The sequence below is a fragment of the Streptomyces vietnamensis genome (genome assembly GCF_000830005.1).
GTDB classification, from domain to species: domain Bacteria; phylum Actinomycetota; class Actinomycetes; order Streptomycetales; family Streptomycetaceae; genus Streptomyces; species Streptomyces vietnamensis.
This window is the reverse complement of sequence record NZ_CP010407.1, coordinates 2,076,564-2,306,304: the sequence shown is the minus strand read 5'-3', so window position 1 is coordinate 2,306,304 and position 229,741 is coordinate 2,076,564. Positions and strand designations below refer to the sequence as shown.

The 229,741-nt window shown below is 72.4% G+C and carries 199 protein-coding genes, 1 tRNA gene and 3 pseudogenes (2 of these 203 only partly in view); 133 read left to right on the top strand and 70 right to left on the bottom strand.

Going from position 1 to position 229,741, the window contains the following annotated elements; all coding sequences use genetic code 11:
• From SVTN_RS10145 to SVTN_RS10080, 14 genes are all read left to right on the top strand, one after another.
• Window positions 1-1,603, top strand: partial view of a peptidoglycan D,D-transpeptidase FtsI family protein gene (locus SVTN_RS10145; protein ID WP_041128785.1) — the 3' portion only. It extends 380 nt beyond the left edge of the window; the window shows 1,603 of its 1,983 coding nt (coding positions 381-1,983); the start codon falls outside the window, past its left edge; the stop codon is at window positions 1,601-1,603.
• A 16-nt stretch (window positions 1,604-1,619) separates the two neighbouring features.
• Complete coding sequence (locus SVTN_RS10140; protein ID WP_078908275.1) at window positions 1,620-3,341, top strand: UDP-N-acetylmuramoyl-L-alanyl-D-glutamate--2,6-diaminopimelate ligase; 1,722 nt, start codon at window positions 1,620-1,622, stop codon at window positions 3,339-3,341.
• A gap of 4 nt (window positions 3,342-3,345) precedes the next feature.
• The gene (locus tag SVTN_RS10135) at window positions 3,346-4,770 is read left to right on the top strand and encodes a UDP-N-acetylmuramoyl-tripeptide--D-alanyl-D-alanine ligase (protein ID WP_041128784.1); all 1,425 of its coding nucleotides are present in this window, start codon (window positions 3,346-3,348) and stop codon (window positions 4,768-4,770) included.
• Complete coding sequence (mraY, locus tag SVTN_RS10130) at window positions 4,767-5,837, top strand: phospho-N-acetylmuramoyl-pentapeptide-transferase (protein WP_041128783.1); 1,071 nt, start codon at window positions 4,767-4,769, stop codon at window positions 5,835-5,837. The genes SVTN_RS10135 and mraY overlap by 4 nt, the downstream gene beginning before the upstream one ends.
• Window positions 5,819-7,258: a UDP-N-acetylmuramoyl-L-alanine--D-glutamate ligase gene (murD, locus tag SVTN_RS10125; protein ID WP_041128782.1), complete on the top strand. Its 1,440-nt coding sequence runs from the start codon at window positions 5,819-5,821 to the stop codon at window positions 7,256-7,258. The genes mraY and murD overlap by 19 nt, the downstream gene beginning before the upstream one ends.
• A 55-nt stretch (window positions 7,259-7,313) precedes the next feature.
• Window positions 7,314-8,654 (top strand): putative lipid II flippase FtsW, encoded by a 1,341-nt coding sequence (gene ftsW, locus SVTN_RS10120; RefSeq protein ID WP_041128781.1) that lies wholly within the window; start codon window positions 7,314-7,316, stop codon window positions 8,652-8,654.
• Between the two features lie 6 nt (window positions 8,655-8,660).
• The gene (gene murG, locus SVTN_RS10115) at window positions 8,661-9,746 is read left to right on the top strand and encodes an undecaprenyldiphospho-muramoylpentapeptide beta-N-acetylglucosaminyltransferase (RefSeq protein WP_041128780.1); all 1,086 of its coding nucleotides are present in this window, start codon (window positions 8,661-8,663) and stop codon (window positions 9,744-9,746) included.
• A gap of 28 nt (window positions 9,747-9,774) precedes the next feature.
• A complete protein-coding gene (locus SVTN_RS10110) occupies window positions 9,775-10,578 on the top strand; it encodes a cell division protein FtsQ/DivIB (protein ID WP_041128779.1) in 804 nt (267 codons plus the stop codon).
• Between the two features lie 279 nt (window positions 10,579-10,857).
• Complete coding sequence (gene ftsZ, locus SVTN_RS10105; protein WP_041128778.1) at window positions 10,858-12,072, top strand: cell division protein FtsZ; 1,215 nt, start codon at window positions 10,858-10,860, stop codon at window positions 12,070-12,072.
• Window positions 12,069-12,809, top strand: a complete 741-nt coding sequence (pgeF, locus tag SVTN_RS10100; protein WP_041128777.1) for a peptidoglycan editing factor PgeF — start codon at window positions 12,069-12,071, stop codon at window positions 12,807-12,809. The genes ftsZ and pgeF overlap by 4 nt, the downstream gene beginning before the upstream one ends.
• On the top strand, window positions 12,806-13,525 hold the full coding sequence (locus SVTN_RS10095) for a YggS family pyridoxal phosphate-dependent enzyme (RefSeq protein ID WP_041128776.1): 720 nt from the start codon (window positions 12,806-12,808) through the stop codon (window positions 13,523-13,525). The genes pgeF and SVTN_RS10095 overlap by 4 nt, the downstream gene beginning before the upstream one ends.
• A 122-nt stretch (window positions 13,526-13,647) precedes the next feature.
• Window positions 13,648-14,268 carry a cell division protein SepF gene (locus SVTN_RS10090; protein WP_030693462.1) on the top strand — a complete coding sequence of 207 codons (621 nt, stop codon included), beginning with the start codon at window positions 13,648-13,650 and terminating at the stop codon, window positions 14,266-14,268.
• A gap of 80 nt (window positions 14,269-14,348) precedes the next feature.
• The gene (locus tag SVTN_RS10085) at window positions 14,349-14,639 is read left to right on the top strand and encodes a YggT family protein (RefSeq protein ID WP_017238790.1); all 291 of its coding nucleotides are present in this window, start codon (window positions 14,349-14,351) and stop codon (window positions 14,637-14,639) included.
• Between the two features lie 67 nt (window positions 14,640-14,706).
• Window positions 14,707-15,822: a DivIVA domain-containing protein gene (locus tag SVTN_RS10080; RefSeq protein ID WP_041128775.1), complete on the top strand. Its 1,116-nt coding sequence runs from the start codon at window positions 14,707-14,709 to the stop codon at window positions 15,820-15,822.
• Between the two features lie 483 nt (window positions 15,823-16,305).
• Here SVTN_RS10080 and ileS read toward each other — a convergent pair whose 3' ends face one another.
• On the bottom strand, window positions 16,306-19,443 hold the full coding sequence (gene ileS, locus SVTN_RS10075; RefSeq protein ID WP_041128774.1) for an isoleucine--tRNA ligase: 3,138 nt from the start codon (window positions 19,441-19,443) through the stop codon (window positions 16,306-16,308).
• 582 nt (window positions 19,444-20,025) lie between these two features.
• Between ileS and SVTN_RS10070 the strand changes: the two genes are divergently transcribed.
• From SVTN_RS10070 to SVTN_RS10045, 6 genes are all read left to right on the top strand, one after another.
• Window positions 20,026-20,916 (top strand): TraR/DksA family transcriptional regulator, encoded by an 891-nt coding sequence (locus SVTN_RS10070; protein ID WP_041128773.1) that lies wholly within the window; start codon window positions 20,026-20,028, stop codon window positions 20,914-20,916.
• A gap of 80 nt (window positions 20,917-20,996) precedes the next feature.
• The gene (gene lspA / locus SVTN_RS10065) at window positions 20,997-21,581 is read left to right on the top strand and encodes a signal peptidase II (protein ID WP_041128772.1); all 585 of its coding nucleotides are present in this window, start codon (window positions 20,997-20,999) and stop codon (window positions 21,579-21,581) included.
• Between the two features lie 52 nt (window positions 21,582-21,633).
• Window positions 21,634-22,575, top strand: a complete 942-nt coding sequence (locus SVTN_RS10060) for an RluA family pseudouridine synthase (RefSeq protein ID WP_041128771.1) — start codon at window positions 21,634-21,636, stop codon at window positions 22,573-22,575.
• Window positions 22,572-23,039: a GNAT family N-acetyltransferase gene (locus SVTN_RS10055; RefSeq protein WP_041128770.1), complete on the top strand. Its 468-nt coding sequence runs from the start codon at window positions 22,572-22,574 to the stop codon at window positions 23,037-23,039. The genes SVTN_RS10060 and SVTN_RS10055 overlap by 4 nt, the downstream gene beginning before the upstream one ends.
• 94 nt (window positions 23,040-23,133) lie before the next feature.
• A complete protein-coding gene (locus SVTN_RS10050; protein WP_041128769.1) occupies window positions 23,134-24,720 on the top strand; it encodes a Na+/H+ antiporter in 1,587 nt (528 codons plus the stop codon).
• A gap of 52 nt (window positions 24,721-24,772) precedes the next feature.
• Entirely contained in the window at window positions 24,773-25,342 is a 570-nt protein-coding gene (locus SVTN_RS10045) for a dienelactone hydrolase family protein (protein ID WP_041128768.1), read from the top strand.
• Window positions 25,343-25,428: 86 nt separating this feature from the next.
• On the opposite strand, the gene SVTN_RS10040 is transcribed toward SVTN_RS10045, so the two are convergent.
• The 5 genes from SVTN_RS10040 to SVTN_RS10020 all read right to left on the bottom strand — a co-directional run bounded on the left by SVTN_RS10040 (window position 25,429) and on the right by SVTN_RS10020 (window position 31,452).
• Window positions 25,429-26,388 carry a zinc metalloprotease gene (locus SVTN_RS10040; protein ID WP_041128767.1) on the bottom strand — a complete coding sequence of 320 codons (960 nt, stop codon included), beginning with the start codon at window positions 26,386-26,388 and terminating at the stop codon, window positions 25,429-25,431.
• Between the two features lie 328 nt (window positions 26,389-26,716).
• Window positions 26,717-28,366: an alkaline phosphatase D family protein gene (locus SVTN_RS10035; RefSeq protein WP_041128766.1), complete on the bottom strand. Its 1,650-nt coding sequence runs from the start codon at window positions 28,364-28,366 to the stop codon at window positions 26,717-26,719.
• A gap of 143 nt (window positions 28,367-28,509) precedes the next feature.
• Window positions 28,510-29,325: a DsbA family protein gene (locus tag SVTN_RS10030; RefSeq protein WP_041128765.1), complete on the bottom strand. Its 816-nt coding sequence runs from the start codon at window positions 29,323-29,325 to the stop codon at window positions 28,510-28,512.
• 54 nt (window positions 29,326-29,379) lie between these two features.
• Window positions 29,380-30,066: a hypothetical protein gene (locus SVTN_RS10025; protein ID WP_041133749.1), complete on the bottom strand. Its 687-nt coding sequence runs from the start codon at window positions 30,064-30,066 to the stop codon at window positions 29,380-29,382.
• A gap of 60 nt (window positions 30,067-30,126) precedes the next feature.
• Complete coding sequence (locus SVTN_RS10020; RefSeq protein ID WP_041128764.1) at window positions 30,127-31,452, bottom strand: DUF2252 domain-containing protein; 1,326 nt, start codon at window positions 31,450-31,452, stop codon at window positions 30,127-30,129.
• 199 nt (window positions 31,453-31,651) lie between these two features.
• Here SVTN_RS10020 and dnaE point away from each other — a divergent pair, with 199 nt between their 5' ends.
• Window positions 31,652-35,191, top strand: a complete 3,540-nt coding sequence (dnaE, locus tag SVTN_RS10015) for a DNA polymerase III subunit alpha (protein WP_041128763.1) — start codon at window positions 31,652-31,654, stop codon at window positions 35,189-35,191.
• Window positions 35,192-35,318: 127 nt separating this feature from the next.
• Here dnaE and SVTN_RS44770 read toward each other — a convergent pair whose 3' ends face one another.
• Window positions 35,319-35,492, bottom strand: a complete 174-nt coding sequence (locus SVTN_RS44770) for a hypothetical protein (protein WP_167352201.1) — start codon at window positions 35,490-35,492, stop codon at window positions 35,319-35,321.
• Between the two features lie 215 nt (window positions 35,493-35,707).
• On the opposite strand from SVTN_RS44770, the gene SVTN_RS10010 reads away from it, so the two are divergent.
• The 4 genes from SVTN_RS10010 to SVTN_RS09995 are packed head-to-tail and all read left to right on the top strand — an operon-like array spanning window position 35,708 to window position 39,572.
• Window positions 35,708-37,039 (top strand): NYN domain-containing protein, encoded by a 1,332-nt coding sequence (locus SVTN_RS10010; protein WP_041128762.1) that lies wholly within the window; start codon window positions 35,708-35,710, stop codon window positions 37,037-37,039.
• Between the two features lie 20 nt (window positions 37,040-37,059).
• Window positions 37,060-38,031, top strand: coding sequence for an ABC transporter ATP-binding protein (locus SVTN_RS10005; protein ID WP_174518324.1), 972 nt, complete (start codon window positions 37,060-37,062; stop codon window positions 38,029-38,031).
• Between the two features lie 40 nt (window positions 38,032-38,071).
• On the top strand, window positions 38,072-38,899 hold the full coding sequence (locus tag SVTN_RS10000) for an ABC transporter permease (protein WP_041128760.1): 828 nt from the start codon (window positions 38,072-38,074) through the stop codon (window positions 38,897-38,899).
• Between the two features lie 34 nt (window positions 38,900-38,933).
• On the top strand, window positions 38,934-39,572 hold the full coding sequence (locus tag SVTN_RS09995) for a hypothetical protein (RefSeq protein ID WP_041128759.1): 639 nt from the start codon (window positions 38,934-38,936) through the stop codon (window positions 39,570-39,572).
• Window positions 39,573-39,655: 83 nt separating this feature from the next.
• Here the strand turns inward: SVTN_RS09995 and ybaK are convergent, their stop codons facing one another.
• The 4 genes from ybaK to SVTN_RS09975 form a co-directional block, all read right to left on the bottom strand.
• Window positions 39,656-40,153 (bottom strand): Cys-tRNA(Pro) deacylase, encoded by a 498-nt coding sequence (ybaK, locus tag SVTN_RS09990; RefSeq protein ID WP_041128758.1) that lies wholly within the window; start codon window positions 40,151-40,153, stop codon window positions 39,656-39,658.
• A gap of 74 nt (window positions 40,154-40,227) precedes the next feature.
• Entirely contained in the window at window positions 40,228-40,965 is a 738-nt protein-coding gene (locus SVTN_RS09985) for an LON peptidase substrate-binding domain-containing protein (protein ID WP_041128757.1), read from the bottom strand.
• Window positions 40,966-41,026: 61 nt separating this feature from the next.
• Window positions 41,027-42,064, bottom strand: a complete 1,038-nt coding sequence (locus SVTN_RS09980) for a hypothetical protein (protein WP_041128756.1) — start codon at window positions 42,062-42,064, stop codon at window positions 41,027-41,029.
• Window positions 42,065-42,245: 181 nt separating this feature from the next.
• Window positions 42,246-43,859: a hypothetical protein gene (locus SVTN_RS09975; RefSeq protein ID WP_041128755.1), complete on the bottom strand. Its 1,614-nt coding sequence runs from the start codon at window positions 43,857-43,859 to the stop codon at window positions 42,246-42,248.
• A 215-nt stretch (window positions 43,860-44,074) separates the two neighbouring features.
• Between SVTN_RS09975 and hisD the strand changes: the two genes are divergently transcribed.
• From hisD to SVTN_RS09925, 10 genes are all read left to right on the top strand, one after another.
• A complete protein-coding gene (gene hisD, locus SVTN_RS09970) occupies window positions 44,075-45,418 on the top strand; it encodes a histidinol dehydrogenase (protein ID WP_041128754.1) in 1,344 nt (447 codons plus the stop codon).
• A gap of 11 nt (window positions 45,419-45,429) precedes the next feature.
• Window positions 45,430-46,536: a histidinol-phosphate transaminase gene (locus SVTN_RS09965; protein ID WP_041133748.1), complete on the top strand. Its 1,107-nt coding sequence runs from the start codon at window positions 45,430-45,432 to the stop codon at window positions 46,534-46,536.
• A complete protein-coding gene (hisB, locus tag SVTN_RS09960) occupies window positions 46,533-47,126 on the top strand; it encodes an imidazoleglycerol-phosphate dehydratase HisB (protein ID WP_030492957.1) in 594 nt (197 codons plus the stop codon). The genes SVTN_RS09965 and hisB overlap by 4 nt, the downstream gene beginning before the upstream one ends.
• Before the next feature lie 2 nt (window positions 47,127-47,128).
• Window positions 47,129-47,293, top strand: coding sequence for a hypothetical protein (locus tag SVTN_RS44765; protein ID WP_041128753.1), 165 nt, complete (start codon window positions 47,129-47,131; stop codon window positions 47,291-47,293).
• The gene (gene hisH, locus SVTN_RS09950) at window positions 47,290-47,937 is read left to right on the top strand and encodes an imidazole glycerol phosphate synthase subunit HisH (RefSeq protein WP_041128752.1); all 648 of its coding nucleotides are present in this window, start codon (window positions 47,290-47,292) and stop codon (window positions 47,935-47,937) included. Before SVTN_RS44765 ends, hisH begins: the two co-directional genes overlap by 4 nt.
• Window positions 47,934-48,659 (top strand): bifunctional 1-(5-phosphoribosyl)-5-((5-phosphoribosylamino)methylideneamino)imidazole-4-carboxamide isomerase/phosphoribosylanthranilate isomerase PriA, encoded by a 726-nt coding sequence (priA, locus tag SVTN_RS09945; protein WP_041128751.1) that lies wholly within the window; start codon window positions 47,934-47,936, stop codon window positions 48,657-48,659. The genes hisH and priA overlap by 4 nt, the downstream gene beginning before the upstream one ends.
• Complete coding sequence (locus SVTN_RS09940) at window positions 48,656-49,054, top strand: RidA family protein (RefSeq protein ID WP_041128750.1); 399 nt, start codon at window positions 48,656-48,658, stop codon at window positions 49,052-49,054. Before priA ends, SVTN_RS09940 begins: the two co-directional genes overlap by 4 nt.
• Entirely contained in the window at window positions 49,051-49,806 is a 756-nt protein-coding gene (hisF, locus tag SVTN_RS09935; protein ID WP_041128749.1) for an imidazole glycerol phosphate synthase subunit HisF, read from the top strand. Before SVTN_RS09940 ends, hisF begins: the two co-directional genes overlap by 4 nt.
• A 118-nt stretch (window positions 49,807-49,924) precedes the next feature.
• Window positions 49,925-50,512, top strand: a complete 588-nt coding sequence (locus SVTN_RS09930; RefSeq protein WP_041128748.1) for an ArsR/SmtB family transcription factor — start codon at window positions 49,925-49,927, stop codon at window positions 50,510-50,512.
• Between the two features lies 1 nt (window position 50,513).
• On the top strand, window positions 50,514-51,755 hold the full coding sequence (locus tag SVTN_RS09925; RefSeq protein ID WP_041128747.1) for an MFS transporter: 1,242 nt from the start codon (window positions 50,514-50,516) through the stop codon (window positions 51,753-51,755).
• Window position 51,756: 1 nt separating this feature from the next.
• Here SVTN_RS09925 and SVTN_RS09920 read toward each other — a convergent pair whose 3' ends face one another.
• Window positions 51,757-52,392, bottom strand: coding sequence for a TIGR03085 family metal-binding protein (locus tag SVTN_RS09920; protein WP_041128746.1), 636 nt, complete (start codon window positions 52,390-52,392; stop codon window positions 51,757-51,759).
• Window positions 52,393-52,476: 84 nt separating this feature from the next.
• On the opposite strand from SVTN_RS09920, the gene hisI reads away from it, so the two are divergent.
• The 11 genes from hisI to lgt all read left to right on the top strand — a co-directional run bounded on the left by hisI (window position 52,477) and on the right by lgt (window position 61,773).
• Entirely contained in the window at window positions 52,477-52,845 is a 369-nt protein-coding gene (gene hisI, locus SVTN_RS09915; RefSeq protein ID WP_041128745.1) for a phosphoribosyl-AMP cyclohydrolase, read from the top strand.
• A gap of 11 nt (window positions 52,846-52,856) precedes the next feature.
• Entirely contained in the window at window positions 52,857-54,347 is a 1,491-nt protein-coding gene (locus SVTN_RS09910) for an anthranilate synthase component I (protein WP_041128744.1), read from the top strand.
• Window positions 54,348-54,361: 14 nt separating this feature from the next.
• Window positions 54,362-55,012 carry a TIGR02234 family membrane protein gene (locus SVTN_RS09905; protein WP_041128743.1) on the top strand — a complete coding sequence of 217 codons (651 nt, stop codon included), beginning with the start codon at window positions 54,362-54,364 and terminating at the stop codon, window positions 55,010-55,012.
• Between the two features lie 158 nt (window positions 55,013-55,170).
• Window positions 55,171-55,425 (top strand): HGxxPAAW family protein, encoded by a 255-nt coding sequence (locus SVTN_RS09900; protein WP_041128742.1) that lies wholly within the window; start codon window positions 55,171-55,173, stop codon window positions 55,423-55,425.
• Window positions 55,426-55,529: 104 nt separating this feature from the next.
• Window positions 55,530-56,111, top strand: coding sequence for a DUF2752 domain-containing protein (locus SVTN_RS09895; protein ID WP_041133747.1), 582 nt, complete (start codon window positions 55,530-55,532; stop codon window positions 56,109-56,111).
• Between the two features lie 133 nt (window positions 56,112-56,244).
• Complete coding sequence (trpC, locus tag SVTN_RS09890; RefSeq protein WP_041128741.1) at window positions 56,245-57,054, top strand: indole-3-glycerol phosphate synthase TrpC; 810 nt, start codon at window positions 56,245-56,247, stop codon at window positions 57,052-57,054.
• A 7-nt stretch (window positions 57,055-57,061) separates the two neighbouring features.
• Complete coding sequence (trpM, locus tag SVTN_RS09885; RefSeq protein WP_099055179.1) at window positions 57,062-57,334, top strand: tryptophan biosynthesis modulator TrpM; 273 nt, start codon at window positions 57,062-57,064, stop codon at window positions 57,332-57,334.
• Between the two features lie 385 nt (window positions 57,335-57,719).
• On the top strand, window positions 57,720-59,003 hold the full coding sequence (gene trpB, locus SVTN_RS09880) for a tryptophan synthase subunit beta (RefSeq protein WP_041128740.1): 1,284 nt from the start codon (window positions 57,720-57,722) through the stop codon (window positions 59,001-59,003).
• A complete protein-coding gene (gene trpA, locus SVTN_RS09875; protein ID WP_041128739.1) occupies window positions 59,000-59,821 on the top strand; it encodes a tryptophan synthase subunit alpha in 822 nt (273 codons plus the stop codon). Before trpB ends, trpA begins: the two co-directional genes overlap by 4 nt.
• 64 nt (window positions 59,822-59,885) lie before the next feature.
• Window positions 59,886-60,707, top strand: coding sequence for a DsbA family protein (locus tag SVTN_RS09870; protein WP_041128738.1), 822 nt, complete (start codon window positions 59,886-59,888; stop codon window positions 60,705-60,707).
• An 88-nt stretch (window positions 60,708-60,795) separates the two neighbouring features.
• A complete protein-coding gene (gene lgt, locus SVTN_RS09865) occupies window positions 60,796-61,773 on the top strand; it encodes a prolipoprotein diacylglyceryl transferase (RefSeq protein WP_078908274.1) in 978 nt (325 codons plus the stop codon).
• Here lgt and SVTN_RS09860 read toward each other — a convergent pair.
• Genes SVTN_RS09860 through SVTN_RS09830 form a run of 7 tightly spaced genes read right to left on the bottom strand, consistent with a single transcriptional unit; the run spans window position 61,743 to window position 70,201 of the window.
• Window positions 61,743-62,723: an HpcH/HpaI aldolase/citrate lyase family protein gene (locus tag SVTN_RS09860; protein WP_281192308.1), complete on the bottom strand. Its 981-nt coding sequence runs from the start codon at window positions 62,721-62,723 to the stop codon at window positions 61,743-61,745. The genes lgt and SVTN_RS09860 overlap by 31 nt on opposite strands.
• Window positions 62,720-63,922 (bottom strand): CaiB/BaiF CoA transferase family protein, encoded by a 1,203-nt coding sequence (locus SVTN_RS09855; RefSeq protein WP_041128736.1) that lies wholly within the window; start codon window positions 63,920-63,922, stop codon window positions 62,720-62,722. Before SVTN_RS09855 ends, SVTN_RS09860 begins: the two co-directional genes overlap by 4 nt.
• Entirely contained in the window at window positions 63,919-64,839 is a 921-nt protein-coding gene (rbsK, locus tag SVTN_RS09850; RefSeq protein ID WP_041128735.1) for a ribokinase, read from the bottom strand. Before rbsK ends, SVTN_RS09855 begins: the two co-directional genes overlap by 4 nt.
• The gene (locus tag SVTN_RS09845; RefSeq protein WP_099055178.1) at window positions 64,836-66,539 is read right to left on the bottom strand and encodes an ADP-ribosylglycohydrolase family protein; all 1,704 of its coding nucleotides are present in this window, start codon (window positions 66,537-66,539) and stop codon (window positions 64,836-64,838) included. Before SVTN_RS09845 ends, rbsK begins: the two co-directional genes overlap by 4 nt.
• Window positions 66,536-67,687, bottom strand: a complete 1,152-nt coding sequence (locus tag SVTN_RS09840; protein ID WP_041128734.1) for an ADP-ribosylglycohydrolase family protein — start codon at window positions 67,685-67,687, stop codon at window positions 66,536-66,538. The genes SVTN_RS09845 and SVTN_RS09840 overlap by 4 nt, the downstream gene beginning before the upstream one ends.
• Window positions 67,668-69,209 (bottom strand): ADP-ribosylglycohydrolase family protein, encoded by a 1,542-nt coding sequence (locus SVTN_RS09835; RefSeq protein ID WP_245727483.1) that lies wholly within the window; start codon window positions 69,207-69,209, stop codon window positions 67,668-67,670. The genes SVTN_RS09840 and SVTN_RS09835 overlap by 20 nt, the downstream gene beginning before the upstream one ends.
• Window positions 69,206-70,201: an ADP-ribosylglycohydrolase family protein gene (locus tag SVTN_RS09830; protein WP_078908273.1), complete on the bottom strand. Its 996-nt coding sequence runs from the start codon at window positions 70,199-70,201 to the stop codon at window positions 69,206-69,208. Before SVTN_RS09830 ends, SVTN_RS09835 begins: the two co-directional genes overlap by 4 nt.
• 252 nt (window positions 70,202-70,453) lie before the next feature.
• Here SVTN_RS09830 and SVTN_RS09825 point away from each other — a divergent pair, with 252 nt between their 5' ends.
• The 3 genes from SVTN_RS09825 to SVTN_RS09815 all read left to right on the top strand — a co-directional run bounded on the left by SVTN_RS09825 (window position 70,454) and on the right by SVTN_RS09815 (window position 77,718).
• Entirely contained in the window at window positions 70,454-71,182 is a 729-nt protein-coding gene (locus SVTN_RS09825) for a VIT1/CCC1 transporter family protein (RefSeq protein WP_041128732.1), read from the top strand.
• 520 nt (window positions 71,183-71,702) lie between these two features.
• Entirely contained in the window at window positions 71,703-76,265 is a 4,563-nt protein-coding gene (gene gltB / locus SVTN_RS09820) for a glutamate synthase large subunit (RefSeq protein WP_041128731.1), read from the top strand.
• Complete coding sequence (locus SVTN_RS09815) at window positions 76,258-77,718, top strand: glutamate synthase subunit beta (protein WP_041128730.1); 1,461 nt, start codon at window positions 76,258-76,260, stop codon at window positions 77,716-77,718. Before gltB ends, SVTN_RS09815 begins: the two co-directional genes overlap by 8 nt.
• A gap of 279 nt (window positions 77,719-77,997) precedes the next feature.
• On the opposite strand, the gene SVTN_RS09810 is transcribed toward SVTN_RS09815, so the two are convergent.
• The gene (locus SVTN_RS09810; protein ID WP_041128729.1) at window positions 77,998-79,470 is read right to left on the bottom strand and encodes an MFS transporter; all 1,473 of its coding nucleotides are present in this window, start codon (window positions 79,468-79,470) and stop codon (window positions 77,998-78,000) included.
• Window positions 79,471-79,616: 146 nt separating this feature from the next.
• Here SVTN_RS09810 and SVTN_RS09805 point away from each other — a divergent pair, with 146 nt between their 5' ends.
• Complete coding sequence (locus SVTN_RS09805) at window positions 79,617-80,183, top strand: TetR/AcrR family transcriptional regulator (RefSeq protein ID WP_041128728.1); 567 nt, start codon at window positions 79,617-79,619, stop codon at window positions 80,181-80,183.
• Between the two features lie 86 nt (window positions 80,184-80,269).
• On the opposite strand, the gene SVTN_RS09800 is transcribed toward SVTN_RS09805, so the two are convergent.
• Window positions 80,270-81,409, bottom strand: coding sequence for an LLM class flavin-dependent oxidoreductase (locus tag SVTN_RS09800; protein ID WP_041128727.1), 1,140 nt, complete (start codon window positions 81,407-81,409; stop codon window positions 80,270-80,272).
• Window positions 81,410-81,504: 95 nt separating this feature from the next.
• On the opposite strand from SVTN_RS09800, the gene SVTN_RS09795 reads away from it, so the two are divergent.
• Window positions 81,505-82,080: a PadR family transcriptional regulator gene (locus tag SVTN_RS09795; RefSeq protein WP_041128726.1), complete on the top strand. Its 576-nt coding sequence runs from the start codon at window positions 81,505-81,507 to the stop codon at window positions 82,078-82,080.
• On the top strand, window positions 82,081-82,800 hold the full coding sequence (locus tag SVTN_RS09790; protein ID WP_041128725.1) for a vWA domain-containing protein: 720 nt from the start codon (window positions 82,081-82,083) through the stop codon (window positions 82,798-82,800).
• Here SVTN_RS09790 and SVTN_RS09785 read toward each other — a convergent pair.
• Window positions 82,795-83,691 carry an aldo/keto reductase gene (locus SVTN_RS09785; protein WP_041128724.1) on the bottom strand — a complete coding sequence of 299 codons (897 nt, stop codon included), beginning with the start codon at window positions 83,689-83,691 and terminating at the stop codon, window positions 82,795-82,797. The genes SVTN_RS09790 and SVTN_RS09785 overlap by 6 nt on opposite strands.
• A gap of 69 nt (window positions 83,692-83,760) precedes the next feature.
• Here SVTN_RS09785 and SVTN_RS09780 point away from each other — a divergent pair, with 69 nt between their 5' ends.
• From SVTN_RS09780 to SVTN_RS09765, 4 genes are all read left to right on the top strand, one after another.
• Window positions 83,761-84,126 (top strand): MerR family transcriptional regulator, encoded by a 366-nt coding sequence (locus tag SVTN_RS09780; RefSeq protein WP_041128723.1) that lies wholly within the window; start codon window positions 83,761-83,763, stop codon window positions 84,124-84,126.
• A 53-nt stretch (window positions 84,127-84,179) separates the two neighbouring features.
• Window positions 84,180-84,560 (top strand): VOC family protein, encoded by a 381-nt coding sequence (locus SVTN_RS09775; RefSeq protein ID WP_041128722.1) that lies wholly within the window; start codon window positions 84,180-84,182, stop codon window positions 84,558-84,560.
• A 39-nt stretch (window positions 84,561-84,599) separates the two neighbouring features.
• Entirely contained in the window at window positions 84,600-85,274 is a 675-nt protein-coding gene (locus SVTN_RS09770; RefSeq protein ID WP_052499040.1) for a TetR/AcrR family transcriptional regulator, read from the top strand.
• A gap of 190 nt (window positions 85,275-85,464) precedes the next feature.
• Window positions 85,465-87,216 (top strand): DEAD/DEAH box helicase, encoded by a 1,752-nt coding sequence (locus SVTN_RS09765; RefSeq protein WP_041128721.1) that lies wholly within the window; start codon window positions 85,465-85,467, stop codon window positions 87,214-87,216.
• On the opposite strand, the gene SVTN_RS09760 is transcribed toward SVTN_RS09765, so the two are convergent.
• Window positions 87,141-88,043, bottom strand: coding sequence for a tyrosine-protein phosphatase (locus SVTN_RS09760; RefSeq protein ID WP_041128720.1), 903 nt, complete (start codon window positions 88,041-88,043; stop codon window positions 87,141-87,143). The two genes, SVTN_RS09765 and SVTN_RS09760, sit on opposite strands and share 76 nt — an antisense overlap.
• A 205-nt stretch (window positions 88,044-88,248) precedes the next feature.
• Window positions 88,249-88,752 (bottom strand): MarR family winged helix-turn-helix transcriptional regulator, encoded by a 504-nt coding sequence (locus SVTN_RS09755; protein ID WP_052499039.1) that lies wholly within the window; start codon window positions 88,750-88,752, stop codon window positions 88,249-88,251.
• Window positions 88,753-88,868: 116 nt separating this feature from the next.
• Between SVTN_RS09755 and SVTN_RS09750 the strand changes: the two genes are divergently transcribed.
• Complete coding sequence (locus SVTN_RS09750; protein WP_342669667.1) at window positions 88,869-90,248, top strand: MFS transporter; 1,380 nt, start codon at window positions 88,869-88,871, stop codon at window positions 90,246-90,248.
• Window positions 90,249-90,367: 119 nt separating this feature from the next.
• Here SVTN_RS09750 and SVTN_RS09745 read toward each other — a convergent pair whose 3' ends face one another.
• Window positions 90,368-91,837 (bottom strand): ankyrin repeat domain-containing protein, encoded by a 1,470-nt coding sequence (locus SVTN_RS09745; RefSeq protein ID WP_041128718.1) that lies wholly within the window; start codon window positions 91,835-91,837, stop codon window positions 90,368-90,370.
• Window positions 91,838-91,882: 45 nt separating this feature from the next.
• Window positions 91,883-92,767 (bottom strand): hypothetical protein, encoded by an 885-nt coding sequence (locus tag SVTN_RS09740; protein WP_041128717.1) that lies wholly within the window; start codon window positions 92,765-92,767, stop codon window positions 91,883-91,885.
• Between the two features lie 191 nt (window positions 92,768-92,958).
• Here SVTN_RS09740 and SVTN_RS09735 point away from each other — a divergent pair, with 191 nt between their 5' ends.
• Window positions 92,959-93,729, top strand: coding sequence for a S1 family peptidase (locus SVTN_RS09735; protein ID WP_041133740.1), 771 nt, complete (start codon window positions 92,959-92,961; stop codon window positions 93,727-93,729).
• A 130-nt stretch (window positions 93,730-93,859) separates the two neighbouring features.
• Here SVTN_RS09735 and SVTN_RS09730 read toward each other — a convergent pair whose 3' ends face one another.
• Window positions 93,860-95,605 (bottom strand): glycoside hydrolase family 35 protein, encoded by a 1,746-nt coding sequence (locus SVTN_RS09730; RefSeq protein WP_041128716.1) that lies wholly within the window; start codon window positions 95,603-95,605, stop codon window positions 93,860-93,862.
• Window positions 95,606-95,689: 84 nt separating this feature from the next.
• On the opposite strand from SVTN_RS09730, the gene SVTN_RS09725 reads away from it, so the two are divergent.
• From SVTN_RS09725 to pepN, 4 genes are read left to right on the top strand one after another with little or no spacing between them, the layout of a single operon-like run.
• Window positions 95,690-96,577, top strand: a complete 888-nt coding sequence (locus SVTN_RS09725) for a helix-turn-helix transcriptional regulator (RefSeq protein ID WP_041128715.1) — start codon at window positions 95,690-95,692, stop codon at window positions 96,575-96,577.
• Between the two features lie 11 nt (window positions 96,578-96,588).
• A complete protein-coding gene (locus SVTN_RS09720; RefSeq protein ID WP_041128714.1) occupies window positions 96,589-96,912 on the top strand; it encodes a chorismate mutase in 324 nt (107 codons plus the stop codon).
• Window positions 96,912-97,898, top strand: a complete 987-nt coding sequence (locus SVTN_RS09715) for an asparaginase (RefSeq protein WP_041128713.1) — start codon at window positions 96,912-96,914, stop codon at window positions 97,896-97,898. The genes SVTN_RS09720 and SVTN_RS09715 overlap by 1 nt, the downstream gene beginning before the upstream one ends.
• Window positions 97,899-97,949: 51 nt before the next feature.
• Complete coding sequence (gene pepN / locus SVTN_RS09710; RefSeq protein ID WP_041128712.1) at window positions 97,950-100,433, top strand: aminopeptidase N; 2,484 nt, start codon at window positions 97,950-97,952, stop codon at window positions 100,431-100,433.
• 5 nt (window positions 100,434-100,438) lie between these two features.
• On the opposite strand, the gene SVTN_RS09705 is transcribed toward pepN, so the two are convergent.
• Window positions 100,439-101,329, bottom strand: a complete 891-nt coding sequence (locus SVTN_RS09705; protein ID WP_342669666.1) for a LysR family transcriptional regulator — start codon at window positions 101,327-101,329, stop codon at window positions 100,439-100,441.
• A gap of 107 nt (window positions 101,330-101,436) precedes the next feature.
• Here SVTN_RS09705 and SVTN_RS09700 point away from each other — a divergent pair, with 107 nt between their 5' ends.
• The 4 genes from SVTN_RS09700 to SVTN_RS09685 all read left to right on the top strand — a co-directional run bounded on the left by SVTN_RS09700 (window position 101,437) and on the right by SVTN_RS09685 (window position 106,620).
• A complete protein-coding gene (locus SVTN_RS09700; RefSeq protein WP_052499038.1) occupies window positions 101,437-101,844 on the top strand; it encodes a hypothetical protein in 408 nt (135 codons plus the stop codon).
• A complete protein-coding gene (locus SVTN_RS09695; RefSeq protein ID WP_041128711.1) occupies window positions 101,837-103,477 on the top strand; it encodes a multicopper oxidase family protein in 1,641 nt (546 codons plus the stop codon). The genes SVTN_RS09700 and SVTN_RS09695 overlap by 8 nt, the downstream gene beginning before the upstream one ends.
• Before the next feature lie 366 nt (window positions 103,478-103,843).
• The gene (locus SVTN_RS09690) at window positions 103,844-105,211 is read left to right on the top strand and encodes a pyridoxal phosphate-dependent decarboxylase family protein (protein ID WP_041128710.1); all 1,368 of its coding nucleotides are present in this window, start codon (window positions 103,844-103,846) and stop codon (window positions 105,209-105,211) included.
• The gene (locus SVTN_RS09685; RefSeq protein ID WP_041128709.1) at window positions 105,208-106,620 is read left to right on the top strand and encodes a lysine N(6)-hydroxylase/L-ornithine N(5)-oxygenase family protein; all 1,413 of its coding nucleotides are present in this window, start codon (window positions 105,208-105,210) and stop codon (window positions 106,618-106,620) included. The genes SVTN_RS09690 and SVTN_RS09685 overlap by 4 nt, the downstream gene beginning before the upstream one ends.
• Window positions 106,621-106,624: 4 nt before the next feature.
• On the opposite strand, the gene SVTN_RS09680 is transcribed toward SVTN_RS09685, so the two are convergent.
• Window positions 106,625-108,421, bottom strand: a complete 1,797-nt coding sequence (locus SVTN_RS09680; RefSeq protein ID WP_041128708.1) for a bifunctional metallophosphatase/5'-nucleotidase — start codon at window positions 108,419-108,421, stop codon at window positions 106,625-106,627.
• Between the two features lie 113 nt (window positions 108,422-108,534).
• On the opposite strand from SVTN_RS09680, the gene SVTN_RS09675 reads away from it, so the two are divergent.
• Together SVTN_RS09675 and pyk are read left to right on the top strand one after the other, a co-directional pair.
• Complete coding sequence (locus SVTN_RS09675; RefSeq protein WP_041128707.1) at window positions 108,535-109,209, top strand: SIMPL domain-containing protein; 675 nt, start codon at window positions 108,535-108,537, stop codon at window positions 109,207-109,209.
• Between the two features lie 146 nt (window positions 109,210-109,355).
• Window positions 109,356-110,783 (top strand): pyruvate kinase, encoded by a 1,428-nt coding sequence (gene pyk, locus SVTN_RS09670; protein ID WP_041128706.1) that lies wholly within the window; start codon window positions 109,356-109,358, stop codon window positions 110,781-110,783.
• A gap of 36 nt (window positions 110,784-110,819) precedes the next feature.
• Here pyk and SVTN_RS09665 read toward each other — a convergent pair.
• A tRNA-Leu gene (locus tag SVTN_RS09665) sits at window positions 110,820-110,892 on the bottom strand.
• 115 nt (window positions 110,893-111,007) lie between these two features.
• Between SVTN_RS09665 and SVTN_RS09660 the strand changes: the two genes are divergently transcribed.
• Complete coding sequence (locus SVTN_RS09660) at window positions 111,008-111,658, top strand: ANTAR domain-containing response regulator (RefSeq protein WP_041128705.1); 651 nt, start codon at window positions 111,008-111,010, stop codon at window positions 111,656-111,658.
• 70 nt (window positions 111,659-111,728) lie between these two features.
• Here the strand turns inward: SVTN_RS09660 and SVTN_RS09655 are convergent, their stop codons facing one another.
• From SVTN_RS09655 to SVTN_RS09620, 8 genes are all read right to left on the bottom strand, one after another.
• A complete protein-coding gene (locus SVTN_RS09655; RefSeq protein WP_041128704.1) occupies window positions 111,729-112,445 on the bottom strand; it encodes an ABC transporter ATP-binding protein in 717 nt (238 codons plus the stop codon).
• Window positions 112,442-113,560 (bottom strand): ABC transporter ATP-binding protein, encoded by a 1,119-nt coding sequence (locus tag SVTN_RS09650; protein WP_041128703.1) that lies wholly within the window; start codon window positions 113,558-113,560, stop codon window positions 112,442-112,444. Before SVTN_RS09650 ends, SVTN_RS09655 begins: the two co-directional genes overlap by 4 nt.
• Before the next feature lie 3 nt (window positions 113,561-113,563).
• Entirely contained in the window at window positions 113,564-115,399 is a 1,836-nt protein-coding gene (locus tag SVTN_RS09645) for a branched-chain amino acid ABC transporter permease (protein ID WP_041133737.1), read from the bottom strand.
• Between the two features lie 5 nt (window positions 115,400-115,404).
• Complete coding sequence (locus tag SVTN_RS09640; RefSeq protein WP_041128702.1) at window positions 115,405-116,334, bottom strand: branched-chain amino acid ABC transporter permease; 930 nt, start codon at window positions 116,332-116,334, stop codon at window positions 115,405-115,407.
• Window positions 116,335-116,442: 108 nt separating this feature from the next.
• A complete protein-coding gene (locus tag SVTN_RS09635; RefSeq protein ID WP_041128701.1) occupies window positions 116,443-117,675 on the bottom strand; it encodes a branched-chain amino acid ABC transporter substrate-binding protein in 1,233 nt (410 codons plus the stop codon).
• Window positions 117,676-118,142: 467 nt separating this feature from the next.
• A complete protein-coding gene (locus SVTN_RS09630; RefSeq protein ID WP_052499037.1) occupies window positions 118,143-119,027 on the bottom strand; it encodes a trypsin-like serine protease in 885 nt (294 codons plus the stop codon).
• Between the two features lie 407 nt (window positions 119,028-119,434).
• The gene (locus tag SVTN_RS09625) at window positions 119,435-119,935 is read right to left on the bottom strand and encodes a hotdog fold thioesterase (protein ID WP_041128700.1); all 501 of its coding nucleotides are present in this window, start codon (window positions 119,933-119,935) and stop codon (window positions 119,435-119,437) included.
• A gap of 62 nt (window positions 119,936-119,997) precedes the next feature.
• Complete coding sequence (locus SVTN_RS09620) at window positions 119,998-122,280, bottom strand: FdhF/YdeP family oxidoreductase (RefSeq protein WP_041128699.1); 2,283 nt, start codon at window positions 122,278-122,280, stop codon at window positions 119,998-120,000.
• Between the two features lie 145 nt (window positions 122,281-122,425).
• Here SVTN_RS09620 and polA point away from each other — a divergent pair, with 145 nt between their 5' ends.
• Entirely contained in the window at window positions 122,426-125,137 is a 2,712-nt protein-coding gene (gene polA / locus SVTN_RS09615) for a DNA polymerase I (protein WP_041128698.1), read from the top strand.
• 484 nt (window positions 125,138-125,621) lie between these two features.
• A pseudogene (locus tag SVTN_RS46380) lies at window positions 125,622-126,332 on the top strand (serine hydrolase); the annotation flags it as partial.
• A gap of 265 nt (window positions 126,333-126,597) precedes the next feature.
• Here the strand turns inward: SVTN_RS46380 and SVTN_RS41945 are convergent.
• The gene (locus SVTN_RS41945; protein ID WP_041128697.1) at window positions 126,598-127,494 is read right to left on the bottom strand and encodes a DUF4184 family protein; all 897 of its coding nucleotides are present in this window, start codon (window positions 127,492-127,494) and stop codon (window positions 126,598-126,600) included.
• Between the two features lie 241 nt (window positions 127,495-127,735).
• On the opposite strand from SVTN_RS41945, the gene SVTN_RS09600 reads away from it, so the two are divergent.
• The 3 genes from SVTN_RS09600 to pgfA all read left to right on the top strand — a co-directional run bounded on the left by SVTN_RS09600 (window position 127,736) and on the right by pgfA (window position 130,894).
• A complete protein-coding gene (locus SVTN_RS09600) occupies window positions 127,736-129,556 on the top strand; it encodes a lytic transglycosylase domain-containing protein (protein WP_041128696.1) in 1,821 nt (606 codons plus the stop codon).
• 191 nt (window positions 129,557-129,747) lie between these two features.
• On the top strand, window positions 129,748-129,888 hold the full coding sequence (locus SVTN_RS43700) for an SPW_0924 family protein (protein WP_107072740.1): 141 nt from the start codon (window positions 129,748-129,750) through the stop codon (window positions 129,886-129,888).
• A gap of 10 nt (window positions 129,889-129,898) precedes the next feature.
• Window positions 129,899-130,894, top strand: a complete 996-nt coding sequence (pgfA, locus tag SVTN_RS09595) for a cell envelope lipid trafficking protein PgfA (protein WP_041128695.1) — start codon at window positions 129,899-129,901, stop codon at window positions 130,892-130,894.
• Here pgfA and hrpB read toward each other — a convergent pair.
• Together hrpB and SVTN_RS09585 are read right to left on the bottom strand one after the other, a co-directional pair.
• Window positions 130,878-133,496 carry an ATP-dependent helicase HrpB gene (hrpB, locus tag SVTN_RS09590; protein ID WP_041133734.1) on the bottom strand — a complete coding sequence of 873 codons (2,619 nt, stop codon included), beginning with the start codon at window positions 133,494-133,496 and terminating at the stop codon, window positions 130,878-130,880. The genes pgfA and hrpB overlap by 17 nt on opposite strands.
• A gap of 112 nt (window positions 133,497-133,608) precedes the next feature.
• Window positions 133,609-134,448, bottom strand: a complete 840-nt coding sequence (locus tag SVTN_RS09585; RefSeq protein WP_041128694.1) for a class I SAM-dependent methyltransferase — start codon at window positions 134,446-134,448, stop codon at window positions 133,609-133,611.
• A 346-nt stretch (window positions 134,449-134,794) separates the two neighbouring features.
• Here SVTN_RS09585 and rpsA point away from each other — a divergent pair, with 346 nt between their 5' ends.
• From rpsA to SVTN_RS09565, 4 genes are all read left to right on the top strand, one after another.
• The gene (gene rpsA, locus SVTN_RS09580) at window positions 134,795-136,300 is read left to right on the top strand and encodes a 30S ribosomal protein S1 (protein ID WP_030692649.1); all 1,506 of its coding nucleotides are present in this window, start codon (window positions 134,795-134,797) and stop codon (window positions 136,298-136,300) included.
• A 166-nt stretch (window positions 136,301-136,466) separates the two neighbouring features.
• Window positions 136,467-137,405, top strand: a complete 939-nt coding sequence (locus tag SVTN_RS09575; RefSeq protein WP_041128693.1) for a PAC2 family protein — start codon at window positions 136,467-136,469, stop codon at window positions 137,403-137,405.
• A gap of 31 nt (window positions 137,406-137,436) precedes the next feature.
• Window positions 137,437-138,048 (top strand): dephospho-CoA kinase, encoded by a 612-nt coding sequence (coaE, locus tag SVTN_RS09570; protein ID WP_041128692.1) that lies wholly within the window; start codon window positions 137,437-137,439, stop codon window positions 138,046-138,048.
• A gap of 62 nt (window positions 138,049-138,110) precedes the next feature.
• The gene (locus SVTN_RS09565; protein ID WP_041133733.1) at window positions 138,111-138,479 is read left to right on the top strand and encodes a tetratricopeptide repeat protein; all 369 of its coding nucleotides are present in this window, start codon (window positions 138,111-138,113) and stop codon (window positions 138,477-138,479) included.
• Window positions 138,480-138,498: 19 nt separating this feature from the next.
• Here the strand turns inward: SVTN_RS09565 and SVTN_RS09560 are convergent, their stop codons facing one another.
• Window positions 138,499-138,768 (bottom strand): DUF6343 family protein, encoded by a 270-nt coding sequence (locus SVTN_RS09560; RefSeq protein ID WP_041128691.1) that lies wholly within the window; start codon window positions 138,766-138,768, stop codon window positions 138,499-138,501.
• A gap of 92 nt (window positions 138,769-138,860) precedes the next feature.
• Window positions 138,861-139,196: a hypothetical protein gene (locus SVTN_RS09555; protein WP_041128690.1), complete on the bottom strand. Its 336-nt coding sequence runs from the start codon at window positions 139,194-139,196 to the stop codon at window positions 138,861-138,863.
• Window positions 139,197-139,394: 198 nt separating this feature from the next.
• On the opposite strand from SVTN_RS09555, the gene SVTN_RS09550 reads away from it, so the two are divergent.
• From SVTN_RS09550 to SVTN_RS09540, 3 genes are all read left to right on the top strand, one after another.
• Entirely contained in the window at window positions 139,395-142,220 is a 2,826-nt protein-coding gene (locus SVTN_RS09550) for a DEAD/DEAH box helicase (RefSeq protein WP_041128689.1), read from the top strand.
• Window positions 142,217-143,488, top strand: coding sequence for an SWIM zinc finger family protein (locus tag SVTN_RS09545; RefSeq protein WP_041128688.1), 1,272 nt, complete (start codon window positions 142,217-142,219; stop codon window positions 143,486-143,488). The genes SVTN_RS09550 and SVTN_RS09545 overlap by 4 nt, the downstream gene beginning before the upstream one ends.
• 168 nt (window positions 143,489-143,656) lie before the next feature.
• A complete protein-coding gene (locus tag SVTN_RS09540) occupies window positions 143,657-144,460 on the top strand; it encodes a chaplin (RefSeq protein WP_041128687.1) in 804 nt (267 codons plus the stop codon).
• A gap of 46 nt (window positions 144,461-144,506) precedes the next feature.
• Here the strand turns inward: SVTN_RS09540 and SVTN_RS09535 are convergent, their stop codons facing one another.
• From SVTN_RS09535 to SVTN_RS09525, 3 genes are all read right to left on the bottom strand, one after another.
• Window positions 144,507-145,196 (bottom strand): DUF2293 domain-containing protein, encoded by a 690-nt coding sequence (locus SVTN_RS09535; RefSeq protein WP_041128686.1) that lies wholly within the window; start codon window positions 145,194-145,196, stop codon window positions 144,507-144,509.
• Between the two features lie 13 nt (window positions 145,197-145,209).
• Complete coding sequence (locus tag SVTN_RS09530) at window positions 145,210-145,668, bottom strand: hypothetical protein (RefSeq protein ID WP_041128685.1); 459 nt, start codon at window positions 145,666-145,668, stop codon at window positions 145,210-145,212.
• Between the two features lie 69 nt (window positions 145,669-145,737).
• Window positions 145,738-146,949: a pyridoxal phosphate-dependent aminotransferase gene (locus SVTN_RS09525; protein ID WP_041128684.1), complete on the bottom strand. Its 1,212-nt coding sequence runs from the start codon at window positions 146,947-146,949 to the stop codon at window positions 145,738-145,740.
• A gap of 91 nt (window positions 146,950-147,040) precedes the next feature.
• Between SVTN_RS09525 and SVTN_RS09520 the strand changes: the two genes are divergently transcribed.
• A complete protein-coding gene (locus tag SVTN_RS09520) occupies window positions 147,041-147,670 on the top strand; it encodes a winged helix-turn-helix transcriptional regulator (RefSeq protein ID WP_041128683.1) in 630 nt (209 codons plus the stop codon).
• Window positions 147,671-147,783: 113 nt separating this feature from the next.
• Here SVTN_RS09520 and SVTN_RS09515 read toward each other — a convergent pair whose 3' ends face one another.
• A complete protein-coding gene (locus SVTN_RS09515) occupies window positions 147,784-148,134 on the bottom strand; it encodes a MerR family transcriptional regulator (protein ID WP_041128682.1) in 351 nt (116 codons plus the stop codon).
• Between the two features lie 26 nt (window positions 148,135-148,160).
• Window positions 148,161-148,913, bottom strand: a complete 753-nt coding sequence (locus SVTN_RS09510; RefSeq protein ID WP_041128681.1) for an SDR family NAD(P)-dependent oxidoreductase — start codon at window positions 148,911-148,913, stop codon at window positions 148,161-148,163.
• 248 nt (window positions 148,914-149,161) lie between these two features.
• Between SVTN_RS09510 and SVTN_RS09500 the strand changes: the two genes are divergently transcribed.
• Complete coding sequence (locus SVTN_RS09500) at window positions 149,162-149,797, top strand: nucleoside/nucleotide kinase family protein (protein ID WP_041133731.1); 636 nt, start codon at window positions 149,162-149,164, stop codon at window positions 149,795-149,797.
• A gap of 37 nt (window positions 149,798-149,834) precedes the next feature.
• On the opposite strand, the gene SVTN_RS09495 is transcribed toward SVTN_RS09500, so the two are convergent.
• Together SVTN_RS09495 and SVTN_RS09490 are read right to left on the bottom strand one after the other, a co-directional pair.
• Entirely contained in the window at window positions 149,835-150,746 is a 912-nt protein-coding gene (locus tag SVTN_RS09495) for a carbohydrate kinase family protein (protein ID WP_041128680.1), read from the bottom strand.
• The gene (locus tag SVTN_RS09490) at window positions 150,743-151,714 is read right to left on the bottom strand and encodes a pseudouridine-5'-phosphate glycosidase (RefSeq protein ID WP_078908272.1); all 972 of its coding nucleotides are present in this window, start codon (window positions 151,712-151,714) and stop codon (window positions 150,743-150,745) included. Before SVTN_RS09490 ends, SVTN_RS09495 begins: the two co-directional genes overlap by 4 nt.
• Window positions 151,715-151,989: 275 nt before the next feature.
• Between SVTN_RS09490 and SVTN_RS09485 the strand changes: the two genes are divergently transcribed.
• The 4 genes from SVTN_RS09485 to SVTN_RS09470 all read left to right on the top strand — a co-directional run bounded on the left by SVTN_RS09485 (window position 151,990) and on the right by SVTN_RS09470 (window position 156,252).
• Window positions 151,990-152,346, top strand: a complete 357-nt coding sequence (locus tag SVTN_RS09485) for a cupin domain-containing protein (protein WP_041128679.1) — start codon at window positions 151,990-151,992, stop codon at window positions 152,344-152,346.
• 326 nt (window positions 152,347-152,672) lie between these two features.
• Entirely contained in the window at window positions 152,673-154,013 is a 1,341-nt protein-coding gene (locus SVTN_RS09480) for a discoidin domain-containing protein (RefSeq protein WP_041128678.1), read from the top strand.
• Complete coding sequence (locus tag SVTN_RS09475; RefSeq protein ID WP_041128677.1) at window positions 154,013-155,275, top strand: MFS transporter; 1,263 nt, start codon at window positions 154,013-154,015, stop codon at window positions 155,273-155,275. The genes SVTN_RS09480 and SVTN_RS09475 overlap by 1 nt, the downstream gene beginning before the upstream one ends.
• Window positions 155,272-156,252 carry a TolB family protein gene (locus SVTN_RS09470; protein ID WP_041128676.1) on the top strand — a complete coding sequence of 327 codons (981 nt, stop codon included), beginning with the start codon at window positions 155,272-155,274 and terminating at the stop codon, window positions 156,250-156,252. Before SVTN_RS09475 ends, SVTN_RS09470 begins: the two co-directional genes overlap by 4 nt.
• A gap of 15 nt (window positions 156,253-156,267) precedes the next feature.
• Here SVTN_RS09470 and SVTN_RS09465 read toward each other — a convergent pair whose 3' ends face one another.
• The gene (locus SVTN_RS09465; RefSeq protein WP_078908271.1) at window positions 156,268-157,551 is read right to left on the bottom strand and encodes an MFS transporter; all 1,284 of its coding nucleotides are present in this window, start codon (window positions 157,549-157,551) and stop codon (window positions 156,268-156,270) included.
• A 67-nt stretch (window positions 157,552-157,618) separates the two neighbouring features.
• Complete coding sequence (locus SVTN_RS09460; protein ID WP_041128675.1) at window positions 157,619-158,155, bottom strand: methylated-DNA--[protein]-cysteine S-methyltransferase; 537 nt, start codon at window positions 158,153-158,155, stop codon at window positions 157,619-157,621.
• A 257-nt stretch (window positions 158,156-158,412) separates the two neighbouring features.
• Here SVTN_RS09460 and SVTN_RS09455 point away from each other — a divergent pair, with 257 nt between their 5' ends.
• The 5 genes from SVTN_RS09455 (at window position 158,413) to SVTN_RS09435 (ending at window position 165,483) form a co-directional block, all read left to right on the top strand.
• A complete protein-coding gene (locus SVTN_RS09455) occupies window positions 158,413-159,321 on the top strand; it encodes an MHYT domain-containing protein (RefSeq protein WP_041128674.1) in 909 nt (302 codons plus the stop codon).
• Window positions 159,322-159,392: 71 nt separating this feature from the next.
• Window positions 159,393-161,540: an excinuclease ABC subunit UvrB gene (uvrB, locus tag SVTN_RS09450; RefSeq protein WP_041128673.1), complete on the top strand. Its 2,148-nt coding sequence runs from the start codon at window positions 159,393-159,395 to the stop codon at window positions 161,538-161,540.
• Between the two features lie 151 nt (window positions 161,541-161,691).
• The gene (locus SVTN_RS09445) at window positions 161,692-162,270 is read left to right on the top strand and encodes a TerD family protein (protein WP_041128672.1); all 579 of its coding nucleotides are present in this window, start codon (window positions 161,692-161,694) and stop codon (window positions 162,268-162,270) included.
• 116 nt (window positions 162,271-162,386) lie between these two features.
• Window positions 162,387-164,255, top strand: a complete 1,869-nt coding sequence (locus SVTN_RS09440) for a TerD family protein (RefSeq protein ID WP_041133728.1) — start codon at window positions 162,387-162,389, stop codon at window positions 164,253-164,255.
• A 229-nt stretch (window positions 164,256-164,484) separates the two neighbouring features.
• Window positions 164,485-165,483, top strand: coding sequence for a TerC/Alx family metal homeostasis membrane protein (locus SVTN_RS09435; protein ID WP_078908270.1), 999 nt, complete (start codon window positions 164,485-164,487; stop codon window positions 165,481-165,483).
• A 75-nt stretch (window positions 165,484-165,558) separates the two neighbouring features.
• Here the strand turns inward: SVTN_RS09435 and SVTN_RS09430 are convergent, their stop codons facing one another.
• The 3 genes from SVTN_RS09430 to SVTN_RS09420 form a co-directional block, all read right to left on the bottom strand.
• Entirely contained in the window at window positions 165,559-166,845 is a 1,287-nt protein-coding gene (locus tag SVTN_RS09430) for an MFS transporter (RefSeq protein WP_041128670.1), read from the bottom strand.
• 129 nt (window positions 166,846-166,974) lie between these two features.
• Entirely contained in the window at window positions 166,975-167,631 is a 657-nt protein-coding gene (locus tag SVTN_RS09425; RefSeq protein ID WP_041128669.1) for an MBL fold metallo-hydrolase, read from the bottom strand.
• A 35-nt stretch (window positions 167,632-167,666) separates the two neighbouring features.
• Window positions 167,667-168,356, bottom strand: a complete 690-nt coding sequence (locus SVTN_RS09420) for a maleylpyruvate isomerase family mycothiol-dependent enzyme (protein WP_041128668.1) — start codon at window positions 168,354-168,356, stop codon at window positions 167,667-167,669.
• Between the two features lie 227 nt (window positions 168,357-168,583).
• Between SVTN_RS09420 and uvrA the strand changes: the two genes are divergently transcribed.
• Both uvrA and SVTN_RS09410 read left to right on the top strand, forming a co-directional pair.
• Window positions 168,584-171,613, top strand: coding sequence for an excinuclease ABC subunit UvrA (gene uvrA / locus SVTN_RS09415; protein WP_041128667.1), 3,030 nt, complete (start codon window positions 168,584-168,586; stop codon window positions 171,611-171,613).
• Between the two features lie 133 nt (window positions 171,614-171,746).
• Window positions 171,747-172,184, top strand: a complete 438-nt coding sequence (locus SVTN_RS09410; RefSeq protein ID WP_041128666.1) for a Rieske (2Fe-2S) protein — start codon at window positions 171,747-171,749, stop codon at window positions 172,182-172,184.
• Between the two features lie 4 nt (window positions 172,185-172,188).
• Here the strand turns inward: SVTN_RS09410 and SVTN_RS09405 are convergent, their stop codons facing one another.
• A complete protein-coding gene (locus SVTN_RS09405; RefSeq protein ID WP_041128665.1) occupies window positions 172,189-173,118 on the bottom strand; it encodes a hypothetical protein in 930 nt (309 codons plus the stop codon).
• Window positions 173,119-173,354: 236 nt separating this feature from the next.
• Here SVTN_RS09405 and SVTN_RS09400 point away from each other — a divergent pair, with 236 nt between their 5' ends.
• Both SVTN_RS09400 and SVTN_RS09395 read left to right on the top strand, forming a co-directional pair.
• Entirely contained in the window at window positions 173,355-173,948 is a 594-nt protein-coding gene (locus SVTN_RS09400; RefSeq protein ID WP_041128664.1) for a papain-like cysteine protease family protein, read from the top strand.
• On the top strand, window positions 173,945-174,706 hold the full coding sequence (locus SVTN_RS09395; protein ID WP_167352200.1) for a hypothetical protein: 762 nt from the start codon (window positions 173,945-173,947) through the stop codon (window positions 174,704-174,706). Before SVTN_RS09400 ends, SVTN_RS09395 begins: the two co-directional genes overlap by 4 nt.
• A 594-nt stretch (window positions 174,707-175,300) precedes the next feature.
• On the opposite strand, the gene SVTN_RS09390 is transcribed toward SVTN_RS09395, so the two are convergent.
• Window positions 175,301-176,053: an SDR family NAD(P)-dependent oxidoreductase gene (locus tag SVTN_RS09390; RefSeq protein ID WP_041128663.1), complete on the bottom strand. Its 753-nt coding sequence runs from the start codon at window positions 176,051-176,053 to the stop codon at window positions 175,301-175,303.
• A 58-nt stretch (window positions 176,054-176,111) separates the two neighbouring features.
• Between SVTN_RS09390 and uvrC the strand changes: the two genes are divergently transcribed.
• The 15 genes from uvrC to SVTN_RS09315 all read left to right on the top strand — a co-directional run bounded on the left by uvrC (window position 176,112) and on the right by SVTN_RS09315 (window position 194,319).
• Window positions 176,112-178,112 carry an excinuclease ABC subunit UvrC gene (uvrC, locus tag SVTN_RS09385; protein WP_041128662.1) on the top strand — a complete coding sequence of 667 codons (2,001 nt, stop codon included), beginning with the start codon at window positions 176,112-176,114 and terminating at the stop codon, window positions 178,110-178,112.
• The gene (gene rapZ, locus SVTN_RS09380; RefSeq protein WP_078908268.1) at window positions 178,109-179,071 is read left to right on the top strand and encodes an RNase adapter RapZ; all 963 of its coding nucleotides are present in this window, start codon (window positions 178,109-178,111) and stop codon (window positions 179,069-179,071) included. The genes uvrC and rapZ overlap by 4 nt, the downstream gene beginning before the upstream one ends.
• Entirely contained in the window at window positions 179,068-180,102 is a 1,035-nt protein-coding gene (locus SVTN_RS09375; protein ID WP_041128661.1) for a gluconeogenesis factor YvcK family protein, read from the top strand. Before rapZ ends, SVTN_RS09375 begins: the two co-directional genes overlap by 4 nt.
• The gene (whiA, locus tag SVTN_RS09370; RefSeq protein WP_030205188.1) at window positions 180,093-181,082 is read left to right on the top strand and encodes a DNA-binding protein WhiA; all 990 of its coding nucleotides are present in this window, start codon (window positions 180,093-180,095) and stop codon (window positions 181,080-181,082) included. Before SVTN_RS09375 ends, whiA begins: the two co-directional genes overlap by 10 nt.
• Before the next feature lie 174 nt (window positions 181,083-181,256).
• Window positions 181,257-184,208: a M14 family metallopeptidase gene (locus SVTN_RS09365; RefSeq protein WP_041128660.1), complete on the top strand. Its 2,952-nt coding sequence runs from the start codon at window positions 181,257-181,259 to the stop codon at window positions 184,206-184,208.
• A gap of 219 nt (window positions 184,209-184,427) precedes the next feature.
• Window positions 184,428-185,438 carry a type I glyceraldehyde-3-phosphate dehydrogenase gene (gap, locus tag SVTN_RS09360; protein ID WP_041128659.1) on the top strand — a complete coding sequence of 337 codons (1,011 nt, stop codon included), beginning with the start codon at window positions 184,428-184,430 and terminating at the stop codon, window positions 185,436-185,438.
• 112 nt (window positions 185,439-185,550) lie between these two features.
• The gene (locus SVTN_RS09355; protein WP_041128658.1) at window positions 185,551-186,762 is read left to right on the top strand and encodes a phosphoglycerate kinase; all 1,212 of its coding nucleotides are present in this window, start codon (window positions 185,551-185,553) and stop codon (window positions 186,760-186,762) included.
• 7 nt (window positions 186,763-186,769) lie between these two features.
• Complete coding sequence (tpiA, locus tag SVTN_RS09350; protein WP_041128657.1) at window positions 186,770-187,546, top strand: triose-phosphate isomerase; 777 nt, start codon at window positions 186,770-186,772, stop codon at window positions 187,544-187,546.
• Between the two features lie 97 nt (window positions 187,547-187,643).
• Complete coding sequence (gene secG, locus SVTN_RS09345; RefSeq protein WP_041128656.1) at window positions 187,644-187,874, top strand: preprotein translocase subunit SecG; 231 nt, start codon at window positions 187,644-187,646, stop codon at window positions 187,872-187,874.
• A 77-nt stretch (window positions 187,875-187,951) separates the two neighbouring features.
• A complete protein-coding gene (locus SVTN_RS09340; RefSeq protein ID WP_078908267.1) occupies window positions 187,952-188,287 on the top strand; it encodes an RNA polymerase-binding protein RbpA in 336 nt (111 codons plus the stop codon).
• Between the two features lie 148 nt (window positions 188,288-188,435).
• A complete protein-coding gene (locus tag SVTN_RS09335) occupies window positions 188,436-189,212 on the top strand; it encodes a sugar isomerase domain-containing protein (RefSeq protein ID WP_041128655.1) in 777 nt (258 codons plus the stop codon).
• Window positions 189,213-189,279: 67 nt separating this feature from the next.
• Entirely contained in the window at window positions 189,280-190,506 is a 1,227-nt protein-coding gene (locus SVTN_RS09330; RefSeq protein ID WP_041128654.1) for an MFS transporter, read from the top strand.
• A 57-nt stretch (window positions 190,507-190,563) separates the two neighbouring features.
• Complete coding sequence (gene pgi, locus SVTN_RS09325; protein WP_041133726.1) at window positions 190,564-192,216, top strand: glucose-6-phosphate isomerase; 1,653 nt, start codon at window positions 190,564-190,566, stop codon at window positions 192,214-192,216.
• A gap of 4 nt (window positions 192,217-192,220) precedes the next feature.
• Window positions 192,221-192,721 (top strand): PH domain-containing protein, encoded by a 501-nt coding sequence (locus tag SVTN_RS09320; RefSeq protein WP_041128653.1) that lies wholly within the window; start codon window positions 192,221-192,223, stop codon window positions 192,719-192,721.
• Window positions 192,718-194,319 (top strand): PH domain-containing protein, encoded by a 1,602-nt coding sequence (locus SVTN_RS09315; RefSeq protein WP_078908266.1) that lies wholly within the window; start codon window positions 192,718-192,720, stop codon window positions 194,317-194,319. Before SVTN_RS09320 ends, SVTN_RS09315 begins: the two co-directional genes overlap by 4 nt.
• 22 nt (window positions 194,320-194,341) lie before the next feature.
• Here the strand turns inward: SVTN_RS09315 and pgl are convergent, their stop codons facing one another.
• The 5 genes and pseudogenes from pgl to tkt all read right to left on the bottom strand — a co-directional run bounded on the left by pgl (window position 194,342) and on the right by tkt (window position 200,966).
• Entirely contained in the window at window positions 194,342-195,121 is a 780-nt protein-coding gene (gene pgl / locus SVTN_RS09310; RefSeq protein WP_041128652.1) for a 6-phosphogluconolactonase, read from the bottom strand.
• Window positions 195,118-196,188 carry a glucose-6-phosphate dehydrogenase assembly protein OpcA gene (opcA, locus tag SVTN_RS09305; protein WP_041128651.1) on the bottom strand — a complete coding sequence of 357 codons (1,071 nt, stop codon included), beginning with the start codon at window positions 196,186-196,188 and terminating at the stop codon, window positions 195,118-195,120. Before opcA ends, pgl begins: the two co-directional genes overlap by 4 nt.
• Window positions 196,185-197,717 carry a glucose-6-phosphate dehydrogenase gene (zwf, locus tag SVTN_RS09300; RefSeq protein ID WP_041128650.1) on the bottom strand — a complete coding sequence of 511 codons (1,533 nt, stop codon included), beginning with the start codon at window positions 197,715-197,717 and terminating at the stop codon, window positions 196,185-196,187. Before zwf ends, opcA begins: the two co-directional genes overlap by 4 nt.
• 5 nt (window positions 197,718-197,722) lie before the next feature.
• Window positions 197,723-198,841: pseudogene (tal, locus tag SVTN_RS09295) on the bottom strand (transaldolase); the annotation flags it as partial.
• Between the two features lie 37 nt (window positions 198,842-198,878).
• On the bottom strand, window positions 198,879-200,966 hold the full coding sequence (gene tkt / locus SVTN_RS09290; protein WP_041128648.1) for a transketolase: 2,088 nt from the start codon (window positions 200,964-200,966) through the stop codon (window positions 198,879-198,881).
• A 347-nt stretch (window positions 200,967-201,313) separates the two neighbouring features.
• Here tkt and SVTN_RS09285 point away from each other — a divergent pair, with 347 nt between their 5' ends.
• The 3 genes from SVTN_RS09285 to SVTN_RS09275 all read left to right on the top strand — a co-directional run bounded on the left by SVTN_RS09285 (window position 201,314) and on the right by SVTN_RS09275 (window position 203,882).
• Entirely contained in the window at window positions 201,314-202,261 is a 948-nt protein-coding gene (locus tag SVTN_RS09285) for a heme o synthase (protein ID WP_041128647.1), read from the top strand.
• A gap of 134 nt (window positions 202,262-202,395) precedes the next feature.
• On the top strand, window positions 202,396-202,716 hold the full coding sequence (locus SVTN_RS09280; protein ID WP_041128646.1) for a hypothetical protein: 321 nt from the start codon (window positions 202,396-202,398) through the stop codon (window positions 202,714-202,716).
• An 80-nt stretch (window positions 202,717-202,796) separates the two neighbouring features.
• Window positions 202,797-203,882 (top strand): amidohydrolase, encoded by a 1,086-nt coding sequence (locus tag SVTN_RS09275; protein WP_041128645.1) that lies wholly within the window; start codon window positions 202,797-202,799, stop codon window positions 203,880-203,882.
• A 91-nt stretch (window positions 203,883-203,973) separates the two neighbouring features.
• Here SVTN_RS09275 and SVTN_RS09270 read toward each other — a convergent pair whose 3' ends face one another.
• The 3 genes from SVTN_RS09270 to SVTN_RS09260 form a co-directional block, all read right to left on the bottom strand.
• A complete protein-coding gene (locus tag SVTN_RS09270; protein WP_041128644.1) occupies window positions 203,974-204,945 on the bottom strand; it encodes a COX15/CtaA family protein in 972 nt (323 codons plus the stop codon).
• Between the two features lie 64 nt (window positions 204,946-205,009).
• A complete protein-coding gene (locus SVTN_RS09265; protein ID WP_041128643.1) occupies window positions 205,010-205,774 on the bottom strand; it encodes an ABC transporter permease in 765 nt (254 codons plus the stop codon).
• A gap of 112 nt (window positions 205,775-205,886) precedes the next feature.
• Window positions 205,887-206,837, bottom strand: coding sequence for an ABC transporter ATP-binding protein (locus SVTN_RS09260; protein ID WP_041128642.1), 951 nt, complete (start codon window positions 206,835-206,837; stop codon window positions 205,887-205,889).
• A 114-nt stretch (window positions 206,838-206,951) separates the two neighbouring features.
• Here SVTN_RS09260 and SVTN_RS09255 point away from each other — a divergent pair, with 114 nt between their 5' ends.
• The 9 genes from SVTN_RS09255 to SVTN_RS09215 all read left to right on the top strand — a co-directional run bounded on the left by SVTN_RS09255 (window position 206,952) and on the right by SVTN_RS09215 (window position 214,411).
• Complete coding sequence (locus SVTN_RS09255; RefSeq protein WP_041128641.1) at window positions 206,952-207,761, top strand: DUF72 domain-containing protein; 810 nt, start codon at window positions 206,952-206,954, stop codon at window positions 207,759-207,761.
• Window positions 207,762-207,864: 103 nt separating this feature from the next.
• On the top strand, window positions 207,865-208,590 hold the full coding sequence (locus tag SVTN_RS09250) for a helix-turn-helix transcriptional regulator (protein WP_041128640.1): 726 nt from the start codon (window positions 207,865-207,867) through the stop codon (window positions 208,588-208,590).
• Window positions 208,587-210,002 (top strand): Fe-S cluster assembly protein SufB, encoded by a 1,416-nt coding sequence (gene sufB, locus SVTN_RS09245; protein WP_041128639.1) that lies wholly within the window; start codon window positions 208,587-208,589, stop codon window positions 210,000-210,002. The genes SVTN_RS09250 and sufB overlap by 4 nt, the downstream gene beginning before the upstream one ends.
• Before the next feature lie 66 nt (window positions 210,003-210,068).
• Window positions 210,069-211,250 (top strand): Fe-S cluster assembly protein SufD, encoded by a 1,182-nt coding sequence (sufD, locus tag SVTN_RS09240; protein ID WP_041128638.1) that lies wholly within the window; start codon window positions 210,069-210,071, stop codon window positions 211,248-211,250.
• Window positions 211,250-211,567 (top strand): bifunctional 3-phenylpropionate/cinnamic acid dioxygenase ferredoxin subunit, encoded by a 318-nt coding sequence (locus tag SVTN_RS09235; RefSeq protein WP_030322524.1) that lies wholly within the window; start codon window positions 211,250-211,252, stop codon window positions 211,565-211,567. Before sufD ends, SVTN_RS09235 begins: the two co-directional genes overlap by 1 nt.
• Before the next feature lie 7 nt (window positions 211,568-211,574).
• A complete protein-coding gene (sufC, locus tag SVTN_RS09230) occupies window positions 211,575-212,339 on the top strand; it encodes a Fe-S cluster assembly ATPase SufC (protein ID WP_041128637.1) in 765 nt (254 codons plus the stop codon).
• Window positions 212,340-212,350: 11 nt separating this feature from the next.
• Window positions 212,351-213,604 (top strand): cysteine desulfurase, encoded by a 1,254-nt coding sequence (locus tag SVTN_RS09225; RefSeq protein WP_041128636.1) that lies wholly within the window; start codon window positions 212,351-212,353, stop codon window positions 213,602-213,604.
• Window positions 213,605-213,614: 10 nt separating this feature from the next.
• Window positions 213,615-214,076 carry a Fe-S cluster assembly sulfur transfer protein SufU gene (gene sufU, locus SVTN_RS09220; RefSeq protein ID WP_041128635.1) on the top strand — a complete coding sequence of 154 codons (462 nt, stop codon included), beginning with the start codon at window positions 213,615-213,617 and terminating at the stop codon, window positions 214,074-214,076.
• Complete coding sequence (locus tag SVTN_RS09215; protein ID WP_030205917.1) at window positions 214,073-214,411, top strand: metal-sulfur cluster assembly factor; 339 nt, start codon at window positions 214,073-214,075, stop codon at window positions 214,409-214,411. The genes sufU and SVTN_RS09215 overlap by 4 nt, the downstream gene beginning before the upstream one ends.
• A 101-nt stretch (window positions 214,412-214,512) precedes the next feature.
• Here SVTN_RS09215 and SVTN_RS09210 read toward each other — a convergent pair whose 3' ends face one another.
• On the bottom strand, window positions 214,513-215,673 hold the full coding sequence (locus tag SVTN_RS09210; protein ID WP_078908265.1) for a DUF7847 domain-containing protein: 1,161 nt from the start codon (window positions 215,671-215,673) through the stop codon (window positions 214,513-214,515).
• Between the two features lie 126 nt (window positions 215,674-215,799).
• On the opposite strand from SVTN_RS09210, the gene SVTN_RS09205 reads away from it, so the two are divergent.
• Genes SVTN_RS09205 through dapD form a run of 3 tightly spaced genes read left to right on the top strand, consistent with a single transcriptional unit; the run spans window position 215,800 to window position 217,744 of the window.
• Window positions 215,800-216,120 (top strand): DMT family transporter, encoded by a 321-nt coding sequence (locus SVTN_RS09205; protein WP_041133723.1) that lies wholly within the window; start codon window positions 215,800-215,802, stop codon window positions 216,118-216,120.
• Window positions 216,120-216,716 (top strand): TetR/AcrR family transcriptional regulator, encoded by a 597-nt coding sequence (locus tag SVTN_RS09200; protein ID WP_052499032.1) that lies wholly within the window; start codon window positions 216,120-216,122, stop codon window positions 216,714-216,716. Before SVTN_RS09205 ends, SVTN_RS09200 begins: the two co-directional genes overlap by 1 nt.
• Before the next feature lie 44 nt (window positions 216,717-216,760).
• The gene (gene dapD, locus SVTN_RS09195) at window positions 216,761-217,744 is read left to right on the top strand and encodes a 2,3,4,5-tetrahydropyridine-2,6-dicarboxylate N-succinyltransferase (protein ID WP_041128634.1); all 984 of its coding nucleotides are present in this window, start codon (window positions 216,761-216,763) and stop codon (window positions 217,742-217,744) included.
• 17 nt (window positions 217,745-217,761) lie between these two features.
• Here the strand turns inward: dapD and dapA are convergent, their stop codons facing one another.
• A complete protein-coding gene (gene dapA / locus SVTN_RS09190) occupies window positions 217,762-218,649 on the bottom strand; it encodes a 4-hydroxy-tetrahydrodipicolinate synthase (RefSeq protein ID WP_078908264.1) in 888 nt (295 codons plus the stop codon).
• A 132-nt stretch (window positions 218,650-218,781) separates the two neighbouring features.
• Between dapA and SVTN_RS09185 the strand changes: the two genes are divergently transcribed.
• Entirely contained in the window at window positions 218,782-219,519 is a 738-nt protein-coding gene (locus SVTN_RS09185; RefSeq protein ID WP_041128632.1) for an SDR family NAD(P)-dependent oxidoreductase, read from the top strand.
• A gap of 19 nt (window positions 219,520-219,538) precedes the next feature.
• Here the strand turns inward: SVTN_RS09185 and SVTN_RS09180 are convergent, their stop codons facing one another.
• Entirely contained in the window at window positions 219,539-219,982 is a 444-nt protein-coding gene (locus SVTN_RS09180; RefSeq protein WP_041128631.1) for a GNAT family N-acetyltransferase, read from the bottom strand.
• Between the two features lie 94 nt (window positions 219,983-220,076).
• Between SVTN_RS09180 and SVTN_RS09175 the strand changes: the two genes are divergently transcribed.
• Complete coding sequence (locus SVTN_RS09175) at window positions 220,077-220,790, top strand: antibiotic biosynthesis monooxygenase (RefSeq protein WP_041128630.1); 714 nt, start codon at window positions 220,077-220,079, stop codon at window positions 220,788-220,790.
• Between the two features lie 12 nt (window positions 220,791-220,802).
• Here SVTN_RS09175 and SVTN_RS09170 read toward each other — a convergent pair whose 3' ends face one another.
• The gene (locus SVTN_RS09170) at window positions 220,803-222,671 is read right to left on the bottom strand and encodes an endonuclease/exonuclease/phosphatase family protein (protein ID WP_041128629.1); all 1,869 of its coding nucleotides are present in this window, start codon (window positions 222,669-222,671) and stop codon (window positions 220,803-220,805) included.
• Window positions 222,672-222,881: 210 nt separating this feature from the next.
• Between SVTN_RS09170 and SVTN_RS09165 the strand changes: the two genes are divergently transcribed.
• The 4 genes and pseudogenes from SVTN_RS09165 to SVTN_RS09145 all read left to right on the top strand — a co-directional run bounded on the left by SVTN_RS09165 (window position 222,882) and on the right by SVTN_RS09145 (window position 228,271).
• Complete coding sequence (locus SVTN_RS09165; RefSeq protein WP_041128628.1) at window positions 222,882-224,351, top strand: hypothetical protein; 1,470 nt, start codon at window positions 222,882-222,884, stop codon at window positions 224,349-224,351.
• A 354-nt stretch (window positions 224,352-224,705) separates the two neighbouring features.
• Window positions 224,706-226,130 (top strand): alkaline phosphatase PhoX, encoded by a 1,425-nt coding sequence (locus tag SVTN_RS09160; protein WP_041128627.1) that lies wholly within the window; start codon window positions 224,706-224,708, stop codon window positions 226,128-226,130.
• A 64-nt stretch (window positions 226,131-226,194) separates the two neighbouring features.
• A pseudogene (locus SVTN_RS46375) lies at window positions 226,195-226,833 on the top strand (GntR family transcriptional regulator); the annotation flags it as partial.
• Window positions 226,834-227,254: 421 nt separating this feature from the next.
• Complete coding sequence (locus SVTN_RS09145; RefSeq protein WP_041128626.1) at window positions 227,255-228,271, top strand: 1-aminocyclopropane-1-carboxylate deaminase; 1,017 nt, start codon at window positions 227,255-227,257, stop codon at window positions 228,269-228,271.
• 17 nt (window positions 228,272-228,288) lie between these two features.
• On the opposite strand, the gene SVTN_RS09140 is transcribed toward SVTN_RS09145, so the two are convergent.
• The gene (locus SVTN_RS09140; RefSeq protein ID WP_174518246.1) at window positions 228,289-229,530 is read right to left on the bottom strand and encodes a TerD family protein; all 1,242 of its coding nucleotides are present in this window, start codon (window positions 229,528-229,530) and stop codon (window positions 228,289-228,291) included.
• Window positions 229,531-229,651: 121 nt separating this feature from the next.
• On the opposite strand from SVTN_RS09140, the gene SVTN_RS09135 reads away from it, so the two are divergent.
• Window positions 229,652-229,741, top strand: partial view of an AraC family transcriptional regulator gene (locus SVTN_RS09135; RefSeq protein WP_063782246.1) — the start only. 906 nt of this gene lie beyond the right edge of the window; only the first 90 of its 996 coding nucleotides appear in the window; the start codon lies at window positions 229,652-229,654; its stop codon lies beyond the right edge, outside the window.

Genomic DNA, 229,741 nt, shown 5'->3' with positions numbered 1-229,741 from the left:
GTACGACATCACCGCCGACCCCAAGCTCTTCACCCGCGAGGACGCGAAGATCGCGGACGCCCCCGAGCAGGCGGCCGCGCTCCTCGCCCCGATCCTCGGCAAGGAGCCCGCCGAGCTCGCGAAGAAGCTCCGCACCCCCAAGACCCGCTACATCGTGCTCGCCCGCAAGCAGACCCCGCAGGTCTGGAACCAGATCAAGGACCTCAAGAAGGTCTACGGGCAGAAGGCGCAGGCCGTCGGCGGCAACGGCATCAACCTCCTCGGCGGCATCCTCAGCGAGCCCAGCACCAAGCGCGTGTACCCGAACGGCGGGCTGGCCGCCGGGATACTGGGCTACGTCAACGCCGAGGGCAAGGGAGCGGGCGGCCTGGAGTCCATGCTCGACGGGGAGCTCGCCGGCAAGGACGGCAAGATCCGCTTCACCCAGTCCGGCGGCCGCCAGGTGCCCACCGCGGGCTCCCAGGGCACCCCCGCCGTCCCCGGCTCCGACATCGAGCTGACCATCGACCGGGACATCCAGTGGGCCGCCCAGCAGGCCATCACCGAGCAGGTGAAGAAGTCCAAAGCGGACCGCGGCTACGTCGTCGTGCAGAACACCAGGACCGGCGAGGTCCTCGCCATGGCCAACGCCCCCGGCTTCGACCCCAACGACCTCTCCGCCGCCAACTCGGCCGCCATGGGCAACGCCGCCCTCCAGGACGCCTACGAGCCCGGTTCCACCGCCAAGGTCATGTCCATGGCCGCCGTCCTGGAGGAGGGCAAGGCGGCCCCCGACACGCACGTCACCGTCCCCAACCGGCTCCACCGCGGCGACCGGCTCTTCAAGGACGACATCGACCACATCACCTGGTACCTGACCCTCAACGGCGTCCTCGCCAAGTCCAGCAACATCGGCACCATCCTCGCCACCGGCCAGCTCGGCAAGAACCAGGCCGAGGTCAACCGGGTCCTCCACTCCTACCTGCGCAAGTTCGGCATCGGCAGCCCCACCGGCCTGAACTTCCCCGGCGAGACCCCCGGCATCCTCGCCAAGCCCCAGGACTGGTCCACCTCGCAGCAGTACACGATTCCCTTCGGCCAGGGCCTCTCCGTCAGCGCCATGCAGGCCGCCTCCGTGTACTCGACCATCGCCAACGGAGGCGTACGGATCGAACCGACCCTCGTGCGCGGCACCAAGGGGCCCGACGGACGCTTCACGGCGGCCCCCGCGCCCCAGGAGTCCCGGGTCGTCAGCGAGAAGACCGCCAAGACCCTCGCGCGGATGCTGGAGTCCGTCGTCAAGGACCGGGAGGGCACCGGCACCAAGGCCGCCATCCCCGGCTACCGCGTCGCGGGCAAGACCGGCACCGCCAACCGCGTCGACCCCGAGCTCGGCTACTACAAGGGGTACACCGCCTCCTTCGCCGGCTTCGCCCCCGCCGACGACCCCCAGATCACCGTCTACTGCGCCATCCAGAACCCCACCAAGGGCAGCTACTTCGGCGGCCAGATCTGCGGGCCCATCTACAAGAAGGTCATGGAGTTCGCCCTCAAGACCCTCCACGTCGCCCCCACGGGCACCGCCCCCGCCCGACTGCCGGTCGACTTCGAACCCACCCCGTGACACTCCGGGAGCACCAGTGACAACGATCACCCCACATTCCGGGAACCGGAAATCGAACTCCGGCGAGGCCCCGGGCTCTTTTGGCCCCGCACAGGGTGCGCCCGGTACGCTCACCGCCGTGCCACACGCTGATCAGTACCGAAACGCCCCACCCCGGCCGGAGCAGGCCCGCCCGACACCCCTGGGCGACCTGGCCGCGCAGCTGGGGGTCGACGTCCCCCAGGCCGCCGAGATCTCGGGCATCACGCACGACTCGCGGGCCGTGCGCCCCGGGGACCTGTACGCGGCCCTGCCCGGTGCCCGCCTCCACGGCGCCGACTTCGCCGCCCAGGCCGCCGGACTCGGCGCCGCCGCGATCCTCACCGACCCGGCGGGCGCCGAGCGCGCCGCCGCGACCGGCCTCCCGGTCCTCGTCGTGGAGAACCCGCGCGGCCGGATGGGCGAACTCGCCGCCGCGATCTACGGGCGCCCCGGCGAGGACCTCCTGCAGATCGGCATCACCGGCACCTCCGGCAAGACCACCACCGCCTACCTCGTAGAGGGGGGCCTGCGCGCAGCGCTGTCGGCCAAGGGTGGTGGTGGGCGACGGGTGGGCCTGCGCGGCTCCGGGCGGAAGACCGGCCTCGTCGGCACCGTCGAGATGCGCATCGGCGACGACCGCATCAAGTCCGAGCGCACCACCCCCGAGGCCACCGACCTCCAGGCGCTCTTCGCCGTCATGCGCGAGCGGGGCGTCGAGGCCGTCGCCATGGAGGTCTCCAGCCACGCCCTCGTGCTCGGCCGGGTCGACGGCTGCGTCTTCGACGTCGCCGTCTTCAACAACCTCAGCCCGGAGCACATGGAGTTCCACTCCGACATGGAGGACTACTTCCGGGCCAAGGCCGCGCTCTTCACGCCCGAGCGCAGCCGCCTGGGTGTGATCAACCTCGACGACGCGTACGGCCGCAGGCTCGCCGGAGAGGCGACCGTCCCGGTCGTCACCTTCTCCGCCGAGGGCCGCGACGGGGCCGACTGGCGCGCCGAGGACCTCGTCCTCGGCTCCCACGACTCGACCTTCACGGCCGTCGGCCCCGAGGGCGAGCGGATTTCGGCCACCGCCCCGCTGCCCGGCCCGTTCAACGTCGCCAACACCCTCGCCGCGATCGCCACCCTCGCCGCCGTCGGCCTCGACCCGAAGGCCGCCGCCGAGGGCATCGCCGCCGTGCCCGGCGTCCCGGGCCGCCTGGAGCGGGTCGACGCCGGCCAGCCGTACCTCGCGGTCGTCGACTACGCGCACAAGACGGACGCCGTCGAATCGGTCCTGCGCTCCCTGCGCGAGGTCACCGAGGGCCGGCTGCACGTGGTCATCGGCTGCGGCGGCGACCGGGACACCACCAAACGCGGCCCGATGGGCGCCGCGGCCGCCCGGCTCGCGGACACCGCCGTCCTGACCTCCGACAACCCCCGCTCCGAGGACCCCCTGGTGATCCTCAGCGCCATGCTCGCCGGCGCCGCCGAGGTGCCCGCGGGGGAGCGCGGCGACGTCCTGGTCGAACCCGACCGGGCCGCCGCCATCGCCGCCGCCGTCGCCCGCGCACGGCCCGGCGACACCGTCCTGGTCGCCGGCAAGGGCCACGAGCAGGGCCAGGAGATCGCCGGGGTCGTCCGCCCCTTCGACGACCGCGAGGTCCTGCGCGAGGCGATTCTCAGCCAGCAGAGCCAGCAGGACGCACACCGTCACGAGAACAGTCAGGGATGAAGCAGTGATCGCCCTCTCCCTCGCCGAGATCGCCGAAATCGTCGGCGGGCAGGCGCACGACATACCGGATCCGGCCACCCGGATCACCGGGCCCGTCGTCATCGACTCCCGCGAGGTGCGGGCCGGCAGCCTCTTCGCGGCCTTCGCCGGTGAGCACGTCGACGGCCACGACTACGCGGAGCGCGCCGTCGCGGCGGGAGCGGCGGCCGTGCTCGCCACCCGCCCCGTCGGCGTCCCCGCCATCGTCGTGGACGACGTCCAGACCGCGCTCGGGGCCCTCGCCCGAGCGGTGGTCGAACGGCTCGGCACCGATGTCGTCGCCCTCACCGGCTCGGCCGGCAAGACCTCCACCAAGGACCTGATCGCCCAGGTCCTCGACCGGCACGCGCCCACCGTGTGGACGCCCGGCTCGCTCAACAACGAGATCGGCCTGCCGCTCACGGCGCTCCGCGCGAGCGACGAGACCCGGCACCTGGTCCTGGAGATGGGCGCCCGAGGCATCGGCCACATCCGCTACCTCGCCGGCCTCACCCCGCCCCGCATCGGCCTCGTCCTGAACGTGGGCACCGCCCACATCGGCGAGTTCGGCGGCCGCGAGCAGATCGCCCAGGCGAAGGGCGAGCTCGTCGAGGCCCTGCCGTCCGCCGAGGAGGGCGGAGTCGCGGTCCTCAACGCCGACGATCCGCTCGTCCGCGCGATGGCGAGCCGCACCAAGGCCCGCGTGACCCTGTTCGGCGAAGCGGACGAAGCGGCCGTACGGGCCGAGAACGTACGCCTCACAGCGACCGGACAGCCTTCTTTCAGGCTTCACACACCCACCGGGTGCAGTGACGTGACCTTGCGCCTGTACGGTGAGCACCACGTGTCGAACGCGCTCGCAGCGGCCGCCGTCGCGCACGAGCTGGGCATGCCAGTCGAAGAGATCGCCACCGCGCTCTCCGAGGCCGGCACCCTGTCGCGCTGGCGCATGGAGGTCACCGAGCGTCCGGACGGCGTGACGATCGTCAACGACGCCTACAACGCGAACCCCGAGTCCATGCGAGCCGCCCTGCGCGCGCTCGCGGCCATGGGCCGGGCCGCACAGGCCCGAGGGGCTCGTACGTGGGCGGTGCTCGGCAAGATGGCCGAGCTCGGTGACGCATCGCTCGTCGAGCACGACGCGGTCGGACGGCTCGCCGTCCGGCTCAACGTCAGCAAGCTCGTCGCGGTCGGGGAGAGGGAAGCTTCCTGGCTGCAACTGGGCGCATATAACGAGGGTTCGTGGGGTGAGGAGTCGGTGCACGTGTCCGACGCGCAGGCGGCTGTCGACCTGTTGCGCAGTGAGCTGCGCCCGGGGGACGTCGTCCTTGTGAAGGCTTCCAGGTCGGTCGGTCTCGAACAGGTCGCGCTGGCGCTCCTCGACACCGAGGGCGAGGTCACCGGCCGATGAGGCAGATCCTCTTCGCGGGGGCCATCGGGCTCTTCCTGACCCTGATCGGCACGCCGCTGCTGATCAAGCTCCTTGCCCGCAAGGGGTACGGGCAGTTCATCCGGGACGACGGCCCGCGCGGTCACGCCGGGAAGAAGGGCACGCCCACCATGGGCGGCATCTCCTTCATCCTGGCCACGCTCATCGCGTACGCGCTGGCCAAGGTCATCACCGGTGAGGACCCGACGTACTCGGGCGTCCTGGTGCTGTTCCTCATGGCCGGCATGGGCCTGGTCGGCTTCCTCGACGACTACATCAAGATCGTCAAGCAGCGTTCGCTCGGCCTGCGCGCCAAGGCGAAGATGGCCGGCCAGCTGATCGTCGGCATCGCCTTCGCCGTGCTCGCGCTGCAGTTCGCGGACCTGCGCGGCAACACCCCGGCCTCCGAGAAGCTCTCCTTCATCACGGACTTCGGCTGGTCCATCGGCCCGGTGCTCTTCGTGGTCTGGGCGCTCTTCATGATCCTGGCCATGTCCAACGGCGTGAACCTGACGGACGGCCTCGACGGTCTGGCCACCGGCGCCTCGGTGATGGTCTTCGGCGCGTACACCTTCATCGGGCTCTGGCAGTTCCAGGAGTCCTGTGCCAACGCGATCACGCTGACCAACCCCAACGCCTGCTTCGAGGTGCGCGACCCGCTCGACCTCGCGGTCGTCGCCTCCGCCCTCATGGGCGCCTGCTTCGGCTTCCTGTGGTGGAACACCTCGCCCGCCAAGATCTTCATGGGTGACACCGGCTCGCTGGCCCTCGGCGGCGCGCTGGCCGGTCTCGCCATCTGCTCCCGTACGGAGCTCCTCCTCGCGCTGCTCGGCGGCCTGTTCGTGCTGATCACGATGTCCGTGGTCATCCAGGTCGGCTCGTTCAAGCTGACCGGCAAGCGCGTCTTCCGGATGGCCCCCCTCCAGCACCACTTCGAACTCAAGGGGTGGTCCGAGGTCCTGGTCGTCGTCCGGTTCTGGATCATCCAGGGCATGTGCGTGATCGTGGGCCTGGGCATCTTCTACGCGGGATGGGCAGCCGAAAAGTGACGGAACAGCTCGACTGGAACGGCAAGAAGGTCACCGTCGCGGGGCTCGGGATCTCCGGCATCCCGGCCGCGCGGGTGCTGCACGGCCTGGGCGCCGTCGTGACCGTCGTCAACGACGGCGACGACGAGCGCTCCCGGGCGCAGGCCGCCGAGCTCGAGGCGGAGGGCATCACCGTCCGCCTCGGCGACGGGGCGACCCTGCCGGCCGGCACCGAGCTGATCGTCACCACCCCCGGCTGGCGGCCCGACAAGCCCCTCTTCACGGCCGCCGCCGAGGCGGGCGTGGAGATCTGGGGCGACGTCGAGCTGGCCTGGCGCCTCCGCGGCCCGGACGCGGCCCCCTGGCTCGCGGTCACCGGCACCAACGGCAAGACCACGACCGTGCGGATGCTCGCCTCGATCCTGGAGGCCGCCGGCCTGCGGACCGCCGCCGTCGGCAACATCGGCGTCTCGCTCCTCGACGCCGTCCTCGGCGAGGAGCGGTACGACGTGCTCGCCGTCGAGCTCTCCAGCTACCAGCTGCACTGGGCGCCCTCCGTCCGCGCCCACTCGGCCGCCGTGCTCAACCTGGCGCCCGACCACCTCGACTGGCACGGCTCCATGGAGGCGTACGCCGCCGACAAGGGCCGCATCTACGAGGGCAATCAGGTCGCCTGCGTCTACAACGTCGCCGACCAGGTGACCGAGGACCTGGTGCGCGAGGCCGACGTCGAGGAGGGCTGCCGCGCGATCGGCTTCACCCTCGGCACCCCCGGCCCCTCCCAGCTCGGCGTCGTCGAGGGCATCCTCGTCGACCGGGCCTTCGTCGAGAACCGGCAGAAGAACGCCCAGGAGCTCGCCGAGGTCTCCGACGTCCAGCCCCCGGCCCCGCACAACATCGCCAACGCCCTTGCCGCCGCCGCCCTCGCGCGGGCCTTCGGCGTCGAGGCGAAGGCCGTACGGGACGGGCTCAAGGCCTTCCGGCCCGACCCGCACCGCATCGAACTGGTCGAGGAGGTCCAGGGAGTCACGTACGTCGACGACTCCAAGGCCACCAACACCCACGCCGCGGAAGCCTCGTTGGCCGCCTACGACCCGATCGTCTGGATCGCCGGCGGCCTCGCCAAGGGCGCGACCTTCGACGAGCTCGTCCAGCGGTCGGCCAAGCGCCTGCGCGGAGCCGTCCTGATCGGCGCCGACCGCGCCCTGATCCGCGAAGCCCTGGCGCGACACGCCCCGGAGGTCCCGGTGGTGGACCTCGACCGGACCGACACTGGGGCGATGTCCGAGGCGGTCCGCGAGGCGGCCCGGCTCGCCGCCCCGGGGGACACGGTCCTGCTCGCCCCCGCCTGCGCCTCGATGGACATGTTCACGAACTACAACAAGCGGGGCGAGGCCTTCGCGGACGCCGTCCGCGCCCTCGCCGCCACCGGGGACGCCTGACCCGACCAGCGGGAGGGTCCGGCCGGACCGGGCACGACTGGAGGGGACAGCGACCATGCCGAGCAAGATCGCCGGGACACGCCGGCCTTCCGCCGCACGCGGCGGAGGGCGGGCCCCCGCGACCCCGCGGCGGCCGCGCGGCGGAGGCGTACGGGGGGCGTACGAGCGGCTCCGCAAGGCCTGGAACCGGCCCCTCACGGCCTATTACGTGATCATCGGCGCGGGGCTGCTCATCACCGCGCTCGGCCTGGTGATGGTCTACTCCGCCTCGATGATCACGGCGCTCCGCTACGACCTGGTGCCCTCCTACTTCTTCCGGAAGCAGTTCTTCGCCGCGCTCCTGGGCACCGGACTGCTCCTGGTCGCCTCACGGATGCCGGTGAAGCTGCACCGGGCGCTCGCCTACCCGATCCTGGTCGGCGCGGTCTTCCTGATGGTCCTCGTGCAGATCCCCGGGATAGGGCACGCGGTCAACGGCAACCAGAACTGGATCTCGCTCGGCGGCCCCTTCCAGCTCCAGCCCAGCGAGTTCGGCAAGCTGGCGCTGATCCTGTGGGGGGCCGACCTGCTCGCCCGCAAACAGGACATGCGGCTCCTGACCCAGTGGAAGCACATGCTGGTGCCGCTGGTCCCGGGAGCCTTCATGCTGCTCGGACTGATCATGCTCGGCGGCGACATGGGCACCTCGATCATCCTCGCGGCCATCCTCTTCGGCCTGCTGTGGACGGCCGGAGCGCCCACCCGGCTCTTCGTCGGCGTGCTCACGGTGGCCGGCGCGATCGGCGTGCTGCTCATCAAGACGAGCGCGAACCGGATGAGGCGCTTCGACTGCATCGGCGCGACCGACCCCGGCGGCGAGGGAGCCCCCTGTCTGCAGGCCGCGCACGGAATCTATGCTCTGGCCTCGGGCGGATGGTTCGGTTCCGGACTCGGTGCGAGCGTCGAGAAATGGGGCCAACTCCCCGAAGCGCACACCGACTTCATCTTCGCGGTCACCGGTGAGGAACTGGGTCTCGCGGGGACGCTGTCGGTACTCGCCCTGTTCGCGGCTCTAGGCTATGCGGGTATCCGCGTGGCCGGAGGCACGGAGGACCCCTTCGTGAGGTTCGCCGCGGGAGGTGTGACCACCTGGATCACGGCTCAGGCCGTGATCAACATCGGTGCGGTGCTCGGCCTGCTGCCGATCGCCGGTGTCCCGCTCCCGCTGTTCTCCTACGGAGGGTCGGCCCTGCTGCCGACCATGTTCGCCGTCGGGCTCCTCATCGCCTTCGCGCGACAGGAACCCGCCGCGAAAGCGGCCCTGGCCATGCGTCGCCCCGGCTGGGGCAAGCGGGCCGGGAAGAGATGGAAGTCGATGCGACGGCGCGTGAAGAAGCGCCCGTCCGGAGAGCGGTGAATTTCGGTGCATGTCGTACTCGCCGGTGGGGGGACCGCCGGCCACATCGAGCCCGCGCTCGCCCTCGCGGACGCCCTGCGCAGGCAGGACCCCAGCGTGGGGATCACGGCGCTCGGCACGGAGAAGGGTCTGGAGACCCGGCTCGTGCCCGAGCGGGGCTACGAGTTGGCGCTCATCCCCGCCGTGCCGCTGCCCCGCAAGCCCACCCCCGAGCTGATCACCGTCCCCGGGCGGCTGCGCGGCACGATCAAGGCGGCCGAGCAGGTCCTGGAGCGCACCAAGGCGGACTGCGTGGTCGGCTTCGGCGGCTACGTGGCCCTGCCGGGCTATCTCGCGGCCAAGCGCCTCGGGGTGCCCATCGTGGTCCACGAGGCCAACGCCCGGCCCGGCCTGGCCAACAAGATCGGTTCGCGGTACGCGGCCGGGGTCGCCGTCGCCACCCCGGACAGCAAGCTCCGCAACGCCCGTTACATCGGCATCCCGCTGCGGCACACCATCGCGACCCTCGACCGGGCGCGGGTGCGGCCCGAGGCGCGCGCCGCCTTCGGCCTCGACCCGAACCTGCCGACGCTGCTCGTCTCCGGCGGCTCCCAGGGCGCCCGGCGGCTCAACGAGGTGATCCAGCAGATCGCCCCGGTGCTCCAGCGCTCCGGCATCCAGATCCTGCACGCGGTCGGCCCGAAGAACGAGATGCCGCGCGTGGACAACATGCCCGGTATGCCGCCGTACGTGCCGGTACCGTACGTGGACCGGATGGATCTCGCGTACGCCGCGGCCGACATGATGCTCTGCCGCGCGGGCGCGATGACCGTCGCCGAGCTCTCCGCCGTCGGGCTGCCCGCCGCGTACGTCCCGCTGCCCATCGGCAACGGCGAACAGCGGCTCAACGCCCAGCCGGTGGTCAAGGCCGGCGGTGGACTCCTCGTCGACGACGCGGAGCTGACGCCGCAGTGGGTGCAGGGCAACGTCCTGCCCGTACTGGCCGATCCGCACCGGTTGTACGAGATGTCCCGCGCCGCCGCCGAGTTCGGCCGCCGGGACGCCGACGACCTGCTCGTCGGCATGGTGTACGAGGCGATCGCCGCCCGCTAGCGCAGCGGCTGAAGGCAGGAGGCGCCCGGTGGCAGCCGGACCGACGACCGCGGAGAAGAGCGGCACGAGCAAGTCGAAGGGGTCGTCGGGGCGGTCGTCCGGCGCGGGTACCCGGAACCGGCGGTTCCGGGTACCCGCGCCCCGGGTGCTCCTCGTGGTGTTCGGTCTCGTCGTGCTCGTGGCCGGCGGGGTCTGGGCGCTCTACGGATCCACCTGGTTCCGTGTGGAACATGTGAAGACTTCCGGCACCCGGGTTCTGACACCGGCGGAGGTCGAGACCGTCGCCGCCGTCCCGATGGGCGCCCCGCTCGTCACCGTCGACACCGACGCGATCGAGGCCCGGCTCCGGCAGAGACTGCCGCGCATCGAGTCGATCGACGTGGTGCGGTCATGGCCGCACGGAATCGGGCTGAAAGTGACGGAACGGCAGCCTGTTCTTCTTGTCGAAAAGGGCGGAAAGTTCACCGAAGTGGACTCGACGGGCATGCGGTTCGCCACCGTCGACACCGCTCCGCGCGGCGTCCCCCGGCTCGTCCTCGACAGCGCCTCCTCGCCGAGCCTCCGCCGCTTCGGCGCGGACCGACTGCTCCAGGAGGCGGTCCGCGTCCGGGGTGAACTCCCGGCGGAGATCGCCCGGGACGCTCGTGTCGTACGCATCACCTCGTACGACTCCGTCACTCTGGAGCTGACCGGGGGCCGAACGGTCTTCTGGGGCAGCGGTGAGCACGGCCCGGTCAAGGCCCGGGTGCTGACCGCCCTCATGAAGGCCACTCCCAAAGCGGGGCACTTCGACGTAAGTGCCCCCACGGCGCCCGCCTCGTCGGGAAGTTGACGGGCATCTTCGCCGGTCAGCACCCTGGGTTGGCCACCGCTACGGGTGATCACATAGGGTGAAAAGAAAAACGGGAGGTTCGGCGTGTTCGTTGAACGTGCGCCACTTGTCGACTTAGTGTCCTGTTCGGAAGAGTCCTACGAACAGAGACACTGGTAACCCTAAACTTCAACGTTAGGGTTCGGGTCGGCGTTTCGGACCGTCCCAATCGGCATCCGTCGGAGCGGCGCGACCAACCGCGCAGCGACGACACGTAACTCGAGGCGAGAGGCCTTCGACGTGGCAGCACCGCAGAACTACCTCGCAGTCATCAAGGTCATCGGTGTCGGCGGCGGTGGTGTCAATGCCATCAACCGAATGATCGAGGTCGGCCTCAAGGGCGTCGAGTTCATCGCGATCAACACCGACGCACAGGCGCTGTTGATGAGCGACGCCGACGTCAAGCTCGACGTCGGCCGTGAACTCACCCGCGGCCTCGGGGCCGGGGCCAACCCGGCCGTCGGTCGCAAGGCGGCAGAGGACCACCGTGAGGAGATCGAGGAGGTCCTCAAGGGGGCCGACATGGTCTTCGTCACCGCCGGCGAAGGCGGCGGCACCGGCACCGGCGGCGCGCCCGTCGTCGCCAACATCGCGCGCTCGCTCGGCGCCCTGACGATCGGCGTGGTCACCCGCCCGTTCACCTTCGAGGGCCGCCGTCGCGCCAACCAGGCGGAGGACGGCATCGCCGAGCTCCGCGAAGAGGTCGACACCCTCATCGTCATCCCCAACGACCGGCTGCTCTCGATCTCGGACCGCCAGGTCTCCGTGCTCGACGCCTTCAAGTCGGCCGACCAGGTCCTCCTGAGCGGTGTCCAGGGCATCACCGACCTCATCACCACCCCGGGTCTGATCAACCTCGACTTCGCCGACGTCAAGTCGGTCATGTCCGAGGCCGGTTCGGCGCTCATGGGCATCGGCTCCGCCCGCGGCGACGACCGCGCGGTGGCGGCGGCCGAGATGGCGATCTCCTCGCCGCTCCTGGAGGCCTCCATCGACGGCGCCCGCGGCGTGCTGCTCTCCATCTCCGGCGGCAGCGACCTCGGCCTCTTCGAGATCAATGAGGCCGCGCAGCTGGTCAGCGAGGCGGCCCACCCCGAGGCCAACATCATCTTCGGCGCCGTCATCGACGACGCCCTCGGCGACGAGGTCCGGGTCACCGTCATCGCGGCCGGCTTCGACGGCGGCCAGCCGCCGGCCCGCCGGGACAACATCATCGGCTCGGTCTCGGCCAAGCGCGAGGAGCCGGCCCCGGCACCCCGCATCACCGAGACCCCCCGCCCGCTGGGCGGCCTCGGCACGGTCGCCCCGCGCGAGGAGCCGGCCCCGATCCCGGTCGAGCCCGCCCCGGTCGTCAACGAGGTCCCGCCGGCGCCCGTACCGCCGGTCGTCCCGCCGGCCCGTCCGTACGCGGACAGCCAGGCCGAGGAGCTGGACGTCCCGGACTTCCTGAAGTGATAGGACAGCGCTTCGACGCGAACGGCGCCCACTTCGCCTTCACCGACCGGTGGGGCGGGGTGAGCGCCGTTCCGTACGAGGAGCTCAACCTCGGCGGAGCGGTCGGGGACGAGCCCGCGGCCGTCCTCGCCAACCGGGCGGCGGCCGCCGGAGCCCTCGGGCTCGACCCGGCGCGGGTGGTCTGGATGAACCAGGTCCACGGCGCCGAGGTCGCCGAGGTCGACGGCCCGTGGGGGGACGCGGAGATCCCGTCCGTCGACGCGATCGTCACCGCCAGGGCCGGCCTCGGTCTCGCCGTCCTCACCGCGGACTGCGTGCCCGTCCTCCTCGCCGACCCCGTCGCCGGAGTCGTCTCGGCCGCCCACGCCGGGCGGCCCGGCATGGTCGCCGGAGTCGTCCCCGCCGCCGTCGCGGCGATGGTGAAGCTCGGTGCCGACCCCGCCCGGATCGCCGCCCGCACCGGACCCGCCGTCTGCGGCCGGTGCTACGAAGTGCCGGAGGAGATGCGCGCCGAGGTCGCCGCCGTCGAACCGGCCGCGTACGCGGAGACCTCCTGGGGCACCCCCGCCGTCGACGTCGCCGCCGGAGTGCGCGCGCAACTGGAGCGGCTCGGGGTCCGGGACGTCGAGGACGCCGGGGTCTGCACCCTGGAATCGCGCGACCACTACTCGTACCGCCGCGATCGCACCACAGGGCGACTCGCGGGATATGTCTGGTTGAACCGAGAAGAGACATGACGGATCGCAAGTCGGAACTCGCCGCGAACCTCGCCGCGGTGGAGGAGCGCATCGCCGCCGCGTGCGCCGCCGCCGGACGCGCGCGGGAGGAGGTGACCCTGATCGTGGTCACCAAGACCTACCCCGCGAGCGACGTGAGGATCCTGCACGAACTCGGTGTGCGGCACGTCGCCGAGAACCGGGACCAGGACGCCGCCCCGAAGGCGGCGGCCTGTGCCGACCTCGATCTGAGCTGGCACTTCGTGGGTCAGTTGCAGACCAACAAGGTCAGATCCGTGGCGGGTTATGCCGATGTGGTGCAGTCCGTCGACCGCTTGAAGCTCGTTTCCTCTCTCTCCGCGGCCGCGGAGAAGGAGGGGCGCGAGCTCGGCTGTCTGATCCAGGTCGCGCTCGACGCCGAGTCCGGCGAGCGGGGCGACCGCGGCGGTGTCGCGCCGGACGGGATCGAGGAGTTGGCCGCGGCCGTGGACGCCGCGCCCGGGCTGCGGCTCGACGGACTGATGACCGTCGCCCCGCTCGCCGGGGAGTACGCGGGCCGGCAACGCGCCGCCTTCGATCGGCTGATGGATTTGTCGACTGCCCTGCGCGCGACCCGTCCGGCTGCGAACATGGTGTCAGCAGGGATGAGTGCGGACCTCGAGGAGGCCGTCGCTGCCGGGGCGACACACGTACGCGTCGGTACGGCGGTACTCGGCGTCCGCCCGAAGCTCGGGTAACGTCGCGAAGCAAGTCGGACCACAGCAGAAAATATGGTCATTCCGCAGAACGGCGGAGTGGCCCGTGGATCGCCGGCACTTGGTGACAAGGCCGATCCACCACAGAGCGGAGGACTCAGAGAATGGCCGGCGCGATGCGCAAGATGGCGGTCTACCTCGGCCTCGTGGAGGACGATGGGTACGACGGCCGGGGCTTCGACCCCGACGACGACTTCGAACCCGAGCTGGAGCCGGAGCCCGAGCGCGACCGGCGCCACACCCCCCCGCGTCAGGTGGAGCGCGAGGAGCCGGTCCGAGTGGTGCAGCCTCCGGCCCCCCGGGAGCCGATCGCCCACTCTGTCCCGGTACTCGCCGAAAGCGGACGTCCGGCCCGAATTGCCCCCGTGGCATCCATCACACCCGAACGCCCGAGCCTGGAGAAGAACGCACCGGTGATCATGCCCAAGGTCGTGTCCGAGCGGGAGCCGTACCGCATCACCACGCTGCACCCGCGGACCTACAACGAGGCCCGTACCATCGGGGAACACTTCCGTGAGGGCACCCCGGTGATCATGAACCTCACGGAGATGGACGACACGGACGCGAAGCGACTTGTCGACTTTGCCGCCGGACTCGTCTTCGGGCTCCATGGCAGCATTGAGCGCGTGACGCAGAAGGTGTTCCTGTTGTCGCCTGCTAACGTCGATGTCACGGCGGAGGACAAGGCCCGGATCGCAGAGGGCGGATTCTTCAACCAGAGCTGAGAACACGAGAACCGGACGGACCGGTCGCGAAGCGGCCGGACAAGCGAGAGCACGAAAGCCAGGGGAGAGGGAAGCGCGGGATGGGCGTCGCACTGCAGGTGGTCTACATCGTGCTGATGTGCTTCCTCGTCCTCCTGATCGTCCGGCTTGTCATGGACTACGTCTTCCAGTTCGCCCGTTCATGGCAACCCGGTAAGGCGATGGTGGTCGTCCTTGAGGCCACCTACACTGTCACCGATCCACCGCTCAAGCTTCTGCGGCGACTCATCCCGCCGTTGCGTCTCGGGGGCGTGGCACTCGACCTGTCCTTCTTCGTTCTGATGATCATCGTCTACATCCTGATCTCCATCGTGAGCAGCTTCGCGAGGTGATGGTGGAGGAACGAGTGGACGATACGGTCTTGCCGACTGCCGACGACTACGTAGAGGTGAAGAAGAGATGCCGCTGACCCCCGAGGACGTGCGGAACAAGCAGTTCACGACCGTCCGCCTTCGAGAAGGCTATGACGAGGACGAGGTCGATGCCTTCCTCGATGAGGTCGAAGCCGAACTGACCCGCCTGCTCCGCGAGAACGAGGACCTGCGCGCCAAGCTGGCCGCCGCGACGCGTGCCGCCGCGCAGAACCAGCAGCAGGGCATGCGCAAGCCCCCGGAGCCGCAGGATCGTCCCGTCGGTCCCGGCGCGCCCGTGCCCGCCGCCATATCCGGACCGCCGGCCCCTCAGCAGCAGCAGCCGCAGATGGGTCCGCCGCAGCTGCCGTCCGGTGCCCCCGCGCTTCCCGCCGGCCCCATGCAGGGCGGCCCCATGCAGGGCGGGCCCATGGGCCCCGGCCCGATGCAGGGCGGCCCCATGCAGGGCGGACCGATGGGTCCCGGCCCGATGCAGGGCGGCCCCATGGGTCACCCGCAGCAGCAGCAGATGCAGCCGCCGCAGATGCAGCAGCCGCAGCAGGGCCCCGGTGGCGACAGTGCCGCGCGTGTCCTCTCGCTCGCCCAGCAGACCGCCGACCAGGCGATCGCCGAGGCGCGCTCCGAGGCCAACAAGATCGTCGGCGAGGCGCGCTCCCGCGCCGAGGGCCTGGAGCGGGACGCCCGCGCCAAGGCGGACGCTCTTGAGCGGGACGCGCAGGAGAAGCACCGCGTCGCGATGGGCTCCCTCGAGTCCGCCCGCGCCACGCTGGAGCGCAAGGTCGAGGACCTGCGCGGCTTCGAGCGCGAGTACCGCACGCGTCTGAAGTCCTACCTGGAGTCCCAGCTGCGTCAGCTGGAGACCCAGGCGGACGACTCGCTGGCCCCGCCGCGCACCCCGGCCACGGCCTCGCTGCCGCCGGCCCCGTCGATGGCCTCGGCGGGCGCGAGCGCGCCGTCCTACGGCGGCAACGGCGCGATGGGCGGTGCGCCGTCCATGGGCGGTGCCCCCTCCTACGGCGGCCAGCAGCAGATGTCCCCGGCGATGACCCAGCCGATGGCTCCGGTCCGGCCGCAGGCGCCCCAGCCGATGCAGCAGGCGCCGGCGCCGATGCGGGGCTTCCTGATCGACGAGGACGACAACTGAGGCGGCGGGCGCACGCGTGCTGAGCACGTAGCCGTCGGCAGTCTTGAAGGGCCGGCTCCCCTGGAGGAGCCGGCCCTTCGGCGTCCCGGCCCCCGCCCGGCACGGCCCCACCCCCACCTGCGCCTACGCCCCGCGCCCGCGCGGACCCGCGCCGGGCCGGGCCTGCGCCCCGCCCCCGCGTGGGGCCCGCACCCGCTGCCGTGTGGGCAATCGTCCCGCTGGGGCGGGACGGGTGGGCACACGGGGCGGCGCCCTTCAGCGGCGCCTCCGCGTTCCGCGCCTGGACCCGCACCCCAGTGGCGCCGCACGACGTGGTGCGGGTTCGGGCGCGGAAGCCTCTGGCGCCGGCAGGGCGCGGGTCCGTTGTGCCCACCCGTTCCGCTCCAGCGGAACGATTGCCCACAACGGGCGGGCGCGGCCCGCAACGGCGGGGGTACGGCGAAGGGCCCGGCACCGGGGTTGGTGTCGGGCCCTTCGGGGGGGTTACGCCTTGCGGAGGGCGAAGGTGAGGGTCAGGCCCTCGTCTTCGAAGGCGGGACCGTACGCGGCGTCGGGCTCGCCCTGCGCGTAGTCCGTCGCCAGGACCTCGTCCGCGATCAGGGACGCGTGGGCCGTCAGGGCCTCCGTCGTCTCCGGAGACGTGGACGACCACCGCAGCGCGATGCGGTCCGCGACGTCCAGGCCGCTGTTCTTGCGGGCCTCCTGGATCAGGCGGATCGCGTCACGGGCCAGGCCCGCGCGACGGAGCTCCGGGGTGATCTCCAGGTCCAGGGCGACCGTCGCGCCCGAGTCCGAGGCGACCGACCAGCCCTCGCGGGGGGTCTCGGTGATGATGATCTCCTCCGGGGTGACGGTGATCTCCTCGCCGTTCACCGAGAGCGTCGCCTCGCCGGAGCGCAGGGCCAGCGAGAGGGCCGCCGCGTCGGCCGCGGCCACCGCCTTCGCCACGTCCTGGACGCCCTTGCCGAAGCGCTTGCCCAGGGCCCGGAAGTTCGCCTTGGCCGTCGTGTCGACGAGCGAGCCGCCGACCTCCGACAGGGACGCCAGGGACGAGACGTTCAGCTCTTCCGTGATCTGGGCCTGGAGCTCCGGTGACAGCGCCGCGAAGCCCGTCGCCGCGACCAGCGCGCGGGACAGCGGCTGGCGGGTCTTGACGCCGGACTCGGCGCGGGTGGCGCGGCCGAGTTCGACCAGGCGGCGGACCAGGAGCATCTGCTCCGAGAGGGTGCCGTCGATCAGCGTGGCGTCCGCCTCGGGCCAGGTGGCCAGGTGGACCGACTCCGGGGCGTCCGGCGTCACCGGCGCCACCAGGTCCTGCCAGACCCGCTCGGTGATGAACGGGGTCAGCGGGGCCATCAGGCGGGTGACCGTCTCGATGACGTCGTGGAGCGTGCGCAGCGCGGAGGCGTCGCCCTGCCAGAAGCGGCGGCGCGAGCGGCGCACGTACCAGTTGGAGAGGTCGTCGACGAAGGCCGAGATCAGCTTGCCGGTGCGCTGGGTGTCGTACGACTCCATCGCCTCGGTCGTCTCGGCGACCAGCGTGTTCAGCTCGCTCAGGAGCCAGCGGTCCAGGACCGTGCGGTCGGCCGGCGCCGGGTCCGCCGCGCTCGGCGCCCAGCCGGACGTACGGGCGTACAGCGCCTGGAAGGCGACCGTGTTCCAGTACGTGAGGAGGGTCTTGCGGACGACTTCCTGGATCGTGCCGTGGCCGACGCGACGCGCCGCCCACGGGGAGCCGCCGGCCGCCATGAACCAGCGGACCGCGTCGGCGCCGTGCTGGTCCATCAGCGGGATCGGCTGGAGGATGTTGCCCAGGTGCTTGGACATCTTCCGGCCGTCCTCGGCGAGGATGTGGCCGAGGCAGACCACGTTCTCGTACGAGGACTTGTCGAAGACGAGGGTGCCGACCGCCATCAGCGTGTAGAACCAGCCGCGGGTCTGGTCGATGGCCTCGGAGATGAACTGCGCCGGGTAGCGGCTCTCGAACAGCTCCTTGTTCTGGTACGGGTAGCCGTACTGCGCGAACGGCATCGAGCCCGAGTCGTACCAGGCGTCGATGACCTCCGGCACGCGCGTGGCGGTCTTCCCGCAGCCCTCGCTCGGGCACGGGAACGTGACCGCGTCGATGTACGGGCGGTGCGGGTCGAGCTCCGACTGGTCGGTGCCCGTCAGCTCCGTGAGCTCGGCGCGCGAGCCCACGCAGGTCAGGTGGTCGTCCTCGCAGCGCCAGATCGGCAGCGGGGTGCCCCAGTAGCGGTTCCGGGAGAGCGCCCAGTCGACGTTGTTCGTCAGCCAGTCGCCGAAGCGGCCGTGCTTGACCGAGTCCGGGAACCAGTTGGTCTTCTCGTTCTCCGCCAGCATGCGGTCCTTGACCGCGGTCGTACGGATGTACCAGGACGGCTGCGCGTAGTAGAGCAGGGCCGTGTGGCAGCGCCAGCAGTGCGGGTAGCTGTGCTCGTACGCGATGTGCTTGAAGAGCAGGCCGCGCGCGTCCAGGTCGGCGGTGAGCGCCTCGTCGGCCTTCTTGAAGAAGACGCCGCCGACCAGCGGCACGTCCTCCTCGAAGGTGCCGTCGGGGCGGACCGGGTTCACGACCGGCAGGCCGTACGCCTTGCAGACCTTGAGGTCGTCCTCACCGAAGGCGGGGGACTGGTGGACCAGACCCGTACCGTCCTCGGTGGTGACGTACTCGGCGTTGACGACGTAGTGCGCCTCGTCCGGGAAGTCGACCAGCTCGAAGGGGCGCTGGTAGGTCCAGCGCTCCATGTCCTTGCCCGTGAAGGACTCGCCCGTGGTCACCCAGCCCTCGCCGAGCGCCTTCTCCAGGAGCGGCTCCGCGACGACCAGCTTCTCGTCGCCGTCCGTGGCGACCACGTAGGTCACCTCGGGGTGGGCGGCGACCGCCGTGTTGGACACCAGGGTCCACGGGGTCGTCGTCCAGACCAGGAGCGCCGCCTTGCCGGCGAGCGGGCCGGAGGTCAGCGGGAAGCGGACGTAGACCGAGGGGTCGACGACCGTCTCGTAGCCCTGCGCCAGCTCGTGGTCGGAGAGGCCGGTGCCGCAGCGGGGGCACCAGGGGGCGACGCGGTGGTCCTGGACCAGGAGGTCCTTGTCGAAGATCTGCTTGAGCGACCACCAGACCGACTCGATGTACGAGGGGTCCATGGTCCGGTACGCGTCGTCGAGGTCGACCCAGTAGCCCATGCGGGTCGTGAGCTCGGCGAAGGCGTCGGTGTGACGGGTCACGGACTCGCGGCACTTCGCGTTGAACTCCGCGATGCCGTATTCCTCGATGTCCTTCTTGCCGGAGAAGCCGAGCTCCTTCTCGACGGCGAGCTCGACCGGCAGGCCGTGGCAGTCCCAGCCGGCCTTGCGGGCCACGTGGTAGCCGCGCATGGTCCGGAAGCGGGGGAACACGTCCTTGAAGACGCGGGCCTCGATGTGGTGGGCGCCGGGCATGCCGTTGGCGGTGGGCGGGCCCTCGTAGAACACCCACTCGGGGCGTCCCTCGGACTGCTCAAGGGTCTTCGCGAAGACCTTGCTCTCGCGCCAGAAATCGAGCACGTCGTGCTCCAGCGCGGGCAGGTCGACCTGGGCGGGCACCTGGCGGTACTGCGACATCGATCTTCCTCCGGCGGACGGTTTCTCTTCCGTCGGAGGGACGAGAGCACTGCTCCCGCGGTACCACCCTCCTTGGCCCCGGACGTGATCGTCCTGAGCCCCCTCATTGGGGTCGCGACGCCGGGTCTAGTCACCGCGCTGTCGTGCGGCTTTCTTCCGACGGCTCCGGGGTGATGCTTCACATCGGGCTCGCCCCCGGGCTCTCACCGTCCCCGGGTCGCTCATGGCTGCTTGCGACGCTACTCGTCCCCATCCAAGCCTTTCGCTCCTCCCCCAAGCTCTCGGCTGCGCTCGAGCGAGGGGGCACCCCCTTAGTGTACGGGGCGCGGCGCAGGGTGGCAGACCGGTTTTCGCGTGACCCGAATGGCCATACGGGGCGGGCCGGAGTTCCGTTGCGGCCATGTGGGGGAGGGGCGGGACGGATAACCGGGCGGGGAGCTGGGCACAACGGAGGCAGGCCCGCCCCGTGGGGAGCGGGGGCGGGTGGGAACGGCGGCGTGCCCCGTTGCCGCGGGCCTTGGGCCGATTTATCGTCCCAGCACGATTCGCGAGCAAGATCACAAAATGTGAAGGGGCCGCGACATGGTGGCGAAGAAGACCGCCGCGAAGAAGACCTCGGTCGCCGGTTCCACCGGTGCGGCCGGGGTCGCCAAGGACGTGGCCGGCAAGAAGTCGGCGGTCGACGGGAAGTCGGTCGCGAAGAGGGCGCCGGCCCGGAAGACGGTCGCGAAGAAGACGCCGGCCAAGAAGGCCGTGGCCCGGAAGACGGTCGCCGAGGACGCGGCCCCGAAGGACGCCGCCCCGGAGGACGCGGCCCCGGGAGACGCCCCGAAGGACGCCGTCGCGAAGAAGGCCGTCGCGAAGAAGGCCGTCGCGAAGAAGGCCGGTGCGGCGGACCCCGCCGACGAGGCCTCCGCCCCGAAGACGCCCGCCAGGAAGGCCGTGGCGAAGAAGGCGGCCGCCAGGAAGGCGCCCGCCGCGAAGAAGCAGACAGGAGCCAGGACGGTGGCAGCGAAGAAGACCGCGGGTGGCGTCACGACCGTCGGCGACGAGGCGGCGGTGCCCCCGGCGCGGGCCGGTGAGCTCGCGGTGCGTCCCGGTGAGGAGCCGTGGACGCCGGAGGAGGTCGCGGAGGCCCGCAGCGGGCTCCAGTCGGAGGTGCTGCGGCTGCGCAGCGAGCTCGTCCACTCCCAGGAGGAGCTGACCGGCCTGATGCGGGACTCGGGAGACGGCGCCGGGGACGACCAGGCCGACACCGGCACCAAGAACATCACGCGCGAGCACGAGCTGGCCCTGGCGGCGAACGCCCGGGAGATGCTGGAACAGACCGAGCACGCCCTGGAGCGGCTCGACGCGGGCACGTACGGCCTGTGCGAGGTGTGCGGCAAGCCGATCGGCAAGGCGCGGATGCAGGCCTTCCCGCGGGCCACGCTCTGCGTCGAGGACAAACAGCGGCAGGAGCGGCGCGGCTGACGATCTCGGCTGCCGGTCCCGTACGCCTGTGCCGTACGCTCGGGGCACGGTCAGGCATCGAGGTCGAGGGACTCACTCACGTGGCAGAGGCGGAGCGCATCATCGGTACGCCGGATTCAGCAGGGGCCGACGAGACGGCCGCCCCCGACGGCACGGCCGCTCCCGAGGAGCGGCCGAAGGGCAGGCGCAGGATCGTCGCCCTCTTCGTCGTGGCCGTCCTCGCCTATCTGCTCGACCTCGGCAGCAAGATGCTGGTGGTCGCCAAGCTGGAGGGCCACGAGCCGATCGAGCTGGTCGGCGACCTGCTGCGGCTGGACGCCATCCGGAACCCGGGCGCCGCCTTCGGCATGGGCGAGGCCTTCACGATCATCTTCACCTGCATCGCGGCCACCGTGATCGTCGTGATCATCCGGCTCGCGCGGAAGCTCTACAGCCTGCCCTGGGCGATCGCGCTCGGCCTGCTGCTCGGCGGGGCGCTCGGCAACCTCACGGACCGGATCTTCCGCTCGCCGGGCGTCTTCGAGGGCGCGGTCGTGGACTTCATCGCCCCCGCGCACTTCGCCGTCTTCAACCTCGCCGACTCGGCGATCGTCTGCGGCGGCATCCTGATCGTCCTGCTGTCGTTCCGGGGCCTGGACCCCGACGGCACCGTCCACAAGGACTGAGCCCGACCCGTGCGGAAGACAAGCTGTCTTCCGCACAAGGCATACTCGACGGGTGAGCACGAGTCCCGAGATCCGCACGCTGCCCGTTCCCGATGGCCTGGAGGGCGAGCGCGTCGACGCCGCCATCGCCCGTATGTTCGGGTTCTCCCGTACGAAGGCGGCCGAGCTGGCCGCCGCAGGGAAGGTCCAGGTCGACGGCTCCGTCGTCGGCAAGTCCGAGCGGGTCAGCGGCGGCGCGTGGCTCGAGGTCGAGATGCCGGGCGCGGCCGCGCCCGTGCAGATCGTCGCCGAGCCCGTCGAGGGCATGGAGATCATCCACGACGACGACGACATCGTCGTGATCATGAAGCCGGTCGGCGTCGCCGCGCACCCCAGCCCCGGCTGGACCGGCACCACGGTCATCGGCGGCCTCGCCGCCGCCGGCTACCGCATCTCCACCTCCGGCGCCGCCGAGCGCCAGGGCATCGTGCACCGCCTCGACGTCGGCACCTCCGGTCTGATGGTGGTCGCCAAGTCGGAGTACGCGTACACCTCGCTCAAGCGCCAGTTCAAGGAGCGCGTGGTCGACAAGCGCTACAACGCGCTCGTCCAGGGCCACCCGGACCCGATGAGCGGCACCATCGACGCGCCGATCGGCCGGCATCCGAACCACGACTACAAGTGGGCGGTCACCGCCGACGGCAAGCCCTCCGTCACGCACTACGACCTCATCGAGGCGTACCGGTCGGCCTCGCTGCTCGACATCAAGCTGGAGACGGGCCGCACCCACCAGATCCGGGTGCACATGTCCGCCCACCGCCACCCCTGCGTCGGCGACCTCACCTACGGCGCCGACCCGACGCTCGCCAAGCGCCTCGGCCTGACCCGGCAGTGGCTGCACGCCGTCCGCCTCGGCTTCGAGCACCCGGGCGACGGGTCCTGGGTCGAGTTCTCCAGCACCTACCCCGAGGACCTGCAGAAGGCCCTCGACCGGATCGCCTCGGAGAGCCAGTGACCGCCGCGTACACCGTCCGTGAGGCGGTGGGTCACGAGGACCGCGACGCCTGCTTCGAAGTGCGCCGCGACGTGTTCGTCCACGAGCAGGGCGTGCCGCGTGAGCTGGAGTACGACACGTACGACGAGACCGCCGTGCACGTGCTCGCGATCCGCGCGGACGGCGTCCCGCTGGGCACCGGGCGCCTGCTGCACGGGGCGGACGCGACCGGCAAGACCGGCGCCGACGCCTCGGTGGGCTCCCTCGGGCGGCTCGCGGTGACCAAGGCCGCCCGCGGCCTCGGGGTCGGCGCGGCGCTCGTGCGGGCCATCGAGGACGCGGCCCGCGAGCGCGGGCTCGCCGCGGTCGACCTGCACGCGCAGACCCACGCGCTGGGCTTCTACGAGCGGCTCGGGTACGTGGCGTACGGCCCCGAGTTCCCGGACGCGGGGATGCCGCACCGGGCGATGCGAAGGGTCCTGTAGGCCCCGGGGGCGATGCCCTCGGACACCGGGGGCGAGGCCCTCAGACACCGGGGGCGATTGCCTCCAAAACGGGCGTACGTGACAGGGTGGGGCCGTGGATCAATTGGCCCTGCTCTTCCTGCTGCTCCTCGGCGCCCTGCTCACCGTGCCCCTCGGCGAACGGCTCGGACTGCCCGCGCCCGTCCTGATGACCCTCGTCGGGATCGTGCTGGCCTTCCTGCCCTTCGTACCGAACGTCGAGGTCCCGCCGGAGTTCATCCTCCCGCTGGTGCTGCCGCCGCTCCTGTACGCCTCCGTGCAGCGGACCTCCTGGCGGCAGTTCGCGGCCAACAGGCGGCCCATCTTCCTGCTCGCGGTCGCCCTGGTCTTCGTCACCACGGCCGCCGTCGGCGCGGTCGCCCACTCGCTGGTGCCCGGCCTTCCGCTGGCCGCGGCGCTGGCGCTCGGTGCCCTCGTCGCGCCGCCGGACCCGGTCGCCGCGACCGCCGTGGCCGGCTCGCTCGGGCTGCCCCGCCGGCTCGTGTCGATCCTGGAGGGCGAGGGGCTCTTCAACGACGTCACCGCGATCGTGCTCTACCACGTGGCGATCGCCGCCGTCGTCAGCGGCTCCTTCTCCTGGCCCGAGGCGCTCGGCGAGTTCGTGCTGTCCGCCGTGGTCGCCGTGCTCGTCGGCCTGGCCCTCGGCTGGCTCTCCAACAAGCTCATCGGACTCCTCGGCGACGCCACCCTGCAGACCGGCCTCACCCTCCTCGTCCCCTTCGTGAGCTACGTCCTCGCCGAGGAACTGCACGGCTCCGGCGTCCTCGCCGTCCTGGTCACCGCGCTCTTCCTGGCCGAGCACGCGGCCGACGCCGACGACGTCATGGGCCGGCTCGCCGGGCAGACCTTCTGGCAGATCGTCGACACCCTCGTCACCGGCATCGCCTTCGGCCTCATCGGCCTGGAGCTCATTCACGTCTTCGGGGTGGCCGAGGGGCGCGGCTGGGAGATGCTCGGCTGGGGCGCCGCCGTGGTCGGCGTGGTCGTCGGCGTCCGGCTGCTCTGGCTGCTCCCCGCCACCTGGCTGGCGAAGAAGCTGCACACGCTCCGGGACGTCGACGAGGAGATCCCGATGAGCTGGCGGGAGACCGTCGTCATGTGGTGGGCGGGGATGCGCGGGGTGGCCTCCGTCGCGCTGGCCCTCGCCATCCCGTTCACCACCGACGACGGCGCGCCCTTCCCCGGCCGCGACGAGATCGTCTTCATCGCCTTCTGTGTGATCATCGCCACTCTCGTCGTCCAGGGCCTCACCCTGCCCTGGCTGGTCAGGCGGCTCGGGGTGCGGGCCGACACGGAGACCGAGCGCGCCCTGGAGCGGGAGCTCGCGATCCGGGCCGCGAAGGCGGCCAAGCGCCGGCTCAAGGAGATCGAGGAGTTCGAGGAGCTGCCCGAGGAGGTCCAGGAGCGGCTGCTGCGCGGGGCGTACGACATCGGGGCGCGGATCAGCCCCGACATGGTGGACGACGAGCGGCGGGCCGCCTTCGTGGAGCGGACGAAGCGGTTCAAGGCGGTGCAGCGGATCCAGCGGGAGCTGATGTCGGCCGCCCGCCACGAGGTCCTCGCGGCCCGCAGCGAACCCGGCGCCGACCCCGAGGTGGTGGACCGGGTGCTGCGCCACCTGGACGTGCGCAGCATGCGCTGACGCCTCCGGGGCCTGCCCGGTCCCGTCGGTGCCGGGTGGCAGGATGGGACGCATGGACATCATGCTCTTCCACTCGGCCTACGGGCTGACCCCTTCCGTCGAGGCGGCCGCCGAGCGGCTCCGTGAGGCCGGGCACCAGGTCTGGACGCCGGACCTCTACGACGGCCGGACGGTCAAGACCGTGGAGGAGGGCGTGGCGCTCCGGGACGAGATCGGCAAGGACGAACTGCTGAAGCGGGCGGTCCTGGCCGCCGCGCCGTACTCCGAGCGGGGCCTGGTCTACATGGGCCTCTCCCTCGGGGCCTCGATCGCGCAGACCCTGGCGCTCGGCGACGAGAAGGCGCGCGGGCTGCTGCTGCTCCACGGCACCTCGGACATCGCGGAGTCCGCCTCGGTGGACGAGCTGCCGGTGCAGCTGCACGTGGCCGAGCCGGACCCCTTCGAGACGGACGACTGGCTGTCCTCCTGGTACCTGCAGATGCGCAAGGCCGGGGCGGACGTGGAGATCTACCGCTACCGGGGCGCGGGGCACATCTACACGGACCCGGAGCTGCCGGACTACGACGCGGAGGCGGCGGAGCGGACCTGGTCGGTCGCGCTGTCCTTCATCGACAGCCTGTAGGGCGCACGGGCGTACGGGCGTACGGAAAAGGGGTGTGGCCCCGGGGAACTCCCCGGGGCCACACCCCTTTTCGCGCGGACGGGCCGTCAGGCGCGGTACGCGGTCCAGGCGTCGTTCATGCGGGTCACCTGGCCCGCGGTGAACTGGTACATGCAGGAGTCGTACGTGTAGTCCATGAAGTTGTGGATCGGGTCCACACCGGGCTTGGAGGTGCAGGAGTCACGGCCGGTCGGGCACTCGAAGGCGGCGCTCTTCTCGGCCGGGGTGTCGGAGACGTAGTCGCCGTTGCCCGTGCAGCCGCCCTGGAAGGTGTGGTAGAGGCCCATCCAGTGGCCGACCTCGTGGGTGGCGGTGTCGCCCTCGTTGTAGTTGGCCGCGGAGCCGCCCGGGAGCGAGGCGTCGAGGATGACGACGCCGTCCATGTTCGGGGCGGACTTGTACGAGGACGGGAAGGTCGCCCAGCCGAGCAGGCCGCCGCCGAGGTTGGCGGTGTAGATGTTCAGCGCGTTGGCGCCGCCCTTGCGCAGGGCGGTCTTCATGTCCTTCTCGGCCTGGGTGCCGTCGGAGAGGTTGTACCAGGTCGCGTTGTCCGTGTAGTCCGTGCCGGCCAGCGAGAACTGGAAGCCCGTGTTCACGTTGCCGGTGCCCTGGCCCGCGTAGGCGGCGTTCAGGACGGCCAGCTGGTTGTTGATGGCCGTGGCGCTGAGCTTGCCCGTCGTGCCGCTGTGGATCACGTGGAAGTAGACGGGGATGGTGGCGCCGGCGGTGAGGGAGGAGGAGCCGATGCGGCCGGAGTTCCGGGCGGCGGCGACCTTCTTCTTCAGGTCGTCGTCCATGGCCTTGGCCTGGGCGGCGGTGAGGGCGTTGGGCTCGGCCTTGGTGGAGTTCCCCTTCGCCTTGCGGGCGCCGGACAGGGCGGTGGCGCCGTCCGCGCACTTCTCGGCCGAGGCCAGCGTGGTGGTCGACGGGGTGGCCGCCGGGGCGGACAGCGGGGCCAGGGCCAGGGTTCCGGCCATCACGGCGGTGCCGAGCATACGACGGGACATGCGCGGCGATATACGGACAAGAGCACGCACGGGTGACTCCTCGCGGGGGGTGGTGGGGGAGGAACTTCCTCGCCACGCCGGGGAGATTACGCGTCCATGTCAGAGGTCGCCGAGAAGCGATCAAGCCAAATCATTCATGGGGCAATTCGGGTCATCGGGAAGAAAAACTTCTGCCACTTCCAGGGTTTGAGACGTGGAGGTAACGAAGGAGGTGGCAGAGGCGGGTGGTGTGTCCGGATTCGATCTCCGGAACCCGCCACCCGCCGTAGCGATGTGATCCCCTGTTAACAAAGGGGATCATGGCTGAAAATCGCCGTTGAGATGTCGATCAGAGAACCGGCTGGTACACCCGCTCGACGCGCTGCGTTCCGCTCAGCGTCCGGTACGAGCGCGCCCAGGCCGTCGTCGCGGCCGGATCCCGCTTGTCGGAGACCGTGTAGTAGTCCATCTGCGAACGCGCGGCCGTCACGTCGAGCACTCCGTACCCGTGGTGGTCCATGTCCACCCACTTCACATGGCGGTTGGCGGCCTTCACGGCGCCCGCGGCCACCACCGAGAGCGTGCCCGGGGCCACGTGCAGCAGGTCGTCCAGGTTGTCCGAGGTCACCGAGGTGACGACGAACTCGGTCGCCGCCGAGGCCGAGAGCGGATACGTCGCGGCCTTCACCGGCACGTCGTTGGCCCAGGCCATGTGGATGTCACCGGTCAGGAAGACGGTGTTGCGGATCGCCCGCTCGGTCAGGTGCGCGAGCAGCTCCTTGCGGTCGTCCGTGTAGCCGTCCCACTGGTCGACGTTGACCGCGATCCCCTCCTTCGGCAGGCCGAGCAACTCGGCCAGCGGCTCCAGGAGATACGCCGGCAGGGAGCCGAAGGCGACCGGCGAGATCATCACCGAGGTGCCGACCAGCTGCCAGGTCGCGTCCGAACCGGCCAGACCCGCCTTCAGCCAGTCCAGCTGCGCGCGACCGGTGATGGACCGCTCCGGGTCGTCGACCGTGCCGCTGCCCGCCTTCGCCTGCGCGGACCGGAAGGACCGCAGGTCGAGCAGATGCAGATCGGCCAGCTTGCCGAAGCGCAGACGTCGGAAGACCGTGCCCTCGGTGGAGGTGCGGACCGGCATCCACTCGAAGTACGCCTGCTTCGCGGCGGCCACCCGGGCCGCCCAGTCGCCCTCGGTGCCGGGGGTGTGGTTCTCGGCCCCGCCCGACCAGGCGTCGTTGGCGAACTCGTGGTCGTCCCAGATGGCGACGATCGGGTGCGCCGCGTGCATCGCCTGGAGGTCGGGGTCCGTCTTGTACTTCCCGTGCCGGGTCCGGTAGTCGGCGAGGGACACGATCTCGTGGCGCGGCTCGTGCTGCCGGACGACGTACTTCGCCTCGGGGTAGGCGCCACTGGCGTACTCGTAGATGTAGTCGCCGAGGTGGAGGACCGCGTCCAGGTCGGAGCGGGCCGCGAGATGGCGGTACGCGGAGAAGTGGCCGGACTCCCAGTTCGAGCAGGAGACCACGCCGAAGCGGACACCGGGCGCGGCGGAGTCGGCGGCCGGCGCGGTGCGGGTGCGGGCGCTCGGGGAGACGGCGTCGCCCGCGGTGAAGCGGAACCAGTAGGCGGTGGCCGGGCGCAGGCCCCGGACGTCGGCCTTCACCGTGTGGTCGGAGGCGGCGCTCGCCGTGGTGGTGCCGGAGGCGACGACCCTGGCGAAGGCGCGGTCCTCGGCGAGCTCCCAGCCGACCTGGACGTCGGGACCGAGACCGGATCCGGGCACGGCCTCGGGGGTGGGGGTGACGCGCGTCCAGAGCAGGACGCCGTCGGGCAGCGGGTCGCCGGAGGCGACGCCGTGGAGGAAGGCGGGTGCCCCGGAGTCCGCGAGCGCCGGGGAGGCCGCGCCCAGCAGGGCGGGCGTGGCGACGGCGGTGACTGCGGCGGCCTTGACGACGGCGCGCCGCGTGGGGGCGGCGGATATGAAGCGACTGGTCACGGGCAGTCAGATTACTGACGAGTATGCCCGAGGGGCAGCCCCCAGCCGGAAGTTCGCCCACTCGTCGCCCCCCGGACGCCTGCGCCGGGTACGCCTCGGCCCCGGACCGAAGCGGTCCGGGGCCGTCGCGGAGCGATGGGGCGTCAGGCCTTGAGGGCCGCGTCGATCGCCGTGTCGAACTCGGCCACCGTCATCGGCGGGTTGGTCGTGCCCGGCGTCGTGACCGCCTTGCCGTCCATCTTCAGCGTCGGGGTGCCCTTCACCCCGCTGGCGTCGAAGGCCTTCGACATCTTCATCGCCCATGCGTCGAAGGTGCCGTCCTCGACGTCCTTCTTGAACTCGGCGTTGCCCTTGAGGGCCGGGACGGAGTCCGCCACCTCCAGGAGGTAGGAGTCCTTGGCGAACTTGTCGTCCTTCTCCTCCGGGTGGAACTTCGCGGAGTAGAGCGCCGCCTTGTACTTGAGGAAGGCCTCCGGGCTCACGTTCAGCGCGGCGCCGAGCGCCGACAGGGCGTTCCTCGAGCCCTCGCCCGGGATGCCGTTGTCGATGAAGGTGGCACCGACGTACCGGATCTTGTACTTGCCGGCCTCGACGTCCTTCTCGACCGTGGAGCCCACGGTCTGCTCGAAGGTCGCGCAGACCGGGCAGCGCGAGTCCTCGTACAGCTCGAGGGTCTTCTTCGCGGAGTCCTTGCCGATGACGACGGTCGTGCCGTCCGTGCCCGTGGTGTTCTTCGGGGCCGTCACGTTCTTCGCGTCGGCCGCCGCCTCCCACTGGGTGGGCTTGTTCGACTGGACGACCGCGTAGCCGATGCCGCCGGCGGCGGCCAGGACGGCCACGGCCGAGACGCCGACGATCAGCTGCCGGCGCGCCCGGTCCTTCTTCGCCTGGCGCTCGCGCTCCTCGCGCAGTCGCTCGCGGGCGGCGGCCTTGTTGGCGTGGCTGTTGCGTGCACTCATGATCGTGTTCTCCGTGGAAGGTGGGGAAGGGCAGGGGGACGCGTCGGGGCCCGCTCAGACGAGAGCGAGCACCGGACGCGGCGGCCCCCGCCGCCCGACGGAGTGCACGAGGAGCCGGGCACGGGAGGAGCGGGGCCGGTCGGCGGGCCGGCCGGCCCGCCGCGGCGCCGGACCCGCGGCCCGGAAGAAGGCCGCCACCAGGAGCAGCGGCCGGAACGCGAAGGACTCCACCGCGCGGAGCAGCCGGGCGAGCGCCCGCTCCCCGCCGCGCAGCCAGCAGGCCGCCGAGAGCCCCACGCCCACATGGGCCAGGAGCAGCAGCCACGGCAGCGCCGGGTCGGGGGAGTCGAGCAGGGCGGCGGCGCTCCCGCTCTCCGGGGTCACCACGCCGGGCAGCGGCGTGCCCACGGCGCCGCCGCAGAACACGTCCACGCCCACCGAGCGCAGCGAACCGGCGACCGGGCCGCCGGCGGGGCCGTAACAGACCGCCTGACCGCTGGTGAAGAGCGTGTCGGCGGCCAGTTCCAGCGGGACGAGGAGCCCGGCGATCGGGCCGAGGCCGCGCTCGCGGCCGGCCAGCGCGTACGCCACGGCGAAGACGCCGACCGCGACCGGGACGACCGTCCCGAGCGGCAGCGACACGCGGGAGAGCAGCACGTGGGACGCCACGGACAGCGTCACGACCAGTGCCGTGAAGAACGCCGCCCGCAGCGCCCTCAGCTGCGTCCCTGCCATGTCCATCGTCGTGGAGTGTCCCATGCCGACCCGTAAGAGGTCTCTAAGGACAAGCTGTGCGTCCTGCTAGAGCCCCGGGATCCGGCCGTTGCGGAACAGGTCCACGAAGATCTGGTGGTCCGCCCGCGCCCGCGCCCCGTAGGAGTGCGCGAAGTCGACCAGGAGCTGGGCGAAGCCCTCCTCGTCGGCGGCGATCGCCGCGTCGATGGCCCGCTCCGTCGAGAACGGGACCAGGGAGTGGCCGCTGGAGTCGTCCGCCGCCGCGTGCATCGTGGCCGTCGCCCGGCCCAGGTCGGCGACGGTGGCCGCGATCTCCCGCGGGTCGTCGATGTCCGACCAGTCCAGGTCCACCGCGTACGGCGACACCTCGGCGACCAGCTGGCCCGCCCCGTCCAGCTCCGTCCAGCCGAGCCACGGGTCGGCGTGCGCCTGCAGCGCCCGCTGCGAGATCACGGTGCGGTGGCCCTCGTGCTGGAAGTACTCCCGTACCGCCGCGTCCGTGACGTGCCGGGAGACCGCCGGGGTCTGCGCCTGCTTGAGGTAGATCACGACGTCGTTCTCCAGGGCGTCGCTGTTGCCCTCCAGGAGGATGTTGTACGAGGGGAGGCCGGCCGAGCCGATGCCGATCCCGCGCCGCCCGACGACGTCCTTCACCCGGTACGAGTCGGGGCGGGCCAGGCTCGACTCCGGCAGGGTCTCCAGGTAGCCGTCGAAGGCCGCGAGGACCTTGTACCGGGTGGCCGCGTCCAGCTCGATCGTGCCCGCGCCCGCCGAGAAGCGGCGCTCGAACTCGCGGATCTCGGTCATGGAGTCGAGCAGCCCGAAGCGGGTCAGTGCCCGGGCCTCGCGCAGGGCGCCGAGCAGCGCCCCGTCGGCGGTCTCCAGGGTGAAGGCGGGGACGTCGTCGCCCTTGGCGCCGGTCGCGAGGGCGTGTATCCGCTCCCGGTACGCGCCCGCGTAGATCCGGACGAGCTCGGTGATCTGCTCGTCGCTGAGCGCCTTGGCGTAGCCGATGAGGGCGAGGGAGGCGGAAAGCCGCTTCAGGTCCCAGGTGAAGGGGCCGACGTAGGCCTCGTCGAAGTCGTTGACGTTGAAGACGAGGCGTCCGTTGGCGTCCATGTACGTGCCGAAGTTCTCGGCGTGGAGATCGCCGTGGATCCAGACCCGGCCGGTCTGCTCGTCCAGGTACGGGCCGCCGTGGGTCTCCCGCTCCAGGTCGGAGTAGAACAGGCAGGCCGTGCCCCGGTAGAAGGCGAAGGCGGAGCCGGCCATCTTCCGGAACTTGACGCGGAAGGCCGCGGGGTCGGCGGCGAGGAGCTCGCCGAAGGCGGTGTCGAAGACGGCGAGGATGTGCTCACCGCGCTCGGCTGCGGTGGGCTGCGGGACCGACATCGAGGGTGCCTCCTGGTGCAAGACTGCTTATGACAAATGGGACAGGTGTTCCCGGTCCTCCAACGCGCGACCGTACTCCTGAGTGCCCGCGTTCTGTCAGTCGGCCGACGTAGACTTCCACGCTGTCCCCCCAGAAATTCATCGGGGGCCTGGGGGTCGCTCCCCAGAGGACCACAGCATCGTCGGAGGCATCCCCACTGTGACCAGGCCGCCCTTCACGCACCTCCACGTCCACACCCAGTACTCGCTGCTGGACGGTGCCGCGCGGCTGAAGGACATGTTCAACGCGTGCAACGAGATGGGCATGACCCACATCGCCATGTCCGACCACGGCAACCTGCACGGGGCGTACGACTTCTTCCACAGCGCGAAGAAGGCCGGTGTGACGCCGATCATCGGCATCGAGGCGTACGTGGCGCCCGAGTCCCGGCGCAACAAGCGGAAGATCCAGTGGGGCCAGCCGCACCAGAAGCGGGACGACGTCTCCGGTTCCGGCGGTTACACCCACAAGACGATCTGGGCGGCCAACTCCACCGGACTCCACAACCTCTTCAAGCTCTCCTCCGACGCGTACGCCGAGGGCTGGCTGCAGAAGTGGCCCCGGATGGACAAGGAGACCATCTCCCAGTGGTCCGAGGGCCTGATCGCCTCCACCGGCTGCCCCTCCGGCGAGCTGCAGACCCGCCTCCGCCTCGGCCAGTTCGACGAGGCCCTGAAGTCCGCCTCCGAGTACCAGGACATCTTCGGCAAGGACCGGTACTTCCTGGAGCTGATGGACCACGGCATCGAGATCGAGCACCGGGTCCGCGACGGACTCCTGGAGATCGGCAAGAAGCTCGGCATCCCGCCGCTGGTCACCAACGACTCGCACTACACGTACGCGCACGAGGCCACCGCCCACGACGCCCTGCTGTGCATCCAGACCGGCAAGAACCTCTCGGACCCGGACCGCTTCAAGTTCGACGGCACCGGCTACTACCTGAAGTCCACGGACGAGATGTACGCCGTCGACTCCTCGGACGCCTGGCAGGAGGGCTGCCGCAACACCCTCCTGGTCGCGGAGCAGGTCGACACCACCGGCATGTTCGAGGCCAAGAACCTCATGCCGAAGTTCGACATCCCCGAGGGCTACACCGAGGTCTCCTGGTTCCGCGAGGAGACCATGCGCGGCATGCACCGCCGCTTCCCCGGGGGCATCCCCGAGGACCGGCTCAAGCAGGTCGAGTACGAGATGGACACCATCATCTCGATGGGCTTCCCCGGCTACTTCCTCGTCGTCGCCGACTTCATCATGTGGGCGAAGAAGCAGGGCATCGCCGTGGGCCCCGGCCGAGGCTCCGCGGCCGGCTCGATCGTCGCGTACGCCATGGGCATCACCGACCTCGACCCGATCCCGCACGGCCTGATCTTCGAGCGCTTCCTCAACCCCGAGCGCATCTCGATGCCCGATGTCGACATCGACTTCGACGAGCGTCGGCGCGTCGAGGTGATCCGGTACGTGACGGAGAAGTACGGCGCCGACAAGGTCGCCATGATCGGCACGTACGGAAAGATCAAGGCGAAGAACGCCATCAAGGACTCCGCGCGCGTCCTCGGCTACCCGTACGCCATGGGCGACCGGCTCACCAAGGCCATGCCCGCCGACGTCCTCGGCAAGGGCATCGACCTCAACGGCATCACCGACCCCTCGCACCCGCGCTACAGCGAGGCCGGCGAGATCCGCGCGATGTACGAGAACGAGCCGGACGTCAAGAAGGTCATCGACACCGCCAAGGGCGTCGAGGGCCTGGTCCGCCAGATGGGCGTGCACGCCGCCGGCGTGATCATGTCCAGCGAGCCCATCGTCGACCACGCCCCGATCTGGGTGCGGCACACCGACGGCGTCACCATCACGCAGTGGGACTACCCGAGCTGCGAGTCGCTCGGCCTGCTGAAGATGGACTTCCTCGGCCTGCGCAACCTCACGATCATGGACGACGCCGTCAAGATGGTGAAGTCCAACAAGGGGATCGACATCGATCTCCTGGCGCTGCCGCTCGACGACCCCAAGACCTTCGAACTGCTCCAGCGCGGTGACACCCTCGGCGTCTTCCAGTTCGACGGCGGCCCCATGCGCTCGCTGCTGCGGCTGATGAAGCCCGACAACTTCGAAGACATCTCCGCCGTGTCCGCCCTGTACCGGCCGGGCCCGATGGGCATGAACTCGCACACGAACTACGCCCTGCGCAAGAACGGCCAGCAGGAGATCACCCCGATCCACCCCGAGCTGGAGAAGCCGCTCGAAGAGGTGCTCGCGGTCACCTACGGCCTCATCGTGTACCAGGAGCAGGTGCAGAAGGCCGCCCAGATCATCGCCGGCTACTCGCTCGGCGAGGCCGACATCCTCCGCCGCGTCATGGGCAAGAAGAAGCCCGAGGAGCTGGCGAAGAACTTCACCATCTTCCAGGCCGGAGCCAAGAAGAACGGCTACAGCGACGAGGCCATCCAGGCCCTCTGGGACGTCCTGGTCCCCTTCGCCGGCTACGCCTTCAACAAGGCGCACTCCGCCGCGTACGGCCTGGTCTCCTACTGGACCGCCTACCTCAAGGCCAACCACCCCGCCGAGTACATGGCGGGACTGCTCACCTCGGTCAAGGACGACAAGGACAAGTCCGCGGTCTACCTCAACGAGTGCCGCCGCATGGGCATCAAGGTCCTGCCGCCCAACGTGAACGAGTCCGAGTCGAACTTCGCCGCCCAGGGCGACGACGTGATCCTCTTCGGCCTCTCCGCCATCCGGAACGTCGGCACCAACGTCGTCGAGTCGATCATCAAGACGCGCAAGGCCAAGGGGAAGTACTCCTCCTTCCCCGACTTCCTCGACAAGGTCGAGGCCGTCGTCTGCAACAAGCGGACCGTCGAGTCGCTGATCAAGGCCGGCGCCTTCGACGAGATGGGCCACACCCGCAAGGGCCTGGTCGCCCACCACGAACCCATGATCGACAACGTGGTGGCGGTCAAGCGCAAGGAGGCCGAGGGGCAGTTCGACCTCTTCGGCGGGATGGGCGACGAGGCGAGCGACGAGCCCGGCTTCGGCCTGGACGTCGAGTTCTCCGACGTCGAGTGGGAGAAGTCGTACCTGCTCGCCCAGGAGCGCGAGATGCTCGGCCTCTACGTCTCCGACCACCCGCTCTTCGGCATCGAGCACGTCCTGTCCGACAAGACGGACGCGTCGATCTCCCAGCTGACCGGCGGCGAGCACGGCGACGGCGCGGTCGTCACCATCGGCGGCATCATCTCCGGCCTCCAGCGCAAGATGACCAAGCAGGGCAACGCCTGGGCGATCGCCACCGTCGAGGACCTGGCCGGCTCCATCGAGTGCATGTTCTTCCCGGCCACGTACCAGCTGGTCTCCACCCAGCTGGTCGAGGACACGGTCGTCTTCGTCAAGGGACGGCTCGACAAGCGCGAGGACGTGCCCCGCCTCGTCGCCATGGAGCTGATGGTCCCCGACCTGTCGAACGCCGGGACCAACGCGCCGGTGGTCCTCACCATCCCGACGGTGAAGGTGACCCCGCCGATGGTCAGCAGGCTCGGCGAGATCCTCAAGCACCACAAGGGCAACACCGAGGTGCGGATCAAGCTCCAGGGCCCCCGCACCACCACCGTGCTGCGGCTCGACCGGCACCGGGTGACCGCCGATCCGGCGCTCTTCGGCGACCTGAAGGTGCTGCTCGGCCCGTCCTGCCTGGCCGGCTGACCCGGTTCCACAACCGTGCCGGGGCTTTAACCGCGCCGGCCTTCACGAACCGCACCGGCCTTCACGCACGCGCAAGGGGCGCGCCCGTCGTCACGGGCGCGCCCCTTTGCCGTGCAGTCCGGTCGCGTCAGTTGTGACCGAAGCGCTTCTGGCGACCCTTGCGGGCCATGTCACCGGGGGTGACCTGGCTCGCGCGCTGCTCGGCCTGCGACTCCATCGCCGACTGCTGCGCCTGCTGCTGACCGCGCTCGGCCGGCGACTGCTGCTTCTGACTGCGGTTCTGGTTGCGGTTCTTGGCCATGGGGATGCCTCCTCAAAGGGACTAGGGGCCAGGGCCGCTGTCAGACTCACATACGGCACGAACCGCCGCATGTTGGATCATTACGGAGCGTAGAGGTCGAGCGGGCGTGACACTCGCCACGCCGATGATCCAGTTCCGGACGTCAAGCACCTGGCCGTCGGGCAGACTCGAAGGAACCCGAAGCACCCTTTCGAACCCGAGGCTCCCGAAAGAGGGTGGAACACGTGGACCGCTGCGTCGTCCTGGTGGACGCCGGCTACCTGCTGGGCGCCGCCGCCAGTCTCCTCGCCGGGGAACCGGCCCGCTCCAGGATCACCGTCGACCACGCCGGCCTGATCCAGCAGTTGCGGCAGCGCGCCGAGGCCGAGACCGGGCTGCCCCTCCTGCGGATCTACTGGTTCGACGGCGCGCCCGACCGGGTGCCCCAGCCCGAGCACCGCAGGCTGCGCGTGATGCCCCGGGTCACCGTCCGGCTCGGCGCCCTGACCAGGAGCGACGGACGCTGGGCGCAGAAGGGCGTCGACGCGGCCATGCACACCGAGCTGACCGAGCTCGCCCGGAACAGGGCCTGCTCCGACATCGTGCTCGTCACCGGCGACGGCGACCTGCTGCCCGGCCTCATGTCGGCCAAGGAGCACGGCGTCGCCGTCCACCTGTGGGCCGTCCAGGCCGCCGACGGCGACTACAACCAGTCCGAGGACCTCGTCGCCGAGGCCGACGAACGGCGGGTCCTCGACCGGGCCTGGATCACCCGCGCCGTCCGCGCCAAGGACCTCACCGGCATCTGCGCCCCGCCGCCCGCCCCGCGCCCCGAGATCGCCGCCATCCTCTCCGCGCCGCTGCCCGAGACGGCCCTCGCCGCCTCCGCCGAACGGGCCGCCGAGGCGGCCGCCGCCGTGGCCCCCGCCGACGCGAACGGCGACGGCGGCCACGACCACCTGCACACCAACGGTCACGTCCGCACCAACGGTCACGCGGGCGACGACGCGCACGCCCACGGCGCGGGCGTCCCCTCCCCGGCGACGGGCAAGGGCGTCCCCACCCCCAAGGACCTCGCGGGACTGCGCGGACCCGGCACCCAGGCCACCCCCGTCCCGCAGGGCGCGAGCGCGCTCCGCTGGTCCTCCGACCGGGGCTGGATCGAGCGCCCCGCCCCCGCCTTCGGCGAACCGGCCGAGACCGCCACCCTGCCCACCCTCGCCACGCTCACCAGCGCGGAGCAGCGCTGGGCCGACCGCGAGGAGGACATCACGACCGTCGGCGGCGACCCCTTCGAGGTCGGACAGGTGTTCGCCCGCCGCTGGATGGAACGGCTCCCCGAGCAGAGCCACGTCCAGAAGCTCTCCACCCTCTACCCGCGCATCCCGCACCGCATCGACGGAGAACTCCTCCGCTACGCCGCCCGTTTCGGACTTCTCGCCCACAAGGACGACCAGATCGACGAGCACGACCGGTACGCGATCCGGGCCGGATTCTGGCGCGAGATCGACGTCCGGACCGCCGCCGAACACGCCCCCGCGCCCGGAGCGGGCCCGGCGACCCCGTAATCTCTTTCTCCGTGAGTACGGTGTGCGTGGTGCGGGATCTGGTCAAGACGTACCCCGCCACGCGCGGCCGGCGCGGCGCGCCCGCGACCCCCGAGGTGCGGGCCACCGACGGGATCAGCCTCGACGTGCGCGGCGGCGAGATCTTCGGCCTGCTCGGCCCCAACGGTGCCGGCAAGTCCACCCTCGTCCGCCAGCTCACCGGCCTCATGCGCCCCGACTCCGGCACCGTCGAACTCCTCGGCCACGACCTCGTGCGCCACCCCGAGCGGGCGGCCCGGCTCCTCGCCTACCTCGGCCAGGAGTCCACCGCCCTCGACGAGCTGACCGTCTCCCTCGCCGCCGAGACCACCGGACGGCTCCGCGGCCTCACCGCCCACGACGCCCGCGCCGAGCGCGACGCCGTCCTGGACGAGCTCGGCCTCGGCGAGATCGCCGGCCGTCCCCTCAAGAAGCTCTCCGGCGGACAGCGGCGCCTCGCCTGCTTCGCCGCCGCGCTCGTCGGCCGCAGGCCCGTCCTCGTCCTCGACGAACCCACCACCGGCATGGACCCCGTCGCCCGGCGCGCCGTCTGGGCCGCCGTCGACCGGCGCCGCGCCGAACACGGCACCACCGTGCTCCTCGTCACCCACAACGTCATCGAGGCCGAGACCGTCCTCGACCGGGTCGCCGTCATCGACCGCGGCCGGGTCATCGCCTGCGACACCCCCGCCGGACTCAAGGAACGGGTCGCCGGCGAGGTCCGCGTCGAGCTGGTGTGGCGCGACGCGCCGCCGCTCCACCTGCCCGAGGTCGCCGCCCTCCGCGGCCTCGCCCAGGAGACCGGACGCCGCTGGAACCTCCGGCTCGCCCCCGACGAGGCCCGCGCGGCCGTCGCCACCGTCACCGGCGGGGCCGCGTTCGCCGCGCTCGACGACTTCACCCTGGCCACGCCCAGCCTGGAGGACGTGTACCTCGCCCTGGGCGGCGCGACCGAAGGACTGGTGAAGGCGTGACCCCGGACCGACCGCACGTGACCTTCAGGAGCCGTACGCAGTGAGCACCCTGCCCGCCGAGGTCCTGCCGACCGGCGCGCTCCCCGCCGCGAGCCGGGACGCGGACGACGGCGCCGCGCCCCTCGCCCCCCGCGCCCGGGTCCTCCCGGCCCTGGCCGCCGTCTACCGCGCGCAGCTCTCCCGCGCCCGCGTGGCCCGCATCCCGCTGCTCTTCGTCGCCACCTTCCAGTCGATCGGGATCATGGTCCTGATGCGCGGGGTCGTCGACGGCGGCTCCGAGGCGCGCGCCGTCGTGGCCGGCTCCACCGTCCTCGTCGTCGCCTTCGTCGCGCTCAACCTGCTCGCCCAGTACTTCGGGCAGCTGCGGGCCGGCGGCGGCCTCGACCACTACGCCACCCTGCCCGTGCCGCCCGCCGCCGTCGTGCTCGGCGCGGCCGGGGCGTACGCCTCCTTCACCGTGCCCGGGACCGCCGTCACCGCCGTCGCCGGCTCCGTCCTCTTCGGGCTGCCGCTCGGCCACCTGTGGATCCTCGCCGCCGTCGTCCCGCTCGCCGGGGCGGCGCTCGCCGGGCTCGGCGCGGCCCTCGGGCTCCTCGCACCCCGCCAGGAGCTGGCCACCCTCCTGGGCCAGCTCGGCATGTCGGCGGCCCTGCTCCTCGGGGTCCTCCCCGCCGAGCGGCTGCCGGGGCCGATCGGCTGGGCGCGGGACCTGCTGCCGTCCACGTACGGCGTGGAGGCCCTGGCCCGCACCTTCGACCCGCATCCCGACTGGGCGGCCGTCGCCGTCGACCTCGCCGTGTGCGGGGCGGTCGGCGTCGTCTCGCTCGCCGTCGCGACCTGGGCCTACCGGCGGGCCGCCGTCCGCTGAGGCGGGCCACAGGGACACCTGGCACGATGGCGGGGTGACCGCACCTCTGACTCCGCCTCACCAGCCGCCGCACGATCCCGACCGGCCCCCGCCGCCCCCGCCGCCGGCGGGCCCGGCCGGGGACCCGATCACGGCGGCCGAGGTCGTACAGGGCCTGCTGGTGACCCTCGTCTCCGCGCTCGCGGGGGCGCTGCTCGGAGTGCTGTGGCTGAACCTGGCCCCGCGCGTCCTGCTCATCTCGGACGGCAAGGGCGTCTACCTCCGGAACTCGGAGGGGGAGCAGGCGATCGGCGCCGACGGAACGTTCGTCCTCCTCGCCCTTGCCTTCGGCGCGGTCGCCGCGCTCGTCGTCTTCCTGCTGCGCCGCAAGGGCGGCGTCCCGCTCGTCCTCGGCCTGGCGCTCGGCGGCGGCCTGGGCTCGCTGCTCGCCTGGTGGATCGGGACGAGCTTCGGCCCCACCGACGACGTGGTCGCCCACGCGAAGGCGGTCGGCCCCAACGTCACCTTCGAGGCGCCGCTCGAACTGAACCTGGCGGCCGCCGCGATGCTGGCCTGGCCGCTCGCCGCCATGATCGTGCACCTCGCGCTGACGGCCGTCTTCGGACCGCGCGACCCGGAACCGGAGCACTGGGGACAGCCGAAGCCGTACACGCAGGGCCCGGGCACCCACTGACGACCCGGCAAGGCCGCGCCCAGGGCCCGTCCCTCGGATCGTGCCGGGCTCGCGGAGCCTGATCCGGAAGACGGGCCCTGGCGTCAGGCGCGGCCGATCGGGGCCACGACCGCCGAGGTGAGGGCGGCCAGGTCCGCGGGGGAGAGCTCCACCTCCAGGCCGCGGCGGCCCGCCGAGATGCAGACGGTCGCGTGCTCCGAGGCCGAGGAGTCGAGGACGGTACGGAGCCGCTTGCGCTGGCCCAGCGGGGAGATGCCGCCCCGGACGTACCCCGTGGTGCGCTCCGCCGCCGCCGGGTCGGCCATCGCGGCCCGCTTCCCGCCGACCGCCGAGGCGAGGGCCTTCAGGTCCAGCTGGCCCGCCACCGGGACCACCGCGACCGTCAGCTCGCCGTCGACGTCCGCGACCAGCGTCTTGAACACCCGGTCGGGGGAGACGCCGAGGGCCTCCGCCGCCTCCTCGCCGTACGAGGGGGAGGCCGGGTCGTGCTCGTACGCGTGCAGGGTGAACGGGGTGCCGGCCGCCGCCAGGGCCACCGTCGCCGGAGTGCCCCCGCTGTTCTTCTTCTGCTTCTTCGCCACGCGCTCTTCCTCGACTCGGTCGGCTCGGTCCGTCCGGCCGGGGCCGGGGCGGTTCGGTTACGTCGGGGGCCCGCTCAGTTCGGGTACGTCGGGGCCTTCGTCAGGTCCACCGCCGGCAGCGACGGCAGATGCCGCAGCACCGCGGTCTCCGCGCGCAGCAGCGTCAGCTCCTCGCGCAGCCGGGTCGCCGTGTCCGGCGCCTGGAGCAGCCGCTGCTTCGACGGGGTGTCGAGCACCGCCGCAGCCGCGACCAGGTACGAGACCACGGAGGGCTCGTCCGGCAGCTCACTCGTCGTCAGCGAACGCTCCCGGGCCCCCGCGAGGCGCTTCTGATAGCTGCGGAAGGCCCGCAGCACGCCCTCGGCGAGCGTGCCCGCCTCCTCGCCCTGCTCCTCGGGGATCTCCTCGACCTCGGCCGTCAGGAACGGCCCGCTCGCGTCGACCGACAGCAGCTTCACCCGGGTCGTCCCGGTGGCCATCACCTCGAAGCTGCCGTTGGCGCGCTCCCGGATCGACGCCGCGTCGGCGATGCAGCCCACCCGGTGGAAGGACTGGATGGGATCGGAGCCGAAGCCCGCCGCCGGGCCCTTCTCCGGCAGCGCCGTCTGGTCCGGCATGCCCGGAGCCGTCGGCGCGACCTCGCGGCCGTCGCGGATGGCGACGACGGCGAAGCGGCGCGGCTCCGAGGCGTCGATCGTGAGCAGCTCGCGCATCATGGCGCGATAACGCTCCTCGAAGACGTTCAGCGGCAGCACGAGGCCGGGGAACAGCACCGCGTTGAGCGGGAAGAGAGGCAGGCGAGCGGTGGTCACAGCCGCCAAGCCTAATGGCCGACGGGCCCGCCCCGTCCGGCCCTTCCGGGACCGGTGCCCCTCAGCGGTGTCCGACCCCGGTCCGCCGGACGGGCCCCAGCGGTGTCCGGCGGGCCAGTTCGCCCCGTACCCGGTCCCGCGCGGCCAGGAACCGGAGAAGGGGATCCGCAGGGGCGGCACCCCGCGCGGCACCCCAGGGGAACGAGGTCGCGTACGGGCCGATCCGCCCGAACTCCCCCCACGCCTCCTCCCAGCGCGCCCGCTCCACGAGCACGTACGCGAGCAGGTTGCGGACCTCGGCCGGCCACGGGTCGCCCGCCGGGAACGCCGCCGACAGGGCCAGGGCGCGGGCCACCGCCCGGTCGACCCTGGCGATGGGCACGAACCTGTCGGGACCCGTCGGCGCCCGGAGCACGTCGTACGCCGCGCGGACCGGCAGCGCCCCGACGAGCGAGCCCGGGGCGGCGTCGTCGGCGGCCTGCTCGGCGAAGTCGAACGCGGCGCGGTGCGAGCCGTACCACTGCGCGGAGAGGTACTTCAGGGCGGCGACGTGGCAGCCGTAGTGGTGCGGGGAGCGGCGCACGGCCTGCTCCCACAGCGACTCGAACACCCCGGGCCCGGCGTGCGTCCCGCGCGCGTGGTCCAGGGCGAGGCGCCACGGCACCGGATCGTGCGGAGCCTCCCCGGCGATCTCCTGGACCAGCGGGGCGAGCTCGCGCAGCCGCTCGGCCCGCGCCGGGGACTCCCAGGCCCTGCGGACGGCGAGCTGCGCCGTGACGAGGAGGGCGTCGGGATCCCGGGACGCGGCGGAGACCCACCGGGTGAGCCAGTCGCCCCTGTTGTACGCGAAGGTGGCGAGCCGGGTGACGTACCGGTCGCGGTCCTCCCACTCGCCGGCGTCCCGGGTGGTGGCGAGCAGCTTCGCCGCGGGCTCCGGATCGCCGAGGGCGGCGGCGACCAGGGCCGGGGCGAGCCGCTCGTCCGGGGCGTCGAGCAGCACGGCGTCGTCCGGCACGAGCGCCGCGGCGAGCCGTGGTGCGTGCCGGGCCGAGCGGAGGGTGCCGACCAGGGCGCGGAGCATGGACATGGTGCTGTGCATTGTCTCTCGGTCCGGCCCGCCGCGGCAGCCGCATCACCAGGTCGCGACAGCACCCTCACCCGGCGGTGACAGCACTCTCACCCCTTCTGCGGGAGCACGGCCCACACCCTCTCCGCGGGAGCACCGCCCGCACCCTCTCTGCGGGAGCACGGACCTCACCCCTTCTGCGGGAGCACCGCCCTCACCCCCTCCGCAGCAGTCGGGTCGCACCCGCCGCCACCGTCGTCGCCAGGATCCAGCCGAGGAGGATCAGCACCGCCGCCACCCACTGCCAGATGCCCTCGAGTCGCCAGTAGCCGTCCTGGCCCAGGGTGATCACGGGCAGCAGCAGGTCGAGCGCGTACAGCGTGCCGTTCCACTCGGGTCCCTCGTCCGCCTTCATCGGTATCGGGCGGTAGTGGGAGAAGACCACCGTGCCCGCCGCCCACAGCACGGCCATCCACAGCGCCGCCCGGCCCGGCCGGTAGCCGTACGCCACGGTCCAGTCCTGGAGGTACCCCCACAGCTTCCCCGCGATCGGCAGGGTCTCCCGTCTGCGCCGCTGCTTGGCGAGCAGCACCTCGCGGGCGTCGGCGTCCTCCCCGCTGTTCCGCAGGACCGTCGCGAGCCGCTCGTACGGCTCGGGGGCGTACTCCGGGGTCGCCGCCGCCACCCACTCCAGGCGCCGGGCCAGCGGGAAGTGCCCGTACGGCACGAGGTTCTCGTAGACGAAGCCGCCCATCGCGAGCCCGCCGGGCCCCGGCCAGCTGGTCGACAGGTCGATGAGGGTGATGACCTTCGCGCCGTTGAGCACCACCCGCCCCTCCTCCGGGCGCTCGCCGTTGAACCGCAGCTCCGGGGTGACGATCCGGCGCAGCGACAGCTCGTCCCGCCGCGCGCCGTTCAGCAGGAAGCGGGCGCTGTGCAGGTCCACCGCGTCACCGAACCGGCCGTCGTCGAGCCGCACCCCGCCGTGGCACTCCACCGGCTTGCGGCGGGTGCCCTGGGCGGGCGTCACCCCGTACGGCGGGGTGGCCGTCGTGTGCCCCGCCCGGCCCGAGCCCGCCGTCCCCTCGTACACCCAGGCAGCGTTCAGATAGAGCGAGCGCTCCACCGTCAGCTGCGGGGCGTTCAGCGCGCGGCGGCCCTGCGCGCCGCGCAGCACGCTGCCCCGCAGGCTGAGCGAGACCCCCACCTTCGCCCCGCGCAGGCTCAGCTCGCCGTGGGCCTCGATCAGCTCGGCCTGGAGGTCCTGGGCGACCACCATCCCGTCCGCCGTGATCGCCCGCCCCCGCCGGTCCGGCCACACCTGGATCTGGTTGAGCAGCAGGTCCGTGCCGATCTGGGCGTCCGTCAGCCGGATGCCCCGGCGCACCCGGCAGCGCGGCAGGTGCAGGTCCCCCTCCGTGTGCAGCCGAGCCGCCTCCAGGCGCGGCAGCGCGCACTCGACCATCCGCAGCGTGCCGAACCGGGCCTCGGGCAGCACCACCTCGCCGTCGAACCGGCAGCCCTGCAGCTCCACGTACGGCCCTATCGTCCCGCCCGCCAGGTTCAGCACGCCGGTGATCCTGACCCCGCGCAGCTTCAGCGCGGCCACCCGCCCGGACCGCGCCGGCGGCCCGTCGAGCAGCAGCAGCGCCACCACGTCGGCGCGGACACTCCGCTCCTCTCCCCACTCCCGTCCCCCGAAGGGGTCGTCCCGCTCCGCGGTCCCCTCCGTCAGATCACAGGTCCTGCCGATCCGGAACGCCCGCCACATGGCCCGCTCCGGGCCCGTGAGACCGTCCGGCATCCCGTCCTCGTGCGGCTCGGTCACTGCCGCCCCCTCGCTCTCCCCGATGCGCTCCCACGATTCCGCTTCCCGGGACTCGTGGATTCGTACAGTCGTTCTTCCCGCAGTGTGACGGGCTGAACGCTAACGGTCAGGAGTGGCGAGGAGACGCCACCGTGGCGTGTATCAGCCAGTGATAGCCATGTATCAGCTGCTGATACGGGCGACCGGCGTTGTAGGCCGTCTGCGAGAATTGACCCGTGATCTCTCGAATCGATCTGCGCGGTGAGACCCTCCCCGAGGGTTCCGCCCTGCGCGACCTGCTGCCCCGTGCCGAGTTCGACGTGGAAGCCGCCCTGGAGAAGGTGCGGCCGATCTGCGAGGACGTCCGGCATCATGGCGCGGCGGCAGTGATCGACTACGGGGAGAAATTCGACGGCGTCCGCGTCCCGAGCCTGCGCGTCCCCGCCGAGGCGATCGCTCGCGCCCTCGACGAGCTCGACCCGCCCGTCCGTGCCGCCCTCGAGGAGTCCATCCGGCGCGCCCGCATGGTCCACCGCGAGCAGCGCCGCACCACCCACACCACCCAGGTCGTCCCCGGCGGCACGGTCACCGAGAAGTGGATCCCCGTCGAGCGCGTCGGCCTGTACGTGCCGGGCGGCCGCTCCGTCTACCCGTCCTCCGTCGTGATGAACGTCGTCCCTGCCCAGGAGGCCGGCGTCGAGGGGGTGGCCGTCTCCTCCCCGCCGCAGAAGGAGTTCGGCGGCCTTCCGCACCCGACGATCCTCGCCGCCTGCGCCCTCCTCGGCGTCGACGAGGTCTACGCCGCCGGCGGCGCCCAGGCCATCGCCATGTTCGCGTACGGCACGGAAGGCACCGCCGACGAGCCCGGCTGCGCCCCCGTCAACCTGGTCACCGGCCCCGGCAACATCTACGTGGCCGCCGCCAAGCGCCTCCTCAAGGGCCGCATCGGCATCGACGCCGAGGCCGGCCCGACGGAGATCGCGATCCTCGCGGACTCCACCGCCGACCCCGTGCACGTCGCCGCCGACCTCATCAGCCAGGCCGAGCACGACCCGATGGCCGCCTCCGTCCTCGTCACCGACTCGGACGAGCTGGCCGCCGCCACCGAGGCCGAGCTGAAGACCCAGGTCGCCGCCTCCAAGCACGTCGACGACCGGATCGTCCCGGCCCTCGCCGGCAGGCAGTCCGCGATCGTCCTCGTCCACGACCTCGCCGACGGCCTCAAGGTCGTCGACGCGTACGGCGCCGAGCACCTGGAGATCCAGACCGCCGACGCCGCCGCCGTCGCCGACCGCGTCCGCAACGCGGGCGCGATCTTCGTCGGCCCCTGGGCGCCGGTCTCGCTCGGCGACTACTGCGCCGGCTCCAACCACGTCCTGCCCACCGGCGGCTGCGCCTGCCACTCCTCGGGCCTGTCCGTGCAGTCCTTCCTGCGCGGCGTGCACATCGTGGACTACACGCGCGACGCCCTCGCCGACGTCGCCCACCACGTCGTCACCCTCGCCGAGGCCGAGGACCTGCCCGCCCACGGCGCCGCGATCAAGGCCCGGTTCGGATGGAAGGTCCCCGAGAGCAAGTGACCGAGAACGGCATCATCCAGATCGACGACCTGCCCGTCCGGGACGAGCTGCGCGGCAAGTCGCCCTACGGCGCGCCCCAGCTCGACGTCCCCGTCCAGCTGAACACCAACGAGAACCCCTACCCGCTGCCCGAGCCCCTGGTGGCCCGGATCGCGGAGCGGGTCGCCGAGGCCGCCCGCGGCCTCAACCGCTACCCCGACCGGGACGCGATCGAGCTCCGCACCGAGCTCGCCGCCTACCTCACCCGGACCGGCGGGCACCGCGTCGGCGTCGAGAACGTCTGGGCGGCCAACGGCTCCAACGAGGTCCTCCAGCAGCTGCTGCAGACCTTCGGCGGCCCCGGCCGTACCGCGATCGGCTTCGAGCCCTCGTACTCGATGCACGCGCTGATCGCCCGCGGCACCGGCACCGGCTGGATCTCGGGACCGCGCAACGAGGACTTCACGATCGACGTCGAGGCGGCCGTCCAGGCCATCGCCGAGAACGCGCCGGACGTCGTCTTCATCACCTCGCCCAACAACCCCACCGGCACGGCCGTGAGCGCGGGCACCGTCCTCGCCCTGTACGAGGCGGCCCAGGCGGCCAAGCCCTCCATGGTCGTCGTGGACGAGGCGTACGTGGAGTTCAGCCACCGCGACTCGCTGCTGCCCCTCATCGAGGGCCGCCCGAACCTGGTGGTCTCCCGGACCATGTCCAAGGCCTTCGGCGCCGCCGGACTCCGCCTCGGCTACCTCGCCGCCCACCCGGCCGTCGTCGACGCCGTCCAGCTGGTCCGCCTGCCGTACCACCTCTCGGCCGTCACCCAGGCCACCGCGCTCGCCGCCCTGGAGCACACCGACACCCTCCTTGGGTACGTCGAGCAGCTCAAGGCCGAGCGCGACCGCCTCGTCACCGAGCTGCGCGCCCTCGGCTGCGAGGTCACCGACTCCGACGCCAACTTCGTGCAGTTCGGGAAGTTCCCCGACGCGCACGAGGCCTGGCAGTCGATCCTCGACCGGGGCGTCCTGGTCCGGGACAACGGCGTACCGGGATGGCTGCGGGTCACCGCCGGCACCCCCGAAGAGAACGACGCGTTCCTCGACGCGGTCCGTGAACTGATGAAGGAGCAGAAGCGATGAGCCGCGTAGGCCGCGTTGAGCGCACCACCAAGGAGACCTCCGTCGTCGTCGAGATCGACCTCGACGGCACCGGAAAGGTCGACGTGTCGACCGGGGTCGGCTTCTACGACCACATGCTCGACCAGCTCGGCCGGCACGGACTCTTCGACCTGACCGTCAAGACCGACGGCGACCTGCACATCGACTCGCACCACACCATCGAGGACACCGCCCTCGCGCTCGGCGCCGCCTTCAAGCAGGCCCTCGGCGACAAGGTCGGCATCTACCGCTTCGGCAACTGCACCGTCCCGCTGGACGAGTCGCTCGCCCAGGTCACCGTCGACCTCTCCGGCCGCCCGTACCTCGTGCACACCGAGCCCGAGAACATGGCGCCGATGATCGGCTCGTACGACACGACGATGACCCGGCACATCCTGGAGTCCTTCGTCGCCCAGGCGCAGATCGCCCTGCACGTCCACGTGCCGTACGGGCGCAACGCCCACCACATCGTGGAGTGCCAGTTCAAGGCCCTCGCCCGCGCGCTGCGCTACGCCTCCGAACGGGACCCGCGCGCCGCCGGAATCCTTCCCTCCACGAAGGGCGCGCTGTAACCGTGACGGGCCTCTCCACCATCCTGATCCTCGTCGGGCTCTTCCTGCTCGGCGGCATCTACTCCTTCGTCAAACAGCAGATGCCCAAGGGCCTCATCGTGCTCCTCTCCATCGGCGCCGCGATGTGTCTCTCCGCCGGCGTGCTGCGTCTGGACGTGTGGTCATGAGCACGAGTTCTCCCAAGAAGGTCGTCGTCTTCGACTACGGCTTCGGCAACGTGCGCTCCGCCGAGCGCGCGCTCGCCCGGGTCGGCGCCGACGTCGAGATCACCCGCGACTACGACAGGGCCATGAACGCCGACGGGCTCCTCGTCCCCGGCGTCGGCGCCTTCTCCGCCTGCATGCAGGGCCTCAAGGAGGCCCGCGGCGACTGGATCATCGGCCGCCGGCTCTCCGGCGGCCGCCCGGTCATGGGCATCTGCGTCGGCATGCAGATCCTCTTCGCCCAGGGCATCGAGCACGGCGTGGAGACCGAGGGCCTCGACGAGTGGCCCGGTACGGTCGAGCCGCTGAACGCCCCCGTCGTCCCCCACATGGGCTGGAACACCGTCGACGCCCCCGCCGGCACCCAGCTCTTCGCGGGGCTCGACGCCGACGCCCGGTACTACTTCGTGCACTCCTACGCGGTGCGCGAGTGGACCCTGGAGATCGGCAACCCCAACATCCGCGCCCCCAAGGTCAGCTGGGCCACCCACGGCGAGCCCTTCGTCGCGGCGGTCGAGAACGGCGCCCTCTGGGCGACCCAGTTCCACCCCGAGAAGTCCGGCGACGCCGGCGCCCAGCTCCTCACCAACTGGATCGGAACCCTGTGAGCACTCTCGAACTCCTCCCCGCCGTCGACGTCCGCGACGGCCAGGCCGTCCGCCTCGTCCACGGCGAGTCCGGCAGCGAGACCTCCTACGGCTCTCCGCTCGAGGCCGCCCTGGCCTGGCAGCGCGCCGGCGCCGAGTGGCTCCACCTCGTCGACCTGGACGCCGCCTTCGGCACCGGCGACAACCGTGACCTGGTCCGTCAGGTCACCGAGGCCATGGACATCAAGGTCGAGCTCTCCGGCGGCATCCGCGACGACGCCTCGCTCGCCGCCGCCCTCGCCACCGGCTGCACCCGGGTCAACCTCGGCACCGCCGCCCTGGAGACCCCCGAGTGGGTCGCCAAGGTCATCGCCCAGTACGGCGACAAGATCGCCGTCGGCCTCGACGTGCGCGGCACGACCCTGCGCGGCCGCGGCTGGACCCGCGACGGCGGCGACCTGTACGAGACGCTGGCCCGCCTCGACTCCGAGGGCTGCTCCCGGTACGTCGTCACCGACATCGCCAAGGACGGCACCCTCCAGGGCCCCAACCTGGAGCTCCTGAAGAACGTCTGCGCGGCCACCGACAAGCCCGTCATCGCCTCCGGCGGCGTGTCCTCCCTGGACGACCTGCGGGCCCTGTCCGGCCTGGTCCCGCTGGGCGTCGAGGGCGCGATCATCGGCAAGGCGCTGTACGCCAAGGCGTTCACCCTCGAAGAGGCGCTCGCGGCGGTGGCGTCGTGACCTCCGAGGTCCGCAAGGTCGTCACCGGCGCTCCCTGGGAGGAGCAGTTCGGCTACTCCCGCGCGGTCGAGCTCCCGAACGGCACGGTCCTGGTCTCCGGCTGTACGTCGGTGGTCGGCGGAGCGATCGCCGACGGCGGCCCGTACGAACAGGCCATCAACTCCTTCAACGTGGCCTTCGACGCCCTGAAGCAGCTGGACCTCGGCCCCGAGGACGTCGTCCGCACCCGGATGTACATCACCCACGCCCGGGACGTGGACGAGGTCGGCCGCGCCCACAAGGAGCTGTTCGACGCCGTCCGTCCCGCCGCTTCCATGATCATCGTCTCCGGCTTCGTCGACCCGCGACTGGTCGTCGAGGTCGAGATCGAGGCCTACAGGGGAGATGCCGCATGAGCCTCGCCGTACGCGTGATTCCCTGCCTGGACGTGGACAACGGCCGGGTCGTCAAGGGCGTCAACTTCCAGAACCTGCGCGACGCGGGCGACCCCGTCGAGATGGCCAAGCTGTACGACGCCGAGGGCGCCGACGAGCTGACCTTCCTCGACATCACCGCCTCCTCCGGCAACCGGGAGACCACCTACGACGTGGTGCGCCGCACCGCCGAGCAGGTCTTCATCCCGCTCACGGTCGGCGGCGGCGTCCGCTCGGCCGAGGACGTCGACAAGCTGCTGCGGGCCGGTGCCGACAAGGTGGGCGTCAACACCGCCGCCATCGCGCGCCCCGAGCTGATCCAGGAGATCGCGGAGCGCTTCGGCCGCCAGGTCCTCGTCCTGTCGGTCGACGCCCGCCGTACCTCCACCGGCTCCTTCGAGGTGACGACGCACGGCGGCCGCAAGGGCACCGGCATCGACGCCGTCGAGTGGGCGCACCGGGCCGCCGAGCTCGGCGCGGGGGAGATCCTGCTCAACTCGATGGACGCCGACGGCACGAAGGACGGCTACGACACCGAGATGATCGCGGCCGTGCGCAAGCACGTGACGGTCCCGGTGATCGCCTCCGGCGGCGCCGGCAAGCTCGCCGACTTCCCGCCGGCCGTCGCGGCGGGCGCGGACGCGGTGCTCGCGGCCTCCGTCTTCCACTTCGGCGACCTGCGGATCTCGCAGGTCAAGGAGACGCTGCGGGAAGCCGGTCACCCGGTTCGCTGAGTCGTCGTTCCGCTTGTGGGAAGGGCCCCTTCGGGGGCCCTTCTTCTTGCCCGGATGTGCAGGATCAGTTGCGCAATTTTTGTTGTGCAAGTTTTCTTTCGCATCTAAGGTCGGTGTCATGACCTCGTCGGAGAACCGCCGGATCACCGATCTCGGCACCCTCAAAGCCATCTCGCACCCGCTGCGGATGCGCCTCTACCGCGCCCTCTTCGTGGCCCGTACCGCCACCGCGTCCCAGCTCGCCGAGCAGGTCGACGAAGCCGTCTCCCTCGTCAGCTACCACCTGCGCAAGCTCGCCGAGCACGGCCTCATCGAGGAGGCCGAGAACCGGTCGACGGACGGACGCGAGCGCTGGTGGCAGCCGAGCTCGTACGGTTTCAGCGTCCACGACGAAGACCTCCGCGACGCTCCCGAACTCGCCGCCGCGAGCGTCGCCTTCGGCCGTACGGTCGACGAGCAGCGCAAGCAGATGTACGCCCGCTTCCTCGACGAGCGGCACACCTGGTCCGACGAGTGGCGCGCCGCCTCGATCAGCTCCGAATGGCTGCCGCGCCTCACCGCCGCCGAACTCGCCGCCCTCGGCAAGGAACTCGACGCGCTCCTCGAGAAGTACGACCAGCGGGCCCGCGCCGCCGAGGAAGCCGGCGACACCGAGGGCCGCGAGAACGTCGCCGTCCACCTCCACGGCTTCCCCTACAGGGGATGAGATGACCACCCTCGCGAGCACCCCCGACACCACGGCGGCCCCCGCCCACCGCAGCCCCCAGGTCCTGCGCTGGCTCGGCGCCTACACCGCCTCCACCCTCGGCGACAGCGTCTTCTACCTCGCCCTCTCCTGGACCGCCGTGAGCAGCGGCACCCCCGCCCAGGCCGGGCTCGTCATGGCCGTCTCCGCCGTGCCCCGCGCGCTGCTCCTGCTCGTCGGGGGAGCGATCGCCGACCGCCTCGGCCCGCGCCGGGTCGTCATCGCCTCAGACACCGTCCGCGCCCTGGTCGTCCTCGGCCTGGCCGCGACCCTCTTCCTCGCCTCGCCCGGCCTGTGGGCGCTCGCCGCCGTCGCCCTCGTCTTCGGCGTCGTCGACGCCGTCTTCCTGCCCGCCGTCGGCGCCCTGCCGCCCCGCATCGCCGAACGCGACCAGCTCGCCCGCGTCCAGGGGATGCGCGGTCTCTCGTACCGCCTCGGCGCCGTCCTCGGTGCCCCGCTGGGCGGCCTCGCCGTCGCCCTCGGCGGCTCCGCCACCGCCTTCGGCGTCGCCGGGATCCTCTTCGCGCTCTCCCTGCCCCTGCTCGGCGCGCTCAAGCTCCGCCCGCTGCCGCAGGAGGACGAGGCGTCCGACCGCACCGCCCTGCGCGACCTCGCCGACGGCCTGCGCTATCTCCGCGGCCACAAGGCGCTCGGCCCGCTGATGATCGTCGTCCTGCTCGCCGACCTCGGCTTCGCGGGCCCCCTCAACGTCGGCCTCGCGGTCCTCTCCGACCAGCGCGGCTGGGGCGCCTCCGGCATCGGCTGGGTCCTCGCCGGCTTCGGCATCGGCGCCGGCGGCGCCTCCCTGCTCCTGACCGTCAAGGGCTGCATACCCCGGGCCGGGGTCGTCATGGGCTGGACCATGGTGCTCGGAGCCGTATCGATCGGCGCCCTCGCCTACGTCCCCCAGCTGCCCCTCGCCGCCCTCGTCGCGGTCTCCATCGGCCTGCTCGCAGGGCTCTCCGGAGCCCTGTGCAACGCCCTCGTCCAGACCGAGTGCGACCCCGCCTACCTCGGCCGGGTGAGCGCCGTCTCCAGCCTCGGCAGCCTCGGCATCGCCCCGCTGAGCTTCCCGGTCACCGGCGCGGCCATCGGCCTCTGGGGCCCCGGCCCGGTCTTCGTCGTCAGCGCGGCGGTCTGCGCCCTGTCCGGCGTGTACGCCCTCGTGGTCCCGGCCCTCCGCCGCGCCGAACTGCCCCGCTAGCTCAGATCCCCAGCTGCTTCGTCTCCCGCAGCCGCTCGATCGCCTCCGGCTCGCCCTCCAGGGCCACCTTCGCCGAGTCCTGGCGGCCGTACAGGTACATCATCAGCTCGCCCGGCTCCCCGGAGGCCGTCACCACCGGGGTGCCGCGGTGGGCGACCGCCGTCTGGCCGTTCGGACGGCGCAGCACCAGGCCCACCGGGGCCTTGCGGCCGAGCAGCCGGGCCGTCCGCTCCAGGCGGGACCAGAGGGCGTCCGCGAAGACCGGGTCGAGCTCCCGCGCCGACCAGTCGGGCTGGGCACGGCGTACGTCCTCCGCGTGGACGTAGAACTCGACGACGTTCGCCCCCTCGTCCACCTGCTTGATGGTGAACGGCGAGAACTTCGGCGGACCCGTACGGATGAGCCGGATCAGCTCCTCGTACGGCTTGTCGGCGAACTCCGCCGTCACCCGGTCCATCCGCTCCTTGAGCGCCGGTACGACCGCACCCGCCGCCGCGTCCGGACGCCGCTCCCGCACCACCACATGGGCCGCGAGGTCCCGGGTCCGCCAGCCCTCGCAGAGCGTGGGTGCGTCGGGGCCCGCCGCCTCCAACAGATCGGCGAGCAGAAGCCGTTCACGTTTCGCATGGGTCGACATGCCCGCCAGCGTACGACCGGGGGCTCCGGTCCGCCCAGTGGACGCCCCGCCGGACACCGCTCCGGATCGCGGCACAATGGCGCCATGACCAGCACGCCCCGGACCCCCAGCGACCTCGACCCGGCCATCGCCGCCCGCCTCAAGCGCAGCGCCGACGGGCTCGTCCCCGCCATCGCCCAGCAGTACGACACCGGTGAGGTGCTGATGCTCGGCTGGATGGACGACGAGGCCCTCCACCGCACCCTCACCACCGGCCGCTGCACCTACTGGTCCCGCAGCCGGAACGAGTACTGGGTCAAGGGCGACACCTCCGGGCACGTCCAGCACGTCAAGTCCGTCGCCCTCGACTGCGACGCCGACACCCTCCTCGTCAAGGTCGACCAGGTCGGAGCCGCCTGCCACACCGGCACCCGCACCTGCTTCGACACCGACGTGCTCCCCGTCTCCCAGTAAGGTCCGGTGCCATGGATCTCGAGACCTTCCGCAAGCTGGCGGCCGACCGCCGCGTCATCCCCGTCAGCCGCAGGCTCCTCGCGGACGGCGACACCCCGGTCGGGCTCTACCGCAAGCTCGCCGCCGAACGCCCCGGCACCTTCCTCCTCGAATCCGCGGAGAACGGCCGCAGCTGGTCCCGCTACTCCTTCATCGGAGTCCGCAGCGACGCCACCCTGACGGTCAAGGACGGGCAGGCGCACTGGCTGGGCACCCCGCCCGTCGGCGTCCCCGTCGACGGCGACCCGCTCGCCGCCCTGCGCGCCACCGTCGAGACCCTCCACACCCCCCGCGACCTCGCGTCCGGGATGCCCCCGTTCACCGGCGGCATGGTCGGCTACCTCGGCTACGACATCGTCCGCCGCCTGGAGAAGATCGGGGACTCCACCCGCGACGACCTGAAGCTCCCCGAGCTGACCATGCTCCTCACCAGCGACCTCGCGGTCCTCGACCACTGGGACGGCTCGGTCCTGCTGATCGCCAACGCGATCAACCACAACGACCTGGAGACCGGCATCGACGAGGCGTACGCGCACGCCGTCGCCCGCCTCGACGCCATGGAGGCCGACCTGGCCCGCCCGGTCGCGACCGTCCCCGCCGCCCTCCCGCCCTCCGAGCTGCCCGAGTTCTCCGCCCTCTGGGGCGGCACGGCCTACCAGGACGCCGTCGAGGACATCAAGGAGCGCATCCGCGCCGGCGAGGCCTTCCAGGTCGTGCCCTCGCAGCGCTTCGAGACCCGCTGCACCGCCTCCGCGCTCGACGTGTACCGGGTCCTGCGGGCCACCAACCCGTCCCCGTACATGTACCTCTTCCGCTTCGAGAACGGCTTCGACGTCGTCGGCTCCTCGCCCGAGGCCCTCGTCAAGGTCGAGGACGGGCGGGCGATGCTCCACCCCATCGCCGGCACCCGGCACCGCGGCGCCACCCCGCAGGAGGACCACGACCTCGCCGAGGAACTGCTCGCCGACCCCAAGGAGCGCGCCGAGCACCTCATGCTCGTCGACCTCGGCCGCAACGACCTCGGCCGCGTCTGCACGCCCGGCTCGGTGGAGGTCGTCGACTTCATGTCGATCGAGCGCTACTCGCACGTCATGCACATCGTCTCCACCGTCACCGGCGAGGTCGCCGACGGCCGCACCGCCTTCGACGTCCTCACCGCCTGCTTCCCCGCCGGCACGCTCTCCGGCGCGCCCAAGCCCCGCGCCATGCAGATCATCGAGGAGCTCGAACCCTCCCGGCGCGGCCTCTACGGCGGATGTGTCGGTTATCTCGACTTCGCCGGGGACGCCGACACCGCCATCGCCATCCGCACCGCTCTGCTCCGCGACGGAACGGCGTACGTGCAGGCCGGAGCCGGTGTCGTCGCCGACTCCGACCCGGTCGCCGAGGACAACGAGTGCCGCAACAAGGCCGCGGCCGTACTCCGCGCCGTCCACACCGCCAACCGGATGAACGGCGACTGAGCACGTAGGGGATAGTGGGGTACGTGAGTGCCGTACCCGTACCCCAGCCCCGGGCCGCCCGCGCGGCCGTCCCCACCGGCGGCCGCCGCAGCCTGGCGACGGCCCTCCTCCTCGGCGCCCTCGGCGCCACCGTCGTCCTGCTCTCCGCCGGCCAGATCTGGGCCGAGGGCACCGCGTCCGTCGGCGGCGGCAGCGTCCCCGTCGAGGCCGCCGGCAGTGCCGTCACCGGCGTGCCGACCGCCCTCGCGATCGTCGGCCTCGCCGCGCTCTTCGCCGTCTTCGCCGTCCGCCGCACCGGCCGCACCCTCGTCGCCGCGCTCCTCGCGCTCAGCGGCGCGGGCGCCGCGCTCGCCGCGGTCCTCGGCGCCTCCGACAGCGCCGCGCTCGACGCCGAGGCCGCCCGGATCAGCGGCGACACCGCCGCCGCCGTCGCCGGCCTCACCCACACCATCTGGCCGTACGTGACCGCCGCGGGCGCCGCCCTCATCCTGCTCGCCGGCCTCTTCGCCCTCCGCTTCGGCAAGAACTGGCCGGCGATGGGCGGCCGCTACGAGCGCTCCGGCACCCCGCGCACCGGCCGCAAGGCCCCCACGACCGACCCGGACCGGCCCGAGGACCTGTGGAAGGCCCTGGACCGCGGCGAGGACCCCACCCAGGGCGGATGACCGGTTCCGTCCGCGACGCGTGCCGGGGTCCCGTTCGCGACGCGTGATCGTCCGGGCACCCCCGATTCATCCTCGCGCGCCCGCGTGCGGGACAATGAGCGCCGAGTGTCCGCGCACGCGAGACCTCACCATCGAGCAACTGCAACGAGGAGCAACTCATGGCGGGCAGCGCCCACGGACACACCCCGGCCGCCTGGACCGGTGTCATCATCTCCTTCATCGGCTTCTGCATCGCCGGCGTCTTCATGGTGGCCGCCAACGTGGCCGGTTTCTGGGCCGGCGTGGGCGTCATCTTCCTCGGCGGCATCATCGGCGGCGCGATGAAGGTGGCGGGCCTCGGCATGCCGAAGGAGTCGGAGGCCGTCGTCGCCGCCCGCGAGGCCGCGACCGAGACCGCGAAGGCCCGCGTCTGACGCGGCACGACGCATCCGAGGGCGCAGTCCGGCCGTGCCGGGCTGCGCCCTCGCGCGTGAGGGGCGAGAATCACCGGGTGGACGCGCAGCCGACGGCCGGAGCCGTGACCGACGATTCCCTCACCCACCCGGGTGAACCCGCCCACCCGAACGCCACACCGCCGACCGCGGACACCGCACCGGGCCCTGGCGTCCTGCCGGGCGCCGCCGCGCCGGGGGCGTACGTACGGGCCGGGCACGCGTCCTGGGCCGGGGCTTACGCACCGGCACCGCCGCAGCAGCCACCGCGGTCGCTCGTGCGGCGGCTGTCCGTGCCGGTCGGCATCCTCGCCGGGGTCGCCGCCGCGTTCGCCTACGTCGGGACCGTCGACCCCAACGAACCCGGGCACTACCCCGTCTGCCCGCTCCTCCGCTTCACCGGCGTCTACTGCCCCGGCTGCGGCGGACTCCGCAGCGCCCACGCCGTCGCCCACGGCGACCTCCCGGCCGCCCTCGGCTCCAACGCCCTCGCCGTCGTCGGCTACGGGATCTTCGCCGTCGTCATGGTCGTCTGGCTGATTCGCGCCGTCCGCGGGGTGCCCATGCGCCTCGCGGTCTCCCCGGTCTGGTGGTGGGGGATCGGGGCCGTCCTCGCCCTCTTCACCCTGGTCCGGAACCTTCCCTTCGGCGCAGCCCTGGCCCCCTGAGCGCCCGTCGGGAGTCCCAGCAGGTGGGACGCCGCTCGGGCCGATGCGAGTCCGGGGCCGTCCTGCGGATAGGATCGAAGTGGCTGAACCTGGTTCTTCATCACCGTCACCGTCCCGGAAGGGGGCCCCTCGCGTGAGTGTGCTCGACGAGATCATCGAAGGCGTACGCGCCGACCTCGCAGAGCGACAGGCGCGGGTCACCCTCGACGAGCTCAAGGAGCGCGCCGCCAAGGCGCCGCAGGCCAAGGACGGCGTCGCCGCACTGCGCGGGGACGGCGTCAAGGTGATCTGCGAGGTCAAGCGCTCCAGCCCGTCCAAGGGCGCGCTCGCCGCGATCGCCGACCCGGCCGGTCTCGCCGCGGACTACGAGGCGGGCGGCGCCGCCGTCATCTCCGTCCTCACCGAGCAGCGCCGCTTCGGCGGCTCGCTCGCCGACCTGGAGGCCGTCCGCGCCCGGGTCGACATCCCCGTGCTGCGCAAGGACTTCATCGTCACCGCGTACCAGCTCTGGGAGGCGCGGGCGTACGGAGCGGACCTCGCGCTCCTCATCGTCGCCGCCCTGGAGCAGGAGGCGCTGGTCTCCCTCATCGAGCGTGCCGAGTCCATCGGTCTCACCCCGCTGGTCGAGGTCCACGACGAGGAGGAGGTCGAGCGCGCCGTCGACGCGGGCGCCCGCATCATCGGCGTCAACGCGCGCGACCTCAAGACCCTCAAGGTCGACCGCTCCACCTTCGAGCGCGTCGCCCCCGAGATCCCCGCGCACATCGTCAAGGTCGCCGAGTCCGGCGTCCGCGGCCCGCACGACCTCATCGCCTACGCCAACGCGGGCGCCGACGCGGTCCTCGTCGGCGAGTCCCTCGTCACCGGCCGCGACCCGAAGGCCGCCGTCGCCGACCTCGTCGCCGCCGGCGCCCACCCGGCCCTCCGTCACGGCCGGAGCTGACCGAGCCGTGACCGTCCGCCGCGCCACGCCGACCGCCCTGGGCTCCGCCCCGGGCGGCCCGGTCGTGCCCGCGGACGCCTCGGGCCGTCGCGGCCGGCTCCGTACCGCCGCCGCCCCCGTCTCCAAGCACGCCCCCCTGGCCAGGGGCTGCCGTCCGCGCGGCTGCCGCGCGCCCGCCCGCCGTGTCCACGGCCGCCGGGTGCGGTACGTCATCGGCTCGGAGCCGGGCCAGGTCAACGGCATGCGATGGCGCCGGCGCCTCGCGCGCACCTTCACGTAGAGCAACGCCCAGCCCTCCAGCCCTGGCCCTTCGGCCCACCGCAGTGCGGGCAATCGTTGTGTACCCACCCGCCCACCCCCGTTGTGGGCAGTCGTTCCGCTGGGGCGGAACGGGTGGGCACAACGGACGGCGCCCATAGCGGCGCCCGAGCTCCCCGCGCCTGAACCCGCACCGGGAGCGCGCCGCGCGGTCGGTGCGGGTCCAGGCGCGGGAGCCTGGGCCCGGCTGGGGGCGCCGTCCCGTGTGCCCACCCGTCCCGCCCTGCGGGACGATTGCCCACACGGGGCAGGGTGCGGCGTTGCCGTAAACGTGACCGGTCGCGCGCATACCGTGACCATCAACCCCACGTATCCCGGGGCACACCCGCCCCGCGAGGAGCATCCGCATGTCCAGCGAGTTCTTCATCCCGGACCTGGAAGGCCAGGTCCCCAGCCCCGAGGGCTACTTCGGTGCCTACGGCGGCAAGTTCATCCCGGAGGCCCTCGTCGCCGCCGTCGACGAGGTCGCCGTCGAGTACGAGAAGGCCAAGGCCGACCCCGAGTTCGCCCGCGAGCTCAACGACCTGATGGTCAACTACACCGGCCGCCCGAGCGCCCTCACGGAGGTGCCCCGGTTCGCCGAGCACGCCGGTGGTGCCCGGATCTTCCTCAAGCGCGAGGACCTCAACCACACCGGCTCGCACAAGATCAACAACGTGCTCGGGCAGGCCCTCCTGACCAAGCGCATGGGCAAGACGCGGGTCATCGCCGAGACCGGCGCCGGCCAGCACGGCGTGGCCACGGCCACCGCCTGCGCCCTCTTCGGCCTCGACTGCACCATCTACATGGGCGAGGTCGACACCCAGCGCCAGGCCCTCAACGTGGCCCGGATGCGGATGCTCGGCGCCGAGGTCGTGGCCGTGAAGTCCGGCAGCCGCACCCTCAAGGACGCCATCAACGAGGCCTTCCGCGACTGGGTCGCCAATGTGGACCGGACGCACTACCTGTTCGGCACCGTCGCGGGCCCGCACCCCTTCCCCGCCATGGTCCGCGACTTCCACCGGGTCATCGGCGTCGAGGCCCGCCGCCAGCTCCTGGAGCGCGCCGGGCGCCTGCCCGACGCGGCCATCGCCTGCGTCGGCGGCGGCTCCAACGCCATCGGCCTCTTCCACGCCTTCGTCCCGGACGCGGGCGTGCGCCTGATCGGCTGCGAGCCGGCCGGCCACGGCGTCGAGACCGGCGAGCACGCGGCCACCCTCACCGCCGGCGAGCCCGGCATCCTCCACGGCTCCCGCTCCTACGTCCTCCAGGACGAGGAGGGGCAGATCACCGAGCCGTACTCGATCTCCGCCGGACTCGACTACCCCGGCATCGGCCCCGAGCACGCGTACCTCAAGGACAGCGGGCGCGGCGAGTACCGGGCCGTCACCGACGACGCCGCCATGCAGGCGCTGCGGCTGCTCTCCCGTACCGAGGGCATCATCCCGGCCATCGAGTCGGCGCACGCCCTCGCCGGGGCCCTGGAGGTCGGCAAGGAGCTCGGCAAGGACGCCCTGCTCCTCGTGAACCTCTCCGGGCGCGGCGACAAGGACATGGACACCGCCGCTCGCTATTTCGGCCTGTACGAAGCCGACGCCGAGGTGGCCGCGAACGCCGCCGACATCGCAGAGATCGAGGGGGACGCCAAGTGACCACCGGAAACATCCAGCTGCTCGGCGACACCCTCGCCAAGGCCAAGGCCGAGAACCGGGCCGCGCTCATCGCGTACCTGCCGGCCGGCTTCCCGACCGTCGACGGCGGCATCGCCGCGATCAAGGCCGTCTTCGACGGCGGCGCCGACGTCGTCGAGGTCGGGCTTCCGCACAGCGACCCGGTCCTCGACGGCCCGGTCATCCAGACCGCCGACGACATCGCGCTGCGCGGCGGCGTGAAGATCGCCGACGTCATGCGGACGGTCCGCGAGGCCCACGAGGCCACCGGCAAGCCGGTCCTCGTCATGACGTACTGGAACCCGATCGACCGGTACGGCATCGAGCGCTTCACCGAGGAGCTCGCCGAGGCCGGCGGCGCGGGCTGCATCCTGCCCGACCTGCCGGTCCAGGAGTCCGCGGTCTGGCGCGAGCACGCCGACAAGCACGGTCTCGCGACCGTCTTCGTCGTCGCGCCCAGCAGCAAGGACGAGCGCCTCGCCACCATCACGGCCGCCGGCTCCGGCTTCGTCTACGCCGCCTCGCTCATGGGTGTCACCGGCACCCGCGAGTCGGTCGGCGAGCAGGCCGCGGACCTGGTCCGCCGCACCCGTGCGACCTCCGAGTTCCCCGTGTGCGTCGGGCTCGGCGTCTCCAACGCCACGCAGGCGCGTGAGGTCGCCGGCTTCGCCGACGGCGTCATCGTCGGCTCCGCCTTCGTGCAGCGCATCCTCGACGCCGACGGCGACGAGGCGGCCGGGCTCATCGCCGTAAGGGAACTGGCGGCCGAACTCGCCGAGGGCGTCCGCCGCGTTTCGTAGCCCATTCGGGTGGATCTGGGACCGGGGAGGCGCGGATGTGCCTCCCCGGTTCGTTGCCAGGGGCGTGAGCGAGAACAAGCGGAACGGTCCGCACAGTGCCCGGGAGCGGCTCAAGGAGCAGCGCGAGCGCGACAAGGCCCGCGAGAAGCAGCGGCGCGTCCTGATCGTGTCGGCGGCGGTGGTCGGTGTCCTCGGCCTGGCCGCGGTCGTCGGCGTGATCGCCGCGGGCGGCGACAAGAACAGCGGATCCGACAAGGCGGGACCGGTGGTCGCGCCGACCGGAGCGACCGACGAGGACGCCAAGCCCGCCATCCCCACGGGCAAGGCGGACGCCCCCTCGACGCTCGCGGTCTGGGAGGACTTCCGCTGCCCGGCGTGCGCCCAGTTCGAGAACGTCATGCGGGACTCGATCCACGAGCTCGAGGCCTCCGGCGCGCTCAAGGTCGACTACCACCTCGCCACCCTCATCGACGGGAACATGGGCGGCAGCGGCTCGCTGCGCGCGGCGAACGCGGCCGCGTGCGCCCAGGACGCGGGGAAGTTCACCGCGTACCACGACACGCTCTACATCAACCAGCCGCCCGAGACGGACGACGCCTACGGGAAGAACGCCAAGCTGATCGAGCTGGCCGCGAAGGTGCCCGGGCTCGACACGCCGGCCTTCCGCAGCTGTGTGAACGACGGCACGCACGACAGCTGGGTGAAGAAGTCGAACGAGGCCTTCCAGAACGGCGGCTTCCGCGGCACCCCGTCCGTCCTCCTCAACGGAGAATCGATCTTCCCGACCAAGGGGAACGAGCAGATCTCCCCGGACAACCTGAAGAAGTGGGTCGCCGAGGCCAACAAGGGCAAGAAGGCGGGCACCGCCTCCCCGTCGGCGGGTTAGCCGGCAGCATATTCGGAGGATTGGTTACCCAGAAGTTGCCGGGTGGGCTGCCGTCCCGCCCGCCCGGCAGGGTAGCGTCGGTCCTGCCATGGACCTTGCCTACATTCCCAGCCCGTCGACCGGCGTGATCCACCTCGGACCGATCCCGCTGCGCGGCTATGCCTTCTGCATCATCATCGGTGTCTTCGTCGCCGTCTGGCTCGGCAACAAGCGCTGGATCGCCCGGGGCGGCACAGCCGGCACCGTGGCCGACATCGCCGTCTGGGCGGTGCCCTTCGGCCTCGTCGGCGGACGCCTCTACCACGTGATCACCGACTACCAGCTGTACTTCAGCGAGGGTGAGAACTGGGTCGACGCCTTCAAGATCTGGGAGGGCGGCCTCGGCATCTGGGGCGCCATCGCGCTCGGCGCGGTGGGCGCCTGGATCGGCTGCCGTCGGCGCGGGATCTCCCTGCCCGTGTACGCGGACGTCATCGCCCCCGGAATCGCCTTCGCCCAGGCCATCGGCCGCTGGGGCAACTGGTTCAACCAGGAGCTCTACGGCAAGCCGACCGACGTGCCGTGGGCGCTGAAGATCACCGAGGGCCCCAACCGCGAGGCCGGCCTCTACCACCCGACCTTCCTGTACGAGTCGCTGTGGAACGTCGCCGTCGGCTTCCTGGTCATCTGGGCCGACCGCCGCTTCAAGCTCGGCCACGGGCGGGCGTTCGCCCTGTACGTCGCCGCGTACTGCTCGGGCCGCGTCTGGACGGAGGCGCTGCGCGTCGACGAGGCGCACCACATCATGGGCCTCCGGCTCAACGTGTGGACCGCGATCTTCGTCGGCCTGGCGGCCGTGATCTACCTGATCGTCTCGCCCCGCTTCCGGCCGGGCCGTGAGGAGATCGTGGAGCCGAGGGCCGCGGAGAAGGCCGCCGAGAAGGCGGACGGCGCCGAGGGCGCGGAGGCCGCCGACGCCGAGGCCGCGGACGCCGTCGAGGACAAGACCGACGGGCCCGGGGACGAGGACAAGGAAACCGAAGGCAACGGCGCCGATCACGGCGCCGGGTCGGCCGCCAAGAGCTGACCGGCACGGACATCACGAGGGCCGCCGGGACCGAGAGGTTCCGGCGGCCCTTTCGCATGCGGGGGTACGGGGCAGCCGGCGCGGGCCGCGAGGGCGAGGACCCGGTGGGCGCCCTCCACCACCGCCGCGTCGACGAAGCGGCCGTCCGGGAGGGCGAGGGCGCCCCGCTCGGTCGCGGCCGCCGCGACGACCTCACGGGCCGCGTCGACCTCCGCGGGGGTGGGGAGATAGGCGCGCTCGATGACCGGGAGCTGGCGGGGGTGGATGGCCGCCCGGCCGAAGAAGCCCATGGACCGGCCCCGGGCGCAGCCGGCGGCCAGCGCGTCCAGGTCGCGGATGTCCGGATGGACGGACTGGGCCGGCGGGGGGAGGGCGGCCGCGCGGGCCGCGACCACCACCCGCCCGCGCGGCCAGTCGAGGCCGCTGTCCTCCCGTACCCCCAGGTCGGCGCGGAGATCGGCCTCGCCGAGGGCGATGCCGCGCACGGAGGGATGGGCGGCGGCGATGGCGTAGGCGTGCTCCACGGCGAGGGCGCTCTCCAGGAGCGGATAGAGCGCGAGGCCCGGGGCGAGCCGGGCGATCCGGTGGATGTCAGTGGCGTGTGTCACCTTGGGTACACGGAGACCGCAGAGGCCGGGGAGGGGGGCCAGGGTGGGGATGTCGCGCGGGGTGTGGACGCGGACGTGCACCGGGACGGGGTGGACGTCCGCGAGGAGATCGGCCGTGGCGTCGAGGGCGTACGCCTTGCGGTCAGGGGCGACCGCGTCCTCCAGATCGACGATCACGACGTCGGCGCCGGAGGACATGGCCTTGCACACGACGTCGGGGCGGTCGCCGGGGGCGTACAGCCAGGTGAGGGGCGCGAGGGGGTGTGCGGGGGCGCCCCCGGCACCCGGCTGCGGGCCCGCGCCCGTCCGTTTCCCCTCGTCGGGGCCGCTGAGGGGGCTCATACCGCTCCTTGCTCGCGGAGGGCGTCGATCTCGGCGGGGGTGAGGCCGAGTTCGGAGAGGACGGCGGTGGTGTCGGCGCCGTGCGGGCGGCCGGACCAGCGGATGGCGCCGGGGGTCTCGGAGAGGCGGAAGAGGACGTTCTGCATCTTGATCGGGCCGAGTTCGGGGTCCTGCACCTCGGTCACGGTGCGGAGCGCCTGGTACTGCGGGTCGGCGACGACGTCCCGGACGTCGTAGACGGGGGCGATGGCCGCCTCCGCCTTCTCGAAGGCCGCCATCGCCTCGTCGCGGGTGTGGCGGGCGATCCACGAGCCGACCGCCTCGTCGAGGACGTCCGCGTGCTCGGCCCGGCCCGTGCCGTCGGCGAACCACGGCTCGTCGATCAGCTCCGGGCGGCCGACGAGCCGCAGCACCCGCTCGGCGATCGACTGGGCGGAGGTGGAGACGGCGACCCAGGAGCCGTCGGCGGTCCGGTAGGTGTTGCGCGGGGCGTTGTTGCGGGAGCGGTTGCCGGTCCGGGGCTGGACGTAACCGAGCTGGTCGTACCAGAGGGGGTGGGGTCCGATGACGGAGAGCATCGGTTCGATGATCGCCATGTCGACGACCTGGCCGCGGCCGGTCGCCGTCCTCGCGGTGAGCGCGGTCATCACCGCGTACGCCGTGGCGAGGGCGGCGATCGAGTCGGCGAGGCCGAAGGGCGGCAGGGTCGGCGGGCCGTCCGGTTCGCCGGTGATCGCGGCGAAGCCGCTCATCGCCTCGGCGAGGGTGCCGAAGCCGGGGCGGTGGGCGTACGGGCCGAACTGGCCGAAGCCGGTGACCCGGGTCAGCACCAGACGCGGGTTGACGGTCGACAGCTCCTCCCAGCCCAGACCCCAGCGCTCCAGGGTGCCCGGGCGGAAGTTCTCCACGATCACGTCCGCGTCGGCGGCGAGCGCGAGCAGCGTGTCGCGGCCGCCCGGCGAGGACAGGTCGAGGGTGATCGCCCGCTTGTTCCGGCCGAGGACCTTCCACCACAGGCCGATGCCGTCCTTGGCGGGGCCGTGGCCACGGGACGGATCCGGCTTGCGGGGATGCTCGACCTTGACGACGTCGGCGCCGAAGTCGCCCAGCATCATGGCCGCGAGCGGGCCGGCGAAGAGGGTCGCGAGATCCAGGACGCGCAGCCCGTGCAGGGGCGCCGTGGACGTCTCGGTGGTCATACGGCGTTCGCCTCCAGCGAGTCGGGGGAGCGGAAGGCGGCCTCGATCTCGACGCGGTACGGCATCGAGGTCGACGCGCCCTCGCGCCGGACGGAGAGCGCGGCGGCCGTCTGCGCCCAGGCGAGCGCCTCCGGGGCGGGACGGCCCTCGCCGAGGGCGACCGCGAGGGCGCCGACGAAGGTGTCGCCCGCTCCCGTGGTGTCCACGGCCCGGACCCGGGGCGCGGGGACGGCGACCGGTTCGGCGCCGCGCACCGCGTACAGGCTGCCGGCCGCGCCCAGGGTGACGACCACCTCGGGGACGTCCCGCAGCAGGGCCTGAGCGGCTTCGCGCGGGTCGGTGAGTCCGGTGAGCGCGGCGGCCTCGTGCTCGTTGGGCACCAACAGATCGGTGGCGGCGAGCAGTTCCGGCGGGAGGGCTTGCGTGGGGGCGGGGGTGAGGACCGTGCGGACACCGAGCCGGCGGGCGGTGACGGCGCCCTCGACGACGACGGAGAGGGGGAGTTCGAGCTGGAGGAGCAGGGTGTCGGCGGTGCCGATGAGGGCCTCGTCGCCGTGGGTGAGGGAGGTGACGGTGCCGTTGGCGCCGGGGACGACGACGATCGCGTTGCCGCCCTCGTCGTCGACGACGACATGGGCGGTGCCGGAGGGGCCCTCGGAGGTACGCAGCAGATCGGTGTCCACCGCGCAGTGCTCCAGGGTGGCGCGTAGCTGTGTCCCGAAGCCGTCGGCGCCGACCGCGCCGATCATCGCCACCTCGCCGCCCGCGCGGGCGGCGGCGACGGCCTGGTTGGCGCCCTTGCCGCCGGGGACCGTACGGAAGGAGCGGCCGGTGACCGTCTCGCCGAGGGCGGGGGCCCGCGGCACGTAGACGACGAGATCCATGTTCGTGCTGCCGAGCACGACGATGCTGGTCATGGGCGTACTGCCTCCGTGTGTGTCAGTTCGGCCAGGGTGTCGAAGCCGATGCCGTCGAAGGACGGCACCGAGGTCGCCAGACGGTTCTTGAGGGGGGAGGTCCAGCGCTCGGGCAGCCGGTCCGGGTGCCCGGCGAGCAGCCCGGCGACCGAACCGGCGGTGGCGCCGTTGGAGTCGGTGTCCCAGCCGCCCGAGACCGCCGCGCAGACGGAGCGCGAGAAGTCGCCGTCGGCGTGGGTGAGGGCGGCGGCGAGCAGGGCGGCGTTGGGGACGGCATGCACCCAGTGGTACCCGCCGAGTTCGGCGTGCAGGCGGTCGACGACGGTGTCGAAGTCGGGCTCCGTGGTGGCGTACGCGATGCCCCGCCGAACGGCCTCCGCGAGGCGCGAGCGCGGCGGGACCACGCCGAGACCGGCGGCGAGGGACTGATGGACGTCCGCCGCCCCGGTCGCCGCGGCGGCGAGGACGGCGGCGACGAACATGGCGCCGTAGACGCCGTTGGCGGTGTGCGTGAGCACCGCGTCCCGGTACGCCTGCGCGGCGGCGGCCACCGGGTCGCCCGGATGGGTCCAGCCGTGGACGTCGGCCCGGATCTGGGCGCCGATCCACTCGCGGAAGGGGTTGCGGCGGACGGCGGTCAGCGGGGGTTCGACGCCGTCGAGGAGGTTGCGGTAGGCGACGCGCTCGGCCGTGAAGGTGCGGCCGGCGGGGAGCTCGTCGAGCCAGAGGCGGGCGACGTCGGCGGTGGTGAAGTCGCGGCCGTACCGCTGGAGGAGCAGCAGGTTGAGGAGGGGGTAGTTGAGGTCGTCGTCCTCGGGCATGCCGTCGATGTTCTCGGCGAGGGAGGTGGCGGCGGAACGACGGTTCCAGGGATGGGCGGCGAGCAGCTCCGGCGGGACGCCGCGGGCGGTGAACCAGGTGGCGAGGGGCCAGTTGCCGGCGGCGCGGGCGAGGGCGCGGATGGCGGGGAGGGGGAGCTTCTCGACGGGCTTGCCGAGCAGGCACCCGACGGCCCGTCCCAGCCAGGCGGCGTGCAGCCGGTCCCGGAGGGCGGCGCCCTCGCCGGACCGGACCGTTGTGGGCAGTCGTTCCGCTGGGGCGGAACGGGTGGGCACAACGGACCCGCGCCCTGCCGGCGCCAGAGGCTCCCGCGCCTGGACCCGCACTGCCGGTGCGCCGCTGCTGGGGTGCGGGTCCAGGCCCGGGAGCCTGGGCCCGGCTGGGGGCGCCGTCCCGTGTGCCCACCCGTCCCGCCCTGCGGGACGATTGCCCACACGGGGGTGGACGGGGGCGCCGCCCAGCGCGGGCGCGGGCCCCCAACGGGCGGGGGCGCCGCCCGCCTTGATGCGGGCCCGCGCGGGGGCGGGCGGGGGTTCGGGGGCGGAGCGCCCGGTCTCGCCAGAGTTTGGGGGAGGGGCGGTGTGGGGGGCCGTCAAAGCCTGGATCGAGGGGAGGTCGGTGGGCTCGTGGGCCGACAGGGGGGACGGGAGGGACGTCAGGGTGTCCAGGAGTTCTTCCGCCAGGGGGCGGAGGTCCGGGCGGGGGACCGGGGACGCGCCGGCCGTCTCCGGGGACGGCGGGCCGCCCGCTGCCGTCCAGCGGGCCGCCAAGGCCCTCGCGTCGCGGCCGTCCTCCGACGCCTGGCGGAGTTCGTGGCCCACCAGGTCCTCCGGTTGGACCCAGGTCACGCGGAGGGTCATCGGCCCGCGCTCGTCAGGGTCGCGAAGGCCGATTCGTGGGACCGGCGGGCGGCGGTGTCCGCCGCGAAGATCTCGCGGGCCACCGCGGCCAGCGTTCTCGCCGGGGCGTGGAGGTCCAGGCGGCTCGCCTCCGCCACCTGCTTGGCCCATTCCGGGGGGACCGCCGACTCGCCGTGCAGCGCGCCCACGATCGCGCCCGCCATCGTGGCGATCGAGTCGCAGTCGCGGCCGTAGTTGACCGCGCCCAGGACCGTACGGCGGAAGTCGCCCTCGCCGACCAGGAGCATGCCGAGGGCGATCGGGAGTTCCTCGATCGCGTGCAGGCGGGAGGGGCGGCGGGCGCCCAGGGAGGGGGCGCGGTAGTCGGGGCCGACCGTGTCGAAGGGGGCCACCGCCCTGCGGAGGGGGACGAGGGCGGACTCGAAGTCCCGTTGTCCGGACGCCACTTCGGTGACCGCCTCGATCGCCGCGCGCGTCCCGTCCTTCGCCAGGGACAGGGCCTCCTCCACCACCGACGTCGGCGTCGCGCCCGGCGCGCAGGCCGCCGCGACCGCCGCCGCGAAGACACCCGCCGCCTCCCGGCCGTACGAGGACTGGTGCGCGCCCGTCAGGTCGATCGCCTCGGCGTACGCGGCCGCCGGGTGGGCGGCGTTGACCAGGCCGACCGGCGCCATGTACATCGCCGCACCGCAGTTGACGACGTTGCCGTTGCCGGCCTCGCGGGGGTCGGCGTGACCGTAGTGGAGGCGGGTGACGATCCACTTCTCGGCCAGGAAGATCCGCTGGAGGGGGAGTGCCTCCGACTCCAGCTCCGGGATCCAGACGATACGGCCCATGAGCTCGGGGACGAGGTGGTCCGCGACCGCGTACGCGTCGAGGTGGCCGCGGACCTTCTCGTACACCCGGATCAGCGCATGGGTCATCAAGGTGTCGTCGGTGACGTGCCCGTCGCCCTTGTGGTACGGCGCGATGGGCCGGGCGGTGCGCCAGTCGCCGCCGTTCCAGGGGCCGACGATCCCGGTGACGCGGCCGCCGTGGCGCTCCAGGATCTGCTCGGGGGTGTAGCCCTCCACGGGGCCGCCGAGCGCGTCGCCGACGGCGGCCCCGAGGAGGCTGCCGGTGATCCGGTCATCCAGTGTGGGTGTCATGTCGGAATTGTCCACCTGGGGTGGCCGGTTCCGTGGCTCCGAGCAGCCCGGCGAGTTCCACCAGGTCCGTACCCGCGAGCCGGGGCAGCGCGCAGCCCGCGAGCGTCCTGCACGCCTCGCGCCAGCTCGCCGGGACCGAACGGCCGCCGCCCAGCGCGCCGGTGAGCGCGCCCGCGAGCGCCGGGGCCGAGTCGGCGACCCGGGAGAGGCAGGCGGCGGACGGTACCGCCGCCGTCATCTCGCCCCGGGCGGCGGTGGCGAGGGCCAGGGCGACCGGGAGGGTCTCGGCGGCGGCGATGCCGTAGCTGTAGACGTGGTCCACGATCTGGTGCTCCAGGAGCGGGACCAGTTCGAAGGCCGAATCGGCGGCCTGGGCCAGCTTCACGGCGTGCCGGGCGTTGCGGCCGATCTCGGTGACGGGCGGGAGTTCGGCGAGCGCCGCCTCGACGGCCTCGTCGACCGTCGCCCCGCCGAGGGCCGCGGCGACGGCCGCCGCCGTCGCACGGGCGCCGTGCACGCCGTCGCCGTCCTGGGTGTACCGGGCGTCGAACTCGGCGAGTTCGGCGGCCGCGCGGGGGTCGCCGGGGTGGACGACGGCGAGGACCGCGGCACGGACGCAGGCCGCGTCGTCGAAGAAGTGCGGGTTGTCGTGGCCCGTCGCGGGCGGACGCAGGCCGGTGGCGAGGTTGCCGAGGCCCGCGCGGACCGAGATCCGGGCGCGGAGCGGCAGTACGGCCGACTCGACCTCGGGGGCGCGGTCGGCGGCGGCGGCGACCTGGCCGGCGAGGGCGTTCCAGGCGAGGTCGACGGCGGCGCGGAGACGGCGGTCCGGGGGGAGGTTGGCGAACACCGGGCCGTCGGCGGTGAGGATCGCCTCGGCGGTGAAGACCGCCCACTCGGCGTCGTCGGAGGGGCCGAGACGGAGGGGCTCCGGGGGCTGGTTGAGGGCGATGGGGACGGGGAGGGTGGTCGTCGCGTTCTGCTCGGCGAAGGTGTCGAGTTCGCGGGTGAGGCGGCGGGTCCATTCGGGCATGCGGGCGGCGCGGTGCCGGGCGGCGGGCCAGCCTGCGGCGTCGCCTGCGGCGAGCCCGAGGAGGAGGCCCTCGACGGCGTCGCGCCCGGCCCTGCGAGGGGCGTCGGGCTGCGGGACCTCTTGGGCGCCGCCGCCCCAGGAGCCGGTGGCCCGCACCGGGACGGGGCCCTGCGGGGCCAGGCCCAGCTCGTCCGTGCCCGGCACCGGCGGCATCTGGTCCCGCGGGTCACCGAGCAGGGGGCCGGAACCCGGCATCGGGGGCTGTGCCCACCCTCCCCCAAGCTCTCGGCTTCGCTCGAGCAGGGGGGACCCCCCTCGCCCTGCGGAACGATTGCCCACAGCGGTGGTGGCGGCAATGGTGTCCGTCCCGAGGGCCTCGCCCACGGCGGGGGCGGCAGCGCCCGCAGCGCCCGCGAGGCCCGCGGCGTCCGTGAGGCCCGCGGCGCCCCCGGCGGTGTCGGTCGCGGTCGTCGTCACGTCCGCGCTCATGCCGCCTCCTCCGGGGTCAGGAGGTCTGCCACGTCCAGGACGTGGTAGCCGCGCATCGACGGGAGGCAGCTGCCCGTCACCGGGGCGATGGCCTTGGCCCAGTCGGGCGGGATCGCGTCCACGCCGCCCGCCGCGCCCGCCAGGGCGCCCGCCACCGCTGCCGTCGTGTCGGCGTCGCGGCCCATGTTGACGGCCGTCAGGACCGCCGTGCGGAAGTCGCCGCGGGCCGCCGCGAAGGCGCCGAACGCCAGGCCCACCGCCTCCGGGGCCAGGTCCGTCCAGGGATAGCCGCCGATGACGACCGCCGAGCGGACCTGGCGTTCGCGGGTGAGCGGGTCCGGCTGGACGCGCTGGGCCGCGACGACCGCACGGCGCAGCGAGCGCGCCGTCCAGGAGTCCATGGGGACGACCGACAGGGCCGCTGCGATCACCGAGGTGACCGTCGCTCCCGTCATCGCCGCCGCCACGCCCGCCGCCACCGCCTGGCCCCCGTAGATGCCCTCCCCGTCGTGGCTGACGCTGCCGTCGATCGCGACGAGGCGCGCCGCCTCCGCCGGGCGTCCGGCGGCGAAGACCCCGAAGGGTGCCGCGCGCATCGCGAGGCCGTCGCTCCACGCGTGGCGGTGCTGGGCCGAGATGGGGGCCGCCAGGCCCCGGCGGAGGTTCTCCAGGGTGCCGCGCTCCGAGAAGCCCGCGCCGCGGAAGGGGCCTTCGTCGAGGTCGGCGATCCAGTGGTGCCAGGCCCGTTCGACGTGGTGGACGGTGAGGGCCGAGCCGTGCCGGGCGAGGAGCAGCCCCGAGAAGATCGCGTACTCCGTGTCGTCCGTGCCCGCCGGACTGTCCGTCACGAAGCCCTCGATGCGGCCCCAGCGGCGGCGGATCTCGGAGGGCTTCATGTTCTCGGCGGGGGCGCCGAGCGCGTCGCCGACGGCGAGGCCGAGGAGCGCCCCTCTCGCCCGTTCACGCGTGTCGCAGGCCGTGCTGTTCACCATCTCGCGCCCCTTCCTCGGTGGGGGCGCCGACGGCGGCGCCCCGATGCCTGGATCTGTGCCACCACGGGCCGCGAACTCGCCGAAGAAACGTCTCTGTCACCCGGCTGACACCTCGCCAGGTTGGGTTGCCCTCACTGAGGCGGGCCTTAGTAAGTACGGCCTACCTTGCTGGCGCGCCCCTTACATCGGGCGTATTTTCGACGTGTTGGGGGCGGCGGGTGCATCCCGGCCCGCCGGAACGAGGGGAGAACCATGTCCATCATCGAAGCCCAGGCGCCACTGCACGAGGCCCACCGCGACAACCACACGCACCGCGACGTGAACGGCGGTTGGCTGCGCCCGGCGGTGTTCGGCGCGATGGACGGACTCGTCTCCAACCTCGCCCTGATGACCGGTGTCGCCGGTGGCGCGGTCTCCTCGGGGACCGTCGTCATCACCGGCCTCGCGGGTCTCGCGGCCGGCGCGTTCTCCATGGCGGCCGGCGAGTACACCTCCGTCGCCTCGCAGCGCGAGCTCGTCCAGGCGGAACTGGACGTCGAGCGCCGTCAGTTGCGCAAGCACCCGATCGACGAGATGGAGGAGCTCGCCGCGCTCTACGTCTCCCGCGGTGTCGAGCCCGCGCTCGCCCGCGAGGTCGCGATGCAGCTGTCGAAGGACCCCGAGCAGGCCCTGGAGATCCACGCCCGCGAGGAGCTCGGCATCGACCCGGACGACCTGCCGTCGCCGCTGGTCGCCGCCGTCTCCTCCTTCGGCTCCTTCGCGCTCGGCGCGCTCCTCCCCGTCCTGCCGTACCTGCTCGGGGCGACCGCGCTCTGGCCCGCCGTGCTGCTCGCGCTCCTCGGGCTCTTCGCCTGCGGCGCCCTGGTGGCCCGGGTGACCGCCCGCGGCTGGCTCTTCAGCGGCATGCGCCAGCTCGTCCTGGGCGGTGCCGCCGCGGCCGTCACGTACGGGCTCGGCATGCTCTTCGGGGCCGCGTTGTAGCCCGGCGGAACCGGTACGGATTTCGTACTTCGGCGGTACGGATTCCGTACCGCCGCACAAGACCGAGAGGCCCTCAAAAGGGGCCTCTCAGTCATTTCGGGGTCCCTTTTCTGGACATAGGCCACGGAGCGGCTGTGACGTATATCCCTGGTCCATTCCACCGTGGCGATGAGACACTATGCAGGACGTCACATATGTAGCCGGTTACCCGGCGGTTTCGAACCCGTGACCAACGGGAAAGAGGCCTGAGCGTCATCGGGCAATGAAGCCCACTCTCAGTGGCGGGTCACCGGAGACCCGAAGATCCTCCGGGCCCTCGATCCGTCCCCGCGGGACAGCCTCTGTCGCCGCACCCCACAGGTGAACCCACACCACCGCTCCGTATCGGTGATGTCCGCATGCTGGAATGAGCTATCCACTTCGCGAGAAGCCAGCCATCATGTAACCTGCACGAAATTTCGCGGAGGGCCAACGTCGTCCCTCGGCAGTTGCATATGCCACGACGACGACGGGAGAGCCGATGCGTTCCGACGCCTGGTCGCCCATGGACGGTCGCCCCGCTCCGCAGGGGATGTACGACCCCCGTAACGAACACGACGCCTGCGGTGTCGGGTTCGTGGCCACCCTCACCGGTGTAGCCAGCCACGCGCTGGTCGAGCAGGCGCTGACCGTACTGCGCAACCTCGAACACCGCGGCGCCACCGGCTCCGAGCCCGACTCCGGCGACGGCGCCGGCATCCTGCTCCAGGTCCCGGACGCCTTCCTCCGTGAGGTCGCCGGATTCGCGCTCCCCGAGGCCGGCGCCTACGCCGTCGGCATCGCCTTCCTCCCCGAGGACGGCACCGACGAGACCGCCGCGAAGATCGAGACGATCGCCGCCGAAGAGGGCCTCACCGTCCTCGGCTGGCGCGAGGTCCCCGTCGCCCCCGAGCTGCTCGGCGCCTCCGCCCGCGCCACCATGCCGGTCTTCCGCCAGCTCTTCGTCGCCGACGGCGAGCACACGGGCATCGCGCTCGACCGCAAGGCCTTCGTGCTGCGCAAGCGCGCCGAGCGCGAGGCCGCGACGTACTTCCCGTCGCTCTCCGCCCGCACCATCGTCTACAAGGGCATGCTGACCACCGGCCAGCTGGAGCCCTTCTTCCCGGACCTGTCGGACCGCCGCTGCGCCACCGCCGTGGCCCTGGTCCACTCCCGGTTCTCCACCAACACCTTCCCGAGCTGGCCGCTGGCCCACCCGTACCGCTTCGTCGCCCACAACGGTGAGATCAACACCGTCAAGGGCAACCGGAACTGGATGACCGCCCGCGAGGCGCAGCTCGACTCCACCGTCTTCGGCGAGGGCTCCCTGGAGCGGATCTTCCCGATCTGCACCCCGGACGCCTCCGACTCGGCCTCCTTCGACGAGGTCCTGGAGCTCCTCCACCTCGGCGGCCGCTCCCTGCCGCACGCGGTCCTGATGATGGTCCCGGAGGCGTGGGAGAACCACGAGACCATGGACCCGGCCCGCCGCGCCTTCTACCAGTACCACTCCACGATGATGGAGCCCTGGGACGGCCCGGCCTGCGTCACCTTCACCGACGGCGTCCAGGTCGGCGCGGTCCTCGACCGCAACGGTCTGCGCCCCGGCCGCTACTGGGTCACCGACGAGGGCCTCGTCGTCCTCTCCTCCGAGGTCGGCGTCCTCGACATCGACCCCGCCAAGGTCGTCCGCAAGGGCCGCCTCCAGCCCGGCAAGATGTTCCTCGTCGACACCGCCGAGCACCGCATCGTCGAGGACGACGAGATCAAGGCCGCCCTCGCCGCCGAGCACCCCTACGAGGAGTGGCTGGAGACCGGCGAGATCGAGCTCTCCGACCTCCCCGAGCGCGAGCACATCGTGCACACCCACGCCTCGGTCACCCGCCGCCAGCAGACCTTCGGCTACACCGAGGAAGAGCTCCGCGTCATCCTCGCGCCGATGGCCCGCACCGGCGGCGAGCCCCTCGGCTCCATGGGCACGGACTCGCCGATCGCGGCCCTTTCCGCCCGCCCGCGGCTGCTCTTCGACTACTTCACGCAGCTCTTCGCGCAGGTCACGAACCCGCCGCTCGACGCCATCCGCGAAGAGCTGGTGACCTCGCTGCGCTCCTCGCTCGGTCCCCAGGGCAACCTGCTCGAGCCGACCGCCGTGTCGTGTCGCAGCGTCACCCTGCCCTTCCCGGTGATCGACAACGACGAGCTGGCCAAGCTCATCCACATCAACGCCGACGGCGACATGCCCGGCATGAAGGCCGCGACCCTCTCCGGCCTCTACCGGGTCTCCGGCGGCGGCGAGGCCCTCGCCGCCCGCATCGAGGCCATCTGCGCCGAGGCCGACACCGCCATCGAGGGCGGCGCCCGCCTGATCGTGCTCTCCGACCGGCACTCCGACGCCGAGCACGCGCCGATCCCCTCGCTGCTGCTCACCGCGGCCGTCCACCACCACCTCATCCGCACCAAGCAGCGCACCAAGGTGGGCCTGCTGGTCGAGGCCGGCGACGTCCGCGAGGTCCACCACGTCGCCCTGCTCATCGGCTACGGCGCCGCGGCGGTCAACCCGTACCTGGCGATGGAGTCCGTCGAGGACCTGGTCCGCGCCGGCACCTTCATCGAGGGCCTGGAGCCCGAGCAGGCCATCCGGAACCTGATCTACGCGCTCGGCAAGGGCGTCCTCAAGGTCATGTCCAAGATGGGCATCTCCACCGTCGCCTCCTACCGCGGCGCCCAGGTCTTCGAGGCCGTCGGCCTCGAAGAGAGCTTCGTCGCCACGTACTTCAACGGCACGGCCACCAAGATCGGCGGCGCCGGCCTCGACGTCGTCGCCAAGGAGGTCGCCGCCCGCCACGCCAAGGCGTACCCCGTCTCCGGCGTCCCCTCGGCGCACCGGGCCCTGGAGATCGGCGGCGAGTACCAGTGGCGCCGCGAGGGCGAGCCGCACCTGTTCGACCCGGAGACCGTCTTCCGCCTGCAGCACGCCACGCGCACCAAGCGGTACGACATCTTCAAGAAGTACACGGACCGGGTGAACGAGCAGTCCGAGCGCCTCATGACGCTCCGCGGACTCTTCGGCTTCGCCACCGAGGGCCGCACCCCGATCTCCATCGACGAGGTCGAGCCGGTCTCCGAGATCGTCAAGCGCTTCTCCACCGGCGCCATGTCGTACGGCTCCATCTCCCGCGAGGCGCACGAGACGCTCGCGATCGCCATGAACCAGCTGGGCGCCAAGTCCAACACCGGTGAGGGCGGCGAGGACCCGGAGCGCCTGTACGACCCGGCGCGCCGCTCCGCGATCAAGCAGGTCGCCTCCGGCCGCTTCGGCGTCACCAGCGAGTACCTGGTCAACGCGGACGACATCCAGATCAAGATGGCCCAGGGCGCCAAGCCCGGCGAGGGCGGCCAGCTGCCCGGCCACAAGGTCTACCCGTGGGTCGCCAAGACGCGTCACTCGACGCCGGGCGTCGGCCTCATCTCGCCGCCGCCGCACCACGACATCTACTCCATCGAGGACCTGGCCCAGCTGATCCACGACCTCAAGAACGCCAACCCGGTCGCCCGCATCCACGTGAAGCTGGTCTCCGAGGTCGGCGTCGGCACGGTCGCCGCCGGTGTCTCCAAGGCCCACGCGGACGTCGTCCTCATCTCCGGCCACGACGGCGGTACGGGCGCCTCCCCGCTGACCTCCCTGAAGCACGCGGGCGGCCCCTGGGAGCTCGGCCTCGCCGAGACCCAGCAGACGCTGCTGCTCAACGGCCTGCGCGACCGGATCGTCGTCCAGACCGACGGCCAGCTGAAGACCGGCCGCGACGTGGTCATCGCCGCGCTGCTCGGCGCCGAGGAGTTCGGTTTCGCGACCGCGCCGCTCGTCGTCTCCGGCTGCGTCATGATGCGCGTCTGCCACCTGGACACCTGCCCGGTCGGCATCGCCACCCAGAACCCGGTCCTGCGCGACCGCTTCTCCGGCAAGCCCGAGTTCGTCGTCAACTTCTTCGAGTTCATCGCCGAGGAGGTCCGCGAGCTCCTCGCCGAGCTGGGCTTCCGCACCCTCGAAGAGGCCGTCGGCCACGCCGAGCTGCTCGACACCAGCCGCGCGGTCACGCACTGGAAGGCGCAGGGCCTCGACCTGGCCCCGCTCTTCTACGTGCCGGAGCTGCCCGAGGGCGCGGCCCGCCACGCCCTGGTCGAGCAGGACCACGGCCTGGAGAAGGCCCTCGACAACGAGCTGATCGAGCTCGCCGCCGAGGCCCTGAACGCCGCCTCCGCCGAGGAGGCCCAGCCGGTCCGCGCCCAGGTCCCGATCCGGAACATCAACCGGACCGTCGGCACCATGCTCGGCCACCAGGTGACGAAGAAGTTCGGCGGCGCCGGCCTCCCGGCCGACACCATCGACATCACCTTCACCGGTTCCGCGGGCCAGTCCTTCGGCGCCTTCCTGCCGGCCGGTGTCACCCTCCGCCTGGAGGGCGACGCCAACGACTACGTCGGCAAGGGCCTCTCCGGCGGCCGCGTCATCGTCCGCCCGGACCGGGGCGCCGACCACCTGGCCGAGTACTCGACCATCGCGGGCAACACGATCGGCTACGGCGCCACCGGCGGCGAGCTGTTCCTCCGCGGCCGCACCGGCGAGCGCTTCTGCGTCCGCAACTCCGGCGCCCTGGTCGTCTCGGAGGGCGTGGGCGACCACGGCTGCGAGTACATGACCGGTGGCACGGCGGTCGTCCTCGGCGAGACCGGCCGCAACTTCGCGGCCGGCATGTCGGGCGGTGTCGCCTACGTGATCGACCTCGACCGGGACAACGTCAACTCCGGGAACCTGGAGGCGATCGAGGCCCTGTCGGACACCGACAGGACCTGGCTGCACGACGTCGTGCGCCGCCACTTCGAGGAGACCGGCTCCACGGTCGCCGAGAAGCTCCTCGCCGACTGGGACGCCGCGGCGGCCCGGTTCAGCAAGATCATCCCCACCACGTACAAGGCAGTGCTCGCCGCCAAGGACGCCGCTGAGCTCGCCGGTCTCTCCGAGACCGAGACCACCGAGAAGATGATGGAGGCTGCGTCCCATGGCTGACCCCAAGGGCTTCCTGACCACCGGGCGTGAAGTCGCCCAGACCCGACCGGTGGGCGAGCGCGTCAGGGACTGGAACGAGGTCTACGTCCCCGGATCCCTGCTCCCGATCATCAGCAAGCAGGCCGGCCGCTGCATGGACTGCGGCATCCCGTTCTGCCACAACGGCTGTCCCCTCGGGAACCTGATCCCCGAGTGGAACGACTACGCCTACCGCGAGGACTGGTCGGCGGCGCAGGAGCGCCTGCACGCCACCAACAACTTCCCGGAGTTCACCGGCCGCCTGTGCCCGGCTCCGTGTGAGTCGGCGTGCGTGCTCGGCATCAACCAGCCGGCCGTCACCATCAAGAACGTCGAAGTCTCCATCATCGACAAGGCCTGGGACGCCAACGACGTCAAGCCGCAGGCGCCCGACCGCCTCTCCGGCAAGACCGTCGCCGTCATCGGCTCGGGACCGGCCGGTCTGGCCGCCGCCCAGCAGCTGACCCGGGCCGGCCACACCGTCGCCGTCTACGAGCGCGCGGACCGCATCGGAGGCCTCCTCCGCTACGGCATCCCCGAGTTCAAGATGGAGAAGCGGCACATCAACCGCCGCATCGAGCAGATGCGCGCGGAGGGCACCAAGTTCCGCACCGGCGTCGAGATCGGCCGCGACATGCCGGCGACGGCGCTGCGCAACCGGTACGACGCGGTCGTCATCGCCGCCGGCGCCACCACCGCCCGCGACCTGCCCGTCCCGGGCCGGGAGCTGAACGGCATCCACCAGGCGATGGAGTACCTGCCGCTCGCCAACAAGGTCGTCGAGGGCGACTTCGTGGCCCCGCCGATCACCGCCGAGGGCAAGCACGTCGTCGTCATCGGCGGCGGCGACACCGGCGCGGACTGCGTCGGCACGGCACACCGCCAGGGCGCGGCCTCGGTCACGCAGCTGGAGATCATGCCGAAGCCGGGCGACGAGCGGAACGCCGGCCAGCCCTGGCCGACCTTCCCCATGCTCTACAAGGTCACCTCGGCGCACGAGGAGGGCGGCGAGCGGGTCTACTCCGTCTCCACCACCCACTTCGAGGGCGACGAGGACGGCAACGTCCAGTTCCTCCACCTCGTCGAGGTCGAGTTCGTCGACGGCAAGCTGACCCAGAAGCCGGGCACGGAGCGCAAGATCCCCGCCCAGCTGGTCACGCTCGCGATGGGCTTCACCGGCACGGACGTGGAGAACGGCCTGGTCGCCCAGTTCGGCCTGGAGCTCGACGAGCGGGGCAACATCGCCCGCGACGCGGACTTCGCCACCAACGTCGACGGCGTGTTCGTCGCCGGTGACGCCGGCCGCGGCCAGTCCCTCATCGTCTGGGCCATCGCCGAGGGCCGCTCCGCCGCCCGCGGCGTGGACCGCTACCTGACCGGAGCCAGCTCCCTGCCGGCCCCGATCCGCCCGACGGACCGTGCCCTGACGGTCTGACCGGCCCCCGAGAACGTCCCGTACAACGACGTACGGAACTGAGCGCAGCGCCCCCCGAATGTCCCCGACCGGACGACTGGGTGGGCGCTGCGGCGCGTGTGGTGCGGGTGCGCGAAGGTCCGTCGGGGGAGATGCCGGTGCCCGTCGGTGCGCGTTGGGCTGCCGCACGGTCGAAGGGTCCCGGCCGATGGGCGCTTCCGCGTGTTCGTCGGTGCGGGGCGTGTCCCGCGGGGAGAGGACGCGCTCACCGCGGCCGACGACGACGGGGAGGCTCCTGGTCTAGTTCGGGCTGTTCGCGGACGCCCTGTCCGAGGTGGTGACCGCATCCGGGGCGGTGGAACGTCCCAAGCCCGCGGAGTCTTCCGCGGGCTTGGACCTCGCCAGCCACAGGCCGGTGAACACGGCGGTGGCCAAGGTGATGGCACCGGCCGCGACGAAGGCGCTGTCGAGGCCGGCCCCGAAGGAGGCGCCGCCGGATTCCCGGGCGCGGACGACTGCCCCGAGCACCGCCACGCCGAGCACCGCACCGATCTGCCGGGTGGTGCTGCTGATGCCCGAGGCGAGGCCGCCTTCCTGCGGGCTGACCGCCTGGATGGCAGCTCCCGTCAGGGGGGACATGGTCAGGGCGAAGCCGGTGCCGACGACTCCCAGCCGCCACCACACGTTCCCGTAGCCGGTGTCGGCGTGCACCGTGCCGAGCGCGAGCAGCCCCAGGCCGGCCAGGGCCAGGCCGGTGGTGACCACGACGCGGAAGCCGTACCGGGCGGCGAGCCGGCCCGCGTACGGGCTGACGATCACCATGGCGAGGGACAGCGGCAGGGTCTGCAGGCCGGCGCGCAGGATCGAGCTGCCCTGGACGTACACGAAGAACTGGGAGAAGAAGAACGACGAGCCCATGAGCGCGAACCCCACCACGACCATGGCGGTGTTGGACACGGTGAACAGGCGCCGGCGGAACAGCCGCAGCGGCAGCACCGGTGCGGAGCGACGCGCTTCGACGGCGACGAAGGCGGCGAGGAGGACCACCGCGGCGGCGAAGCTTCCCAGGATCACCGGTGACGTCCAGCCGCGGGCACCACCCTCGATCAGCCCGTAGGTCAGCACCCCCACCCCGAGAACGGACAGCACCGTCCCCGGGACGTCGATCGCGGGGGCGCCCGGATTGCGGGTCTCATCGAGGCTGCGCAGACCGACCAGCAGAAGGACCACGCCGATGGGCAGGTTGACCAGGAAGATGGCGGGCCAGCCGAAGGCGTCCGTCAGCACTCCGCCGGCCACGGGGCCCGCGGCCAGGCCGATTCCGCTGAGTCCGGCCCACAGCCCGATCGCCTTCATCCGTTCTTGCGGTACGGGGTGGGCGGCGGCGAGCAGGGCGAGCGAGGCAGGGCTCAGCGCCGCGGCCCCGATGCCCTGCAGCACCCGGCCGACGACCAGCCAGCCGAGCGAGGGCGCGAGGCTGCACAGCGCCGACGCGGCGGTGAACACCACCACGCCGGTCAGGTACACCCGCTTGCGGCCGAACCGGTCGGCGAAGACACCGCCCGACAGCAGCAGCATGGCGACCAGCAGGACGTACGCGTCGACGATCCATTGCAGACCGGTCAGTCGAGTGTGCAGCCGGTGCTGCATGTCGGGCAGCGCCGCTCCGACGATCGTGTTGTCGAGCAGGACCATGAACTGGCCCAGGCAGGTCACCGCGAGCAGCACGGCCCGGTTTCGTCCACTGCCTGAGACCGCGGCCGATGCAGCCATGGGGATTCCTCTCCGTCGTCGGTCGCGCCTCTCCGTGCCGGCGCGGTCAGCCCCCTGAATGCTCTAAAGCAGTCGGTGGCTGCGTTAGGTGACTGTAGGGAGGGTCGCCTCACAAACGCAAGTTCCGGCTGCGTTAAGGTGGGGGCATGAACGAGCGAGAGCGAGCCCGGCGGCCCGGAGGGCGCAGCGCCCGCGTCGGCGCGCAGGTGCACCAGGCCGTCACCGACCTGATCAGCGAGCGCGGCCACGGCAACTTCACCGTCGGCGAGGTCGCGGCCCGCGCGGGCGTGGCCGACAGCAGCATCTACCGCCGGTGGGGCAGCCTGGAGGCCCTGCTCACCGACGTGACGCTCGCCCGCCTCAACGCGCGGTCGCCGATGCCCGACACCGGGAGCCTGGCCGGCGACCTGCGCACGTACGCGGCCCAGGTCGCCCGCGAGATCACCGGACCCGACGGTCTGGCGGTGGTGCGCCTGGCCGTCGCCCTGTCGAGCAACGGTCCGGAGGGCCTGCAGGCGGCTGAGGCCCTCCGCGCCGAACGCACCCGGCAGCTGCAGGCCATGCTCGATCGTGCCCGCGAACGCGGCGAGTGCGCACTCGACGCGTCCGACGTGCTGGACCACATCATGGCCCCGATGTACATCCGCGTCCTGTTCGGCATGGTCCCGCTCGCCCCGGACTGGGTCGACGGGCTGGTCGACCGACTGCTGTGACCTCGACCCGGTTCCCGCGATCGACCCTCGGACGCGGTGCCGGGGCTCCGTGAGGCGCTCGCCGACACGCGTCCGAGGGTGCGGTCTCAGGCGGAGCCCGGTGCGGACGCCCGCGGTGCGCGGAAGTGCGGGATGACGTGCTCGCCCCACTGCCGGATCGTCTCCAGACAGACCTCCTGCGGCACCGTGCCCATCTGGATCAGGCACATCACCTCGTCCACGCCGATCTCCCGGAGCCGCTCGACGTAGGCGATCGCCGTCGCCGCGTCCCCGTAGGCGTGGTCGGTGTTGTACGTGCCCGTGTCGACCGGGCGGGCGGGGATGTCCGCCTCGTGCAGGCGGGCGATCAGCTTCTGCCGCTGCTCGTCGAGCGCCCCGCTGTGGTCCTCGTCCTCCGCGTAGCCCGTCGGGGCGGGCGCGCCGCCGTACCAGTGGGCGATCGACTCGGCGAAGAAGCGCTGGCCCCGGGTGCCGAGCCGGAGCGCGCGGGCGGCGTCGTCGAGGACGATCGTCGGGCAGAGGGCGGAGAAGTGGTCGTTGACCTCCGTGGAGACGAACCGGGAGCCGTCCCTGGAGGCGAGGGCCTGGTCGTACACCGCGCGCATCGCCCGCACGTCCTCGGCGCCCGCGAAGCCCATCACCAGGGCGCCGATGCCGAGTTCGGCGGCCTGCCGGAGGGAGTCGTGCTGCGAGCAGGCCATGAAGAGCGGCGGATGCGGGGTCTGTACGGGGCGGGGGAGGACCGCGCCGGGCCCGATGTCGAGGGTGCCGTGCCACTCGAACTCCGGCTCCCGCCAGGCCGAGGCGAAGATCCGCAGGGCCTCCTCGGTCTGCGGGCGGGTGTCCTCCGGGCGCACCCCGAACATCCGGGTCTCCTGGCGGGTCGCGCCCCGGCCGGCGCCCACGTCGACCCGGCCTCCGGAGAGCACGTCGAGCATGGCGGCGCGCTCGGCGACCCGGACCGGGTGCTGGTAGCCGAAGGGCATGGTGACGACGCCGTGGCCGACGCGGATGGTCCGGGTGCGGGCCGCGACCCAGGTCAGGAAGATCTCGGACGCGCTCATGTGGGCGTACTGGACGAGGGAGTGGTGCTCGACCGCCCAGATCCGGTCGAAGCCCATCTCCTCGGCGAGGACGGCCTGTTCGACGCAGTCGTGGAGGACCTGGTGTTCGCGGGCGGGGGTCGGGTCGACGAGCTGTGCTTCGAAGATCATGGAGAACTTCACGGGACGCTCCTCCCGGGGAAGACCGGCTTCTATGCCTAATCGAAATACTTCTAGCAGGCATGGTCACCAGGGGGAAGGGCCGTAGACTTCCGTCCGTGGTGGACCGAGAGAGCGTGCCAGGGCTTCCCGCGACCAGCTGGGCGGTGCTCGGACTGCTCTCCCACGGACGGGAGTTGTCCGGCTACGACGTCAAGAAGTGGTCCGACCGGTCCCTCGGCCTCTTCTACTGGAGCCCTTCCTTCAGCCAGATCTACAGCGAGCTCAAGCGCCTGGAGAACAGCGGCTACGCCACCTCGCGGCTCGTCGCCCCCGAGGCCGGCACCCGCGACAAGCGCGTCTACCGGATCACCGACGAAGGCCTCGACGCCGTCCGCACCTGGGCCCGCACGGCCCCCCTCGACCCGCCCGTCCTCAAGCACGGGCCGATGCTGCGGCTCTGGCTCGGACACCTCCTCGAACCCGAGCGGATGCGGGAGATCCTGGCCGCGCACCGGGAGTACGCCGAGCGCATGCGGCAGCGCGCCGAGGCCGACGTGGCGGACGCGGGGGCGGACGAGGCCTGGGCGTACCCCCGGCTCACCCTCGCCTGGGCCGAGCGGTACTACACGGCCGAACGCGACCTGGCCGACGCCATGCTCGCGGACATCGAGGAGTTGGAGGGGGAGCGGTAGATGGCACTGAACCTGCGCAAGGTCGAGGAGACCGCGCCCGCGCTCGTGAGCCTCTACAAGGAGGCCGGGGCCTCCCTCGAACGGCACGGGATCAGCGGGCAGCGGGTCGCCGTCTACCTCGTCGTCGACTACTCGGGCTCCATGAAGCCCTATTACGCCAACGGCACCGTGCAGGCCCTCGCCGACCGGGTGTTGGGGCTCTCCGCGCACCTCGACGACGACGGGCGGGTGCCGGTGGTGTTCTTCTCCACCGACATCGACGCCGAGACCGACATCCGGCTCGACGACCACGTCGGCAGGATCGACCGGATCGTCGCCGGACTCGGCCACATGGGGAAGACGAGCTACCACCTCGCCATGGACGCCGTCATCGACCACTACCTGGACAGCGGCTCCACCGCCCCCGCGCTCGTCGTCTTCCAGACCGACGGAGGGCCGATCAACAAGCTCGCCGCCGAGCGGTACGTCTGCAAGGCGGCCCGGCTGCCCATCTTCTGGCAGTTCATCGGCTTCGGCGACCCCGGAAGCCGGCAGTTCGAGTTCCTGCGCCGGCTCGACGAGCTGGACGTGCCGGCGAAGCGGCCCCTCGACAATGCCGGCTTCTTCCACGCGGGCCAGGACCCGAGCCGGGTCCCGGACGCGGAGCTGTACGACCGGCTCGTCTCCGAGTTCCCCGCCTGGCTCGCCGCGGCCCGCGCCCAGGGCGTCGTACGGTCATGAGACCTCTCGGGCCAGTCGGGCGAACTGCTCCTCGGTGAGCGCGACGTCGAGCGCGCCCAGGTTCTCCACCAGGTGGGCCGCCGAGGACGTACCCGGGATCGGGAGGATGTGCGGGGCCCGGTGGAGCAGCCACGCCAGGGCCGTCTGGGACGGGGTCGCCCCGACCTCGCGGGCCACCCGGGCGACCGGACCGTCCGGACCCGCGTGCCCGCCCATGGCGACCGGGAAGAAGGGGACGAACGCGATCCCGCGCCCGGCCGTGTGCTCGACGACCGGCTCGTGGTCGCGGGTCGCCAGGTTGTAGAGGTTCTGCACCGCCGCGATCGGGGCCGTCGCCTCGGCCTCGGTGAGCTGCTCGACCGTCACCTCCGAGAGCCCGATGTGCCGGACCTTGCCCTCCTCCTGGAGCCGCTTCAGGGCGCCGACCTGCTCGGCGACCGGGACGTTCTCGTCCAGACGGTGGAGGTAGAGGAGGTCGATCCGCTCCGTACGCAGCCGGCGCAGGCCCAGCTCGGCCTGCTGGCGCAGATAGGCGGGGTGGCCCAGCGGCACCCACTCGGTGGGGGAGGGCCGGACCACGCCGACCTTGGTGGCCACCGCGACCCCGTCGCCGTACGGGTGCAGCGCCTCGGCGAGCAGCTCCTCGCCGGCTCCCAGGGCGTACGCGTCGGCCGTGTCGAAGAGGGTGACGCCCGCCTCGGCGGCCGTCCGGAGCAGGTCCACCGCCGCCGCCCGGTCGGCCGGGGCCGTCCAGATGCGGGCCTCCGGGCCGGTCGGATCGCCGGGACCGTCGGCGAGTCGCATCGTGCCGTACCCGACACGCCGGACCGGCAGGTCCCCGCCGAGCTGGAATATCGTCGTATCAGTGGACGGAGTCGTGTTGTTCGTCATGCTCGGAACCGTAGGAGCTCACACGGATGTGAGGTTCAAGCGCGGACGGGCCGATGTGAGGGGGGTCACATGAAGATCGGTGAGCTGGCGCGCGAGACCGGGGTGAGCGTCCGGCTGCTCCGCTACTACGAGGAGCAGGGCCTCCTCGACTCGGAGCGCACCCCCGGCGGGCAGCGGGTGTACGGCCCCGACGCCCCCGCCGTCGTGCGCCGCATCCGCGCCCTCCTCGGCGCCGGACTGCCGACCCGGGTCATCGCCGAGGTCCTCGACTGCGTCTGCGGCAGCGAGGCGGAGATCGAGCCCTGCCTCAACCCGATGCTCGTCGCCCGGCTCGACGCCATCGACGAGAAGATCCACGACCTCCAGGGCACCCGCTCCTCGCTCGCCGCGCTCGTCGCGGTCACCGAGGGCAGGCAACTCGCCACCGCGGACTGATCGTTGGGGAATTCGGTGGCCCCCGGTCGTCGGGGCGCGCGATCATGGCACCCATGACTTCTCTCGTACGACACGTGACCATCGACTGCGCCGACGCCCACGCCCTGGCGAGCTTCTGGGCCGCCGTTCTCGACGCGAAGCTCGCCGACGACGACTTCCCCGGCGACCCGGAGGCCACGGTCGAGTCGCCCGGCGCGAACCTCCTCTTCATCCAGGTGCCCGACACGAAGTCGGTGAAGAACCGCGTCCACCTCGACCTCCAGCCGCAGGACCGCACCCGGGACGAGGAGGTCGAGCGGCTCCTCGGCCTCGGCGCCACGCTCTTCGAGGACCACCGGAACCCGGACGGCACCGGCTGGGCGACCATGAAGGACCCGGAGGGCAACGAGTTCTGCGTGGAGCGCAGCAAGGCGGAGCGCGCGGCGACCGCCTGACCCCGACCGGGCCGCCGCGCGGGGGACCAGAATGGGCACGTGCCGAACACTGCAAGCAAGAAGAAGACCACCCAGGCGAGCGGGGGGCCCGAGCGGCGCCGTGAACTCCTCGACACGGCGGCCGAGGTCTTCGCCGCCCAGGGGTACAACGCCACCACCGTCCGCAAGATCGCGGACGCCGCCGGGATGCTCGCCGGCAGCCTCTACTACCACTTCGACTCCAAGGAGTCGATGCTCGACGAGATCCTCTCCACCTTCCTGAACGAGCTGTGGGAGGGGTACGACGCCGTCCTCGACGCCGACCTCGGCCCCCGCGAGACCATCGAGGCCCTCGTCACCGAGTCCTTCCGGGAGATCGACCGGCACCGCGCCGCCGTCGCCATCTACCAGAAGGAGTCGCAGCACCTCGTCGACCAGCCCCGCTTCGGCTACCTCGTCGACTCGCAGCGCAAGTTCGAGAAGGCCTGGCTCGGGACCCTGGAGCGCGGCGTCGCCGCCGGGGTCTTCCGCGCCGACCTCGACGTCCGCCTCACCTACCGCTTCGTGCGCGACACCGTCTGGGTCGCCGCGTCCTGGTACCGGCCGGGCGGACAGCACAGCCCGGAGGAGATCGCCCGCCAGTACCTGTCCATGGTCCTGGACGGCATCGCCGTACGCGGTCCCGGGGCGCCCGGGGAGTCCGGGGAGCGGGGGGTCGGGGCGGGAAGGTCCTGAGGCGCACTATTGTTCCGGTAGACATCCGGGACCTGTATCGCGAGTCCCGGGAGAGACAGCCGGGGTCGCATCGCGTGCTCCGGGAGAGACAGCCGGGGCCCGTATCTCGTGTTCCGGGTAGAGACAGCCGGGGCCCGCATCGCGCAGGTGCGGGCCCCGGCTGTGCCGCGCACCGGCCAGGAAGGCACGAATGACCCGCTCCGAACGCCCCCACAAGCGCGGCCCCCGCACCGCCCAGGCGAAGTCCACGTCCCAGCCGAAGGGCCCCCGCGGCGGCCGTCGTCCCGCCGCGCCCCCGCCGCCGCAGGAGTTCACTCCGCCGGAGACGGTGACGCCCGCGCTGCCGCCCGTGGCCTCCTTCGAGGACCTGGACATGCCGGCCGCGCTGCTGCGGACGCTCACCGAGCAGGGTGTGACCGAGCCCTTCCCGATCCAGGCCGCGACCCTGCCGAACTCGATCGCCGGGCGCGACGTCCTCGGCCGGGGGCGTACCGGCTCCGGCAAGACCCTCGCCTTCGGGCTGGCGCTCCTGGCCCGCACCGCAGGCCGCCGCGCCGAGCCGACCGCGCCGCTCGCACTCGTCCTGGTGCCGACCCGTGAGCTCGCCCAGCAGGTGACGGACGCCCTCACCCCGTACGCCGGCGCGCTGCGGCTGCGGATCACCACGGTCGTCGGCGGCATGTCGATCACCCGGCAGTCCTCGTCCCTGCGGCGCGGCGCCGAGGTCCTCATCGCCACGCCGGGCCGGCTCCACGACCTCATCGAGCGGGGCGACTGCCGTCTCGACCAGGTCGCCGTCACGGTCCTCGACGAGGCCGACCAGATGGCCGACATGGGCTTCCTGCCGCAGGTCACGAAGCTGCTCAAGCAGGTCGAGCCGGGCGGGCAGCGGCTGCTGTTCTCCGCGACCCTCGACCGGAACATCGACAAGCTGGTCAAGATGTTCCTGGACGACCCGGTCGTGCACTCGGTCGACCCGTCGGCCGGTGCGGTGACCACGATGGAGCACCACCTGCTCTACGTGCTCGACGAGACCGACAAGAAGGCCGTCACGCTGCGGATCGCGGCCCGCGAAGGCCGGACGATCCTCTTCATGGACACCAAGCGGTCCGTGGACCGGCTGGTCAAGCGGCTCCTCGCCAACGGCGTGCGGGCCTCCGGGCTGCACGGCGGCCGCTCGCAGCCGCAGCGCAACCGGACCCTGGACCAGTTCAAGACCGGCCAGGTCACCACGCTCGTCGCGACGAACGTGGCGGCCCGCGGCATCCACGTCGACGACCTCGACATGGTCGTGAACGTCGACCCGCCGATGGACCACAAGGACTATCTGCACCGCGGCGGCCGCACGGCCCGCGCCGGCGAGTCCGGCAGCGTCTTCACGCTGGTCCTGCCGGAGCAGAAGCGGGACATGGGCCGGCTGATGTCGAACGCGGGCATCAGCCCCCGTACGGCGCAGGTCAAGTCCAGCGACGAGGAGCTCGCCGAGCTCACCGGCGCCCGGGAGCCCTCGGGCGTCCCCGTCGTCATCGAGGTCCCGCAGCCGACCCCGGCGCGCAAGCCGGCGGGAGCCGGTGGCGCGGGCACGGGCGGCCGCCGCCGTCGCCGTCCGTCCGCCTCCGGAAGCGGTGGTACGGGCACGGCCGCACCGGCCTCGGGCCGCACCCCCGGCACGTCCACCGGCCGCGGGTCCGCCACCCCCGCCGGAAGCCGGACCTCCGGCACCGCGACGGGCACGGGCCGGGGCTCCGGCGCCGCGGGCGGCTCCGGGCGCGGGACGGCCGGTTCGGGGCGCGGCTCCGGCACCGGCCGGGGTTCCGGCGCGGGCGCCGGGCGCGGCGCGGCGGCCGGTGCCGGCCGGGGCGGGCGTCAGGCGTCGGCCACCAGCCGTTCGCGGAGCGCCGCGAGCTCGCGCAGCTCCAGGCCGAGGCCGACCGACACGTAACGGAAGAGGCTCCCGTACGAGGTGCGGACCTGGTCGAGGGCGGTGTCCAGGTACTCGGTCCGCACCTCCTGGAGCGGCACGATCAGCTCCGGGTTCTGCATGAGCCCGCCCTGCTTCAGGCCCTCCCGCACCCGCGCGTCGTAGGCGGCGCGGAAGGTGTTGGAGGCCAGGTAGTCCGCGCGGGCGGAGGTCTCGGGCACCCCGAGCAGGGTGAGCAGGAGCCAGCTCGTCCAGCCGGTGCGGTCCTTGCCGGAGGTGCAGTGGAAGAGCAGCGGCCCCCGGCGGGGATCGGCCAGGTCCCGCAGGGTGGCCGCGAGCGCCGCCCGGTTGGCGGGGTCGGTGACGAAGGTGCGGTAGACCTCGCGCATGAAGGCGGCGGCCCGGCCGTCGCCGAGCATCTCCTCCTGCCGGACCGGGTCGCGGGAGCCGATCGCGGCCATCAGCTGACCGAAGAGGCCGTGGTCGGTGATGGGCCGGGCGACCGGGACCGGCCCCGCGGGCAGCCGGTCGGCGCCGTCGTACCCGACCTCCAGCGGGATCCGCAGGTCGACCACCGTGCCGAGGCCGAGCCCGGCGAGGGTGGTGAGGTCGGCGTCGGTGAGCTTGGCGAGGTGGTCGCTCCGGTAGGCGAGGCCGTGCCGGACCCGGGCGCCGTCGTAGGTGACGTACCCGCCGAGATCGCGGACGTTGACCGCGCCCTGGAGCGGGATCCGGCGGATCGCGGTGGCGGTGAGGGGGCGGGGGCGGGCGTGCGCCTGCGTGGGCAGGGCCGAGAGCAGGGCGGCGGCACCGGTGGTGGTGAGCAGCGCACGTCGGGACAGGGGCATGGCTGGGCTCCCTTGCGGACTGACGGACGTACGGCAGGGCCGTACGGCTGACGGACTCGGGTGGGACAGCCGTGGGCGGACGGGCCCGCGGAGCGAGCGGGAAGGCCACCGTTCCATCAAACGTTAGTTAGGTGACCTGGCGGCAAGGAAGGTAGCAGCCGGAAGGGCCGAAAGGGAGGGGTCTGCGGCACGCGGCCGCGCGGAGCTACTCCGTGAGGCGCTTGGTGGCGGCGCGCTGACGGTCGGTCGCGCCGGTCAGGAAGCGGGTGATCGTCGCCAGCTCCTCGGTCGTGAACTCCTCGTAGAGCTCGTGCACCTCGCGCGCCCAGTCGTCGAAGAGCGGGGCGAGCTCGGCCAGCTTCTCGGGGCGGGGCTCGACGAGCACCCGGCGCTTGTCCGTCGGGTGCTTCACCCTGCGCACGAAGCCCTTGCGCTCCAGGCGGTCGACGAGCCCGGTGACGGAGGCGGGGGCCAGGCCCGAGTGCTCGGCCAGCTCCTTGGCGGTGAGGGGGCCGTGCCGTTCGAGCAGGTCGAGCGTCTTGGTCTCGGTGGCACCCAGGTCCTGCTGGGCCGCGATCGCCGAGTGGAAGGCGACCGAGGCCGCGCTGGAGTCCCGGCCGGCGGCGGTGAGGGCGGCGATGACCGCGCCCCGCTCCAGGTCCCGTCCGCCGTCCTGCTCGCCGCCCCGCTCCCTGCCCTGCTCGTTCATGGCGGCAGCCTAGCAAAATTCATTTCGTTCGACCGAACGAAAGACTTGTGATCAGAGGTGGGTTCCTGGCATCTTTTATTTCGTTCGGGCGAACGAAATAAATCGAGGAGGACCCCGTGTCACCCACCCCGCACCGCTGGGCCGCCGCCGTCGTCATGATGGTCGCCGCCCTCATGGACCTGGTCGACGTCACCATCGTCAACGTCGCCCTGCCCTCCCTCGGGCGCGGCCTCGGAGCCTCCGAGAGCACCCTCCAGTGGACCGTCTCGGCCTATCTGCTCGGCTTCGCCGCCACCCTCGTCGTCGCCGGACGGCTCGGCGACCGCTACGGTCGCAAGACGCTCTTCCTCGCCGGCACCGCCGGATTCGGCCTGGCGAGCCTCGCCTGCGGCCTCGCGCAGACCCCCGGCCAGCTGATTGCCGCGCGTGCTGTGCAGGGCGTCGCGGCCGCGGTCCTCATGCCGCAGGTGCTCGGGTCCTTCCACAGCCTCTTCCGGGGCGAGGAGCGCGGCAAGGTCTTCGGCCTGTACGGGGCGGTGGCCGGCTTCGCCTCCGCGATCGGACTGCTGCTCGGCGGCGTCCTCACCGACGCGGACCTCTTCGGCCTCGGCTGGCGGAGCGTCTTCCTCGTCAACGTCCCCGTCTCGCTCCTCACCCTGATCGCGGCCGTCGTCCTCGTCCCCGCCACCCGTGAGCGGGCCGCCACCAGGCCCCCGGTCCCCGGCAGCCTCGTCCTCGCCGCAGGTCTCGTCGCCGTCGTGCTCCCGCTGGTGCAGGGCCGCGGCTGGGGCTGGCCGCTGTGGGGCTGGGGCCTGCTCGCCGCGGGCGTCCTCGCCGTGGCGGGCGTGGCGGCGCGCGGCTCGGTGTTCCCGGCCGGCACGTTCCGGGTGCCCGCCTTCTCGTACGGCCTCGCCGTCCAGCTGCTCTTCGCCCTCGGCATGCAGGGCTTCTTCCTCGTCTTCGCGATCTGGCTCCAGGGCGGCCAGGGCTACACCCCCACCCAGGCCGGCGTGCTCATGGCCGCCTTCTCGGTCGGCGGCTTCCTGACCGCGCCCGCGGCCGAACCGCTCGCGGTCCGGCTCGGCCGGTACGTCCCGACGGCAGGCGCGGTCCTCATGGCCGCCGGCTACGGCTGGGTCTGGTACGCGATGGAGGGCGCCGCCCCCGCCCACACCGGCGCCTGGCCCCTGGTCCCCGGCCTCGTGATCGCGGGCGCCGGACTCGGCTTCCTCGTCGTGCCGCTCGTGAACATCGTCCTGTCGGCCGCCCCGGCCGAACTCGCGGGCAGCGCCTCCGGGGTCTTCTCGACGGCCCAGCAGTTCGGCGGCGCCCTCGGAGCGGCGGCGATCGGCACCGCGTACTTCGCCGACCTCTCCCTCGCGGCCGCGATGCCCTGGGTGCTCGGCGCGTACCTCCTCACCGCCCTGCTGAGCCTGCGACTCCCGGCCTCGGCGACCTCGTCGACCGCGGCCGCGGCGGTGACCGAGGGGGTGTGAGCGGCGGCCTGACGGACGCTCACCCCGCCCAACGGGACCGGGCCGCCGAACCCTCGGCGGCCCGGTCCCCCTGTGCCGACTGATCGACCACGCCTGCCGGCACCCCACCGGGAACGGCGTCAGCCGCGGCGCGGAGTCGTCCACTCCAGGCGGGTCCTGACCCGCGGGTCGCGGACGTGCTCCAGGGCGGCGAGCGCCGTCTCGCGCGGCGCGCCGTCCGCCTCCCCGTCCGCCAGGATCGACGCCAGCGCGTCGACGGCGCGCGGATCCTGACGGATCGCAAGCCCCCGCGCCGCCTCCGCCGCAGTCTCCGGATCGGCGTCGCCGAGCCGCTCCGCGAGACCCTCCCGTACGAGCGGGGTGTCGTCGGGCAGCTCGGCGAGCGCGAGGGTCGCCCAGTCCCGCACCCGGGGATCGCCGTCCCGGCTCAGCGCGAGCAGCACCCCGAGCGCCTCGACGTGCCCGGCCGGCACGATCCCGGCGAGGGCCGCCGCGGCCGCCCGGCGCACCACCGGGTCCGGATGCCCGGCGGCCGCGAGCAGTTCGGGCACGGCGGCCGCGTCTCCGCACTCCCCGAGCGCGAGGACCGCCGAGAGCAGCGGCTCCCGCGCCGGGGGCACCGCCTCCGCCGCCAGACGCCGCAGGACCGGCACCGCGCTCGGGCCGAAGCCGGGCAGCGCGCCGAGCACCCGCGCGCCGAGGGCCCGGCGCAGCGGATCCCGGTAGGCGCACCAGCCGGCCGCCGCCACGAAGGTCTCCTCGTCGGCCCGGCCCGCCAGTTCCGCCACCGCCGTCGTCCAGTCGTCGAGCTCCGGGTCGCCGCAGCGCAGCGCCCGCGCCGCGAGCTCCTCGTGCGGGGTGCGCAGACCGAGCACCGCCTCCAGGAGCGTCGCGATCGCCGCGTGACCGGTCCCCCGGTCGTCGCCGCGCCCCGGGGCGCCGTTCTCCCGCAGCAGTTCGACGCAGACCGTGATCCCGCCGTCCTCCCGGATCCGCCGGACGACCGCCTCGTACGTCTGCCCGCCCTCGTTCCCGGCGACGAGCCCGCGCCGCAGCTCGGCGGCGATGTCGGCGCCGATCCACCGCCGCGCCTCCCGCAGCGCCGCCTCCCGGGCCTGCGCCCCGTGGTCGAGGAGCGCCCGTACGCACGCGGACGAGCCGCGCCGGGCGGCGGCGACGAGCGGGAGGAGCCCGTCGGGTCCGGGCCGGTCCGGGTCGGCTCCGTGCTCCAGGAGCACCCGGGCCGTGTCGGCGTAGCCGAGGCGGAGGGCCCAGGCGAGGGCGGTGAAGCCGAACTCCTCCTCCTGGTCGGCCGCCGCGCCCGCCGCGAGCAGCGCCCGCACCACCTCGGTGTGCCCGCCGCAGGCCGCCCCGCACAGCGGCAGGTCGCTGTCGTTCTCCCCGCTGAGCCGGCCCGGGTCGGCCCCGGCGGCCAGCAGCACCCGTACGATCCCGGCCTCGTCGCCGACGGCCGCCCGGTACAGGGCGGTCTCCCCGTCCTCCGTGCCCTCGGGGTCGGCCCCGTCCCGCAGGACCCGTACGGCCCCGTCCTCGTCCCCGGCCCGGATCGCGTCGAACAACGTGCTCATGCCCCGACCCTGACGCGCCGTCGGCACGCGGCGCAAATCCGTGCGTCAGGAGGCGCACTCCAGGACCGAGCCGCACACCCCGCACCGGGCCCGCAGCGTCCGTCCCGCCGGGATCCGCAGGCGCTGGAGGCAGACCGGGCAGGGGAAGGAGACCCCGGTCGCCGGGGCCCCGCCGTCGAAGGCGTACGGGGCGTCCTCGGAGGCCCGGCCCCGGCGCCGCTCCCATCCGTACCGGCGGCGCTCGGCCCAGCCCGCCCCGGCGAGCGGCGGCGCGGTCCGCTCGCGCGCGGCCTCCGCCCGGCCCCGTACCCACGCCTCGTACGCCACCGCGCTGGTGAACCACGGCGACGGGTCCTCGCCGAAGACCTCGGCCCGCTTGGCGAGGACCCAGCCGAACTCCTCCGGGGTCAGATAGCCGAGCTTCTGGCTCTCGACGCCGTCCCGCCGGTACGCGTCGAGCAGCAGCCAGCCGGCGCCCAGATAGGTGGTCACCACGTCGGTGAGGACCTCGTTCTCGGCGGTGGAGGGGAGGCCGAGGCCGAGCCGGTGCAGCAGGACGTGGGTGATCTCGTGGGCGAGGGCCGCGCCGATGTCCCTGCGGCGGGTCCGGAAGCGGTCGTTGAGCTCGACGAAGTACTCGGGTCCCGCCGTGAGCTCGACGGCCGCCGCGTACTCCATGGGCCGGAAGCTCACCACGATGCGCGCCTCGGGCAGTTGCAGGTGCCGGACGAGGGCGTGGGCCACCCGCTGGGCGCCGAGGTGGAGGTCCTCGTCGTCGCCGAAAGTCACGTCGGCGGCGGTCACGCTGGTCGGGTAGCGGCGCACTCCGTCGGGGGAGAGGCGGCGGTAGAGCGCGGTGAGCGAGGCCCGCATCGTGGCGCGGTGCGGGAAGCCGTGGATGACACGGTCGGCCTCATGTCGGTTCGGCATGCCGGATCCCCCCTCCCGTCCACTGTACGGTCCCCCCATCGGATCTGGCCGAAAAGGCTTTCTTGTGGCGCTGGTTGGGCGCTGTTCATAATCCGGACAGGCCTTGACGAGCGCATGTCATCGCGTTCATGTCATCCCTCCGTCGAGGCCGACCCCCCACGAGAGAAGGAAGACACGTGAAGCAGAACCGCATGGTCCGTGCCCTCCAGAAGCTGGCCGCCGCCGGCGCCGTCGTCCTGGCGGCCGTCAGCCTCCAGCCCACCACCACCGCCTCCGCCGCCCCCGCCCCCGTCGTCGGCGGCACCCGCGCCGCCCAGGGCGAGTTCCCCTGGATGGTCAGGCTCTCCATGGGCTGCGGCGGCTCCCTGATCACCCCTCAGGTCGTCCTCACCGCCGCCCACTGCGTCAGCGGCTCCGGCGCCAACACCAGCATCACCGCCACCGCCGGAGTCGTGGACCTCCAGTCGAGCAGCGCCATCAAGGTCAGGTCGACCAAGGTCCTCCAGGCCCCCGGCTACACCGGCCAGGGCAAGGACTGGGCGCTGATCAAGCTCGCCAGCCCGATCACCTCGCTGCCCAACCTGAAGATCGCCGACACCACCGCGTACAACAACGGCACCTTCACCGTGGCCGGCTGGGGCGCCGCCCGCGAGGGCGGCGGACAGCAGCGCTACCTGCTCAAGGCGAACGTCCCGTTCGTCTCCGACGCCTCCTGCCAGGCCGCCTACGGCAGCGACCTCGTCCCCAGCGACGAGATCTGCGCCGGCTACAGCCAGGGCGGCGTCGACACCTGCCAGGGCGACTCCGGCGGCCCGATGTTCCGCAAGGACAACAACGGGGCCTGGATCCAGGTCGGCATCGTGAGCTGGGGCGAGGGCTGCGCGCGGCCCGGCTTCCCCGGCGTCTACACGGAGGTCTCGACCTTCGCCTCCGCCATCACGTCCGCCGCGGCCACGCTGTAGCGGACCCGTCGCCGCCGTCACGCCCGGCCCACGGGGCCCGGACCCGGCGGCAACCGTGAACGGGTGCCCCGGAGCGGCCTCGGCTCCGGGGCACCCTCACGTGCGTGAGCCGGTTATTTATTTTGATTCCTCAGAGGACGTCCAGCTCCACCGAAGACGGCGCCCCGCCCTCCAGCTCCAGGACCCACACCTCGTTCGCGCCCTCCCGCAGCACCGGGCCCGGCACGAACAGCGCCTCCTGCGGGCCCGCCGACCAGTAGCGGCCCAGGCAGAAGCCGTTCACCCACACGAAGCCGCGGGTCGAGCCCGGCAGCCGCAGCCACGCGTCGCCGGCCCCGGCCACATCGAGCGCCCCCCGGTAGAGGCCCGGCCCTGCGGAGACCGGACCGAACGGCACCTTGCCGACCGCCGCCGCCTCGAAGGCGTCCAGACGCAGCGCCCGGGCCCGTACCCCGTGCAGATACTGCCGCTCGTGCCGTACGCCGCCGGTGATCCCCTTCGGCTCCGAGACCCGCGGCCCGTAGTTGACCCGGCCGAGCGACTCCACCCACAGGTCCACGAGCGCGGGACCCGCCACCGGCTCGGGAAGGAAGCAGTCCTCCTCGTCGAGCACCCCCGCCCGCAGCCCGTCGACGTACACCACCGCCCGGTCCCGCAGCCCCGTCACGCTCAGCGGGTACGGCTGCCGCGGGCCCGGCACCGCCACCCGGTAGCGGACCAGACCCCGGCCCACGTCGAGCTCCTCGAAGGTCGGCGGCACCGGCGTCACCGTCTCCTCGCCGCCGAGCACCTCCAGGACCCCGCCCAGCGGCGCCCAGCCGTCGAACGTGCCCGACACCGGCGCCCCGAGCCGGGCCGGCGGCTCCGGCACCTCCGGCAGCGGCCCCTCCGCGTACTCCGCGAGGACCTCGCGGAAGGCCCAGTACTTCTCCGTCGGCCGCCCCGCCTCGTCGACCGGCGCGTCGTAGTCGTACGAGGTCACCGTCGGCCGCAGCGGACCGTCGTGCAGCTCGCCGTCCCGGTTCGCGCCCGCCCAGCCGCCGAAGTTCGTCCCGCCGTGCGCCATGTACACATTGACCGAGGCCCCGCACTCCAGGATCTCCCGCAGCGCCGCCGCCGCGTCCGCCGCGTCCCGTACGGAGTGCTCCGTGCCCCAGTGGTCGAACCAGCCGCACCAGAACTCCATGCACATCAGCGGACCCGACGGCTGGTGGCGGCGCAGCGTCGCGAAGCCCTCCCGCGCCCCCGAGCCGAAGTTCGCCGTCGCGAGCACCCCCGGCACCGAACCGCCCGTCAGCATGTGGTCCTCGGGCCCGTCCGAGGTGAACAGCGGCACGCTCACCCCGCAGCCCCGCAGCAGCTCCGCCACCCACTCCAGATAGCCCAGGTCGCTCCCGTAACTCCCGTACTCGTTCTCCACCTGCACCAGGACCACCGGACCGCCCCGGTCGACCTGCCGCTCCACCACCTGCGGGAGCAGCCGCCGGAACCAGGACTCCACCGGCGCCAGGAACTCCGGGTCGAGGCTCCGCACCCGCCGCCCGAGCGGCCCGGTCAGCCAGTGCGGAAGCCCGCCGTTCTCCCACTCGGCGCAGATGTACGGACCCGGGCGCACGATCGCCCGCATCCCGGCCCGCTGCACCGCGTCCAGGAACCGGCCGAGCGCCTCCACGTCCGCGTACCGGCCGGGCTCCGGCTCGTGCAGGTTCCACGGGACGTACGTCTCGACACAGTCGAGGCCCATCGCGCGCAGCATCCCGAGCCGGTGCTCCCAGTGGCCCTCGTGCACCCGGAAGTAGTGCAGCGCCCCCGAGAGCAGCCGCACCGGCCGCCCGTCGAGCAGAAAGTCCTCGTCACCCACAGCGAACGCGCTCATGGCCTCACCCTGACCCCCTGGCGGCGGCGCGGTCCATGGACAAAGATCGTCGCAGTTTGGACGTTAGAGAGAGCGGGCCGCGCGATGTACCACACCTGGATGCGTTACTTCACGCCCAGCCCCGTCCACCACCGCCTCGGCCTCGTCTGCCTCGGCGTCGGACTCCAGCACGGCACCCTGCCCACCGTCGGCCCGCGCACCCTCGACCACCACGTCGCCGTCGTCGTCTCCGCAGGCAGCGGCTGGTACCGGGGCGCCGACGGGCGCCGCACCACCGTCACCGCCCCCGCCCTCCTCTGGCTCACCCCCGGCACCCCCCACCACTACTCCGCAGACCCCGGCACCGGCTGGGACGAGGCCTTCGTCGACTTCTCCGGACCCGCCACCACCACCTACACCGAACTCGGCTACATCGAGCCCGACCGGCCCGTCGTCCCCCTCTCCGACGCCGCCCCCGCCCGCGCCGCCATCGCCCGGATCGCCCGCGCCGCCCGCCCCGGCAACCCCCTCCTGGAGGTCGAGACCGCCGCCGCCGTCCACGAACTGCTCGTCGCGCTCCGCCGGGCCCGCGCCGACACCAACGCCGACGGCGACCCCGTCCTCGCCGCCCTCGCCCGCGACGCCTTCCAGCCGCTCTCCGTCGCCGACCACGCCGCCCGGCACGGCATGACCCCCACCGAGCTGCGCACCGCCGTCCGCCGCGCCGCCGGATGCAGCCCCAAGGACTACCTGCTCAGCGTCCGCCTCGGCCGCGCCAAGGAGCTCCTCGCCGCCACCGAGCTGCCCGTCGCCGCCGTCGCCCGCCGCGTCGGCTACGACGACCCCGCCTACTTCTCCCGGCTCTTCACCCGCCGGGTCGGCACCGCGCCCATCCGTTTCCGCGAGCAGCAGGGGCGGTCCGTGCACGGCGGCTGGAGCAACGTCGTTCCGGATCCCGAACACCCGCCCACGATCCACCCGAGATCCGTCTAAGCTCGCAGATCATGAGCGACACCAGCGACACCAGTGCCATCGACCCGACCGTCATCGCCGAGCTGACCCGGCTGCGCGAAAGCATCGACAACATCGACGCCGCGGTCGTGCACATGCTCGCCGAGCGCTTCAAGTGCACCCAGCAGGTCGGCGTCCTCAAGGCCGAGCACCAGCTCCCGCCCGCCGACCCGGCCCGCGAGGCCCGTCAGATCGCCCGGCTGCGGGAACTCGCCGAGAGCGCGAAACTGGACCCGGCCTTCGCGGAGAAACTCCTCAACTTCATCATCGCCGAGGTCATCCGGCACCACGAGACGATTGCGGACGGAGCACGCTGATGGGCCGCGTCACGGTCTTCACCCTCGGAGGGACCATCTCCGCACGAGGCGGTGACGCAGCCCGCATGACCGGTCAGGAGGTCCTCGCCGAGCTCGGCGCCCCCGAGGACGTCGTCCTGCGGGACTTCCGCCGCGTCCCCAGCTCCACCCTCTCCTTCGAGGACCTGGCGGCCCTCGCCGACGAGGTCCGCAAGGCCGTCGCCGACGGCTCCGGCGTGGTCGTCGTCCAGGGCACCGACACCCTGGAGGAGACCGCCTTCCTCCTCGACCTGCTCTGCACCACCGAGCAGCCGATCGCCGTCACCGGCGCCATGCGCCGCCCCGACCTGCCCGGCGCCGACGGCCCCGCCAACCTCGCCGCCGCGCTCGCCGTCGCCGCCGACCCCGCCTGCCGGAACCTCGGCGTCCTCGTCGTCCTCGCCGACGAGATCCACGCCGCCCGCCTCGCCCGCAAGACCCACACCACCTCGATCGCCACCTTCGCCTCACCCGGCGCCGGACCGATCGGCACCGTCGTCGAGGGCGAACCCCGGATCCTGCTCCGCCCCGCCGCCCCCACCGCGCTCTGCGCGCTGAAGTTCGACCCGTCCGTACGCGTCGCCCTGGTGACCCTCTCCCTCGGCGACCGCGGCGAACTCCTCGACGCCGTCGACGACCGCTTCCAGGGCCTCGTCGTCGCCGCCTTCGGCGCCGGACACGCCCCCGCCCCGCTCGTCGAACCCCTCGCCGAGATCGCCCGGCGCATCCCGGTCGTCCTGGCCTCCCGCACCGGCGGCGGCGCGACCCTCTCGGACACCTACCGGAGCCCCGGCTCCGAGTACGACCTGCTGCACCACGGACTGATCCCGGCCGGCCCGCTCGACCCCGCCAAGGCCCGGATCCTGCTCCACACCCTGATCTCCAGCGGTGCCGCGGGCCCGACCGGCTACGACCGCCCCCGCATCACGGCCGCCTTCACCCACCTGAACGGCTCCGGCCTCGCCTGAGGTCCGTATACCCCCTGCCCCGGACCGGAGCGATCGGGCAGCATAGGGCCCATGTCCGTACTGACGCGCGACGAAGCGCAGACCCGTGCCCAGCTCCTCGACGTCCACCACTACCGCGTGGACCTCGACCTCACCACCGGCGACGAGACCTTCGAGTCACAGAGCCTCATCCGCTTCACGGCCCGCGCCGCGGGGGACACCTTCGTCGAGCTCAAGCCCGAGACCCTGCACTCCGCCCTCCTCGACGACGAGCCCCTCGACGTCACCGCCCTCGACGGCAACCGGCTCCCGCTGACCCTCACCGAGGGCGAGCACACCCTCCGCATCAGCACCACCATGCGGTACTCCCGCACCGGCGAGGGCATGCACCGCTTCACGGACCCCACCGACGGCGAGTCGTACGTCTACACCCAGCTGTTCATGGAGGACGTCCAGCGCGTCTTCGCCTCCTTCGACCAGCCCGACCTGAAGGCCGTCTTCGAGGTGGGCGTCACCGCCCCCGAGGGCTGGACCGTCCTGGCCAACGGCATCACCGAGCAGCAGCCCGACGGCCGCTGGCAGGCCGCCCCCACCCCGCTGCTCTCCACCTACTTCGTCTGCGTCGCCGCCGGCCCCTTCCACAGCATCCGCACCGAGCACGCCGGCCTGCCCTTCGGCATCCACTGCCGCCGCTCCCTCGCCGCCCACCTCGACGCCGACGCCGACGAGATCCTCGCCGTCACCAAGGCCTGCTACGACCGCTACCACGAGAAGTTCGACGAGCCGTACCCCTTCGACTCGTACGACCAGGCCTTCGTCCCCGAGTTCAACGCCGGCGCCATGGAGAACCCCGGACTCGTCACCTTCCGCGACGAGTTCGTCTTCCGCTCCGCCGTCACCGTCACCGAGCGCCAGACCCGCGCCATGGTCATCGCCCACGAGATGGCCCACATGTGGTTCGGCGACCTCGTCACCCTGCGCTGGTGGGACGACATCTGGCTGAACGAGTCCTTCGCCGAGTACATGGGCTACCAGACCGTCAACGAGGCCTGCTCCGACCTCTTCCCCGACACCTGGATCGACTTCGGAGTCACCCGCAAGGCCTGGGGGTACGAGGCGGACCAGCGGCCCTCCACCCATCCCGTCGCCCCCGACCCGGAAGCCGTCCCCGACACCGCCTCCGCCCTCCTCAACTTCGACGGCATCTCCTACGCCAAGGGCGCCTCCGCCCTGCGCCAGCTCGTCGCCTGGCTCGGCGAGAAGGACTTCCTCGCCGGCATCAACATCCACTTCAAGCGCCACAAGTTCGGCAACGCCACCCTCGCCGACTTCATCGACAACCTGGCCGCGGCCACCGACCGCGACGTCCACGCCTGGGCCGAGCAGTGGCTGCGCACGACGGGCGTCGACACGCTCAGGCCGCGCCTCGAAGGCGAGGGCACCCACTGGCAGCTCACCGTCGACCGCGACGGCAGCCGCCCGCACCGGATCGCCGTCGGCGTCTACGACCGGGACGCCCTGGACGCGCCGGTCCTGCGCGAGCGCCGCGAGATCGACGTCCCGCAGGAGGCCCCCGCCGAGCTGGCCGGCCCGCGCCCCGCCCTCGTCGTCCTCAACGAGGGCGACCTCACCTACACCAAGGTGCGGTTCGACGAGACCTCCGAGGCGACGCTCCTGTGGGCGCTCTCCGCCGTCCCCGACGCGGTCACCCGCGCCGTCGTCTGGAACAGCCTGCGCGACATGGTCCGCGACGGGGACCTGGAGCCCACCACGTACCTGGAGGCCGCCCACGCCCACCTGCCGCAGGAGACCGAACTCGCCCTCGTCCAGGGCGTCCTCGGCTTCGCCCGCACCCAGATCGCCGACCGGTACGTCACCGAGGAACAGCGCCCCGCCGCCCTCGCGAAGATCGGCGACATCGCCCGCGCCCTGCTGCGCCGCACCGAGGACGGCGAGGAGCCCGGACTGCGCCTCACCGCCGTCCGCGCCTGCATCGACAGCGCCACCACCCCCGACAAGATCGCCTCCTGGCTCGACGAGGGCACCGTCCACGGCGGCCCGGAGCTCGACCCCGAGCTGCGCTGGCGGATCCTCGCCCGCCTCGCCGTCCTCGGCGCCGTGGACGAGACCGTGATCGCCGCCGAGCTGGAGCGGGACCCGAGCGCCACCGGCCAGGAAGGCGCGGCCCGCTGCCGGGCGTCCCTCCCGGACCCGGAGGCGAAGGCCGCCGCCTGGTCGTCCCTCTTCGACTCCGACGACCTGTCCAACTACCTGTTCACCGCCACCGCCCAGGGCTTCTGGCAGCCCGAACAGGCCGATCTCGTACGGGAGTACGTGCCGCGCTTCTACGAGGCGGCCGTCGCGCTCGGCGACCGCCGGGGCCCCGCGATGGCCGAGGCCGCGGGACGCTACGCCTTCCCGGTGTACGCGATCGACGCGGACTCCCTGGCCCTGGGCGAGTCCCACCTCACCGCCGACACGATGATTCCCGCCCTCCACCGCAAGCTCGTCGACCAGCTGGACGACCTGCGCCGGGCGCTGCGCGTGCGCGGCTGAGGGTGCTAGACGGGACCTGAGGTCCAGTCCCATTCGGTGAGCGCGGAGCGCAGCAGCCGCGCGGCACCGGAGAGCCGGCTGTCGGCGCCCCAGAGCAGGGTGAGGGTGCGCCGGCAGTCCGGTCCGTCGACGGCGATCCAGGCGACGGGCGCCCGGGTGGCACTGCGCCGGGCCATGTCGGGGATGAGGCCGATGCCGAGTCCGGCGGCGACCAGGATCGCGGTCGCGCTGGGCTCGTCGCCCTCGCAGACGACCCTCGGCGACCCCAGGCCGCCCAGGGCGAACAGCCGGTCGAGCAGCCGGCGCTGCCAGTGCCCCTCGCGGGTGCAGACGAAGGGCTCGTGGGCGAGTTCCTCGACGTGCACCGAGCCGCGGCCGGCCAGGGGGTGGTCGAGCGGGGTGACCACCCACACCGGCTCGTCGAGCAGCTGGGCCGCCTCCAGGCCCTCGGGCGGGACCGGCTGCGAGGCGACGCACAGGTCCACCTCCTGCGCACGGAGGGCGCGGGCCATCTCCGCGGCGGCCAGCTGGTGGAGCTCGACCTCGACCGCGGGATGCGCCCGTTTGAACGTCCCGAGCGGTCCGGTCAGGGTGAGGAAGGTCTCCGAGGCGAGCCGTACCGAGCCCAACTGGCCGACCGTGACGGCGGCGACGGCCCGGCGCCCCGCGTCGAGCTCCCCGAGGGAGCGCTCGACGTGCCGGAGGAAGACCTTCCCGGCGTCGTTGAGCCGGAGCCGGCCGGCCCGGTCGAACAGCGGCGTGCCGAGCTCGGCTTCAAGGCGTGTGATGGTGCGGCTCAGCGAGGGCTGGGCCACGCGGAGCTCCTCGGCGGCGCGGCTGAGGTGTTCGAGGCGGGCCACGACGACGAACTGCCTGAGCGCGTGGAGATCCATCATGCCCCCCGGGGCATGGCCCCATAGCGATATTGATCTTGGACAGGATATCGGCCACGTCATAGCGTCGTTTCTGCCATCGCACCGAGCAACAAGGGGGGTGACGCCCCATGTTGAGGGGTGTCTGGAAAGCAGTCGTCACGGCGCACGTGGTGGCGGTCTTCGGACAACCGGTGTTCGCCGGCGTCTATCTGAGCGGCGACTTCGACGGTCTCGCCATGCACGGGGCGGGCGCCGACGTCGTCACCTCGCTCTGCCTCGTCCAACTGGTCGTCGCGATCGTGGTCTGGGCGCGGCTGCGCGTGTCCTGGCCCTTCCACGTCACCCTCGCGCTCGCGGTCGCCGAGACCGCGCAGTACTTCGCCGGGACGGCCGGGGCGCTGTGGCTGCACATACCCCTCGGGGTGTTCACCGTCGCCGCCGTCATCATGCTGTTCGCCGCGGTCTGGCTCCGGCCGCTGGAACGCCGGGAGACCACCGAGCAGCAGACCACCGAACGGGAGGCCGTCGATGCCTGACCTGACCAGGCGCCGGGTCCTGGCCGTCGGCGGGGCGCTCGGGGTCATGGCGGCCGGCGGGCTGGGCGTCGCGGCCGGGCTGTCCCGCCGCCCGGCCGCCACCGGTGCCGAACTCCGCAGCGCCGTACCGCTGCCGCCCCCGTTCGAGGTGCCGCTGCCGCTGCCCGCCGTCCTCAAGCCGGTGAGCAAGGGCGCCCGGGAGGACCGCTACGAGATCGTCCAGCGCGAGACGACGGCGGAGATCCTGCCGGGCCTGCGGACCCGCCTGTGGACGTACGGCGGGACCTTCCCCGGCCCCACGATCGAGTCGCGGCGCGGCCGCCCGGTCACCGTGACCCACCGCAACGAGCTGCCCGTGCCGACCGTGGTGCACCTGCACGGCGGCCGCACCCCGGCGGAGTCGGACGGCTACCCGACGGACCTGGTCACGCCGGCGGGCTGGCCGACGACGGCGCACGGCGGCGACACGGGACACGGGGGCCACACGGGACACGGATCCGGTGGTCCCGCGGGACACGGATCCGGCGGGGCCATGCACGACCCGAAGGCCGTCACGACCGCCCTCACCCGGGAGTACACCTTCCCGCTGGACCAGCGGCCGACGATGCTCTGGTACCACGACCACCGGATGGACTTCACCGCCCCGGCGATCTGGCGGGGCCTCGCCGGACTGCACATCGTGCGCGACGACGCCGAGGAGGCCCTCGGCCTGCCCGCCGGGCCGCGCGAACTGCCGCTGATGATCGCGGACCGGGCCTTCGCCGCCGACGGCAGCCTCGACTACCCGTCCCTCGACCCCACCCTGAGGGACCGCCCGGGCGTCCGCGAGCCCTACGTCGCGGGGGTGCTCGGCGACGTGATCCTCGTCAACGGCGCCCCCTGGCCGGTGCACGAGGTCGACGCGGCCCGCCACCGCCTGCGCCTCCTGAACGCCTCCAATGCCCGGCACTACGAGCTCGAAGCGGTCACCGAGGACGGGCGACGCCTCGACCTCGTCCAGATCGGAGCCGACCAGGGCCTGCTCGCGGCACCGGTGAAGCACGGGACGCTGCCCGTCGCCCCGGCCGAACGCTACGACGTGGTCGTCGACTTCGCCGGAGTACCGGTCGGCGGCCTGGTCAAGCTGGTCAACCGCCTGGGCTCCGGCCGTACGCGTGACGTGATGGCCTTCAGGGTCGTACGCAAGGCGGCCGACGACAGCCGCGTCCCATCCGTCCTGTCGACCGACCTCCCGACGTGGCGGCGCTCGGACGCGGTCCGGGTACGCGACTTCTCCTTCCGCGCGGGACGCATGGGCGAGGACGACGGCCACGGCTGGCTGATCGGCGGGCAGCCCTTCGACCCGACTCGCTCGGACGTCACGGTCCGCCTGGGCGACGTGGAGATCTGGCGCCTGGTCGCCGACGTCCACCACCCCGTCCACCTCCACCTGACGGGCTTCCGGATCCTCTCCCGAGGCGGCGACGAACCCCTGCCGCACGACGGGGGCCTGAAGGACACGGTGTCCCTGCGGCCGGGGGAGTCGGCGGAGATCATCACGCGCTGGGAGGGGTATCGGGGGCGGTACCTCTTCCACTGCCACAACGCGGAACACGAGGACATGGGCATGATGGCAAACCTCCAGGTGACCTGACGCCCCCGCGGCCGCGCCCGCCCCGTTGTGGGCAGTCGTTCCGCTGGGGCGGAACGGGTGGGCACAACGGACCCGCGCCCTGCCGGCGCCCGAGGCTCCTGCGCCTGAACCCGCACCACGTCGTGCGGCGCCGCTGGGGTGCGGGTCCAGGCACAGGGGGCGGAGGCGCCGCCGAGGGCGCCGTCCCGTGTGCCCACCCGTCCCGCCCTGCGGGACGATTGCCCACACGGGGTGCGGCGAAGGGCACCGCCCGCCCGGGCGCGGGTCCAGCAACGCGGGGCGCAGGACCCGTGGCGCGTCGCTCGTTCGGGTCATGCACCCGCACTCCCCGGACAGGCCCCGCCCGCGCCCGGCACCCTGTCGTCCATGCGTGCCGCACCCCCACCCCTCGCCGTCGACCCCACCGCCCTGAGCCGTCTGCTCGGCATCGCCCTCGACGCCCTCCGCGAGGGGGCGCAGGCCAGGGGCGGTCCCTTCCCGGCGGGGGGCCCGGGGGCCGTGGCCCGGAGGATCGCGGCCCTCGGAGCCGTACTCCCGGAGACCGGCACCGGCCCCGACGAGGCCCTCCGGACCCTCGCCCGGGTCCTCGCGGAGGGCGCCGCGGACCCCGCCCACCCCCTCTGCGCCGCCCATCTCCACACCCCGCCCCTCGCGCTCGCGGCGGCCGCCGATCTGGCCGCGTCCGCGCTGAACCCGTCGATGGACTCCTGGGACCAGGCGCCCGCGGCCTCCGCCCTGGAGGCCGAGGTCACGGCGGCCCTCGCCGCCGAGGTCTTCCCCGACGCGAAAACCCCCGACGCGCTCGTCACCACCGGCGGCACCGAGTCCAACCAGCTCGCCCTGCTCCTCGCCCGGGAGCGCCACGGCGCAGGACTGAGGACCGTCGTCGGGGCCAACGCCCACCACTCCTTCCGCCGCGCCGCCTGGCTCCTCGGTCTGCCCGAGCCGGTCGTCGTGCCCGCCCCGCACGGCACGATGGACCCGGCGGCCCTGGCGGAGGCCCTGGACCAGGACGGGCCCACCCTCGTCGCCGCCACCGCCGGCACCACCGACGAGGGCCTGATCGACCCGCTCCCCGAGATCGCCGACGTCTGCGCGGCCGCCGGCGCCGAGCTGCACGTGGACGCCGCGTACGGCGGCCCCGTTCTCTTCAGCCGTACCCACCGCCGTCTCCTCGACGGCCTCGACCGGGCCCGTACCGTCACCGTCGACCTGCACAAACTCGGCTGGCAGCCGGCCGCCGCGGGACTCCTCGCCGTACGCGACGCCGCCGACCCGGCCGTCCTCGGTCACACCGCCGACTACCTCAACGCCGACGACGACACCGAGGCGGGCCTGCCCGACCTCCTCGGCCGTTCCCTGCGCACCACCCGCCGCCCCGACGTCCTCAAGACCGCCGTCACCCTCCGGGCCCTCGGCCGCAGCGGCCTCGGCTCGCTCGTCGACACGTGCATGGAGCTCGCGCGGGACTTCGCCGATCTGGTGGAGAAGGCCCCGGGGTTCGACCTCCACGCCCGCCCCACCCTCACCACCGTCCTCTTCCGCCCCACCGGCGCCGAGGACGAGACCGTGGCCGCGATCCGCCGCACCCTCCTCGCCGAGGGCCGCGCCGTCCTCGGCCGGGCGACGGCCGACGGCCGCCTCTGGCTGAAGGCCACCCTGCTCAACCCCCACACCACCCCCGCGGACCTGGCAGACATCCTCACCCTCGTGGAAGGCAGCACGCACCGATGACCGGCAGCACCCCCCAGCAGGACCTCGACCAACCCCACGACCTGGTGGGCGTCGGCATCGGCCCCTTCAACCTCTCGCTCGCCGCCCTCGCGCACGGCGTCCCCGGCGGCCTCGCCGCCACCTTCTACGAGCAGCGGCCCGCCTTCCACTGGCACCCGGGACTGCTCATCGAGGGCGCCACCCTCCAGGTTCCCTTCCTCGCCGACCTGGTGACCCTCGCGGACCCGGCCAGCCCCTGGACCTTCCTCAACTACCTGAAGAGCCGCGAGCGCCTCTTCCCCTTCTACTTCGCCGAGAAGTTCCACATCCAGCGCGCCGAGTACGACGCCTACTGCCGCTGGGTCAGCGAGCGGCTCCCCGGACTCCGCTTCGGCCACCAGGTCGACTCGGTCCGCTGGAACCCCGAACGACGCCTCTTCGAGGTCGACTTCACCCAGATCGACCCGGACGGGGAGGCCGAGGCCCTGGGCCGCGCCTACACCCGGAATGTCGTCCTGGGCGTCGGCACCGAGCCGTACGTCCCCGAGCCGCTCCGTCCGCTCGCCGACGCCCCCGGCGTCCCGGTGTTCCACTCCGCCGACTACCTGACCCACCGCGAGACGCTGCTGCGCGCCGGGCACGTCACCGTCATCGGCTCCGGCCAGTCCGGCGCCGAGGTCTTCCTCGACCTGCTCCGGGCCCGCCCCGCCGGAGCCGAGCGCATCCACTGGCTGGCCCGCACCGAGGCCTTCGCCCCGATGGAGTACTCCAAGCTGGGCCTGGAGCACTTCACCCCCGACTACACCCGCTACTTCCACGCCCTGCCCGAGCCCGTGCGCGGCGAACTCATGCCCCGCCAGTGGCAGTTGCACAAGGGCATCGACGCGGAGACGATCGCCGCCATCCACGACGAGCTCTACCGCCGCACCCTGCACGGCGGCTGGCCCGACGCCGTCCTCACCCCCGGCGTCCGGGTCCGCACCGCCGGGCGGGTCGCCACCACCCAGGTCGAACTGCACCTGGAGCACGTGCAGCAGTCCACCCGCTCCCGGCTCACCACCGACGCCGTCGTCCTCGCGACCGGCTACCGGGAGCGCCCGGTGGACCGGATGCTCGCCGGGCTCGATCCGTACCTGCGGCGCGACTCCTCCGGGCGCCCCCGGGTCGACGAGCGCTACCGCCTGGTCCTCGACCCCTCCGTCACCGGCTCCGTGTACGTCCAGAACGCCGAGCGCCACACCCATGGCGTCGGCGCCCCCGACCTGGGCCTCGCGGCCTGGCGCAGCGCGACCATCCTCAACGCGGTCAGCGGCAAGGAGCCGTACCCGCTGCCGCGTCGCACCGCCTTCACCAGCTTCGGCCTGGAGACGCGAGAGGCGCCGAGCATCCCGTCCCAGGACCGGAAGCTGACGCCCCTCGTGCAGCACTAGGCGACTAGAAGACCGGCACGCCGTCCCGGGTCAGCTTCCAGTCCACCGACGCGAAGGTGCCCGGGTCGACCGTCCCCTTGGCCTTCACCCACTGGATGATGGTGTTGCGGATCTCGTCCGAGTTCGCCCACAGCTGCGGGGCGGCGGCGACGTGCGGGAACGCGCCGCCGCCGTTCGCCCGGTAGTTGTTGACGGCGAGCACGAACTGCGCCGCCGGGTCGATCGGCGCGCCCCGGAAGGACAGGTTCACGATCCGCGAGCCGGCCGGCTTGGCGATGTCGATCTCGTACGTCAGACCCGACAGCGCGTCGTAGTTGTAGTCCGGGGTGTTGTCCGCGTTGGTCAGCTTCGCGGTGTCCACCGGCACACCCGCCGGGGTCTGGACGTAGTACTTCGCCGAGTACTCCAGGTAGTCCTTCAGCTGGGCACCCGTCATCAGGCGGGCCTCCAGGGTGTTCTCGAAGACGTAGAGCCCGGCGGCGTCCTTGATGGAGATCTCACCGGCCGGGATGCGGGCGGTCCGGGAGAAGCAGGACGCCTGCGAGACCACCGGAAGGTTCGCGTACTGGCCGCCCGCGAGGGCCGCCTTCACCGTCTCGGCCTGGACGACGTTGATCAGGTCGATGATCGGCTCGTCCTTCCACGGCGCGTCGGCCGTGGTCATGGCCGCCGTGGAGGTGCCGATGACCTGGTTGACGTACGCGACGACCTTCTTGTGCTCGTCGGCGAGCAGCCCGGTGATCTCCGGGTCCTCGGCGACCGTGTTGGAGTTGAGGACCTGCGCGCCGGCCTTCTCGACCACCCAGCGGCCCTTCTCCCACACCAGGTCGAAGGAGAAGAGGGTGAGGCGCTGGCCCCACTTCAGCGGCTCGGACAGGACGACGTCCTTGCCGGTCTCCTTGTTCTTCACCCGGTACTCGGGGATCTCGGTGTGGGCGTGCCCGACGAGGATCGCGTCGATGCCTGGCACCTGCTCGGCGACGAGCCCGGCGGCGTTCTCGATGTACGGGAGCTGGTCGCCGTACGAGGAGGTGCCGGAGGAGCCGGAGTGCGCCGAGACGACCACGACGTCGGCGCCCATCGAGCGCAGCTTCGGCACCCACTTCGCGGCCTGCTCCTCGAGACCGGGGAAGACCATCCTGCCGGTGACGTTCGCCTTGTCCCAGATGGCGATGCCCGGGTTGGTCAGGCCGAGGACGGCGACCTTGACGTCCTTGCCGTGCGGGGTGCGCAGGCAGTGCATGCTGTACGGGGCGAAGGCCGGGCGCAGGGTCTTGGCGTCGAGCGCGTTGGCGCCGAGCAGCGGGAAGTCGCACTGCTCCTCGAACTTCCGCAGCACCGGGATGCCGTAGTTGAACTCGTGGTTGCCGAGCGCGGCGGCGTCGTAGCCGATGGCGTTCATGGCCTGGGCCATCGGGTGGACGGGGCCGCCGGCCTGGGTGATCGGGTCGACCTTGGCGTAGTAGTAGGACAGCTGGGTGCCCTGGATGGTGTCGCCGGCGTCGATGAGGAGCGTGTTGCCCTCGCCCTTCTCGGCGCGCACCTGGTTCACCAGGGTGGAGATCTTGGCGAGGCCGACGTCGTTGTGGGCCTTGTCGTCGAACTCCTTGTCCGTGAAGTAGTCCCAGTTGAAGACGTTGCCGTGCAGGTCGGTGGTGCCCATCACGGTGAACGAGTACCGCTTGGCCGGCCGGGGGCGGGCTTCACGGGCCTCGGCGGGGGCGGCGACCCCGGCGGTGAGAGCGACTCCGGCTCCGACGGCGGCGGAGCTCTCCAGGAAGGCCCGGCGGTTCAGCGGCATGTGTTTCTCCCCTTGATACGGCGCCTGCCATGGCGCACAACGCGCGTAGATTCTGGCCTGGAACGCACTGTCGCAACAGACCTTTCGGGTTACGGAGTGGGAAAGTGTTCGGTATGACACACCCGCACCCCACCCCCGAGGCGCCCCAGGTGACGGTCCGTGGCGAGGGCCGTCTGGAGGTGGAGCCGGAACTGGCCCGGATCGGCGTGTCGGTACGCGCCAGGGGCACCGACCGGGCCTCGGTGCTCGCCGCGCTGACGAGCCGCAACGCCGAGGCGATCGCCCTGGTGAAGTCGTACGGCGAGGCCGTCGCCGCGCTGGAGACGGGCGCCCTGTCCGTCACCCCGGAGCCGGCCCGGCACGGCCGCGGCGAGCGGGTGCGCGGCTACCAGGGCTGGGTGCACCTGTCGGTCGAGCTGACCGATGTCACCGCCCTCGGCGAGCTGGTCACGCGCCTCGCCGACCTGGAGTGGACCCGGGTGGACGGCCCCTGGTGGTCGCTGCGCCCGGACTCCCCGGCGCACGCGGAGGCGCGCCGGCAGGCCGTACGGGACGCGGTGCGCCGGGCGCGCGAGTACGCGGAGGCGCTCGGCACCTCCCTGGTGGCCCTGCTCGAACTCTCCGACACCGGACTCGCCCCCGGCGCGCCGGCTCCGGCCGGCGGGATGCGCATGGCCTTCGCCGCCGAGGCGGTGGAGGCACCCGCTCCGCTGGACCTGGAACCCCAGCGGCAGACGGTCACCGCGGAGGTCGCGGCGCGGTTCACGATGGCGCCGCCCGCACTCTGAGACGAACGGCTTTTCGGCCCGTAACCCGCTCATCGGAGCAAGCCGCCGCACAGATTCAAGACTTGTCAACAACCTTTCATGGAAAGGTTGTTGGCTTGTCATGGTGGGCGCCTTCGCTACCCACTGGTAAGCCCTAGGCTCGCCTCATGCGCCGAGCGAAAATCGTTTGTACCCTTGGGCCCGCCACCGAAACATACGACCAGATCAAGGCGTTGATCGAGGCCGGAATGGACGTGGCCCGCTTCAACCTCAGCCACGGCAGCTATGCCGACCACGAGAAGCGCTACCAGCACGTGCGTGAGGCCGCCGACGAGACCGGCCGCAGCGTCGGCGTCCTCGCCGACCTTCAAGGCCCGAAGATCCGCCTCGGCCGCTTCCGCGAGGGCCCCGTACTCCTTGAACGCGGCGACGAGTTCACCATCACCGTCGAGTCGATGGAGGGCGACCGCCACGGCTGCGGGACGACCTACTCCGGCCTCGCCGGGGACGTGACCGCGGGCGAGCGCATCCTCGTCGACGACGGTCGCGTCACCCTGGAGGTCACCTCCGTCGACGGCCCGCGCGTGCACACCCGCGTGATCGAGGGCGGCATGGTCTCCGACCACAAGGGCCTCAACCTGCCCGGCGTCGCCGTCTCCGTCCCCGCCCTCTCCGAGAAGGACATCGAGGACCTGCGCTGGGCGCTGCGCATCGGCGCCGACGTCGTCGCCCTCTCCTTCGTCCGCAGCGCCCGGGACATCGACGACGTGCACCGGATCATGGACGAGGAGGGCCGCCGGCTCCCCGTCATCGCCAAGATCGAGAAGCCGCAGGCCGTCGAGAACATCGAGGAGATCGTCGCCGCCTTCGACGGCATCATGGTCGCCCGCGGCGACCTGGGCGTCGAAATGCCCCTGGAGCAGGTGCCGATCGTCCAGAAGCGCGCGGTGAAGCTGGCCAAGCGCAACGCCAAGCCGGTCATCGTCGCCACCCAGATGCTCGACTCGATGATCGACAACTCCCGCCCCACGCGCGCCGAGGCGAGCGACGTGGCGAACGCGGTCATCGACGGCACCGACGCCGTGATGCTCTCCGGCGAGACCAGCGTCGGCCGCCACCCGATCGAGACGGTCCGCACCATGAGCCGGATCGTCGAGGCCGCGGAGGAGGACGTCCTCGCCAAGGGACTCCCGCCCCTCACCGAGCGGAACAAGCCCCGCACCCAGGGCGGCGCCGTGGCCCGCGCGGCCGCCGAGATGGGCGACTTCCTGGGCGCCAAGTTCCTCGTGGCCTTCACCCAGTCCGGAGACACCGTCAAGCGGCTCTCCCGCTACCGCTCGCCGATCCCGCTGCTCGCCTTCACCCCGGACCCGGCGACCCGCTCCCAGCTCAACCTCACCTGGGGCGTCGAGACCTTCCTCGGCCCGCAGGTGGACTCCACGGACGCGATGGTGGCCCAGGTCGACGAGGAGTTGCTGAGGATCGGCCGCTGCAGGCCGGGCGACATCGTGGTCATCACGGCGGGCTCCCCGCCCGGCGTCGCGGGCTCCACGAACCTGGTCCGTGTCCATCACATCGGAGAACCACTCGCCTAGAGCCCAAGGTCTCAGTCCTTGGAATCGAAGGTAAAGTGCCCCGGGTGGGATTCGAACCCACGCTGTATGGTGTTTGAGACCACTGCCTCTTCCGCTGGGCTACCGGGGCATCCTTCAAAACGAAGGTCGGTGATCACCCGCCGTGCCCCTACCTTACAGGAGGTAGGTAGGCTCATGGGGAGCTGTATCCGCCTCGGAACGAGGCCATGGAACGAGGAGCCCGCGTGACCGCCCCCGAGTCGCCCCAGCCCGCCGACGCCGAGGCGTCGCACGTCCCGCCGCTGACGACCCGCGTCGTCATCGCCGAGGACGAGGCCCTCATCCGCCTCGACCTCAAAGAGATGCTGGAGGAAGAGGGCTACACGGTCGTCGGCGAGGCCGGAGACGGCGCCACGGCCGTCGAGCTCGCCCGCGAGCACCGCCCCGACCTCGTCATCCTCGACGTGAAGATGCCCGTCCTCGACGGCATCTCGGCCGCCGAGAAGATCGCCGGCGAGTCCATCGCCCCGGTCCTCATGCTGACCGCCTTCTCGCAGCGCGAGCTCGTCGAGCGGGCCCGGGACGCCGGCGCCATGGCGTACCTGGTGAAGCCGTTCAGCAAGAGCGACGTGGTGCCCGCCATCGAGATGGCCGTCTCCCGCTTCGCCGAACTCCGCGCCCTGGAGAAGGAGGTCGCCGACCTCTCCCAGCGCCTGGAGACCCGCAAGCTCGTCGACCGCGCCAAGTCGATCCTGCAGACCCAGTACGGCCTGACGGAGCCGGCCGCGTTCCGCTGGATCCAGAAGACCTCTATGGACCGCCGCATGTCGATGCAGCAGGTCGCCGAGGCCGTCATCGAGGACGCCGAGGAGAAGAAGGCGGCCAAGGGGCAGTAGCCCGCGGCCTCCCCGTACGGAAGAAGGCCCGCCCCACGTCGCTGTGGGGCGGGCCTTCCGTCTGCGGTGCTCAGTCCTCGCCGAGGTACGCCTTGCGGACGGACTCGTCGTGGAGCAGGTTCTGCCCCGTGCCGGAGAGCACGATCTTGCCGATCTCCATGACGTGACCGTGGTCCGCCAGGGCGAGCGCGGCCTGGGCGTTCTGCTCGACGAGCAGGATCGTGGTGCCCTGGGCCTTCAGCTCGGCGATCGTCGCCATGATCTTCTGCATCATGATCGGTGAGAGGCCCATGGAGGGCTCGTCGAGCATGAGCAGCTTCGGCTGGGACATCAGCGCCCTGCCCATGGCGAGCATCTGCTGCTCACCGCCGGAGAGCGTGCCGGCCGCCTGCTTGCGACGCTCGCCCAGGATCGGGAAGAGGTCGTAGGCGCGCTGGACGTCCTTGGCGATGCCGGCGCTGTCCTTCCGGAGGAAGGCGCCGAGGAGCAGGTTCTCCTCGATCGTCATCCGGGGGAAGATGTGCCGGCCCTCGGGGGAGTGGGCCAGACCCAGCGAGACGATCTTGTGCGCGGGGATCTTGCGGAGGGACTTGCCCTCGAACTTGATCTGGCCGCCGACCGGCTTGAGGAGCCCGGAGAGGGTCCGCAGGGTGGTGGTCTTCCCGGCGCCGTTGGTGCCGATGAGGGTGACGACCTCACCGGCGTCGACGGAGAAGGAGATGCCCTTGACGGCCTCGATCTTTCCGTAGGCGACGCGCAGGTCCTCGACTTCGAGCAGTGCGGTCATGCGTCGTTCTCCTTGCCCGAAGCAGGGTCGTGCGGGGTGTCCTCCGAGGGCTCCTCGTCGGCGCCTTCGGCGGCCGGGGCCTCGGCGGCCGGAGCCTCGTCCGAGGGGGCGTCGTCGGCCTCGTCGGCCTCGTCGGTCTCTTCGGCCGGGGCGTCTTCGGTCTCGTCGGCCTCTTCGGCCTCGGGGGCCGCGTCAGCCTCGGGGGCCTCGTCGGTCCCGTCAGCCTCGTCGGTCTCGGCGGCCTCGGAGGCCTCGGAGGCCTCCTCGTCCGCCGGAGCCGACGCCTGTGCGGGGCCCGTCTCCGAGGCGACCGGCTCGCCCAGGTACGCGGCGATGACCCGCTCGTCGCCCTGGACGGTCGCGCTGTCGCCCTCGATCAGCTTCTGGCCCTGGACGAGCACGGCGACCCGGTCGCAGAGGTTGAAGATGAACCGCATGTCGTGCTCGATGACGAGCACGGCGATGCCCATGTCCCGGATCTTGAAGATGAGTTCCTCCGCCGCCCGCGTCTCCTGCGGGTTCATGCCGGCGGTGGGCTCGTCGAGCAGGATCAGACCGGGGTCGCTCGCGAGGGCGCGGGCGATCTCCAGCTTGCGCTGCTCTCCGTACGGGAGGTTCTTGGCGAGGTGCTGCGCCTTGTCCTGGAGGCCGATGAACTCCAGGAGCTGCATGGCCCGCTCGGCGGCCTCGGCCTCGGCCTTCTTGAAGCCCGGCAGGCGGAGCAGCGCGGACCAGAGGCCCTGCTTCATCCGGGTGTGGCGTCCGACGAGGACGTTCTCCAGGACGGTCATGTTGTGGAAGAGCCGGATGTTCTGGAACGTCCGGGCGATGCCCGCGTCGGTGACCTTGAAGGACGTGGGCGGCAGGACCGTGCCCTTGTACCGGACTTCGCCCTCGGTGGGGACGTAGAGACCGGTGAGGCAGTTGAAGAAGGTGGTCTTTCCGGCGCCGTTGGGGCCGATGAGACCGACGATCTCGCCGCTGTTCACCGTGAGGTTCACATCGCGCACGGCGGTGAGGCCGCCGAACCGCATGGTGACCCCGCGCGCGTCGAGGACGGTCTCGCGGGCGGCCGGCTCGGTGGTGGCCTCGGCCTTGTTGGTGGTGGTCGTCATGGTTCAGGCACCTGCCTTGACGGGCGTGGCGGGCGTCTCGTCGTTCTCGTGGAACTCCAGCTGGTTGCGCCGGTTGGCGATCATGCCCTCCGGGCGGAAGCGCATGAGCAGGATCAGCGCGACGCCGAAGGCGAAGAGCTGGTAGCTGCCCATGAACTGGAGCTTGTTCGGGATGAGGAAGAGCAGGGACGCGCCGACCAGGGGACCGCTCATGGTGCCCATGCCGCCGAGGACGACGGCCGCGAGCAGGAAGGCGGAGTTGGGCGGGATGGGACCGGCGAAGAGGTACTGCTCCGGGGTCACCGTGTAGGTGACGTGGGCCTGCACGGTGCCGGCGAGGCCGGCGAGCGAGGCGCCGAGCGCGAAGGCGATGAGCTTGACCCGGAAGCCGTTGATGCCCATGGCGAGCGCGGCGGTCTCGTCCTCGCGGATGGCGACCCAGGCGCGGCCGATGCGGGAGTCGCCGCTGCGCCGGAAGACCAGCACGACGACCGCCATGATCAGCAGCATCAGGAAGAAGTAGTTCGCGAAGCGGCCGATGGTGAAGCCGGCGATCGAGTGCTCGGCGCCGAAGTCGAACCCGAGCATGTCGAGGTTCGGGATGGACGAGATGCCGTTGGAGCCGTTGGTGATGTCGGGGCCGGAAGTGCCGTCGGTGTTCATCACCGTGATGCGGAAGATCTCACCGAAACCGAGCGTGACGATGGCGAGGTAGTCGCCGCGCAGGCGCAGGGTCGGGGCGCCGATGAGGACACCGAAGACCAGGGAGGCTCCCGCGCCGACCAGGACGGCGGCCCAGAAGGGGAAGTGCACGCCGAACGGGGAGGTCGGGGCGCCCGAGACGAGGGCGGCCGCGTAGGCGCCGACGCCGAGGAAGGCGACGTAACCCAGGTCGAGGAGACCGGCGAGGCCGACGACGATGTTCAGGCCCAGGGCGACCGTGGCGAAGATCAGGATGTAGACGCCGAGCGTCGCGTACTGGTCGTCGGTCTGGGTGAAGGGGAAGAGCGCCGCGGCGATGAACGCGCCCGCGATGGACAGGTTCTGGTGCTTTCCGGTGAGCTGCGTGGCCTGGGCCATGAGGCCCGCCTTGTTGACCGCGGCGAAGCCGAGGCCGGCCGTGATCAGGAAGCCGATGAACAGCTCGTCGTACTCCGTGCCGACGCCGTAGGTGAAGACGCCGAGCGCGACGGCGAGGACGCCCGCGATGATCAGGATCTCGACGGCGGAGTTCATGGCCGGCAGCTTGCGGACGGGACCGGTGGTGGCGAAGGCGCCCTTGAAGTTGGTCCAGCCGTTGCCGGCACGGTGCTTGAACTGGTCCCAGCCGGTGTCCTCGGGGTCCACGGGCAGCGTCTTCGGCCGCTCGTAGGGGAGGGAGAGGGCGCCGAGCAGGGCGAGCAGGGTGGCGAGCGCGACGACCGCGCCGCCCGGCTCGAGGTTGATCGGACCACCGAGCGTGATGCTGATGGCGGCGACCGTGTACCAGGCCGTGGCGAAGGCGGCGAGCGCCGCGAGCTTGACGGCAGCGTCGGCGCCGGCCGGGGTCAGCCAGCGGGTGCCCTTGACGCCGTACGAGGAGAGGGCGAAGAGGGTGGTGAGCAGGCCCGTGACCAGGACCTGGAGCTGGAGGCCGCCCGGGTAGCCGTAGACCGTGAGGTCGCCGGGGAAGGTGCGGGTCCAGGTCCAGGCGAGGAAGCAGCTGGCGACGGTGAGGACGCCGCCGCCCAGGGTGAGGGCGCGGGCGACCCGGACCGGGACGAAGCCGATGAGACCGGTCGCCTCGGCCGGCGCGGGCTCGGCCGCGGGTGCCGTGGGGTTCTCGGAGATGGTGGTCATGGTGCTCACGCCCTGTCCGCGACGCGCTCGCCGAGCAGGCCTTGTGGCCGGGCGAGGAGTACGACGATGAGGAGTACGAAGGCCCAGACATCGGCCCAGGACTGGCCGCCGAGCTGCTGCATGCCGGGGATGTGGGCGATGTAGGCCGTCGCCAAGGTCTCCGCGATGCCGAGGACGACACCGCCGATCATGGCTCCGTAGATGTTGCCGATGCCGCCGAGGACCGCGGCGGTGAAGGCCTTGAGACCGAGGAGGAAGCCCATCTTGTAGTCGACGACGCCGTACTTGAGGCCGTAGGCGACGGCGCCGACCGCGGCGAACGCGGCGCCGAGCGCGAACGCGATCGTGATGATCCGGTCGGTGTTGACGCCCATGAGCTTCGCGGTGTCCGGGTCCTGCGCCGTGGCCTGCATGCCGCGACCGGTGCGGGTGCGCATGACGAAGAAGGCGAGGAAGCCCATGCAGATGGGGGCGGCGATCAGGAGGAAGACGTCACCGGTCTGGATGGTGACCGGGCCGAGCTCGATCGGGCCGCCGGGGATCTGCGGGAAGGTCCGGGCGGACTTCGCCTCGGGGTACCAGGCCCAGACGGCCTGCTGCAGGGCGAGGGAGAGACCGATGGCCGTGATGAGGGGGGCGAGACGGGGGCCGCCACGGAGCGGACGGTAGGCGAACCGTTCCGCCCCCACGGCTATGGTGGTCGCGACCAGCACGGCACCGATGATCATGAGGGGCAGGGCGACCCACAGGCTCGTGCCGCCGGGCAGGATGAGCCAGACCGTGAGCGCCCCGAAGCCGCCGGTCATGAAGATCTCGCCATGGGCGAAGTTGATGAGCTGGACGATGCCGTAGACCATCGTGTAGCCGACGGCGACGAGCCCGTACATGGATCCCAGTAGCAGGCCGTTGACCAGCTGCTGCGGCAGTTCGTTCACCGCATTGTCCTCCGAGACTTTCGACGGATGTGACACCGCGCGGGGAGCCTGGTGTGGCCGGCGCCCCCGCGCGGTGAAGGTGGTGCTGAGAGATGGGACTGCTGAGGATCAGCCGCCGAAGGTGCCGGACTTGACGGGCTTGAAGGCGCCGCCCGTGACCTTGTAGACGGTCAGCTGCTTGTTGGTGGTGTCACCGAACTCGTCGAAGGCGACCGAGCCGGTCACGCCCTCGAAGGAGACGCCCTGCATGGCCTCGACGACCTTGGCGCGCTCGGGGAGCTTGCCACCGTTGCCCTCGACGGCCTTCTTGACGGCCTCGATGATCGCCCAGGTCGAGTCGTAGGCGTAGCCGCCGTAGGCCTCGTAGGCCTCCTTGTAGTTCTCGGCCTTGTAGTTGGCCAGGAACTCCTTGGCGGAGGCGAGGGACTCGATCGGCGCGCCGACCGAGGTGGCGAAGTCGCCCTCGGCCGAGGCCGGGCTGGCGAGCTTCACGTACTCGGGGCTGAAGATCGCGTCGCCGCCGACGACGGTGACCTTCGCACCGGCCGCCTTGATCTGCTTGGCCAGCGGGCCGCCGGCCGGGTACTCGCCACCGTAGTAGACGACGTCGGCGCCGGAGCTCTTGACCTGGGTGGCGACCGCGGAGAAGTCCTTGGTGTCCGGGTTGATGTGCTGGGTGCCGACGACCTTGCCGCCGAGCTTCTCGAACTCGCCCTTGAAGGTGCCCGCGAGACCGGCGCCGTAGGTCTTCTTGTCGTCGATGATGAACGCCTTGGTCTTCTTGGCGTCCTTGAAGACGTACTGGGCCGCGAACGGGCCCTGGATGGCGTCGGTGGTGGCGGTGCGGAAGTACGACTTGTAGCCGCGCTTCTTGTCGCCGGAGGCCCAGTTCGGGCCCTGGGACAGCGCCGGGTTGGTGTTGGCCGGGGAGACCTGCACCAGCTTCGCGTCGTCGAAGACCTTCTGCATGGACTCGGCGACGCCGGAGTTCAGCGGGCCGACGACGCCGAGGACCGACTTGTCGGCGACGAACTTGGTGGCGTTCTGCTGGCCGGAGGAGGGCTGCGCCTGGTCGTCCAGGGACTCCAGCTTGAAGGTCACGCCCTTGACGTAGGCCTTCTTGTTGGCCGTCTTGACCGCGAGGTCGGCGGAGTTCTTGATGCCGAGGCCGAGGGCGGACAGCTCACCCGTGAGCGGAGCGTCGAGACCGATGGTCACGGTGACGTTGCCGTTGTCGCCGTTCTCGGCGCCGCCCTTGTCGTCACGGGAACCACAGGCAGTGAGCGTCAGCGCTCCCGCGGTGACCGCGGTGGTGAGTATGAGCAACGAACGGTTTCGCACGAAGGGTCCTTTCCCTGGCGCGGCCCCCTCGGAATGAGGCGGTGCCGTGAAGCTGCAAAGCGAGGGGTGCCGTTTTGGAACGCCGGGCCGTACTGGGGGTTGGTACAGGGCCGTGCACTAGGACGCGCCCGGCGGCGCGGTGACTGGCGGTGACTCTAAGCGCAGGTGGGGAGGGTCGGGGAGCGGCGAGGTCAGGATGTGACTGTCTTGTTATGCCGACGGGGAAAGAGTGTGCGCACCGAGTGGGAAAACCGGGGCATTAGGGTCTGTAATGCAGTGTTCACATACTGAGAACGCGCAGTTCCGCTAAGGGGCTTGAGTGAATCTTGCTCCTGTCGCACCCTCCGTTCGACTCTCCGGATATCGGACAGTGGCAGAAAGCTGAGCGGACGAAACCGTTCGCCCGCTCGGCTCGATTCCACATCGTGCGAAGATCACGGAGAGTGACGCGGCCTGGGGTCGGGGCGTCAGGGAAGCTGCACGTACGGCTTCAGGAAGTCACGCGCACCGGGAGTGTCCAGCCGATAGACCACATTGGTCGCGTAGCACGGCGTATCGCCGGTGATCGTGGTGGCCACCAGGGTCGACCTGCCCTTCAGCGTCGCGAAGTTGGGGCCGCCCGAGTCGCCGTAGCAGGCCCCGCCGTTCCCCTGGGGCGCGGTCATGCCGAGCCGGATCCAGGCGCTGTTGAGCGCGTTGAAGGTGACCGGCGCCTTCATGCGGACGCCGCCGCCGGGGTGCGTCTGTCCGCCCGGACCGCGCTCCGCCTCCTCGGTTCCGTAACCGGCGACCACGAAGGACGTGTCGTTCAGCCCCTGCGGACCGAGCGCGTCGAGGGCGCCGGCCTGGGGGAGGGCGGCGGGGGTGAAGGACCAGCGGGCCTTCACGGCGGAGGCGGGCAGCTCGATCACCGAGATGTCATGGGTGTCGGAGGCCGGGCCGGGGTACGCGGGGTGGGTGTGGGCCGTGCCCTCGACGGCCACGCTGCGGGCCTGGGCGGCCGGGTCGCCCGGGTGGGCGGCCGCCGCCCGGTCCAGGCCGGCCTGGACGTCCTGGTCGAGCGAGACGTAGAAGCGGACGTTCGCCGGCCAGTCGGTGGTGCAGTGCGCGGCCGTCAGGAAGGTGTTCGCGTCGATCATGGTGCCGGAGCAGACCCAGTCGACGCGGTCGGGCGTCGCCGGATCGTCGTCGTTGTCCCAGGTCGCGACGAGCGCACCGACCTCGGTGCGCTCGGGGGCCGGGGTCGCGTTGTACGAGTTGATCGCCGTGGCCGGGATCGCGGTGGCGAGGACGGCGGCACAGGCGGCGGCGGTGACGGTGGTCAGCGCGTAGGTGGTGCGACTGGCGGTCACGAAGAACCCCTCGGTGTGTGAGTGGAACGGGTGTTCTCCTGCGGGGGGAGGTTCGCCAGTGAAGCGTCTGCGGGCGCACGGGGCAAGAGGGTCCGGAGACAAGGGAGTTGACACACGAACGGCGCGGCGCAGGACGATGATCCGTCCTGCGCCGCGCCGCTGGTGCCGACTCGGGTCACTCGGCTCGGGTACCGGTGGTGTCGGTCCGGGTCACTCGGCTCGGGTACCGGTGGTGTCGGTCCGGGTCACTCGGCTCGGGCGCCGGCGATGTCGGTCCGGGTCGTTCGGCTCGGCTCGGGCGCCGGCCGTGCGGGCGAGTGTGGCCCGCACGGATCCGGCGCGGCCGGCTCCGTGGGGCCTCCCCGCGCGGCCTCCCCGCGCGGCCCGCACCGCGGGGTGCGGGCCGGTCAGGCCTCCGTGCGGCCCGCCGTCGGCAGGTCGCCCGCGTCCTTCGGGGCGACCTCGCGCAGCAGGCAGGTCAGCCGGGCCGAGCACACCCGCTTGCCCTGCTCGTCGCTGATCACGATCTCGTACGTGGCGGTGGTCCGCCCGCGGTGGACCGGGGTCGCCACGCCGGTCACCAGACCGCTGCGCACCCCGCGGTGGTGGGTGCAGTTCAGGTCGACGCCGACGGCGATCTTCGAGACCCCGCCGTGCAGCATCGAGCCGACGGAGCCCAGCGTCTCGGCGAGCACCGCCGACGCGCCGCCGTGCAGCAGCCCGTACGGCTGGGTGTTGCCCTCCACCGGCATGGTGCCGACGACCTTCTCGGCCGAGGCCTCCAGGATCTGCACACCCATCCGGTTCCCGAGGTGTCCGGCCGAGAAGAGCGCCGGGAGGTCGACGCCGAGCGCCGCGTACTCGTCGATGACCTCCTGCGGGAACTTCACGTGCTGCTGCTCACCCATGGGCCCGGCTCCGTTCGTCTTCGTACGGCTGCTTGTCGCATCGTGGTCGCCTGAGCAAACGCTTAGGCGGACTGCGATTGTTCCAGACGCACGATCACGGACTTGCTGGCGGGGGTGTTGCTGACGTCCGCCGTCGACTCCAGCGGCACCAGGACGTTCGTCTCCGGGTAGTAGGCCGCCGCGCACCCCCGGGACGTCGGGTAGTGCACGACCCGGAAGCCGGGCGCCCGCCGCTCGGTGCCGTCCGTCCACTCGCTCACCAGGTCCGCGTACGCCCCGTCCGCGAGGCCGAACGCCGCCGCGTCCTCGGGGTGCACGAGCACCACCCGGCGGCCGCCCTTGATCCCCCGGTAGCGGTCGTCGAGACCGTAGATCGTGGTGTTGTACTGGTCGTGCGAGCGCAGCGTCTGCAGCAGCAGCCGGCCCTCGGGCACCCTCGGGTACTCGACGGGCGCGGCCGTGAAGTTGGCCTTGCCGGTCTTCGTGGGGAAGCGGCGCTCGTCGCGCGGGCCGTGCGGCAGCGCGAAGCCGCCCGGGTTCGCCGCGAGACGGGCGTTGAAGTCCTGGAAACCGGGCACCACGCGCGCGATGCGGTCCCGGATCCGGGCGTAGTCCGCCTCGAACTCCTCCCAGGGCGTGGCCGATCCCTCGCCGAGGACGGCACGGGCCATCCGCGCCACGATCGCCGGCTCGGACAGCAGGTGCGGGCTCGCCGGCGGCAGGTTGCCCCGGGAGGCGTGCACCAGGCTCATCGAGTCCTCGACCGTCACGAACTGCTTGCCGCTCCTCTGCACGTCCTTGTCGGTGCGGCCGAGCGTCGGCAGGATCAGCGCGCGCGTGCCCGTGACCGCGTGCGAGCGGTTCAGCTTCGTCGAGACGTGCACGGTCAGGCGCGCGTTCCGCATGGCCGCCTCCGTCACCTCCGTGTCGGGCGTCGCCCCCACGAAGTTGCCGCCCATCGCGAAGAAGACCTTCGCCTCGCCGTCGCGCAGCGCCTGGATCGAGCGCACCACGTCGAAGCCGTGGTGGCGCGGCGAGACGATCCCGAACTCCTTGTCCAGGGCGTCGAGGAAGGCGGGCGCGGGGCGCTCGAAGATGCCCATCGTGCGGTCGCCCTGCACGTTCGAATGGCCGCGCACCGGGCACACCCCGGCACCCGGCCGGCCGATGTTCCCGCGAAGGAGCAGGAAGTTGACGACCTCGCGGATCGTCGGCACGGAGTGCTTGTGCTGGGTGAGGCCCATCGCCCAGCAGACGATCGTCCGCTCCGAGGCGAGCACCATCTCCAGGGCCCGCTCGATCTCCGAGCGGCTCAGACCGGTCGCGGCGAGCGTCTCGTCCCAGTCGGCCGCCTTCGCCGCCGCCGCGAACTCCTCGTACCCGTGGGTGTGTTCCCGTACGAACTCCTCGTCGACCGCCCCGGCCGTCTCCAGGACCAGCTTGTTGAGCAGCCGGAAGAGGGCCTGGTCGCCGCCGATCCGGATCTGCAGGAAGAGATCGGTGAGCGCCGCGCCCTTGAGCATGCCCTGCGGGGTCTGCGGGTTCTTGAAGCGCTCCAGGCCCGCCTCCGGCAGCGGGTTCACCGAGATGATCTTCGCGCCCGAGGCCTTCGCCTGCTCCAGGGCCGAGAGCATGCGGGGATGGTTCGTCCCCGGGTTCTGCCCGGCCACGATGATCAGGTCCGCCCGGTGCAGGTCCTCGAGGGAGACGCTGCCCTTGCCGATGCCGATCGTCTCCGTCAGCGCCGAGCCCGAGGACTCGTGGCACATGTTGGAGCAGTCCGGCAGGTTGTTCGTGCCGAACTCGCGGGCGAAGAGCTGCAGCAGGAACGCCGCCTCGTTGCTCGTCCGCCCCGAGGTGTAGAAGAGCGCCTCGTCGGGCGATGCCAGGGCCCGCAGCTCCTCCGCGATGATCGCGAACGCCCGCTCCCAGCTCACCGGCTCGTACCGCTCGCCGCCCTCGGGGAGCAGCATCGGCTGCGTGATCCGGCCCTGCTGGCCCAGCCAGTACCCGCTGCGGGTCGCCAGGTCCGCCACCGGATGCGCGGCGAAGAACTCCGGGGTCACCCGGCGCAGCGTCGCCTCCTCGGCGACCGCCTTCGCGCCGTTCTCGCAGAACTCCGCCACATGCCGCTTGTCACCCTCCGGCCAGGCGCAGCCGGGACAGTCGAAGCCGTCCTTCTGATTGACCTTGAGCAGGGTCCGCGCGGTGCGCCGCAGCCCCATCTGCTCCTGCGCGATCCGCAGGGTGTGCCCGATGGCGGGCAGGCCGGCTGCGGCGTGCTGCGGCGGCGTGACCTGCGGGGCGTCCTGGACCGGGTCACCGGCCGGCGGCTTGCTGACCATCGCGCTCTCCCTTGAGCGGTATACCTGTGGCGTACGTCTCCGATCCTGTCACGCGGCACCGACAACCCGGCACCCCGACCGCTGCCGACGGGATCGTCCGGCCGGTGTGGACGGGATTGTCAGTGGACCGTGGCAGGATCGTCCCGTGGCCGAGACAGCATCGAAGAACCCCGCAGACACCCGCCCCCGCCTGCTCCTCATGGACGGGCACTCGCTCGCGTACCGGGCGTTCTTCGCGCTGCCCGCGGAGAACTTCACCACCGCGACCGGACAGCCGACGAACGCGATCTACGGGTTCGCCTCGATGCTGGCGAACACGCTCCGCGACGAGGCCCCCACCCACTTCGCGGTCGCGTTCGACGTGTCCCGCAAGACCTGGCGGTCCGAGGAGTTCCCGGAGTACAAGGCGAACCGCTCGAAGACCCCCGACGAGTTCAAGGGGCAGGTCGAGCTGATCGGCGAGCTCCTCGACGCGATGCACGCGCCGCGCTTCGCCGTCGACGGCTTCGAGGCCGACGACGTCATCGCCACCCTCGCCACCCAGGCCGAGGCCGAGGGCTTCGAGGTCCTCATCGTCACCGGCGACCGGGACTCCTTCCAGCTCGTCACCGACCACACCACCGTGCTCTACCCGACCAAGGGCGTCTCCGAGCTCACCCGCTTCACCCCGGAGAAGGTCCAGGAGAAGTACGGCCTGAGCCCCTCGCAGTACCCCGACTTCGCCGCCCTGCGCGGCGACCCGTCCGACAACCTGCCGGGCATCCCCGGCGTCGGCGAGAAGACCGCCGCCAAGTGGATCACCCAGTTCGGCTCCTTCGCCGAGCTCGTCGAGCGCGCCGAGGAGGTCAAGGGCAAGGCCGGCCAGAACTTCCGCGACCACCTGGAGTCGGTCAAGCTCAACCGCCGCCTCACCGAGATGGTCCGGGACGTCGAGCTGCCGAAGACCGTCGCGGACCTCGCCCGCGAGCCGTACGACCGCGCGGCCGTCGCCCTCGTCCTCGACACCCTGGAGATCCGCAACCCCTCGCTGCGCGAGCGGCTCCTCGCCGTCGACCCGGGCTCCGCCGAGGAGGCCGCGCCCGCCCCCGCCGCGGGCGTCGAGCTCGACTTCACCGTCCTCGGCGCCGGCGAGCTCGCCCCCTGGCTCGCCGAGCACGGCACCGAGCCCCTCGGCATCGCCACCGTCGACAGCTGGGCCCTCGGCACGGGGAACGTGAGCGAGATCGCCCTCGCCGGGGCCGACGGGGCCGCCGCCTGGTTCGACCCCAGCACCCTCGACGAGGCCGACGAGCAGGCCTGGGCCGCCTGGATCTCCGACCCCGACCGGCCGAAGGTCATGCACAACGCCAAGGGCGCCATGCGGGTCTTCCCCGAGCACGGCTGGTCCATCGCGGGCGTCACCATGGACACCGCCCTCGCCGCCTACCTGGTCAAGCCCGGCCGGCGCTCCTTCGCCCTCGACGCGCTCACCGTCGAGTACCTCGGCCGCGAGCTCGCCCCGGCCGCCCCCGCCGACGGCCAGCTCGCCTTCGGCGCCGACGACACCGCCGAGGCCGAGGCCCTCATGAGCCAGGCGCGGGCCGTCCTCGACCTCGGCGACGCCTTCGACGAGCGGCTCGCCGAGGTCGGCGCCCGCGAGCTCCTCCACGAGGTCGAGCTCCCCACCTCCGCCCTCCTCGCCCGCCTGGAGCGGCACGGCATCGCCGCCGACCGCGACCACCTGGAGGCCATGGAGCAGCAGTTCGCCGGCGCCGTGCAGCAGGCCGTGAAGGAGGCCCACGCCTCCGTCGGCCACGAGTTCAACCTCGGCTCGCCCAAGCAGCTCCAGGAGGTCTTCTTCGGCGAGCTGAACCTCCCGAAGACCAAGAAGACCAAGACCGGATACACGACGGACGCCGACGCGCTCGCCTGGCTGGCCGGTCAGACCGAGCACGAACTGCCCGTGATCATGCTCCGCCACCGCGAGCAGGCCCGCCTGCGCTCGACGGTCGAAGGCCTGATCAAGACGATCGCGGCCGACAACCGGATCCACACCACCTTCAGCCAGACGGTGGCCGCGACCGGCCGCCTCTCCTCGACCGACCCCAACCTGCAGAACGTGCCGGTGCGGACGGACGAGGGCCGCGCCATCCGGCACGGCTTCGTCGTCGGCGAGGGCTTCGAGGCCCTCATGACCGCCGACTACAGCCAGATCGAGCTGCGCGTCATGGCCCACCTCTCCGAGGACGAGGGCCTCATCGAGGCCTTCACCTCCGGCGAGGACCTGCACACCACCGTCGCCTCCCAGGTCTTCGGCGTCGAGCGGTCCGCCGTCGACGCGGAGATGCGCCGCAAGATCAAGGCCATGTCGTACGGCCTGGCCTACGGCCTGTCGGCGTTCGGCCTCTCGCAGCAGCTGAACATCGACCCGGGCGAGGCCCGCGTCCTGATGGACACCTACTTCGAGCGCTTCGGCGGGGTACGGGACTACCTGCGGCGCGTCGTCGACGAGGCCCGCGCCACCGGGTACACCGAGACGATGCTGGGCCGCCGCCGCTACCTCCCGGACCTCAACAGCGACAACCGCCAGCGCCGCGAGGCCGCCGAACGCATGGCCCTCAACGCCCCCATCCAGGGCACGGCCGCCGACATCGTCAAGGTCGCCATGTTGAACGTCGACCGCGCCCTCACCGACGCGGGCCTGGCCTCCCGGATGCTCCTCCAGGTCCACGACGAAATCGTCCTCGAACTCGCCCCCGGCGAGCGCGAGCAGGTCGAGTCCCTGGTCCGCACCCAGATGTCCGCGGCAGCCGACCTTCGAGCCCCCCTGGACGTCTCGGTAGGCGTAGGCCCGAACTGGGACTCAGCAGCCCACTGACCCCACCGCGGACACCGCCCCCGCTGCGGGCGGCGCCCGTCTGGGGCGGTGCCCCCGCCGCCCCCGTTGTGGGCCTGCGCCCGCCCCCGTTGTGGGCAGTCGTTCCGCTGGGGCGGAACGGGTGGGCACAACGGACCCGCGCCCTGCCGGCGCCCGAGGCTTCCGCGCCTGAACCCGCACCGCAGGTACGGCACCGTCGGGGGGCGGGTCCAGGCGCGGAACGCCTAGGCCCGGCTGGGGGCGCCGTCCCGTGTGCCCACCCGTCCCGCCCCAGCGGGACGATTGCCCACACGGCAGGCGGCGAAGGGCACCGCCCCGGCGGGCGCGGGCCCACACGGGGCGGGGCGAAGCCCCGGGCGGGGCACCGGCCTGCCGGGCGCGGGCCCACACGGGCGCGGGGCGCGGCCCGCACGTGGGGCGGTGTGCGCCAGGTGGACCAGTCCCAAGGGGCGCCCCTGGCGCACGGCTCCCGAAACTGGGGAGCATGATCCCGCGCCGCCCCTCCCGCCTCCCCACCTGGGCCCTCCTCGGCGCCCTCCTCGGCGCGGCGGCCACCGCCTCGCCCCACCCAGCCGAGGCACACGCCGCCGAGGCGCACCCCGCGCCCGCCCTCTGCACCTCGCCCCGCGAACCGGCCCTCGCCGCCCGCCTGTCCCAGGACATCGCGGCGGCGCTCAAGGGCCGGGAGAGCACGGTCTCCCTCGCGGTCCACGACCCCGGGCGCGGACTGCGCTGCCGGCTCGCCGACACCCTCGCGTACGACTCCGCGAGCATCGCCAAGGTCCTGATCATGCAGGCCGTCCTCGGGCGGGCGGAGGAGCTGGGCCGCGCGCCCACCCGGCTGGAGGCGCGGCGGCTGAAGGCGATGATCACCCGCTCCGACAACAAGGCCGCCACCGAGCTGTGGGACGGCCTGTCCCGCGCCCGGCTGAACAGGGTGCTGCGGGAGGCCGGTGCCCGGGACACCGTCCTCGGCCGCGGCCGCTACTGGGGCCTCACCCGTACCACCGCACGCGACCAACTCGCCCTCCTCGCCGCGGTCTCCCACCGCCCCGAGGCCCTGTCCCTCATGGGGCAGGTCGTCCACCAACAGGCCTGGGGGGTCACGGCGGGCGCGCCCCGCACGGTCAAGGTCCACCTCAAGAACGGCTGGCTGCCCCGCGCGACCCACGCCTGGCGCGTCCACAGCGTCGGCATCGTGCGCCCGGCGACGGCCGCGGCGGACACGGGCACGGACCCCGACACAGGCGCAGGCACAGGCACAGGCACAGGCACGAGTACCGACACCGAAACCGACACTGCCCCAGGAAGCCCCGCCGTCGACTACCGGATCGCCCTCCTCAGCCACGACAACCCCACCATGCGGTACGGCGTCCGCACGCTGGAGCGCATCGCCCTCGTCGTGCACCGCAGGCTCTCCGGCAGCGCGGCGGCCCGCGACTTCACCCCGCCGGAGCGGATCAGCGAGATCCCGGACGGGAGTGTTCCGGCCGAGGGGCCGGGTCGGGGAGGTCCCGGGGGACCGGCGCGACCGGGGTCGTTCGAGCCCGCCGTGACCGGAGGAGCCGCGCCCCCGTCCCGTACAGCACGAGCCCGACGGCGAGCCCCGCGCCGGCGCCGAAGCAGGCCGTCGGAATGACGGCGAGGGGCGTCTCGACCCGGCCCCAACCCCAGTACGCGGCCCAGCGCAGCACCCGGTGGGCGACACCGGCGAGGACGCAGCCGGCGATCAGACCGGCGGCGAGGAGGCGCCCGCGCCGACCCGGCACGGGGATTCGGGCCGGCAGCTCCACCCCGGGGAGGGAGGAGCGCAGGGCCCGCGCAGCGCACCAGCCGAGGAGTACGAGGGCCAGCGCCGAACCCCCGTACTGCGCATAGAGATAGACCGGGAACCCGGCCACGATCTCGCCGAGGAAGGGGATGGAGCGGGTGCCCCAGCGGTCGAGGTGGGTGAAGGAGTCCCACACCACGTGGGTCGTGGCGCCGATGACCGCCGAGAGGCAGAACCATCCGGCGAGCGCGGCCGGGTGCCGTTCCCGCCAGGGCCGGCCCCGTACGAGCCCGTACACCCGACCGCGCCACCGGGCGGGCAGCAGCGCGACGAGCGGCTCGCGCACGGTCAGCCACAGGGCCACGAGCGCGGCGGTGATCAGTACGTCCGCCGTGACGATCCCGACGGGGGAGTGGGTGACGTTCCCGAGGACCATCGCCCCGGGGAACGCGGTCGCCGCGAAATAGGTCATGTCGGGCGAGAAGGACCCGGCGACGAGAGCGGAGGCGACGAGCGGCCCGCGCGCGGTGCCGTTCCGGCGCAGCGCGGGCAGCACGGCGGCGGCGTGGCTCAGCGTGAACGGCAACGGGAGTTCCCCCAGGATTTTCGGTGGTGACGGCGGCCGGAGTGCGTGATCGACCGGAGTGCAAGAGGGCCGGGACGCTCCGGTCGGTTCCCGGACTCACCTGGTCGGCAGGCGGCCAAGAGGTGACGAAACCGTGAAACACGGTCAGGGGCCGGTATCAGGTGGTCCGGAGTTGGCATAGGGTCGCCAGAGGTCTCGCGCGGGGAGCGCGGGACCGCGTCGATGGGGAGGGACGACGGACATGGCAGCGCACATGGGCCACCGGCTGCGCAAGGGAGCCACTACTGGTGTGGTGATGGCCGCGGCGGTCGCCGCGCTCGCCGCCTCGCAGGCACCGGAAGCGGTCCAGCCGCCCGTGGACAACGCCGGCGGCGACCACGCCATCGGCGCCGGTGACACGACGCCGCCGTCCGGAAGGGGCTCCGCGACGGGCGATTCCCCGTACTACACGGCCCTGCCGCCGCTGAACACGCCGAACAAGCCCGGGGCGAGCAGCAATCTGCCGGTGATCACCGGCCCCGCCGAGGCCGGCATACCCGCGTCCGTCTACTCCGCCTACAAGCGCGCCGAGCTGTCGATACGCTCGACCGACCCCAACTGCAACCTGCCGTGGCAGGTGCTCGCCGGCATCGGCAAGGTCGAGTCCGGTCAGGCGCGCGGCGGCCGGGTCGACGCCAACGGCACGGCATCGCCGCGGATCCTCGGCCCCGCCCTCGACGGCAACGGCTTCGCCCTGATCACCGACACCGACGACGGTGCCTACGACGGCGACACGAAGCTCGACCGGGCCGTCGGCCCGATGCAGTTCATCCCGTCCACCTGGGCCACCTGGGGCCAGGACGCCAACAGCGACGGGAAGAAGGACCCGAACAACATCTACGACGCGGCGCAGGCCGCCGGCCTCTACCTCTGCGCCAACGACCGCAACCTCGCGCTCAAGGCCGACCTCGACAGCGCCATCCTCAGCTACAACCACTCGACGGAGTACCTGAACACGGTCCTGTCCTGGGTCACGTACTACCAGCGCGGCACCCACCAGATCCCGGACGGCACGGGCGTGCTGCCGGTCGACCGCAGCGACGACGTCGGCAGGGGCAACCGCCCCCACCCCACCACGCCGCTCCCGACCGTCCCCACGACTCCGGCGCCGACGCCGCGCACCCCGGAGCCGAAGCCCTCGGAGACCCGCCCCGGAACGGTCAAGCCGCCGACCGTTCCGACCAAGCCCCCGGTCACCCCGCCGGTGACGCCGCCCACCGTCCCGGCGGCCGTCAAGGTCGCCCAGCTCGCGATCGTGGCCAACCAGAAGCTGACCACGACCACCGGCAGCGCCTTCACGGGAGCCCCCCGGGTCGCGGCGCTCGACGCCGCGGGCAAGCCGGTCGCCGGCGTGGCCGTCCGCTTCGAGATCACCGGCACCACCGACACCCGCTTCGCCGGCGGCGGCACCACGGCCACCGTCACCACCGGTTCGACCGGCCTCGCCGCCTCTCCCGCCCTCCGGGCCGGCGCGAAGACGGGATCCTTCACCGTGCGGGCCACCGTCGTGGGACGGACCCTGCACGCGGCCGAGTTCGCCGCGACCGTCACGGAGCGCCAGGCGGACACCCTCACCCGGGTCGCCGGCGACCCCCTGTCGGCCACGACCGGCACCTCCTTCACCCAGCAGATCCAGGTGAAGGCCACCGACAAGGGCGCCCTCGCCCCCGGCGTGCGGGTCACCGCGGTGATCGTCACCTCGAAGACGGACCCCAAGGAGAGCACCGAGGGCCCGTCCTTCAAGCGCGCCGACGGCACGTCCGTCCGTACCGTCACCCTCGAGACCGGGACGAACGGACTGCTCACCTTCGCGTCGGGCGACCTCCTCGCGGGCGACAAGGCGGGCACGTTCTACCTCCAGCTGACCGCGCCCGGCGGCGGCACCACCTTCATCGACCTCACGGTCACCGCGCCCCCGACGACGCCCCCGGCGACGGATCCGACGCCGACCCCGGAGCCGACGCCCTCCGGCAGCGGCTCGCCCGAGGCCACCCCCTCGCCCAGCGCCTCCCCTTCGGCCTGACGGCCTGACGGCCTGACGGCCTGACCGCCTGAGCCTCCGCGCTGAGTTCCTCCGCGCCGTCCCTCCGTCCGCACCGGGCGGGAGGGGCGGCGCTTCGCGTTACCCGGGTGCAACGTGTTCTCATCTCGCGGCCGCGTTGCTACGGTGCCCCCGCCCTGACGACCTATCAGATCGCACCCGGGAGGCCGACCATGCGCGCCCTCGTCGCCGCCGCCATCGGACTCGCCCCAGTCCTCCTCTTCGTCCTGCTCCTCTCCGTGGTCGATCTGCCGCCCGACGGCCCCACTTCGCCCAAGCCCCTGCTGACCGCCGATCCCGGCCCCAAGAAGTAGGGGGCCGACCGTGCGCCGCCGAGCCAGCCTCGTCCTCCTCGCCCTCGCCGTCTTCTGCGCCGCGATGGCCCCGACCCTGCGCTGGTACGCCTTCCCCCGCCTGGCGAAGATCCCGGCGAACCAGTACCAGGACACCGTTCTGGAGGCGCGGCCCGCGACCCTCCTCAACTACTCCACCCTCAAGGCCGAGAAGGTCGACAAGATCACGATCATCCAGACCCTCAAGGGCAACGTGGAGGAGTCGCGCCGCATCGAACGCGACGCCGGACGCGACGTCGTCGTCTGGGACGCCCTCGCCTACGTCACGGGACCCGACGGCAAGATGGTCTCCAAGGTCCCGGAGCGGTACGTCTTCGACGCCCACACCCAGGACCCGGTCCACGCCACCGGCGAATCCGTCGACGGCGACCCGGTCCGGCGCGAGGGCATCGAGTTCAAGTTCCCCTTCCTGACCGAGAAGCGCGACTACCAGTACTTCGACGCCCAGACCCGCACCGCGGCCCCCATCCACTACAAGGGCACCCGCACCTTCCGCGGCATGGAGGTCTACTACTTCGAGCAGACCATCCCCTGGACCAAGGTCCCCATGCCCAAGGCCATGCCGGTCAAGGGCATCACCCCCAAGATCCTCGCCGACTCGGGCCTCACCCGCTGGTACACGACCAAGCGCATGTTCTGGGTCGAGCCGGTCACCGGAGCCCCCGTCAACGGCGAGGAGATCCACAAGGAGGAGCTCCGCAACGCCAAGAAGCTGATGGGACAGGACACCCTCACCGTCTTCGCGGGGCACGTGAAGATGCGCGAGGACTACCTGGAGAGCATCGGCGCGATGGTCTCCTCCAACCGCCTCATGGTCCTCATGCTCGTCTCCTACGTCCCGTGGAGCCTCACCGTCCTCGCCCTCGTCCTCCTCTCCCTCGCCCTCTGGCTGGAGGCCCGCTCGCGCCGCCCCCGGCCGGAACCGCCCGCCGCCCCCGCCCCGACCCCGGTCAGCGCTCCTGTCTGAGCCGTGCGCTGGTGTGCCGGGTCGGCACCGCCGCGGACGGATCCTCGGGCCACGGGTGCTTCGGGTACCGCCCGCGCAGCTCCGCCCGCACCGCGCGGTAGCCGTCCCGCCAGAACGACGCCAGGTCGGCCGTGACCGCCGCGGGCCGGCCGGCGGGGGAGAGGAGATGGACGAGCACCGGGACCCCCGCCACCCGGGGCGTCTCGGCCAGGCCGAACATCTCCTGGAGCTTCACCGCGAGCACCGGCCGCTCGCCCCCGTACTCGACCCGTATCCGCGAACCGCTCGGGACCTCGATCCGCTCCGGCGCCAGCTCGTCGAGACGCACCGCCTCGCCCGACGCCCACGGCAGCAGCCGCCGCAGCGCCTCCCCGGCGTCGATCCGCCCCAGATCGGCCCGGCGCGACGCCCGCGACAGCTCCGGCTCCAGCCACTCGCCGGCCCGGTCGACCAGCGCCCCGTCCGACACGTCCGGCCACGGCTCCCCCAGCTCCCGGTGGAGGAAGGCCAGCCGCTCGCGCAGCTCCCCGGCCTCCCGGCGCCACCGCAGCAGCCCGAGCCCCTCGCGCCGCAGACCGTCGAGCAGCGCCTCCCGCACGAGCGCGGGCTCGGCCCCGGCCCCCAGGGGCCGGACCGTCAGCTCGACCGCCCCCAGACGGTCCACCGATCGCGCGACGACGTCCCCGTCCTCCCAGTGGACCTCCTCGCCGGTGCTCCGCAGATGCCCGGCCGCCCGGCAGGCCATGGACTCGTCCACCACGGCCGCGAGCCGCACCCGCGCCGTGGCGTCCCGTGCCGTGCGGTCCGCCACCGCCACCGCGAGCCACCGACTGGACCGCAGCCGGGAGCCCTCGGCAAGCCGCGCCCCGCTCCCCGACACCATCAGATAGCCACCCTGCTCCCGAGCCCTGGCCACCCGCTCCGGAAACGCCAGCGCCGTCACGAGACCGGCCACGGCATCGTCCCCGGCCTCGCCCCCAGCCCCGGACCCGACCTCAGACCCAGCCCCGGACCCGATCCCAGCCCCGGTCTCGGCCCCAGCCCCGGACCCGCCCCCGGCGCCCCCGCCCGCCGCCTCGCCGGCCGACCGTTCCAGGCGGCGCGCCTCCGCCCGCCACCGGGCGCCGTACCCGTCGGAGCCCTGGCGGGCCGCCCGCCAGGCCGATGCCAGATCGTCCCCGTACTCGCGCGGCGGCTCCTCGCTCAGCAGCGCCACCACCTCCGCCGCCCGCCGGACCCCGACCTCGGGCGCCCCGTCGAGGAGCGCCCGCCCCAGCCGGGGGTGCAGCCCGAGCCGGGACATCCGTACCCCCCGCTCCGTGGCCCGGCCGTCCCCGTCCACGGCCCCGATCGACCCCAGGACCGCGCGGGCCGCCGCCATCGCCCCGGCCGGCGGCGCGTCGAGCAGTGCCAGCCCCTCCGCCGTCGGGTCGCCCCAGCAGGCGGCCCGCAGGGCGAAGTCCGCCAGGTCGGCGATCCTGATCTCCGGCGACGGGTACCGCGCCCGGCTGCCGTCCTCCGCCTCCGCCCAGCAGCGGTAGACCACACCGGACTCCTCACGACCCGAGCGCCCCGCCCGCTGGGTCGCCGCCGCCGTCGACACCGGCACCGTCGCGAGGGACCCGAGACCCCGGGCGTGGTCCGTCCGGGGCTCCCGTGCGAGCCCCGAGTCCACGACGATCCGCACCCCCGGAACCGTCAGGCTCGACTCCGCCACCGACGTCGAGAGCACCACCCGCCGCCGCCCGCCGGGCCCGGCGCCCCGCAGCACCGCGTCCTGCACGTCGGCGGGAGCCCGCCCGTGCAGCTGGAGCACCTCCGCGTCCACCCCGGCGAGCAGCCCCGCCGTCCGCGCGATCTCCCCCGTACCCGGCAGGAAACACAGGACGTCGCCCTCGTGCCGCTCGAGCGCGAGCCGGACCGTCGCCGCCACGTGACGCAGCAGGGCCGGATCCACCCAGGTGCCGTGCGCGGGCCTGATCCCGGCCGGCGGCGCGGCGAACTTCACCGCGTACCCGTGGCCCTCGCCCTTGCTCCACACGATCGGCGCGGGCCCGCTGCCGTCCAGGACCGTGAGCAGCTCCGCCCAGGCCTCGGCGTCGCTCGTCGCGGAGGCCGCGATCAGCTTCAGCTCCGGCCGCAGCGTCGCCCGTACGTCCACCAGGAAGGCCATCGCCGTATCGGCGTCGAGATGCCGCTCGTGGCACTCGTCGAGGAGCACCACGTCCACGCCCGCCAGCTCCGGATCGCGCTGGAGCCGCTGCAGCAGGATGCCCGTCGTCACCACCTCGACCCGGGTCGCGGGGCCGGCCCGCCGCTCGCCGCGCACCGAGAAGCCGACCGCGCCGCCGACCTCCTCGCCGAGCAGCCAGGCCATCCGCCGGGCCGCCGCCCGCACCGCCATCCGCCGCGGCTCGGCCACCAGCACCCGGCGCACCGGTCCCTCCCCTATGAGCCCCGCCAGCGCCAGCGGGACCAGCGTCGTCTTGCCGGTGCCGGGAGGAGCGGACAGCACCGCCGTGCCGCGCTCCGCGAGTGCGGCGAGCAGTTCGGGGACGGCGTGGCGGACGGGGAGACGGTCGATTGCGTCGTTTCGGATCACGCACTCAGTCTCGTACGTGCGAAGAAAAGGGAGGGCCCTGTTATCCACAGGGCCCTCCATAAGTAGGACTAACCAGTCGAGCAAGTAGGACCGACCGGTCGAGCAGGAGCTGCTAGTCGTCCCGCTCGCAGACGAAGATCGCCGTCCCCGGGATCAGGTTCCCCCGCAGCGGGGACCAGCCGCCCCACTCCTGGCTGTTCCAGGCCGGCCACTCCGGCTCGACCAGGTCCACGAGCCGGAAGCCGCCGGCCACCACGTCCCGCACCCGGTCCCCGACGGTCCGGTGGTGTTCCACGTACACCGCCCGCCCCTGCTCGTCCTGCTCGACGTACGGCGTGCGGTCGAAGTACGAGGCGGCGACCGAGAGGCCCTCGGGCCCCGGCTCGTCCGGGAACGCCCAGCGGATCGGGTGCGTCACCGAGAACACCCAGCGGCCGCCCGGCCGCAGCACCCGGCGCACCTCGCGGAAGACCCGCACCGGGTCGGCGACGAACGGCACCGCGCCGTACGCCGAGCACGCCAGGTCGAAGGAGCCGTCCCGGAAGGGCAGCGCCCCCGCGTCCGCCTCCACCAGCGGCACCTCCCCGCCGATCCGCAGCGCGTGCTGCAGCTGCCGGTGCGAGAGGTCGAGGGCCACCGGCCGCGCCCCCTGCGCCGCCAGCCACCGCGAACACTGCGCCGCGCCCGCGCCGATCTCCAGGACGGCGAGGCCCTTCAGCGAGGCGGCGGGTCCGAGGAGCCCGGCCTCGGCCTCGTCGAGCCCCTCGGGGCCCCACACGAACCGGTCGTCGCCCAGGAAGGACCCGTGCTCGCTCTGGTACTCGTCGGCGTTCCGGTCCCACCAGCCGCGGCTCGCCCGGCTGCTCTCCGCGTCCCCCGCGTCACGCCGGGTCGCCTCGGCCTCGTCGGCGTCCCCGTCGACCGCGTCTTCGTGTCCGTACTCTTGGTTCATCTCGCCCGCCGATGTAGTTTGCGCTCAGTGCCGCCGTGCGGCGGACCCCCGCCGTGGTGGCGCAAGGGCCGTGAGTCGTGCCGGAATTGAGCAGAACTGCCCCGGGTGCGCGCTTCGCGCATTGACCCTGTCCGGCCGCCCCCGTATGCTAAAGGTTGCGCTGCGGGCCTGCGCGCCTCAGACGGAGCAGGCCGTGCTCGCACCTGTTGTATGTCCCCTCGGTTTTCGAGGTTCCCTCCCGTTCGCGGAAGGGCGCTTCATTGGCTGTCCGGCTTCTTGGTGCGATACGGGCTCTCGGCGTAGCAGTACCTACGACTTTCTGTCCGTAACCGGAGCCCTTTCCCACATGACGAGCAGCACCGAGACCACCGCCACCACCCCGCAGGTTGCGGTCAACGACATCGGTAACGAGGAAGCCTTCCTCGCCGCGATCGACGAGACGATCAAGTACTTCAACGACGGCGACATCGTCGACGGCGTCATCGTGAAGGTCGACCGGGACGAGGTCCTGCTCGACATCGGTTACAAGACCGAAGGTGTCATCCCGAGCCGCGAGCTCTCGATCAAGCACGACGTCGACCCGAACGAGGTCGTCAAGGTCGGCGACGAGATCGAGGCCCTGGTTCTCCAGAAGGAGGACAAGGAAGGCCGCCTGATCCTCTCGAAGAAGCGCGCCCAGTACGAGCGTGCCTGGGGCACCATCGAGAAGATCAAGGAAGAGGACGGCATCGTCACCGGTACCGTCATCGAGGTCGTCAAGGGTGGTCTCATCCTCGACATCGGCCTCCGTGGCTTCCTGCCGGCCTCCCTCGTCGAGATGCGTCGTGTCCGCGACCTCCAGCCCTACGTGGGCAAGGAGCTCGAGGCCAAGATCATCGAGCTGGACAAGAACCGCAACAACGTGGTCCTGTCCCGCCGCGCCTGGCTCGAGCAGACCCAGTCCGAGGTTCGCCAGACCTTCCTCACGACCCTCCAGAAGGGTCAGGTCCGCTCCGGCGTCGTGTCCTCGATCGTCAACTTCGGTGCCTTCGTGGACCTGGGTGGCGTCGACGGCCTCGTGCACGTCTCCGAGCTGTCCTGGAAGCACATCGACCACCCGTCCGAGGTTGTCGAGGTCGGCCAGGAGGTCACCGTCGAGGTTCTCGACGTGGACATGGACCGCGAGCGCGTCTCCCTGTCGCTGAAGGCGACGCAGGAGGACCCGTGGCAGCAGTTCGCCCGGACCCACCAGATCGGTCAGGTCGTCCCGGGTAAGGTCACCAAGCTGGTTCCGTTCGGTGCGTTCGTCCGCGTGGACGAGGGCATCGAGGGTCTGGTCCACATCTCCGAGCTGGCCGAGCGCCACGTGGAGATCCCGGAGCAGGTCGTCCAGGTCAACGACGAGATCTTCGTCAAGGTCATCGACATCGACCTCGAGCGTCGTCGCATCAGCCTCTCGCTGAAGCAGGCCAACGAGTCCTTCGGTGCCGACCCGGCCTCGGTCGAGTTCGACCCGACCCTGTACGGCATGGCCGCGTCCTACGACGACCAGGGCAACTACATCTACCCCGAGGGCTTCGACCCCGAGACCAACGACTGGCTCGAGGGCTACGAGGCTCAGCGCGAGGCCTGGGAGACCCAGTACGCCGAGGCGCAGGCTCGCTTCGAGCAGCACCAGGCTCAGGTCATCAAGTCCCGCGAGGCCGACGAGGCCGCCGCTGCCGAGGGCGCTGCCGCCCCGGCCGCCGGCAACGCCGGTGCGGGCATCTCGGGTGGTTCGTACTCCTCGGAGTCGGACGACAACTCCGGCGCCCTGGCGTCGGACGAGGCGCTCGCCGCCCTCCGCGAGAAGCTCGCCGGCGGCCAGAGCTGAACAGGCTCTCCGCTGAGCGCTAGTCGCTGGTGAATCGAGGCCCGTTCCCCTTCGGGGGAGCGGGCCTCGGTCGTTTCCGTACTCGTTCTCCGGAAGATCGCGCGACCCGGGAATGGCCGTGCCGCGCCCGGCGTTTCCAGAGAGAACACGAGGAGGAGCGGTAATCGTGCTTGATCCCCAGGATTTGTACGAATGGGACCCGAAGGGCGTGGCCGTCGTCGACCTGGCCCTGGCGCAGGAGTCGGCCGGGCTGGTCATGCTGTACCACTTCGACGGCTACATCGACGCGGGCGAGACCGGTGAGCAGATCATCGACCGGCTGCTCGACACCCTCCCGCACCAGCTGGTGGCCCGCTTCGACCACGACCGGCTCGTGGACTACCGGGCCCGCCGCCCGCTGCTGACCTTCCGGCGCGACCGCTGGACCGCGTACGAGACGCCGTCCATCGAGGTCCGCCTCGTACAGGACGCCACCGGCGCGCCCTTCCTCGTCCTCTCCGGCCCGGAGCCGGACGTGGAGTGGGAGCGGTTCGCCGTCGCCGTCCGGCAGATCGTCGAGCGCCTCGGCGTGCGCCTCTCCGTCAACTTCCACGGCATCCCCATGGGCGTGCCGCACACCCGCCCGGTCGGCCTCACCCCGCACGGCAGCCGCACCGACCTCATGCCCGGCCACCGCAGCCCCTTCGACGAGGCCCAGGTCCCCGGCAGCGCCGAGTCCCTCGTCGAGTACCGGCTCACCGAAGCCGGCCACGACACCCTCGGCGTCGCCGCCCACGTCCCGCACTACGTGGCCCGGTCCCCGTACCCGGACGCGGCCCTGACCGCCCTGGAGGCCGTCACCGCCGCCACCGGCCTCGTCCTCCCCGGCGTCGCCCACTCCCTGCGGACCGAGGCCCGCCGCACCCAGACCGAGATCGACCGCCAGATCGGCGAGGGCGACGAGGAGCTGGTCGCGCTCGTGCAGGGCCTCGAGCACCAGTACGACGCGGCTGCCGGCGCCGAGACGCGCGGCAGCCTGGTCGCCGAGCCGGTCGACCTGCCGTCCGCCGACGAGCTGGGCCGCGAGTTCGAGCGCTTCCTCGCGGAGCGGGAGGGCGACTCCTAGCCCCACCGGGGCAGGCCCTAAGCTGCCGCTCATGCTGAAGGTGGGCCTGACCGGCGGGATCGGCGCCGGCAAGAGCGAAGTGTCACGGCTGCTCGTCTCGTACGGAGCCGTACTGATCGACGCGGACCGGATCGCGCGCGAGGTCGTCGAGCCCGGGACCCCGGGGCTCGCGGCCGTCGTGGCGGCCTTCGGGGACGACGTCCTCACCGCGGAGGGGACGCTCGACCGGCCGAAGCTCGGCTCCATCGTGTTCGCCGACGCCGACCGCCTGGCCACCCTCAACGCCATCGTGCACCCCCTGGTCGGGGCCCGGTCGGCGGAGCTGGAGAGCCGCGCGGGCGCCGGCGACGTCGTCGTCCACGACGTACCCCTGCTCACCGAGAACGGGCTCGCGCCGCTGTACGACCTGGTCGTGGTCGTGGACGCGTCCCCGAAGACCCAGCTCGACCGGCTCGTACGGCTCCGGGGCATGGCGGCGTCCGAGGCCGAGGCCCGGATGGCGGCCCAGGCCACGCGCGCGCAACGGCTGGCCGTCGCGGACCTCGTGATCGACAACGACGGGCCGCTCGACGCGCTCGAACCCCAGGTGCGGAAGGTCTGGGAGGACCTGGAGCGCCGCGCGAAGGCCGCCGCCGGGGAGTAGCGGCGGAATGCGGTCCCCTCGATCCGGTGTTCAACCACCGGATCGAGGGGAAGGATGCCATCGTGGCCGACAGCAACCCGGAAACGCACGTCATCGACTTCCGCGCCGCCGAGCACCTGCTGGCCGTGCGGGACCCTCGCGGGGCCGTGAAGCTGCTGGACTCGGTGATCGCCGCCCATCCCGAGAACACGGCCGCGCGCCTGCTGCGCGCCCGCGCGTTCTTCGCCGCCGCGCAGCTCCGCCCGGCGCAGCTGGAGTTCGAGCTGGTCCTGGAGCGCGAGCCGGACAACGCCTTCGCCCACTTCGCGCTGGCCCGCACCTTCGAACGCTCCGGGAAGACCGCCCAGGCCATGCGGCACTTCCGGCTCGCCGCCGCGCTCGACCCCAAGCCGGAGTACCTCCAGGCGGCGGGCTTCGACACGCAGAACTGAGCGGGGGCGAGGCGGGGCGTCAGCGTCGCGGGTTGCCGTGATCGGGTTCGTACGGGGGGATGCTCCGGCCCGGCTGCCAGTGCGGGCCCTGGTGGATGTGGTGCAGCACCACCGCCAGGTCGACCGTGACCACCAGGAACAGCACTCCGCAGGCCGCCGCCCAGCCGGGGCGTCCAAGCAGGGAGAACACGGTCGTCCCGAAGACCGCCCAGAGCAGCCCCCACACGCTCAGCCAGAACCGCAGGCGCAGAGCGCTGCGCGCGGTCGCCGGCTCGTTCCCGGTACGCATGACGGTCGCATCTCCCCTCGGAGCCCCGAGGTCACATCCAGCATGTACCCGGGGTGGGGGAAACGGAACGCCCGCCGAAGGGCGCTTGTCGCCTAGTGGACGACGCTGTAGCTGCGCCAGGGCAGGGTGTCCGGAGCGATTTGGTTCCCGGTCTTGGTGGGCACGTAGATGGAGTTCTTCCCCTGACAGTTGCGGGTCCGGTACATCACGATGTCGACCAGGGAGTTGTTCTCGACCTTGGTGACACCCGACGGCGCGAGGAGGTGGCAGCCCTTCACCGAGGGGCTCGTCACGGTCACCAGCAGCTCGCGTTCCGTCTCGTACGAGATCGTGCCCACGGCGCTGCGGCCGAGGCCCGAGCAGCCCGCGACGGCGAGAGTGAGCAGCACGGCCCCGGTGGCGGTCGTGAGACGCCGGCGAACGGACATGGCGGAATCCTCTTCTGTCGTGTCGTTTCAGGCCACCATGCCGCCCGCGGGCACGGCTGTCATCCGTTGTTGGGCCGCCCGGGGGAACCGCCCGGCATCCGTTGTCAGACCCCACCCGTAAGGTCGGAGATCCAGTCGGGACACGACACGGAGCACGACACAGAGGGGGAGGAGAGCGGAGCCGTGGCACACACCTGGATGACCAGCGCCGCCGTCTTCCTGCCGGCCGCCCTTCCCCGTGACGGCCGGGTCGCCTTCTGGGCCCCCGACGGCGGTGCGCTGCCGGACCCGGCGGCGAGCGGGGCGGAGCGGGTCGAGCTGACCGTGGCCCGGCGCCACGGCAGCGGCGCCCGGGGTCGTGCCGTGCCCGCCGTGACCCTGCCCGTCGAGGCCGCCCTGCCGCACCTCGTCGCGGCCCGCCACCACCCTGCCGCGCACCCCGCCACCGCCGGCTGGGGCGCCGCCGCCCTGCACGCCCTGCACCTCGCCGCGCGCGGGCGGCTGCTGCCGGGGCTGACCGCCGACGACCTGGACGCCTGGCGGGCCGGCCCCCTGGACGCCGAGGACATCGCCCATCTGCGGGCCGTCGCCGCCGCCCTGCCGTACGAGGGGTACGCCGTGCCGGTGCCGGGGCGCGGTCCGCTGCGGCTGCCCGAGCCCGAGGCCCTCGTGCGCTCCTTCCTCGACGCGGTCGCCGACACGCTGCCCCGCACCCCGGCCGCCGCCCACGCGGTCGGCGCGCCGTTCGCGGCGCGCGCCCCGCAGCACCTGCCCCGCGCGCGTGCCTGGGCCGCCGAGGCGGCGGCCGGGATGGACGCGGGGGTGCGGGTCTCGCTCCGCCTCGATCTGTCGCCGTACGAGCTCTTCGACGCCCCGGACCGTGAGGGGGAGGGCGGGGACCGTCACGCCGCCGCCGCGCTCCTCCAGATCCACAGCCTCGCCGACCCGACCCTCGTCATCGACGCCGTGGACCTGTGGGCGGGGGACGGCGAGCACTTCGGGCCCCGCGCCCGGATCGACGCCGTCCTCGCCCTGCGCCGGGCCGCCCGCGTCTGGCCCCCGCTCTCCCGGCTCCTGGAGCGGGACGTGCCCGACGTCCTCGCCGTCACCGAGGACGAGCTGTACGAACTGCTCGGCCCCGCCGCGGCCCGGCTCGCCGACGCCGGGGTCGCCCTCCACTGGCCGCGCGAGCTCGCCCGCTCGCTCAGCGCCTCCGCCGTCGTCCGCCCCGCCCAGGCCGCGCCCGGCTCCGCCACCGACGGCACCTCCTTCTTCGACAGCGAGGAGCTCCTGCGCTTCAACTGGCAGCTGGCCCTCGACGGCGATCCGCTCACCGAGCGCGAGATGGACCTCCTCGCCGAGGCCCACCGGCCCATCGTGCGCCTCCGCGACCAGTGGGTCGTCGTCGACCCCGCCCTCGTCCGCAAGGCGCGCAAGCGCGAACTCGGCCTGCTCGAACCGGTCGACGCCCTCGCCGCCGCGCTCACCGGCACCGCCGAGGTGGACGGCGAGTCCGTCCCCGCCGTCCCCGTCGGGGCGCTCGCCGCGCTCCGCGACCGGCTCCTGGCCGGCCCCGAGGACGTGCAGGCCCCGCCCGGCCTCACCGCCACCCTGCGCGACTACCAGCTCCGCGGCCTCGCCTGGCTGGACCTGATGACCTCGCTCGGCCTCGGCGGCTGCCTCGCCGACGACATGGGCCTCGGCAAGACCGTCACCCTCATCGCGCTCCACCTGCGCCGCGCCCGCCGCGCCCCCACCCTCGTCGTCTGCCCGGCCTCCCTCCTCGGCAACTGGCAGCGGGAGGTGCGGAAGTTCGCCCCCGACGTGCCCGTCCGGCGCTTCCACGGCACCGACCGGGACCTCGGCGGCACCGAGGGCGGCTTCGTCCTCACCACCTACGGCACCCTGCGCACCAGCGCCGCCCGACTGGCCGAGCGGGAATGGGGGATGGTCGTCGCCGACGAGGCGCAGCACGTCAAGAACCCGTTCTCCGCGACCGCCAAGGCGCTCCGCGAGATCCCCGCCCCCGCCAGGGTCGCCCTCACCGGCACCCCCGTGGAGAACAACCTCTCCGAACTCTGGGCGCTCCTCGACTGGACCACCCCCGGCCTCCTCGGCCCGCTCAAGGCCTTCCGCTCCCGCCACGCCCGGGCCGTGGAGAACCACGAGGAGATCGAGCACGAGGAGGCCGTCGAGCGGCTCGCCCGGCTCGTGCGGCCCTTCCTGCTGCGCCGCCGCAAGTCCGACCCCGGCATCGTCCCCGAACTCCCGCCCAAGACGGAGTCCGACCATCCCGTCGCCCTCACCAGGGAACAGGCCTCGCTCTACGAGGCGGTGGTCCGCGAGACCATGGCGCGGATCGAGGGCGCCGAGGGCATGGCCCGCCGGGGCCTCGTCATGAGCCTGCTGACCTCCCTCAAGCAGATCTGCAACCACCCCGCGCAGTACCTCAAGGAGCAGTCCCCGCGCGGCAGCGGCACCGGGCGCCTGGCCGGCCGCTCCGGAAAGCTCGCCCTGCTCGACGAGCTCCTCGACACGATCCTCGCCGAGGACGGGTCCGTCCTCGTCTTCACCCAGTACGTGTCGATGGCGCGGCTCCTCGCCGACCACCTGGCCGCGCGCGGCATCCCGGCCCAACTCCTGCACGGCGGCACCCCGGTGGCCGAGCGGGAGCGGATGGTCGACCGCTTCCAGGCCGGCGAGGTCCCCGTCTTCCTGCTCTCCCTCAAGGCCGCGGGCACCGGCCTCAACCTCACCCGGGCCGGCCACGTCGTCCACTACGACCGCTGGTGGAACCCGGCCGTCGAGGAACAGGCCACCGACCGGGCCTACCGCATCGGGCAGACCCAGCCGGTGCAGGTCCACCGGCTCGTCGCCGAGGGCACCGTCGAGGACCGCATCGCCGAGATGCTCCGCGCCAAGCGGGCCCTCGCCGATGCCGTCCTCGGCTCCGGCGAGGCCGCCCTCACCGAACTCACCGACCGGGAGCTCGCCGACCTGGTGTCCCTGAGGAGGCCCTCGTGAACCGCGCAAGGGGCGCTCGAGGCGCCGCCCCCCGCCACGACGACCGCCGACGCAGCTTCCCGCAGGTCGCGCCGCGCTCGGCCCCCGACGGCCGGTTCGCCGCCACCTGGTGGGGTAACGCCTGGGTCGCGGCCCTGGAGGACACCGCCCTCGACCCGGCCCGGCTCGCGCGCGGCAAGGCGTACGCGGGGCGCGGCCACGTCGACGCGATCACGGTCACCCCCGGCCGGGTCGTCGCCTACGTCCACGGCACCCGGCCCCGCCCGTACCGCACCGAGATCAGGATGCGGACCCTCGGCGACGACGGCTGGGAGCGCTTCCTCGACGAGGCCGCCGCCCGCCCCGACCACATCGCCGCCCTCCTCGACAAGGACGTGCCGCACGCCCTGGAGGCGGTCACCGGACTGCTGCCCGCGCCCGGCGACCTCGTCCCCGACTGCTCCTGCCCGGACGACGGTTACCCCTGCAAGCACGCCGCCGCCCTCTGCTACCAGGCCGCCCGGCTCCTCGACGAGGACCCGTTCGTCCTCTTCCTGATGCGCGGCCGCGGCGAGCAGGAGCTCCTCGCCGAACTCACCCGGCGCAATGCCGCCCAGGGCGCCGCCGAGACGGGCGCGGCCGCCCCGCCGATGCCCACGGTCCCCGCCCGGATCGCGCTCGACGCGGCCACCGGGGCCGGGCTCCCGCCGCTGCCGCCCGAGCTGCCGGTCCCGGACCGGCCCGGCCGGCCGGCCGTCTTCCCGCCGGACCCGGCAGCCCCCGATCCGCTCGCCCTCGACCTCCTGGCCACCGAGGCCGCCGCCCGTGCCCACACCTTCCTCGCCACCGGCCACGACCCGGTCGCCGCGCTCAGCCCCTGGCAGGACGCGGTCCGGCTGGCCGCCGCGCACCCCGGGTCCGGACTCACCGCCTCGTCCCGTGCGCTCTACCGCGACCTGGCGCACGCCCTCGACCGCACGCCCACGGACCTCGCCCGCGCCGTCGCCGCCTGGCGCCAGGGCGGCGCCGCCGGCCTCGCCGTCCTCGAAGAGCCCTGGGACCCGCCGGCCGGGCCGTTCGACCGGGCCAGACCCGCGCTGCTCGCCGCCGACTTCCCGGCCTTCCGACCCTGGCGCAACCGGCTCTCCGGGGAGTCCCTCCAGCTCCGGCTCGGCCGGGACGGCCTCTGGTACGGGTACGAGTCGGACGCCGGCCGTGAGGACTGGTGGCCGCGCGGCACCCCCGACCCGGATCCGGTCGGCGCCCTCACCGATCTCCTGGGCCGCTGACGGGCGTTGGGAGATACGAACAGGCGTCGACCGGTGTTGACCCGACACCCGAACGGAGTCCCACTCGATGGAGTGAAACCCGTCAACGGCTGGATCCGGCACCCACGTTTGTCGCGTTGATTCCGGTACGGGCACTTGCCCGTGTACACCTCCGGAAGGCAGGAAGCCATGAGGCAGATTCGCCGAAGTGGTCTGGCCACACTGTTGGTCACGGGCGGAGCGCTCGCCCTCTCGGCGGGCGCCGCGCACGCCGACGCCGGCGCCCAGGGCGCCGCGGTCGGTTCACCGGGAGTCGGCTCCGGCAACACGCTCCAGCTGCCGGTGCACGTGCCGGTCAACGTCTGCGGCAACACGGTCAACGTCGTCGGGCTGCTCAACCCGGCCTTCGGAAACGGCTGTGCCAACCGTTCCGCCGCGCCCGAGACCGGGGGCTACGGGGACGAGGGCGGCAGCCACTCCCACAAGGACCAGCCCGGCACCCCGCGCGGCGGGGAGCAGGCCGGCGGCTCCCAGACCGGCGGCTCCCACGGGGGCGGCTCCTCCAACGGCGGTGGCTCCACCGCCGAGACCCGCGCCGAGGGATCCCCGGGCGTGCTCTCCGGGAACGGCCTCCAGCTGCCCGTCGACCTGCCCGTGAACATCAGCGGGAACTCGGCCAACGTGGTCGGCATCGGCAACCCGGTCTTCGGCAACACCTCGGTCAACGGCCCCGCGAAGCCCGAGCAGCCGATCGAGACGCCGACGCCGCGCCCGCAGACCCCCGTGCGGAACGTACCGGCGCCGCACGCCGAGTCCGTGACCCCGGCCGCCCCGGTCGCCCCGGCCCCCGTGCCGCTGGGCGAGACGAGCACGGCCTCGCTGGCCGCCACGGGTTCGGACGCCATGGGCTACGCCGCTCCCGCGAGCGCCGCGCTGCTCCTCGGCGGCGCCCTGCTGTACCGCCGCGCACGCCGCGCCGGCGACCAGGCCTGAGGGTCCGCCCCACGCGGCCCGGCCGACACGGCTGACGCCCGAGCCGTCAGCCGTGTTCCAGGCCGCTCGCGGCCCCGCCGCCCTGACGCCAGGTCCGGAGCACCGCCTCGATGGCGGGTGCGATCCTCGTCCGGGCCTGGTGCCGGGGAACCCCTTGCATCAGCAGGGAGTCGTACGGCGTGTCGACATGCCGTACGGAGGCTCGTACCGCGGCGGTGACCGCGCCGCGGTCGAGCGAGCGGCCCGCGGCCGTGCGCCCCACCCGTCCGCTGCCCTTCGCCGAGGCGTGGACGGCGATCTCCGTGGCCCGGTCCGCCGGGATGGACGGGAAGAGCCGCAGGATCTCCGCTCGGAGGACCTCGGTGATCTCGGCGTCCAGGGCCGCGCGCCGCACCGCGTCCCGGGCCCGCCGCGCGGCCCGCGCGTCCGCGTCCGCCAGGCAGGCCCGCTCGGCCTCGGCGAGGGCGGCCTCCTCGACGAGCAGGCCCTGGCGCTCGTACCGGGTACGGCGCCGGTTGTGCCGTACGACCACGGCCCAGAGCGTGCTGGCCTCGCGGGCGCGGCGGGTGAGCGCCGTGTCGCCCCGGCGCAGGAAGACCAGATGGCCGAGATCGGCGCAGTCCAGGCAGACCGGCGCGTTGAACTCGAGGATCATCCGCTCCAGCGGCCCCCGGTGGCATTCCGAGCAGCGGCGGCGCTTGAGCGGTTCGACGACGACGGGTGCGACGAGGTCCACGGCCGGTCTCCGATCAGCGGATGCCGGGCGCGGCGGCGGCGATGAACACGGCGAGCGCCTCCTTCGCCTGTTCGGAGCGGCGGGCGCGGTCCGCCTCGTCGACCGCCTCGTGCATGCAGTGGGAGTCCACGAAGGCCGCCTCGGCGAGGCGGCGGACCTCCGGGTCGTCGCACACCAGCTGGACGCGGAAGAGGGCCTGCCGGGCGGCGGTGCGCTGCCGGTAGGAGGCGTGCCGGGACTCCTCCGCCTCCTCCGAGCCGGGCTGCCGGCGCGCCCGGAACCAGCGGTCGTTCTGGCTGTGCCGGTAGTCGACGACCGCGCCCGCGAAGGCGCTGTAGGTCGCGATCCGTTCCTGCCGGAGCTGTTCGGTGCGGGCGAGCGCGGCCGTGCGCTCGGTGGCCCGCCCCTGGAACCAGTGCGTGAAGACGACGCCCAACAGGGTTCCCGCCACGGCTATCAGCGCCGCATCCATGACCGGCCGCCCTCCCCATCTCCCTCGGCCTTCAGACCTCTAGATCATGACAGCAGAAGGGGCCGGACGTCACTGCCGGTAGCCGCTCAGGAAGCGGCCGATGCGGCTGATCGCGGCGTCGAGGTCGTCGGCGTACGGCAGGGTCAGGATGCGGAAGTGGTCCGGGCGCGGCCAGTTGAAGCCGGTGCCCTGCACGACCTGGATCTTCTCCCGCAGCAGCAGGTCGAGGACGAACTTCTCGTCGTCGTGGATCTTGTGCACGGCGGGATCGAGGCGCGGGAAGGCGTACAGGGCGCCCTTCGGCTTCACGCAGGAGACGCCCGGGATCTCGTTGAGCTTCTCCCAGGCCCGGTCGCGCTGTTCGCGCAGCCTGCCGCCCGGGGCGGTCAGCTCGTGGATGGACTGCCGGCCGCCGAGCGCGGCCTGGATGGCGTACTGGGCGGGGGCATTGGGGCAGAGCCGCATGGAGGCCAGCATGGTGAGGCCCTCCAGGTAGTTCTTCGCGTGCTGCTTGGGGCCGGTGACGACCAGCCAGCCGGAGCGGAAGCCCGCGACCCGGTAGGTCTTGGAGAGGCCGCCGAAGGTGAGGACGACCAGGTCGGGGGCGAGGGAGGCAGCCGGGTGGTGGACGACCTCGTCGTAGACGATCTGGTCGTAGATCTCGTCGGCGAAGACCATCAGGCCGTGGCGGCGGGCGAGTTCGAAGATCCCCTCCAGGACCTCCTTCGGGTAGACGGCGCCCGTGGGGTTGTTCGGGTTGATGACGACGATGGCCTTGGTGCGGTCGGTGATCTTCGACGCCATGTCGTCGAGGTCCGGGTACCAGTCGGCGGACTCGTCGCACAGGTAGTGCACGGGCCTGCCGCCCGCGAGCGTGACCACGGCCGTCCACAGCGGGTAGTCCGGGGCGGGTACGAGGACCTCGTCGCCGTCCTCCAGGAGGGCCTGCACGGCCATCGAGATCAGCTCGGACACGCCGTTGCCGAGGAAGATGTCGTCGACGTCCACGTCCGGCAGGCCCATGGACTGGTAGCGCTGGGCGACCGCGCGCCGGGCGGAGAGGATGCCGCGCGAGTCGGTGTAGCCGTGGGCCTTGGGGAGCATCCGGATCATGTCCTGGACGATCTCCTCGGGCGCCTCGAAGCCGAAGAGCGCCGGGTTGCCGGTGTTGAGGCGCAGGACGCTGTGGCCCGCCTCCTCGAGCGCGTTGGCGTGCTCGATGACCGGGCCGCGGATCTCGTAGCAGACCTCGTTCAGCTTGCTCGACTGCCGGAACTCCATGTCCGACCTCCCCAGGTCCCCGGAATCAGTGTTGCTTGGTTTTACCAAGTTCGAGCTTGGAAAGTCCAACAACATGTCTAGACTGCGTCGCATGCCACGTCAGCCACGCCGCCGCAGCTACGACCAGCACTGCGCCGCCGCGCGCGCCCTCGACCTCGTCGGCGACCGCTGGACCCTGCTCGTCGTCCGCGAACTCCTCGCCGGGCCGCGCCGTTACACCGACCTGCACGCCGACCTGCCCGGCGTCAGCACCGACATGCTCGCCGGCCGCCTCAAGGACATGGAGGGCGCCGAGCTGGTCACCCGGCGCCGACTGCCCCCGCCCGCCTCGGCGTACGTGTACGAGCTCACCCCGCGCGGACGCGAGCTGCTGCCCGTCCTGCGCACCCTCGCCGCCTGGGGCGCACCCGACCTCGGGGAGCCCCGGCCCACCGACGCCGTCCGCGCCCACTGGTACGCGATCCCGCTCCTCGGGGCGCTGGCCGAGCTCGGCGCGGGGACCGTCCAAGTGACCCTCGACGAGGGCGAGTTCCACGTACGGACCGGGGCCGACGGGGACGTGGCCTACGGGGACGGAGGAGTGGAGGCCCCGGACGCCCGGCTGCGGACCGACGCGGCGACCTGCCGGGCCCTCGCGGCGGGCGAGCTCACGCTCGGGGAGGCGGTCGAGTCGGGACGGGCGGCGCTCGAACGACCGGTGCGGGCAGGGGCGTCGGCCTGAGCCGAGGCCGTCGCGCAGGCCGTTGCGCCGGCTGTCGGGTCGGGCGTTGCCCGGGGCGTCGCGCAGATCCTCGTGTCGGGCCGGGTGCAGGACCGCGCGACGAGGGGGCGAGCTCAGGAGGACTGCGCGGCCAGCGCCTTCGCCAGCCGGTCGCGGGCCGCCGTCTGCGCCGCGATGCGAGCGTCGATCACGGCGAGGCGCTCGCGGGCGATCTCCAGGGCGCGGGCGGACGGCGGGGCCGCCGAGACGTCCCCGTCCAGACAGGTGCGGAACGCGGCCACGTCGTCCAGCGTGAACCCCGCGTCCAGCAGGTACCGGATGTTCGACACCCGCGCGACGGCGATCTCCTCGTACACCCGGTACCCGTTGGCCGCGCGGGCCGACGTGATCAGCCCCGCCTGCTCGTAGTGCCGCAGGGCGCGGGCCGACACCCCGGTCCGCCGGGCCAGTTCACCGATGCGCAAGGACGCCACCTCCTCGCGCAGTCGTATCACGAGACCAGCGCGCCCCCGTCGACGGGCAGGACGGTGCCGGTCAGGAAGGCGGCGTCCGGAGCGGCGAGCGAGGTGATCGCCCAGGCGACCTCCTCCGGCCTGCCGACCCGCCCCAGCGGGGTGTGCGCGAGCTGCCACGCCCGTACCGCCTTCCGCTGCTCCGGGGTGAGGCCCATGTGGTCCGCGATCGGGGTCTCGATCGCACCGGGCGCGACCGCCACGACCCGGACGCCGGCCGGCGCGAGCTCCACCGCCCAGCAGCGGGTCAGGGTCTCCAGGGCGCTCTTGGTCGCCGGATAGACGGAGTTGGCGGGCCAGCCGCGCTGACCGATCGTCGTCGTCACGTTCACCACGACGCCCCGGGACTCCCGGAGCGCGGGGACGGCCGCCTGCGTGAGCAGGACCGGGGCGACGAGGTTCGTCTCCAGGAGCGGGGTGATCACGGAACGGTCGAGGGTGCCGAGCGGGCCGCCGGCGGAGATCCCGGCGTTGTTGACGAGGACGTCGATCCGGCCGTGGTCCGTCAGCGCGGCGCGCACGATCTCCTCGGCCGCGCCCTCCGCCGTGACGTCGGCGGCGAACGGGTGGATGCCCGGATGTCCCTCGGCGGTCTCCCGCAGCGGCTCCGTCCTGCGGCCGACGGCGACGACCGTCGCCCCCTGCCCGGCGAAGGAACGCGCGGTGGCCCGGCCGATGCCGGTGCCCGCACCGGTGACGACGACGACCCTGGTGGGTGTGGTGGTGTCCATGGACCGATGGTCGAACCCTGACGCCAGTGACAAGGTCAAGCCGACCCCGGCAGGTCACTTCTCGGGGCAGAGGAATTCGAGCCGGTTCCCGTGGCAGTCGGCGACGTAGAAGCGGCGGTGGCCCGGGAAGTCGTCGTCCCACGTCACCTCGGTGCCGAGGCCGGTCAGCCGCTCGGCCAGGTCACCGTACGGCCGAAGACGTCGGCCGGTACACGTCAGGGGCGGGTGTGACAGGCAGGATGGGCGGCATGCGATACGAGGCGATCACCTGGGACCGGCTGGCGGAGACGCTCGCCGGTCACCTCGACGCGTCCCCCGCCGCTGCGGGCGACGACTGGCTCAAGGTGGGCATCGACGGTCCGCCCGCCGCGCCCGGCGGCGAACTCGCCGGGCTCCTCGCCGAAGCGCTGCGCTCGCGCGGGCGGGCGGTCCAGGTCGTGAGCACCGGCGGCTTCCTGCGACCCGCTTCCCTTCGGTACGAGTACGGGAGGCAGGACCCCGACGCGTACTACAGCGGGTGGACCGACACCGGGGCCCTGTGGCGGGAGGTCTTCGGGCCGCTGGACCCCGGCGGCACCGGGCGCGTGCTGCCCGACCTCTGGGACCCGGTCACGGACCGCGCCACCCGCAGCCCGTACGTCACGCTGCCGCCGCGCGGGGTGCTCGTGCTGCACGGGCCCTTCCTGCTCGGCCACTGGTTCCCCTTCGACCTCACCGTGCACCTGCGCCTCTCGCCCGGCGCCCTCGCCCGGCGCACGGAGGAGTCCTGGACCCTGCCCGCCTTCGCCCGGTACGAGATGGAGGTCGGCCCCACCGAGGCGGCGGACGCCGTCGTGCGCGCCGACGACCCGCGCCACCCGGCCTGGACGGGCCTGCGGACGTAGGGGGTTCCGGGGTTTCCCGCCGGTCAGGCCGGGTCGATCAGGCCGGGCCGATCGGGCCGGCCGGGGGTCTGCCGCCCACCGTGGTGACCGCCTCCGCGCCCGCGCGGCAGCCCTCCTCCGCGGCCCGCACCGGGTCCGCGCCCGCGAGCCGCGCCGCCAGGAACGCCCCCGTGAACGCGTCGCCCGCGCCCGTCGAGTCCACCGGCCGCACCGGGGGCGCCGCCACCCGTGCGGTGACCGCGCCGCCCTCGGCGACCAGCGCGCCCGCCGCCCCGAGCGTGACCACGACCAGCGGGAAGCGCCGGCTCAACTCCGCGGCCGCCGACTCCGGTTCGCCGCGGCCGGTGAGCGACCGGGCCTCGTCCGCGTTCGGCAGCAGCGTCTCGGCGCCCTCCGCCGCCGCGAGGAACCGGTCCGCCCCCAGCTCCGCCAGGAACCCCGCCGACGCCGGGTCCACACTCACCGGGACCCCCGCCTCCCGCGCGTCCCGCAGCGCCCGGCAGGCCGTCTCGCGGCTCGGCGCGGCGAAGAACAGGTACCCCGAGAGGTGCAGCCGGGCCACGCCGTCGAGCAGTCCGGGCGACCAGTCGGCGGGGGAGAGGCGCAGCGCGGCGCCGCTGTCGGTCAGGAAGGTGCGCTCCGCCGAGCCGTCCACGAGCGCGATCACGGTGGCCGTCGCCGCGTCCGCGTCCGGCACGAGCAGGGGGCGCACGCCCGCCCTCCGCAGCGCCCGCTCGTGCCAGTCGGCCGCGTCCGTCCCCACCCGGCCGAGCAGCCGCACCTCGTCGCAGCCGGAACGCACCGCCCAGCAGGCCGCGTTGGCCCCGGCGCCGCCCGGGAGGGTCCGGATCTCCGCCGCCGTGTCCGTGGCGGGAGCGAGCGGGGTCCGGTGCCGGGCGACGACGTCCGTGACCACGTCCCCGACGACGAGCAGCGCGCCCCCGGTCACCGGCCGTCGGCGCCGGTCGCTGCCGAGCCCGCGGAGTCAGGCTCCTGGGAGCCCTGCCCCGCCCCCGACGCGTACGCTCCCGCGATGCGCGCCGCGAGGCGCACATTGCCCCGTACCGCCGCGAGGTTGGCCTCCAGGGACGCCCCTTCCGTGTGCACCATCAGGTATTCGAGGAGGAACGGCGTCACCGCCTGGCCGGTGATCCCCTTCTCCTTCGCCGCCGCGAGGCCCCGCGCGAGCACCCGGTCGTGCAGCGCGGGATCCAACTGCTCGGCCTCCGGCACCGGGTTGGCCACGACGAGCGCGGACCGGGGGCCGGTCAGTGCGTCCTGCGCCCGTATCACCCCCGCCACCTCCTCCGGGGTCCGCAGGGTCCAGTCGACGGGCTCGCCCGAGGAGGAGAGGTAGAAGCCGGGGAAGCGCTCCGTGCCGTAGCCGACGACCGTCACGCCCAGGGTCTCCAGGCGCTGGAGCGTCGCGGGCACGTCGAGGATCGACTTGACCCCGGCGCACACCACCGTGATCCCGACCCGGGCGAGCAGCCGCAGGTCGGCGGACTCGTCCTGCGTCTCGCTCCACTCCCGGTGCACGCCGCCGAGCCCGCCCGTCGCGAACACCCGTATGCCGGCCGCGTCCGCGAGCCAGGCCGTCGCCGAGACCGTCGTCGCCCCCGTCGCACCGGTCGCCAGGGCCGGGGCCAGGTCGCGGTGGCCCAGCTTCCGCACCGAGGGGTCCTCGGCGATCCGGGTCAGGGCCGCCCGGTCGAGGCCGATCCTGGCCGTGCCGTCGACGACCGCGATCGTGGCGGGGACGGCGCCCCCGGCCCGCACCGACTCCTCCAGCTCCGCCGCCACGGCGAGGTTGCGCGGGCGCGGCAGACCGTGGGCGATGAGCGTCGATTCCAGCGCGACGACGGGCCGGCCCTCGTGGAGCGCCTCCCGCACCTCTTCGGACACCTGTGTGGACATGTCCCATTCCTTGGCGCGCTCACCGGCCCCGCAAACCTCCTTGGCGACCTCCTGCCACACCCCGGCGGGCGCCTGCGGAATCCGTGACGGGCCGCCGGACCGGGGTGGCGGGGACGGCCGTGACGCCCTTGGGGCGCCGCGCCGGAGGGCCGGTGCGGATTTCGTCGCCGTCGTGCGTCCCTGGTATCGCGCCTGGTGGGGGCCGAAACGGAGGCTGTTCTTCCATCCGGTCCCGGCCTCGGAACGCCCCCGGACCCCCGCTACAGTCACCGCCCATGACCACTCATGACCTCCCCTCCTTCGCCGTGCACATCCCCGACGCGGAGCTCGAAGCCGAGCCCCTCGACCCCGGCCAGATCGTCTCCGGCACGCCCGAGGTGACGGGCAAGGTGCTGTGGGAGTCGGCCGACGGCAAGCAGCTGCGCGGCATCTGGCAGATCACGCCCGGCGTCGTCACCGACACCGAGGCCAACGAGCTCTTCGTGGTGGTCTCCGGGCGCGCGACCGTCGCCGTCGAGGGCGGTGACACCCTGGAGATCGGCCCCGGTGACGTGGCGGTACTGCGGGAGGGCGACCGGACGACCTGGACCGTCCACGAGACCCTGCGCAAGGCGTATCACATCAGCCTCTGAGGCCCCTCAAGTCGGGGCGGGGAACGGGGAGTCGGGAGTCTGGTAGGAAACCTTCCTGTCCGCTATTCTCCCGGGCAGCGGCTCGGCGCGGCGCCCCACCCCAAGCCCCATCCAAGCCCCACCCGGGGGCGTGACGCGCTCAGCGAGAGCTCTGACCCGGCCGCCGAGCACCACCCCGCCGCGTGGCGCCCCGAATCGCCACCCGGCCGGTCGCCCGTGCCCGCACCACGCGGCACGGGCGGCCCGGTCCGTGCCGCCCGGCGCGGTCGTGGTGCCCCGCACCGGTGTCCAGCTCTCGCCGACCCCTCAGGCCAGGGAGCCCGGGTATGCGCCTGTTCGCCTCCGCCCCACCTCGCCGCACCACCGACCGACTGCCCCTCGTCCTCGCCGCCGTGCTGCTGCTCGTCGGCGGACTCCTGCTCGCCCTCCCGGATCGCGCCGGAGCCGCCGCCGACACCCTGATCTCCCAGGGCAGGCCGGCCGCCTCCTCCTCCGTCGAGGACGGCACCTTCGGCCCGGAGAAGGCCTTCGACGGCGACTCCACCACCCGCTGGGCCAGCGCCGAAGGCGTCGACCCCCAGTGGATCAAGGTCGACCTCGGCCCCTCGGCCACCGTCTCCCGCGTCAAACTCGTCTGGGAGGCCGCCTACGCCAAGGCCTACCGCGTCGAGATCTCCGCCGACGGCACCACCTGGACCCGGCTCGCCACCGAGACCGCGGGCAACGGCGCCACCGACGACTGGACCGGACTCACCGGCACCGGCCGCTACCTCCGCGTCTACGGGACCGCCCGCGGCACCTCGTACGGCTACTCGCTCTGGACGGTGGAGGTCTACGGCACCACCTCCACCACGCCCCCGCCCACCGGCGCCTTCACCGTCGTCGCGGCCGGCGACATCGCCGCCCGGTGCACCGCCTCCAGCAGCTCCTGCGCCCACCCGAAGACGGCCGCCCTGGCCCAGCGCATCGCACCGTCCTTCTACCTGACGATGGGCGACAACCAGTACGACGACGCCCGCCTCTCGGACTTCCGGAACTACTACGACAAGACCTGGGGCGCCTTCAAGACGAAGACGCGGCCCGTGCCCGGCAACCACGAGTCCTACGACCCGGCCGGCGCGTTCTCCGGCTACAAGTCGTACTTCGGCGCCATCGCCTACCCGCAGGGCAAGCCGTACTACAGCTACGACCAGGGCAACTGGCACTTCGTCGCCCTCGACTCCAACACCTTCGACGACGCCGCGCAGATCCAGTGGCTCAAGGACGACCTCGCACGCAACACCAAGGGCTGCCTCGCCGCCTACTTCCACCACCCGCTGTACTCCTCCGGCGGCCACGGCAACGACCCCGTCTCCAAGCCCGTGTGGCAGATCCTCTACGCGGCCGGGGCGGACCTCGTCCTCAACGGACACGACCACCACTACGAGCGCTTCGCCCCGCAGGACCCGAACGGGCGGGCCACCGCCGACGGCATCGTCGAGATCGTCGGCGGCATGGGCGGCGCCGAGCCCTATCCCATCGAGACCGTCCAGCCGAACAGCCAGAAGCGGATCAGCGGAACCTACGGCGTCCTGAAGCTGGACCTCACCGACACCACCTACACCTGGCAGTACGTCGGCACCGACGACCAGGTCAAGGACTCCGGCCCGACCTACACCTGCCACTGATGTACCTCGCGACCACCGGTCGCCGCGACGCGCCGCCCCGTCCCACCGGGACCCGGCGGCGCGTCCCCGGCACCGTCCTCGCCCTCGGCGCGGTCAGCCTCGTCACCGACGTCTCCTCGGAGATGGTGACCGCCGTCCTGCCGCTCTACCTGGTCCTCGGACTCGGCCTGTCCCCGCTCCAGTTCGGGCTCCTCGACGGCCTCTCCACCGGCGCCACCGCGCTCGTACGGCTCCTCGGCGGGGCCGGCGCCGACCGCGGCGGCCGCCACAAACAGATCGGCGGACTCGGCTACGCCCTCTCCGCCTGCTCCCGGCTCGGCCTCCTCCTCGCGGGCGGGGCGACCGGCGGGATCGCCGGGGCGCTCGCCGCCGACAAGCTGGGCAAGGGCGTCCGCACCGCCCCGCGCGACGCGCTCATCACCCTGCACAGCCCGCCCGAGGACCTGGGCCGCGCCTTCGGCACCCACCGCGCCATGGACACCACCGGCGCCCTCCTCGGGCCGCTCGCCGCCTTCGCGCTGCTGTGGGCGACGGCCGAGACGTACGAGGCGGTCTTCGCCGTCAGCTTCTGCGTCGGCGCGTTCGGCGTCCTGCTCTGGCTGCTCTTCGTCCCCGGGCGGCAGCGGGACGAGCCGCCGAGGGAGACGGCGGCACCACGCGCGCGTGGCGGGCTCCTCACGGCCCTGCGACGCTCGCCCGCGTACCGCAGGATCGTGCTCTGCGCCGCCCTCCTCGGCGCCGCCACCGTCGGCGACTCCTTCCTCTACCTGCTGCTCCAGCGGCGCCTCGACCTCGACGCCACCTGGTTCCCGTTCCTGCCGCTCGGCGCGGCCGGCGTCTATCTGCTGCTCGCCGTCCCGGCCGGCCGCCTCGCCGACCGCCTCGGGCGCCGCGGGCCGCTCCTGTACGGGCACGGAGCCCTGCTCCTCGCCTACGGGCTGCTCCTCGCCCCCGTGCCCGGAGCGGCGGCCCTCGTGGGCGTCCTCGTCCTGCTCGGGGTCTTCTACGCCGCCACCGACGGCGTCCTGATGGCCCTCACCGGGCCCTTCCTCGCCGAGGGCCGGCAGGCCGGCGGCCTCGCGGTCGTCCAGACCGCGCAGGCGCTCGCCCGGCTCGGTGCCGCCGTCGCCTTCGGTGCCCTCTGGACGGCGAGCGGACCGGAGACGGCCCTCGTGGCCGCGCTCCTGGCCCTCACGGCGGCCCTGTGCTGCGCCGCCCGGCTGCTGCCGTCCGTGCCGACCCCCGAAGGGAGCACGACATGAACACCACCGCCTCCACGCGCGCGCGTGCGGCGATCCTCGTCCTCGCCCTCCTGCTGCTCGGCGGCGGCGCCACCGCCTACACCCTGCGGGCCGCCTCCGGACGGGCCGCCGCCACCGGGACCGCCGACCCCGGCTTCACCCTCGACCGGGGCGCCGGGACGCTCTACGTCCGGGACACCGCGAGCGGGCGCGTCGCGCGCGTGGACCCGGCCGCGCCCGGCGGCCGGGTGGCGGGCGGCCCTTCCTGCGACCGCTTCCACGCGGCCGGTCCCACCGCCCTCTGCCTCCAGCGGCGACCGGGCGTACCGGCCCGCTCGTACGTCCTCGTGCTCGACCGGGAGCTCCGCGAGGTCCGCCGCATCGCCCTGCCGGGCATCCCCAGCCGGGCCAGGGTCTCCGCCTCGGGACGCATGCTGTCCTGGACGATGTTCGCCACCGGCGACTCGTACGCGCGCTCGGCCTTCGCCACCCGCACCTCGATCCTCGACCTGCGCACCGGCTACCTGGTGAAGAACATCGAGCAGATCCCGCTCACCCTCGACGGCCGCCGCCACCACGCCCCCGACGTCAACTACTGGGGCGTCACCTTCGCCGCCGACGACAACCGCTTCTACGCCACCGTCTCGACGGGCGGCCGCACCCACCTCGTCGAGGGCGACATGCGGAACTGGTCGGCCCGGGCCCTGCGGGAGAACGTCGAATGCCCCTCGCTCTCCCCGGACGGGACCCGGATCGCCTTCAAGAAGCGGGTGTCCGACGGCCCGCGCGAGCCGTGGCGGCTGTACGTGTACGACCTGCGCACCGGACGCGAGCACCCCGTCGCCGAGCGGCGCGGCATCGACGACCAGGCGCTGTGGACGGACGCGGAGACCCTCGCGTACGGGTACGGGGGAGCGGTCTGGTCGGTCCCCGCCGACGGCACGGGCACCCCACGGCAGCTGGCCGCGGATGCCTCCTCCCCGGCGGTGCCGGGTTAGGGGGTGTCTTGTCGATCAGGCCTTGCGGAGGGCGCCCCGCAGCGCGAGCGCCGCCATCGGCAGCAGCAGGCACGCGGCGATCGCGTTCAGCGGCCCGTAGCCCGCCTGCGAGACGATCAGGCCCGCCGCGAGGCCGCCGAGGCCGGCGGCGGTGTTCATGACGAAGTCGGACAGTCCCTGGACGGCGGCCCGCGCCGCCTGCGGCACCGAGTCGGTGAGCAGCGCCGAACCGGACACGAGCCCCGCCGACCAGCCGAGACCGAGGAGGAAGAGGCCCAGGGCGGTCCGGCCGTGGGACGGTCCCGCCGTGCCCGCGACGAGCGCCGCCGTACCGATGAGACCGACCGCGAGCCCGATCACCGACAGCCGGCCGAGCCGGTCGGACAGCCAGCCCATCACCGGCGAGAAGGCGTACATGCCCGCGATGTGCCCGCTGATCACGAGGCCGATCAGCTGGATGTCCGCGCCGTGGTGGGTGAGCGCCACCGGCGTCATCGACATGATCGACACCATGGCGGTGTGCGAGCCGGCGACGGTGACCAGGGCGAGCCGGGCCCTCGGCGACTCCCGTACCGCCCGCATCCCGGCCCGCAGCGAGCGGCCCTCCGTCGCCTCGCCCGGCCCGGCGGCCGACAGCGCGCGGGCGGTGAGCAGCGGGTCCGGGCGCAGCAGCACGGCCACCACGAGGGCCGCGACCACGAAGACACCGGCGGCCCAGACGAACGGACCGGCCGTGGCCGGTATGCCCAGGCCGGAGACGCTCTTCCCGGCGGGCGCGGCGACGTTCGGGCCGAGGACCGCCCCGATCGTGGTCGCCCACACCACCGTGGAGATGGCCCGGGCCCGGTGGTCCGGTTCGGCGAGGTCGGCGGCGGTGAAGCGGGCCGCCAGGTTCGCCGAGGACCCGGCGCCGAAGCCGACGAGCCCGACGAGCAGCACGGGGAAGCTCCCGACGACCGCCCCGAGCACCACCACACCGGCGCCGAGAGCCCCGAGCAGATACGCGAGGACGAGCCCCGCCCGGCGCCCCCGGGACGCCATCAGCGCGGCCAGCGGCATGGCCAGCAGCGCGGGACCGGCCACCGTCGCGGTCGACGCCATACCGGACAGCGCCTCGGTGCCGCTCACGTCCCTGGCCAGGACGGCGGCGAGGGCGACGCCGATGGCGATGCCGAGGCCTCCCAGGATCTGGGTGGCGATCAGCACGGCCTGCACGCGCCGACGGAGCGCCGGCAGCCCGGCGGGGGCGGATATGCCCTCGGGCAGGATGGCGTCAGGGGCACTGGGGGTTTGAGTCACTTACGTGAGTCTGCCAGCCGTCCCATCAGATGGGAACGCCCCCTCCTTCCCCGACGGCCTCCGGCGCTCAGAACAGCGGCGCAGGCAGCACGCCCTCCAGGGCCAGCAGCTGTCTCTTCGTCTCCAGACCGCCCCCGAAGCCGCCGAGACCGCCGTCGCTCTCCACCACCCGGTGGCACGGCACCACCACCGGCAGCGGGTTGGCGCCCATCGCCGCGCCCACCGCCTGCGCCGCGCCGGGCTGCCCGACGCGCCTCGCCAGCTCCCCGTACCCGACGACCGTGCCGTACGGGACGCCCGCCGCCAGCTCGCGCAGCACCTGCCGGTTGAAGCCGGTCGTCAGGCTCCAGTCCAGCGGCAGGTCGAAATCGAGCGCCTCGCCCGCGAAGTACCGGTCGAGCAGGCGTATCGCCTCCGCGAGCCGCCCCGAGGCGCGCTCCACCGGCTCCGCGCCGAGCCGACCCGCCAGCCGGTCGAGCATCCGCTCCCGGCGCGCCGCGTCGGCGTGGAACCCGACCTGGACGAGCCCCCGCCCGGTCGCGGCGAGGAGGAGCGGCCCGATGGCGCTCTCCACGACCGTCCACTCCACCGTGTCGATGTCCATGCCGCCCACGGTACGACCCGCCACCGACAACGGGTCCCGATCGGGCAACGGGGTCAGGGCCGGGCGACGGGGTCACGATCGGGGCCGCGACCGTCACGGAGATCACGGACCGGTCTCGCTCCGGTCTCGCGAACGGAAATTCCCCGGTCACGTGGTCGCCGGGCCCCCGGCGCGCCATAATCTCGCCCCGGTAGTACTACCCAGCGGTACCGACTGTTTTCGGACGACGTTGCACCAGGGGTGGAGGACACACGCTCATGCAGGGCACGGTCGACGGATTCAGCTACGGGCTCGTCACGCCGGTGGCCGCCTTTCTCATGGCCTGCCTCGGCGGCGCCCTCGGTCTGAGGTGCACCACCAGATCGCTCCGCCACCGCGACACCTTCAAGGCGGGCTGGCTCGCCCTCGGCGCCACCTCGATCGGCACCGGCATCTGGACGATGCACTTCATCGCCATGATGGGCTTCTCCGTCGAGCAGGCGCCCATCGAGTACGACCGGCCCATCACCTTCGCCAGCCTGGGCGTCGCCGTCCTCATGGTCGGCATCGGCATCTTCATCGTCGGCTACCGGGGGGCGACCACCCTGACCCTGGTCACCGGCGGCACCATCACCGGCCTCGGCGTCGCCACCATGCACTACCTCGGCATGGCCGGGATGCGCCTCCAGGGCCGGATCGAGTACGACACGCTCACCGTCGCCCTCTCCGTGGTCATCGCCGTCGTGGCCGCCACCGCGGCCCTCTGGGCGGCCGTCTCCGTACATGGATTTCTGGCCAGTCTCGGTGCGAGCCTGGTGATGGGCGGAGCCGTGAGTGGTATGCACTACACCGCCATGGCCGCCGTCAGCGTCCACCTGCACGGCACCGAGACGCGCACCGGGACCGGCGACGGCGCCACCTCGCTCCTGCTGCCCATGCTGATCGGCCCCGCGGTCTTCCTGATCCTGGCCGCCGTCGTCGTCATGTTCGACCCGCTGCTCGTGATGGGCGACCCGGACTGGCAGCGCCCCGCCCGGACCCCGCACCGCCCCGGCGTGCCCGCCCCGCGCCACGTGCCGTCCTACGGTGAGCCGGCCAACTGGAGCGCCCGCCCCGCGGGCCGCCCCGCCGGACGGGCCGCCCGCAGGAGCGTCGCGCGCGGCGGACACCGCTCCCAGGACTGGTGACGGGACGCCCGGCGACCGGGCGGTGAACCGATCGCCGCCCGAGTGTCAGTGGCGGGTCGTACGGTGGTTGCATGCGGCCCGTTTCCAAGATCGAACGTTCGGTGGCGCCCTTCGAGGTCGTCAGCGAGTACAAGCCCAGCGGCGACCAGCCGACCGCCATCGCCGAGCTCGAGCGGCGCATCCGCGCGGGCGAGAAGGACGTCGTGCTCCTCGGCGCCACCGGCACCGGCAAGTCGGCGACCACCGCGTGGATGATCGAGAAGCTCCAGCGCCCCACCCTGGTGATGGCGCCGAACAAGACGCTGGCCGCTCAGCTGGCGAACGAGTTCCGCGAGCTCCTGCCGAACAACGCGGTGGAGTACTTCGTCTCGTACTACGACTACTACCAGCCCGAGGCGTACGTCCCGCAGTCGGACACCTACATCGAGAAGGACTCCTCGATCAACGAGGAGGTGGAGCGGCTCCGCCACTCCGCGACGAACTCCCTGCTCACCCGCAGGGACGTCGTCGTGGTCGCCTCCGTCTCCTGCATCTACGGCCTCGGCACCCCCCAGGAGTACGTGGACCGGATGGTCCCGCTCAAGGTCGGCGAGGAGATCGACCGCGACCAGCTGCTGCGCCGCTTCGTCGACATCCAGTACACGCGGAACGACCTGGCGTTCACCCGCGGCACCTTCCGGGTGCGCGGCGACACCATCGAGATCTTCCCGGTGTACGAGGAGCTCGCCGTCCGCATCGAGATGTTCGGCGACGAGATCGAGGCCCTCTCCACCCTCCACCCGCTCACCGGCGAGGTCATCAGCGAGGACCGCGAGCTGTACGTCTTCCCCGCCAGCCACTACGTCGCGGGCCCCGAGCGCATGGAGCGGGCCGTCAACGACATCGAGCGGGAGCTGGAGGGCCGCCTCGCCGAGCTCGACAAGCAGGGCAAGCACCTGGAGTCCCAGCGCCTGCGCATGCGCACCACGTACGACATCGAGATGATGCGGCAGATCGGCTCCTGCTCCGGCATCGAGAACTACTCGATGCACTTCGACGGCCGCGAGCCCGGCTCCGCGCCCAACACCCTCCTCGACTACTTCCCCGAGGACTTCCTCCTCGTCATCGACGAGTCGCACGTCACCGTGCCGCAGATCGGCGCCATGTACGAGGGCGACGCCTCCCGCAAGCGGACCCTGGTCGACCACGGCTTCCGGCTCCCGTCCGCCCTCGACAACCGCCCGCTGAAGTGGGAGGAGTTCCAGGAGCGGATCGGCCAGACCGTCTACCTCTCCGCGACCCCCGGGACGTACGAGCTCTCGCGCGGCGACGGCTTCGTCGAGCAGATCATCCGCCCCACCGGGCTCGTCGACCCCGAGGTCGTGGTCAAGCCCACCGAGGGCCAGATCGACGACCTGGTCCACGAGATCCGGCTGCGCGCCGAGCGCGACGAGCGGGTCCTCGTCACCACCCTCACCAAGAAGATGGCCGAGGACCTCACCGACTACTTCCTGGAGCTCGGCATCCAGGTGCGCTACCTGCACAGCGACGTCGACACCCTGCGCCGCATCGAACTCCTCCGCGAGCTGCGCGCCGGCGAGTACGACGTCCTCGTCGGCATCAACCTCCTCCGGGAGGGCCTCGACCTGCCCGAGGTGTCCCTCGTCGCCATCCTCGACGCCGACAAGCAGGGCTTCCTGCGCTCCGGGACCTCCCTCATCCAGACGATCGGCCGCGCCGCGCGCAACGTGTCGGGACAGGTCCACATGTACGCGGACCGGATCACCCCGGCGATGGAGCAGGCCATCGAGGAGACCAACCGGCGCCGCGAGAAGCAGATCGCGTACAACACGGAGCGCGGCATCGACCCGCAGCCGCTCCGCAAGAAGATCAACGACATCGTCGCGACCATCGCCCGCGAGGAGCTCGACACCGAGGAACTGCTCGGCACCGGCTACCGGCAGCCGAAGGAGGGCAAGGGCGCGAAGGCCCCCGTGCCCTCGCTCGCCGCGCACGGCCCCACGGCCAGGGGCAAGGGCAAGGGCAAGGGCAAGGCAGGCTCCACCGTCGAGCTCGGCGACCGGCCCGCCACCGAACTGGCCGCGATCATCGAGGAGATGACCGACCGGATGCGCGCCGCGGCGGCCGAGCTGCAGTTCGAGGTGGCGGCCCGGCTCCGCGACGAAGTGGGGGAGCTGAAGAAGGAGTTGCGCCAGATGAAGGAGGCGGGACTCGCCTGATCGGACGAGGGCGGAGGGCGGTCCGCTGTGTTGCAAGACCGACACAAAACCGGACCGTGCCTCCGCGCCGTCGGTGCCGCTGCGTAGGGTGCTCGACAACTGCACGCACCGGACAGCGGGCGCGGGGAACGCTTAACGAGAGGGGCAACGCGTGTCGGTCAACATGACCAAGGGTCAGGCCATCAGCCTGGAGAAGCGGGGCGGGGGCAGCCTCAGCCAGGTGCGGATGGGGCTCGGCTGGCAGGCGGCGCCGCGCCGCGGTCTCTTCGGCTCGCGCACCCGGGAGATCGACCTGGACGCCTCGGCCGTCCTCTTCGCCGAGAAGCAGCCGGTCGACGTGGTCTTCTTCCGCCACCTGGTCAGCGACGACGGCTCGGTCAAGCACACCGGCGACAACCTGGTGGGCGGCGCGGGCCAGGGCGGCGACGACGAGGCGATCCTCGTGGACCTGGAGCGGGTGCCGGTCCACATCGACCAGATCGTCTTCACGGTGAACTCCTTCACCGGCCAGACCTTCCAGGAGGTGCAGAACGCCTTCTGCCGGATCGTCGACGAGACGAACGGGCAGGAGCTCGCGCGCTACACCCTCGACGGCGGCGGCAACTACACCGCGCAGATCATGGCGAAGGTGCACCGGGTCGGCTCCGGCTGGCAGATGACGGCCCTGGGCAACCCGGCCAACGGCCGCACCTTCCAGGACCTGATGCCGGCGATCCTGCCGCACCTGTAGAAGGGCCCGGCACGGCACACCCACAGCTCCCGGAGGCACCAGGCCACCGGGAGCTGTCCCGCATGATCCGCACCTGTGAGAACGCCGCCTGTGAGAACGCCGAGGGGACAGAGACGATGACGGCCGAGCTGGTCCGGGGGCAGAACCACCCCCTGCCCGAGACCCGACTGGAGATCCGGGTGTCGGCCGGTCACCCCGTCCTCGCCGGAGCCACCCTCGGCGACGAACAGGGCCGGGTCGCGGGCGCGGAGTGGATCGCCCACCCCGGCGCGCCCTCCCTCCCCGGTGTCGACGTGCCCGGACGCTCCGCCGCCGACCACCGCCTCGCCGTCGACCTGGACGCGGTCCCCGGTGCCGTCCACCGCGTCTCGGTCCTCCTCGCGCTGACCGGCGGAGCCGCCCGCTTCGGGGCGCTCGCCGCCCCGTTCGTCGCCGTCACCGGCCCCGACGGCACCGAGATCGCCAGCTACACCATCACCGGCCTCGACCGCGAGTCCGCCCTCGTCGCCCTGGAGCTGTACCGCCGTCAGGGCGCCTGGAAGGTCCGGGCCATGGGGCAGGGGTACGAGGGCGGGCTGGCCGCCCTGCTCGGTGACCAGGGCCTGGAGCGCCCCGCGGATCTGGCCGCCACGATCCTGGCGACCGTGACCCCGGAAGCCCAGGACGCCGTCCCCTCGCGCGTCCCCGAGCCGGAGCGCGTACGCCACACGGCGCCGCCGACCGCCCCGGACCCGGCACCGGCGACGCCGCCGCCCACCCCCGCGGCGGGCATGGGTGCCGGCGGTCCCATCGACTACTCCCACCCCCGGCGCCAGCCCGCCCCCACCCCCGCCCCCGAGCCGCGGCAGGCCCCGCCCGTGCCGGTCGCCGGGGACGCCTCGGGCTGGTCCATGGACGAGCGGCTCTACAACCAGGTGTGGGGCATGTTCGAGGACCTGGCCCGTACCGCCGCCGCCTACCGCAGCGCCTGCGACTTCGCGGAGTCCCGGCTCGACCGGGAGCTCGACGAGGCGCTCACCGACTACCGCGCCCGGGCCGGCGGCGCGAACGACGCCGCGCGGGCCGCCGCCCGCGCCCGGCACGACGAACTCGTGGGGCGCGCCCGGGAGGTCCTGGACCGGGACCTCGCTCAGCTCGCCGCCGAGTCCGAGGTCGTCGAGCCGGCGCTGCCCGTCGCCTACGCCCGCTGGGACAACCCTGTCTGGCACGCCTACCGCGTCCCGGCCGAGGAGCCGATGGCCGTCCGCCTCGGCGACCTCCACCTCCCCGAGCGCACCGACCTGCGGATCCCCATGCTCGTCCGGCTGCCCCTCGAGCGCGGGCTCTGGGTGGACTCCGGGCGCGGCCACTCCGAGGCCGCCGGGCTCCTCGACGAGGTCGAGCTGCGGCGGCTCGCCCTCGACTGCGCCGTCGCGCACGCGGCGCGGCTGCTCGCGGCGCACCCGGCGGGCGGGTTCACCGTCCACCTCGTCGACCCGGCGGGCGCGGGCGCCGCGGCCCTCGCCCCGCTCGTGGAGACGGGGGCGGCCGCCCCGCCGGCCCGGGGCGCGGCCGGTGTCTCGGCGGTCCTCGAGCAGCTCACGGAGCGGGTCGACCTGCTCCAGATGGCACTGCGGGGCGGGGCGGCCGACGCGCTGCCGCCCGGCCTCGACACGGCCCGGCAGCTGCTGATCGTGCACGACTTCCCGCACGGCTTCGACGACCGGGCGGTCACCCGGCTGCGGTACCTCGCCGACGAGGGGCCCTCGGTCGGCGTCCATCTGCTGATGGTCGCGGCCCGGGAGGACGCGGCCGCGTACGGGCCGCTGCTCGACCCCCTGTGGCGCTCGCTGCTGCGGCTCACCCCCGTGCCCGACGACCACCTCGCCGATCCCTGGGTCGGTCACGCCTGGTCGTACGAGCCGCCGCTCCTTCCGCCGGGCAGCGCGATCCTCCGCCAGGTCCTCACACAGGTGGCGGCCGCCCGCCATGGAAAGCAGCCCTGACCTGCCCTTTTGATGGTCCTTTACCCTCTCCTTTACCTTCTCTTGGTCTTTCGGGTAGTCTTCTTGGTGCGGAGGGGAGTACTCCCCTATGTGCGGCGTACCCGTCAATACGGACGGATCATCATGATCCGATCCCGGGGCGTCGGCCCGGCGGCCCGTCAGCCGCCCGGGTGGAAGAGACCTCCGGCAGCGACGACGTGATCAGTAGCCGTACGACGCCGGAGGCGCAGTGGACGTTTCGATGACCCTGTGGGTCCTGACCATTCTCGGTCTGGGTGCCCTGATCGGTGCCGACTTCTTCATCGGGCGCAAGCCCCATGACGTGTCGGTCAAGGAAGCCGGAATCTGGACGATCGTCTGGATCGTGCTCGCCGCGCTCTTCGGCCTCGGCCTGCTGTTCTTCGGCAACGGCCAGGCGTCCGGGGAGTTCTTCGCGGGCTACGTCACCGAGAAGTCGCTCAGCGTCGACAACCTCTTCGTCTTCGTCCTGATCATGGCGAAGTTCTCGGTCCCCTCCCACCTCCAGCAGCGGGTGCTGCTCGTGGGCGTGCTGATCGCCCTGGTGCTCCGCGCGATCTTCATCGCCGCCGGCGCCGCGATCATCGCGAGCTTCTCCTGGGTCTTCTACCTCTTCGGCGCCTTCCTGATCTACACCGCCTGGAAGCTCATCCAGGAGGCGCGCTCCGACGAGGAGGAGGACGACTGGGAGGAGAACCGTCTCCTCAAGACCGTCGAGAAGAAGTTCGGCGTCGCCGACCGGTACCACGGCACCAAGCTCTTCATCCGCAACAACGGCAAGCGGGTGCTGACCCCGCTGATGGTCGTCATGCTCGCCATCGGCACCACCGACGTCCTCTTCGCCCTCGACTCCATCCCGGCGATCTTCGGCCTCACCCAGGACCCGTACATCGTCTTCACCGCCAACGCCTTCGCCCTCATGGGTCTGCGGCAGCTGTACTTCCTGATCGGCGGCCTGCTCAAGAAGCTGGTCCACCTCAGCTACGGCCTGTCGGTGATCCTCGGCTTCATCGGCGTGAAGCTGGTGTTGCACGCCCTGCACGAGTCCGGGGTGCACGTACCGGAGATCAGCATCCCCTTCTCGCTGGCGGTCATCGGCGGTGTCCTGGCCGTCACCACCGTCACCAGCCTGATCGCCTCCAAGAAGCAGGCGCAGCGCGAGGCGGCCGAGACGGCCGACGTGGAGGCGAAGGACAGCGTCGAGGCCTGACGCCCCTCCGAACACGCCGACGGCCGACCGGGTCCCTCCCGGTCGGCCGTCGCCGTTGTCGCACCCCGGAACCGCTCAGGCGGCCGCGGGCTCGGGCGTCTGCCGTTCGGAGCGGCCCGGGAGGGTCTCCGGGAGCAGGGCGAAGCAGCCGAGGCTCACCAGGGCGATCAGGGTGAGGTAGGCCGCGACGCCCCAGGGCGGGCCCGAGCCGCCGTCCGAGAGGGTGGTGGCGACGATCGGCGTCAGCGCACCGCCCAGGACGCCCGCCAGGTTGTAGCCGACGGCGGCGCCCGTGCAGCGGACGCGGGGCTCGTACAGCTCCGGGAGGTACGCGGCGATCACCGCGAACATCGTGATGAACGCCAGCAGCGAGCCCAGGAACCCGAGGAACATCAGCAGCGGCCGCCCGGTGTGCAGCAGGGCCGCCATCGGGAACGTCCAGAGCGCGGAGGCCGCACACCCCGCCAGACAGAGCGGGCGCCGGCCCCAGCGGTCACCGAGGAGCGCCACGAACGGGGTGACCGCGCCCATGACCGCCACCGCCGCCATCACACAGGTCAGCATCACGGTGCTGCTCACCCCGAGCCGCTCGGTGCCGTAGGCCAGCGCCCAGGTGGAGACCGTGTAGAAGACGGCGTACCCGACCGCGAGCGCCCCCGCCGTCAGCAGGACGAGCCGCCAGTGGTCGCGGAGGACCTCCGTCAGTGGGGCGCCCGCGCGCCGCCCGGAGGCGGACAGCTCCTCGAACTGCGGGGTCTCCGCCAGCGAGGAACGCAGCAGCAGTCCGACGAGGGCGAGCAGCCCCGCCGCCCAGAACGGCACCCGCCAGCCCCAGGAGCGGAACTCCGCGTCGCTCAGCCCGGCGGTGAGCGCCAGCATCACCCCGTTCGCCAGGAGGAAACCGATTGCCGGGCCGACCTGCGGGAAGCTCGCCCACAGCGCACGCCGGCGCTCGGGGGCGTGCTCGGCGGTGAGCAGCACCGCCCCGCCCCACTCGCCGCCCAGGCCGAGCCCCTGCAGGAAGCGGAGGGTGAGCAGCAGCACCGGGGCGGCGATGCCGAGCGTCGCGTACGTCGGGACGCAGCCGACCGCGACCGTGGCGCAGCCGGTCAGGAGCAGCGAGGCGAAGAGGACCGGCCGCCGGCCGTACCGGTCGCCGACGTGCCCGAAGAGGACCGAGCCGAGGGGGCGGGCGAGGAAGCCGGCGGCGAAGGTGCCGAAGGCGGCAAGCGTCCCGGCCAGCGGCGAGAAGGTGGGGAAGAAGAGCGGCCCCAGGACGAGGGCGGCGGCCGTCCCGTAGACGAAGAAGTCGAAGAACTCGATGGCGGTGCCGACGAGCGAGGCGGCGGCGAGCCGTCCCATCGAGGGGGCCGAGGGCGGCCGGGACGGCGACGGAGGGTGACTTTGGCGCATGTCGCGCCAACTACCCCGCCGCCGTCCGGGTTACGGGGGCGTACGGAGGTGCGCAGCTCGGGGGCCGCGCGCCCGGTGTCACCAGCCGCGCTCGTGCCACTCCGCGAGGTGGGGGCGCTCGTCACCGAGCGTGGTGTCCCGGCCGTGGCCGGGGTAGATCCAGGACTCGTCGGGCAGGACCGCGAAGAGCTTGGTCTCCACGTCGTGGATCAGGCTCGCGAAGGCCTCCGGGTCCTTCCAGGTGTTGCCCACGCCGCCCGGGAAGAGGCAGTCGCCGGTGAAGACGTGGGGGTGGCCGTGCGGGTCGTCGTAGACCAGGGCGATCGAGCCCGGGGTGTGCCCGACCAGGCGGCGCGCGGTCAGCTCGACCCGGCCCACCCGGATCGTGTCGCCGTCCTCCACGGGCACGTCGGTCGGGACCGGGATGCCCTCCACGTCGTACGCGCCCGCGTAGGTCCGGGCGCCGGTCGCCGCGACGACCTCCTCCAGGGCCTGCCAGTGGTCGCCGTGCCGATGGGTGGTGACGACGGCGGCGATGCCGTCGTCACCGATCAGCGTGAGGAGCGTCCCGGCCTCGTTGGCCGCGTCGATCAGCAGCTGCTCGCCGGTCGCCCGGCAGCGCAGCAGATACGCGTTGTTGTCCATCGGGCCGACCGCGACCTTCGAGATCATCAGGTCCGTCAACTCGTGCACGTCCGCCGGGCCGCCGACCTTCACCACTCCGCTGTACGTCATGGCCTCAGACTAGCCCCGGAGGGTGACGGTGGCCGCTACAGCGGGGGGAGCTCCGGGAGCGGGCCGCCCTCGGTCTTCAGGGCGGAGCCGTCGCGGCGGCCGGCGAGCCAGCCGAGGAGCTCGGGGGCGGGGCCGCTCACGGTCACCTCGGAGCCCTCCGCGGAGCCGGTGGTCCAGCTGCCCGGGCCGTCCGTGGCCAGGACCCGGGTCGGCGGCACGCCCGCGTTGCCCGTGAACCGCTCCGCGAGGAAGTCGATCTCCCGCTGGACGAACTCCTCCGGCAGGTCCTCCAGCTCGTAGCCGACGCCCAGGTCGACGTGGTGCAGGGCCACCTCCACCCAGCGGCGGAAGGGGATCCGGGAGGCGCTGTCGGTGACCCCGTTGCGGAGCTCGACGGTGCGGCTCCAGTCGGCGGGCTCGGCGCCCGCGGCCTGGAAGCGGTCGGCGCTCTCGCGCACGTCGGCGAGCTGGACGTCCAGCGGCCGTCCGGCGTCCCGCTCGATGTCGGCGTCCCGGGTCGCGGCGTCGGCGTACATGGGACGGCCCTGGAGGACGTTCACGAGGGCGTCGGCGTTACGGGCCACGTGGGCGAGGACATGGCCGCGGGTCCAGCCCGGGAGCCGTGACGGCTCGGCCGTCGCCGCGTTGTCCCAGGAGGAAGCGGCGGCAAGGAGACGGTCGGTCGCCTCGCGCACGGAAACAAGGTCGAGTTCGTGGTCGATCATGGCGCCGACCCTAGGGGGTGCCGGGCCGGTCGGGCCAGGTCCGATCAGGCCCGACCGGCCCGGCACCCCCCCCTGCGCCGCCACTCGTTCGGGTGAAGCGGTCTCGGGACGGCCGGAAATCGAATGTGCGTGCTATAGGCTCGATGGAAGCATCCGGCATCCTTGGTTGTTGGGTGTTCAGGCACATCCCAGGCATATCCGCTCTCTCCAGAAAGGTGCGGACCGGCGTGGCCGACCGTCTCATCGTCCGTGGCGCTCGCGAGCACAACCTCAAGAACGTCTCGCTCGACCTCCCGCGTGACTCCCTCATCGTCTTCACCGGGCTCTCGGGGTCGGGCAAGTCCTCCCTCGCGTTCGACACGATCTTCGCCGAGGGGCAGCGCCGGTACGTCGAGTCGCTCTCCTCGTACGCCCGGCAGTTCCTCGGCCAGATGGACAAGCCGGACGTCGACTTCATCGAAGGTCTCTCGCCCGCCGTCTCCATCGACCAGAAGTCGACCTCGCGCAACCCGCGCTCGACGGTCGGCACCATCACGGAGGTCTACGACTACCTCCGTCTGCTCTTCGCCCGCATCGGCAAGCCGCACTGTCCCGAGTGCCGCCGCCCCATCTCCCGCCAGTCGCCGCAGGCCATCGTCGACAAGGTCCTGGAGCTCCCCGAGGGCAGCCGCTTCCAGGTGCTCTCCCCGCTCGTGCGCGAGCGGAAGGGCGAGTTCGTCGACCTCTTCGCCGACCTCCAGACCAAGGGCTACAGCCGCGCCCGCGTCGACGGGCAGACGATCCAGCTCAGCGAGCCGCCGACGCTGAAGAAGCAGGAGAAGCACACGATCGAGGTGGTCGTCGACCGCCTCACCGTGAAGGACAGCGCCAAGCGCCGGCTCACCGACTCCGTCGAGACCGCGCTCGGACTCTCCGGCGGCATGGTCGTGCTCGACTTCGTCGACCTCGCCGAGGACGACCCCGAGCGCGAGAAGATGTACTCGGAGCACCTCTACTGCCCGTACGACGACCTGTCCTTCGAGGAGCTGGAGCCGCGCTCCTTCTCCTTCAACTCGCCCTTCGGCGCCTGCCCCGACTGCACCGGCATCGGCACCCGCATGGAGGTCGACCCGGAGCTGGTCGTCCCCGACGAGGAGAGGTCCCTCGACGAGGGCGCCATCCACCCCTGGTCGCACGGGCACACCAAGGAGTACTTCGGCCGGCTCATCGGCGGCCTCTCCCAGGCCCTCGGCTTCCGCACGGACATCCCGTACGCGGGTCTTCCGCAGCGCGCCAAGAAGGCCCTGATGTACGGCCACAAGACCCAGGTCGAGGTCCGCTACCGCAACAGGTACGGCCGCGAGCGGGCGTACACCACCCCGGCCTTCGAGGGCGCCGTCTCCTTCGTCAAGCGGCGGCACAGCGAGGCCGAGAGCGACTCCAGCCGCGAGCGCTTCGAGGGCTACATGCGCGAGGTGCCCTGCCCCACCTGCGAGGGCACCCGCCTCAAGCCGATCGTCCTCGCGGTCACGGTCATGGAGAAGTCCATCGCCGAGGTCTCCGCGATGTCGATCAGCGACTGCGCCGAGTTCCTCTCCCGCCTCACGCTCAACGCCCGCGACAAGAAGATCGCCGAGCGGGTCCTCAAGGAGGTCAACGAGCGGCTGCGCTTCCTCGTCGACGTCGGCCTCGACTACCTCTCGCTCAACCGGGCGGCGGGCACGCTCTCCGGCGGCGAGGCCCAGCGCATCCGGCTCGCCACCCAGATCGGCTCCGGCCTCGTCGGCGTGCTGTACGTGCTCGACGAGCCGTCCATCGGCCTCCACCAGCGCGACAACCACCGGCTCATCGAGACCCTGGTCCGGCTCCGGGACATGGGCAACACGCTCATCGTCGTCGAGCACGACGAGGACACCATCAAGGTCGCCGACTGGGTCGTCGACATCGGCCCCGGCGCCGGCGAGCACGGCGGCAAGGTCGTCCACTCCGGCTCCCTGAAGGAGCTCCTCGCCAACGAGGAGTCGATGACCGGGCAGTACCTGTCCGGCCGCCGGTCGATCGCCACCCCGGACATCCGCCGCCCGGTGGACCCCGGACGCCGGCTCACCGTGCACGGGGCCCGCGAGAACAACCTGCGGGACATCGACGTCTCCTTCCCGCTGGGCGTCCTCACCGCCGTCACCGGAGTCTCCGGCTCCGGCAAGTCGACCCTGGTCAACGACATCCTCTACACCCACCTGGCGCGCGAGCTGAACGGCGCCAAGTCGGTGCCCGGACGGCACACGCGCGTGGACGGCGACGAGCTCGTCGACAAGGTCGTGCACGTCGACCAGTCCCCGATCGGCCGCACCCCGCGGTCGAACCCGGCGACGTACACCGGCGTCTTCGACCACGTCCGCAAGCTCTTCGCCGAGACGATGGAGGCCAAGGTCCGGGGCTACCTGCCCGGCCGCTTCTCCTTCAACGTCAAGGGCGGCCGCTGCGAGAACTGCTCCGGCGACGGCACGATCAAGATCGAGATGAACTTCCTCCCGGACGTGTACGTCCCGTGCGAGGTCTGCCACGGCGACCGGTACAACCGGGAGACCCTGGAGGTCCACTACAAGGGCAAGTCCATCGCCGAAGTCCTGAACATGCCGATCGAGGAGGCCCTCGACTTCTTCGAGGCCGTCCCGACCATCGCGCGCCACCTGCGCACGCTCAACGAGGTCGGCCTCGGGTACGTCCGGCTCGGCCAGTCCGCGCCGACGCTCTCCGGCGGCGAGGCGCAGCGCGTGAAGCTCGCCTCCGAGCTCCAGAAGCGCTCGACGGGCCGCACGGTCTACGTCCTGGACGAGCCGACCACCGGTCTCCACTTCGAGGACATCTCGAAGCTGATCAAGGTCCTGTCCAACCTGGTCGACAAGGGCAACTCGGTGATCGTCATCGAGCACAACCTCGATGTCATCAAGACCGCGGACTGGGTCATCGACATGGGTCCGGAGGGCGGCAGCGGCGGCGGTCTGGTGATCGCCGAGGGCACGCCGGAGGAGGTCGCCTCGGTCCCGGCGAGCCACACCGGCAAGTTCCTCCGCGAGATCCTCGGCGCCGACCGGATCAGCGACGCCGCGACGATCCCCGCGGCGCGCGGGACGAAGAAGGCGGCCGCGAAGAAGACGGCGGCGAAGACGGTCGCGGCGAAGGCCCCCGCCAAGAAGGCGGCCACGGCCAAGGTCGCGGCCCCCGCGAAGAAGGCGGCCACGGCCAAGAAGGCGACGGCCCGCGCCCGCAAGGCGTGAGGTCCCGGCAGGGCCCCCGGCGGGGGCCCTGCCCCCCAGGTCAGGCCCGGCCGACGGTCCGGAGGAAGCCGCCGGTATCGTCGGTTCGGTCACCCCTGGGGCGTCTTGTCCCCGATCTCACCGTGGAGCGCTCATGTCCGGCCAGTCCAGCCGCCGCACCGTACTGAAAGGCGCGGCCCTCGCCGGAGCCGCCGGGCTGGGAGTCGCCGCCTGCTCCACCGAGTCCAAGCTCGGCCACGCCGGGGTCCCGACCCCGACCGCGCCCGTCCCGCTCGGCGCCCCGGACGAGGTGCCGGTCGGCGGCTCCAAGCTCTACCGCGAGCAGCGGCTCGTGGTGAGCTGCCCGGCCAAGGGCCAGTACAAGGCCTTCAGCGCCCAGTGCACCCACGCCGGCTGCGTCCTCGACAAGGTCGAGGAGAACGAGGGCAACTGCCCCTGCCACGGCAGCCGCTTCGACGTGACGACCGGCAAGGCGATCCAGGGCCCCGCCACCGTCCCGCTCCCCGAGGTCCCGATCCGCGTCGAGGACGGCAAGCTGGTCGCCGGACCCGAGGCCGCCCCCAAGGCCTGAGGCCTCACGCCCAGTCCCAGTCGATCCCCAGGATCCCCGGGCGCACCCCCTGCTCCACGAGGTGCACCGTGCGGTGCCGGCCGCTCAGGGTCAGCTCCGCACGGCCGCCGCGCGGCGCCCCCGTCGAGGCCTGCGCGAACCTCCGGCACCGCACCGGAAGCGCGGCCTCGTCGAAGCGGACCTGGAGCACGTACTGCCCGCCCGCGAAGCTGAACCCGCGCACGTACTCCCCGCTCGGCCCCGCCGTACCGTCCTCGAAGCCGTACGAGAACAGGTACGTGTCCCCGGCCCGCAGCCGCGCGTCGAAGAGCAGCTCCGCGACGAGCACGCCCGTCCCGGCGTGCCACCGCACCCGCCCCGTCCGACAGTTCTCCACCGCCCGCACCACCACCCGCGACGGGTCGCAGCCCGGGTCGCCGTGGTGGATGGCGAGATAGCGGTCCACGCCGTCCCGGTGCGCCCGCACCACGTGCTGCGACTCGCGCCCCACCAGCTCCCGCCCCGCCCCGATCCGTACCCGCTCGTGGTGCCCCACCGTGTGCAGCCCGCCGTCCGTCGGGGACTCGAGCTCCGCGAGCAGCCCCTCGACCGAGCCCGAGGCCTCCACCAGCGAGCGGTACGAGCGGGCCGCCGGGCGCTCCACCTCGGAGCGGGCGGCCGCGTCCTCCGCCAGGAGCCGCAGCAGCGAGTTCCCGGGCAGCTGGAGCACCTCCTCCAGGGCCCGGACGGCCTTCAGGGACTCCGGCCGCTGCGGGCGGCGGGCGCCCTGCTGCCAGTAGCTCAGACTCGTCACCCCGACCTTGACGCCCCGGTGCGCGAGATGGTGCTGGACCCGCTGGAGCGGCAGCCCGCGCACGGCCAGCGCGGTGCGCAGCGCCAGGTGGAAGGGGCCGGTGTGCAGCAGCTGCACCAGATCGGCCTCGGTGTGGCTCACGAGGACTCCTCCGTGAACGTTCACGACGGGGGCACGGACCGTCGCGCCGCGAGGGGTGGGCGGGCAGGTGGGCCACGGGTGTCCGTTCACACCCGGGCCACACCGTTCACAGTCCGATGTCACCCCGCATTGAAGCGTGTTGACCCGGCCCGGACAACGGCCGATGCTCCTGACCAGCGTCCGGACGCGCTCCTCCGACTCCCCACATCCCCACCCCCCACCCTGGGAGGAACGCGATGCGCAGAAGACTGCTCGACCTCGCGGCACTCGCCGCGGCCGCCCTCTTCCTCGTCCCCGCCACCTCGGCCTCGGCCTCCGCCGCGCCTTCGGACGAGGGTGTCTCCGTCCTCGCCTCCAAGCGCCTGAACATCACCATGCAGGCCCAGCAGAAGACCAACTGGTGCTGGGCGGCGAGCGGCAACACCATCGCCACCTGGTACGGCCGGAACTACAGCCAGAACCAGTTCTGCAACGCCGCCTTCAACCGCCAGCAGGGCTACGACTGCCCCAACTGGCAGGCCGACCTGGGCAACGTCCAGAACGGGCTCAGCTGGGCGGGCATCAACCCCGGCTCGTACGTGACCGGCTGGCTGCGGTACTCGACCGTCCAGACCGAGATCAACGCCGACCGGCCCGTCGAGACCCGCATCCAGTGGTCCAGCGGCGGCGGCCACATGCACGTGATCTACGGCTACGACGACACGAACAGCTGGGTCTACTGGGGCGACCCCTGGCCCTCCAGCGACCGCTACAACTGGGCCTCGCACGCCTGGTACGTCAACAACGGCTCCTTCTCCTGGACCCACTCGCTCTACCGGATCGGGGCGTGACGACGATGAAGATACGTGCCGCTGGTTTCCTCGCCGCCGCCCTGGTGGCCCTCGGGGCGCTCCCGGCGGTCGCCGCCGAGGGCCTCCCGCCCGCGCCGACCCCCGAACAGGCCGCCTCCGCGCCGGGGACCCTGGACACCCTGTCCCGGTTCTTCGCCCGCGACGGGGCCCTCGCCCGCACGGCGGCCGCGCCGCGCGTCGAGGGCGCCTCCGTTCCGGTGCGGCTCCTCTCCCCGGACTTCGTCGCCGGGAAGCCCGGGGCGCCGGTCGCCCGCGTCGAGTTCCGCGCCAGCCGTGCCGTGGCCTCCGACGGGCAGAAGGCCTCGCTGTGGACGGTCGAGCAGGCGGGCGGCTGGCAGGTGGTGAACATCGCCACCGGCGACGACGAGATCCGGTACGCGGAGATGGGCCGCGGCGGCCTCGTCTTCCGCGAACCGCAGATCGACGCGTGGTACGTCCAGAAGGGGACGAAGGTGCTGCCGCTGGACGAGGACGCGGTGCGGGCCGTGGGGCGCGGGGGGACGAGCCTCGCGGCCTATCGGGAGCGGGTGGCCCGAGCGTACGGCGACAAGCTGCCGGGCTCGTCGTACGCGAGGAGGGGCGCGGCGGGGGGTTACGACGCGGCGCCCACGGCCGAGGCCGGGCCGGGCGTCGTGGTGGCGGTGGGGGCGGGGGCGTTGCTGGCCCTGGCCCTGACGGCCGCGGCAACGATACGCCGCCGCGCCAATCGTTCCGCTGGGGCGGCGCCCACCCGCTAGGGCTGCGCCCCGCCGCCTCCGTTGTGGGCGGCGCCCGCCCGGGGCGGTGCCCCCGCCGCCCCCGTTCTGGGCGGTCGTTCCGCCGGGCCGGCGCCCACCCCGTCGTGGGCCGGCGCCCACCCCGTCGTGGGCCTGCGCCCCGCCGTTGTGGGCGGCGCCCACCCCGTTGCGGACGCCTCGTGCCGCCCCCGTTGTGGGCAGTCGTTCCGCTGGGGCGGAACGGGTGGGCACAACGGACCCGCGCCCTGCCGGCGCCAGAGGCTTCCGCGCCTGAACCCGCACCCCCGTGTGCGCCGCGCGGTCGGTGCGGGTCAGGGCGCGGAAGCCTAGGCCCGGCTGGGGGCGCCGTCCCGTGTGCCCACCCGTCCCGCCCCAGCGGGACGATTGCCCACACGGGCGCGGGGCGCCGCCCAGCCCGGGCGCGGGCCCACACGGCGGCGGGGCACCGCCCAGCACGGCGCGGGCCTACACGGGGCGTGGGCGCCGCCCACCGGGGCGTGGTCCCGCACGGGCGCAGGGCGCGGGCCCGGGCGGGCGAGGGGCGGCGCCTCGCACGGGCAGGGGGGCGCCCCCCAGGGCCCCGCGGCGTGGGCCTCAGCGGGCCAGGTAGCCGCCGTCCACCGGAAGGATCGCGCCCGTCACGAACGACGCCTCGTCCGACGCCAGGAAGAGGATCGCCGCCGCCACCTCCTCCGGCGTGCCGAAGCGGCCCATCGGGTGGGCCCGGACGATCTCCGTGAGGTACTCGGGCCCGCCCGGCTCCACGCGCGCGGCGGCCACCCGCTCGGTCTCGATCGTGCCGGGGGCGACCGCGTTGACGCGGATGCCCCGCTCCGCCCACTCCACCGCCAGGTGCTTGGTCAGGCCGGTCGCGACGAACTTCGCCGGACCGTACACCGCCTGCCTCGCCTGGCCCGCCACGCCCGAGATCGACGAGGTGCACACGATGGCCCCGCCGCCCGTGACGAGCATGGCCTCGATCGCGTACTTGCAGGTCAGGAACATGCCCCGGCCGTCGACGGCCATCACCCGGTCGAAGTCCGCCGCCTCCGCCTCGGTGACGGAGAGCAGCGGGATCACGCCCGCGTTCGCCACCAGCACGTCCAGCCGGCCGAAGTGCTCCACCGCCGTGTCGATCATCCGCCGCGCGTCCTCCTCCCGGGAGACGTCCCCGACCACCGGGGTCACTCCGGGAAGACCCGCGAGACGGTCCGCGTCCACGTCCGTGGCCACGACCCGCGCGCCCTCCCGTACGAAGCGTTCCGCCGTCGCCCGCCCGATTCCGCTCGCCGCGCCCGTGATCACGCACACCCGGTCCGCCAGCCGTCCTGAAGTCTCCTGAGCCATGTCCGGCCAACGAGCGGGCCCGCCCTGAGTGTCGGTCCCCGCCAGTAGGGTGGTGAGCATGGCAGACCCCTCCAGCTACCGCCCCAAGCCGGGTCAGATCCCCGACTCCCCGGGGGTCTACAAGTTCCGCGACGAGCACCGCCGGGTGATCTACGTGGGGAAGGCGAAGTCCCTGCGCCAGCGGCTGGCGAACTACTTCCAGCCGCTCACGAGCCTGCACCCGCGCACGGCCACCATGGTGACGACGGCCGCCTCCGTGGAGTGGACCGTGGTGTCCACCGAGGTCGAGGCGCTGCAGCTGGAGTACTCCTGGATCAAGGAGTTCGATCCCCGGTTCAACGTGAAGTACCGGGACGACAAGAGTTATCCGTACCTCGCCGTCACCATGAACGAGGAGTTTCCGCGCGTCCAGGTCATGCGCGGGCACAAGAAGAAGGGCGTGCGTTATTTCGGGCCGTACACGCACGCGTGGGCGATCCGCGAGACCGTCGACCTGATGCTGCGGGTGTTCCCCGTGCGGACGTGCTCGGCGGGCGTGTTCCGCAACGCCGCCTCCGCCGGACGGCCCTGCCTCCTCGGCTACATCGGCAAGTGCTCGGCGCCCTGCGTCGGCCGGGTCACGCCCGAGGAGCACCGCGAACTGGCCGAGGACTTCAGCGACTTCATGGCCGGCCGCACCGGTACGTACATCCGTCGGCTCGAGAAGCAGATGATGGTCGCGGCCGAGGACATGGAGTACGAGAAGGCCGCCCGGCTCCGCGACGACATAGAGGCCCTGCGCAAGGCCATGGAGAAGAGCGCGGTGGTCCTCGCCGACGCCACCGACGCCGACCTGATCGCCCTCGCCGAGGACGAGCTGGAGGCCGCCGTCCAGATCTTCCACGTGCGCGGCGGACGCGTCCGGGGCCAGCGCGGCTGGGTCACGGACAAGGTCGAGGCCGTCGACACGGCGGGGCTCGTCGAGCACGCGCTCCAGCAGCTGTACGGCGAGGAGAGCGGCGAGGCCGTCCCCAAGGAGGTTCTCGTCCCCGCGCTGCCGGAGGACGCCGAGGCCGTCACCGCCTGGTTGTCCGGCCGCCGCGGCTCCCTCGTCTCGCTGCGGATCCCGCAGCGCGGCGACAAGAAGGACCTGATGGAGACCGTCGCGCGCAACGCCCAGCAGGCGCTCGTGCTGCACAAGACCAAGCGCGCCAGCGATCTGACCACCCGCTCCCGGGCCCTGGAGGAGATCGCCGAGGCCCTGGACCTGGACTCGGCGCCGCTGCGGATCGAGTGCTTCGACATCTCGCACCTCCAGGGCGAGGACGTCGTCGCCTCGATGGTCGTCTTCGAGGACGGGCTGCCCCGCAAGAGCGAGTACCGCCGCTTCCAGATCAAGGGCTTCGAGGGGCAGGACGACGTCCGGTCCATGCACGAGGTGATCAGCCGGCGCTTCAAGCGCTACCTCGCCGAGAGGGACCGTACGGGGGAGTGGGACGCCCTCGCCGAGAGCGAGGTCGGCGGCGAGGTCCCCGCCGACGGCGCCCAGGACGACGGGCGGCCCAAGCGCTTCGCGTACCCGCCGCAGCTCGTCGTCGTCGACGGCGGGCAGCCGCAGGTCGCCGCGGCCCGCCGCGCCCTCGACGAGCTCGGCATCGACGACGTCGCCGTCTGCGGGCTCGCCAAGCGCCTGGAGGAGGTCTGGCTGCCCGGCGACGACGACCCGGTGGTGCTGCCCCGCTCCAGCGAAGGGCTCTACCTCCTCCAGCGGGTACGTGACACGGCTCACGACTTCGCCATCCGCTACCAGCGGTCCAAGCGGACCAAACGCCTCCGGACCAGCCCGCTCGACGCCGTCCCCGGCCTCGGAGAGTCGCGCAAACAGGCCTTGATCAAGCATTTCGGCTCGGTGAAGCGGCTGAAGCAGGCGACAATCGAGCAGATCTGTGAGGTCCCCGGCTTCGGCCGGAAGACCGCGGAGGCGGTCGCCGTGGCCCTGGCCCAGGCGGCCCCCGCCGCACCCGCCGTGAACACGGCCACAGGAGAGATCATGGAAGACGACGGGGGCACCACCGCATGAGCGAGCGCCACACGCACCACGAGCACGACCGAGAAGACGGAGCAGGACACGTGAGTACGGGCACGAAGGAGACCCCCGGCGACAACGGCGCCGAGGCGGCCATTCCCGAGCTGGTGATCATCTCCGGCATGTCCGGAGCCGGCCGGTCCACCGCGGCGAAGTGTCTGGAGGACCTCGGCTGGTTCGTCGTGGACAACCTGCCGCCCGCGCTGATCCCCACCATGGTGGAGCTCGGCGCCCGCTCCCAGGGCAACGTCGCCCGGATCGCCGTCGTCGTGGACGTCCGCGGCCGGCAGTTCTTCGACAACCTCAGGGAGTCCCTCGCCGACCTGGACGCCAAGCAGGTCACCCGCCGCATCGTCTTCCTGGAGTCCTCCGACGAGGCCCTCGTCCGGCGCTTCGAGTCGGTCCGCAGGCCGCACCCGCTCCAGGGCGACGGCCGCATCACCGACGGCATCGCCGCCGAGCGCGACCTGCTGCGCGAGCTGCGCGGCGACGCCGACCTGGTGATCGACACCTCCAGCCTCAACGTCCACGAGCTGCGCGCCAAGATGGACGCCCAGTTCGCCGGCGACGAGGAGCCCGAGCTCCGGGCCACCGTGATGTCCTTCGGCTTCAAGTACGGCCTGCCGGTCGACGCCGACCTCGTCGTCGACATGCGCTTCCTGCCGAACCCGCACTGGGTCCCCGAGCTGCGCCCCTTCACCGGCCTCAACGAGGAGGTGTCGAACTACGTCTACAACCAGCCCGGCGCCAAGGAGTTCCTCGACCGCTACACCGAGCTGCTCCAGCTGATCGCCGCGGGCTACCGCCGCGAGGGCAAGCGGTACGTGACCATCGCCGTGGGCTGCACGGGCGGCAAGCACCGCTCCGTCGCCACCGCCGAGCGCCTCGCCGCCCGCCTCGCCGCCGAAGGGGTCGAGACCGTCGTCGTCCACCGGGACATGGGGCGCGAGTGAAGCCGTACCGTCGGCGTACCTCCACCCTCGCGGTGCGGCGTACGCTCCGCAGGCGCGGCACCCAGCCCAAGGTGGTCGCCCTCGGCGGCGGCATGGGCCTGTCGGCCTCCCTCGCCGCGCTCCGCCGGATCACCGGCGACCTCACCGCCGTCGTCACCGTCGCCGACGACGGGGGCTCCAGCGGCCGGCTCCGGGAGGAGCTCGGCGTGCTGCCCCCGGGCGACCTGCGCAAGGCGCTCGCCGCGCTCTGCGGCGACGACGACTGGGGCCAGACCTGGGCCCGGGTGATCCAGCACCGCTTCCAGTCCAAGGGCGAGATCAACGGCCACGCCGTCGGCAACCTGCTGATCGTCGCCCTCTGGGAGCAGCTCGGCGACCCCGTCCAGGCCCTCGACCTGGTCGGCCGGCTGCTCGGCGCCCAGGGCCGGGTGCTGCCCATGTCCGCCGTGCCCCTGGAGCTCCAGGCCCTGGTCAGGGGCCACGACCCGGAGCGCCCGGACGAGGTGGACACCGTGTGCGGCCAGGCGACCGTGGCGCTCACCCCCGGCGAGGTGCAGTCCGTGCACCTCGTGCCGCACGACCCGCCGGCCGTGCCCGAGGCGGTCGCCGCGGTCCTCGACGCGGACTGGGTGGTGCTCGGTCCCGGCTCCTGGTTCTCCTCGGTGATCCCGCACCTCCTGGTCCCCGAACTCCTCGACGCCCTGGCCGAGACGAAGGCCCGGAAGGTGCTCTCGCTGAACCTCGCGCCGCAGCCCGGAGAAACCGAGGGCTTCTCCCCGCAACGTCATTTGGAGGTTTTGGGACGACACGCCCCTAAACTCGCCCTGGACGTGGTGCTGGCCGACGAGGCCGCCGTGCCCGACGTGTCAGCCAGAGAGCCCCTCGCCGACGCCGCCAAGCGGCTCGGTGCAGCGGTCGAGCTGGCGCCGGTGGCCCGGCCCGACGGCTCCGCGAAGCATGACCCGGAGCTGTTGGCCGCCGCGTACGACCGTATTTTTCGGATGCATGGAAGGATCGGCCCATGGCGATGACGGCAGCGGTGAAGGACGAGATCTCCCGGCTTCCCGTCACCCGGACCTGCTGCAGGAAGGCAGAGGTCTCGTCGATCCTGCGGTTCGCGGGCGGGCTGCACCTGGTGAGCGGCCGCATCGTGATCGAGGCGGAGCTCGACACCGCGATGGCGGCCCGCCGCCTCAAGCGGGACATCCTGGAGATCTTCGGGCACAGCTCGGAGCTGATCGTGATGGCCCCCGGCGGGTTGCGGCGCGGCTCGCGCTTCGTGGTGCGGGTGGTGGCGGGCGGCGACCAGCTGGCCCGGCAGACGGGTCTCGTGGACGGCCGCGGCCGCCCCATCCGGGGCCTCCCCCCGCAGGTGGTCTCCGGTGCGACCTGTGACGCCGAGGCGGCCTGGCGCGGCGCGTTCCTCGCGCACGGCTCGCTGACCGAGCCCGGCCGCTCCTCCTCCCTGGAGGTGACCTGCCCGGGTCCTGAGGCCGCCCTCGCCCTGGTCGGCGCGGCCCGCCGGCTCTCCATCGCGGCGAAGGCCCGCGAGGTACGGGGAGTGGACCGGGTCGTCGTCCGCGACGGCGACGCGATCGGCGCCCTCCTCACCCGGCTCGGCGCGCACGAGTCGGTGCTGGCCTGGGAGGAGCGGCGGATGCGGCGCGAGGTCCGCGCCACCGCCAACCGCCTGGCCAACTTCGACGACGCCAACCTGCGCCGTTCGGCCCGCGCCGCGGTCGCCGCCGGGGCCCGGGTGCAGCGCGCCCTGGAGATCCTCGGCGAGGAGGTGCCCGAGCACCTCGCCGCCGCCGGCCGGCTCCGCATGGAGCACAAGCAGGCCTCCCTGGAGGAGCTGGGCGCGCTCGCCGACCCGCCGCTGACCAAGGACGCGGTGGCCGGCCGGATCCGCCGGCTCCTCGCGATGGCCGACAAGCGGGCGCAGGACCTGGGCATCCCCGGGACCGAGTCCAACCTGACGGAGGAGCTGGACGACAGCCTCGTCGGCTGACGTACCCGCTGCCGTACGGAGCCCGTACGGAACCCCGAACTCCGCGCTGCCGGTGCCTTTCTGAGGCACCGGCAGCTTTTTCGTACACCCCGCGAGGCACCCTTGACAGTCCCATGAGCGCCCAAGAGCCTGGCGTCTGTTCACCTTCGTGACCGACAACAGCAAGGGGGGCTCATGAGACGCAGAGCGAGATCGATCCTCGCCGCGGCTTCACTGCTGATCGCCGGAGTGGCGGCGGCACCCGTCGCCGGAGCGCAGCCGAACGACCGGGACGGCGGAGACGCCCTCTCCGTCTGGCGCGCCGAGGTCACCCAGGCGCAGATCCCGCTGCTCCTCGACGCCGGCGCCGACGCCCATGAACTCACCGAGCAGGTCCCGGCGAAGGGCTCCGCGACGGTCGAGCTCTTCCTCACCGGCCGTCAGGCCGGGAAGCTGCGCGGCCAGGGCATCGAGATCGCCGAGCACAGCCTCACCGCCCAGGCCGAGAAGCGGGTCGCCGCGGCGGGCGACGGCGTCTTCCGCCCGTACGGCGGCCCGAACGGCCTCAAGCAGGAGATCCTCGACACCGCACGGGCCAATCCCGGGCTCACCAAGGTCGTCTCCATCGGCAAGACCCTCAAGGGGCAGGACATCCTCGCCCTCAAGCTGACCAAGGGCGCGAGGAAGACCGAGGACGGCTCGAAGCCCGCCACGCTGTACCTGTCCAACCAGCACGCGCGCGAGTGGATCACCCCCGAGATGACCCGGCGGCTGATGCACCACTACCTCGACAACTACGGCAAGGACGAGCGGATCACCCGCATCGTCGACTCCACCGAGCTGTGGTTCGTCCTCTCCGCCAACCCGGACGGCTACGACTTCACGCACGCCGACCCCGCCAACCGGCAGTGGCGCAAGAACCTCCGCGACAACGACGGCGACGGGAAGATCGGCCCCGGCGACGGCGTCGACCTCAACCGCAACTTCGCCTACAAGTGGGGCTACGACAACGAGGGCTCGTCCCCCGACCCGGCCGACGAGACCTTCCGCGGCAAGGGCCCCATGTCGGAGCCCGAGACGAAGGCCCTCGACGCCTTCGAGAAGCGCATCGGCTTCGCGTACGGCGTCAACTACCACTCGGCCGCCCAGCTCCTCCTTTACGGTGTCGGCTGGCAGGTCGCCACCGACACCCCCGACGACGTGGCCCTCAAGGCCCTCGCCGGCACCCCGCAGAAGTCCGCCGTGCCCGGCTACCGGCCACAGGTCTCCTCCGAGCTGTACATCACCAACGGCGAGGCGGACGGACACGCCGCCAACGTCAACGGGATGCAGATGTTCACCCCGGAGATGTCGACCTGCGCCACCGCCTCCCGCGTCGACCCGAACGACGCCTGGAACCCGGCCGACTGCGCCTCCGTCTTCACCTTCCCGGACGACGAGAAGCTGATCCAGGCCGAGTTCGCCAAGAACATCCCCTTCGCGCTCGCCGTCGCCGAGACCGCCGCCCACCCGGACCGGCCCGTCTCCCCGGTCGGCATCGACGCCCCCGACCTCACCCCGAAGACCTTCACCACCTCCTACGCCCGCGGTGCGGAGCAGGAGGTCGCCGTCACCGCCCGCAAGTCGCTGCGCGGCAAGACCCTGAAGTACCGGATCAACGGCGGTCGCACCCACAGCGAGGAGCTGGAGGCCTGGGAGGGCGGCGAGACCTTCGGCGGCAAGGACAACCTCTACTTCGACGAGTACCGCGCCGAGGTCGAGGGAGCCCGCCCCGGCGACTCCGTCGAGGTCTGGTTCACCGCCCGCACCCGTGAGGGCCGGGCCACCGCCTCCGCCCCCTTCACGTACAAGGTGGCCGAGCGCCCCCGCGGCGACGTGCTCGTCCTCGCCGACGAGGGCGGCACCGCCGCCGCGCAGCACACCGCCGCCTACGTGAAGGCGCTCGCCGACAACAAGCGCGGGGCCGCCGTCTGGGACGTCGCCACCCAGGGCGCCCCGGACGCCCTCGGCGTGCTCTCCCACTTCCGCACCGTCGTCTGGTACACCGGCGCCGAGCGCCCCTCCGGCGCCGCCCAGCTCGCCGTCCGCGCCTACCTCAACGAGGGCGGCAAGCTGATCAACGCCGGTGAGAAGTCCGGCGGGCTCACCGAGATCGGCAGGGCCGAGTCCAACGACTTCGCCCAGTACTACCTCGGCGCCTACCACCGCGCGGGCCTCAAGAACCCGCCCGCCTTCGCCGGCACGGGCGCCTTCGCGGGCGTCGGCGCCACGCTCGGCGCCGCCGCCGACAACCCGCTGGACAACGCGGGCGCGTACACCGTCACCTCGGACACCCTGAAGCCGGAGCAGTTCCCGCAGTTCGCGAGCAGCGCCTCCGCCGGTGACTACCCGGGCATCCGGACCCCCTTCGAGCCCGCCGAGGGCTCGACCTTCGCGGCCGTCAAGCACGCCGACGACACCTGGGCCCGGCTCGCCAGGACCGTCGACCTCACCGGCGTCGTCGCCGGGTCGAAGCCGCGCCTGGACTTCCAGGTCAGCTACGACACCGAGCCCGGCTACGACAACCTCGTCGTCGAGGCCCACACCGTCGGCCAGGACGACTGGACGACCCTGCCGGACGTCAACGGCGGCACCTCCACCACGCCCCCGGCCGACTGCGGCGAGGGCTTCTACGTCCGCGGCCACCCCTTCCTCGCCCACTACCTCACCGTCGGAGAGGACGGCTGCGCGCCCACCGGCACCACCGGCGTCTGGAACGCCTTCACCGGCCCCTCCAACGGCTGGCGGCAGGCCTCCGTCGACCTGAGCGCCTGGGCCGGCAAGAAGGTCGAGCTCGCGATCTCGTACGTCTCCGACCCCGGTACGGGCGAGATGGGCGCCTTCGTCGACGACACCCGGCTCGTCACCGGGACCACCACCGAGGCGGAGGGCTTCGAGACCTCCCTCGGCGCCTGGTCCACCCCCGGCGCCCCGGCCGGCAGCCCCGGCAACGCCTCCGACTGGACGCGCTCCGCGGCGCTCTTCCACTCCCAGGCCGCCGTCACCACCCGTGACACCGTCCTCCTCGGCTACGGCCTGGAGCACGTGCCCGGCACGGCGGAGCGCGCACGGCTCATCGGCCGCGCCCTCGGGGCGCTCCGACGCTGACGGAGAGTAGTGGGGACAAAGGTCCCATGACGGCCCGTACCCGTCGGTAAGTGCGGGCCGTCGGCCGTTTTACCCCACTTTTCGGGCGCGTACGGCTGCGCACGATGTCACTCACCGGCGGCTGGAGGGGTAGGGTCGTAAGCGGTCGGGGACATCCCAAAAAACAAAAATCTCGCCGGCGTCGAGAACTCCGGCGTTAGCTGACGAGGAGATCGGTTCGTGACGATCCGCGTAGGCATCAACGGCTTTGGCCGCATCGGCCGGAACTATTTCCGAGCGCTCCTTGAGCAGGGTGCCGACATCGAGATCGTGGCTGTCAATGACCTGGGTGACACCGCGACCACCGCACACCTGCTGAAGTACGACACCATCCTGGGCCGCCTCAAGGCCGAGGTGACCCACACCGCCGACACCATCACCGTCGACGGCCACACCATCAAGGTGCTGTCCGAGCGCGACCCGGCCGACATCCCCTGGGGCGACCTGGGCGTCGACATCGTCATCGAGTCGACCGGCATCTTCACCAAGAAGGCCGACGCCGCGAAGCACCTCGCCGGCGGCGCCAAGAAGGTCCTCATCTCGGCCCCGGCCACCGACGAGGACATCACCATCGTGATGGGCGTCAACCAGGACAAGTACGACCCGGCGCGGCACGACGTCATCTCGAACGCGTCCTGCACCACCAACTGCGTCGCGCCGATGGCCAAGGTCCTCGACGAGAACTTCGGCATCGTCAAGGGCCTGATGACCACGGTCCACGCGTACACCAACGACCAGCGCATCCTGGACTTCCCGCACAAGGACCTGCGCCGCGCCCGCGCCGCCGCGGAGAACATCATCCCGACCACGACCGGTGCCGCCAAGGCCACCGCCCTGGTCCTCCCGCAGCTCAAGGGCAAGCTCGACGGCATCGCCATGCGCGTCCCGGTCCCGACCGGCTCCGCCACCGACCTGGTCGTCACCCTCGACCGCGAGGTCACCAAGGACGAGGTCAACGCCGCGTTCAAGAAGGCCGCCGAGGACGGCGACCTCAAGGGGATCCTGTTCTACACCGAGGACCCGATCGTCTCCTCGGACATCGTCAGCGACCCGGCGTCCTGCACCTTCGACGCCTCCCTGACAATGGTCCAGGACGGAAAGACGGTCAAGATCCTCGGTTGGTACGACAACGAGTGGGGCTACTCCAACCGTCTCGTCGACCTCACCGTCTTCGTCGGCGGCCAGCTCTAAGCTCTAGGGTTCAGGGCAGGCTTTCGATGTGAGCAGGGCTCGGGCAGCGCAATGCCGCGCTGTGCGAGCCCTGTTTGTGTGCTCCACCGCGTACCAAGGAGTCTGTTAACAGATGAAGACGATCGACGAGCTTCTCGAAGAGGGCGTCGAAGGAAAGCGCGTGTTCGTCCGCGCCGACCTCAACGTGCCGCTCGACGGCACCACCATCACCGACGACGGCCGCATCCGCGCCGTCGTCCCCACGGTCAAGGCGCTCGCCGACGCCGGCGCCCGCGTCGTGGTCGCCTCGCACCTGGGCCGCCCCAAGGGCGCCCCGGACCCGGCCTTCTCGCTCGCGCCGGCCGCCGCCCGCCTCGGCGAGCTGCTCGGTGCCGAGGTGGCCTTCGCGACCGACACGGTCGGCGAGTCCGCCACCGCCACGGTCGCCGGTCTCGGCGACGGCCAGGTGGCCGTCATCGAGAACCTCCGCTTCAACGCCGGCGAGACCTCGAAGGACGACGCCGAGCGCGGCGCCTTCGCCGACCAGCTCGCCGCCCTCGCCGACCTGTACGTCGGCGACGGCTTCGGCGCCGTGCACCGCAAGCACGCCTCGGTCTTCGACCTCCCGGCCCGGCTGCCGCACTACGCCGGCCACCTCATCGCCACCGAGGTCGGCGTCCTGAAGAAGCTCACCGAGGACGTCCAGCGGCCGTACGCCGTGGTGCTCGGCGGCTCCAAGGTCTCCGACAAGCTCGGCGTGATCGACCACCTCCTGGAGAAGGCCGACCGCATCCTCGTCGGCGGCGGCATGGTCTTCACCTTCCTCAAGGCCCAGGGCCACGAGGTCGGCAGCTCGCTGCTCCAGGAGGACCAGATCCCGGTGGTCCAGGAGTACCTGAAGCGGGCCGAGGCGTCCGGCGTGGAGTTCGTGCTCCCCGTCGACGTCGTGGTCGCGCCCGCGTTCCCCGACATGAAGACCAAGGCCCCGACCAACCCGGAGACGGTCGCCGCGGACGCCATGCCGGCCGGCCAGATGGGCCTGGACATCGGCCCCGCGACCTCCGAGCTCTACGCCTCGAAGCTCGCCGACGCCGCCACCGTCTTCTGGAACGGGCCGATGGGCGTCTTCGAACACCCCGACTACGCCGAGGGCACCAGGGCCGTCGCCCAGGCGCTCGTCGACTCCCCGGCCTTCACGGTCGTCGGCGGTGGCGACTCCGCCGCGGCCGTCCGCACCCTGGGCTTCGACGAGAACGCATTCGGCCACATCTCGACCGGTGGCGGCGCCTCCCTCGAATACCTCGAGGGCAAGACGCTCCCCGGCCTCGCCGCACTGGAGGGCTGAACACCTCATGACCACCCGCACCCCGCTGATGGCGGGCAACTGGAAGATGAACCTCAACCACCTCGAGGCCATCGCCCACGTCCAGAAGCTCGCCTTCGCCCTGACCGACAAGGACTACGACGCCTGTGAGGTCGCCGTCCTCGTCCCCTTCACCGACCTGCGGTCCGTCCAGACCCTGGTCGACGGCGACAAGCTGAAGATCAAGTACGGCGCCCAGGACATCTCGGAGCACGACTCCGGTGCCTACACCGGCGAGATCTCGGGCCTGATGCTGTCCAAGCTGAAGTGCGCCTACGTCGCCGTCGGCCACTCCGAGCGCCGCCAGTACCACGCCGAGAACGACGAGGTCTGCAACGCCAAGGTGAAGGCCGCCTTCAAGCACGGCGTGACCCCGATCCTCTGCGTCGGCGAGGGCCTGGACATCCGCAAGGCGGGCAACCAGGTCGAATACACCCTCGCGCAGATCGACGGCGGGCTGAAGGACGTCCCGGCCGAGCAGGCCGAGACGATCGTGATCGCGTACGAGCCGGTGTGGGCCATCGGCACCGGCGAGGTCGCCACGCCCGAGGACGCCCAGGAGGTCTGCGGGGCGATCCGCGGCCGCCTCGCCGAGCTGTACTCGCAGGAGCTGGCCGACAAGGTCCGCATCCAGTACGGCGGCTCGGTCAAGGCCGGAAACGTCGCCGCGATCATGGCGCAGCCGGACGTCGACGGCGCCCTGGTGGGCGGCGCGGCGCTGGACGCCGACGAGTTCGTCAAGATCGTGCGCTTCCGCGACCAGTGAGTATGCGGTAGCGGCGTTACGTCGTACCCTTGCGGGGGTCGGGCAGGTGCCCGGCCCCCGTCCGTATAAGTCCGAGGAAGTTGGTCCAGCCGTGGTTATGGGGTTCTCGATCGCCCTGATCGTCTTCAGCGCGCTGCTGATGCTGCTCGTGCTGATGCACAAGGGAAAGGGCGGCGGCCTCTCCGACATGTTCGGTGGCGGCATGCAGTCCTCCGTCGGCGGCTCCTCGGTCGCCGAGCGGAACCTCGACCGGATCACGGTCGTGGTGGGTCTGTGCTGGTTCTCCTGCATTGTGGTACTTGGTCTTCTGATGAAGTTGGACCGGTAACTCCAATCACTGGACGCGCGTTGGGCCTTACGTAGACTGGGGCATCTTCGAGCACCATCACGCAGGGAGTTACGACCGTGGCAAGTGGCAACGCGATCCGGGGAAGCCGGGTCGGAGCGGGGCCGATGGGGGAGGCCGAGCGGGGCGAGTCGGCACCGCGCCTCCGCATCTCCTTCTGGTGCTCGAACGGGCACGAGACGCAGCCGAGCTTCGCCAGCGACGCGGCGGTCCCGGATACCTGGGACTGCCCGCGCTGCGGCTTCCCGGCGGGCCAGGACCGGGACAACCCGCCGGACCCGCCGCGCACGGAGCCGTACAAGACCCATCTCGCCTATGTGCGTGAGCGCCGCAGCGACGCGGACGGCGAGGCGATCCTCGCCGAGGCGCTGGCCAAGCTGCGGGGCGAGATCTGAAGCGTGGTGTGACGGTGTGACGAACGGGCCTTGCCCGCGAACCAGGTTCGCGGGCAAGGCCCGTTCGTGCGTCACCGGCGGTTGTCCGCCCCGTACGCGGTGGGCGCGGGGGAAGATCCGGGTACACCGAACCAGTGGAGGCCCCGCCATGTCCGCCGCCCTGCCCCGACCCGACCTCGGCGCCGCGCGGTTCGCCGACCACGCCCGGGACGCCGTCGAGCGCGCCGTCGCCGCCAACGAGGACGCCGTCCCGCGCGCGGCCCGGCTCCTCGCCGACTGCGTCGCCGCCGACGGCGTCATCCACGCCTTCGGGACCGGCCACTCCCAGGCCGCCGCCCTGGAGATCGCCGGCCGCGCCGGCGGCCTCGTCCCCACCGATCGCCTCTCGCTCGCGGACCTCGTCCTGCGCGGCGGCGAGGACCCCGCCCTCCTCGCCGACCCGCTCCTCGAACGCGCCCCGGGCCTCGCCGAACGGCTCTACGCCCTCGCCGACCCCCGCCCGCAGGACCTGTTCGTGATCGTCTCCAGCTCCGGCGTCAACAACGCGGTCGTCGACCTGGCGCTGAAGGCGACCGGCGCCGGACACCGGCTCGTCGCCCTCACCTCGCTCGAACACACCCGTGCCGTCCCCGCCCTCCACGCGAGCGGCAAGCGGCTCGCCGACCTCGCCGACGTCGTCCTCGACAACTGCGCCCCCACCGGCGACGCGGTCCTCCCGCTCCCCGGCGGCGGCGCCCTGTGCGGGATCTCCACCCTCACCTCCGCGCTCCTCGTCCAGATGACCGTCGCCGAGACCGTCGCCCTCCTCCTCGCCGAGGGCCGCGAACCGCCCGTGTACGTCTCCGCCAACATCCCAGGCGGCCACGAGCACAACGCCCTCCTCGAAGCCCGCTACGAGGGCAGACTGCACCGCGGCGCCCACTGAGAGCCCCGTTGTCAGTGGCGTCCTCTACGGTCGGTCGGGCAGGGGATCACCGACGCGAGGGGGCGCCGTGGCGGCGACGGAGGCAGTGGGCGGGACCAGGGCCGTGCCCGCCTGGCGGGGCGGCTTCGGGCGACTGTGGACGGCCGCGGTCGTCTCCCGGTTCGGCGACTCGCTCCGTACGGCGGCGCTGCCGCTGCTCGCCGCCTCGCTCACCGACGACCCCCTCCTCATCGCCTCCGTCACCGCCTGCGGCTTCCTGCCCTGGCTGCTCTTCGGACTCCTCGGCGGGGCCGTCGCCGACCGCGTCGACCAGCGGCGGGCCATGTGGGCCGTCGACCTCGTCCGCGGCGGACTCGTGGCCGCCTTCGCCGCCGCCGTCGCCCTCGGACACGCCACGATCGCCCTGCTGCTCCTCCTCGCCTTCGCCCTCACCACCCTGCAGACCCTCTTCGACAACGCGGCCACCGCCCTGCTGCCCGCACTCGTCCCCGCCGAGACCCTCGCCGGGGCCAACGCCCGCCTGATGACCGGTCAGCAGCTCGCCGGGGGCCTCCTCGCCGGACCCGCGGTGCCCGCCCTGCTGCTTGCCGGACCCGCCGTCCCGTACGCGGCCGACGCCGTCACGTACGTCCTGGCCGCGCTCCTCGTCGCCTCCCTGCGGACCGGGGCGCCCGAGCGGCCGCCCCGCCCGGCCGGATCCACCCTCCGCGCCGAGATGGCCGAAGGGCTCGCCGTCCTCCGCGCGGACCGCTCCCTGCGGTGGCTCTGCACCGCCACCACCCTCTGCAACATCGGCATGGGCGCCCTCATCGCCACCCTCGTCGTCCATGTGACGGACGGTCACCCGACGGGAACGGCGGGGAACACGGCGTACGCCGCCACCATCACCGCCTACGCCCTGGGGGCCGTCGCCGGCGGCTTCCTCGCCCGGCGGATCGCCGAGCGGACCGGACGGATACGCGCCGTGTTCCTCGCCGGCGCCGTCCAGACCGGCTGCCTCGTCCTGATGGGGACGCTGCCCGTCCTCGCGGTATCGATCGGGGCCATGGCGGTGTTCGGCTTCATGGGGACGGTGTGGAACGTCCAGCAGACGACCCTCATGCAGGAGCGCGCCCCCGAGGGGATGCTCGGCCGCATCGCCGCGGCCTTCCGCACCCTCGCCGTCGCGGGCGCGCCGCTCGGGGCCCTCCTCGGCGGCGCCGCGGCCGCCGGCCCGGGACCGCACACACCCGCCCTGCTCGCGGCGGCGCTGTTCGCGCTCGCCGTCGCGTCGTTGGGCCCCCTGATCAATTAAGTTGGGGGTGCAGCGGGGCAGACAAGCAGTATTGAGAAGAAATGGGCGATGTCCGAGATGAACAGCGAAGGCCGTACCAGGCTCAACCGGCTGCCCGAGTGGGCGGCCCTCGGCAAGCACCGTGAGCAGCTGGGCGAGACCCATCTGCGCGAACTGTTCGCCGCCGACCCGGAGCGGGGCACCCGCCACACCCTGCGCGTCGGCGACCTCTACCTGGACTACTCCAAGCACCTCGTCACCGACGAGACGCTGACCCTGCTGCGCGAACTCGCCGCCGTCACCGGCGTCGCCGAGCTCCGCGACGCCATGTTCCGCGGCGAGAAGATCAACACCACCGAGGACCGCGCCGTCCTCCACACCGCGCTGCGCGCCCCCCGCGGGGCCGTGATCGAGGTCGACGGGGAGGACGTCGTCCCCGGCGTCCACGCCGTCCTCGACAAGATGGGCGCCTTCGCCGACAAGGTCCGCGCGGGCGAGTGGACCGGCCACACCGGCAAGCCGATCAAGAACATCGTGAACATCGGCATCGGCGGCTCCGACCTCGGCCCCGCCATGGCCTACGAGGTCCTGCGCTCCTACACCCGGCGGGACCTGACGTTCCGTTTCGTCTCCAACGTCGACGGCGCCGACCTCCACGAGGCCGTCCGCGACCTCGACCCCGCCGAGACGCTGTTCATCGTCGCCTCGAAGACCTTCACCACCATCGAGACGATCACCAACGCCACCTCCGCCCGCAACTGGCTCCTCACCGAACTGCGGGCCGGCCAGGAGGCCGTCGCCAAGCACTTCGTGGCCCTCTCGACCAACGCCGAGAAGGTCGAGGAGTTCGGCATCGACACCGCGAACATGTTCGAGTTCTGGGACTGGGTCGGCGGCCGCTACTCGTACGACTCCGCCATCGGCCTCTCCCTGATGATCGCCATCGGCCCGGAGCGCTTCCGCGAGATGCTCGACGGCTTCCACCTCGTCGACGAGCACTTCCGCACCGCCCCGCCCGAGGAGAACGCACCGCTGCTCCTCGGCCTCCTCGGCGTCTGGTACGGCGCCTTCTTCGACGCCCAGTCGCACGCCGTCCTGCCGTACTCCCACTACCTGTCCAAGTTCACCGCCTACCTCCAGCAGCTCGACATGGAGTCCAACGGCAAGTCGGTGGACCGCCAGGGCAACCGGGTCGACTGGCAGACCGGACCCGTCGTCTGGGGCACCCCCGGGACCAACGGGCAGCACGCCTACTACCAGTTGATCCACCAGGGCACCAAGGTCATCCCCGCCGACTTCATCGGCTTCGCCCGGCCCGTCGACGACCTGCTGCCCGGGCTCGTCGCCCAGCACGACCTGCTCATGGCCAACTTCTTCGCCCAGACCCAGGCGCTCGCCTTCGGCAAGACGCCCGAGGAGGTACGGGCCGAGGGCGTCGCCGAGGAACTCGTCCCGCACAAGACCTTCCAGGGCAACCACCCGACCACCACGATCCTCGCCGACGCGCTCACCCCGTCCGTCCTCGGCCAGCTGATCGCGCTCTACGAGCACAAGGTCTTCGTCCAGGGCGCGATCTGGAACATCGACTCCTTCGACCAGTGGGGCGTCGAGCTCGGCAAGGTCCTCGCCAAGAAGATCGAGCCGGTCCTGACGGAGGGCGAGGGCGGCGAGCAGCTCGACAGCTCCACCGCCGGGCTCGTCTCGGCCTACCGTTCGCTGCGCGGACGGTAACCGGATGACGGGGGAGGACGCGGTGCGGCTGCGGCCGCCCAGGAACGCCGTCGACGAGCGGGCCGTCACCTGGTGGCGGGGCCGGCTGCTCGTGACCACGGCCGTCCCGGTGACGGTCCTGGCCGTGCTCGGCGCGCTGATCGGACCCGCCCGGTCCTGGCTGCTGTTGGCGGCCGGGGCCGTGGCGGCCCTGGGCCTGGCCTGCACCGCGTTCTTCCCCGCCTGGTGGTTCCGGGTGCACCGCTGGGAGGTCACCGACGAGGCCGTCTACGTGCGCACCGGCGCCCTCTGGCAGGAGTGGCGGATCGCCCCGATGTCCCGGATCCAGACGGTCGACACCGTACGCGGCCCGCTGGAGCAGGCGTTCCGGCTCGCCACCGTCACCGTCACCACCGCCTCCTCCAAGGGGGCGATCCGCATCGAGGGCCTCGACCACGAGCTCGCCGCCGAGCTTGCCGAACGGCTCACCGCGCTCACCCGGGCCACCCCCGGGGACGCCACATGAGCGAGGGGGAGTGGCGGCGGCTCGACCCGCGCACCCTGCTCGCCGGCGCCGCCGTCCTCTGCGGGGTGGCCGGCGGCGCGGCCCTCCCGGCCGTGGCCGGCCTCTCGGGCGGCAGGCCCCTGTGGCAGGCCGTCGCCTGGGTCCTCGCCGGTGCCGCGCTGCTCGTCCTCGCCGGCACGGCCGCCGACTGGGTCCGGCTGCGCCGCACCCGGTACCGCGTCGGCCCCGAGCGGGTCGACCTCCACACCGGGCTCCTGCTGCTCAAGCGCCGCTCCCTGGCCCGCGAGCGGATCCGCAGCGTCGACCTCACCGCCAACCCCCTCCAGCGCGTCCTCGGCCTCGTCAAGGTCCGCATCGGCACCGGTGAGAGCACCGGCGGCGAGTCCAGCCTCGAACTGGACCTGGTCACCCGCACCGAGGGCGAGCGGCTCCGCCGCGAACTCCTCGCCCGCGCCACCGACCCCGAGGAGCCGGGCCACGACGACACCCTGGCCACCCTCGACCCGCGCTGGATCCGCTACGCCCCCGTCTCCTTCCTCGCCCCCGCCCTCGGCGGCGCCGCGATCGGCGCCGTCCTGCAGGTCAGCGAGTGGTTCGACGCCCAGGCGGAGGTCATCGACTGGATAGGGGACCGCTTCCGGGACACCTCCCTGACCTGGACCGTCGTCGACCTGGTCCTGCTCGCCACCGCCGCCGGGACCGTCGGCGCCCTCGGACTCTGGATCGAGATGTGGTGGAACTACCGCCTGGAGCGCGAGCCCGGCGGGACCCTCCGCGTCCGCCGCGGCCTGTTCACCGCCCGGTCGGTCACCCTGGAGGAGCGCAGGCTGCGCGGGATCGAGCTCGTCGAGCCGCTCGGCGTACGGCTGTTCGGGGCCGCCCGCGTCGACGCCGTCGCCACCGGCCTCGCCCAGGACGACGACGACAAGCACGCCGACCTGAAGAACCTGCTGCCCGCCGCACCCCGGGAGCGCGCCGAGCGGGTCGCCGCCCTGGTGCTGCGCGAGCCGGAGCCGCCGACCGGGGCGCCCCTCGCCGCCCACCCCCGGGCCGCCCGCACCCGGCGGCTGCGCTGGGCGCTGTGGAGCGTCCTCGTGCCCGTCGCGGTCCTCGCCCTCCTCGGCCGGCTCCTCACCCCTGTCCTGCTGTACGTGGCGGCCGGCTGCGCCCTCGTCCTCGGCCCGGTCGCCGGGCTGCTCGCCCTCGGCGCGTACCGCGCCCTCGGACACGGCGTCAGCGGCGGCTATCTGGTGACCCGTTCGGGCACCGTCCGGCGCACGACGGTCGCCCTCCAGCGTTCCGGCGTCATCGGCTGGACCGTCAAGCAGTCGTACTTCCAGCGCCGCGCCGGCATCCTGACCGTCACCGCCACCACGGCGGCGGGCGAGGGCGCGTACGACATCCTCGACGCGGGCGAGAGCCAGGGCCTGGCCTTCGCCGCCGAGGCCGTACCGGGACTCCTCGCGCCCTTCCTGGAAACGACCGGCCCGGAAACGACCGGCCCGGAAACGACCGGCCCGGAAACGACCGGCCCGGAAACGACCGGCCTGGAAACGGCCGACCTGGAAACGCCGGAGGCCCGGCTCACCGACGGGTGAACCGGGCCTCCGAACAGGTGAATCAGGCCGAAGCCGGCGGATACAGGCTCCGCGGAAGCTCCGACGCGGCCGCAGCGTCGAGCAGCCACAGCGTGCGCGAGCGGCCGTAGGCACCGGCCGCCGGGGCCTGCACCTCACCCGCGCCCGACAGCGCGATCGCCGCGGCCTTCGCCTTGTCCTCGCCGGCCGCGAGCAGCCAGACCTCCTTCGCCGCCCGGATCGCCGGAAGCGTCAGCGAGACGCGGACCGGCGGCGGCTTCGGAGCGCCGTGCACCCCGACCACCGTCCGCTCGGTCTCGCGGACCGCCGGCAACTCCGGGAAGAGCGAGGCGACATGGGTGTCCGGGCCGACGCCCAGCATCAGCACGTCGAAGGTCGGCACCCCGCCGTGGTCGCCGGGACCCGCGGCGGCCGCGAGCTCGGCCGCGTAGGCCTCGGCCGCCGCGTCGACGTCGCCGTACGGCCCGTCCGAGGCCGGCATGGCGTGCACCCGCGCCGGGTCGAGCGGCACCCGGTCGAGCAGCGCCGCACGGGCCTGGGTGACGTTCCGCTCGGGGTCGCCCTCGGGCAGGAACCGCTCGTCGCCCCACCACAGGTCGAGCCGCGACCAGTCGATCGCGTCCCGGGCGGGCGCCGAACCGAGCGCCGCGAGCAGGCCGTTGCCGTTGCGGCCGCCGGTCAGCACGACCGAGGCGGAGCCACGGGCGGCCTGGGCGTCCACGACCTTGGTGATCAGCCGGGCCGCGGCGGCCTCGGCCATCAGCTCCTTGTCGCGGTGGACGACCAGCTGAGGGGTGCTCACTTGGCCGCCGCCTTCTTGGCCGGGGTCTTCTTCGCGGCGGGCTTGGCGGCCGGAGCCGGCTCCGCGGCAGGCTCCGGAGCCGTCTCCGCGACGGTCTCCACGACCGTGTCCACGACGGTCTCGGGGGCGGTGACCGCCGCCTCCTCGTCGAGCCGCTCCAGACCGAACCTGAGCGCCGTCGCGTAGGTGTCGTCCGGGTCGAGCCGGCGCAGCTCCTCCGCGATCAGCTCGGACGTGTCACGGCGCTTGAGCGCCACGGCACGGTCCGGCTGGCCCTCTATGGAGAGCGTCGCGAGCGAGCCGTCCGGCCGGTCCAGCACGATCGGTCCCGCACTGGTCTCCATCCGTACGGAGGTGAGACCGGGGCCCGCCGACTTCGAGCGCCGCACGGGCACCTTCAGCCGGTCGGCCAGCCACATCGCGAGCAGCTCGACGCTCGGGTTGAACTCCTCGCCCTCCACCTCGGCGGAGGTGACCTCGCACACGACCTGGTCGAGCGCGGCGGCCAGCATCGAACGCCACGGGGTGATCCGGGTCCACGAGAGGTCCGTGTCGCCCGGGGTGTACGCGTCCGCGCGCGCGGTCAGCTCCTGGATGGGCTGCTCGGCGGCGTACGTGTCGGTCACCCGGCGCTGGGCGAGCGCGCCCAGCGGGTCGTTCGCCGGGTCGGACGGCGCGTTCACCGGCCACCAGACGACGACGGGGGCGTCCGGGAGGAGCAGCGGCAGCACCACCGACTGGGCGTGGTCGACGACCTCGCCGTACAGCCGGAGCACCACCGTCTCGCCGGTGCTGGCGTCGGCGCCGAGGCGGACCTCGGCGTCGAGCCGCGCCTTGGCGCGGTCCCGCGGGGAGCGCGAGACCCGCTTGATGACGACGAGGGTCCGCGAGGGGTGCTCGCGGGACGCCTCGTTGGCCGCCTTGAGCGCGTCGTAGGCGTTCTCCTCGTCGGTGACGATCACGAGGGTGAGCACCATGCCGACGGCCGGCGTGCCGATCGCCCGCCGCCCGAGCACCAGCGCCTTGTTGATCTTGGAGGACGTGGTGTCCGTCAGGTCGGTCTTCATGGCCGGCGCCAGCTCCTGCCGTCTCGTGCGAGCATCTCGTCCGCCTCGACCGGACCCCAGGTTCCCGACTGGTACTGCGCGGGCTTGCCGTGCTTGTCCCAGAACTGCTCGATCGGGTCGAGGATCTTCCAGGACAGCTCGACCTCCTCGACCCGCGGGAAGAGGTTGGAGTCGCCGAGCAGGACGTCGAGGATGAGCCGCTCGTACGCCTCGGGGCTGGACTCCGTGAAGGACTCGCCGTACGCGAAGTCCATGGACACGTCCCGGATCTCCATCTGGGTGCCGGGCACCTTGGAGCCGAACCGCACCGTCACGCCCTCGTCCGGCTGGACCCGGATCACGATGGCGTTGCGGCCGAGCTCCTCGGTCGCGGTGTGGTCGAAGGGGGAGTGCGGGGCGCGCTGGAAGACGACCGCGATCTCGGTGACGCGGCGGCCCAGGCGCTTGCCGGTCCGCAGGTAGAACGGGACGCCCGCCCAGCGGCGGTTGTCGATCTCCAGCTTGATGGCCGCGTAGGTGTCGGTCTTCGACTGGGGGTCGATGCCGTCTTCCTGGAGGTAGCCGACGGCCTTCGCGCCGCCCTGCCACCCGGCCGCGTACTGGCCGCGGACCGTGGACTTGCCCAGGTCCTTGGGCAGCTTCACCGCGCCGAGGACCTTGGTCTTCTCGGCGGCCAGCGCATCGGCGTCGAAGGAGGCGGGCTCCTCCATCGCGGTCAGCGCGAGCAGCTGGAGCAGGTGGTTCTGGATGACGTCACGGGCTGCGCCGATGCCGTCGTAGTAGCCGGCGCGGCCGCCGATGCCGATGTCCTCGGCCATGGTGATCTGCACGTGGTCGACGTACGACCGGTTCCAGATCGGCTCGAAGAGGGTGTTGGCGAAGCGGAGCGCCAGGATGTTCTGGACGGTCTCCTTGCCGAGGTAGTGGTCGATCCGGAAGACCGCCTCGGGCGGGAAGACCTCGTGGACGACCTCGTTGAGCTCCTTGGCGGAGGTCAGGTCGTGCCCGAAGGGCTTCTCGATGACCGCGCGGCGCCAGGAACCGTCCTTCTGGTCGGCCAGGCCGTGCTTCTTGAGCTGCTGGACGACGAGCTCGAAGAACTTCGGCGGCACGGACAGGTAGAAGGCGAAGTTGCCGCCCGTGCCCTGTGCCTTGTCGAGGTCCTCGATCGTCGACTTGAGCTGCTCGAAGGCCGTGTCGTCGTCGAAGTCGCCCTGGACGAACCGCATGCCCTGGATCAGCTGCTGCCACACCTCCTCGCGGAAGGGGGTGCGCGCGTGCTGCTTGACGGCTTCGTAGACCTCCTGCGCGAAGTCCTCGTCCGCCCACTCGCGGCGGGCGAAGCCGATGAGCGAGAAGCCCGGCGGCAGCAGGCCGCGATTGGCCAGGTCGTAGACGGCAGGCATCAGCTTCTTACGGGACAAATCGCCCGTGACGCCGAAGATCACCAGGCCCGACGGCCCCGCGATGCGCGGGAGCCGTCGGTCTGCGGCGTCACGGAGCGGGTTGGCTCCGTGGACTGCGCTCAAAGTGCTTACGCCTCCGAAGGTGCGAGGCGCTGAAGCTCCGCCTCGGTGGACTTGAGCAGGTCGTTCCAGGACGCCTCGAACTTGTCGACGCCCTCGTCCTCCAGGAGCTGGACGACGTCGTCGTAGCTGATGCCCAGCTTCTCGACGGCCGCCAGCTCGGCGCGGGACTGGTCGTACGTGCCGCGGATGGTGTCACCGGTGACCTCGCCGTGGTCGGCGGTGGCCTCCAGGGTGGCCTCCGGCATGGTGTTCACCGTGCCGGGCGCGACCAGGTCCACGACGTACAGCGTGTCCTTGTACGCCGGGTCCTTGACGCCGGTCGAGGCCCACAGCGGACGCTGCTTGTTGGCCTGCGCCTTGTCGAGGGCGGCCCAGCGGTCCGAGGAGAAGACCTCCTCGTACGCCTCGTAGGCCAGACGGGCGTTGGCCAGGGCGGCCTTGCCCTTGAGCGCCTTGGCCTCGTCGGTGCCGAGGGCGACCAGGCGCTTGTCGATCTCCGTGTCCACGCGGGACACGAAGAAGGACGCCACCGAGTGGATCTTCGACAGGTCGAGGCCGCGCTCGCGGGCCTTCTCCAGACCCGCCAGGTAGGCGTCCATGACCGCGCGGTAGCGCTCCAGCGAGAAGATCAGCGTGACGTTGACGCTGATGCCGAGGCCGATGACCTCGGTGATCGCCGGGAGACCCGCCTTGGTGGCCGGGATCTTGATCAGGGTGTTGGGGCGGTCCACCAGCCAGGCCAGCTGCTTGGCCTCGGCGATGGTGGCGGCCGTCTCGTGGGCGAGACGGGGGTCGACCTCGATGGAGACCCGGCCGTCCTGGCCGTCCGTCGCGTCGAAGACCGGCCGCAGGATGTCGGCGGCGTCACGGACGTCCGCCGTCGTGATCATGCGGATGGCCTCGTCGACGGTCACCTTGCGGGCGGCGAGGTCGGCCAGCTGCTGGTCGTAGCCGTGCCCCTCCGAGATGGCCTTCTGGAAGATGGACGGGTTGGTGGTGACACCGACCACGTGGCTCTGGTCGATCAGCTCGGCCAGGTTGCCGGACGTGATCCGCTGGCGCGAGAGGTCGTCCAGCCAGATCGCGACGCCTTCGTCGGAGAGGCGCTTGAGAGCGTCTGTCATGAGAATTGCATCTCCAATTAAGTCGTACGTATGGACGTCAGCGCGCGGCGGCGGCCTGGGATTCCCGCGCGGCGGCGACGATCGCCTCCGGCGTGAAACCGAACTCGCGGAAGAGGACCTTCGCGTCCGCCGAGGCACCGAAGTGCTCCAGCGAGACGATCCGGCCGGCGTCACCGACGTACTTGTGCCAGGTGAGACCGATACCGGCCTCGACCGCGACCCGGGCCTTGACCGACGGCGGCAGGACCGAGTCCTTGTACGCCTGGTCCTGCTCCTCGAACCACTCCACGGACGGCATCGAGACCACACGGGTCGGGACGCCGGCGGCCTGGAGCTGCTCACGGGCCTCGACGGCCAGGTGCACCTCGGAGCCGGTACCGATCAGGATCACCTGAGCGTCGCCGCCCTCGGCCTCGAACAGCACGTAGCCGCCCTTGACCGTGTCCTCGTTCGGCGCGTACGTCGGCACGCCCTGGCGGGTGAGCGCCAGACCGTGCGGGGCGCCCTTGCCGAAGACCTTGGTGTGGCGCTGCATGATCTCGCGCCAGGCCAGGGCCGTCTCGTTGGCGTCGGCCGGACGGACCACGTTCAGACCCGGGATCGCACGCAGCGAGGCGAGGTGCTCCACCGGCTGGTGCGTCGGGCCGTCCTCGCCCAGACCGATCGAGTCGTGGGTCCAGACGTACGTCACGGGCAGGTGCATCAGCGCGGACAGACGCACCGCGTTGCGCATGTAGTCGGAGAACACCAGGAAGGTGCCGCCGTAGATGCGCGTGTTGCCGTGCAGCGCGATGCCGTTCATCTCCGCGGCCATGGAGTGCTCGCGGATGCCGAAGTGGATCGTGCGGCCGTACTTGTCGGCCTCCGGCAGCGGGTTGCCCTCGGGCAGGAACGACGAGGTCTTGTCGATCGTCGTGTTGTTCGAGCCGGCGAGGTCGGCCGAGCCGCCCCACAGCTCCGGGATGACCGCGCCGAGCGCCTGGAGGACCTGGCCGGACGCGGCACGGGTGGCGACACCCTTGCCGGCCTCGAAGACCGGGAGCTTCTCGGCCCAGCCGGCCGGCAGCTCGTTCGCCTGGATGCGGTCGAACTCGGCGGCGCGCTCCGGGTTGGCCGTACGCCACTCGGAGAGCTGCTTCTCCCACGCGGCGCGGGCCTCGCGGCCACGGTCGCCGAGCGCGCGGGTGTGCGCGATGACCTCGTCGCCGACCTCGAAGGTCTGCTCCGGGTCGAAGCCCAGGACGCGCTTGGTGGCCGCGATCTCCTCGTCGCCGAGCGCCGAGCCGTGCGCGGCCTCGGTGTTCTGCGCGTTCGGCGCGGGCCAGGCGATGATCGAGCGCATCGCGATGAACGACGGACGCTCGGTCTCGGCCTCGGCGGCCTTGATCGCCGCGTACAGCGCGGCCGGGTCCAGGTCGCCGTTGGCCTGCGGCTCGACGCGCTGGACGTGCCAGCCGTACGCCTCGTACCGCTTCATCGTGTCCTCGGACACGGCCGTCTCGGTGTCGCCCTCGATCGAGATGTGGTTGTCGTCCCACAGCATGATCAGGTTGCCGAGCTTCTGGTGGCCGGCGAGCGAGGACGCCTCCGCCGAGATGCCCTCCTGCAGGCAGCCGTCACCGGCGATCACGTAGATCCGGTGGTCGAACGGGGAGGCGCCGGTGGCGGCCTCCGGGTCGAACAGACCGCGCTCGAAGCGGGCGGCCATCGCCATGCCCACGGCGTTGGCGACACCCTGGCCCAGCGGGCCCGTGGTCGTCTCGACGCCGGCGGTGTGGCCGTACTCCGGGTGACCCGGGGTCTTCGAGCCCCAGGTGCGGAAGGTCTTCAGGTCGTCCAGTTCGAGACCGAAGCCACCCAGGTACAGCTGGGTGTAGAGGGTCAGGGACGAGTGCCCGGCGGAGAGGACGAACCGGTCGCGCCCGACCCACTCGGGGTCGGAGGGGTCGTGCCGCATCACCTTCTGGAAGAGGGTGTACGCGGCGGGCGCCAGGCTCATCGCCGTACCGGGATGGCCGTTGCCGACCTTCTGTACGGCGTCCGCGGCCAGGATGCGGGCGGTGTCGACGGCCCGCTGGTCCAACTCGGTCCACTCGAGGTCTGTGGTGGTCGGCTTAGTGCTCACCCTGGGTCAGGGCTCCTCTCCACATGTCTTGAGCCGGTGACTGAGGGTGTACCGGCGTTGTCGAGCCTACCCCCGCAGAACGCCCGTCTTTCCGTGTCCATGCCCCTCATATGAGCGGAGAAAAGGAGGGACACAGCAAGACTGCCGGTGGTCGTGGGAGTTCGCCTCCCGAGCCGCGCCCGAGCCGCCCCCGAACGGTGTCCACCCCTTGGGACGTACCGCACCAACACGACCCCACCCCCGCGAAGATCGGCGTCTGGGCAACGTCTACAGTGGCGTGGTACGCGCAAGCTTTACCCCGTCTTCACTCGGGGAGCTTGCTGGGAATTTCTCTGTCAGGGGTGTGCGTGACGGCCGTCGAGTCCCGACCCGCAGGGGTCGTCTTGACTCCCAGCCCGGGGGGCCATCGGCCGTTCGGGGCCCGCGTCAAGGCATTCGTGGCGCTGACCAAGCCGCGGATCATCGAACTGCTGCTCATCACGACCGTTCCGGTGATGTTCCTCGCCGAACAGGGCGTGCCGGACCTGTGGCTGGTGCTCGCCACCTGCTTCGGCGGCTATCTGTCGGCGGGCGGCGCGAACGCGCTGAACATGTACATCGACCGCGACATCGACGCCCTGATGGACCGCACCTCCCAGCGGCCGCTCGTCACGGGCGTGCTCACCCCGCGCGAGGGCCTGGTCTTCGGGCTCACCCTCGCCGTGGTCTCCACGCTCTGGTTCGGCCTGCTGGTCAACTGGCTGTCCGCCGCCCTCTCGCTCGGCGCGCTCCTCTTCTACGTCGTGGTCTACACGATGATCCTCAAGCGGCGCACCGCCCAGAACATCGTCTGGGGCGGCATCGCCGGCTGTCTGCCGGTGCTCATCGGCTGGTCGGCCGTGACGAACTCGATGTCGTGGGCCGCGGTCATCCTCTTCCTCGTCATCTTCTTCTGGACGCCGCCGCACTACTGGCCGCTGTCGATGAAGGTGAAGGACGACTACGCACGCGCGGGCGTGCCCATGCTGCCGGTGCTCGCCTCCAACAAGGTCGTCGCCAAGCAGATCGTGGTCTACAGCTGGGTCATGGTCGCCGTCTCCCTGCTGCTCACCCCGCTGGGCTACACCGGCTGGTTCTACACCGCGGTGGCGCTGCTGACCGGCGGCTGGTGGCTCTGGGAGGCGCACGCGCTCCTCAACCGAGCCAAGGCCGAGGTGACGGGCGCCAAGCTCAAGGAGATGCGCCTCTTCCACTGGTCCATCACCTATGTCTCGCTGCTCTTCGTCGCGGTCGCGGTGGACCCCTTCCTGCGCTGAGAGCAGCCGTGGGCGCGCTCATCTGAAACCGCGCCCATCCGAAAAAATTTGTTCGGCCGACGGCCGGGTCACGTGGGACAGCCCACATGGCCCGGCCGTCGCCACTGGATCTACCCCTCGGTAGCATCCGTGTCATGGCAGAAACGAAGCAGGAAGAGCGCAGGGCGGCCAGGCTCGCCAAGGAGATCAAGGCCTTCTCCAAGGCGCACGGCGGCGCCGAGGGACACCTCGCGCACATCGGCCAGGCGGGCACCCGGATCGTCCTGGTCGGCACGGACGGCGGCTGGGGCGACCTCGTCGCGAAGTCGTACGCGATCGCGCAGCAGGCCGCCGAGAAGGCCGGTCTGACCCTCCACGAGGAGTTCGACGGCGAGTTCGCCGCCAAGGTCGCCACCGGCCCGTACGAGTGGACCCGGATGGCCGGCATCCAGATCGGCGGCCCCTCCAACGGCTGACAACGGCTGAGGCAACAACCTCGCGCGGGGCTCACCCGTTAGGACGTGTGGAGACACGTCCACACAGGGAGCCCCCCGAGATGATCGACACGCCGGACCTGGTGGACCAGTACTGCCACGGGGTGCTCCGAACGGAGCTCGGCCTCGGCACCTTCGAGGCCCACCTCGGCGCCCACCTGGGCGGGGCCGCCGTGCTGCCCGCCCCGGGCACCACCTTCTTCGACACCCAGACCGGCTTCGCCGTGCGCCGCTGGTGCCCGCCGCTCCTCGGTCTGGAACCACACTGCCCGCCCGCCCGCTACCTCGCCCGCCGCCGGGAACTCGGCGCCGCCGAGGCCGGCCGCCGGCTGCTCCGGGCCTCCGGGATCTCCACCTATCTGGTCGACACCGGGCTCCCCGGCGACCTCACGCCCCCCGCCGAGCTCGGCGCCGCGGGCGCCGCCGAGGCCCACGAGATCGTCCGCCTCGAACGCCTCGCCGAACAGGTCGCCGGCACCTCGGGCACCGTCGAGGCCTTCCTCGCCCACCTCGCCGAGGCCGTCCACGGGGCCGCCGCCGGCGCCGTGGCCTTCGCCTCCGCGGCCTCCGCGTCCGCGAGCGCGCCCGAACCGCCCGGCCCCGGAGAGGTACGCGGCGCCGCCGGGCGCTGGCTGGCCGCCCGCCCGGTCGGTGGCCGGCTCAGCGACCCCGTCCTGCTGCGCCACCTGCTCTGGATCGCGGTCACCGCCGGGCGCCCCCTCCAGCTGCACACGGAGGATCCGACCGCCCTGAACGGCTTCGCCGCCGCCACCGCGGGGCTCGGCACCGACCTGGTGCTGCTGCACCGCTACCCGCACCACCGCGCGGCCGCCCACCTGACCGGACTTCACCCGCACGTGTACGCCGACCTCGGCCCCGTCCTCGCCCACACCGGGGCCCGTGCGGCGGCGGTCCTCGCCGAGGTCCTGGAGCGCGCGCCGTTCGGCAAGCTGCTGTTCTCCAGCGGCGCCCAGGGGCTGCCCGAGCTCCACGTGGTCGCCGCGAGCGCGTTCCGCTCGGCGCTCGTCCGGGTGCTCGGGGAGTGGGTCATGGACGGCGCCTGGACCCGTACGGACGCGCAGCGGGTGGCGACGATGATCGCGGCGGACAACGCGAAACGGGTCTACCGGCTCGCGGGGAGCCGATAGACCCGTCGGGATCTTGGATCCAGAATCCGGGATCTTGGATCCAGGATCCGCATTCAGGATCGTGGATCCAGAATTCTGGATCCAGAGGCCGTCAGGCCGTGGCCGCCAGTTCCGGGTCCGCCTGGGCCGGGATGTCCGGCACGGCGAGCGGGCGCTCGCGCAGGCTCAGGGCGAGCCGCAGGACCGCGATCCACATCAGCGAGGAGCCGAGCATGTGGACGGCGACCAGGAGCTCCGGGACGCCCGTGAAGTACTGCAGATAGCCCACGCCGCCCTGGGCGAGCAGCACGATCAGCAGGTCGCGGGCGCGGGCGCGGGTGTCGTCCGGGGCGTCCACCACGCGCAGGACCAGCCACATGGCGACCGCGAGGGCGCAGACGACCCAGGCGGCGATCGCGTGGACGTGGGCGGCGTTCGTCCAGTCCCACGGCATGCGCGGGACGTCGCTGCTGTCACCGGCGTGCTTGCCGGCGCCCGTGACCGTCGTGCCGAGCACGATCAGCAGGGCGGAGACGAGCGTGATCGCCCAGGACAGCTTGCGGACCGGGCGCGGTACGCGCGGGCGGGGTGCGGTGTCGCCCTCGCCGGTGCGGTGCCAGGTGATGACGGCGACCGTGAGCAGGGAGTTCGCGGCGAGGAAGTGGCCGGCCACCGTCCACGGGTTGAGGCCCATCCACACCGTGATGCCGCCGATGACGGCGTTGCTCATCACGATCCAGAACTGGGCCCAGGCGAGCCGGGTGAGCCCGCGCCGCCAGGGCTTGGTGGAACGGGCGGCGACGATCGCCCAGCCGACCGCCGCCGACAGGACGTACGTCAGCATCCGGTTGCCGAACTCGATCGCGCCCCGGTAGCCCTGCTCGGGCGTGACGATGAGGCTGTCGTCCGTGCACTTCGGCCAGGTGTCGCAGCCGAGACCGGAACCGGTCAGCCGGACCGCGCCGCCGGTGACGATGATGAGCACGCTCATCACGACGGCGGCGAGCGCGGCGCGCCGGAGCGTCCGGGGGGACGGGGTCCAGCGCTGGGCGATGAAGGCGAGGGGGGTCTGCACGGGCCTTATCGTAGGGCGGCGCTTGTGCGCGCTTTCACGAGGGGGGCGTATATGGCGGAACGGAACCTTACGGTTACTCCCAGCGGAAGAACCTCGCCGCCGCCCCGAGCCCCAGGACCGCCCAGACGGCCAGGATCCCCGCGTCGCCCCACGGCATCGAGGCCCCGTCCCTGAGGACGTCGCGCAGGCCGTCCGAGAGGGCCGAGATCGGGAGCAGCGCCAGCACGTCGCCCGCGGCGCCGAACTTCTCCAGCGGGACGATGACCCCGCCGCCCACCAGGAGCAGCAGGAAGACCAGGTTCGCGGCGGCGAGGGTGGCCTCGGCCTTGAGGGTGCCGGCCATCAGCAGGCCGAGCCCGGAGAAGGCGGCCGTGCCGAGGACCAGGAGCAGCAGGACCGAGAGGGGGTTGCCGTGCGGGGACCAGCCGAGGGCCAGGGCGATCGCCGTCAGGAGCACGATCTGCAGGACCTCGGTGACCAGGACGGAGAGCGTCTTGGCGGTCATGAGCGCCCAGCGGGGGAGCGGTGAGGCTCCGAGGCGCTTGAGCACCCCGTACCGCCGCTCGAAACCGGTCGCGATGGCCTGGCCGGTGAAGGCGGTGGACAGCACGGCGAGGGCGAGGACGCCCGGGGCCAGGAAGTCGACGGCCTTGTCGGTGCCCGTGTCCACGATGTCGACGGTGGAGAAGAGCACCAGGAGCAGAGAGGGGATGATCACCGTCAGGAGCAGCTGCTCGCCGTTGCGCAGCAGCATCCTGGTCTCCAGGGCGGTCTGCGCGGCGATCATGCGCCCGACGGGGGCGGCCCCCGGCTTCGGGGAGTAGGTACCGGCGCTCATCCGCGCAGCTCCTTGCCGGTCGGTTCGAGGCTGTGCTTGCCCGGGGGACACTGCGCCCGATTGCGGCTGCGCCGCGGGCCGGACCCCCGGCGGATCCGCGTGGTGTCCGACTTCATGACCTCAGCTCCTTGCCGGTGAGCTCCAGAAAAACGTCTTCGAGGGTGTGGCGTTCGACGGAGATGCCGTCGGGCATGACGCCGTGCTGGGCGCACCAGGTGGTGACCGTGGCGAGCAGCTGGGGGTCGACGGTGCCGGTGATCCGGTACGTGCCGGGGAGCGGTTCCGCGGCGGCCGAGCCGTCCGGCAGCGCCTTGAGCAGGGAGCCCAGGTCGAGTCCTGGCCGGCCGGTGAAGCGGAGGGTGTTCTCGGCGCCGCCGCGGCACAGCTCCTCGGGGCTGCCCTGGGCGGCGACCCGGCCGGCGTCGACGATGGCGACGTCGTCGGCGAGCTCCTCGGCCTCGTGCATGAAGTGGGTGGTGAGGACCACGGTCACGCCGTCGGCGCGCAGCTCGCGGACGAGGTCCCAGGTGGCGCGGCGGGCCTGCGGGTCGAGACCTGCGGTGGGCTCGTCGAGGAAGACGAGCTCGGGGCGGCCGACGACGGCCATGGCGAGCGCGAGGCGCTGCTGCTGGCCGCCGGAGAGGCGTCGGTAGGTGGTGCGGCCGCAGGAGCCGAGGCCGAGCCGCTCGATGAGGGCGTCGACGTCCAGGGGGTGGGCGTGCAGTTTCGCCATGTGGCGGAGCATCTCGTCGGCGCGGGCGCCGGAGTAGACGCCGCCGGACTGGAGCATCACGCCGATCCTGGGGCGCAGGGCGGCGGCGTCGGCGATCGGGTCGAGGCCGAGGACGCGGACGGTGCCGGCGTCGGGCCTGCGGTAGCCCTCGCAGGTCTCGACGGTGGTGGTCTTGCCGGCCCCGTTGGGGCCGAGGACGGCGGTGACGGTGCCCGCGCGCACGTCGAGGTCGAGGCCGTCGACGGCGGTCTTGCTTCCGTACCGCTTGACCAGACCGCGGACGCGGACGGCGGTGTCGGCGGATTCACTCGGTGAGGGCTTCCCGTGCATGCCGGGAAGTCTAAGGACCCGCCGGTACGGGACGGGCCGCGCCCCCGGCGGGGGTGCCCGGGACGGAACCGGGCGGCGCCGGATGGGCGGCCGCGGACGGGGCAGGGGCTCCGTATGACGGTCTTCGTGGGCACTTCGGGGTGGCAGTACAAGGACTGGCGGGGCACGTTCTACCCCGAGGGCGTGCCGCAGCGGCTCTGGCTGGAGGAGTACGCGCGCCGGTTCGCCACCGTGGAGAACAACAGCGCCTTCTACGGGCTGCCCGAGCGCGACACCTTCGCCACCTGGCGGAAGCGGACGCCCGAGGGCTTCGTGATGGCGGTCAAGGCGAACCGCCGGCTGACGCACGTCGAGCGGCTGCGGGAGCCGGAGGGCATGGTGGCGCAGCTGATGGAGCGGGCGGAGGGGCTCGGGGACCGGCTCGGGCCGGTCCTGCTCCAGTTCCCGCCCTCGCTGCGGGCCGACCCCGGGCTGCTCGACGCGGTCCTCGCCTGTTTCCCGGCGGGGGTGCGGGTCGCCGTCGAGCCCCGGCACGCCTCGTGGTGGACGGACCGGACCGAGGCGGTGCTGGTGGGGCGGGGTGCCGCGCTCTGCTGGGCGGACCGGCGGTCGAGGCCGGTGACGCCGCTGTGGCGGACGGCGGACTGGTGCTATCTGCGGCTGCACGAGGGCCGGGCCCGGCCCTGGCCCGCGTACGGCCGCCAGGCGCTGGAGGGGTGGGCCGGGCGGATCGTCGAGGGCTGGCCGGAGGGGGCCGACGCGTACGTCTATTTCAACAACGATCCGGGCGTGGAGGCGGTCCGTGACGCGGCCTCCTTCCGGCGTCTGATGAGCGGGGCGGGCCGGACGGTGGCCGTGCCGGCCGAGCCGGTCGAGGGCTGGGAAACCGCTGGTCGGGGCGGTCGCGATTCATCCCACGAATGATCGTTTCCGCAGCTCAGGTAAGCCTTACCTGCGTGATGCACGCCATCGTCACCGGTCAGGACGCCGCTTGTCACTCCCCGATTAATTACGCAACAATGGCGTTGTGAAAAACGTTGGCGCGGCTCCGGTGGAGGAACTCGCGACCCGAGAGCGTTCCACGCGCAACCGGGTCGCGCGGTCGATCCTGGACCACGGTCCCTCGACCGTCGCCGACCTCGCCGGGCGGCTCCGCCTCACCCAGGCCGCCGTCCGCCGCCACCTCGACTCGCTGGTCGCCGAGAACGTCGTCGAAGCCCGCGAGAAACGCGTCTACGGGACCCGGTCCCGCGGCCGCCCCGCGAAGGTCTTCGCGCTCACCGACTGCGGCCGGGACGCCTTCGACCAGTCGTACGACTCCCTCGCCGTCGAGGCGCTCCGCTGGATCGAGCGCAACGCCGGCGGAGAGGCGGCCGTCGCCGCCTTCGCCCGCGACCGGATCGAGGCCCAGGCCGGGGCGTACCGCGAGGCCGTCGAGTCGGCCGAGCCCGCCCAGCGGACCGAGGCCCTGGCCAAGGCCCTCACGGCGGACGGGTACGCTGCCACTGCGCGGAACGCGCCGGTCGGCGAGCAGCTCTGCCAACACCACTGCCCGGTCGCCCACGTCGCCGAGCAGTACCCCCAGCTGTGCGAGGCGGAGACGGAATTCTTCTCCCGCCTCTTGGGAACGCACGTCCAGCGTCTGGCCACCATCGCGCATGGTGACGGCGTCTGCACCACGTTCATCCCGCACGGCGCCCCACAGACCACCGAATCAGCATCCGCAAGCACGGCCGGGAGGAACCCCGCATGACCACCGAGATCAGCCACCCCGAGCTCGAGGGCCTGGGTCGGTACGAGTACGGCTGGGCCGACTCCGACGCGGCCGGCGCCGCGGCCAAGCGCGGACTGAACGAGGACGTCGTCCGCGACATCTCCGCGAAGAAGAACGAGCCCGAGTGGATGCTGAAGCTGCGTCTCAAGGGTCTGCGCCTCTTCGACAAGAAGCCCATGCCGACCTGGGGCTCCGACCTCTCCGGCATCGACTTCGACAACATCAAGTACTTCGTGCGGTCCACCGAGAAGCAGGCCGAGTCCTGGGAGGACCTGCCGGAGGACATCAAGAACACGTACGACAAGCTCGGCATCCCGGAGGCGGAGAAGCAGCGCCTCGTCGCCGGTGTCGCCGCCCAGTACGAGTCCGAGGTCGTCTACCACCAGATCCGCGAGGACCTGGAGGAGCAGGGCGTCATCTTCGTCGACACCGACACCGCGCTGAAGGAGCACGAGGAGCTCTTCAAGGAGTACTTCGGCACCGTCATCCCGGTCGGCGACAACAAGTTCGCCTCGCTGAACACGGCCGTCTGGTCCGGCGGCTCGTTCATCTACGTGCCGAAGGGCGTGCACGTCGAGATCCCGCTCCAGGCCTACTTCCGCATCAACACGGAGAACATGGGCCAGTTCGAGCGGACGCTGATCATCGTCGACGAGGACGCCTACGTCCACTACGTCGAGGGCTGCACCGCCCCGATCTACTCCTCCGACTCGCTGCACTCCGCGGTCGTCGAGATCATCGTGAAGAAGGGCGGCCGCTGCCGCTACACGACCATCCAGAACTGGTCGAACAACGTCTACAACCTGGTGACCAAGCGCGCCGTCGCCTACGAGGGCGCCACCATGGAGTGGGTCGACGGCAACATCGGCTCCAAGGTCACCATGAAGTACCCGGCCGTCTACCTCATGGGCGAGCACGCCAAGGGCGAGACCCTGTCCATCGCCTTCGCGGGCGAGGGCCAGCACCAGGACGCCGGCGCCAAGATGGTCCACATGGCCCCGAACACCTCCTCCAACATCGTCTCCAAGTCGGTGGCGCGAGGCGGCGGCCGCACCTCCTACCGCGGTCTCATCGAGATCGGCGAGGGTGCCCCGGGCGCCAAGTCCAACGTCCTCTGCGACGCGCTGCTCGTCGACACGATCTCCCGCTCCGACACGTACCCCTACGTGGACGTGCGCGAGGACGACGTCTCCATGGGCCACGAGGCCACCGTCTCCAAGGTCTCCGAGGACCAGCTCTTCTACCTGATGAGCCGCGGCCTCACCGAGTTCGAGGCCATGGCGATGATCGTCCGCGGCTTCGTCGAGCCCATCGCCAAGGAGCTCCCGATGGAGTACGCCCTGGAGCTCAACCGGCTGATCGAGCTGCAGATGGAGGGTGCGGTCGGCTAAGGCCGGCCCCGCCCCGCAGCGACCGACTTTTCTTTACGTACGCAGGAAGAGAGCAACACGACAGCCATGGCTGAGGCTCAGAACATCCCGGCGGGCTCCACCACCGCCGGCTCGATCGCGGTGGCCGCCGAGTCCACCGTCGCCACGCGCATGAGCGCGCCCCCGTCCTTCGACGTCGCGGACTTCCCCGTCCCGCACGGCCGCGAGGAGGAGTGGCGGTTCACCCCGCTGGCGCGTCTGCGCGGCCTCCACGACGGCACCGCCGTCGCCTCCGGCGAGGGCGTCAAGGTCGAGGTCGAGGCCCCCGAGGGCGTCACCGTGGAGACCGTCGGCCGCGACGACGAGCGCCTCGGCAAGGCCGGCACGCCCGTCGACCGCGTCGCCGCCCAGGCGTACTCCTCCTTCGAGAAGGCCGGCGTCGTCACCGTCGCCAAGGAGGCGGTGCTCACCGAGCCGATCCGCATCTCCGTGCACGGCCAGGGCGGCGTCGCCTTCGGCCACCAGGTCATCGAGCTCGGCGCCTTCGCCGAGGCCGTCGTGGTCATCGACCACACCGGTGACGCGGTGCTCGCCGCCAACGTGGACTACGTCCTCGGCGACGGCGCCAAGCTGACCGTCGTCTCCGTCCAGGACTGGGACGAGAAGGCCGTCCACGTCGCCCAGCACAACGCGCTGGTCGGCCGCGACGCCTCCTTCAAGTCGGTCGTCGTCACCTTCGGCGGCGACGTCGTCCGCATCCACCCGCGCGTCCAGTACGCGGGCCCCGGCGGCGAGGCCGAGCTCTTCGGCCTGTACTTCACCGACGCCGGCCAGCACCAGGAGCACCGCCTCCTCGTCGACCACAACACCCCGCACTGCAAGTCCAACGTGGCCTACAAGGGCGCGCTGCAGGGCCAGGACGCGCACGCGGTGTGGATCGGTGACGTGCTCATCCAGGCCAAGGCCGAGGGCACCGACACGTACGAGCTCAACCGGAACCTGGTCCTCACGGACGGCGCCCGGGTGGACTCCGTGCCGAATCTGGAGATCGAGACCGGCGAGATCGCCGGCGCCGGTCACGCCTCGGCCACCGGCCGCTTCGACGACGAGCAGCTCTTCTACCTGATGGCCCGCGGCATCCCGGAGGCCGAGGCCCGCCGCCTCGTCGTCCGCGGCTTCTTCGCGGAGCTCGTCCAGCAGATCGGTCTGCCGGACGTCCAGGAGCGACTCCTCGCCAAGATCGAGGCCGAGCTGGAGGCCTCCGTCTGATGGCCTTCGTCCGAGTCTGCGCGCTGAGCGAGCTGGAGGCCGACACCCCGAAGCGGGTCGAGGTCGACGGCACGCCGGTGTCGGTCGTGCACACCGAGGGCGAGGTGTTCGCGATCAACGACATCTGCTCGCACGCGAACGTCTCCCTCTCGGAGGGCGAGGTCGAGGACTGCGCGATCGAGTGCTGGCTGCACGGCTCCAGCTTCGACCTGCGCACCGGCAAGCCCTCCGGCCTTCCCGCGACGCGCCCCGTCCCCGTATACCCCGTAAAGATCGAAGGGGACGATGTGCTCGTCTCCGTCACCCAGGAGTCCTGAGTCACCCATGGCTACGCTTGAAATCCACGACCTGCACGTCTCCGTCGAGGCCGAGAACGGTCCGCGCGAGATCCTCAAGGGTGTCGACCTGACCATCAAGCAGGGCGAGACCCACGCCGTCATGGGCCCCAACGGCTCCGGCAAGTCGACCCTGGCGTACTCGCTGGCCGGCCACCCGAAGTACACGGTCACCGGCGGCACCGTCACCCTCGACGGCGAGGACGTCCTGGAGATGTCGGTCGACGAGCGCGCCCGCGCCGGCGTCTTCCTCGCCATGCAGTACCCGGTCGAGGTCCCCGGCGTCTCGGTCTCCAACTTCCTGCGCACCTCCGCCACCGCCGTCCGCGGCGAGGCGCCCAAGCTGCGTACCTGGGTGAAGGAGGTCAAGTCCGCGATGGAGCAGCTCCAGATGGACCCGGCCTTCGCCGAGCGCAACGTCAACGAGGGCTTCTCCGGCGGTGAGAAGAAGCGCCACGAGATCCTCCAGCTGGAGCTCCTCAAGCCGAAGATCGCGATCCTCGACGAGACCGACTCCGGCCTCGACGTCGACGCCCTGCGCATCGTCTCCGAGGGCGTCAACCGCGTCCGCGAGACCGGTGAGGTCGGCACCCTGCTGATCACCCACTACACGCGCATCCTGCGCTACATCAAGCCCGACTTCGTTCACGTGTTCGCGAACGGCCGCATCGTCGAGTCCGGCGGCGCCGAGCTGGCCGACCAGCTGGAGAACGAGGGCTACGACAAGTACGTGAAGGGTGGCGCATCCGCGTGACTTCCGCCCATATGGGGCTGACCGGCCTCCTCGACACCGAGGCGATCCGCAAGGACTTCCCGCTCCTGGATCGCGTGGTCCACGACGGCAAGAAGATCGTGTACCTCGACTCCGCGGCGACCTCGCAGAAGCCGCGCCAGGTCCTCGATGCGCTCAACCAGTACTACGAGCGTCACAACGCCAACGTCCACCGCGGCGTCTACACGGTCGCCGAGGAGGCGACGGCGCTGTACGAAGGCGCCCGTGACAAGGTCGCGGCCTTCATCAACGCGCCGAGCCGCGACGAGGTGATCTTCACCAAGAACGCCTCCGAGTCGCTCAACCTCGTGGCCAACATGCTGGGCTGGGCCGACGAGCCCTACCGCGTGGACCACGAGACCGAGATCGCCATCACGGAGATGGAGCACCACTCCAACATCGTGCCGTGGCAGCTGCTCTCGCAGCGCACGGGCGCGAAGCTGAAGTGGTTCGGCCTCACCGACGACGGCCGTCTCGACCTCTCGAACATCGAAGAGGTCATCACCGAGAAGACCAAGATCGTCTCGTTCACGCTGGTCTCGAACCTGCTGGGCACGATCAACCCGGTGGAGACGATCATCCGCCGCGCCCAGGAGGTCGGTGCGCTCGTCTGCATCGACGCCTCCCAGGCGGCCCCGCACATGGTCCTGGACGTGCAGGCGCTCCAGGCCGACTTCGTGGCCTTCACCGGCCACAAGATGTGCGGCCCGACCGGCATCGGCGTGCTGTGGGGACGGCAGGAGCTCCTGGAGGACCTCCCGCCCTTCCTCGGCGGCGGCGAGATGATCGAGACCGTCTCGATGCACTCCTCGACGTACGCGCCGGCCCCGCACAAGTTCGAGGCGGGTACGCCCCCGATCGCCCAGGCCGTCGGCCTCGGCGCGGCCGTGGACTACCTGTCGGCGATCGGCATGGAGAACATCGCGCGCCACGAGCACGCGATCACCGAGTACGCCGTCCGGCGCCTCCAGGAGGTCCCGGACCTGCGGATCATCGGCCCCACCACGGCCGAGGACCGCGGCGCGGCGATCTCCTTCACGCTGGGCGACATCCACCCGCACGACGTGGGCCAGGTCCTCGACGAGCAGGGCATCGCGGTCCGGGTCGGCCACCACTGCGCGCGGCCGGTCTGCCTGCGGTACGGAATTCCTGCGACCACGCGGGCGTCGTTCTATCTGTACTCCACTCCGGCCGAGGTCGACGCCCTGGTCGAGGGTCTGGAGCACGTACGGAACTTCTTCGGCTAGGGGACGGCTCGTGAAGCTCGATTCGATGTACCAGGACGTCATCCTGGACCACTACAAGCACCCCCACGGGCGGGGTCTTCGGGACGGCGACGCCGAGGTGCACCACGTCAACCCGACGTGCGGCGACGAGATCACGCTCCGCGTGAAGTACGACGGCTCGCGCATCGAGGACGTGTCGTACGAGGGCCAGGGCTGCTCCATCAGCCAGGCCTCGGCCTCCGTCCTCAACGAGCTGCTCGTCGGCAAGGAGCTGGCCGAGGCGCAGAAGATCCAGGGCACCTTCCTGGAGCTGATGCAGTCCAAGGGCCAGATCGAGCCGGACGACGCGATGGAGGAGGTCCTGGAGGACGCGGTCGCGTTCGCCGGGGTCTCCAAGTACCCGGCCCGTGTGAAGTGCGCGCTGCTCAGCTGGATGGCGTGGAAGGACGCGACCGCCCAGGCACTGGGTGACGCGGAGAGGAAGTCGGCATGACCGAGAACGCCGAGGCCACGATGAAGCCGGCCTCCGAGGAAGAAGTCCGTGAGGCGCTGTACGACGTCGTCGACCCCGAGCTGGGCATCGACGTCGTCAACCTGGGCCTGATCTACGGCATCCACATCGACGACTCGAACGTCGCGACGCTGGACATGACCCTGACGTCGGCGGCCTGTCCGCTGACCGATGTGATCGAGGACCAGGCGAAGTCCGCGACGGACGGCATCGTCAGCGAGCTGAAGATCAACTGGGTCTGGATGCCCCCGTGGGGCCCGGACAAGATCACGGACGACGGCCGCGAGCAGCTGCGCGCGCTCGGCTTCAACGTCTGATCGGTCCGCCGGTACCTGTACGAAGGGCCGTGCCCGCCGGGATTCCCCGGTGGACACGGCCCTTCGGCGTACCCGGCGCCTTGGGCGTCCCGGGTCCCGGGTCAGAAGCCGGGGGCGGCGGGTGGCTGCGGGGGCAGGCCGGCGCTCTCGGCCAGGACCGGGGCGAGGTTCTCGTTGCGGATGCGCTGGTCGACGTAGATGAGGCCGTTGACCAGGGGCGGGAAGGTGGTCTGGATCAGGTAGCCGATCAGCTGGCCCACCATGGTGATCACGATGTAGACCGAGAAGACCGACAGGACCTCCGAGAACTCCGGGTCCGTGCCGAGATCCGCGGCGGCCGCCATGGCGGGGAAGATCCCGGCCACGCTGAGCACCTGCTGGATCAGCCCGGCCGTGACCCCGGCGATCAGGGTGGCCAGCATCGAGATGCCGAGGACCGGCCACCAGCGCCCGCGCACCAGCTGCGAGGAGCGCTGCATCGCCCGGATCGGGCCCTGCTTCTCGAAGACCACGGCCGCGGGGGCCAGGCTGAACTTCACCCAGAGCCAGATCGCCGGGACGAAGGCCACCAGGAAGCCCAGCATGCCGAGGCCGATGTAGGCGCCGGCGACCTCGTCGCTGTCGTCGCCGGCCGACGCGCCGACCATGCCGATCGAGAAGAAGACCAGGGCCAGCAGCACCGGGACCATGGCGATCAGCCCGGTGAGCAGGCTCGTGCCGATGAGGGCGGGCACCCGGGGGAGCGTCCTGCGCCACACGGAGCCGAAGGTCGCGGGGCGGCCCAGGACCGCGTCCTGGAGGACGGTGAGCATGGCCGCCTGGACGGTCGCGACGGCGAGCACGTATCCGATCAGGGCGACGGCCGCGACGATGACGAAGGCGATGATGAGGGGCCGGATCTCGTGCCACTCCGGTTCCTGGGTGCCGGGCCGGTCGGCCAGGTCGGCCAGTTCGCCGAGCTCCTCGGCGACCCCGGACAGGGCGACGGCGATGGCGATGCCGATGAGCAGCGTGTACGCCCCGAAGACCGCCGCCGCCAGACCCATGACAGGTCCCTTGTACCGCCCGATCGTCGACATCGCGCCGCCGAGGATGTCGCCGAGGCCGAGCGGCTTCAGCGGGATCACCCCGGGCTTCGGCGCCGGTGGCGGCATCCAGCCGCCCCAGCCGGGCATGCCGGGCCCCCCGGGACCGGCCGGACCTCCTCCTGCTGCGCCGCCGTACGCGTCTCCGTACGGCCCCCACCCCGCGTTGTGCGACATTCCCCGCTCCCTGTGTCCTGTTTCTCGCCCCCGACCGGTGACCGGAACACGGTATAGGGACGGGACATGCCAAGGACATCGAGTTGAAGTGTACGGGCGTACGCATCGTTGTGTACGCTCGTACGCATGGGTTACGGACTGCTCGCGGGCGCCATCGCGGCGGAGATACTCGCCACCACCTCGATGAAGTACAGCGAGGGCTTCAGCAGGCTCTGGCCCTCCCTCCTCACCGGTGCCGGCTATCTCGTCTCCTTCGTGCTCCTCGCCCGGGCGCTCAAGACGCTCCAGGTCGGCACCGCCTACGCCATCTGGTCCGGGGTCGGCACCGCCGTCGTCGCCGCGATCGGCTACCTCTTCCTCGGCGAGAGCCTGGGCGTCGCCAAGATCGCCGGGATCCTCCTCATCATCGCCGGGGTCGTCGTCCTCAACCTCGGCGGCGCGCACTGATGGCACGGCCCCGCAGGCACGACCCCGACCGGCGCGAGCGGATCGTCGACGCCGCGCTCACCGTCGTCGGCCGCGCCGGGATCGCCGGCCTCAGCCATCGCACGGTGGCCGCCGAGGCCGACGTGCCGCTCGGCTCCACCACGTACCACTTCGCCTCCCTGGACGAACTCCTCGTCGCGGCGCTCCACCGGGTCAACGGCACCTTCGGCGCCCGCCTCCGGCAGGGGCCCGAGATCGCCGCGCCCGATCTGGCCGCCGGTCTGGCCGCGCTCATGGGGGAGTGGCTGTCCACCGAGCGCACCGGCGTCGAGCTGGAGTACGAGCTCTACCTCGCCGCCCTGCGCCGCCCCGCCCTGCGCCCCGTCGCCGCCGAATGGGTCGACGAGGTCGTCTCCGTCCTCGCCCCGCGCACCGGACCCGTCACCGCCCGCGCCCTGGTCGCCCTCATGGACGGCATCAGCCTCCAGGTGCTGCTCACCGGCGCCCCGTACGACGAGGGGTACGCCCGGGAGATGCTGGCCCGGATCCTGAACGAAGACCCGAAACGGCAGGCCGGGACCTCGTCGGAACCGCCCACGGACCCGACCGACACCTGAGACCGGTTGGCCCGGGCCGGGGCCCGCCCGTTAGGTTTTCCGTCATGACCACTGCTCCTCGCACCACCGGCGCCGTCGCCGCCGGCCTCGCCACCATCGCCGGCGACGGCACCGTTCTCGACACCTGGTTCCCCGCCCCCGAGCTGACCGAAGCGGCCGGCCCCGCCGGCACCGAGCGCCTCACCCCCGACGAGGCCGTCAACGCCCTCGGCGAAGGCGCCGCCAAGGCCCTCGGCGTGGACGCCCGCCGGGGCGTCGAGGTGGTCGCCGTCCGCACCGTCATCGCCTCGCTCGACGAGAAGCCGCTCGACGCCCACGACGCCTACCTGCGCCTCCACCTGCTGAGCCACCGGCTGGTCAAGCCGCACGGCCAGAGCCTGGACGGCGTCTTCGGCCTGCTCGCCAACGTCGCCTGGACCTCGCTCGGCCCGGTCGCCGTCGACGACATCGAGAAGGTCCGGCTCAACGCCCGCGCCGAGGGCCTGCACCTCCAGGTGACCTCGATCGACAAGTTCCCGCGCATGACCGACTACGTCGTGCCCGCCGGGGTCCGCATCGCCGACGCCGACCGCGTCCGCCTCGGCGCGCACCTCGCCGCCGGCACCACCGTCATGCACGAGGGCTTCGTCAACTTCAACGCCGGCACCCTCGGCACCTCGATGGTCGAGGGCCGCATCTCCGCCGGTGTCGTCGTCGGCAACGGCTCCGACATCGGCGGCGGCGCCTCCACCATGGGCACCCTCTCCGGCGGCGGCAACGTGATCATCTCGATCGGCGAGCGCTGCCTCATCGGCGCCGAGGCGGGCGTCGGCATCGCGCTGGGCGACGAGTGCGTCGTCGAGGCCGGTCTGTACGTCACCGCCGGCACCCGGGTCACCATGCCCGACGGGCAGATCGTGAAGGCCCGTGAGCTCTCCGGCGGCGACAACATCCTCTTCCGCCGCAACTCGGTCACCGGCGCCGTCGAGGCCCGCCCGAACAACGCGGTCTGGGGCGGGCTGAACGAGATCCTGCACAGCCACAACTGATCCGGCGACTCCGCGGGTCAGCAGAACGCGGAGTCCGCCCGGAGCAGCGCCTCGTGCGCCGTCCGCAGCCCGTCGGCCGTCTCCCGGTCGGCGGGCTGCAGCGGTTCGCGCACCGGGCCGCCGAGCAGCGCCTTCGCGGTCACCGTGCCCGGCAGGCCCGAGGCCATCATCAGCTCGACCAGCGGCAGGAGTTCGGCGTTGAGGCGGGCCGCGCCCGCGGTGTCGCCCGCGTCGAAGGCGTCCAGGACCGCCCGCAGCCGGCGCGGCGCCACGTTCGCCACCGTACTGACGTAGCCGGCGCCGCCCACCGCGTACAGCGGCAGGTTCAGCTCCTCGCTGCCCGAGTAGTACGCGAGCCCCGTCTCCGCGATCAGCCGGGCCGAGCCGAGCAGGTCGTTCGCGCAGTCCTTCACCGCCACGATCCGAGGATGCGCGGCGAGCCGCCGCATCGTCGCGGGCTCGACCCGGGTGCCGGTGCGGCCGGGGATGTCGTAGACCATCACCGGAAGCCCGGTCGCGTCCGCGACCTTCAGGAAGTGCGCCTCGACGGCCGCCTGCGGGGGACGGCTGTAGTACGGGGTGACGACGAGCAGTCCGTCCGCCCCCGCCTCCTCGGCCTGCCGGGCGAGCTCCGCGGTGTGCCGGGTGTCGGCGGTGCCGACGCCCGCGACGACCGCCGGGCCGGGGCCGACCGCGTCCCGCACCGCGCGGATCAGCGCGGCCTTCTCCGCGTCCGTGGTGGTCGGGGACTCTCCCGTCGTGCCGTTGAGGACCAGACCGTCGCAGCCCTCCGCGACGAGCCGGGCGGCGAGCTCGCGCGCCGCGTCCAGGTCGAGGCCGCCGGTGGCGTCGAACGGGGTGACCATCGCGCAGAGGGCGCGCCCGAAGGGGCGTTCAGTGTTCATTCGAGAAGTCTGTGCGCGAGCGACCGTGAAGGTCCACTTAGATCTGCTTGGTTCGAGAATTCAGTTTCTGTGAACGATGGCCGTCTGGCATGATCGGCCGGGCGCGACAGGGGGACATGGAGAAGAACGCACATGAGCGAACAGCGCGTCGCACTCGTCACCGGCTCGTCCTCGGGCATCGGAGCGGCCGTCGCCCGACGGCTCGCCGACGCCGGCTACCGGGTCGTCGTCAACTCCGGGCGCTCGGTCGAAGCGGGCAAGGCCCTCGCCGCCGAACTGCCGGACGCCGTCTACGTCCAGGCCGACGTCTCCGACGAGGCCCAGGCCGCCGGGCTCGTCGCGGCCGCCGTGGAGGCGTACGGCCGCCTCGACCTCCTCGTCAACTGCGCGGGCACCACCCGGTTCATCCCGCACGACGACCTCGAAGCCGCCTCGCCCGAGGTGTGGCGCCACCTCTACGACGTCAACGTCATCGGCGTCTGGCAGACCGTCACCGCCGCCGTCCCGCACCTGCGGAAGACCCGCGGCAACATCGTGACGATCTCCTCCCAGGCCGGCGTCCGGCCGGGCGGCAGCTCCATCCCGTACTCCGTCTCCAAGGCCGCCGTCAACCACATGACGAAGCTCCTCGCCAAGACCCTCGGCCCCGACATCCGCGTCAACGCGGTCGCGCCCGGCCTCATCGACACCCCCTGGTTCGACGGGGTGGAGGGCGCCGACGCCGCCAAGGAGCACGTCGCCGGGGTCGTCCCGCTGCGCCGCGTCGGCCGCCCCGAGGACATCGCCGGGGCCGTCTTCGACCTCGCCCACGCCTCGTACATCACGGGAGAGGTCCTCCTCGTCGACGGCGGTGGGCACCTGCTCGGCTAGGGGCCGGGCGCCTCTTCGGTCAGAGGCCCAGCTTGAAGCCGTCGTGGCTGCGGGCGAAGCCCAGCGAGGCGTAGAAGCGGTGGGCGTCCGTCCGCCGCTTGTTGCTGGTCAGCTGGACGAGCGCGCAGCCGCGCTCCTTCGCCCGCGCCACGGCCCGCTCCATCAGCTCCCGGCCGAGCCCGCCGCCCCGCCGGTCGGCCCTGATCCGGACCGCCTCGATCAGGGCCCGCTCGGCGCCGCCCTTGCCGAGTCCCGGGATGTACGTGGCCTGGAGGCAGCCCAGGACGAGATCCCCGTCCACCAGGACGAGCATCTCGTTGCGCGGATCGGCCTCGATGTCCGCGAAGGCCCGCTCGTACGCCTCGGTGACGACGACCGAGCCGGGGTCCACGACCCCGTCCTCGTCGGCGAGCAGGGCGAGGACGGCGGGCAGTTCGGCGCGGGTGGCGGGGCGAAGGATCATGAAAGCAGTCTCCCACGGCGAATCCCCTTGACCTCAACCATGGTTGAGGGAGGACGGTGGAGCCATAGCCCCTCCGAGGAACAGGAGACCCTCCATGAACGCCGTCGCCCGCCCCGATGCCCGCCCCGACCTCCACCGCCCCGGCGTCGGCGCCGTCCTGGCCAGCACCTGGCGGGTCGCCACCCCCGAGCGGCAGCGGGCGGCCGTCGAGGCCATCCGCAAGGCCTGGGAGAGCCGGGAATGGCCCGACCTGGGGCTGCTCTCGTACAGCGTCTACATCGGCACGGACGGGGACACGCTGCTGCACTACTCGCAGTGGACGGCCCCGGAGGCCTACGACGACTTCGTCCGCACCCACCGCGACGACCGGAACGCCGAGATCGACGCCGCCGTCCCCGGCATCGAGCGGGTGGAACTGCGCCGCTACGCGCCCCTGCTGCGCTCCGCCGTCCTCGACGAGGAGAGCGCCGGGGCACTGCCCGGGGCGATCGCGGTCGTCGAGGTCGACTTCGACGGGCCGGACGCGGAGCGGCAGGAGGCCTGGGTGGAGGCCGTGTTCACCGCCATGGCCGACGACGCGGGGAAGCGGGCGGCGCACGGCGGGATCGGCGCGCACTTCCACCGGTCCCTCGACGGCACCCGCGTCCTGAACCTCGCCGAGTGGGAGACCGAGCAGGCCCACGTCGAGTGGCAGGCGGAGTACGCCCCGCTCGGTGAGGCCTGGCGGCGGGTGCACGCGTACCCGGGGCTCGTCGGCAGCCGGGTGCGGAGGTACACGCCCGCGCTGAGTCTCGACGCGGGCGTGTGACCGGGTTTCCCGCTACGGGCGGAAGCGCAGGACCTGCGGGTCGTGGTCGCTGTTCTGGTCCGCGAACTCCGCGTTGATGTGCACGGAGTCGTACTCGAAGTGGTGGACGCCCGGGCTGGTCAGGATCTGGTCGAGGACCTGGCTGTTGCCCTGGTACACGTACGAGTAGCGCTCGCTCTCCGGCAGCGACGTGATGGCCGGGTACAGCGCGCCGCCGTCGGTCATCGCCTCCGTCGTCCCGGAGAACTCGAAGTCGTTCATGTCGCCGACGACGAGCACGTCCGCCTGCTTGTCGACGGCCTCGATCTCCTTGACGAAGGCGTTGACGGCCTGCGCCTGGAGCAGCCGCTTGGCCTCGGAGGAACGGTTCGGCGGCTGGTGGTGCGAGACGATCGACTCGTCGCCGCCCTTGGAGGTGAGGTGGTTGGCGATCACGAAGACCGTGCGGCCGCGGAAGACGAACTCGCCCGCGAGCGGCTTGCGGCTGGCCTCCCAGGCGGTGTTCGCCGGGTCGATGCGGCCGGGGGAGAGGGTCAGCGCGGCACGGCCCTTGGTGCCCGTCACGGCGGTGGCGGTGGTCGCGTCGCCGCCCGCGCGGTCCGTGAAGGAGACCCGCTCGGGGTTGAAGAGGAAGACCTGACGGATGTTGCCGCCGGGCTCGCCGCCGTCCTTGCCGTTCTGCGGGTCGATCGAGCGCCACTCGTACGCCGGACCGCCGGCCGCCACGATCGCGTCGGTGAACTTCTTCACCGTCACGTCGGCGGCGACCGTGCCGTCGTTCTTGGCGCCGTTGTTGTCCTGGATCTCCTCCAGGGCGACGATGTCGGGCGAGGCGAGGTTCTCGACGACCGCCTTCGCGAGCGCGTCGAACTTCTCCTGCGGGTCGGTCGGGTCGAGGTTCTCGACGTTGTACGTCGCCACGGCCAGCTCGTTCTTGTGCTGCTTGTCCGTGGTCTCGCGCTCCAGGCCGTTGTCCTCCAGAGTGCCCAGGGTGCGCGCGGTCAGCGTGTAGCCGCCGAACTGGTTGAAGTCGAGCGGGCCCTCGGTGGTGCCGGTCAGCCGGTCGCCCACGTTCGCCTTGGGGAAGGGCTGCTGGGCCAGCGGGGTCAGCGACTGGATCTGGAGCCGGCCGGTGTTCTGGGACTCGTACGAGCCGTAGACCGTGCCGCCGCGCTCGTTGTCGTTCTCCCAGGGCTTCACCGTCACCCAGAGCTCCGCGTACGGGTCGGTGGCGCCGACCACCCGCGAGGAGTCGATCCGGACGTTGGTGCCCTCCAGGGACTCGTAGTAGTCCAGGGCGTACGTCTCGGGGTCGAGCGTCAGGCCGTTGATCGAGCCGCCCGCGGCCGGGTCGCCCTCGGGGGCGTACTCGTCCGGGACCGACCACGCGGAGATGGTCACGGGGGCCGGGACCGGGTTGCCCTTCGAGAGGACCGTGATGACGGGCTTGGAGATCTGGGTGAGGGACTGGTTGCCCGAGTTCAGGCCGCCGGGGACGTACTCGGTGACCGTGCCGTTCAGGCTGACCGCGTCGCCGACGGCGACGGTCGGGACGGAGCTGGTGAAGACGAAGATGCCCTCGCTGGTGGCCGGGTTGTCGTCGGCGTTCGGATCCTGGATCCAGAATCCACGCGAGCCGTACGTACGGACGCCGGTGACGATGCCCGTGACGCCGGTGACCTGCTTGCCGACGAGGGGGGAGACGCGCGTCGTGCCCTGGATGTCGTGGATGCGGACGCCGGCGGCGGTGGTGTCCGCGGCGGCGCTCTCCGTGGCGGCGATCTCCGCGGCGGCGCTCGACGGACCCGCGAGCAGGCCGGCGGCGAGGGCGGAGGCGACGACGGCGGAGACCGCGGCGAATCTCGGTATGGAGGAAGACATCAGAGGCTCCGAGGGTGCTTGGAGGATCGGCAGATGAATCTACGCGCGTCAATCTCTTGTGAGAGCAGTGCACTTGTCAAGAGTCGACGGGTGTACGAAGGCTGACGGATCCGTGAACCGGCGGAAGGGCCCCCGGATGCGTCTACCCTGAGGACCGCTCTCCGAGCCCCTTTCACCTTCACCCCCGCACGCGCCGAGGAGACCCCACCGATGTCAGAGCACCCCACCCTTCCCCCCGTTCGGCTGCGTGCGGACGCGGAGCTGGCGCGGGACGCCCTGGCCGCCCCCCTCCTCGCCCAGGCCGTACGGCTCGCCCGCTGGGCCGGGCCCGAGACCCGGGTCGACGCGGGCGGCGAACTCGTCGACGAGCAACTCCCCGAAGCCGCCGAGGTCCTCGGCCTCGCCGACGACGAGGACGGCCAGACCTGGGCCGGCGACGCCTGGCGGCTCGCCGTCGACACCGGACTCGTCGCCGTCGAGGACGGACAGGCCGCGGAGGGCGCCGAGGACGAGGACCTTCCCGGGCGGGCCGGTCCCGGCGAGAACCTCGCACTGGTCACGGGCGGTTCGCCGCAGGACGTCCTCGGCCTCTGGCTGGACGGCTTCGACGCCGTCTTCGCCGACGCCGTCGCCCCCGTCCTCGACGACCTGGACGCGATCGTCGGCGAGGACGGCGAGATCGACTTCGAGGCGCTCGACTGGGACCCCGAGGTCGAGGCCGACTTCCTGGAGGGCGTCCTCGGCAACCTCTACCTGCTGACCGTCAGCGAGGGCGGCGCCGGCGAGGGCCCCGTGCCGCTGCCCGCGCTCGCCGCGTCGATGGTCGTCCCCGACGACATGGGCGAGCCCACCGACGACGTCCTGGAGCAGGTCTCCGACGCGATGATGCGGCTCGACGAGCAGTTCCGGCTCCTCGAACCCATCGGACTCGTCGAGTACCAGCCCGTCGACGAGGCCCTGATGGCCGAGGAGGGCGAGGAGCCCGCGCCGCCCGTCGACGACGAGGACGTCACCCGCTACGGCATGGTCCGGCTCACCCCGCTCGGGCTCTACGGCGTCCGGGCCCGGATGCTGGAGGCCGGCGTCGACGCGCCCGCCGTCGGCGACCTGACGGACAAGGGCGCCGACGCCCTCCTCGACGGGATCGCCGGCTATCCGGAGGCCGCGGCCCGCGAGGAGACCGCCGCGTGGCTGGCCGGCCGCGACGCGCTCGACGCGGCCCGCGAGCTGCTGCACGCCGCGCGGGGCGCCGACGCGGGCTCCCCGCTCCGCCGCCTCCACTGCCAGCAGACCCTCTCCCTGGTCGGCGCCGAGGCGGAGCCCGCCGTCCGCGAGGTCCTCGACGACGCCGAACTCGGCGGCCTCGCCCGGGTCTGGCTCGCGGAGCGCGGCGCGGCGGACGTGCCCGCGCCGCCGGAGTCGATGATCTTCTGGCTGGCGATCGACACGATCGCGGCCCAGCTCGACTCGGCCGGAGACCTGGAGGAGCTCCAGGAGCTGATCGAGGGCCTCACCGGCCGCCACAGCGGCTTCTTCGAGGCGGCCTGGCGGGTGGAGCACCCGGCGACGGCGGAGGTCCTGGAGGCGATGGGCCGCCTGCACCGGGACAAGTCCGCGGCGAAGGAGGCCCGCAAGGCCGCCTTCAAGGCCCGCTCCCGGTCGGGGGCTTCGGGTTCCTGACGCGGGGTCACCGATGCCGGGGGCGGTCTCGGCGCGGCGCGCGCCCGGCGGGGCAGCTGCCCGGGCGCGGTACTCCGGACCGGGAGCTCGCTGCGGAGAGGCGCCCTGGCGGTGCCCGCCGTGGTGCGGCGCCCCCGACAGCGCCTGCTGGGGGCGTGGCGGCCCCCGGTGGTACCCGCCGGAGCGGTCCCCGGCGGGGGCGGGGACGAGCGATGCTCGGGCCGGTGCGGGAGCGCCCCGCGGGGCCGCCCGGGCGGGATGCCCGGTGGTGTTCCCGTGGCGTTCAAGCGGTGTTCGTGGGGGCGCGGGAGGGTGGCGCGCGAGATCCGGCCACCACAGGGAGACCCCACCACCATGCCGATCAACCGCAGAGAGTTCGCCAAGCAGTCCGCCGTCGCCGGTGCGGGCCTCGCCCTCACCGGTGTCGTCGGGGCTCTCGCCACCGCCCCCGAGGCGCTCGCCTCCGACGAGCCGGAGGCGTACGGGGCAGGCCACGGTCACGGCCACGACCTCGGGTACGGCCCGCTCGTCGCCGACCCCGACGGGATGCTCGCCCTGCCCGAGGGCTTCTCGTACCGCGTCGTCACCCACAGCGGCGTGACCCGCCTGGAGTCCGGCGAGTTCACGCCCTCCAACCACGACGGCACCGCCGCCTTCGACGGCCCGCGCGGCGCCACGTACCTCGTCAACAACCACGAGCTCAAGGGCCCCCGCGCCAAGTGGGAGCACCCCGTCCCGCTCACCGAGGGCCTCGTCTACGACCCGGCCGCGGCCGGCGGCTGCACCGTCGTCGAAGTGCACCGCGACGGCACCGTCGCCGAGTGGGTCGGCGTCGCCGGCACCTCCACCAACTGCGCCGGCGGCCGCACCGCCTGGGGCACCTGGCTGACCGGCGAGGAGACCGAGGACCTGGCCGGCAAGAACGGCATGACCAAGGACCACGGCTACATCTTCGAGGTCGACCCGTACGACCGCCGCGCCAACCTCGAACCCAAGCCGATCAAGGCCTTCGGCCGCTACGCCCACGAGGCCGTCGTCGTCGACCCCAAGCACGGCCACGCCTACCTCACCGAGGACGCCTCGGGCCCCAATGGGCTGCTCTTCCGCTGGGTGCCGCCGCAGGACTTCGAGCACGGCCGCGGCAAGCTCCGCACCCTCGCCGACGACGCCGGCGCGCTCCAGGCCTTCAAGTGCATCGACTCCTCGGGCCGCTTCGTGGACGACCTGTCCCGCGCCACCCGGATCGGCACCGTCTACGGCGTCGACTGGGTCGACGTCCCCGACCGCGACGCCCGCACCACCTCCGTCCGCAAGCAGTTCACGGACGGCCAGGTCACCCGCGCCCGCAAGCTGGAGGGCATGTGGTGGGGCGACGGCGGCGCGTACATCGTCTCCTCCTACGCGCGCGAGGAGAGCCCCGGCGCCGCGCACGACGGCCAGGTCTGGTTCTACGACCCGAAGCGCCGCACCCTCACCCTCAAGGTGCTCCTCGGGGTGAACGCCACCCCGGACGAGGACGGCGCCTTCGACGGCCCCGACAACATCACCGTCTCCCCGTACGGCGGGCTCGTCATCGCCGAGGACGGCGAGGGCGTCCAGCACCTCTTCGGCGCGACCGACTCGGGCCGCACCTACCCGATCGCCCGCAACGACCTCAACGACAGCGAGTTCACCGGCGTGACCTTCTCGCCCGACGGCGACACTCTGTTCGCCAACATCCAGACCCCGGGCATCATGGTCGCGATCACCGGCCCCTGGCGCCGCCAGCCCCGTCGCTGAGGGCCGCTGAGGCCGAAACTGATCTATGGTCAGCTCCATGGACTGACATCTAACATGTCAGTCCATGGACGCACTGCGGCCCGTGGGCCGGACCCTGCTGCGTGACCGGGCGTACGAGGCGCTGCGCGAGGCCATCGTGCGCGGGGACCTCGCCCCCGGCGCGCCGCTGAAGGACGCCGATCTCGCCGAACGGCTCGGGCTCTCGCGCGCACCCGTGCGCGAGGCCCTGGCCCGGCTCGGCGACGAGGGGCTCGTCGAGTCCAAGCCGCAGAGCTACACCCGGGTCACCCGGCCGGTCAGCCGGGTCGTCCGGGACGCCGCCTCGGTGGTGCGGGTGATGCACGAGCTCGCCGCCAGGACCGGCGTGCCGCTGCTCGGCCCCGAGGGCATCCGGACCATGCGCGAGGCCAACGAGCGCTTCGCGGCGGCCGTCCGCGCCTCCGACGTGGAGGCCGCGCTCGACGCCGACGACGAGCTCCACCAGGTCCTCGTCGTCGCCAGCGGCAACCACGCCGCCGCCGCCACGATCGCCCGCTACACCCCCCTGATCCGCCGCGTCGAGCGGCGTCTCTTCGGCGACGCCGGGAGCTGCGGATCGGCCGCACTGCACGCCCGGCTCATCGAGGCGTGCGCGGCGGGGGACGCGGAGGAGGCGGTGCGGGTCACCACGGAGATCTGGGCCGCCCTGGAGCACCTCGCGGACGACGCCATCGAGGTGGCCGAGGTCACCGGCATCCCCGCGACGCCGACCCCGGGGGCCGGGGAGACCGCAGGCGGAAGGCCCTCCGCGGGCCGTGAGCCCGGCACCGGGGAACCCGCGCCCGAGAGGCCGGTGCCCACGGAGCTCGCGCCCGAGAGGCTGGTGCCCACGGAGCCCGTGCCTGAGAGGCCCACGCCCACGGAGCCCACGCCCACGGAGCCCGCACCCGCGGAGCCTGCGCTCGCGGAGCCCGTGCTCGCGGAGCCCGTGCCCACGGAGCCTGCGCCTACGGAGCCCGTGCCCACGGAGCCTGCGCCTACGGAGCCCGTGCCCACGGAGCCCGTGGCCGTGAAGTCCCCGGCCCCGTAGGGCCGCCGCGCGTCCAGGACCGTCGAACCGTCGCCGTCACCCACCGGGAGCCGCTTTGCCGATCACCGACTTCGACCGCTACCCGCTCCTCTTCGGGCCCTCCCCGGTCCACCCGCTCGAACGGCTCACCCACCACCTCGGCGGCGCCGCCCTCTGGGCCAAGCGCGAGGACTGCAACTCCGGTGTCGCGTACGGCGGGAACAAGACCCGCAAGCTGGAGTACCTGGTCGCCGACGCCCTCGCCCAGGGCTGCGACACCCTCGTCTCCATCGGCGGCGTCCAGTCCAACCACACCCGCCAGGTCGCCGCCGTCGCCGCCCGCGCCGGCCTCAAGTGCGTGCTCGTCCAGGAGAGCTGGGTCGACTGGCCCGACTCCGTCTACGACAAGGTCGGCAACATCCTCATCAGCCGCCTCGCGGGCGCCGACGTGCGCCTGGTGAAGGCGGGCTTCGGCATCGGCTTCAAGGAGAGCTGGGAGCAGGCCCTGCGGGAGGTCGAGGAGGGCGGCGGGAAGCCGTACGCGATCCCCGCCGGCGCCTCCGACCACCGGCTCGGCGGCCTCGGCTTCGTGAACTGGGCCTACGAGGTGGCCGAGCAGGAGCGGGAGCTCGGCGTCTTCTTCGACACCGTCGTCGTCTGCTCGGTGACCGGCTCCACCCAGGCCGGCATGGTCGCGGGCTTCGCCGCGCTCGCCGAGGAGGGCGGCCCGGCCCGCCGGATCATCGGCATCGACGCCTCCGCGAAGCCCGTCCCGACGCACGAGCAGATCACCCGGATCGCCCGGGACACCGCCGCCCTCATCGGCGTCGAGCGCGAGGTGACGGCGGCCGACGTCGAGCTCGACGAGCGCTACCACGCCGGGGTGTACGGCGTCCCGGACGAGGCCACCCTCGACGCGATGCGGCTCGCCGCCCGCACCGAGGGCATGGTCACCGACCCCGTCTACGAGGGGAAGTCGATGGCGGGCCTGGTCGACCTGGTGGACCGGGGAGAGATCGGTCGGGACTCGACCGTGCTCTACGCCCACCTCGGCGGCCAGCCCGCCCTCAACGCCTACAGCGCCCTGTTCTGATCCGGGGGCCCGGCCGCTCAGAGCGCCTGGGCGGCCGGCTTCACCATGCCCCGGACGGTCCGCGACTTCACGAACTCGCCCATCGCCGTCATCTCCCACTCGCCGGAGAACTGCTTGATCAGCTTGGCCATCATCACGCCGGTCTGCGGCTCGGCGGAGGTGAGGTCGAAGCGGACCAGCTCCTCGCCCGTCGCCGCGTCGATCAGCCGGCAGTAGGCCTTGGCGACCTCGGTGAACTTCTGGCCGGAGAAGGAGTTGACCGTGAAGACCAGGCCGGTGGCGTCGGCGGGGAGGCGGCCGAGGTCGACGACGATCACCTCGTCGTCGCCCGCGCCCTCGCCCGTGAGGTTGTCGCCGGAGTGCTTGATCGAGCCGTTCAGGATGGACAGCTTGCCGAAGTAGCAGCTGTCCAGGTGGTTGCGCTGCGGGCCGTACGCGATGACGGAGGCGTCCAGGTCGATGTCCTTGCCCCGGTAGGCGGGCTCCCAGCCGAGGCCCATCTTGACCTGGGAGAGTAGCGGGCGGCCGCCCTTGACCAGGGACACCGTCTGGTTCTTCTGGAGGCTGACCCGGCCCTTGTCGAGGTTGATCTTGCCCGTGGAGGCGGGGGCGGCGGCCGGGGGAGCGGCCGGGGCCGGGGGCACCGGGGCCGCGATGCGCGGGTCCACCGGGGCGACGGGCGGCGCGGGCGGTGCGGGCGGCACCGGCGGGGCGACCGGCACCGGCGGGGCGACGGGGGCCGGGGTGGCGGCGGGCTCGTCGTCCACCGAGATGCCGAAGTCGGTCGCGATGCCGGCGAGCCCGTTCGCGTACCCCTGGCCCACCGCGCGGGCCTTCCACGCGCCGTTGCGCAGATAGATCTCGACGACCACGAGCGCCGTCTCCGTGGCCAGCTGCGGCGGCGTGAACGTGGCGATCACGGTGCCGTCGTCCGCGTTCCGGATGGTGGCCGTGGGCTCGATGCCCTGGAAGGTCTGGCCGGCGGCGTCCGGACTCGCGGTGACGACGATCCTCTCGATGCCGGCGGGGAGGGCGCCGGTGTCCACCAGGATCGCGTCGGGCGCGGCCCCGCCGCCGGAGCGGTAGGTGACACCGGGCCCGGTCGGCTGGTTGTAGAAGATGAAGTCGTCGTCCGAGCGGACCTTGCCGTTGGCGCCGAGCAGCAGGCCCGAGACGTCGAGCCGCACGGGGGCGGCCACGTCCACCGCCACGCGCGCGGCGGTGAGAGGGAGGTTCGAGCCGGGGGTCATAGCGGTCATGCCAGGGGTAACGATCCGGCCCCCTTTGCCGTTCCCTTACCCGCACCCGTTCGGCCTCCCCGGCATGCCGCGCATACCGCCGTTCCCGGTCAGATCCGTCGAATGAATATTCTTTCGGTCCATGGGAGCTGTGGGGGGTGCGGAGGCCGTGGGTGGGAGCTCGTTCCGGACGGGGGACGTGGACGAGGCGCGCGAGGAGCTCGACGCGCGG

Coding starts and splice junctions, on each gene's coding strand:
- mraY (WP_041128783.1), top strand. CDS start 4,767: ATGAGGCAGATCCTCTTCGCGGGGGCCATCGGGCTCTTCCTGACCCTG.
- murD (WP_041128782.1), top strand. CDS start 5,819: ATGGGCAGCCGAAAAGTGACGGAACAGCTCGACTGGAACGGCAAGAAG.
- ftsW (WP_041128781.1), top strand. CDS start 7,314: ATGCCGAGCAAGATCGCCGGGACACGCCGGCCTTCCGCCGCACGCGGC.
- SVTN_RS10095 (WP_041128776.1), top strand. CDS start 12,806: ATGACGGATCGCAAGTCGGAACTCGCCGCGAACCTCGCCGCGGTGGAG.
- SVTN_RS10090 (WP_030693462.1), top strand. CDS start 13,648: ATGGCCGGCGCGATGCGCAAGATGGCGGTCTACCTCGGCCTCGTGGAG.
- SVTN_RS10085 (WP_017238790.1), top strand. CDS start 14,349: ATGGGCGTCGCACTGCAGGTGGTCTACATCGTGCTGATGTGCTTCCTC.
- SVTN_RS10080 (WP_041128775.1), top strand. CDS start 14,707: ATGCCGCTGACCCCCGAGGACGTGCGGAACAAGCAGTTCACGACCGTC.
- ileS (WP_041128774.1), bottom strand. CDS start 19,443: ATGTCGCAGTACCGCCAGGTGCCCGCCCAGGTCGACCTGCCCGCGCTG.
- SVTN_RS10070 (WP_041128773.1), top strand. CDS start 20,026: ATGGTGGCGAAGAAGACCGCCGCGAAGAAGACCTCGGTCGCCGGTTCC.
- SVTN_RS10045 (WP_041128768.1), top strand. CDS start 24,773: ATGGACATCATGCTCTTCCACTCGGCCTACGGGCTGACCCCTTCCGTC.
- SVTN_RS10040 (WP_041128767.1), bottom strand. CDS start 26,388: ATGTCCCGTCGTATGCTCGGCACCGCCGTGATGGCCGGAACCCTGGCC.
- SVTN_RS10030 (WP_041128765.1), bottom strand. CDS start 29,325: ATGAGTGCACGCAACAGCCACGCCAACAAGGCCGCCGCCCGCGAGCGA.
- SVTN_RS10025 (WP_041133749.1), bottom strand. CDS start 30,066: ATGGACATGGCAGGGACGCAGCTGAGGGCGCTGCGGGCGGCGTTCTTC.
- SVTN_RS10020 (WP_041128764.1), bottom strand. CDS start 31,452: ATGTCGGTCCCGCAGCCCACCGCAGCCGAGCGCGGTGAGCACATCCTC.
- SVTN_RS44770 (WP_167352201.1), bottom strand. CDS start 35,492: ATGGCCAAGAACCGCAACCAGAACCGCAGTCAGAAGCAGCAGTCGCCG.
- SVTN_RS09980 (WP_041128756.1), bottom strand. CDS start 42,064: ATGCACAGCACCATGTCCATGCTCCGCGCCCTGGTCGGCACCCTCCGC.
- hisB (WP_030492957.1), top strand. CDS start 46,533: ATGAGCCGCGTAGGCCGCGTTGAGCGCACCACCAAGGAGACCTCCGTC.
- hisH (WP_041128752.1), top strand. CDS start 47,290: ATGAGCACGAGTTCTCCCAAGAAGGTCGTCGTCTTCGACTACGGCTTC.
- hisF (WP_041128749.1), top strand. CDS start 49,051: ATGAGCCTCGCCGTACGCGTGATTCCCTGCCTGGACGTGGACAACGGC.
- SVTN_RS09930 (WP_041128748.1), top strand. CDS start 49,925: ATGACCTCGTCGGAGAACCGCCGGATCACCGATCTCGGCACCCTCAAA.
- SVTN_RS09925 (WP_041128747.1), top strand. CDS start 50,514: ATGACCACCCTCGCGAGCACCCCCGACACCACGGCGGCCCCCGCCCAC.
- SVTN_RS09920 (WP_041128746.1), bottom strand. CDS start 52,392: ATGTCGACCCATGCGAAACGTGAACGGCTTCTGCTCGCCGATCTGTTG.
- hisI (WP_041128745.1), top strand. CDS start 52,477: ATGACCAGCACGCCCCGGACCCCCAGCGACCTCGACCCGGCCATCGCC.
- SVTN_RS09910 (WP_041128744.1), top strand. CDS start 52,857: ATGGATCTCGAGACCTTCCGCAAGCTGGCGGCCGACCGCCGCGTCATC.
- SVTN_RS09900 (WP_041128742.1), top strand. CDS start 55,171: ATGGCGGGCAGCGCCCACGGACACACCCCGGCCGCCTGGACCGGTGTC.
- trpB (WP_041128740.1), top strand. CDS start 57,720: ATGTCCAGCGAGTTCTTCATCCCGGACCTGGAAGGCCAGGTCCCCAGC.
- lgt (WP_078908274.1), top strand. CDS start 60,796: ATGGACCTTGCCTACATTCCCAGCCCGTCGACCGGCGTGATCCACCTC.
- SVTN_RS09860 (WP_281192308.1), bottom strand. CDS start 62,723: ATGAGCCCCCTCAGCGGCCCCGACGAGGGGAAACGGACGGGCGCGGGC.
- SVTN_RS09855 (WP_041128736.1), bottom strand. CDS start 63,922: ATGACCACCGAGACGTCCACGGCGCCCCTGCACGGGCTGCGCGTCCTG.
- rbsK (WP_041128735.1), bottom strand. CDS start 64,839: ATGACCAGCATCGTCGTGCTCGGCAGCACGAACATGGATCTCGTCGTC.
- SVTN_RS09845 (WP_099055178.1), bottom strand. CDS start 66,539: ATGACCCTCCGCGTGACCTGGGTCCAACCGGAGGACCTGGTGGGCCAC.
- SVTN_RS09840 (WP_041128734.1), bottom strand. CDS start 67,687: ATGACACCCACACTGGATGACCGGATCACCGGCAGCCTCCTCGGGGCC.
- SVTN_RS09835 (WP_245727483.1), bottom strand. CDS start 69,209: ATGAGCGCGGACGTGACGACGACCGCGACCGACACCGCCGGGGGCGCC.
- SVTN_RS09830 (WP_078908273.1), bottom strand. CDS start 70,201: ATGGTGAACAGCACGGCCTGCGACACGCGTGAACGGGCGAGAGGGGCG.
- SVTN_RS09825 (WP_041128732.1), top strand. CDS start 70,454: ATGTCCATCATCGAAGCCCAGGCGCCACTGCACGAGGCCCACCGCGAC.
- gltB (WP_041128731.1), top strand. CDS start 71,703: ATGCGTTCCGACGCCTGGTCGCCCATGGACGGTCGCCCCGCTCCGCAG.
- SVTN_RS09815 (WP_041128730.1), top strand. CDS start 76,258: ATGGCTGACCCCAAGGGCTTCCTGACCACCGGGCGTGAAGTCGCCCAG.
- SVTN_RS09810 (WP_041128729.1), bottom strand. CDS start 79,470: ATGGCTGCATCGGCCGCGGTCTCAGGCAGTGGACGAAACCGGGCCGTG.
- SVTN_RS09805 (WP_041128728.1), top strand. CDS start 79,617: ATGAACGAGCGAGAGCGAGCCCGGCGGCCCGGAGGGCGCAGCGCCCGC.
- SVTN_RS09790 (WP_041128725.1), top strand. CDS start 82,081: ATGGCACTGAACCTGCGCAAGGTCGAGGAGACCGCGCCCGCGCTCGTG.
- SVTN_RS09785 (WP_041128724.1), bottom strand. CDS start 83,691: ATGACGAACAACACGACTCCGTCCACTGATACGACGATATTCCAGCTC.
- SVTN_RS09780 (WP_041128723.1), top strand. CDS start 83,761: ATGAAGATCGGTGAGCTGGCGCGCGAGACCGGGGTGAGCGTCCGGCTG.
- SVTN_RS09775 (WP_041128722.1), top strand. CDS start 84,180: ATGACTTCTCTCGTACGACACGTGACCATCGACTGCGCCGACGCCCAC.
- SVTN_RS09765 (WP_041128721.1), top strand. CDS start 85,465: ATGACCCGCTCCGAACGCCCCCACAAGCGCGGCCCCCGCACCGCCCAG.
- SVTN_RS09760 (WP_041128720.1), bottom strand. CDS start 88,043: ATGCCCCTGTCCCGACGTGCGCTGCTCACCACCACCGGTGCCGCCGCC.
- SVTN_RS09755 (WP_052499039.1), bottom strand. CDS start 88,752: ATGAACGAGCAGGGCAGGGAGCGGGGCGGCGAGCAGGACGGCGGACGG.
- SVTN_RS09745 (WP_041128718.1), bottom strand. CDS start 91,837: ATGAGCACGTTGTTCGACGCGATCCGGGCCGGGGACGAGGACGGGGCC.
- SVTN_RS09740 (WP_041128717.1), bottom strand. CDS start 92,767: ATGCCGAACCGACATGAGGCCGACCGTGTCATCCACGGCTTCCCGCAC.
- SVTN_RS09735 (WP_041133740.1), top strand. CDS start 92,959: ATGGTCCGTGCCCTCCAGAAGCTGGCCGCCGCCGGCGCCGTCGTCCTG.
- SVTN_RS09730 (WP_041128716.1), bottom strand. CDS start 95,605: ATGAGCGCGTTCGCTGTGGGTGACGAGGACTTTCTGCTCGACGGGCGG.
- SVTN_RS09725 (WP_041128715.1), top strand. CDS start 95,690: ATGTACCACACCTGGATGCGTTACTTCACGCCCAGCCCCGTCCACCAC.
- SVTN_RS09720 (WP_041128714.1), top strand. CDS start 96,589: ATGAGCGACACCAGCGACACCAGTGCCATCGACCCGACCGTCATCGCC.
- SVTN_RS09715 (WP_041128713.1), top strand. CDS start 96,912: ATGGGCCGCGTCACGGTCTTCACCCTCGGAGGGACCATCTCCGCACGA.
- pepN (WP_041128712.1), top strand. CDS start 97,950: ATGTCCGTACTGACGCGCGACGAAGCGCAGACCCGTGCCCAGCTCCTC.
- SVTN_RS09705 (WP_342669666.1), bottom strand. CDS start 101,329: ATGATGGATCTCCACGCGCTCAGGCAGTTCGTCGTCGTGGCCCGCCTC.
- SVTN_RS09700 (WP_052499038.1), top strand. CDS start 101,437: ATGTTGAGGGGTGTCTGGAAAGCAGTCGTCACGGCGCACGTGGTGGCG.
- SVTN_RS09695 (WP_041128711.1), top strand. CDS start 101,837: ATGCCTGACCTGACCAGGCGCCGGGTCCTGGCCGTCGGCGGGGCGCTC.
- SVTN_RS09690 (WP_041128710.1), top strand. CDS start 103,844: ATGCGTGCCGCACCCCCACCCCTCGCCGTCGACCCCACCGCCCTGAGC.
- SVTN_RS09685 (WP_041128709.1), top strand. CDS start 105,208: ATGACCGGCAGCACCCCCCAGCAGGACCTCGACCAACCCCACGACCTG.
- SVTN_RS09680 (WP_041128708.1), bottom strand. CDS start 108,421: ATGCCGCTGAACCGCCGGGCCTTCCTGGAGAGCTCCGCCGCCGTCGGA.
- SVTN_RS09675 (WP_041128707.1), top strand. CDS start 108,535: ATGACACACCCGCACCCCACCCCCGAGGCGCCCCAGGTGACGGTCCGT.
- pyk (WP_041128706.1), top strand. CDS start 109,356: ATGCGCCGAGCGAAAATCGTTTGTACCCTTGGGCCCGCCACCGAAACA.
- SVTN_RS09655 (WP_041128704.1), bottom strand. CDS start 112,445: ATGACCGCACTGCTCGAAGTCGAGGACCTGCGCGTCGCCTACGGAAAG.
- SVTN_RS09650 (WP_041128703.1), bottom strand. CDS start 113,560: ATGACGACCACCACCAACAAGGCCGAGGCCACCACCGAGCCGGCCGCC.
- SVTN_RS09645 (WP_041133737.1), bottom strand. CDS start 115,399: ATGACCACCATCTCCGAGAACCCCACGGCACCCGCGGCCGAGCCCGCG.
- SVTN_RS09625 (WP_041128700.1), bottom strand. CDS start 119,935: ATGGGTGAGCAGCAGCACGTGAAGTTCCCGCAGGAGGTCATCGACGAG.
- SVTN_RS09620 (WP_041128699.1), bottom strand. CDS start 122,280: ATGGTCAGCAAGCCGCCGGCCGGTGACCCGGTCCAGGACGCCCCGCAG.
- SVTN_RS09600 (WP_041128696.1), top strand. CDS start 127,736: ATGGCAGCGCACATGGGCCACCGGCTGCGCAAGGGAGCCACTACTGGT.
- SVTN_RS43700 (WP_107072740.1), top strand. CDS start 129,748: ATGCGCGCCCTCGTCGCCGCCGCCATCGGACTCGCCCCAGTCCTCCTC.
- SVTN_RS09585 (WP_041128694.1), bottom strand. CDS start 134,448: ATGAACCAAGAGTACGGACACGAAGACGCGGTCGACGGGGACGCCGAC.
- rpsA (WP_030692649.1), top strand. CDS start 134,795: ATGACGAGCAGCACCGAGACCACCGCCACCACCCCGCAGGTTGCGGTC.
- coaE (WP_041128692.1), top strand. CDS start 137,437: ATGCTGAAGGTGGGCCTGACCGGCGGGATCGGCGCCGGCAAGAGCGAA.
- SVTN_RS09560 (WP_041128691.1), bottom strand. CDS start 138,768: ATGCGTACCGGGAACGAGCCGGCGACCGCGCGCAGCGCTCTGCGCCTG.
- SVTN_RS09555 (WP_041128690.1), bottom strand. CDS start 139,196: ATGTCCGTTCGCCGGCGTCTCACGACCGCCACCGGGGCCGTGCTGCTC.
- SVTN_RS09550 (WP_041128689.1), top strand. CDS start 139,395: ATGACCAGCGCCGCCGTCTTCCTGCCGGCCGCCCTTCCCCGTGACGGC.
- SVTN_RS09540 (WP_041128687.1), top strand. CDS start 143,657: ATGAGGCAGATTCGCCGAAGTGGTCTGGCCACACTGTTGGTCACGGGC.
- SVTN_RS09530 (WP_041128685.1), bottom strand. CDS start 145,668: ATGGATGCGGCGCTGATAGCCGTGGCGGGAACCCTGTTGGGCGTCGTC.
- SVTN_RS09525 (WP_041128684.1), bottom strand. CDS start 146,949: ATGGAGTTCCGGCAGTCGAGCAAGCTGAACGAGGTCTGCTACGAGATC.
- SVTN_RS09520 (WP_041128683.1), top strand. CDS start 147,041: ATGCCACGTCAGCCACGCCGCCGCAGCTACGACCAGCACTGCGCCGCC.
- SVTN_RS09510 (WP_041128681.1), bottom strand. CDS start 148,913: ATGGACACCACCACACCCACCAGGGTCGTCGTCGTCACCGGTGCGGGC.
- SVTN_RS09500 (WP_041133731.1), top strand. CDS start 149,162: ATGCGATACGAGGCGATCACCTGGGACCGGCTGGCGGAGACGCTCGCC.
- SVTN_RS09490 (WP_078908272.1), bottom strand. CDS start 151,714: ATGTCCACACAGGTGTCCGAAGAGGTGCGGGAGGCGCTCCACGAGGGC.
- SVTN_RS09485 (WP_041128679.1), top strand. CDS start 151,990: ATGACCACTCATGACCTCCCCTCCTTCGCCGTGCACATCCCCGACGCG.
- SVTN_RS09480 (WP_041128678.1), top strand. CDS start 152,673: ATGCGCCTGTTCGCCTCCGCCCCACCTCGCCGCACCACCGACCGACTG.
- SVTN_RS09475 (WP_041128677.1), top strand. CDS start 154,013: ATGTACCTCGCGACCACCGGTCGCCGCGACGCGCCGCCCCGTCCCACC.
- SVTN_RS09470 (WP_041128676.1), top strand. CDS start 155,272: ATGAACACCACCGCCTCCACGCGCGCGCGTGCGGCGATCCTCGTCCTC.
- SVTN_RS09460 (WP_041128675.1), bottom strand. CDS start 158,155: ATGGACATCGACACGGTGGAGTGGACGGTCGTGGAGAGCGCCATCGGG.
- SVTN_RS09455 (WP_041128674.1), top strand. CDS start 158,413: ATGCAGGGCACGGTCGACGGATTCAGCTACGGGCTCGTCACGCCGGTG.
- uvrB (WP_041128673.1), top strand. CDS start 159,393: ATGCGGCCCGTTTCCAAGATCGAACGTTCGGTGGCGCCCTTCGAGGTC.
- SVTN_RS09440 (WP_041133728.1), top strand. CDS start 162,387: ATGACGGCCGAGCTGGTCCGGGGGCAGAACCACCCCCTGCCCGAGACC.
- SVTN_RS09430 (WP_041128670.1), bottom strand. CDS start 166,845: ATGGGACGGCTCGCCGCCGCCTCGCTCGTCGGCACCGCCATCGAGTTC.
- SVTN_RS09425 (WP_041128669.1), bottom strand. CDS start 167,631: ATGACGTACAGCGGAGTGGTGAAGGTCGGCGGCCCGGCGGACGTGCAC.
- SVTN_RS09420 (WP_041128668.1), bottom strand. CDS start 168,356: ATGATCGACCACGAACTCGACCTTGTTTCCGTGCGCGAGGCGACCGAC.
- SVTN_RS09410 (WP_041128666.1), top strand. CDS start 171,747: ATGTCCGGCCAGTCCAGCCGCCGCACCGTACTGAAAGGCGCGGCCCTC.
- SVTN_RS09400 (WP_041128664.1), top strand. CDS start 173,355: ATGCGCAGAAGACTGCTCGACCTCGCGGCACTCGCCGCGGCCGCCCTC.
- SVTN_RS09390 (WP_041128663.1), bottom strand. CDS start 176,053: ATGGCTCAGGAGACTTCAGGACGGCTGGCGGACCGGGTGTGCGTGATC.
- uvrC (WP_041128662.1), top strand. CDS start 176,112: ATGGCAGACCCCTCCAGCTACCGCCCCAAGCCGGGTCAGATCCCCGAC.
- rapZ (WP_078908268.1), top strand. CDS start 178,109: ATGAGCGAGCGCCACACGCACCACGAGCACGACCGAGAAGACGGAGCA.
- whiA (WP_030205188.1), top strand. CDS start 180,093: ATGGCGATGACGGCAGCGGTGAAGGACGAGATCTCCCGGCTTCCCGTC.
- SVTN_RS09365 (WP_041128660.1), top strand. CDS start 181,257: ATGAGACGCAGAGCGAGATCGATCCTCGCCGCGGCTTCACTGCTGATC.
- SVTN_RS09355 (WP_041128658.1), top strand. CDS start 185,551: ATGAAGACGATCGACGAGCTTCTCGAAGAGGGCGTCGAAGGAAAGCGC.
- tpiA (WP_041128657.1), top strand. CDS start 186,770: ATGACCACCCGCACCCCGCTGATGGCGGGCAACTGGAAGATGAACCTC.
- secG (WP_041128656.1), top strand. CDS start 187,644: ATGGGGTTCTCGATCGCCCTGATCGTCTTCAGCGCGCTGCTGATGCTG.
- SVTN_RS09335 (WP_041128655.1), top strand. CDS start 188,436: ATGTCCGCCGCCCTGCCCCGACCCGACCTCGGCGCCGCGCGGTTCGCC.
- pgi (WP_041133726.1), top strand. CDS start 190,564: ATGAACAGCGAAGGCCGTACCAGGCTCAACCGGCTGCCCGAGTGGGCG.
- SVTN_RS09320 (WP_041128653.1), top strand. CDS start 192,221: ATGACGGGGGAGGACGCGGTGCGGCTGCGGCCGCCCAGGAACGCCGTC.
- SVTN_RS09315 (WP_078908266.1), top strand. CDS start 192,718: ATGAGCGAGGGGGAGTGGCGGCGGCTCGACCCGCGCACCCTGCTCGCC.
- opcA (WP_041128651.1), bottom strand. CDS start 196,188: ATGAAGACCGACCTGACGGACACCACGTCCTCCAAGATCAACAAGGCG.
- SVTN_RS09280 (WP_041128646.1), top strand. CDS start 202,396: ATGGCAGAAACGAAGCAGGAAGAGCGCAGGGCGGCCAGGCTCGCCAAG.
- SVTN_RS09275 (WP_041128645.1), top strand. CDS start 202,797: ATGATCGACACGCCGGACCTGGTGGACCAGTACTGCCACGGGGTGCTC.
- SVTN_RS09265 (WP_041128643.1), bottom strand. CDS start 205,774: ATGAGCGCCGGTACCTACTCCCCGAAGCCGGGGGCCGCCCCCGTCGGG.
- SVTN_RS09260 (WP_041128642.1), bottom strand. CDS start 206,837: ATGCACGGGAAGCCCTCACCGAGTGAATCCGCCGACACCGCCGTCCGC.
- SVTN_RS09255 (WP_041128641.1), top strand. CDS start 206,952: ATGACGGTCTTCGTGGGCACTTCGGGGTGGCAGTACAAGGACTGGCGG.
- sufB (WP_041128639.1), top strand. CDS start 208,587: ATGACCACCGAGATCAGCCACCCCGAGCTCGAGGGCCTGGGTCGGTAC.
- sufD (WP_041128638.1), top strand. CDS start 210,069: ATGGCTGAGGCTCAGAACATCCCGGCGGGCTCCACCACCGCCGGCTCG.
- SVTN_RS09235 (WP_030322524.1), top strand. CDS start 211,250: ATGGCCTTCGTCCGAGTCTGCGCGCTGAGCGAGCTGGAGGCCGACACC.
- sufC (WP_041128637.1), top strand. CDS start 211,575: ATGGCTACGCTTGAAATCCACGACCTGCACGTCTCCGTCGAGGCCGAG.
- SVTN_RS09225 (WP_041128636.1), top strand. CDS start 212,351: ATGGGGCTGACCGGCCTCCTCGACACCGAGGCGATCCGCAAGGACTTC.
- SVTN_RS09215 (WP_030205917.1), top strand. CDS start 214,073: ATGACCGAGAACGCCGAGGCCACGATGAAGCCGGCCTCCGAGGAAGAA.
- SVTN_RS09210 (WP_078908265.1), bottom strand. CDS start 215,673: ATGTCGCACAACGCGGGGTGGGGGCCGTACGGAGACGCGTACGGCGGC.
- SVTN_RS09205 (WP_041133723.1), top strand. CDS start 215,800: ATGGGTTACGGACTGCTCGCGGGCGCCATCGCGGCGGAGATACTCGCC.
- SVTN_RS09200 (WP_052499032.1), top strand. CDS start 216,120: ATGGCACGGCCCCGCAGGCACGACCCCGACCGGCGCGAGCGGATCGTC.
- dapD (WP_041128634.1), top strand. CDS start 216,761: ATGACCACTGCTCCTCGCACCACCGGCGCCGTCGCCGCCGGCCTCGCC.
- dapA (WP_078908264.1), bottom strand. CDS start 218,649: ATGAACACTGAACGCCCCTTCGGGCGCGCCCTCTGCGCGATGGTCACC.
- SVTN_RS09185 (WP_041128632.1), top strand. CDS start 218,782: ATGAGCGAACAGCGCGTCGCACTCGTCACCGGCTCGTCCTCGGGCATC.
- SVTN_RS09180 (WP_041128631.1), bottom strand. CDS start 219,982: ATGATCCTTCGCCCCGCCACCCGCGCCGAACTGCCCGCCGTCCTCGCC.
- SVTN_RS09175 (WP_041128630.1), top strand. CDS start 220,077: ATGAACGCCGTCGCCCGCCCCGATGCCCGCCCCGACCTCCACCGCCCC.
- SVTN_RS09170 (WP_041128629.1), bottom strand. CDS start 222,671: ATGTCTTCCTCCATACCGAGATTCGCCGCGGTCTCCGCCGTCGTCGCC.
- SVTN_RS09165 (WP_041128628.1), top strand. CDS start 222,882: ATGTCAGAGCACCCCACCCTTCCCCCCGTTCGGCTGCGTGCGGACGCG.
- SVTN_RS09160 (WP_041128627.1), top strand. CDS start 224,706: ATGCCGATCAACCGCAGAGAGTTCGCCAAGCAGTCCGCCGTCGCCGGT.
- SVTN_RS09140 (WP_174518246.1), bottom strand. CDS start 229,530: ATGACCGCTATGACCCCCGGCTCGAACCTCCCTCTCACCGCCGCGCGC.